Below are 229,456 nucleotides of genomic sequence, written 5' to 3'. Positions count from 1 at the left end.
CATAGCCAGCTGCGTAGGATGTTGCCAATGCCGGGGCTGCCCCGGCCGACCGTGGACGCAACCGGAGAACGAACATGAAAATCCTGATGGTGCTGACCTCGCACGACCAGCTTGGCAATACGGGCAAGAAGACCGGCTTCTGGCTGGAAGAATTTGCCGCCCCCTACTACGTCTTCAAGGACGCAGGCGCCGACATCACGCTGGCCTCGCCCAAGGGCGGCCAGCCGCCGATCGACCCCAAGAGCGACGATCCGGATGCGCAGACCGATGCGACCCGCCGCTTCCGCGCCGATGCCCCTGCGCAGCAGGTGCTGGCCAGCACGCTGACGCTGGACAAGGTGAAGGCCGAGGACTTCGACGCAGTGTTCTATCCCGGCGGCCATGGCCCGCTCTGGGACCTGGCGGAAGACAAGCGGTCGATCGCGCTGATCGAGCAGTTTGACCGGCTCGGCAAGCCCGTGGGCGCCGTGTGCCATGCGCCGGGGGTGCTGCGGCACGTCAAGGCTGCGGACGGGCAGCCGCTGGTGAAAGGCAAGGAAGTGACCGGCTTTACCAACAGCGAGGAAGCGGCGGTGCAGTTGACCGACGTGGTGCCATTCCTGGTGGAGGATGTGCTCAAGGCCAGCGGCGGGCGGTTTACGCGCGGGGATGACTGGGCCAGCCACGTTGCGGTGGCGGGAAGGCTGGTGACGGGGCAGAATCCGGCGTCGTCGGAGGCTGGGGCCGAGGCGGTGTTGGGGTTGTTGAGGTAAGGCCCTGCAAATTCACACCGCTGCCGGTTTGCTCCCCTCGCCCGCTTGCGGGAGAGGGGTGCGTTTGCCAGTGGCGTCAGCTTGCGGCAGACGGCCGAGCTTGCGATGCGCCGGTTGAAGGTCCTTACTGCGGCACCAGCTCCAGCCTCTCCCTGCTCGCCTTCTCCACCGCCTTGCGCGTATAAACCAGCGGGAAATACTCCCCCTTGGCCCACAACGGCGCCAGGTCGCGGTAATGCGCGCTGGCCGGATTCCCCGACTGCCCCGGCGTGTTGATCACGCGCGAGCCATCCCAGTTGCCCACATCCAGCACCATGCGGAACGATGCCCCCGCGGTCAGCCGGAAATCGTTGTTGCGGTAGCTGGTATTCATCGGCGTAAAGGCCGAGCCGCCGATCGGGCCCGCGTTGACGTTGAACTGCTGCCGCTCGGCGTCGCTCAGGATCGGGTCCATCGGATGCGTGAACACCGCGGTGTGCAGCTTGCCCCATTGCCAGCCGCGCGGGTCCGGGCCGAGCTTGCCTTCCACCTCCGCCATCGCGGCCTTCAGCGATTCGAGCATCACCGCGTTGCGCTGCGCCACCGGCATCCACGGGTCGGGCTGCTCCAGCACCGCGACCACGCGCGCGGCATCGCCGGCGCCGACCAGCCGGGCGGCATCGGCGGGCAATGCCGCGCGCACCACCGCCGGGCGCAGGTGCTTGCTGAACCAGACTTCGAACAACGCAGCGGCGGCGCTGTCGGCGCGTTCGTTGCCGTCCCAGCCGCGCAGCAAATCCAGCCCGCGCGCCAGTTGCGCATCATCGCTGCGCACGTCGCGAAGCAGCGCCACCACGCGCTGCGCCGGCAGCGACACCGTGTCGTTCTGCCATGCCATCGAGTCCTGCACCGAGCTGCGCGGATTGGCGCCCACCACCGCCTTCAGGCGCCGCGCGCGCGAGCCGTCGCTCCATTCGTAGCCCACGCCCAGCTTCGCCGCCGGATGCTCGGGCGGGATGTTGTTCTCGTTGGCGGTGACGATATAGCCGGGCGCCGGGTTGTAGGCCCACGGCAGTTCATCCATGTTGCGGTAGCCGGCCCATTCATAGCGCCCATCGCCCGGCACCGGCGTCAGCCCGTCCCAGTTGGGACGCTTGACGGTCAGGCCGCCGGGGATCCAGCCGATATTGCCGCCGGTGTCGGCATAGACCTGGTTTTCGCCGGGCGCGCCCCAACGGTTCATGGCGGCGCGGAACTGGTCCCAGTTGCGGGCGCGCATGTAGTCCATCGAGCCGAAGTACGGCGCCATGCCGTAGTCGAGCCACGCGGCGCGCAGTACCCAGGCGCGCGCGGCGTCGGCGTGCAGCACAGGGCCGTGGCGGGTGAAATCGAGGGAAACCGTGCGCGGCGCCGACTCGCCCTTGACGACGATCTCCTCGGTGACGGTCTCCATCGGCTCCCAGCGGCCCTTGTACTTGTATTCGCGCGGGTTGGCCGGGTTGAGCTCGTAGCCGTAGAGGTCTTCCTGGTCCATGTAGAAGCGCGTCAGGCCGAACGCGATGGTGCCGTTGTGCCCGATCGAGATGCCCGGCAGGAACGGCTCGCCCGCGCCGATGACCGACATGCCGGGCGCGTTCAGGTGGCTGATGTAGCGCAGGCTGGGCGCGCCATGCGAGCGGTGCGGGTCGTTGGCGAGGATCGGCCGGCCGGTGGCGGTGCGCTTGCCGCCGATGACCCAGTTGTTGGAGCCGAGGCTGCGGCCGGTGTCGCTGTCGGGATCGACCAGTGCATAGAGCTGGTCGAGCGGGATGCTGGCGGACTGCGCGCCGCTCCATGCGTCCTTGGGGAAGCGCGCCGCGGCGGTAGCCAGTTCGTAGGCGCGGCGCAATTCGGCGGCCGGGACCGTGCAGGGGTCGAGGCCGGCGCTGAGCTTAGGCTCGACCGGCGGGTCGAGTTCGCGCCGGATCCAGTCGGCCCGCACGGCATCGGCCCTGGCTTGGCAGAACAGCCGGGCGCGATCGATCTCGCCGGTGAAGTTCAGCGTCAGGCCGTGGTGGCGGATGCGCACGATATCCTCGGCCTGCCAGCGCGCGGGCTTGTAGTTGAGCTTGCGGAACTCGGGCGGCAGCAGTTCCGGCTTCTGCTCGGTCAGCGCCACGTAGGCGTTCACGCCGGCGACAAAGGCCTCGGCCACGCGCTTGGCGTCGGAGCCGTAGGCCAGCCATTCGCGGTACATGTCGCCGCGGAACAGCACCGCGCGTGCCATGTGGTCGCCGTCGGCATAGGCGGGGCCAAAGTCCCTGGCCATCTCGCCGAGGCCGCGCTTGCGCCACAGGTCGATCTGCCACAGGCGGTCGCGCGCGGCCATGAAACCCTGCACGTAGAAGGCGTCATAGAGCGTGCCGGCGTAGATATGCGGCACGCCCCAGCGGTCGACCAGCACCGTCGCGGGCTTCTCCAGGCCGGGAACGGCGAGGCGGTCGGCGCGCGCGGGCGCCTCGGCCATGGCGGCCGGGATGGTGGTGGCGATGGCGGTGGCAACCAAAGCCAGCGCGGCGGCAAGGCGGCAGGGGGTGCGTCGCATCAGGTCTCCTCGGTTTTGTGTTTGCTGCAAATGCTTTGCAGTCCACACCGAAGATAGTGCATGCACGGCGGGGGCGCGAGCCGCGCGGCCGATCTCCGCACGGCGCTTTGAGCGATTAGTAGACGTCGCGCCGGTAGCGGCCCTCGTCGGCAATCGCGCGCAACGCGGATTCGCCAAGGATTTCCATGAGCGCCTCGTTGACGCCGCCAGCCATGCCCTGCAGGCTGCCACAGACATAGATCGCCGCGCCGTCGGCGACCCATTCGCGCAGCAGCGCCGCCTGCGCGCGCAGGGCGTCCTGCACGTAGCGCGCCGTGCCGCCGTGGCGCGACCAGGCATGGTCGACGCGCTGCAGCGTGCCGTCGGCCTGCCACGCGGCCAGTTCGTCGGCGAAGAAAGCGTCGTGCTGCGCCGAACGCTCGCCGAACAGCAGCCAGTTGCGGCGCCGTCCCGCCGCGGCGCGCGCCTTCAGGTGCGCGCGCAGGCCAGCCAGGCCGGTGCCGTTGCCGACCAGGATCAGCGGCCGGTCGCCGGCGGGCGGATGGAAGCCGCGATTGGCGCGGATGCGCAGTGCGATATGCGCGCCCACGGCCGCATGCTCGGTCAGCCAACCGGAAGCCAGCCCCAGCCGGCCGTCGTCGCGGCGTGCCTGCCGCACCAGCAGTTCGAGGCGGCCGTCCTGCGGCAGCGATGCGATCGAATACTCGCGGTGCGGCAGCGGCGACAGCGCATCGATTAGCTGCTGCGCCGGCACGCCCTGCATCGCGGCAAAGTGGGCATCTGGGAGCGGCATGCGCGTGGCCAGGGCTTCGGCCAGCGTGAAGCCGCGGCCGTCGCAGCGCACCCGGGTGGCGCCGTCAAGCGCAAGCCGCGCCAGCAGCCGCTCCACCTCGGCCGGCGCATGGCATGGGCCGACTTCGGCGATGTCGCCGGGCTGCCAGTCGAGCGCCCCAAGCTCCTGCGGCTCCAGCACCAGATGGAACGCCGGCGCGCCGTGGCTGCCGGGATTAACGTGGTGGCGCTGCGCCAGCACCCAGTCGCCGTAGCGCGGGCGCTCCCAGTCGGCGATCTCCGCGCCGCCGCTGAGCGCCGACAGGTGGTTCTGCCAGTGGCGCAGCGCGCCGGCATCGCCATTGTCGACCTCGATCAGGTCGAACAGCGGCTGCGCGCGATGGCGCTGCAGCCAGTGGTCGAGCGCGTGGCCGAAGGCGCAGAAGCGCGCGTAGCTGCTGTCGCCGAGCGCCAGGATGCCATAGCGCAGCTCGCGCAGTCCGTCCGCGCCGCCGGCCAGCAGGCGGCGCGCAAACCCGGACGCGCTGTCGGGCGCATCGCCCTCGCCGGTAGTGCTGACCACGAACAGCGCCTGCCGGCACGCGGCCAGCCGGCCGGCATCGACCTCGGCCAGCGACAGCAATTGCACCGGCATGCCGGCGCCCTGCAGCGCAGTCGCGGTCTGCAGCGCCAGCTGCTCGGCAAACCCGGTCTGGCTGGCATAGGCGACCAGCGTGACGCCGTCCGTGGTGTCCGTGGCATTGGCCAGCGCCGCCACGCGCGCGCGCCGCTGGCGGTGGTGCGCCAGCACCGTGCCGCAGAAGCCAGCATAGGCGGCGACCACGCCAGCGGCGATGGCGTCGCGCGACGGCCCCAGCAGCGACAGCGCCACGCCGCCGGCCAGCGCCAGCCAGCTGGCGCCGGCGAGCGGTGAAACAAGGGGGGAAAGGATGGAGCGGCTCATGCCAGCATCGCGGCAAGAGCCGGGGAAAGATGTTCGTCGAAACCGCCCGGCGTGCGCACCAGGAAACGCGCGGCAATGCCGTGGCGGCGCGCGTGCGCCATGCCGGCTTGCGGACCGAGCACGGTCAGCGCGGTAGACAGCGCATCGGCCAGCATGCACTGCGCGTGGATCACCGTGACCGAAGCCAGCGCGTGGCTGGCCGGGTAGCCGGTGCGCGGGTCGATGGTATGCGCATAGCGCCGGCCGTCGCTGTCGAAGTAGCGGCGGTAGTCGCCGGAGGTGGCGACCGACAGGCCGTGCAGCGCCACCAGGGTCTGCCCGCCCTGTTTTTCCTGTACGTCGCTGCCAAGACCGGGCGGCGCTTCCAGCGCGACCCACCACGGCATGCCATCAGGCTTGACGCCATGGCCGCGCAGTTCGCCGCCGATCTCGGTGAGGTGGTGGGCCACGCCCTGCGCATCGAGGTAGCGCGCCACCGCGTCGACGGCAAAGCCCTTGGCGATGGCGCAAAAATCCAGCGACACGCCGCCGGGCTGGCGCGCGCGCCGTGCGTCGGCATCGAGTTCGATGCGCGCCCAGCCGCACCGGCCGCGTGCCGCCTCGACGGCATCGGGCGACGGCGGCGCGCTGCGCCGCGGTGCCGGGCCGAAGCCCCACAGGTCGACCAGCGGCCCGGCGCTCGGGTCATACGCGCCGCCGCTGGCGCGCGCCACCTGCAGCGCGCATTGCAGTACGGCAAAGCAATCGGCAGGCAGCTCGTGCCAGCCGCCGGACTCGGCGCGGTTGAAGCGGCTGACATCGGAATCCGGCTCCCAGTTGCTCATCTGCGCGATCACGCCGTCGAGCACGGCAACGATGCCGGCGCCGATGGCATCGGCATCCGCGGCGGGCGGCAGCATGGCCACGACCGACCAGGTCGTGCCCATGCTCTCGCCGCCCCAGCGGTGCTGCCGCGCATCGCGCGCGGGGGGCACCGGGGGCGCTTGCAGCGCGACGGGAACGAGGATGCGGTTCAAGCCAGGAGGACGCTTACTGCGGCAGCACTTCCACCGTCACCGCGTAGGTGGCGCGGCGCGACTTGGCCTGCTTGAAGGTCGCCTTGTCGTCGCGCACTTCGGCTTCCATCCAGTACATGCCGGGCGCCGGCCACTTGACGCTGAACTTGCCGTCGGCGTCGGTGGTGGCGCTGATCTCCTGCAGCTTGTCGCGATAGCGGATGCCGCCCGGCACCACCTCGACCTTCAGGTTGCTCGCGGGCTTGCCGTCGAGCAGCAGGCGGAAGCTGGCGGTGTCGCCGGCAACCAGGTCGTTGGGATGCGTGATCGGCGCCAGTTCCAGGCCGCGGCCGGTGATGCGCAGGCCCTTGTCGCTGGGCTTGCCGGCGGTGACGAAGGACTCGACCCGGCCTTCGGCCTGCGTGACCGTCAGGTCCTGCGCGTTGGCCGGGACTTCTTTGGCGAAGTTGTCCGCCGAGCCGCGCCAGCGCTTGGCCTGGCCATCGATCTTGTAGCTGGCGAACAGGCCCTGGTTGACCACCGCCACGCGGTAGGTGCCCGGCTGCGTCAGGCGCAGGTCGAAAGTGCTGCGGTACTTGCCGGTCGCGGCGTTCTCGGCCTTGACGGCGCTGCCGTCCGGCGCGGTCACCTGCAGGTTGTCGAGGCGCAGCGGCACGTGCTCGAAGTAGAACAGGTCGTTGGAGACGGCGGCGTCAACGGTCACCCACGGGTCATTGCCGGACAGTACGGTGGCCGACGGCAGCAGCCACTGGCGGTGCGCGTGCGCGGCCAGCGGCGCCAGCGCGGCGAGGGCGAGCACGGCCATGTTTGTGGCCATGCGGGTGGCCATGCGGGAACGGGTGGGGGACACGATGGCAGACAGGATCACGGCAGGTTTCATCGTCAGGCTCCGGGAAGGATTACGGCTTCAGGTCGACGGTGACACCGCCGAGTTCGTGGTCGCCCCTGGCGCGGGCGGTCTGTGCGGATTGCGGCGGCCAGGTGAACGGCACGCGCACCAGTTCGCGCCCGCCGACTTCACGCGCGGCTTCGACCACCAGCTGGTAGTCGCCTGCCGGCAGCTTGCCCAGCGGGTTCTTGCCGTCGCGGAAGCTGACCGTGTGCTCGCCCGGCGCGCGGGTCGCGCCCGAGATGCCGTCGGCCGGCATGTTCAGGTCGCGGCCGGCCTTGCGCCACCACTGGCGCATGTCCTTGAGCCACTTGGTGCCCTCGTTTTCCTTGAGCTTGCCGTCGTACCAGACCGCCAGGGTGTGCACCGGGCTCTGGTCGGCGCGCTCGACCCACATCGCCACGTAAGGCTTGTGGTACTCGGCCACGTTGAGCCGCGGGATTTCCACCTTGACGTTCAGGTCGGCGGCCAGCGCGGGGCCCGCGAACGGGACCGTGGCCATGCCGGTCAGGGTGACGGAGAGCAGTCTGCGCATATTCGGAGAAACCTCGTCAGTGAGATACAGCAGGAAATCGTTCGGGATGCCGGCGGTCTGGTGAATGCCATGCTCAGTGAATGAACAACACCGCCAGCAGCAATGGCACCACCAGCCCCAGGCCGACCAGCGGCCAGGTCGCCAGGCGTCCGCCCGCGTGCAGCTTGAGCAGGAACAGGCCGGTGACGCTGAAGACCAGGCACGCGAGCGCGAACACATCCAGGAACAGGCTCCATGCCTGGCCGGTGTTGCGGCCCTTGTGCAGGTCGTTCAGGTAGGAGATCGCGCCGCGCGTGGTTTTCTCGTACTGGGCTTCACCACTGTCGAGTTCGAGGCTGACCCAGGCATCGCCACCCGGGCGCGGCAGCGCCACGTAGATCTCGTCGGCCGACCATTCGGCCTCGCGTCCGCCGGCATCGACATCGAGCGCCTGGGCCAGCCATGCGGCCAGCGCTTCAGGCACCGGGGCCTTGCGATCGCGGGATTTACCTGCGCCGGCAGGCTCCTGTGCGCGCAGCGTGTCGAGCAGCGCGGCCGGCGCGGTGGCGTGGCGCGTCTCGACCGCGGGCCTTGCCTCGATCTGCGATGCGTGGTTGAGCGTGAAGCCCGTCACGGCAAACAGCATCATCCCGATCAGGCAGATCGCGGAACTGATCCAGTGCCACTGGTGAAGGTGCTTGAGCCAGAACGCGCGGCGCTGCTGGCCGGAAGCTGGCTGGGATTCGGTCATTGCGGTGGTAAGCGGCTGGCCCCGTTGGAGCCGGCGGCCGGCCCTGCTGGGAATCCTGGGAAGCTGGAGCGCCGCCACGCACAAAAGACGCGGAGGTTGTGCCATTGTCATCACAATGACGGACGCCGAAGAGAAGAATAATCGTTCTCATTTGAATGCGCAAACGGTTCCGCGGCGCGTCAGATTACGGCGCATTACAAGGGTCAAGCTATGCTTGTGTTGCGTACGGTGCACGACGTGCCGCGGTCTTCCGGCCACGCCACAGCGGCGCCCGTACAGCGGCTTCTGCAGCGACGTTATAGCCACATTCCCGCGGCCCACCCCGCCACGCCGCTGGCCAGCACCACCAGCCAGGGCGGCAGCTTCCACACCATCAGCGCAACCAGCGCCAGCGCGACCAGCACGATATCGAGCGGCCCGCGCACCGCGCTGACCCACACCGGCTGCCACAGCGCCGCCAGCAGCAGCCCGACCACGGCCGCATTGACGCCGGCCAGCGCGGCCTGTGCCCGGCGGTTGCGGCGCAGGCTTTCCCAGTACGGCAGCGTGCCGACCACCAGCAGCGCGCCGGGCAGGAAGATCGCCACCGTGCACAGCAGTCCGCCGGCCCAGCCGCCCGGCGGCACCTGCGACGAGGCGCCCAGGAAGGCGGCAAACGTAAACAGCGGGCCGGGCATTGCCTGGGCTACGCCATAGCCGGCCAGGAAGGTTTCCTTGCCGACCCAGCCGGGCGCCACCACTTCGGCGTCCAGCAGCGGCAGCACCACATGGCCGCCACCAAAGACCAGCGCGCCGGCGCGGTAGAAGGCGTCGAACAGGCGCACGGCAGAATCGGCGCCCAGCTGCGCCAGCACCGGCAGACCGGCCAGCAGCAAGGCGAACGCCACCAGCAGCAGCGCGCCGGCACGATGGCCGACCGGCAGCCCGAGCGGCTCATGCGGGCCGGCCAGCGCCGGCCGCAGCAGCAAGGCGCCCGCCAGCGCCGCAACGGCCATCACCGCCACCTGCGTCCACGACCCCGGCAGCGCCAGCACCGCGCCCGTGGCGGCGACCATGATGGCGATGCGCACCGGGCCACGGCACAGCGTGCGCGCCATGCCCCACACCGCCTGGGCCACCACCGCCACTGCGACCAGCTTGAGCCCGTGCAGCACCCCGGGTGCCGCGGCCATGCCGTAGTGCGAGACGCCCAGCGCGAACAGGATCATCAGCAATGCCGACGGCAGCGTGAAACCCAGCCATGCGGCGAGCGCGCCGGCGTATCCCGCGCGCGACAGCCCCAGCGCGATCCCGGTCTGGCTGCTTGCTGGGCCAGGCAGGCACTGGCACAGCGCGACCACGTCGGCATAGGCGGCCTCGCTCAGCCACTGCCGGCGCCGCACCAGTTCCTCGCGGAAGAACGCCAGGTGCGCGACGGGCCCGCCGAACGACGTCAGCCCCAACCGCAGGAACACCAGGAATACGGCAAGCGGGCCGTCATGGCGGCGGCTGTTTTCGGAGGGACTTGGCAGGGTGACCATGGGTGCGGGCGGCAGGCGTAGGGAGAAGGGTTGCGTGGGTACAACGTGCCGAATTCTGCCGGACTTCAGGTGTCATCGCGTGACAAGAGATGCCGGAATCATGCCGCGCACGCCGCCGGCGAATAAAAGAGCCAATTACAGCACTTTCATGTCCCGTTTGTTAAAACCAATCAACCATATGCGCAGCATGGACGGTATTACCCCAATCAAGTTAGTTTCCCTCCCCGCCGTTAGCCCAGACGCACACGCGCGCCCCGACAGGCGTCAACCATGAATGATGCCGCAGATGCGTGTCACCGATGAGCAATGCGCAATGCGCTGAAGGAGGAATGAAAAGCATGCTGGACAACCTGAGCCTGAAGAAAAAACTGCTGCTGCCGCTGGTGCTGAGCTGGGTCTGCCTGCTCGGCATCACGCTGTGGAACGCCTGGCATATACGCACGCTGCGCATGGATGAGCGCCGGCTCGACCTGGCCCACGTCACCGACACGGCAGTCTCGGTAGTGGCCGAGTACGAGGCGCTGGCGAAGGCGGGCAAGCTGCCCGCCGACGAGGCGAAGCAGCAGGCCATCGAGCGCGTGCGCGCGATGCGCTTCGGCGCCGATGGCTACTTCACGCTGATGCGTTCCGACACCGTGGTACTGATGCACCCGTTCAAGCCGGAGATGAACGGCAAGGCGATGGAGGGGACGAAGGACCCCAACGGCGTATACCTGTTCCGAGACATCGCCGCGATCGGCAAGGGCGCCGGCAAGGGCTTCGTCGAATACCTCTGGCCCAAGCCGGGCGCCGAGGCGCCGCAGCCGAAGCTGAGCTACGTGGCCAACTTCCGCCCCTGGGACTGGAACTTCATCGCCGGACTGTACCTGGATGACATCGAAGCAGCGTTCCGCACCGAGCTTTGGAAGGCGCTGGGCCTGCTGCTGGCGGTCGGCGCGCTGATGTCGCTGGTGATGGTGCGCGTCTCCGCCAGCCTGCACCGCCAGCTCGGCGGCGAGCCGGCCACCACCGCGCAGATCGCCGGCCGCATTGCCGAGGGCGACCTCGCCGGCCATGTCGAAGTGCGCCCCGGCGACGAGCACAGCGTGCTGTTCGCGATGCAGCGCATGCAGGCACGCCTGACCGGCGCGATCGGCAGTATTCGCGGCTCGGCCGATTCGATCGCCGGCGCGGCCAAGCAGATCGCCGCGGGCAATGCCGACCTGTCGCGCCGCAGCGAAGAGCAGGCCGCCTCGCTGCAGGAAACCGCCGCGAGCATGGAGCAGCTCACCAGCACTGTGCGGCAGAGCGCCGACAACGCGCGCCAGGCCAGCCGCCTCGCCGAGGGTGCATCGGACATCGCCGTGCGCGGCGGCACCATTGTCAACCAGGTGGTCGGCACCATGGGTGAGATCAAGCAGGCCTCAGGCAAGGTGGTCGACATCATCGGCGTGATCGAGGGCATCGCCTTCCAGACCAACATCCTGGCGCTGAACGCCGCGGTCGAAGCCGCGCGCGCCGGCGAGCAGGGCCGCGGCTTCGCCGTGGTGGCCGGCGAGGTGCGCACGCTGGCGCAGCGCAGTGCCACCGCCGCCAAGGAAATCAAGGCGCTGATCGGCGACTCGGCGCAACGCGTGGAAGACGGCGCGGTGCTGGTGGAAAGCGCCGGCAAGGCGATGGATGAGATCGTGGCAGCGGTCAAGCGCGTGACCGACCTGATGGGCGAGATGCGGGCCGCGACCGAGGAGCAGACCGGCGGCATCGAGCAGGTCAACCAGGCGGTGTCGCAGATGGACCAGATGGCGCAGCAGAACGCGGCATTGGTGGAAGAGGCGGCCGCCGCGGCGGCGTCGCTGGAGGACCAGGCCGACACGCTGCACCGGGCCGTCGGCCAGTTCCGGCTGGCGCGCGCCTGACCCCGGCGGCGCTGTCACGTCAGCGTCATACGCGGCCTCCGGCTGCGTGTATCATGAAGCGCAGGCGGCTGCACCGTGCAGCCGGCCCCCATCCCAGGCAGTCCACCACCGGAGCGCACCATGATGGCATTCATCGGCACCGTGTTCGTTGGCCTCATCGTCGGACTGATCGCACGGGCAGTGAAGCCCGGCGACGACAAGATGGGCTGGATCATGACCATCCTCCTCGGCGTGCTCGGCTCGGTGGTTGCTGGCTACGTTGGCCGCGCGATGGGCTGGTACCAGCCGGGCGAGCCGGCTGGCTGGGTCGCCTCGGTGATCGGCGCGATCGTACTGCTGGTGATCTACGGCATGGTCCGCCGCAAGGGCTGACTGGCCTTGCGCACGGTGATGGCATCGTTGGCGTCGGCCAGGCTCGGCGCCTCGGGCTTGACTGGCGCAGGCGCCGCGGGCTGAGCCACCGCGTCCGCGCGGGGCGGCGCCTCCAGCCCTTGCGCCAGCGTGGCGCCCGGCACGGCTTCGGCCGGTGCTGCCATGGTCGGCATGCGCGGCGTGCGCAGGCCCGGCGCGGCATCGCGGCAGCGCAGCAGCGCGCGGTCGCCGCCGGGCGCCATCGCCGACACCTGCGGCGCGATCGCGCGCAGCACCCGCACCGCCAGCGCGCTGGTAAAGCTGTAGCGCACCGCGTACGGTTCGCGCACATTGACCACCACGGTGCCGAAGAAGCGCTCGCCCAGCATAAAGACGAAAGTCGCCGAGCGGTTCACCGAGCGCGACGAGATCAGCCGTCCGCCCGGCCCGTACACCTGGAAGCGCTGGTCGCCGGTGCCGGTCTTGCCCGCCACCGTCAGCGTCGCGCCGTTGCGGCCCGGCACCGTGAAGGCGCCGCGGATCGACTTGGCGGTGCCGCGTTCCACCACGTCCAGCATTGAACGCCGCGCCAGCTCGGCCACCTCGGCCGGCAGCACGCGCTTGCCCGATCCCGGCTGCAGCACGTAGCGCGTGGCGTACGGCGTGCCGTCGGCGAAGGCCAGGCTGCGTACCGCGGAACTCTGCGTGACCACGCCGCCGGCCAGCAGGATACCGGCCAGTTCGGCCAGCGCCGCCGGACGGTCGCCCGCCGCGCCGATCGCACTGGCGTACGACGGCGTCAGCGAATCGAACGGGTAGCCCACCCGCTGCCAGCGCCTGGCGATGCGGGCGAAGGCGTCCTGCTCCAGCAGCGTGCGGATGCGGTTGTCCTGGCCTGCCTTGCTGCGCGTCTTGAACAGCCACTTGTACACTTCCTGGCGCTCGGCCGTGCTGGCGCGCAGCAGTTCCGTCAATGTGGCGTCGGGGTGCTGGTCCAGGTACTCCACCATCCACAGTTCCAGCGGATGCACCCGTGACAGGTAGCCGCGGTCGTTCAGGTTGAACTTGTCCTTGCCATACTTGCGGTACAGCGCGGGCAGGTCTTCCTTGGCCAGCTGCTTGTCGCCCAGGCGCGCGCGCATGATGCGGATATAGCTGTCCTCATCCAGGTACGGGCGCGCGCTCAGCAGCGTCACCGACATGCGCACCGCATTGATGTGCGGGATGGTCATGCGCACGCGGCCCAGCAGCGTATCCAGCCGCTGCTCGGAAGTCTTGCCGCGGTAGCGCTGGTAGAAGTTGACCATGTAGGCGCTGCCTTCCTGGTCGGCGAAGCGCTCCAGATACTCGCGCCGGCCCGGTGCGTAGCGGTCCTCGAACAGGTCGCCGATGTCCGGGTTGGCGTGGAAGGTCTCGTAGCGCACGATGTCGCGCATCATGCGGATGAAGACCAGGTTGACCGAATGCTGGAACGCGATGCGCACGGTCATGTTGCGCTCGCCCGCCTCGCGCTCGAAGTTGGTGAAGCTCTGCAGCCCGCCGCCGGTGTAGAAGCCTTCCCCGGCGCTGCCGGAGTACTTGCGTTCCATCGCGGCCTCGAGCATCGCCATCAGTTCGCGCTCCTCGGGCTTCTTCGCCTTGGACAGGTAATCCACCGCCCAGTGGGCGAGCGTATCCTGCCGTGCCAGCCGCACCCCGGCCAGTTCGGCGCGGCCCATGCGGGCGTATTGCGCATGCAGCTCGCTGATGATTTCCAGGTAGGTCACCAGCGTGCGCAGCTTGGCGGTCGAACCGAGGTTCAGACGCGCGCCGCTGTTGATGTCGAACGGCTGGTCGATGTTGTCGGCCTGCACCCGCACCACGCTGGCGTTTCCGACACGCTCGAACAGCGTGAAGCTGGTCATCAGCTTCGACGGATCATCGTTGTCGCGCAGCAGGTTGTGGCCGTACAGGCCCATGGCGCGCGCGTCGGCCTTGTTGTTCACGCGCTGCAGCGTCTCGGTGACGATGCGCTGCGCCTCGCGGTTGATGGTGCTGTCGACCGTCAGGTCGAGCCGGTCCATGTCGTAGCGGCTTTCCACGCCGGTCAGCCGGGAAACGTCGGCGCGCACGCGGTTGACGGCCTTGCGCGTGACGAACGGCTCCTGCGGCCCGCGCTGCGGCGGTGCGGCCTTGTCCAGCGGCTGCGCCAGCGCCGCGTCGCGCAGCTCGGCGGTGATGACGCTGTTGGCGGCCAGCAGGCGCAGGTAGCTGGCCGTCAGCGCATCCAGGTTGGTGTCGTCGCGGCGCAAATGGTAAGACGGCCGGCGCTGCGAGATGATCAGCGACAGCGCACGCTTGAATACCTGCGCCTGGCGCGGCTCGGGCGCGCGCTGGTCCAGTTCCTTGAGCAGCCGGTTGACCTCGCCGAAGTCCTCTCCGTACCACACCCACAGCGCGTCGCCGATGCCGTTGATCTCGCCGAAGCCCTCGCGCGCCGACAGCGGCACGGTGTTGAGGTAGTCGACCACGATGCGCTCGCGCGCGCGCTGCGTATCGGGTCCGTCCAGATAGGCGCGCAGCGACGCCGACGCCATCTGCCGGAATTTCTCGGGGATCGACGCGGTGCGTCCCTCGGGGGAGTGCCGGTACTTCTCGATCTGCGTGGCCAGCGTGCTGCCGCCGGGCGCGTCATGCGAACGGTCGGCCAGCCGGATGAACTGGTCGAGCACCGCGCGCGACAGCCGGCGCCAGTCCAGCGCCGGATTCATGTTGGGGTATTCGGGATTGAGCAGGCCCTGGTTCTCGACGTACAGCAGCGCATTGACCAGCAGCGGCGGCACCGTGGCGAAATCGGGATACTGGCGCTGCGGATAGCGCTCGAACGCCAGCGTCAGCCCGTTGCAGTCGCGCAGCAGGAGGCCGGCCTGGTTCTTCTCGCGGTAAGGCGCGAACAAGCCCTGATCCATCAGCCTGACCATGTCAGGCGACATGCGCGCCTGTTCGGCGGGAACGTAGCCGCGCTGCTGCAGCCGCTGCGCGAACTGCGGCAGCAGGCCGTAGCCCATGCGTGCATCATACGGACCGGAATGCGGGAAGCGGATGCTGTCGCTGGCGCCAGGCTGGATCTCGAAGGTCAGCCGCTGGCCGAGCTCGCCGATGAGCCGCGCCTGCCAGTGCGAATTGCGCACTTCGCTCGCCACAAAGCTATACACGACGTAGACGCCCCCGGTGAGGGCGACCGCCAAGCCAGCGAAAATCCAGCCACGACGCGACACGTTTGGGCTTCCCTGTTTGACCGGCGTTGCGCGCATCGGAATCCGCGCACCGGCTCGAAGCGCAATGTTCTCGCGGCACGCGCATTGCGCGTGCCGCCTGTCTTGATATTAGTAGGAGTCGGGCCGGCGTGCAGCAAGCATGCGTGTGGTCATCATGTCATTGACCGCGCCGCTCATCGCGCCGTCGTTAACGCGCGCCATTCGGAGACGCGTTTGCGCCACATGCCGGCGTGGTCCCGCACCACCGGCGTGCGTCGCAGTCATGCCTGCTGCGCGCGTGCCACCGGCCTTCCCCCGAACGGGTAGCCCGGGTCGTTGTAGCCGTGGGTCGACGCATGCCCCGGCACGACCAGTGCATCGATCATCGATTCTTCCTCGGGCGTGATCGCGACCCCGAGCGCACCGAAGTAGTCTTCGAACTGCGCCAGCGTGCGTGGCCCCGCGATGACCGACGAGACGATGGGGTTGGCCAGCACCCACGCCGTGGCGAACTGCCCCGGCGTCAGGCCGCGCGCCTCGGCATGCGCCTTGAGTTGTTGCGCGATCACCAGCGATTCCTCGCGGAACTCGGTTTCCATCATGCGGCGGTCGGCACGGCCGGCGCGCGTGCCCTGCTCCGGCGCCTGGCCGGGCGCATACTTGCCGGTCAGCACGCCGCGCGCCACCGGGCTGTAGGGCACCACGCCGAGGCCATAGTGCTCGCAAGCCGGCAGGATCTCCACCTCGGGCAGGCGATTCAGCAGGTTGTAGTACGGCTGGCAGACCACCGGGCGCGGCACGCCCAGTTCGCCGCACAGCCGGGCGATCTCGGCGATGCGCCAGCCGCGGAAGTTCGACACCGCCCAGTAGCGGATCTTGCCGCTGCGCACCAGGTCGCCCATCGCGCGGACCGCCTCTTCCAGGTTTTCGCCGGGATAGTCACGGTGCAGGTAGAGGATGTCGATGTAGTCGGTCGCGAGCCGGTGCAGGCTGTCCTCGACCGCGCGCGCGATCCACACGCGCGAGTAGTGCGAGTGATTGGGTGCGGACTGCATGGCGTTGCCGAGCTTGGTCGCCAGCACCCAGTCGTGGCGGTTGGCGGTCAGCAGCCTGCCGACCATCTGCTCCGACGCGCCCTTGGTGTAGACGTCGGCGGTATCGATGAAATTCACGCCGTGGTCACGCGCGCTGGCAACGATGCGCGCCGCCTCGGCTTCGTCGGTCTGGTCGGCAAACATCATGGTGCCCAGGCACAGCGCCGAGACGCGGAGGTTGCTGGCGCCGAGGCGGCGGTAGGGCATGGTGGTGTCTGGCATGGGTTCTCCGGAAAGGTTGTGTGACCACGGTCCCACATTTTGCCGGGAGTTCGGCCAGCTTGCCGGCAAGCACCGGCAGGCGGCTGACAGCGAAATAAACGCGGCTGCCATGCTGCTTTTATTGCGTGCCTTGTCAGGCCTTTGCTGCATGCCTGATTCCGCGCGACAGCGGCCTGAAATGGTTTCAAGATGTTGCTGGCACGCCAACTGGGGGCGTTTTGCCGCCATATTCTTGCGTTTGCCGGCGCTCACCCGCCGGCCTGACCAGGAACAAGGATCGGACACCAATGCAAACGGAAACCACGGATGTCGTCATCATCGGCGCAGGCCCTGCCGGCTCGGTCGCGGCGGGCTTGCTGCGCAAGCACGGAATCCCGGTACTGGTGATCGAGAAGGAAATTTTCCCGCGCTTTTCGATCGGCGAGAGTCTGCTGCCGCAGAGCATGGCCTATATCGAAAGCGCCGGCATGCTGCGCGCGGTGGTCGAAGCCGGCTTCCAGTACAAGAACGGCGCGGCGTTCTCACGCGCCGGCCAGCACACCGCCTTCGACTTCCGGGAAAAATTCTCTCCCGGCTGGGGCACGACCTATCAGGTACAGCGCTCCCGCTTCGACGATGTGCTGATCCGCGAGGCGGCACGCCAGGGCGCCGAAGTCCGCTTCGCGCATCTGGTCGAGAACGTCGATGTCGGCGGCGCGCAGCCGGAGGTGACGGTGCGCGCGCCGGACGGCAGCCAGTACCGGGTGCGCGCGAAATTCCTGCTCGATGCCTCGGGCTTCGGCCGCATCCTGCCGCGCCTGCTCAAGCTGGAGTCGCCGTCGGGCTTCCCGGTGCGCAGCGCGCTCTTTACCCATGTCGAAGACCGGATCGCGCCGGGAGCCTTTGACCGCAACAAGATCCTGATCAGCGTGCATCCGCGGCACCCGGACGTGTGGTACTGGACCATCCCGTTCTCGGACGGCCGCTGCTCGCTCGGCGTGGTCGCGGAGAAGGCATTCCTGGACAACTACACCGGCACCGAGACCGAGCGGCTGCGCGCGCTGGTGGCCGAGGAGCCCGGACTGGCCAGCCTGCTTGCCGATGCCTGCTGGGACACCCCGGCGCGCCAGATCGCGGGCTATTCGGCCAACGTCAGTTCGCTGTGGGGCAATGGCTACGCGCTGCTGGGCAATGCCGGCGAATTCCTCGATCCGGTGTTTTCCTCCGGCGTCACCATCGCCTTCAAGTCGGCCAGCCTGGCCGCTGACTGCCTGGTGCGCCAGCTCGGCGGCGAAACGGTGGACTGGGAGAAAGATTTCGCGCAGCCGCTGCGCGCTGGCGTGGATTGCTTCCGCGTCTTTGTTGAAGCATGGTATGAAGGCCGCTTCCAGAAGCTGATCTTCCACCCCAATGCCACGCCTGAGATCCGCGGCATGATCAGCGCGGTGCTGGCCGGATATGCATGGGACCGCAACAACCCGTTCGTCGCCGATCCGCGCCGCCGCATGGCGGTACTCGAAGAATTCTGCAACGTCTGACGGCCGCCGCCGAGCCGGCACGGCCCAACTGCTAGGACAACAAGCATGACCAATCCGACCGTACTGGTCACCGGATCGTCGCGCGGCATCGGCCGCGCCATCGCGCTGCGCCTGGCGCGCGACGGCTATGACGTGGTGGTCCATTGCCGCGCCCGCCGCGACGAGGCCGAAGCCGTGGCCGACGCGGTGCGCGCCCATGGCAGCAGGTCGCGCGTGCTGTGCTTCGACGTCAGCCGCCGGGACGAGGCAGCGGCCGCGCTGCTGGCCGACATTGCCACGCACGGCTGCTACTACGGTGTGGTCTGCAACGCCGGGCTGGCCCGCGACGCGGCGTTCCCGGCCATGACCGGCGCCGAGTGGGACGAGGTGGTGCACACCAACCTCGACGCCTTCTACAACGTGCTCAACCCGGTGGTGATGCCGATGGTGCAGCGCCGCCAGCCTGGCCGCATCGTCACGCTGTCATCGGTCTCCGGACTGGTCGGCAACCGCGGGCAGGCCAACTACAGCGCCGCCAAGGCGGGCATCATCGGCGCGACCAAGGCGCTTGCCATCGAACTGGCCAAGCGCGCCATCACGGTCAACTGCGTCGCGCCCGGCCTGATCGACACCGACATGGTCGAGCCGCACGTGCGCGAGGAAGCGCTGCGCCTGATCCCGGCGCGGCGCATGGGCACGCCGGACGAGGTTGCTGCCGCCGTCGCCTTCCTGATGTCGCCCGATGCCGGCTATATCACGCGGCAGGTGATTTCGGTCAACGGCGGGATGTTCGGGTAAGGCACCGTCATTCCGCCGTCCTTCCGCCGGCGCTCCCCTGGCAGCGCCGGCGGCGACCCGCAAGGGGTGCGGCGTCCAGCGAGAGCAAGTGCTGGCTGACGCGGACGCTCGCTGCGTCAGTCCCGGTCCGGAGCGCCCGGCGGAAAGAACGAGCGGTAGGGCCGCGCCTCGTCGACGGCCCGGCTGAAGGATGGCCGGGCCAGCAGCCGGGAGCGGTACGCGCGCACATGGGGGCACGCCGCAGGAACGGGATGCACCCAGTCCGCATAGAACAGCGACGGTGCCGCCGCGCAATCGGCCAGCGTGAAAGCCGTCCCCGCAGCCCATTGGCGGCCGGCGAGCCTGGCGTCCAGCCAGGCGTAGGCGCTTTCCAGCAGCTTGTGCGCCTCGGCCACGCCACAGGCATCGCGGTGGTCAGCGGGACGGAGATAGTCGAGCACGATGCGCTGCATCGGCGTCATCACGTACTGGTCGAAGAAGCGGTCCAGCAGGCGGACTTCGAGCGCGTCATCGGGCGCCTCAGGCAGCCAGCGCACCGCGCCCCGGTGATGCTGGTCGAGGTATTCGATGATGATGCTGGACTCGAACACCGTGCGCGGACCGTCCACCAGCAGCGGCATCCGCTGCAATGGCCATAAGCGCGCATGTTCGGCTGCATGCTCGGGATGGTCGGGCGACAGCATGCGAAACTCGAACGGGATCGCGTTCTCGTACAGCGCGATCAGCACCTTCTGGCAGTAGGAGGAAAACGGGTGGGCATAAAGCTGCATCGTGGGCTGCATTGCGGTCTCCTGTCTCCTGTCTCCTGTTGGCCCGGCCGGGCTACGCCGCGGCGAAGCGGTCGGTGGCGGCGATCAGCTGGTCCATGATCCCCGGCTCCGTCCACGCGTGGCCTGCCCCTTCGATCAGGTGAAAATCCGCCTTCGGCCACGCCTTGTGCAGGGCATGGGCATAGCGCACCGGGCACGGCATGTCATAGCGTCCGTGCACGATCACGCCGGGGATATCGGCCAGCTTGCCTGCGTCGCGCAGCAACTGTCCATCCTCCAGCCAGCAGCGGTGCGTGAAATAATGGTTCTCCAGCCGCGCGAAAGCCAGCGCGAAGTGGCTGTCATCATGTTTGGCGCTGTTGCCGGCATCCGGCAGCAGCGTGATGGTCTCGCCCTCCCACACGCTCCAGGCACGCGCGGCTTCGACCTGCTTGTCCTTGTCGTCGCCGGTCAGCAGCTTGCGATAGGCCGCCATCATGTTGCCGCGCTCCGCCTCGGGCACCGGCGCCTGGAAGCGCTCCCATTTCTCGGGGAATATCTCGGACACGCCGTACTGGTAGTACCAGTCCAGCTCTGCCTGCGACACCGTGTAGATGCCGCGCAGCACCAGCTCGCTGACGCGTTGCGGATGCTTCTGCGCATAGGCCAGCGCGAGCGTCGAGCCCCAGGAACCGCCGAATACCAGCCAGCGCTCCACGCCGGCCAGTTCGCGCAGCCGCTCGATATCGTCGACCAGGTGCCACGTGGTGTTGTTCTCCAGCCCCGCATGCGGCGTCGATCGTCCGCAGCCGCGCTGGTCGAACAGCAGCAAGTCATAGCGCGCCGGGTCGAACAGCCGCCGATGGTCGGCCGAGATCCCGCCACCGGGCCCGCCGTGCAGGAACACCGCCGGCTTGGCGCCCGGCGTGCCGACACGCTCGTAATAGAGGACGTGGCCGTCGCCGACATCAAGCGTACCGCTGTGGTAGGGCTCGATTTCCGGGTAGAGGCTGCGCAGGGAGGACATGGGTGGTGGCTCCGGTGGTCTCGAGGCCACAGTGTACGCCGCCAGGAATGGCGTTCGCGTCAGCCAGCATAGGGCTTTCTTCGGGTGAGGCACCGTTACCTTTCCTGGTTTGGTGGGGTGCCTGAACTGATGGTGCGATCCGACGATGTGCGTCAAATACCAGCCGTCGGACGTCAGTTGCCTGATCAGATCCGCGATCTTCATTTGCGCAACTTTACACAACACACGATGCGCCATCCAGCCCGCGTTGCTTGGAGACGGCGTAAAAAAAACCGGCACTCACGGTGCCGGTTTTCTACAAGCAGGTCGCGCCAGCCAGCGCAAACCCCAATCAGTCTTCCAGCTTCGGCAGCGAAGCGCTCACCTGCGTCGACAACAGGCCCGTCTTCGCATACGTCTGCAGCTTCTCGCGCGTATCGACGATATCCAGCGTACGCATCGTCAGCTGGCCGATGCGGTCCAGCGGGGTGAACATCGACTCGCCCTTTTCCATGGTCAGCCGTTCCGGCTTGTAGGTCAGGTTGGGCGAGGTGGTGTTCAGGATCGAGTAGTCGTTGCCGCGGCGCAGTTCGATGGTGACTTCGCCGGTGATGGCGCCGGCCACCCAGCGCTGGGCGGTTTCGCGCAGCATGATGGCTTGCGGATCGAACCAGCGGCCCTGGTACAGCAGGCGGCCCAGGCGGCGGCCGTTGTCGCGGTACTGCTCGATGGTGTCTTCGTTGTGGATGCCGGTGATCAGGCGCTCGTAGGCGATGAACAGCAGCGCCAGGCCCGGGGCTTCGTAGATGCCGCGGCTCTTGGCTTCGATGATGCGGTTCTCGATCTGGTCGCTCATGCCCAGGCCATGGCGGCCGCCGATGCGGTTGGCTTCCATGAACAGGTCGACGGCGTTGGCGAAGGTCTGGCCGTTCAGCGCGACCGGCTGGCCTTCCTCGAAGCGCACGGTGACTTCCTCGCGCTTGACTTCGACGTCGTCGCGCCAGAACTGCACGCCCATGATCGGCTGGACGATGCGGATGCCCGAATCCAGGTGCTCCAGGTCCTTGGCCTCGTGAGTGGCGCCCAGCATGTTGGAGTCGGTCGAGTACGCCTTCTCTGCCGACATCTTGTAGTCGAAGCCGTTCTGGCGCATGAACTCGGACATCTCGGCGCGGCCGCCCAGTTCGTCAATGAACTGCTGGTCCAGCCACGGCTTGTAGATCTGCAGGCCGGGGTTGGTCAGGAGGCCGTAGCGGTAGAAGCGCTCGATGTCATTGCCCTTGAACGTGCTGCCATCGCCCCAGATATTGACGCCATCTTCCTTCATCGCGGCGACCAGCATGGTGCCGGTGACAGCGCGGCCGATCGGGGTGGTGTTGAAGTAGGTGATGCCGGCGGTGGAGATGTGGAACGCGCCGCACTGCAGGGCGGCGATGCCCTCGGCCACCAGCTGCGTGCGGCAGTCGACCAGGCGGGCTTCCTCGGCGCCGTAGGCGTTGGCGCGGCGCGGGATGTCGTCGTAGTCGGGCTCGTCGGGCTGGCCCAGGTTGGCGGTGTAGGCGTAGGGGACGGCGCCCTTCTGGCGCATCCAGAGGAGTGCCGCGCTGGTGTCAAGGCCGCCGGAGAAGGCGATACCGACGCGCTCGCCGGTAGGAATGTGCTGCAGGATGGTAGTCATCGCCAGAAATCTAAGTGAATTTGTCGGCTCTTGGGCGGGCTTCCGCCACGCTGCGCGAAAAGCGCCAGCGCGCGCGGAAGCACGGCGACGCGGCCGGCCGAGTCACGGGCCGAGTCAGTGCCAAACGCGAATTGTGACACGGCAGCGCCCACGCGCCAAACGGCCGCCGCCGCCGGGCCGTTGGCAGCACCCCGGTGCAGCGTTGAAAAGCCGCGAACGCACCCTTCAAAACTCTCGACTGGTTCGCCCCCGGGAGCCCTCCCTATACTGCGCCGCATCGTCGTTTTGAGAGCGGAGTCGTCATGTTGCATCGCGCCTTGGAAGGGGTCCGGGTCCTGGACCTGTCGCGCATTCTCGCCGGTCCCTGGTGCACCCAGAACCTGGCCGACCTGGGCGCCGAGGTGACCAAGGTCGAGCACCCCCGGCACGGCGACGACACCCGCGGCTGGGGCCCGCCCTACCTCGACGCACCGGCCGGCACCGATGGCGATCCGCGCCTGTCGGGCTATTTCATCTGCTGCAATCGCGGCAAGCGCTCCGTGGCGATCGACTACAGCACGCCGGAAGGCGCCGCGCGGGTGCGCGAGCTGGCGCGCGAGGCCGACGTGCTGGTCGAGAACTACAAGGTCGGCACGCTGCGCCGCTACGGGCTCGACTACGAAACCCTCAAGGCGATCAATCCCCGCCTGGTCTACCTGTCGATCACCGGCTTCGGCCAGGACGGGCCGATGGCCGACAAGCCCGGCTACGACTATGTGTTCCAGGGCATGGGCGGCCTGATGAGCTATACCGGCCAGCCCGACGGCGCACCGGGCGCGGGACCGCTGCGCACCGGCGTGGCGGTGGTCGACCTGAGCACCGGCATGTATGCGACCTCGGCGGTGCTGGCCGCGCTCTACCAGCGGCAGTCGACCGGAGCCGGCGCTCACCTCGATATCGCGCTGCTCGACGTGGCCGTGGCGATGAATGCCAACCAGGCTGCCAACTACCTGGTCTCTGGCCAGAACCCCCAGCGCAGCGGCAACGCGCATCCCAACTGCGCGCCATATGAAGTGTTCCGCTGCGCCGACGGGCACCTGATCCTCGCGATCGGCAATGACGGCCAGTTCGCGCGCTTCTGCGCGGTGGCGGGCATGCCCGGGCTGGCGCAGGACCCGCGCTACGCTACCAACTCGGCGCGCATCGAGCATCTGCCGGCGCTGCGCGCGCTGCTGACTGAACTATTCCCGACCCGCACGCGCGCCGCCTGGACCGATGCGTTCGACGCCAACGGTGTGCCTTGGGGCCCGATCCACACCATGGATGAGGTCTTCGCCCATCCGCAGGTGCGGCACCGCGGCCTGATGCAGGTGGCGGAGCACCCCGTCATGGGCCGCGTGCCGATGGTGCGCAACCCGATGCTGGCGGGCCACGACGGCCCGCTCGTGCCGCCGCCGCTGCTGGGCGAGCACGGCGCCGCCAACTGATGTCCTGCCCAGACAAGACCGAAGACCGACAAACCCTGCTCCGGAGACACCCGATGAAACCAGTCCTTGCCACCGTTGCCCTGTTCGCCGCGCTCGCCGCTGCCGGCGCCGCGCAGGCCAGCGCCTACCCCGACCGCCCGATCAAGCTGGTCGTGCCCTACGCCGCGGGCGGCACCACCGACATCATCGCCCGCATCGTCGGCACCCACCTGGGCCCGGTGCTGGGCCAGCCGGTGGTGGTCGAGAACCGCCCGGGCGCTGGCGGCGCCGTGGGCAGCGCCTATGCCGCCAGGCAGCCTGCCGACGGCTACACGCTGGTGATGGAGGTGGAAAGCTCGCATGCGGTCAACCCCAACGTCTACGTCAAGACCGCGTATGACCCGGTGAAGGATTTCGCGCCGATCAGCAACCTCGCCGACGTGCCGAATGTGCTGGTGGTGAACCCGTCGTTCCCCGCGGCAGACCTGCAGTCCTTCATCAACCTGCTGAAAGCCAATCCGGGCAAGTATTCGTTCGGCTCGTCGGGCAATGGCGGCCTGAGCCACATGAACGGCGAACTGTTCATGAACACGACCGGCACGCGCATGCTGCACGTGCCCTACAAGGGCCTGGGCCCGGCGCTCAACGATGCGGTCGCGGGCCAGATCCAGGTGGTGTTCGACAACATCCCGTCGTCGTCCGCCCTGATCCAGGGTGGGCGGCTGAAGCCGCTGGCGGTCGCGGCGAAGCAGCGGCTGAAGGTGCTGCCCAATGTGCCGACCTATGCCGAAGCCGGCTTGCCGGCGATGAACAATCCGTCGTGGTTCGGACTGGCCGCGCCGGCCGGCACGCCCGCTCCCATCCTCGACAAGCTGAACCAGGCCGTGCGCAAGGTGCTGGCCGAGCCCGACGTGATCGCCGCGATCGAGAAGCAGGGCGCGATCCCGGCACCCACCTCGCGCCAGGCGTTTTCCGAACTGGTGCGCGGGCAGAATGCGCACTGGAAGCAGGTCGTCGACGATATCCACTTCACCAGGCTTCAGTAAGCGAGCCACCAGCAAGGACCGACATGAGCGAAACCATCCAGGAACAGCACGCCGGCGTCGATATCGACGCGCGCGGCATTGCCACCGTCACCATCCGCGACGCGGGTTCCCTCAACATCCTCGGCACGCCGGTGATCGCCTCGGCCACGCGCGCGCTCGAGGCGCTGGCCGCCAACGACGCCGTGCGCGTGGTGGTGCTGCGCGGCACCGGCGACAAGGGCTTTATCGGCGGCGCCGACATCAAGGAAATGGCCGCGCTGGACCGCGCCAGCGCGCAGGCCTTCATCAGCGGCCTGCGCCGCCTGTGCGACGCGGTGCGCCACTGCCCGGCGCCGGTGATCGCGCGCATGCCGGGCTGGTGCCTGGGCGGCGGGCTGGAGCTGGCGCTGGCGTGCGATATCCGCATCGCCGCCGACAATGCGCAGCTCGGCATGCCCGAGGTCAAGGTCGGCATCCCGTCGGTGATCCACGCCGCGCTGATGCCGCGCCTGATCGGCAATGCGCGCGCGTCATGGCTGCTGCTGACGGGCGAGATCGTCAACGCCGAAGACTCGCTGCAGTGGGGGCTGGTCAGCCGCGTGGTGCCGCTGGATGCGCTGGACCAGGAGGTCGAGCGCGTGGCCGCGCTGCTGGCGGGGTTCGGTCCCGTCGCCGTGCGCCAGCAGAAGCGTTTGCTGCGCGAGTGGGAGGACGCGCCGGTCGATGTGTCGATCAACAACAGCGTGGCGGAATTCGGCAGCGCGTTCGACACCGGCGAGCCGCAGCAGCATATGGCTACGTTCCTCAACCGCAAGCGCTGATTTGGGCTATGGCGCCGTGCTGGCCACGGCGCCGCCCTCGCGCGTGGCCACCACGCGCGGATCGTTAAGCAGGAACTGCGCGAACGCCTCGGCAAATGCCGGCAGCTTGCCGTCGGCGCGCACGATCAGGTTGAGTTCGCGCAGTGCCCACGGCTCGGCCAGCCTCACCCCCACCACGCGCGCTTCGCGCAGTGCCTGTGCGGCCACGCTGCGCGGCACCAGCGCCACGCCCACCCCCGCCTCGGCCAGCGACAGCACTGCATCGAAGCTGTGCGCATGCAGCCGCACGTTCGGGCTCTTGCCCGCGCGCTGCGCCATCTCGCGCAGGAACAGGAAGTTGCTGCTGGTGCGGCTCATGCAGACAAAGTCGAAGGCCAGCGCCGCGCCGAAGCGCACCTCCGGCTCGCGCGCCAGCGGATGCTCCGCCGCCACCGCCAGGATCAGCTCGTCGCGCGCATAGCGCACCGAGCGCACGCCGGTGGTCTCGAAATCGCCGGCGAGGATGCCGACGTCGGCCTCGTGTGCAGCCACCGCGGTCAGGATCGCCTGGCTGGCGCGTTCTTCGAGGTCGATGTTCACGTCCGGGTTGGCCAGCAGGAAGCGGCTCACGCTCGGGATGATGAAGCCGTTCAGCGAGCTGCTGTTGGCCAGCAGCCGGATATTGCCTTTCAGGCCCGCCGAGAAACGGCCCACCTCGCCGTGCATGCGCTCGACGCCGAGCAGCAGCTCGCGCACATGGACCAGCAGTGTTTCCCCAGCCGGCGTCAGCTCCATGCCGCGCGCAGTGCGCACGAACAGCGGCGTGCCCATCGCATGTTCCAGGTTCTTCAGCCTGTAGCTTGCCGCCGATGCGGTGATATGCGTGGCCGAAGCACCGCCGGAAAGACTTTGTGCATCGGCGATCGCCTGGAACAGGCGCAGGTCGGTCAGTTCGTAACGCAAGGCAGCCCCGGATGTCTAAGGTGGGTCAGGCGAGAACCGGATCGAGACGGTTCGCGGGCATTCTAGTGCAGCACGGCGCGCACGGTCTCGCCGACAACCGGCCTCGCATTGATGTGGACACCGGCCACTTTGTTTGCTAAGGTATTGTGGACGGCGTACACAATACCGTTGCGCCCGTTGCCGGATCCTCGCGACCATCGTCCGTACGATGGCTACGTTCTTCCTGGCTGCCCGCCCGGGCAGCCTCCTTTACAGGAGTTGTCATGCAAGTCCAGCCCTATCTCTTTCTTGAAGGTCGTTGCGATGAAGCTGTCGAGTTCTACAAGAAGACCCTTGGCGCCAAGGTGAACATGCGGATGACGTTCAAGGAGAACCCCGAGCCGGAAAAGGCCGATCCCAGCTGCCAGGCTCCGCCGGGAACGGAAGACAAGGTCATGCATATGGAATTCCAGATCGGCGACAGCGTGATCATGGCGTCCGACGGCCGCTGCTCGAACCAGCCCAAGTTCGAGGGCTTCGGCCTGACCATCAGCTTTGCCGACAAGGCCGGGGTGGAAAAGGCCTTCAACGCCCTGAAGGAAGGCGGCCAGGTGGTGATGCCGCTGGACAAGACCTTCTTCGCCGAGCAGTTCGGCATGGTGAGCGACCGCTTCGGCATCATGTGGATGTTGATCACCGAGCAGAAATAAGCGCGGCGCGTGCGGTTTCGCCGGCGGTGGCGGCATACGGGATTACAATGCGCGCCGCCAGCCGGAGGAACCGGCGAACCCACGACAGCCACGCGCCATGGACGAACGCATCACGGAACTCGAAATCAAGCTCGCCTTCCAGGAAGACCTGCTCGAAACGCTCAACGCTACCGTGGCCCGGCAGCAGCAGCAGATCGACCTGTTGCAGGGGCAGTTTCGCGCGCTCTACCAGCAGTTGCGCAGCGCCACGTCGACGGCGGCGGAGTCCGATCCCCTGCAGGAAATCCCGCCGCACTACTGATGCCGCGCGCAGGGTACGCATCTGCCATGTGACGGAACGCCGTCCCGCGCACGCGGTCTGACTGGCTGACACCCATCCATGGCGCGCCGACGAGGCGCGCACGATCCGCCACATGCGCCTGCGCCCTTCCTTGTTCCTTGCCGCCGCGGCTGTCTGCGCCGCTGCCACGCCCGCCCTGGCCGGCTACAACGTCTGGACCGGCGAATACACGCTGACCCGCCAGGAACTGCAGGCCGCGCTGGAGCAGCGCTTTCCCGCCACGCTGCGCTACGCGGAAGTGGTGACCGTGCAGCTGAGCCACCCCCGTCTGGTACTCGACGAGGCCAGCAACCGGCTCACCACCCATGTCGACGCACGCCTGACCAACGCACTGCTGCCCTCGCCGCCGGTCGACGGCACGCTGGCGCTCAATAGCGGCGTGCGCTACGACCCCGGCCAGCGCGCCGTGCTGCTCGACAACCCCACGGTGCAGCAAGTGGAGGTCAACGGCATGGCCCAGTACCGCGAGCAGCTCAATGCCATCGGCGCGGTCGTCGCGCAGCAGTTGCTGAAGGACTATCCGGTCTACACCTTCAAACCCGAGGAACTGCGCTTCGGCGGCAAGGAGGTCGAGCCGGGGACGATCACGGTCGGCAAGGACGAAGTACGGGTCGAAGTGAAGAACCGCTAAGGCTGCGCCGTTTTCTGCGCCGTTTTCTGCGCCGTTTCCGGTGCCGTTTTCTGCGCCGTTTCCGGTGCCGGTTCCCGCGCGCCGCGGAACACCAGCGCCAGTCCTGCCAGCACCGCCGCCATGCCGGCGACCGCCAGCGGCGCCATCCGGTTGCCCAGCAGCAGGTAGTCCAGCACGGCGGTGCCGGCAGGGACCAGGTAGAACAGGCTGGTCACGTTGACCAGGTTGCCCGCGCGGATCAGCCGGTAGAACAGCAGTGTGGCGCCGATCGAGATGCCCAGCGTCAGCCACAGCAGCGGCAGCGCGAACGCCAGCGATACCTCGAAAGCAAAGGGCTGGAACGGCAGGCACAGCAGGCATGCCGCGAGGCTGGCGCCATACTGCAGCGGCAGCACCTGCGCCGGCTCGCGCGTGATGCGCTTCTGCAGGATGGCGCCGACGGTCATGCAAGCCAGCGATGCCAGCCCGCACAACACGCCCGCCAGGGAAAGCCGTGCCAGCAGCAGGCTGTCCGCGACCACCAGCGCCAACCCGGCAAGCGCGAGCGCCAGGCCCGCCATGCGGGCGGTGCTGTAGCGTCGCTCGGTCAGCAATAGGGTCAGCATCGGTTGCGCGCCCAGCACGGTGGCAAGCACGCCGGGCGTCATGCCGTGGTCGAGTGCGAGGAAATAGAACACGGCGTAGCCGCCGATCAGCAGCAGGCCGGTCAGCGCCACATGCAGCCGTTCGCCCCGCGGGGGCAGCACGTGGCCGCGGGCCAGGCCGATGGCGCCCAGCACGGCCAGCGTCAGGGCGAAGCGCAACGTCAGCAGCGCAAAAGGCGTGGCGTGGTCAAGCCCCAGGCGCGCCGCGATGGCGCCGCTGCTCCACAGCAGCACGAACAGGGGTGTGGCCCAGGGCGCGGCGGATACCGCATGCCGGGCATCGGTCGCGGCGCCAAGTTGCGCCGCGCAGTCTTTTTCGGTGGTCATGGAATGTCATCTGTCGAAAGCATGGCAGACCCCGGCGCGCAGGCGCGCCCAACAACCCACGGCGGCCGGCAGCGGCGCACAGGCGCGCGGCTACCGTGCCGTCAGGCACGCGCAGGCGTGAAAACCGGGGACGAGAGTGCTGCGATTCGGGCCGCGATGCGCGCCCGTCAGCCGCGTGGCGGCGGGGGCGGATGCGCGCCGCCGGAGAACGGCGGCGGTGCGACAGAGACGAACGCAGGCTGACGACGCACGCACGGCAACGCGTCGCACGGCGGTGCGGCGTTGACGGGGCGATGGCGGTCTGCGGTCATGACGAAATCGGGAATTTGATGCGAAGTCTGCCGATGCTATGCCTGTGTGGCGGCCGCGTCAACGGCGGCATCCATGATCTGGCCACCGCTCAATCTGCGGCGCCTGCATCGAGCTGCGCCACCAGCGCCTGCAGCGCCGGCGCGCAGCCGGCTTCGACCTTCAGCGCCAGCATGCCGTCCGCGCGCGTGGTGCCGAGGTTGAGCGCCGCCACCGGCTTGCCCATCTGTCCGGCCCAGACGCAGAATCGGTAGCCCGAGTAGACCATCAGCGACGAGCCCACCACCAGCATCGCGTCGGCGGCCTCCAGCGCCGCACGCGCGGCATCGACGCGCACGCGCGGCACCGACTCGCCGAAGAAGACCACGTCCGGCTTGAGGATGCCGCCGCAGCGTCCGCACTCGGGCACGCGGAACTGCGCGAACAGCGGCGATTCGAAATGCACGTCGCCATCGGCGGCCGGCTCGGCGATCACGTCGCGCAACGCGGCGTTCCGGTCCAGCAGCCAGTCCTGCAGGCCGGCGCGGTCATGGCGCGCGCCGCAGTCCAGACAGATGGCGCTGCCCAGGCTGCCGTGCAGCTCGATCACGTCGCGGCTGCCGGCGCGCTGGTGCAGGCCGTCGACATTCTGCGTGACCAGCGCTCCCAGGCGGCCCTGCTCGCCCAGCCGGACCAGCGCCTGATGGGCGCCGTTGGGCCGCGCCTGCCACGCCACCGGCCAGCCCAGCATGCTGCGCGCCCAATAGCGCTGGCGCCCGGCGTGCGAGCCGAGAAAGGCCTGCAGCGTGATCGGCTGCGAACGCTGCCACTGGCCACGCGCGTCGCGATAGCCGGGGATCCCGGAATCCGTGCTGATGCCGGCGCCGGTCAGCACGAACAGGCGCGGATGGCGCCGAACGAAGTCGAGCAACGCGTTCAATTGGCCGGATCCTCCGCGTGCCGCGCGGCCTGGCGCGCTTCCCACGCGCGCAGTTCCTCGCGGTAGCGGTCCAGTTCCTGGTAGTAGTAATCGAAGATGCAGGGATCGCAGCCGGAGCCGCAGCATTCGTCGTCGCCGGGCCGCTCGGGTGGTACGGGGCGCGGGTCATCGACGGGGTTGACGGGAGACGCTTGGGGCACGGACTGCACGCCGCTGCGGGCGGATTTGGCGGATCAGCCGCCAGTATATGCCGCCGGCGCCAACCACGCCGCCGCCCCGCCGCCGCGGCAGCGCCGCAGCAGTGGCCCTCAGTGGCTCAGCAGCACGTTGCCGACCGGGATCACCAGCGCCGTGCCGGACAGGCAGGCCATATCGTCATCGGCAAGCCAGCGCGCCACCAGGTCGGCCAGCCGCGCACCGATGCGGGCCAGCTCGGGCGGATCGGCCAGGTAGACGGCATCGATCACGTCCTGGTCGAACGCGAGCGACGCACTGACGCGGCAGCGGCCCGGCGAGCCGGGCGGCTCTGCCTGCCAGCTCACCTGCACCTCGCTACCCCCGGCGCGATGGTATTCGGCCGACATCGGGAACAGCCGGCAGGTATGTTCGCGGGTCCACTCCACCAGTACGGTCATGGCGATTCCCCCTTCTTCGCGGTCCGTGCGGTCCGTGCGGTTCCATGCCGCCCGCCGGGTGCGCCGCTGGCGGCTTCAGCGGCTCAGTACATGGTAGAGCCAGTCGTGCGCGCGTGGCGGCACGCCCAGCGCGATCGCGTCGATACGCCGGCCCTGCACGCAGATCGCGCCGTCGTGCAGGGCATCCACCGCTGCCTGGGCACTCGGGTACCGTCCCATCACGCCATTGCCCAGCATCAGCATCCAGTCCTTCTGGCGGGGAATCAGCGTCAGTTGCCCCGCCGCGGTCTGGCAAAAGAAATAACCGTACATGCATTCCCCACCCGCCTTGGCCTGCGTTCATCTTAGTCATTGCAGGGAGCTTGCGCAGCGCGCTGCCGGCCGCAGATGCCGATCTGCACGCTTCCGAGCGGCATGATGAATTGTTTTGCGGCACGGGCGCCGGGCGGCCCGCGCGCCGCGTTTTTGCCCGAAGATAAGCCGACGCCCATCCCGGCCGCGCACAGACCGGGCAACCGGCGCCGCATTGCGGCTGCCTGCTGAACGGACGACGACATGAAGGCAGCCACACCCCACGGGTTGCGGATCCTGCGGCTGGCAGCGCTTGCGCTGGCGGCGTGCCTTGCCGTGGGCGCCCGGGCCGCGCCGGAGGCAGCGACCGCATCGAGCGCGCCGGACATGCCGGGGCCAGCGATCTCCCCCCTGGCCCCTGCGGCGCCGGCCGTGATCGGCACGCCGGCCGCCACCGCCGCGCCAGCGCGCGGCACACGCCCGCGCATCTGCCTGGTGTTGTCCGGCGGCGGGGCGCGCGGCGCCGCGCATATCGGCGTGCTCAAGGTGCTGGAGGAACTGCGCGTGCCGGTGGACTGCATCGCAGGCACCAGCATGGGCTCGCTGGTCGGCGGCGCCTATGCCACCGGCATGTCGCCCGCCGAGATGGAGCGGCTGGTCGGCGGCCTGAGCACCGACAAGCTGTTCAAGGAACGTCCGCCGCGCCAGGACCTGACCATCCGCCGCAAGCAGGACGACTTCACCAACCTGTTCACGCCGGAAATCGGCGTGCAGTCGAGCGGGCTGATGCTGCCCAAGGGCGCGGTCTCGGGGGTGCAGCTGGAAACGGTGCTGCGCCAGCTGGCGCGCACGCCCGGCTACCGCGACTTCGACAAGCTGCCGATCCCCTACCGCGCCGTCGCCACCGACCTGGTCTCCGGCACGCCAGTGGTGTTCAACGCCGGCGAGCTGGCCAACGTGATGCGCGCCAGCATGTCGGTGCCGGGCGCGGTGGCGCCGGCGGAATACCAGGGCCGGCTACTGGTCGACGGCGGACTCACCGACAACCTGCCGGTCGGCGTGGCGCGCGCGATGGGCGCCGATGTCATCATCGCCGTCAACCTCGGCACGCCGCTGATGAAGCGCGAGGAGCTGACCTCCATCATCGGCGTGACGGGCCAGATGCTCAACATCCTGACCGAGCAGAACGTGCGCGCTTCGCTGGCCTCGCTGGCTCCCGCCGACGTGCTGATCGAGCCGGCGCTCGGCGATTTTTCCGCGACCGACTTCGACCACCTGACCGCCACCATCCCCATTGGCGAAGCCGCGACGCGCAAGGTGGCCGAACGCCTCGCACCGCTGGCTCTGCCGCCGGCGCAGTACGCGCAGCTGCGCGCCGTGCAGCAGGCAGTGCCGCCACCGGACACGCGCCCGGTCGATGCGATCGAGCTGGCGCCGCTGCACCGCGTCAACCCCGAGGTAGCCACGGCCGTGATGGAGACCAAGCCCGGCGAGCCGCTCGACCAGGCCACGCTCGACCAGGACATGCGGCGGCTGTTCGGCACCGGCGACTTCGAGCACGTCAACTACGGCATCATGGAAGAGCCGGGCAAGCGCATCCTGGTGGTCAATGCGGTCGAGAAATCGTACGGGCCCGACTACCTGCGCTTCGGCCTCGGGCTCAGTTCGGACTTCCGCGGCGATGCCTTCTTCAACCTGGTCGGCAGCTACCGGCGCACCTGGCTGAACTCGCTTGGCGCCGAGTGGCGTACCGATGCGCAGGTGGGCCAGACCACGTCGCTGATGAGCGAGTTCTACCAGCCGCTGAACACGCGCCAGTATTTCTTCATCGCCCCGCGCATCGAGCTGGAGCGGCGGCCGGTCAACGTGTTCCAGGGCAGCACCCGCCTGGCCACCTATGACCTGCGCCGCTTCGACGTCGCGCTGGACGTGGGCAGCCAGTTCACCAAGTACGGCGAGCTGCGTCTGGGCGTGCAGACCGGCACGCTGGACGCCACGCTGAGCACCGGCCCGGAGGCGCTGTCGCCGGGCCCCGGCAGGATCAAGCGCGGCGCCATTACCGGCCGGCTCTTCTTCGACCAGCTCGACAGCGTCGACTTCCCGCGCTTCGGCTATGCGGCCTCGCTGCGCGTCTATGCCTCGCAACCGGGGCTCGGTGCCGACGATTCCTATGTCAAGGCGCAGGCCGAAGGAACCTATGCGCATTCGTTCGGCAACCATACCGTCTCGCTCGGGTTCAAGGCCGGCACCAATGTCGGCAACCCGCTGCCGCGCTACGACCTGTTCCAGTGGGGCGGCTTCCTGCAGCAATCCGGCTATGCGACCGGCCAGCTGCTGGGCGGCAACCTGCAGTTTGCGCGGCTGGTCTACTACAACAAGCTGGCGCGGCAGACGCTGCTGCAGGGGATCTACGCCGGCTTCTCGCTGGAGGCGGGACGCATGGGCGCGCCGCTCGTGCCGGGCAGCCCGACCGGGCTGCTCAAGTCAGGATCGCTGTTCCTGGCGCTGGACAGCCCGCTGGGCCCGCTCTATTTCGCGTATGGCAGAGCCGCGGCGGGGACATACAGCTTCTACCTCTACCTCGGCAAGCCGTTCTGAGGCGCGGGAGGCAATAAGTGATGCGTGAGTACCCCACCAAAGTTGTATGTAATGTCTTAATTCAAATGTCTATACTTTTCCTGTCAGCAAGACCCCCTCTTGATTGACAGACCCTTCCCCGGTCGCCGCTACCCCAGCGGCGACTTTTTTATGTGCGGTCGCCGCGCGCCGGATAACGACCGCGAGTGCGTGATACCCCGCCCACCCTCCTATCATCCCTTTCGGGCCGCGCTGCCGGCCGCATTCGCGGAGGTCTCCATGCAGATCGATTTCCGTGCTGGGCAGCGCCGCGTTCGGCGTGGGCTGGGGGCTGGCCCGCGTGGCGTTGTTCAAGTTGGCGGAGCGGGTACGCAGGCGGCAAGCAGTGCGCGATCCAGGGTATGGCCTCGATCACAAAGCGAGCATCGTGCCCACCGGGACACACGTGGATGCACGCAATGCTGGCCCGTTGCGCCAAGCCGGTTTAAGATTGCGCGATTATCGAACAACGAACCCGGACAAGCACAGCCCAATGGAAGTCCTCCGCCCCATCGGTCTCGGTCATGCACAGGCCGACACCGTCCGCGTCGCCCGGCCGCACGCCGATTTGCTGAGCAGCTTTGCCGGCGATCCCAATTTCATGCTGTCGCTGGCGCGCGGGCTGACCGTGCTGGAGGCCTTCTCGGAACGCAAGCGCCCGCTGACCATCTCGCAGGTGGCGCAGCGCACGCAGCTGTCGCGCGCCTCGGTGCGGCGCTGCCTCTATACGCTGGAACAGCTCGGCTATGTCAGCCAGCAGGACGGCCAGTTCGCGCTGCGCCCGCGCGTGCTGCACCTCGGGCATGCGTATTTTTCCTCGACCTCGCTGGTGTCGCTGGCGCAGCCGATCCTGGACAACCTGAGCGCGCGCATCCACGAGACCTGCGCGCTCGCCATCCTCGACGGCACCGACATCCTGTATCTCGTCCGTTCCGAAGTGCAGCGCGTGCTGAACTACTCGCTGGGCATGGGCAGCCGCCTGCCGGCCTACTGCACCTCCAACGGCCGGCTGCTGCTGGCGCACCAGCCGGCCACGGTGCTCGACGGCTTCTTCGAGCATGCCGAGCTGCGTCCGCGCACGCTGCAGACCAAGGTGTCGCGGCAGGAGCTGGAGGCATGCTTCGCGCGGGCCCGCGAAGTCGACTACGTGATCGTTGATGAGGAGCTGGAGCCGGGCCTGCGCGCGATGTCCGTGCCGGTGCGCTCGGCCTCGGGCATCGTGCTGGCCGGCCTGAGCGTGAGCGTGCGCGCCGCGCGCGTGTCGGAAAGCGATATGGTCACGCGGCTGCTGCCGCCCATGCGCGAAGCCGCCGCGGCCATCGGCCGGCTGATCGGCTCCTAGGCGCGCGGCGGCGCCTAGCTGAGCATGGCCCGGGCACCGGCCGCGCCCGGGCCGGGACGCTTCAGCCCCGGTGTGCCAGCTCCAGCGCGAACACCAGCCGTTGCAGGAAATTCTCCATGCGGCCATCCGGACTGACAAAGGCGCAGCCGAAGTGGTGGATGGCGTTATCGTCGTGGCCGACCAGCCAGTGGCCGACCACCTGCAGGTCGAGCTCGACCTTGCCCAGTTCACGGAAATCGAGGCAGCACTTGGCCACGGTGGTGCCGACCGGCAACTGCTCCTCATTGACGCTCCTGGAGCGCAGCCCGACACCGGACAGTGACAGGTCGGCAATGTCCAGGCACAGCAGCGCATTGTCGGCGCGGCGGATCTCGCAGCGGTAGCCCTTGGTCACCAGCGTGCGCGCGCGGAAATGGCGGCGGCGCTGGAAGTGATAGAGCTTTTCCGGAAATTCGACGACAAAGGCCGGGCCTTCCTCGAAGCGGGTCGCGGCCGGCTGTCCGACCATGAAGTTCACCGGCACGCCGCGCAGCAAACCCGAGAACGCATTCTCTTCCGAAGTCATCAGCGACTGCCTCTCGGCGTCGGCATTGCACCAGTCGAACACGAAGGTCCGGTTGACCGGATCGACATGCAGCACCGAGGTGACAAACTGGTGGCCGGTGCGGGTGCGCACGCTCAGCATGCACTTCTGCCACGACAGGTCGCGCAGCACGGTGCCGATCTGGGAGTTGTGCGTGAGGCGGTAGCGCTCGTCCGCCGGCGTGGCTGCGGCGGCGTCGATATCGGTTCCGGTGCCGGCCCCGGTGGCTTCGTGCTGATTCATGGATTCACGCAACGTCTGGTATAGCGGGATGCCGCCGGGTCGTGGGGTAGTGGGGGGCGCGGCAGCCAGTCGGCCTGCCGGCCTGCCGGCCGCGCGCCGCATGTTAAGCGCGTGCCCCCGCGTCCGGCAAGGCTCATGGCGACACCTTCGGCAAAACTGTGGCAGAACTTGAGCACAGACTTACGGGGGGTAGCGCCCGCGCCGCTTTCAGGCTCCCTTCGGCTCCCACAGTGGGGCCACGGGCGGTGCGGGCGGGGCCGCCAGGGTAGCCAGCGCCTCTTCGCGCAGCCACGCCAGCAGCAGGAGCCGGCGCGTGTCGTGCTCGAACGGCGCCGGCGACAACAGATGGTAGGCCGATCCGTCCGGCGTGAAGCCGAACGGGGCAGCCAGGCGTCCGTCGGCGATCTCGTCGGCGGCCATCAGGCGCGAAGCCATGGCCCAGCCTAGACCCGCCGCGGCGGCCTGCAGGCTCAGGTAGAAATGCTCGTACCAGGCATCGCCCTCGAAGCTGGCGGCTTGCGCCGCCGGGCCGGCCGCCGCCAGCCAGCGTTGCCACGCATCGGGCCGGGTGCGCGTATGCAGCCGCGCCGGGACGGCGGCAGCGCCCTGCGCCAGCAGCGGGCGGCACACCGGCCCGACCCATTCCTGCGCCACCTCGCGCGCGTGCCAGCGCGGCTCAAAGGCAAAGTCATTGCGCCGCAGCGCCAGGTCGGCGCCGCTGCGCGCGAAATCGATCGGCCCGCCCGCCGCCATCAGGTGCAGCGGGATGTCGGGGTGGCGCGCGGCAAAGCGCGGCAAAGCGCGGCAGGCGCGGGATCAGCCAGCGCATCGCCACGGTCGGCTCGCACGACAGTACCAGCGCGCGGCCGGGCGGCTGGGTGCGGATGCGCGCGGCGGCGCCGGCCAGCATGTCCATTGACTGGGAGGCGGCGGCGAACAGCGTGCGCCCCGGCTCGGTCAGGAAGACGCCGCGGTTGCGCCGCTCGAACAGCGCGACGCCGAGCGTGTCCTCCAGCTGGCGAATCTGCCGGCTGACCGCGCCGTGGGTCAGGTGCAGCTCTTCGGCCGCGCGCACGAAGCTCTCGTGGCGTGCGGCAGCCTCGAAAAAGCGGATCCAGCCCAGCCAGTGCATCGGAATTTCAGTCAGTTTTTCTCACGGATTTGCGCAAGTATATATCGGTTGTGAGGGCCGTTTCTGGCACGCAGAATTGGGTACGCTTTGCCGCACCAGCCCAGGCTGGAGGCGGCAATCCGCCCTCAACCACAAGGTAATTTCACACAAAATGATTCCAGTCGCCGAATCGTTGGCGGTCGCCGCCGTGACCGTGCTCGCCGTGGTCAGCCCCGGACCGGACTTCGCCATGGTGACCCGCAACAGCTACCTGCATGGCCGCCGCGCCGGGCTGCTCAGCGCCCTTGGCATCGCGCTGGGGGTGCAGGTCCATGTGCTGTACACGATGTTCGGGGTGGCACTGCTGATGGCGCATGCGCACAGCGTCCTGACGGTGGTGAAGGCGCTGGGCGCGGCCTACCTGGTGTGGATCGGCCTGCAGACGCTGCGCCGGCGCGCGCCGCCGGCGGTCGACCTGCACGGCGCGCCGGCATTGCGGCCGGCCGCGGCCTTGCGCATGGGCTTCCTGACCAATGCGCTGAACCCGAAATGCACGCTTTTTGTCATCAGCACCTATACGCAGGTGGTCGATGCGCGCACGCCGGTGCCGGTGCAGTTCGGCTATGGCGCGTTCATGTCGCTGGCGCACCTGGCGTGGTTCGGCCTGGTGGCCTGCGTGTTCACCGCGCCGGCGTTGCGTGCGGCGATGCTGCACCGGCAGCGGCTGCTGGACGGCGCCATCGGGTCGGCGCTATGCGGGCTCGGGGTCGCGCTGGGGCTCAGCAACCTGGGGTAGCAGCGGGCCGGACCAGGGGCCACGCCTGCAGCACGAGATGCTCGGCGCCCTGCGGTCCCAGCCGGCTCTCGAACAGCACCAGCCGCTGCACCGGCCAAGGGTCGCTGGCGAGCATGCGTTGCGCGTCGAGCCAGGCGCGCAGCATCGCCTCGGGTACCGTGGGGCGGCAGCGTGCCAGTGTCAGGTGTGGATGGTAGCGGCGGCGCTCCGGCTCGATGCCGGCGGCATGCGCCAGCGCCTGCCCCACCGCGGCGTGCAGCGCGCGCAGCGCGTCAAGCCCGGGACCCGGCGCGAGGCCGGCCCACAGCACCGACCCCGGGCCGCTGCGGAAGCGGCCGGTGCCTGCAGCCTGCAGGGTGAAGGCGGGCGCCGCGAGTCCGTCGAGCGCGGCGTTCAGCTGCGCCTCGGGCACGCCACATTCGCCGAGGAAATGCAGGGTGAGATGAAGCTGGGTGGCCGGCACCGGGCGCAGGCCGCTGGCCACCGGAAGGGTGGACAGCAACCGCTCCGCCTGCGCGGGCGGGACTTCCACGGCGAAAAACAGGCGCGGCATGGCACCGGCTCAGGCGCCCGCCGGGCCGATGCCCTCGCGCCGCAGCAGTGCGCGCTTGCGCTCGATGCCGCCGGCGTAGCCGGTCAGTGCGCCGGCGCTGCCGAGCACGCGATGGCAGGGCACGATCACCGACAGCGGGTTGCGCCCCACCGCGCCGCCGACCGCGCGCGCGTGCGTCGGCGGCAGGCCGAGGGCGCCGGCCAGTTCGCCGTAGGACGCCGTTGCGCCGCATGGAATGTCCCGCAGCGCCTGCCAGACGCGCTGCTGGAACGGGCTGCCCGCGAAGCGCACCGGCACGGTAAAGGCGTCGCGCTTGCCGGCGAAGTATTCGGCCAGTTCCTGCGCGGCGCGTTCGAGCACGGCCGCTTCCTGCGGCGATGCCTCGCCGCAGCTCCCCGCCACGTTGGCCGGATAGTACTTCTGCCCCGCGAAGAAGACGCCGGTCAGGCACGTCCCTTCCGCGCGCAGCAGCATGGTGCCCAGCGGGCTGTCGATCTGGCGATGGCTGCTCATGTCATGGTCTCCGGTTCGGACACGGCGGTCGCGTCCTTCATGGTCTCATAGCGATGCCACAGGTGGACCGCCGCATAGGCGCGCCATGGCGCCCATTGCGCGGCGCGCGCGTGCATCGCGCGAACGGTGTCGACGCCCAGCACCTTGCGCAGCGCATAGTCGGTGCCCGGGAAGGCATCGGGCCAGCCGAGCGCGCGCATGGCGACATACTGCGCGGTCCAATCGCCGATGCCATCGATGGCGCGCAGCGCCGCCACGGTCGCTTCGGGCGGCGCGTGCGCGTCGAGCGCGATCGTGCCGTCGGCCACGCGCTGCGCCAGTGCCTGCAACGTGTGCGCCTTGCCCGCCGGCACGCCGGCATCGCGCAGGTCCTGCAGCGGCATGGCGGCGATGGTGGCGGCGCTCGGGAACAGGTGGCAAAGGCTGCCGGGCATTGCATCGGGCAGCGTTCCCGGCGCAGCCGCGCGCTGCGCCAATGCGGCCAGGATGCGGCGCGCATGCGCCACCGAAATGACCTGCCCCACCACCGCACGCACGGCAATCTCGAACCCGTCGACGCTGCCCGGCAAGCGCATGCCCGGCACGGCCTGCGCAAGCTCGCCGAGATGGCGGTCGACCACATCGGGGCGGCAACCCAGGTCGCACAGCCGCCGCACCTTGCCCAGCGTCTGCGGGATCGTGCGCGCCAGCGACGCAGACAAGGTCACGCGCAGCACCATGCGGCGCGGCACATGCTCGATGCGGACCCAGCCGGCATGCACGGTGCCGCCCGCTTCCACACGCAGCGTGCGCGCATAGGCGCCGTCGCGGATCTCTTCGATGCCATCCACCGCGCGCGTGGCCAGGAAGCGCAGCAGCGCCTCCCACGCCAGCGGCGGCCGGTAGCCTAGTTCGAACACGAGGCGGTCGGCCACGCCGTCGGTAGCGCGCCGGCGCAGCGCGAGCGGGGTCAGGCCGTAGCGCGTCTTCAGCACATCGTTGAAGCGGCGCACGCTGCCGAAGCCCGCCGCCAGCGCCACCTCGGTCACCGGCAGCGCGGTGTCCGCCAGCAGGCGCTTGGCCAGCAGCAAACGCTGTGTCTGCGCGTATTCGAGCACCGAGACACCGAACTGCGCGTCGAACAGGCGCCGCAAATGCCGCTCGGTCACGCCGATGCGCGCGGCCAGCGTGGCGACGCTGCCTTCGGCCATGAAGCCTTCGTCGATCAGCGTGGCGGCGGCCTGCGCGAGCCGGCCCGAGATATCGGCCAGGCCGTGGCCCGGCGCCAGTTCGGGGCGGCAGCGCAGGCAGGGGCGGAAGCCGTGCTTCTCGGCGGCGGCGGCACTTTCGTAGAAGGTGCAGTTCTCGCGCCTGGGGGTACGCACTGCGCACACCGGCCGGCAATACACGCCGGTCGAGGATACGCCTACGAAGAAGCGCCCGTCGAAGCGGCGGTCATGTGATGCCACGGCCTTGTAGCAGGTATCGGGATCGAGGTTCATGCCGGCATGCTACCGCTTCGGCAACCTGCGCACCGGCTGGATTCGGACATTTTCCTCTGGCATGCAGACGTGGGCTGCGGCACAGTTCCAGGTACGGGCGGCGGCTAGAATTGCGCTTTACGCCACCACCCGGCCTAGCCAAATCCCGGAGACGCCATGCGCCGTTTTGCCCTGCACCTGTCGATGCTTGCCGCGCTGGCCCCACTGCCCGCGCCGGCGCAACCCGTGCAGCCGGTGCCGGCGGCATCGCCTGCGCTGGCGCGGCAGGTCACCACCGTGGAGGGCATCACCGAGTACCGCCTGCCCAACGGCCTGCGCATCGTCCTGGCGCCGGACGCGGCCAAGCCCACCACCACGGTCAACATCACCTACCTCGTGGGCAGCCGCCACGAGAACTACGGCGAGACCGGCATGGCCCACCTGCTCGAGCACCTGCTGTTCAAGGGCACGCCATCGCTGCCGGGCAAGGCCATCCCTGCCGAGTTCGCGCGGCGCGGCATGAGCATCAACGGCACCACCGCGCAGGACCGTACCAACTACTTCGGCACCTTTGCCGCCAGCGACGAAAACCTCGACTGGGCGCTGCGCATGGAAGCGGACCGCATGGTCAACAGCGTGCTGTCCAAGGCCGACCTCGACAGTGAAATGACCGTGGTGCGCAACGAGATGGAAATGGGCGAGAACAGTCCATCGCGCATGCTGATGCAGCAGACCATGTCCGCCGCATACCGCTGGCACAACTACGGCAAGGCCCCGATCGGCGCGCGCAGCGATGTCGAGAACGTCAGCATCGACAGCCTGCGCGCGTTCTACCGGCGCTACTACCAGCCCGACAACGCCGTGCTGGTAGTGGCGGGCAGGTTCGACCCCGCCGCCACGCTGGCCCGCATCGAGCGCTACTTTGGCCCCATCCCGCGCCCCACGCGCGTGCTGCCGCCCGAGCATACGGTCGAGCCGGCGCAGGAAGGCGCGCGCGAACTGGTGGTCATGCGGCCCGGCGACAACAGCCTGGTGGCCGCGCAGTACCACGTCAGCCCCGGCGCGCATCCCGACACCACGGCACTGTCGCTGCTGACGATCATCCTCGGCGACACGCCCGGCGGACGCCTGTACAAGGCGCTGGTCGAGCGCGGCCAGGCCGCTTCGATCGGCAGCGCTTTCTATTCGATGAAGGATCCCGGCACGCTGCTGTTCATGGCGGAGACGTCCAGGGACCAGTCGCTCGCAGCCGCGCGCGCAGGCCTGATCACGCAGGTCGAAGGCTTTGCCGAGGCCCCCGTGACCGAAGCCGAGCTGGAACGCGCGCGCGTGCGCATGCGCAATGCCTACGACCACTACATGAGCGACCCGGGCGCGCTTGGTATCGCCCTGTCCGAAGCCATTGCCAAGGGCGACTGGCGGCTGTTCTTCCTGAACCGCGACCGCATCGACACGACCACGCTGGCAGACGTGCAGCGCGTGGCACAGAACTACCTGCAGTCGTCGAACCGCACCGTGGGCCTGTTCGTGCCGTCCGCGCAGCCAGCCCGCGCGCAGGTGCCCGCTACGCCGGATGTCGCCGCGATGGTCAGTGGCTACCAGGGCAAGCCGGCGCTGGCCGCGGTCGCGCCGTTCGACCCCAGCCCAGCCAATATCGAAGCACATACCACGCGCCAGACGCTGGCCAACGGCATGCAGCTGGCTCTGCTGCCCAAACCCGCGCGCGGCGAGGTGGTGCACGGCGTGCTGGTGCTGCGCATGGGAGACGCGCAGAGCCTGCAAGGGCTGACCACGGTGGGGGCGATGACCGCGACGATGCTTCGGCGCGGCGCCGGCGGCATGAGCCGCGAGCAGATCGCCGACCGCATCGAGGCGCTGCGCGCGCGCGTCGGCATCGGCGGCAATTCCGAGCGCGTGACCGTCAGCTTCGAAACGCGCCGGGCCCAGCTGCCCGAGCTGCTGGCACTGCTGCGCGAGATCCTGCGCGCGCCTGACTTCCCCGAAGCGGAATTCGAGACGCTGCGCAAGACCAGCATCGCCGATATCGAAAGCATCCAGAGCCAGCCGGGCGTGATGGCATCGAATGCACTCGGCCGTCACGGTGACCCTTATCCCGTGGGCGACCCGCGCCACGCGCGCAGTTTCGCCGAGAACATCGCCGACCTGCGCGCGGCCACGCTGGCGCAGGTGCGGGATTTCCATGCGCGTTTCTACGGCGCGGGCAATGCGCAGCTGAGCCTGGTCGGTGACTTCGACGCGCCGGCCGCGGCGGCGCAGGCCGCGCAGCTGTTCGGCGACTGGACCGCGGCGCAGCCGTATGCGCGCGTCGACCGGCCCTTCGTGCCGATTCCGCCGGCAGAACTCACGCTCCCCGCGCCGGGCAAGGCGAATGCCGTCTACGTGGCCGCGGCGCCGATCGACCTGACCAGCGACTCGCCGGACTATGCGCTGATGATGATCGCGAACCGCGTGCTGGGGGGTGCCAGCCTGCGCAGCCGGCTGGCCGACCGCCTGCGCCAGCAGGAGGGGTTGAGCTACGGCGCCAGCAGCTGGGTACAGGTGGGCGCGCTCGACCGCGCCGGCCGCTTCGGCGTGCAGGCGCAGTATGCGCCGCAGAACCTCGCGCGCTTGCAGCGCGCGGTCGCCGACGAACTCGAGCGCTTCACGCGCGACGGCATCACCGCACCGGAACTGGCGGAAGCTGTCAGCGGCCTGCTGCAGCAGGGCACGGTCAGCCGCAGCAATGACGCAGCGCTGGCGGGTACGCTTGCCTACCAGCTCTACCTGGGCCGCACCATGGCCTTTACCGCGGAACTCGAGACACGCCTGCGCGCGGCCACGACGGAATCGGTCAACGCCGCGATCCGGCGCTATATACAGGCGGGGGGAATGTCCCGCGTCTATGCGGGCGACTTCAGCGGGGCGCTCGCGGCGCAACCGACTCACGCACGCGATGCGGCCAGCGGCAGCCAGCCAGGCGGCGGGGCGAGCACCGAAGCCGCCGGCACCACGCCGGCCGCGCAGCCCTGACATACCGGGGAAACAAAATTCGGCTGCACTGGCGGGCGGCCAGGCTAAGTGACGGGTAAGGACCGGGTAAGGACCGGGTAAAGGCCGGGTAAGCACCGGGTAAGGGCCGGGTAAGGGCCGGGTAAGGGCCGGGCGCGCAGGACAGGCGGGCAGGCACCGCGATGCAGGCTCTTGCCGCGACCCCGGGTTGACTGTATATTCGTACAGTATAAGTCGATACAAGAGGTGTGGATGTCAATCGTGCGAGCTGGCAGCAAGGCAGAAGCGCTCCGGCTTCTGGCCTCGGAAGACGTGCTGGCCCTGGAGCTGGACTATGAGACGGGCTGGCAGGATGCGGTCGAACTCGGCAGGCTCGGAGAAAAGCGCGGTATCAAGGTGCAGTATCGCGGACAGGAAAGCATTGCCGTCCGCTCCCGCGAAGCCCTGATCGAAGGGCTCGCCAAACCCAAGGGCACGTTCCGCCAACGCAATCTCTATTGCCAGTTCGACCTCGGCACGCTGGCGGACCATGAACTGCTCGAACTCGAAGCCAAGGCCACGCGGCTCGGGGACTATATTCTCGCCGGCCACCTGCTGCGCGATGTCGATGGCGTGTGGCCGCAGCAATAGCCGCAGCAATAAGCGCAGCAACCAAGAATAAAGGCCGCCATGCCGGCGGCCCTCGACCTTCTCATCGCACCCGGTGCGATCAGTGCCAGACCCGCGTCGCGTTGGCCCATCGCGCCGCGCACGATTGCGTGGCGACAGCAGCGATCGCCCTGGCCGCCTCATCGGCTTCGGCGAGCTGTCCGGCATTGGCCGACGACACCTGCGCGGCGCTGTCCAGTGCCGTGCGCCACATGACTGCCGACACCAGCGTCTTGCATTGGCGGCGTTCGCCATGCGCCAGCGCCAGCAGGCGCTCGTAGCCCTCCATCACGATCAGGCGGTCGCCGCGGCACGGCTGCAGTTGCAGCGTGTACAGGTGATCGCATTCGCAATGCAGGCTACCGCCGCTTATCGCCAGCACGATCGCGCCAGGCAGCGCGATGCCGCTGGCCTGCACCTCGCGGCGCAAGCGCGCCAGATGCGCCTGCGCGCGCGGGTCGCTGACCTGGGCGATGTTGGCCGGCACCGCGCCCAGCGCCATCAGCTCCGCGGGCGATACCGCCAGCGTGTACGCCTGCAGCGCACTGCGATAGGACGCCACCACCGCGCGCAGGCGGTGCGGCGTGTCAACGTCATGGCCTGCCGGCCCGCGATCCTGCCAATCGTTCATGTCGACTCCTGCCGCGCCGGGCGGTTGCATGGTCAGTCGCGCAGCAGCTGCTTGGCGATGATCAACTGCTGGATCTGCGTGGTGCCTTCATACAGGCGCAGCAGGCGCACGTCGCGGTAGAAGCGCTCGGCCTTGTACTCGGCGATATAGCCGGCGCCGCCGTGGATCTGCACGGCGCGGTCGGCAACGCGGCCCACCATCTCGGTACAGAACATCTTGGTGCAGGAGGCCAGCATGCTGACTTCCGGATCGCTCTTGCCTGCGGGCTTGGCGTCATAGCGCTGCGCGCAGTCGCGCACCATCGACAGGCCGGCATAGAGCTCGGCCTGGCTGTCGGCCAGCATGGCCTGGATCAGCTGGAAGTCGCCAATGGGCTTGCCGAACTGCTTGCGCTCCTTGGCATACGCCACCGCGTCGGTGATCAGGCGATGCGCCATGCCGCAGGCCAGCGCCGAGAGATGCAGGCGGCCGCGGTCGAGCACCTTCATGGCGGTCTTGAAGCCCACGCCCGGCACGCCGCCGATGATGTTGGCGGCGGGCACGCGCGCGTTCTCCAGCACCACGTCGCAGGTCTTGGTGCCGCGCTGGCCCATCTTCTTGTCCGGCTTGCCCAGCGAGATGCCCGGGGTGTCGGCCGGCACGATAAAGGACGAAATGCCCGAGGCACCCGGACCGCCAGTGCGCGCCATCAGCGTGAAGGCGCCGGCGCGCGGTGCGTTGGTAATAAAACGCTTGGTGCCGTTGATGACGTAGTGGTCGCCGTCCAGTTCGGCCCTGGTCTGCAGCGAGGCGGCGTCGGAGCCGGCATTCGGCTCGGTCAGCGCAAACGAGATGATCAGGTCGCCGCTGGCGATACGCGGCAGGTAAGACTGCTTCTGCGCTTCGGTGCCATCCATCAGGATGCCCTGCGAGCCGATGCCGACGTTGGTGCCGAACACCGAGCGGAAGGCAAACGCGGTGTGGCCGAGGTCATACACCACATCGCATTCCTGCGACATCGACAGGCCGATGCCGCCGTAGTTTTCGGGAATGGAGATGCCGAACAGGCCCATCTCCTTCATGTCCGCGACGATATCGGCGGGGACGTCGTCGATCTCTTCCAGCGTGTCCTCGGCGGGCTTCAGGCGTTCGTCGATGAAGCGCTGCACCGAGGCGCGCAGCAGGGCAAAGGATTCTTGGTCAAGGGCCATGAGGATTCTCCGGGTCAGGCGGTACTTCTGTCTGGCCGACATGGTACGCCGGCCGTGCGATTTGACAATCCACTGGAGATTGGACAGAAGCGTCAATGGAATTTGACAATCCGCCGCTGTCAGCTCCACGTCACTGCGAGCAGCCCGATCAGGCCGAGGGCCAGTGCCGCCAGCGCGTCGCCGGCGATCAGGCCGCCGCCCAGCAGCGATGCGGTGCTCATGTCCCCGGGCAGCGCCTGCCGGTCATGCCTGGCCCCGGGCTTGCGCCTGGCCATGGCGCCGCCGACACTTGCCGCCACGCCGCCAGCGGCCATCCAGCCGGCTGCTGACAGGTTGACGAAGCCGCCGAAGGACGAGGCATAGGGTGACGGCAGGAGCACCGCATCCAGCAGGAAATCCGCCACCCTGCCCGGCAGGCCAGACTGCGCGAAGCGCTGCCACGCCGGGCCGCCCAGGATGACCCTGCGCAGCACCGCCGTCGCCAGCCCCAGTGCCAGCCCGAGCGCCACCGCGGCATGCTGCGCGGCGCGCGGCTGCGCCAGCCCGTGCAGCACGCCGACGATCTTGTAGGTCATGGCGGAAGTCCAGCGCGCCGGCTGCTGGTCCGCCGGCAGCTGGGTCTGGTCCAGCGCCAGCACCGGATACGCCTGCATGAACAGCCGCGCCATCGCCACGGCAACAAGCGCGCCCACCACGATACCGGCGACCTGATAGCCGAACTGCACCATGCGGTCGCTGCCGAGGCGCCAGCCGGTGGAGCGGTCCTGCTGCATGTCGCTGGCTTCGGCGGTCGCCACCAGCAGCACGGTCGCCGCGATCAGGCCGACATGCGGCGCGCGCAAGCCGGCCGCGGCCATCAGGATCACCGTCAGCACGAAGGCGGACGAGATCGGGTTCTGGTCGACCATGCCGACCGAGATGCCGTTGACCAGCGCGAACACCAGCACCAGCAGCACCGCCATCAGCTGGAAGCCCAGCGGCTGGCCAAACCACGCCACGCCCGCGGCTACGGTGCCCACGCCCCACAGCAGCGCCCACGCGGCCACCCAGGCCATGCCGGGCCCACGCCGCGCCTGCGCCTCCCGCGAGGCCTGGCTGCGCCAGCGTCGCCACGCCTGCGCCAGCAGCAGCGCGACATCGAGCGCCGCCGCGCCCATGATCATGCCCAGCGCCACCAGGAAGGTAGCCTTGCGATACGGTTCGCCAGGCGCGAGCCACCCCACGGACACGAACCACGGCGTCAGCGCCCAGCCGGCAAGGCCACCCACCAGCGCGGCAATACCGATGCGCGCCCCGACGATCATGCCGGCGCCGAAGGTTGCCGCCGACAGGTCCAGCGCCGCCAGCCACGGCACGCGCGCGGCGCCCAGGCCGCTGGCCATCCCCAGCGCCATGCCGCCGCCCAGCCGCGCCACCGAGCGCCGCAGCAGCACCGGGTCGGTCAGCGCGCGCAGGATATTGGCAACCGCCAGTCCCGACGGGAACGTCAGCTGCATGCGGTCCACCAGCAATGGCGTGTACAGCATGCCGATGCCAACGCCATACATGCCGATGCACAGCATGTAGAGCACGAGCTGCCACAGCGGCGGTGACGGCATGCCCATCCAGGCCATCGCCTGCAGCACCACGGCCATGCCGCCCATTCCCGCCACCGACGCCGCCGCGGTCTGGATGTAGTTGGCACCATGCCGGCCCGGTGCGCCATAGCCCGCCGTCACCACCGAGCCAAGTATGCCGGCCAGCACCTGGCCACCGACAAAGAAGCCCAGCGAGAAATTCATGTAAGCCGCGGCTATGCCGCCGAGCGGCCCGAGCACCAGCATGCCGGCGGCGCCCAGCAGCGCGTGGTAGCGCCAGCTGCCGGCAGCTGGCAGCCAGCTGGCGCGGGGCACGGCGTCGGTGGGCAGGATCGGCATGGCGAAGGCTCGGAGGCAGCAGTAGCGGGGTGCGCTCTGCGAAGCATAGGCCACGGCACGGGGTGGGCGATGTGCGCCTTGTCTCCCTCCTTGTCTCCCTGCTTGTCTCCCTGCTTGTCTCCCTGCTTGTCTCCCTTTGGCGGGCGGAGCCGTTAAGCCAAGCGGGTAAACACTAGTTTCGCGCGCAACTATCTGAGATATAGTTTCGCACACAACCAATTGCACAGAACGAGACCCCGCCATGCCAGACTCCACCGTCCCCCACGCGGCAGTGCCGCCGGCACCGCCTCCCGTTACCGCGCGCCCCTGGCCGCGACACGTACCCGTGCTGATCGCCGGCGGCGGCCCGGTCGGGCTGGCGCTGGCGGCGCTGCTGGCGCGCTACGGCATCGCCACGCTGGTGGTCGAGGCCGACGACGGCTACTGCGCCGGGAGCCGCGCCATCTGCATGTCGCGCCGCTCGCTCGAGATCCTGGCCTGGGTCGGCGCGGACCGGCAAACGGTCGAAACCGGCCTGCCCTGGGTGGGCGGCCGCAGCTACTACCGCGACGCCGAGGTGCTGCACTTCCGCATGCCGAGCGAGCCTGACGAACGCTTTGCGCCGATGGTCAATATCCAGCAGTACTACCTCGAAGCGTTCGCGCACGAGGCCGCGCTGCGGGGGGCCACGCCGGCCGACGTGCGCTTCGGTGCGCGCGTGCGCGCGGTGCGGCCGCATGACGGTGGCGTCGTCGCCGAAATCGAAAGCGCCGACGGCGTGGCGCAGGTCGACGCGCAATGGCTGGTGGCCTGCGACGGCGGCCGCAGCACGGTGCGCGAGCAACTGGGCCTGCGCATGGAAGGCACGCAGTATGAAGGCCGCTATGTGATCGTCGACATCGTGCAGAAAACCCGGCGCGAGGTGGAACGGCTGGCCTGGTTCGACCCGCCGTCGAATCCGGGCTCGACCATCCTGATGCACCGCCAGCCTGACGACGTCTGGCGCATCGACTACCAGATCCGCGACGACGAGGATCCCGAGGAAGCGGTCAAGCCGGAGAATGTGCTGCCTCGCGTGCAGAGCCACCTCGACATGATCGGCGAGACCGAGCCCTGGCAGCCGCTGTGGATCTCGATCTACAACGCCAAGTGCCTGACGCTGCCGGACTATCGCCACGGCCGCGTGCTGTTCGCCGGCGACGCCGCGCACCTGGTGCCGATCTTCGGCGTGCGCGGGCTCAACTCGGGGCTGGACGACGCCGGCAACCTGGCGTGGAAGCTGGCCGCGGTAGTACGCGGCCAGGCGGCGGACAGCCTGCTCGACTCCTATTCGGTCGAGCGCGTCCACGCCACCCGGCAGAACATCGCCTACGGCGCCAAGAGCACCGAATTCATGGCGCCGCCCGACTTTGCCTTCCGCCTGATGCGCGAAGCCACGCTGCGGCTGGCACAGGGCGACAACCCGGTGCGTTCGCTGATCAACCCGCGCCAGTCGGCACCGATCGCCTATGCCGGTTCGCCGCTGAACGGAGCCAGCGACTTCGGCGCCGACTGCCCCGGCGCCGCGCCCGGGTTGCCCGCTCCGGAGGCGCGCGTCGCCAGCGCGGAAGGCATCGGCCACCTGACGCAATGCTTCGGGCAGCGCTTCACGCTGCTGTACTTCGGCGACTCGCCGACGCTGCCCGCCCCGCTGGCCGCGCTGGCGCAGGCCCATCCGCATACGCTGCAGGCACGCGTGGTCGTCAACGGCACCACCGCCCCCGCAGAGGGCGCGCTCGCCGATGTCGCCGGCCAGGCGCAGTCGCGCTACGGCGCCCGGCCCGGCACGCTCTACGCGATCCGCCCCGACGGATACGTGCTGTCGCGCTGGCGCGCGCCCGCATGGGACGACGTCGGCGCAACCCTCGCCCCGCTGATGCAAACCCCGCAATCCCCGCAACCCCAGCAGTCCGGAGCCCGCCATGCAAGCTGATGACCTTGACCTCGCCTATACCCGCCTGTGCGAAGCCATGGGCCGCGTTGGCGAAGAACGATCCCCGCTGCTGCTGGCGATGATGTGCCTTGGGCTGATGAGCCGGCAGGAATCGCTGGCACCGGTGCTTGCATTGATCGACGAGGCGGAGGCGCGCAGCCAGCCGTAGGCACTACAATGCCGACGCCCGACCGGACATCGCCATGAAACCACTGCCACGCCTGGACCAGTTCCTGACCTACCGCCTGCACCAGGTCAACAAGCTCAGCGACAAGGACAGCGCTGCCGCCTACCTGGAGCAGTGCGGCCTGCTGCTGAGCGAAGGCCGCTGCCTGGCCGCGATCGGCGCGTTCGCGCCGCTGTCGGTCAACGCGCTGGCGCACCGCGCCAACCTGACCAAGGGCCAGGCCAGCCGCTCGGCGCAGGCGCTGGTGGAACGGGGGCTGGTCAGCAAGGAATCCAGCGCCGCCGATGGCCGCGGCGTGGTGCTGTCGCTGACCGCGCAGGGCAAGCCGCTGTACCGGCAGGCGATCGCCATGATTGCGCGGCGCAATGACGAGATCTTCGGCTGCCTGAGCGAGGATGAGCAGGCGCTGCTCGGCAGCCTGCTCGACCGGCTGGTCGCGCACGCCGCCCGGCAGGACGGCGCGGCGGGTATTGACGAAACCTAGGACGAAACCTAGCGACGACACCTAGCGACGCAGGCCGTCTACGTGTGCGCGCGCACCGTCGCGGCGCGCGGCTTCGGCTACCTCATTGGCGACCACGGTCTGGCCGATCGGCGCCAGCGCGATGCCGGCCAGCTTCAGGTGCTGGATTGCGAACGGGATGCCGATGATGGTGACGAAGTTGGCGACCGCCGCCATCACGTGGCCGAGCGCCAGCCACACGCCGGCAAACACAAACCACAGCACATTGCCCACCAGCCCGAGGGCGCCGGTGCCGACATCGTCGCGCCCGGTCAGCTCGCGCCGGCTGATGGCCTGTTTGCCGAACGGGAAGAAGGTGAAGCTGCCGATCACGAAGCAGGCCTTGCCCCACGGGATGCCGACGATCGAGAGAAAGCAGAGCAGCCCGGCCAGCCACCAGGCCAGGCCCATCACCACGCCGCCGAGGATGAACCAGAGGAAGTTGCCGATTGCACGCATGCCAGCCTTTTGTGTGTGAGCAGGAGAGAACTCCGATGATACGCGCGGCGCCAGAGCGTACCCATTTCTGCGTGCCCGTCTGCGTAACCGCTACTGCCTGCCCGAGCGTCCGATGATGACTGCTGGGCATGGCTCGCGCGCCGCACGGCATTGCGTCGCACCAGCAAAGCGTACCCATTTCTGCGTGACTCTCGCCAGCGCTCAGGCGGCCGGAAATGTGACCCTGACGCGCAGCCCCGGCCGCGCGTCCTCCAGCGCCACCCGCGCCCCGTGCGACTGCGCGATCTCCGCCACGATCGCCAGGCCCAGCCCGCTGCCGCCGGTCGGCGCCTCGGGCAGGCGGTAGAAGCGGTCGAACACACGCTCGCGCTCCCCGACCGCAATGCCGGGGCCGTTGTCGCTGACCACCAGTTCGACCGAACGCCCGTCGGCCCCGCGTGCCACGTGCACGTCGATGCGGCTGCCGGCCGGGATATAGGCCAGCGCGTTGTCCAGCAGGTTGGTCAGCAGGATGCGCAAGGCATCGGCATCACCACACACGATCGCCGGCGCCGCGTTGGCGTCGCCATCCACGCCCAGGTCGATATCGCGGTCCAGCGCGGCCTGGGCCAGTTCCGCCACCACGCCGGCGGCCAGCGCGCGCAGCTCGACAGGCTCGCGCGGCGGCGTGGCGGCGCCGGGCTCCTGCCGCGCCAGAGTCAGCAGCTGCGTGACGAGGTGGGTCAGCCGCTCCAGCCCCTGGCGCAGCTTCGCCACGGCCTCGTCGCGCGCCGCGCCGTTGTCGGCACGCTCGACCAGCTGGGCCTGCAACTGCAGCGCGGCCAGCGGCGTGCGCAGCGCGTGGGCGGCGTCGGCCACGAAGGCGCGCTGCGTGTCGATGGCGTGCGAGAGCCGAGCCAGCAACTGGTTCAGCGCGACGCTGAGCGGCGCAATCTCGTCCGGCATCTGTCGCACCGCAAGCGGTTCCAGCGTGGTGGCGTCGCGCGCGCGTACTTCGGCGGCGATCTCGCGCAGCGGCCGCAGGCCGCGGCCCACCGCCATCCATACCAGCCAGCCCAGCAGCGGCAGCAGCAACAGCAGCGGCGCCACGGTACGCAGCGCCATGCGCGCGGCCAGCGTGCGGCGCGCGCTCATCGGCTGCGCGATCTGCACCACGGTGGGCCCGAGCTGCATGCTGTACAGCCGCCATTCGCCCTGCTGCGTGGTCACGTTGGAGAAGCCCAGCTCGGCACGCGCGGGCAGCGCCGGGTGCGAATGCGACAGGTACAGGCTGCGCCCGGAGCCGTCCCAGATATGGATGACGACGTCCTCGTCGGCATGCGTCAGGTCGCCGGGCGAGCCGATGAAGGGCGGCGCCACCGGGTCGGCAAAGCGGCTCGGCAGCGCCGCGGCCATCTGCTTCATCTGGTAGTCGAACAGCGCATTGGCTTCCTGGCGCGCCTGGCCGTAGATCAGCACGGTGGCAATGGCAATGCCGGCGAGCAGTCCCGCGGCCAGCCACCACAGCAGGGTTCGCTGGATCGAGCGCATCAGGCGGGCTCTCCCTCGCCATCCAGGCGCGGCACCACATAGCCCACGCCGCGGATATTGCGGATCAGCGCGGCGCCGAACTTCTTGCGCAGCGCGTGGATATAGACCTCTACGGTATTGCTGCCGACCTCGTCGTCCCAGCCGTAGAGGCGCTCCTGCAGCTGCGGCACCGACCACACCTTGCCCGGCCGCGACATCAGCGCCGACAGCAGCGCGAACTCGCGCGCCGACAGCCGTACCGGCTCGCCGCGGTGCGTGACCTCGCGCGTGGACGGGTTGAGCACGATCTCGCCATAGCTCACCAGCGGCTCGGCCCGGCCCGCGGCGCGGCGCGCGAGTGCGTGCATGCGCGCGGCCAGTTCCTGCAGGTCGAAGGGCTTGACCAGGTAGTCGTCGGCGCCGGCATTGAGGCCCGCGACGCGGTCGGCTACCGCGTCGCGCGCGGTCAGGATCAGCACCGGCGTTGGCACGCCGCGCGTGCGCAGCGTGCGCAGCACGTCAAGCCCCGGGCGGCGCGGCAGGCCGAGGTCGAGCAGCACCAGGTCGTAGCACGCTTCGCCTTCCTGCGACGACGTGGCCGCGGCCAGGCCCGCATCGCCATCGCGCACCCAGTCGACGGTGAAGCCCTCCTGCCGCAGCGCCTGCCTGACGCTGTCGCCGATCATGGCGTCGTCTTCCACCAACAGCACGCGCATGGCTAGGCGTTCCCCGCCCTACGGTCCAGGCGTTCGGCCAGCGCCCGCGCCAGCCCGGGCAGCGCCGGGTGGCGCGCGGTGATGACATGGACCGGCACGTCTTCGAGCCACCCGCGCATGCGGCCCTTGGCGACAAAGCGCTCGGTGAAGGCAGAGGCCTGCAGCGCCGGCACGAAGCGCGGCAGGATGCCGCCACCCAGGTAGACGCCGCCGCGCGCGCCCAGCACCAGCGCGATATCGGCCGCGACCGAGCCCAGCAGTCCGAAGAACACCGTCATGGTGCGCTGGCACAGCGGGTCGTTGCGCTGGAAAGCGCCGTCGGTAACCTGCTCCGGCTGCAGCGGCGCGAGCAAAAGCGTACCCGTTTCTGCGGCCAGCGCGGCATGGATCTGCGACAGCCCCGCGCCTGACAAAAGCCGTTCCGCGGACACCCGTCCGACCTGGCGATGGGCCGCGCGCCAAGCCACCCATTCATCGTCGGTAACCGGCATCAGCTCGATATGGCCACCCTCCCCGGCCAGCGCCACCACCTGCCCGCCCGGGGCCGGCACCAGCCCCGACACGCCCAGCCCCGTGCCAGGTCCCACCAGCGCCAGCGGCGCCAGCGGCGGGTTCAGGATCGCGGTGCCGGCGCGCACCCGCGCCAGGCCGTCCGCCGGCAGGTGCGGCAAGGCCAGCGCCAGCGCGGTGAAGTCGTTCAGCGCCACCAGCGTCTGCAGGCCGAGCGCGCGGCGCATGCCGTCGATCGAGAACGACCAGTTGTGGTTGGTCAGCCTGACCTGGTCGCCGGTGACCGGGTTGGCCAGCCCGATCGCAGCATGGCGCGGCAAGGGCTGGCCGGTGCCGGCCAGGCCGTCCAGGAACTGGCGCAACGCGGCTTCGAGCGAAGGAAAATCGGCGACCTTGAGCGCGGTCACCGGGCCGATCTGCATGGGCGCGGTCTCCAGCGCGAAGCGCACGTTGGTGCCGCCGACATCGCCGAGCAGGCGTGGGAAGGTGGCGGTGGCGGTGGCGGTGGCGGTGGCGGTCGAGGGTATGGAGGCGGTGTCAGCCATGGCGTCGGTCACGTCCCCTTCAGTCAGAATTCAGGCCTTGAACACATCGAAACCGTGCCGGTGGCGCGACGCCACCAGGCTCACCGGCAGCGCGGGCGTCGGCCCCTGCAGCGCGCGCTGGAGCACCTGGGCCTTGGCCTCGCCAGTGACGGACAGGAATGCGCGCTCGGCCGCCAGCAGCGCGGCCAGGTTCAGCGTGATGCGCGCATGCGGCGCGGTGCCCGGATGCGTCAGCAGGTAGGCCGGCTGCGGATCGCTCAGCGCGTCCTGCAGTTCGGGCGCGTCCGGGAACAGCGACGCGGTATGGCCATCCTCACCCATGCCGAGCACCACCACGTCAGGCTGGCGGAACGCCCGATTCGCGCGCGCTACCGCCGCGGCCGGGTCGGCCACGTCCTGTGCATCGGCCACCAGCGGGATAAAGGCGGCACTGCCGGCGGCCTCGCGCAGCAGGTGCGCGCGCACCAGCGCGGCATTGCTGTCGGGATGGTCGGGCGGCACCACGCGTTCGTCGACCAGCGTCACCGTCACCGCTTCCCAGCGCAGCGGGCGGTAGCGCAGCCGCTCGAACATCGGCACCGGCGAGCGTCCGCCGGATACCGCCAGCACCGCCCAGCCGTTGACGCGGATGGCGAGTTCGAGCGCATTGCTGATCGAGATGGCCAGGGCCTCGGCCTGGTCCGTCGGGGTGGGATGTTCGAACAGGCGCATGTCGTTTCCTCTGGTTCAGGCTTCTTCGTGCCACAAGGCGCCGTCGCGCGACATCAGCGCCGACGACGCGGCCGGGCCCCAGGTGCCGGCGGTATAGGGCTTGGGCGGGACCGTGCTGGCTTCCCAGGTATCGATGATGGGCTCGACCCAGCGCCACGCCTGCACCTGCTCGTCGCGGCGCACGAACAAACCCAGCCGGCCGCGGATCACGTCCAGCAGCAGCCGCTCGTAGGCGCCGGCGCGGCGCACCTTGAACGAGTTGGCGAAGTCGAGGTCGAGCGAGGTCGGCGTCAGCTCGAGCGTGTCGCCAGGCTGCTTGACCAGGCAATACAGCCGGATGCTTTCCTCGGGCTGCAGCTGGATCACCAGCCGGTTCTGCGGCGACAGCGTCAGCGGGCGCGGGAAGATCGCGTGCGGCACGTCGCGGAAGTGGATCACGATCTCGGCCACGCGCGCCTGCATGCGCTTGCCGGTGCGCAGGTAGAACGGCACGCCTTCCCAGCGCCAGTTGGCGATCTCGGCCTTGATCGCGGCAAAGGTCTCGGTGCGGCTGTCGGACGCGATGCCGGCCTCATCCGTGTAGCCCGGCACCGGCTTGCCGCCGATGGCGCCCGCGCGGTACTGCCCGCGCACGGTTTTTTCGGCGACGTCCTGCGGCGTGATCGGCTTGAGCGCCTTCAGGATCTTGATCTTCTCGTCGCGGATGGCGTCTTCCGAAAGGCTGGCGGGCGGCTCCATCGCCACCATGCACAGCAGCTGCAGCAGGTGGTTCTGCACCATGTCGCGCAGCGCGCCGGTCTGGTCATAGAAGTCGCCGCGCGTCTCCACGCCGAGCTCTTCGGCGATGGTGATCTGCACGTCCTGCACCCACTCGCGCCGCCACAGCGGCTCGAACAGGGCATTGCCGAAGCGGATCGCCATCAGGTTCTGCACCGACTCCTTGCCGAGGTAGTGGTCGATACGGTAGATCTGCTCTTCGGCGAAGAAATTCGCCACCGCCGAGTTGATCGCCTCGTTCGATTCGAGGTCGTGGCCCAGCGGTTTTTCCAGCACGATACGTACGTTGGGCACGTTCGGCACGTTGGGCGCCGTGCGCGTATTGAGGCCCGTGCGCGCAAGCTGTTCACAGATCGACACGAACAGGTGCGGCGCCGTGGCGAGATAGCACACCACCACTTCCGGCTTGCGCGACAGCACCTTGTCGGCCAGCGCGTCGAAATGCGCGGGCACGCGTGCGTCGGCCTGCACGTAGCTGATGCGCGCGCAGAATTTTTCCCATGACTCCGGCGGCGCATGGGCCAGCGTGGGCCGCACGGTCTGCTCCAGCGATGCGAGGTAGTCGCCGGTCGACAACGGCTGGCTGCCGGTGGCGAGGATGCGCGCGGCGGGATGCAGCAGGCCGGCGTGGTGCGCGTCGAACAGGGAAGGCAGCAGCTTGCGCCGCGCCAGGTCGCCGGTGCCGCCGAACAGCACCATGTCGAAATCAGGCATGCTCACCCTGCGCTCCTTGAGGATTCGAGTTGTCGCGGCCAGCGCCCGATGGCGGGCCGTGTTGCGGCCAGTTTACGTGAGTCGCTACGGCTTGGCGAGGCAAGCGTACCCATTTCTGCGTGGTTCGCGTGGGCCACGGGCAGGCCTCCGGCGTGCAGCGTCCGGCAAAGTGCACTAGGCTGAAAGCTCCCCCGCAGGAGAACCCCATGCCACGTCATCCAGTGCTCGAGCGGGTCACCGCCCGCATCGTCTCCCGCAGTGCCGCCACGCGCCAGGCCTACCTGGACCGCACCCGCGCCATGGCCGGGCAGAAAGTGGAACGCGCCCAGCTCTCTTGTACCAACCTGGCCCACGCGGTGGCCGCAATGCCTGACGAAGCCAAGATCCGCCTGAAGGCTGACCAGCGGCCCAACCTGGCGATCGTCTCCGCCTATAACGACATGCTGTCGGCGCACCAGCCGCTGGCGGCCTATCCGCAGTGGATCAAGGAGGCGGCGCTGGAGGCCGGTGGCACTGCGCAGTTCGCGGGCGGCACGCCGGCGATGTGCGATGGCGTGACGCAGGGCCAGGACGGCATGGACCTGTCGCTGTTTTCGCGTGACGTGATCGCGCTGGCCTCCGCAGTAGCGCTGTCGCACCAGATGTTCGACGCCGCGCTGTACCTGGGCGTGTGCGACAAGATCGTGCCGGGGCTGGTGATGGGCGCGCTGTCGTTCGGCCACCTGCCGGCGGTGTTCGTGCCGGGCGGGCCGATGACCACCGGCATCAGCAACGACGAGAAGGCGCGCACGCGCCAGCTCTATGCCGAAGGCAAGATCGGGAGGGAAGCACTGCTCGAAGCCGAGACCCGCTCCTACCACGGCCCCGGCACCTGCACCTTCTACGGCACCGCCAATTCCAACCAGATGTTGATGGAAATAATGGGGCTGCACCTGCCGGGCACCGCCTTCGTCAACCCCGGCACGCCGCTGCGTGAGGCGCTGACGCGCGAGGCCGCGCGCCAGGCGCTCAAGCTGGTGCATGGCGGCGAGCGCTACACGCCAGTGGCCGAGGTGCTGGACGAACGCGCCTTCGTCAACGGCATCGTCGGGCTGCTCGCCACTGGCGGCTCGACCAACCACACGCTGCACCTGATTGCGATGGCGCGCGTGGGCGGCATCGTGCTGGGGTGGGACGACTTTGACGAACTGTCCGCGGTAGTGCCGCTGCTGGCGCGCGTGTACCCCAACGGCAAGGCCGACGTGAACCAGTTCCAGGCCGCCGGCGGGCTGCCTGTGGTGATCCGCGGCCTGCTGTCGCTGGGGCTGCTGCACGACGATGTGACCACCATCTTCGGCCGCGGGCTGGAGGACTACACACGCGAGCCCGTGCTGCGCGACGGTAAGCTGGGCTGGATCGACGGCCCCGCGGCGCCGCTCGACGACAGCATCGTGCGCAGTGCCGGCCAGCCGTTCTTGCCGGACGGCGGCATCAAGGTGCTGGACGGCAAGCTGGGCCGCGCGGTGATCAAGACCTCGGCGGTCAAGCCGGAGCACCAGGTGGTGCAGGCGCCGGCAATCGTGTTCGAGCATCAGGACGACGTGCTGCACGCGTTCAAGCGCGGCGAGCTGGAACGCGACTTTGTCGCGGTGCTGCCGTGGCAGGGCCCGGCCGCGTGCGGCATGCCCGAGCTGCACAAGCTGACGCCGACGCTGACGGTGCTGCAGGACCGCGGCTTCCATGTGGCGCTGGTGACTGACGGGCGCATGTCGGGGGCTTCGGGCAAGGTGCCGGCCGCGATCCACGTCTGTCCGGAAGCGCTGCGCGGCGGCGCGCTCGCACGCGTGCGCACCGGCGACCTGATGCGCGTGGATGCGCCCGCGGGCGTGCTCGAGGTACTGGTGCCGGACGACGAATGGCGCGCGCGAGAGGCCGCCCACCCCGATCTCAGTGCCAACCGGCACGGCGTCGGCCGCGACCTGTTCGCGGCGTTCCGCAACAATGTGAGCACGGCCGAAAGCGGCGCCTGCACGCTGTTTGCCGACGAAGGCAGCGCCGCCGCCTAGCCGAGCCGCTGCACGGGCTGTCGCGGCGCGGCGCCGGCGGTGCGCGCAGGCGCCGCGCCGTCGGACACCTTCACGGCGCCCGGCACCGAGCCCGCGCCTGGCACGTGCAGTTCCTGGATCGGCACCGCCAGCTTGCTGCCCGCTTGCTCCAGCACCTGCTTGATGCGCTCGTAGAAGGCGAAGCGCACGTTCCAGTAGTCGTCGTTCGAAGCCCAGTAGCGCACGTTCAGCGTGATGCCCTGCTGCGTGTAGTTGACCACCATGGCCTCAGGGCGCGGCTCGGACAGCAGGCGCGGCTCGCTCGCCAGCATCCCGCGCAGCGCCTCGAGGCTGCGCTGCACATCGCTGTCGAAGGTCACGGTGGCCTCGATATCGGCGCGACGCGTGGCATTCTCGCTGTAGTTGGTGATCGCGCTGCCCCACAGCTTGCCGTTGGGCACGCGCAGGCAGACGCCGTCGAACGTGGTGAGCTCGGTCATGAACAGGCCTGTCTCGCGCACCGTTCCCGCCACGCCCTGCGCATCGATGTACTGGCCCACGCGGAATGGCCGCAGCAGCACCAGCATGATGCCAGCGGCGATGTTCTGCAGCGTGCCTTGCAACGCCAGGCCGATGGCCAGGCCGGCGGCACCGAGCATTGCGATGATGCTGGCGGTCTGCACGCCGAACTGCGACAGCACCAGCACGATGGTCAGCACGCGCACCATCCACTGCAGCGCATTGGCCAGCAGCGGCCGCATGGTCTCGTCCACGTGGGTGCGGCCCAGCGCGCGCCGGGCCGCGCTGGCCACGCGTGCGGACAGCCACCAGCCGGCGAGCAGTATCAGGATCGCGGCCAGGCAGTTCATCCCCTGGTTGATGGCGAACTGGACCAGGTAGGCCCAGCCCGCCTCCAGCTTGTTGGCATCGAGGAAGTTCAGGTCCATGAGGGCGACTCCGTTTGGGGTTGTTGATTTGCGGCGGCGCGGGTGGGGCGTACCCGTTTCTGCGTGCGGTCACGGGAATGCGGCGCCTCGCCGATAACCGATGATCCGCCAAAACTTACCAGGAATTGATGTCTTTTGAGCGCAGGATGTCAGACGATCACCGACAAAGGCCAGGCACACGCCACAGTACAGGTGACAACCCAGGCGCCAATTGGTTTCCCGCGCAATCTGGAAAGGCCCCCGCGCCGCCGCGCCAGCCCGTGCCCGGCAGGGGCCTGCGGCGATTCACACGGAGGACGACAACCCCGCCCGCCAGGTGCCGGGCGTGACCCCGAACGCGGCACGGAAGCGGTGGCTGAGGTGGCTGGCCGAGGCAAACCCCGCCCGCGCGGCCACTTCGTGCAGGCCAGGCCGCGTCTCGGCCAGCAGCTGGCGGGCACGCTCGAGCCGCGCCCGCAGGATCCAGGCATGGGGCGGCATGCCGAACGAAACCCGGAACATGCGCGCGAAGTGGAATTCCGACAGGCCCGCCAGCGCGGCCAGTTCACCCAGGGTCGGGTTGTGCGCGGGATGGCTCTCGATCCAGTCGCGCACCGTGCGCCTCGCCTGCACCGACAGTCCGCCACGCCAGTCCATCGGCGCAGCGCGCCCGGCGTGGTGCAGCACCAGGTGGCTGACGGCCTCATGCGCCAGCGCGTTGCCGGCCATGCGCGCCTCGGGCTGGCGCCAGTCGAGCGCCGCCAGCCGCTGGCTCAATGCGTACAGGAACGGATCGTCGGCAAAGGTCAGGTCGCGCAGCGCCACCGAACGCGGCTCGCGGTCGAGCAGGCGCACGCAGTGCCAGGCCAGCATCTCCGGCCTGAAATACAGGTGAACGAATCGCTGTGGGCCACCCACGTGCCAGCGCGAGTCATGGTCCGCCGGCAACAGGCAGAGCCGTCCGGGCGCGCCTTTGTTGCTGGGCTGGTCGCGCCGGTAGGTGCCAAGGCCGCCTTCGAGGTAGACCGAAATAGTGTGATGGCCGGGACGGGCGTAGGCGGTATCGTCGTCCCGGTTGCGCCACAGCGCCAGGCCCAGCCCATCACCCAGCACGGCCGCGCGCTCGAGCGACGCGCGCGAGCCGGTGAGCGCGGCAAAGACCGCGTGGCGCTGGAGCGGGTCGGACGGGGTGGCCATGTGGCGGGGCGGATCGGCAGTGAGGCGTTTCGGGACGGAGCGTGGCGGCAACTTTCAGCGACGAAAGTTGGCCGGAAGTCCGCGGCGCAACGCTCGACTATACCGCCAGCCGCGCGGCCGGGGTTACGCAGAAATGGGTACGCTTTTCGGGCGGCCGCGACATCGGAGCGGCTGTGGCGGCTGATTTCACGGCGGGCGGCCCGCCGAATTTCAGACGACGTGTTCGTGCAGCCGGTCACGCGAGGCCAGCGCCGGGAACAGCCGCATCCACACTGCCACCACCAGCACCGTGCCGACCCCACCAAGGATCACCGCGCCTACCGGGCCGAACAGCGCCGCGGTCACGCCGGATTCAAACTCGCCCAGCTGGTTGGAGGCGCCGATGAATACTGAGTTGACCGCGCCGACCCGCCCGCGCATGTCGTCGGGCGTATCGAGCTGGACCAGCGTCGAGCGCACCACCACGCTGATCATGTCCGAGGCCCCCAGCACTACCAGCGCCACCATCGACAGCGGCAGCCACGTCGATACCCCGAACACCACCGTGGCGACGCCGAACAGCGCGACCGCGCCGAACATGATGCGCCCGGCGCGTCGGTTCAGCGGGTGGCGCGCCAGCCATAGCGCCATGACCAGCGCACCGACCGCCGGCGACGAACGCAGCAGTCCCAGGCCCCACGGCCCGGTATGCAGGATGTCGCGTGCGTAGATCGGCAGCAGCGCCACCGCGCCGCCCAGCAGCACCGCGAACAGGTCCAGCGAGATCGCTCCCAGCAGTACCGGCCGGCTGCGGATATAGGCAAAGCCGGCAAACACCGTGCTGACACTGACCGGCGCGGTCAGCCGCTGAGCGGCCTGGCGCAGAGTCATGCCGCTGACCAGCACCGCCGCGATGATGAACAGCGTCGCGCTCAGCGCATATACCACGCCGGGGCCCGCCACGTAGGCAAAGCCGCCGATGGCCGGGCCAATGATGATCGCGGTCTGCCCGGCGGAGCTGGCCAGCGCCACCGCGCGCGGCAGCTGGCGCGGCGTCACCACGCTGGGCAGCAGCGCCTGCAGCGTGGGGTTCTCGAACGCGCGCGTCGCGCCGATCAGCGCAACGAAGACAAAGATGTGGTGGCTGTCGATCCAGCCGGTGAGGCTGGCCACAGCCATGCCGGCGGCCAGCAGCGCCTCGATCGACTGGCAGGTGCGCACGATGCGGCGCCGGTCGAAGCGGTCGGCAACGTGGCCGGACATCAGGATCAGCACCACCGAGGGCAGGAACTGCACCAGCCCGACCATCCCCAGCATCAGCGGGTCGCGTGTCAGGTCATACATCTGCCAGCCCACCGCCACGGTAAAGATCTGGTAGCCGATGGTGGTGCACAGGCGTGCGAACCAGTAGCGGCGGAACACGGCGTCGCCGAAGACGCTATCCGGCTCGGCGGCCGGGACGGTGGCAGGGGAAGACATGGATGCGGGAGGGCGGGGTCAGACAGCGAGGGGGCGGCCATGGAGGCGCCACAGCGATACCGGCGCGGCAATCGCCGCGGCAAGGCGACGGCACAAAGCCAGGATTTTACGGTGACTGCTGAATTAGTGCATACACATGCATGCGACGTGATTCGCTGGTCATTTTATGTGGCTTTTTTGCCATATTTTGTGCTCCCAATGTATCAACATTGATGCATGGATGCCACAAACGTCCCCGGTTTGATCTGGCTAATCGCATCTGAGAATCACTCGCACTTATAATCCGGCCCCATTCGGCGCATCCGCCAGTGGACTGCGCTGCCCTTTCCAGGATCCTCATCTTGCAGCCCGCTTTCCGTCTCACCGGCGGTGCCATCGGCGCCGCCCTGCTGTTCGCCCTCCCCGTCCACGCCCAGACTGCCGCCACGGCCACCGCCGCCGGCGGCGCCAGCGCGGAAACCACCCTCAATGCCGTCACCGTGGTCGGCAACTGGCTCGAAGACGCCGATGAAGCCAAGGTGCTGGAGCATCCCGGCGCCCGCACCATCGTCGACCGCGAGACCTTCCAGGAAGCCGGCGCCAACAACGTCCGCGAGGTGCTGCGCCGCGTCCCGGGTGTGCAGGTGCAGGAGAACAACGGCACCGGCGGCAGCGATGTGTCGCTCAACGTGGGCGTGCGCGGCCTGACCGCGCGCCTGTCGCCGCGCTCGACCATCCTGATGGACGGCGTGCCGCTGGCGGTGGCGCCCTATGGCCAGCCGCAGCTGTCGATGGCACCGCTGTCGCTGGGCAACCTGGAAAGCATCGACGTGGTGCGCGGCGCGGGTTCGGTGCGCTACGGCCCGCAGAACGTGGGCGGCATCATCAACTTCGCGACGCGGTCGATCCCGAAGACCTTCGCGGCCGATGCCTCGGTCTCGACCGACATCTACAGCCACGGCGGCAGCGTCAAGACCAACCCGACCGCGTTCATCGGCGGCACCAACGACAACGGGCTGGGCGGCGCGCTGCTGTACTCGGGCATCCATGGCAACGGCTATCGCGAGAGCAACGACCACGTCAATATCGACGACCTGATGCTCAAGGGCAACTACCGGATCTCGAAGACCGACGAACTGAGCGCGGCCTTCCACTACTACGAGGGCCGGGCCGGCATGCCCGGCGGCCTCACGCCAGCACAGTACGCGGCCGATCCTTTCCAGTCGGTGCGGCCCTACGACAATTTCGACGGCCGCCGCAACGACTTCAGCCTGAAGTACAGCCACAACGACAACAACCGCAAGTTCGAGGTGCTGACGTACTACACCGACAGCTTCCGCGGCAGCAATATCGAGCAGCAAGGCACGGGCGCAAATGCCAACCTGCGCCGCCTGACCTCGGCGCCGCGCAACTACCATACGTTTGCGATCGAGCCGCGCTATTCGCAGCTGTTCCGCGGCGAGAACATGAGCCACGAGGTCAGCGTCGGCTACCGCTTCCTGCGCGAAGCCAGCGACGAGAAGGCCTCGCGCACGGTGTTCTACACCCCGGGCACCATCGATCCCACCACGCTGCCGTCGCCGGTGTACCAGTCGCGCACGGGCGGCACCACCGCCAACGCGGTCTATGTCGACGACACCATCAACGTCGGCAGCTGGACCATCACGCCGGGCCTGCGCTACGAATTCATCCGTTCGTACGTGACCGACAACTTCACCGGCGCGCGCAACGATGTCTCGTCCGACGAGCCGTTGCCGTCGCTGGCGGTGATGTACCACGTCAGCGACCAGTGGAAGCTGTTCGCCAACGCCGGCGTCTCGTTCGGGCCGCTGCAGTACTTCCAGATCGCGCAGACCACCAACGGCCTGACGCCCGAGAAGGCGAAGACGTACGAGATCGGCACGCACTTCAACAGCAACGGCTGGGGCGGCGAGCTGACGCTGTTCAATATCGACTTTGACGACGAGCTGCAGCTGCGCGGCGGCACCGGCGGCGCGCCGGATGCGTGGACCAACCTCGGCGCCACCACCCACCGTGGCGTGGAATCGTCGCTGCGCTATGACTTCGGCGCGCTCGACAAGTCGCTGGCCGGCCTGTCGGCGTACGCGACCTACACCTTCACCGAAGCCACCTACAACCAGGGCAACTTCGCCGGGCGCGACCTGCCGTTCTATTCTCGCCATGTGGCCACCGTGGGCATGCGCTATGCGCGCAACCGCTGGGCCTTCAATATCGACGGCTACGCGCAGTCCAAGCAGCATTCGCCGGGCGACCCGAGCACGTCGACCACGTACCAGACCGCGGAGAGCGCCAATGGCGCGCTGGGCGATATTCCGGGCTACGCGCTGCTGAACATGCGGCTGGGCTACGATTTCGGCAAGTCGGCGCAGAACCTGAAGGTGGCCGTGGGCGTGAAGAATTTGTTCGACAAGCGCTATTTCACACGCTCCACCGATAACAATGCGGGCAAGTACGTGGGGATGCCGCGGACGTTCTATATCCAGGCGTCGCTGGCGTACTGAGCAGACTTCCGGACAAGAAAACGGCTCGCCAAGGCGAGCCGTTTTTTTAGCTTCGGTACGCGCTCAGACGATCTCGCGCGTCTCCAGGAACTGCAGCTCCGGGAACCGTTCCTGCGTCAGCCGCAGGTTCACCATGCTCGGCGCCAGGTAAACATGGTCGCCCGCGCCGTCCAGCGCCACGTTATGCCCGGCCTTGGCGATCAGCTTCTCGATCTCCGCCGGCGAACCCTTGAGCCAGCGCGCCGTGGCGCACTCGTGCGACTCGAAGATGGCATCGACGCCGTACTCGTGCTCGAGCCGGTGCGCCACCACGTCGAACTGCAGGATACCCACCGCGCCCAGCACCAGGTCGTTGGAGACGAGCGGACGGAACATCTGCGTCGCGCCCTCTTCCGCCAGCTGCTGCAGGCCCTTCTGCAGCTGCTTGACCTTGAGCGGGTTGTTCAGGCGCGCGCGGCGGAAGAATTCCGGCGCGAACGACGGGATGCCGGTGAACTTGAGCGGCTCGCCTTCGGTGAAGACATCGCCCAGGCGGATGGTGCCGTGGTTGGGCACGCCGATGATGTCGCCGGCGTAGGCCTCTTCCGTCGTGTTGCGGTCCTGCGCCATAAAGGTGATGGCGTTGTTGATCGCCACGGTCTTGCCGGCGGAGACGTGCAGCAGCTTCATGCCGCGCTCGAAGCGGCCCGAGCAGACGCGCACGAAGGCAATGCGGTCGCGGTGGCGCGGGTCCATGTTGGCCTGGATCTTGAAGACGAAGCCGGTGAACTTGCCTTCGTTCGGCTCGACCACGCGCGTGTCGGTGTTGCGCGCCAGCGGCGGCGGCGAGAGCTCGCACAGCGCGTCCAGCAGCGACTGCACACCAAAGTTGTTGATCGCCGAGCCGAAGTAGACCGGGGTCTGCTTGCCGGCGAGGAACGCCTCCTTGTCGAAGGTGTGCGACGCGCCGCGCACCAGTTCGATCTCGACGCGCAGCTCGTCGGCCTGGCTGCCGAGGATGCGGTCGAGTTCCGGGTTGTCCAGGCCGTCCAGGATCGCCGCGGTGCCCTTGTCGCCTTTCGGGTCGAACAGCTGCACCTTGTCGTCGATCAGGTGGTACACGCCGCGGAACTGCTTGCCCATGCCGATCGGCCAAGTCATCGGCGCGCACTGGATCTGCAGCACGTCTTCGATTTCATCGAGCAGCTCGATCGGCGAGCGGCCCTCGCGGTCGAGCTTGTTGATGAAAGTGAGGATGGGCGTGTCGCGCAGGCGGCAGACGTTGAGCAGCTTGATGGTCTGCGCTTCCACACCGTTGACCGAGTCGATCACCATCACGGCCGAATCGACCGCCGTCAGCGTGCGGTAGGTGTCTTCCGAGAAGTCCTCGTGGCCCGGCGTGTCGAGCAGGTTGACGATATTCTCCTGCGCGTTGCCGGCCGCGCTGTTGCTGCCATGCCCGCGGCCATACGGAAACTGCATCACCGACGAGGTCACCGAGATGCCGCGCTGCTTTTCCAGCTCCATCCAGTCGGAAGTGGCATGTCGGTCGGCCTTGCGCGCACGCACCTCGCCCGCGACCTGGATGGCGCCGCCGAACCACAAGAGCTTTTCGGTCAGGGTCGTCTTGCCCGCGTCGGGGTGGGAGATGATGGCAAAGGTGCGTCGACGCGCAATTTCGGATACGAGCGAGCTCACGGAATCTGGCTGGGAATAGGTAGAGGGAGTAGAGGATGCGGCATGAGCCGGCACCCCGACCGGCGCCGCCGCAGGCGGCACTGCGCCGGGCCATGCGGGACTTACGGAAGGAATGGGGCGCTATTTTACCGGTTCGCGGGCCAGGCCGGGGTTTTGCGTTCGCGCTTGCCATCCCCCTCCCCTCCCATGCCTGGCACGCCGCGCAGGCTGCCGAACTGCAGCGCGTACTGGCGCGTCAGCTCGGCGCCGAAGAAGAAGATCTGCGCCGAATAGTAGATCCACAGCATCAGCGCCACCACCGAGCCCGCCGCGCCGTATGAGGAGGCCACCGCACTATTTCCCAGATAGAGGCCGATCAGCCGCTTTCCCACCGAGAACAGCAGCGCGGTGATGATGGCGCCCATGGTCACGTCGCGCCAGGCGATGCGCGCGTTGGGCAGCATCTTGAAGATCACGGCGAACAGCGCGGTCACGACCGCAAAGGAAAACGCCGTCGAAATCACGTCTGCCACCGGGGCGAACCAGGATTGCGTCCACAGCTGGCCCCAGATGCGTTCGACCACCGCCAGCGCGGCGTTGACGATCAGCGACACCAGCAGCATGAAGGCCAGAACCAGCACCAGGCTGAACGACAGCAGCCGCGCGCGCAGCAGCGTCTGCCAGCCGGCGGTCTTGGGCACCGGCACATGCCAGATGTCGTCGAGGCTGCTCTTGAGTTCGGCAAAGGCGCTGGTGGCGCCGACAAACAGGATGCCCATGGCGATCAGCGCGGCCATGCCGCTGCCGCCGGCGCGGTGCGTGGCGGCCAGGATCTGCTGGATCGCCGTGGCGCCCTGTTCGCCGACCAGCCCTTCGATCTGGGTGAAGATCTCGCCGCGCGCCGCCTCGGCGCCGAAGAACAGCCCGGCTATCGAGATCACCAGCACCAGGATCGGCGCCAGCGAGAACAGCATGTAGAAGGACAGCGCAGCGCCCTTGCTGGCGGCGCGGTGGTCAAACCACGAGGCGACCGCCGCGGTGACCACGCGCAGCGTGCGCGCGCCGGTGTGGCGGTCCGGCAGCCAGTGAGGTCGATGGAGTCGAGGCTGCGGGGCACCGCTGCCGGGGGACGATGCGGGTCGATGTTCGGTGCGATGTTCGGTGTTGTCGGTCACGGCCTTTGGTATGCCCCGGTTCGGGAGCCCTGGTACGCAGGAACGGGTAACCGGAACGCCTGGCGAGCGGCCGCGGGACGCTCCGGCAGCGAGGGTGCTTGCGTTCATCATACTGCGCATCGCGCGGCTTGCCCAAGCGGCACCCCTGAGGCGACCTGCTACAGTAAGACCAGGCACACCTGCCGGCGCATCCCGTGCCAGCGCGCCGGCGCAAGGAGGCATCCGTGACCCGTTTCCTCTCCGCACGACCGGTGGCCGCCATGCTTGTGGTCGGGATGCTGGGCGTTGCCGGCTGCGAGCGCAGCCAGCCCGGCCCCAAACCCATCTCGGGCACTGCCACGACCTCATCCTCCGCTGACACTCCCACCATGCCGCCGGCACCCACTCCGCCGGGACAGGCTCGCTGACGATCGCGGCAGCCGCTGCCGCCGCTGCGTACCCGTTTCTGCGTGCTGCGCCGTGCGCTGCCCCCGGCGCCGCGCGGGCAGTGCGCTGGCTCGTCGGTGTTCCCCGTGTTACGCGAATGCAAGGCTGATGTAACTCCGGTTTCAAAGATGCAACCCGGTGCAGTGCGGGGAATGCGCCGCTGCCTGGGCGCGCTATCCCGCACCCGGCGTGCGTGTCAGGCGGCCACGCGCGCACATGCGCAGGCGCGGCCAGCGGTGGCGCTCGCCGCACGCGTTGCAGTAGCGAAACCGAATGGCCCGGCGCCGCCGCCGCGGCCGCGTACAGCGCCCCCCGGGCGGGCCGCAAACCCGCATGGCACAAGCCTTTGCGGCCATTGGCACACTTGTCGCTCAGCATCCGCAGGGGACGCCGCGCGCGTCCGGATCATCGAGCTACCACTGCGGAGAGAGACCAGCCATGCGTCAACCGCCTTCACGCATGACGGCGCGCCGGCGCTCATACCGGTTGGCGGGCCCGCCGCCTACGGTGACGGACCTGCTTTCGCCGCCACTGCTGCCCTATCCGCGCGCGCGGGTCGAGCCGGCACAACTAGACACGGCCAGCGCACCATGCCCCGGCGGAGCGCGGGGGGCCAGCGGTCCGGCCTGCACGCGCGCGGCCTGCAGGCGCCCGGCCGGAAAGCGGCGCGCCTGACCGGAGCCGGCGCGGAATCAAGAGGGGCAGCCAGCCGGCATGCCCGCGCGGATTTGTGCTCCGTCCCCCGGCGGGCACTTTTTTCCACAAGGAGGAGACGCCATGAAAGCCGCAATTCCTGTCGCAGGCATGCTGGCCGCCTTGGCGGTCTTCCCGGCCCCTGCCATGGCAGCCAGCTATGCCTGGTTCGATCGTCCCGACGACGCCAGCGCCAACAGCCACGCGGCGGTCAGCAATGATGTGTATGTACGCGGCTTCGGCTGGGCCTGGGGCGAACTGCGTATGCAGCAGGACACCTCGCCGGGCACGGCCGCACCTGCGGCGCCGCAAGGCGGCCGGCAGGCGCGCGACTACCCGGATCGGCGCGACGCGCCGCCGTGGCTGCAACGGGATGACAACGGCCCGCCGCGCACGCCGCGCGGCAAGATCAGCATGAATCTCGCGGCCGTCCCGGCGGATGGGGCCGTTGGGGGAGGCGGGGCCGGCCAGCCCCGCGCGCTTGTGCGCTGACGTGCCAGCGGGCACGGGGAAAGGCGGAACCGGCGAGCGGACGTCGGCGGTTCCCCTTTCCTGTGGCGCGCTGCCTGGTGCCCGACAGCGTGGCGCTCCGCTCAAGAGCGGCGCGGCGGCGACCGTCGCTTGCGAAGCGTCGTTGCCGCTTACTCGCCCGCGGCGGGCTGGCTTTCCACGCGGATATTGTGCTTGTGCATCAGCCGGTACAGGGTTACGCGCGACACGTTGAGCTCGCGCGCGGCCGGCACCACGTGGAAGCCATGGCTGGCCATCACGTTGCGGATCGCCTCGCGCTCGGCCTCCTCGCGGATCGCGTCGAGGGTCTTGCGCGGCAGTTCGGCGCCGCCGTGCAGCTGCAGGTCCTCGGCCGTGATCTTGCGGTTGTCGGTCATGACGATGGCGCGGCGCACGCGGTTGATCAGCTCGCGCACGTTGCCCGGCCACGCGTACTGCATCATGGCCTGGGTCGCGCATGCCGAGAAGCCGCGGATGCGCCGGTGCGCCTCGTGCCCGTGCTCGGCCAGCACGGCGTTGGCCAGCTGGAGGATGTCCTCGCCGCGCTCGCGCAGTGGCGGAATGCTCAGTGTCAGCACGCACAGCCGGTGGAACAGGTCGGAGCGGAAGCGCCCGTCGCCCTGCGCCGCCACCAGGTCCACGTGCGTGGCCGAGATGATGCGCAAGTTCAGGGGGATCGACTGGTGCCCGCCCAGGCGCGTAATGGTGCCCTGCTGCAGGAAACGCAGCAGCGCTACCTGGCTTTCCAGCGGCAGGTCGCCGATCTCGTCGAGAAACAGCGTGCCGCCCTGCGCCTGCTCGATCCAGCCGATCTTGCGCTGGTTGGCGCCGGTGAACGCGCCCTTCTCGTAGCCGAACAGTTCCGACTGCACCAGGTGCGAGGGAATGGCACCGCAATTGATGGCGATGAACGGCCCCTTGCGCCGGCTCGAGGCATCGTGGATCGCCTGTGCGGCCAGTTCCTTGCCGGTACCGGATTCGCCGGAGATGAATACCGGCGCCTCGTTGTGCGCCACCTTGGCCAGCGAGCGGAACATGGCTCGCATGGCCGCGCACTCGCCGATCATGGTGCCGCGCGACGCCGTCGTCTCCTGCGGGCGCGCGCCATGCAGCGACGCCATGCCATGCGCGTGCTTGAGCGTGTAGATCAGCTCCTGCACCGAGAACGGCGTGCGCACGTAGTCCACGCAGTAGTCGCGGATCAGCCGGCGCACGCGCTCGTCGGCGAGCATCGCGTCGCAGGTGATGGCCACCCAGGTGACATGCAGATGCTGTAGCGCGAGTTCGAGCTGGCCGAGCTCGGCATCGCTGTATTCGTCCTGCAGGTCGATCACGCCCGCGCTCGGCGGGCTCGCGCGTACCACGCGTTCGACGTCGCGCATCTGCTGCACGCGGCGCAGTTCCCATCCCGGGCCGAAGCTGGACGGGTCAAACCCAAAATCTTCATGACGCGACACGACCACGATCTGCGCAGTGCGTGACGCCTTGCACAGTCGGTCCATCACGATCTCCCGGACGTTTGGCTTGTTCTTGGTTCCGGCACCTGTGGACCGCGCGGGGGCCGGTGGCCGTGGCGCGGACTGGGGCTGGACTGGCTGCGGGTTGGCGCCCGCGAGCAACGTCGGTATCACGAGGTGGACAGACTGCGGGCCGGCTCCTCGGGCGCGGCGAGATAGCTGCCGCACTGGAGCTGTTCGCGGATGCGTCGCCGCACCGCCTCCTTCTCACGCATCAGCTCTACGCGGGGTGCCTCGGGGGTCTGTCCGGAGTACTGGTAGTAGAGCGACTTGTAGGTGAGCTGGCTCAGGATCCATTCCTGCAGCATGGCGCGCTGGCGCGCCAGTTCACCCTCCAGCAGGCGGTGGCGGCGCAGCAGGTTTTCCACCGCGGCACGCGCGCTGTCGCTGAGCGCACTGTCGTCAGCCAGCAGGGCCGCCACGTCGGCAGCGGCGCCGTCACGGCTGGCGCGGTTTGCGGGCGTTTCACCTGCGGCTTCCCCCAGAGCAGCCCAGGCGTGGTGAATGGATCGGCTAGTGGATCGGCTTATTGACTCCCTGACTGGCCCGATTGCGGGTCGCCGGATCTCTCCTGCGGTCATGATTATCCCCGTTGAACAACATCCCCCGGCACTACACGTCTGCGGATACCACTTGTCAGTCTTGGAATTATTAATGTCTGCGTGGCGCACGTGTTTTTCCCGCACGCTCCCTGGTCGTGGCCTTGCCGCCTTGTCTGGCGATCTCATCCGAGCTGCCCCCTTTACTGGCGGACGGCGCCAACGCGCGCTCGGTGTGCTCCGGCAATCCAGCCGCATGCACCGGAGTGAAGAAGGGGCGCCTTGCCGCGCCCCTCTTTGCCACGCCTATAGTTCAGTGCATTTGGGGCGGTTTGTCCAGCCCTGAGTGGGTGAGTTACACCCAATCTCATACTTTGGTATGAGCCGGCCTGCACACCGCCAATCGGCGCATCGGAAGCCGTTTGCCGGCTTGATCTGTGACAGATTTGGGACCGAATTTCGCGCCAAATTTCGGACCGAATTTCGGACTAAATTTCGAATGGGATTGCGGCCCCTCTGTCGTGCCGCTGGCCAGCCGTTTCTTCGCCGGCATGGTACGCAGAAACGGGTACGCTTTCGCACCCCGAACGGGTGATGCCAGCGCTCTCGGCAGCCAGCCTGGCCGGTGCGAGGCGGTATGGTTCGCGCCAAGGCCATCGAATTGCAGCACGCAGAAACAGGTACGCTGCGAACGCTCGTGCGGTTGGGGACCGCCCGCAGAATTGGGTACGCTTTGCGCGCCTTGCGGCATTCCGGCCTTCCTGCGATGGAACAAGGGGCCTGCGCGATAAAGAATGGGCGGCCAGTGCCGCCCACGTCTGCTCTTGCCGCCAGAAATGCCTAGTGGCCAGGCAAGTAATAGAACTTGAACACAAAGACCGCGGCGATGATCCAGACCATCACCGGCACGCTGCGCGCGCGCCCGGTCAGCAGCTTCAGTGCCGCGTAGCTGATGAAACCGAACGCCACCCCGTTCGCGACCGAGTACGTGAAGGGCATACCCAGCGCGGTCATGACCGCCGGCACGACTTCGGTGACGTCGTTCCAGTCGATCTCCAGCAGTTCGCGCAACATCAGGCAGGACACATACAGCAGCGCCGGCGCGGTGGCATAGGCAGGAACCGTACCCGCCAGCGGCGCGATGAACAGCGCCGCCAGGAACAACACCGCCACTGTCACCGCGGTCAGCCCCGTGCGCCCGCCGGCCTGCACGCCGGAAGCGCTTTCGATGTACGCAGTCGTCGACGACGTACCAAGGAACGAGCCGGCCATGATGGCGGTGCTGTCAGCCATCAACGCCTTGTTCAGCCGGTCCATGCGGCCGGCCTTGAGCAGGCCGGCGCGATTGGCCACGCCCATCAGCGTGCCGGTGGCATCGAACAGCTCGACCAGGAAGAACACCAGCACGACATTGATGATGCCGATCGACAGCGCCGCCGAGATATCGAGCTTCAGCAGCGTCGGGCTCAGCGAAGGAGGTGCCGAAAACACGCCGTGGAAGGTGTTGCCGGCAAAAGCGAAGCTCAGCAACGTGGTCAGCAGGATACCGATCAGGATCGCACCCTTCACGCGCAGGTGGTCCAGCGCGACGATCACGAAGAAGCCGACAATGGCCAGCACCGCCGGCGGCTGGTGCAGGTCGCCGAGGGTGACCAGCGTCGCCGGGCTCGCGGCCACGATGCCGGCATTCTTCAGCGCGACGATCGCCAGGAACAGGCCGATACCCGCGGTGATCGCCACGCGGATGGAATGCGGGATGCCGTTGACGATCATTTCGCGCACGCGGAACAGCGTCACCAGCAGGAACAGGCAGCCCGAGATGAAGACCGCGCCCAGCGCCGCCTCCCACGGAAAGCCCATGCCCTTCACCACGGTGTACGCAAAGTACGCGTTCAGGCCCATGCCGGGTGCCAGCGCAATCGGGTAATTGGCATAGAACCCCATGATCAGCGTACCGATCGCCGCGGCCACGCAGGTCGCGACGAAGACCGCGTCCTTGGGCATGCCGGCGTCGCCCAGGATCGACGGGTTGACGAAGATGATGTACGCCATCGTCAGGAAAGTGGTGATGCCGGCGAGGATCTCGGTGCGGACATCAGTCTGGTGCTCGCGCAGCTTGAACAGGCGCTCGAGCAGCGTCGGCTGGCCGCGCGAGGGGTTAACGGAAGGCGTACCCGGCTTGGAAGCGGGTTCCGGCATCGACATGACTGAGTCTCCTGGCATCGTTATCGTGTCCGCGGCAGGCATGCCGGCGCGGCCGTGGCCGGGTGGCGCGCCACCATGCGGCAAGCGTACTCTGGCCCAGAATGGGCCGGGTCCGCCACGGCGCAAACGGATAAGCGATATGCAAAAGGCGTGATGATCCCACAGCGGATTCCACAGCGGATTCCACAGCGGATTCCAGGGCGGATATTGGGCGCACAGAGGCTGGGCGCGGCGCCGGCGCGCCCGGGCATGGCGGGTTCGGGGCTGCCCCAACTTGACGCTGGCCTCAATCCCCCGTATAAACGCGGCTAGATTCAAGCGACGAGGCAACAGTTCATTCGTTAGCCACCGTCTGGTACTTCGGTTGTCCATGGTGTCCTTTCCTTGAGTTCCCCTGTCGGATGGCGCGTGCGCCATCCGACGTTTAATATCCTTTTTCTGGAAAGCAAATCATGCAAACCGGTATCGTCAAGTGGTTCAACGACGCCAAGGGTTTTGGCTTCATCAAGCCGGACGCAGGTGGTGACGACCTCTTCGCCCACTTCTCGGAAATCCGCGCCGACGGCTTCAAGTCGCTGCAGGAAAACCAGCGTGTGCAGTTCGAAGTCAAGAACGGTCCGAAGGGCCTGCAGGCAGCGAACATCACCCCGCTGTAAGCGTTGCCCAAGGCGCGCCACGTGCGCGCCACGCAACTGAAAAACCCCGCCTCGGCGGGGTTTTTTGTTTTCCGGCGGCTTGTGCTGCCTGCCCGCGGCACCAGGTTCACCGGTCAGCCGCCCTCCGCTTCTCCCTCCCGTTGCGCCGGTCCTGCGCACACCTTCCTTCCACACGCCCGCGTCCGCAGAAACAGGTACGCCTTGCTGCGCAGGAATCCGGGAATGGTCGTGGTCGACTTACGCAGAAACGGGTACGCCACGCCTCCATAGAGCCTCGTCACACCCCGGCGGGGACGCAGAATCGGGTACGCCCGGGTCTGGGCCCCACCCCGTGTGTCCTCGCGCCCTTCGCAGAAACAGGTACGCCTGGCATCGCCACGTTTCCGGGCCCGCCAGATCAATGGTGCGCCAGTGACGGCCCGGCGCTGAGATATCCACACAAACAGGCTTCGGATGCTACGCAGAAACGGGTACGCCTCCTATTGCAGCGCACAAGACCCGATCCCTCAAAGGTCTGAAACGAGCCGCCGCAGAAACAGGTACGCCTCGTTCGTTTTTGCACGCCACGTTCACACGCAGAAACGGGTACGGGGTACGGGGTTTCCCAGGGGCGTCGGCCTGGCTGGGGCGAAGCTTAGCCGGGGTTCCCCGCAGAAACGGGTACGCCCACTCAAAAGGCGGTATCTCGACGTATACGTTGAGTGTGAGCGCTAGCTTTTCATGATTGGCCGATATATAATGGAAACTTGCCGGTGCGTCTATTCGCAGACCCCTTTTATCAACGCAGAAATGGGTACGGATGCATCCATGCCGCCCTGGGGTCGGGCACGCAGAAACGGGTACGCAGACCGAACTCCGGCGTACGGGCGGCTCTGACGCAGAAACGGGTACGCCGCAGAAACAGGTACGCCGAGCCGGAGGCAAGGTGTTTTTTCTTCGCGGCGCAGAAACGGGTACGGATTAGGGTCATCCGTCGCAGAAATGGGTACGCTGCCAGCATCAGGCGGATGAGCGCGGCCCCAGGGTCGAACCTTTTTCTGCGTGGATAACCCGGGCCGCCGGCCTCCCGGCCGTGCAATCCAGCGGTAAATCCGGTGTAAACGGCGTATACCGCCTGGGGCGCCGCAGAAACGGGTACGCTCTGCAATGCTGCCGTTGTGGAAAAGCCTGTGGAAACACGGGGTTATCCCCGCAGAAACCAGTACGCGCGGTTCGCAGATACAGGTTCGGGGCGTCGCAGATTCGGGTTCGGCCCTTCGCAGAATCGAGTACGTTTGTCCGCAGAATCGGGTTCGCAGGGGTGGTTTTTCCCCTTATGAATCAAGGCGCTGAACTTCACGTATACGGTTTACAAGTAGTTAACCCGTATTGGTATCGTTTACTGGTAGTCACAGGGTTGCGCACCGTGGACAACCCTTGCGGGTTGCCCACCGTTCGCCCCCCAGCTGCCAGTCATGAGAGTCCCCGGATAACAAAACCCCGGCAACCAGGACAGCGCCTCAGCGTACCTGTTTCTGCGTGACAACCTTTGCGGCTTCGAGTACAAAGGCGGGTAATCCGAAGCACGCCAATATGCCCATCAAACGCTCCCCGGCCGCCACGGGGGATCGAAGTGTCCTCGACATGGACGCCGAACCCTCCCGCATCATTGTTCCCGGCAACGAGAACAGCCTGGTTCCGTCCGAGAAATTCCAGCGCCTGTTTGACGAGGCGCAAGCCATGGAACGCGAGGACGCCTGGCAAAGCGGCGAAGTTGGCTTCCTGAGCCGCGCCAGCGTCCAGGTCACGCTGCCATATCGGGCGCCCAAGGGCGCGCCGCCGGTATGGACGCGCACCAGCGGCAATATCTCGCTGATGATCCAGCCCGGCTACTTCACGCAGCAACGCTCCGAACGCGCGGCCAATGGCCGCCAGAAGCTGGTGTCGGAGACGGTCTCGCTGGGCTATCCCTATGGCTCCTATCCGCGCTTGATGCTTGCCTGGATCGGCAAGGAGATCATGGCGAAGAAGAAGCGGGGCGAGTTCACCGGGACGGTGGAAGACCGGCGCATCTCGCTGGGCAATTCGTTGTCCGAGTTCATGTACAACCTCGGTATCCCGATGGCTACCGGCGGCAAGCGCGGCACCATGACGCTGGTGCGCCAGCAGATGATCCGGCTGTTTTCCGCGACCATTGCGATCGTGCAGAACAAGTCCACGCCGAGCCAGAACCAGAACCCGAACCACGAGCCGTTATCGATCGACCGCGTCGGCTACCTGCTGGCCGACCAATTGTCCACTTGGTGGGACCCGATGCAGCCGGGGCAGGGCTCGATGTTCGAGAGTTTTGTGGTGCTGTCCGAGCCGTTTTTCAACGAACTGGTCAACCGCCCGGTACCGGTGGACATGCGCGCACTGAAGGCGCTGAAGCAGTCGCCATTCGCCCTGGACGTTTATTCGTGGCTGACCTACCGGTTCTTCACGATCCAGCGACGCACCGAGATCCCCTGGGAAGCCCTGCAAATGCAGTTTGGCACCGAAACCGAAAGCGAGCGCAAGTTCCGCGCGCTGTTCCGCAAGGCGCTGAAGGACGTGCTGGTGGTCTATCCTGGCGCAAAGGTCGATGCGGATTCGTCCAAGGCGCTGATCCTGCAGCCGTCCCGTACCAGTGTGCGCAAGCTGGGCTGAGCGCCCGGCCACAAGGGCCAGACGCAAAAAAAGGCAAGCGTTCAACGCTTGCCTTTTTGTTTGTCCGCCGTTGCAGGGTTGCCGCAGCGGGCAAATCAGCTGGATCAGGCCGGCTTGATGCCCGAAGCCTGCAGACCCTTCGGCCCCTGCTTGACTTCAAACGTCACGCGCTGCCCATCCTTCAGGGTCTTGAAGCCAGAGCCCTGGATTTCGGAAAAGTGCGCAAACAGATCTGCACCACCGTCGTCCGGGGTAATGAAGCCGAAGCCCTTGGTCTCGTTAAACCACTTGACCGTACCGGTTGCCATAAGAATTTCCTTTTCGAAGCAAGTTCTAGTACACCACGCAAACAACCGTTCAAGCACGTTGAGTTCTCGTAGATACCGAACGGAAGCCGACGAGGTTGACACGACTTGACTCGACTGTAGCGCGCATCATAACCACTTTGGATTGCGGTGTCATGTGCGGCGTAATGCGCACTACAAATACTTTAGACACAGGGGCGCCCGCATTTCAAGCAAATTTATTGTCGAAGCCCTGGCGCCTGCCAAAAAAGCCGGGTGCCTTTCTTCGTACCTCATTAAAATTTTTGTAAATTTGGAAAATGGTTGAAGCGCCACCTCCTTTTGGCTACAGTTGCGCCTTAAGAGTCAAACCGCGCTTTCAGCGCTGAAAGAGAGGTCGCAGTGGCAGCCAAAATCATCACCGTCTTCAACCAGAAAGGTGGTTGCGGAAAGACCACGGTCAGCATGCACCTGGCGGGAACGCTGGGCCTGCGGGGTGCCCGCTCCATGTTGGTTGACATGGACGAACAAGGCACCGCCACCCGCTGGGCCGCCCAGGCCAGCGATGAGCGCCCGTTCCCCGCGTCGGTGATCGGCCTCGCGCCATCGGGCGGCGCCATGCACCGAGAAGTTCGGAAGTTTGTGCACGATTACGATTACATCGTTGTCGACTGTCCGCCTGCAGTCCATTCGGCGGCGCCGTCCAGTGCGCTGCTGATCTCCGACCTTGCCATCATCCCGGTGGTGCCATCGCCTCCGGACCTCTGGGCGGCGGTCGCAGCAAAAACGCTGGCACAACATGCGCAAGTCCAGAATGAAACCTTGCTGATCCGGGTGATGGCCAATATGGTGCAGCGGCGCGTGTCGATCGCGCGGCAGGCGATCGAGATCCTGGGAGACGATGGCGAGGTGCCGCTTCTGAATTCGATGATTGGATCGCGCTCGGCCTTCCGCGAATGCCAGGCGATCGGCTGTACTGTCCATGGCGTTGCCGGGGCGCGTGAGGCGGTACAGGAGGTCGACATGATGGTCGACGAAGTGTTGTCTTTGATTGAGCAATAAGGCATGGCTACAAAACTGAAAAGCCTCAAGGCCGGCATGCTCGCCGGCATGGTGGCAGAGAAGCACCGCAGCGACACGCTGGACCGGTTTGCCCGGGCCGAGGCAGCGATTTCGCAGCATCCGAATGGGCTGCTGCAGGGCAGGACCAACGATGCCGCTGCCGCTTTCAGCGCTGAAAGTGCTGGCGAGATGGCGACTGGCCGGCAGCTGGTGCGGATTCCGCTGGCGCAGCTTCATGACAATCCGCTGAATGCCCGCCGGATCTATGATCCCGCCATCGTGCAGGAGCGTGCGGCGTCGATCGCCACGCATGGACAGAAGACCCCCGGCCTCGCTGCCCCGGACACGTCGCGTCCCGGCCACTACATCCTGATCGACGGCCACTACCGCAAACGAGCGCTGGCGTCAGCCGGCAAGCTCGAGATGGAGTGCTTTGTCGAGGACGACCTGAGCGACCTGGACTTCTACCGGCTGTCGTTCATGCTCAACGAGCAGCGCTCGGACCAGTCGGCACTGGACAATGCGATCGCCTGGCGCCAGCTGCTCGATGAAGGCAAGGTCCAGAAGGAAGAAGAAATCTGCGAACTGACCGGGATGTCCGCCGGCACGGTCAACAAGACGCTGGCGCTGTTGCGCCTGCCCGAGTCCGTGCTTGGCGTGATGCGCGAGCGGCCGAGCGCGATCGGCATCGCCGCCGGGTATGAGCTGACTTTGTACTGCAAGTTGGCGGGGGAGGAGCGGACCCGCGAGCTGGCTGCGCGGATCATCAACGATGGCCTGTCAAGCCGCGAAGTCGAGGCGATCCGCAAGCATGCCCAGGAGGGCAAGGCGCGCAAGATCAAGGAAATCAGCCGGCAATACAAGATCCGGACCGACGGCGGCCAGTTGCTCGGGACCATCAAGGAGTGGGATTCGGGGCGAGTCGTCCTCGATGTCCAGCTGGGCGACCGTAGTGCCCGGGAGGATCTGGTCGAGCTGCTCAAGGCTCGCTTCGGACTGGACAAGACCTTGCTCTGAGTGAGGACGAGGTAGAACCGGGGAGGCGGATCATTGCACACCACCGTCCCCGGGGCATCCAGGTCTCCAGCTGTGGCAGGATCGCTCGGCAAGATCCTGTAGCGTACCCAGTTCTTCGGTGGTAACGCCGCCACCCATCCTGTTCCGCACCGCCAGTCCCTACGGCAACTCTCCCCCCGTACCAACTTCTTCGACCGACGCCGACGCTGTCCGGCAACGCTGCCCCTCGCGAATGAGGTCACGTGGCGACCGGGCCGGAAAGGCGGCATCCAGCCTCCGATAGCGGGTAATCGCAGCCGACAGCAGCGCATGCAGCCCGCGCACCGAATAGGGCGGATAGGCCGTGCTGGCGAGCTTGCGCTGCGCCCGCCGGGTGGGCGGCGCGGCGGGCGGGCCGAGCAGGGGCACATCCGCCGCGGCGGGTGCGTCCAGGTCCAATCCCCGGTCTTGCCAGTGACGCCGTAGCGCGGCCAGCGCCGTGTCGGTGAGCGCAAGCCGGTCGTCGTCCGGCGCTTCCTCCGTCCTCGTTCCGGACACCCGGTGGAGGATCCGCAGGTCTTTCCAGCGCAGCGCCACAAGCCCGGCAAAGCGCGGCCGGCATTCCAGCAGCAGCGCGACCGCCGCGGCCGCGGCCCGGTAGCGCACGCCGTCCGGCCGGCTGCCTTCGTTCTCCAGCCAGGCTGTGAAGCGCACCAGCGCCATGTCGTCGACAGCTTCCCGGCAGGCAGCGCTCCCGGTGTCCAGTCCGGATGCCGCATCTCCGGCCGCGGCCGCCATGCCCATATCCGCCGCCGCACCCCGTGCCGGTCCCCCTATTGGCAGCCACCGGGCGGCCGAGTCGTACCCATTGCGCGCCATCCACGCCCACAAGGCGCCCAGGACACGCATGCTATGGCGCCGGCTGACCTCGCCCAGCGGCCCGGTAAATGGCCGCCAGGACCCGACTTGCCGGGGTGCCCGCGGTCCGCACCAGCGCGCCGCCGGCTGTGGGTCGGCAAGAAAGGCCAGGTATGCCTGGCGGTCCTGCTCGTCCAACGCGGCGAGATCCTTGCGGCGCTCGATTGCCGCCCACAGCAACAGCCGTTCGGCCTCCTTCCGGTACGCGGCATGCGTGGCGCCGGCAGGGGGAGTGCTGGCGTGCAGCCATTTGCGCACCATGCCGACGCCGCTGGCAAAGGGACAGGCGGGCGGCGCCTCCGCATCGCTGGCGAGAAATTCCAGCGGCAGCAGGCGTGGCATGTCTGGTGCCAGCGCCCCGCGCGTCAGTGGCGTGCGGTTACCCACATGCGCGGCCAGCATGGGCTGGCCCTGGGGCGTGCGGACCAGTTCACGATGCTCTGCCAGCCAGCGGTTGATGGCTTGGCCGGCGAGGGCTCCAATACGTGGTACGCGCCGCCACCATGCCGTGCCGCGGACGTTGGTCAGCCCAATAAGTGCTTTAATGTTAACAATTTCGGCATGGCGCAGGCGCCGCGCCAGTGACGGCCCGAACCACAATTCCACACCATGCTCCGCCCGTGGTGCCGCTGTACCGAGCCGTTCCAGTTCCGCCAGCGCGTCCACCCGGCGATCCATGCCGCGGTTGGAACGGCCCGGACCGGCCACCAGCAGCTCGGCCAGATCGGCGCGGCCATGGAGATGCGCCAGCTGGACCATGCGGTCGCGCAGGCTCAGCAGCGTGCGCAGGGCCGATTCACCGGCGTCGTCGTCATCGCCGTCGTCGGCCAGATAGCGGCCGACGACCATGGCTGCCGGCATGCCTTGCACATAGGCGCGGACGGCGGCGAATTCGCTGCGGGTCAGGCTGACGGAATGTGATCCTGGCAACATGGGCAACGGCGCGGGGCGGTCAGTGGGGGAGGGCACATGGCTCGCCTAACTCCTTGATTTATAAAGCACTTAAGCTGAGCCCGAATCCATCCACCCGGAAATGCACAGCAAAGAGCAATGCCGATAATTTTATGCGGGATAAGCGCCATTCCGCCAGTACCTTGCCGCCCGAACATCTGTCTGCCCGGTTAAGCTGCGCTGGAAGGGTCGCAGTGGGTGGCCGGAGGTGGGGCTCCGGTACGTAGGGAAGATAGCCCTCGGGGAATACCCCGCTGCAATGCACAGAGGCTTGCTTTCGACGCCCCTGTTTCATAAGCTGAAGATCAGAATTAGATTCTGTTAAATCTGGTTGGAAAGTTACTAAAGCGTCAGTCATGAGCTGCGCGGCCCGGCATTAGCCGGCCAGTCACGGCTCGAACGGCGCAAACGGGGCGATTCGGCACTCCAAGGGAAGGGACGGGCACGGCAACCGACGGGACGCCGTACCAGGCCAGGAACAAGCCGGATCGTATGGATCTGCGAGCCGCAGCATAGCGGAAGCTGGTCCAACAGCAAGAACGGGTTTGTCGCAGGGCCTGGGCTTGCCGCAATAAGAAGGAGAGCGGCCATGGCCAGCATCCTCTTGATCGAGCAACATCCACTGTTGCGCCTTGGTCTTCGCCACCTCCTGGCCCAAGCGCATCTCCCGGGCGACCTCACCGATATCGATCCGCTCGCGCCGATCGAACCCGACCTCTGGCTGATAGAAGCCGACTTGCTGGTCTACGGGCTACCGTCCGACGCCGCGGCAGGCTGGGCGCAACTCGACGACCTGTGCGAGCGCCTGCGGCCCCGGCGCGTGCTGCTGCTGACCGAGCAACCCGCCGCGGCACTGTCACGGCCGGCGCTGCCGGAGCCCGTACGCGGCTGCCTGCACAAGGCCGCCAGCGCCGAAGCGCTCGACGCCGCGGTGCGGCTCGTGCTGGCCGGCGGGGAGTGCTTCCCATCGCTGCTGCTGTCCGAGCCGGCCAGCGGACGCGGCGACGAAGCCGGCACGCCGCCCATGCTCGCTCCGACCGAGCCGACCAGTCACGCCGCCGGCCCGGTGGTGGTGCCGCTGCATGCGTTGCGCGGCGAAGCGCCGGTTGCGCATGCGAGCGAGACGCCGTCGAGCGGCGCGCATCTGCTCAATATCACCGAACGGCAGTACGAGGTGCTGGCCTTGCTAGCGCGCGGCTATCCAATCAAGACCGTCAGCCGGATGCTCAATATCTCCGTGGCCACGGCCAAGACCCATGCCTGCACGCTGTACCAGCGGCTCCATGTCCGCAACAAGGGCGAGGCCGTCTACGTGGCGCTGCAGCGCGGCGCCACGCTGGACTGGGCCGGCCCGCCGGCGGTGCGGCCGCTCGGCGCGTGCCAGGCCGCCTGACGTCCCTGCATGACCGTTCTGGGGTGCATCGCTTGCAGCCATGCCGGCGCCGGTCGGATCCGGTGCCGCGGCCATCCCCGCGGGTCATCCTTTTGACGTGGTGGCGTCCACCAAAAGCATGAGGCGGTGGCGGGGAGCGCTTGCTACGTTGACAGGGAGGCGTTCGCCGCCGCCTGCCGCACGCCATTGCGTCAGGCGCCCAACGGCAGGGCGCGCTCGCCGCGAGGCGCGCCATGTTCGCCACGGCGGGCCGTCCGGCCACATGACCTTCTGACCCTGGACCCATCGCGCCGCAGCGGCCATGGGCGCCATTGCCGAATCGATGCCGACCTACCTGATTGCCAGCAACGAAATGATGTGCCGCACCCTGGTGCGTCGCCTGGAAGCGCTGGGCCTGCCGCGCCCGATCCGGTGGCGCGCGCCGCAATGGCTGCAGGAGTGCGCTGCCGGCCGGCAGCGTCATCCCGATGCGGACGAGCCCGGCAGCGAGCCGCCCGATATCGCGCTGATCGATTGCAGCGGACTGGACGGTGACCCGCGCAAGCTGCTCGACCAGATGCATGCCCGGCTCGCCCCGCGCCGCTGGCTGGTGTTGTCAGACCGGCTCGACGCGGCGCTGATCGTCCACGCCGCGCTGCTGGGCGCGAGCGGTTGCCTGGCGGTGCCGGCGCCTGCCGAGCTCGTCTGCGCCGCGACCGCGCTGGTGTGGGCTGGCGGCCAGTGTTTCCCGCGCATGGCGCTTTCGCTGATGCAGGCAATGCCGCAGGACAGCGTTGGCGCCGACTGAGTCTGCCGGCCCCTCACGCGCCCACACGCGCTTCCCTCTTTCGGCCACCACGGGATTACAGCCTGCGGATGAGGGCGCTCTATGCGCGCAAGCACTATGCTTCAAATGCCCGGCGTGCGAGCGGCCCCGCTCCAAGAGGCATGCCGCACCGGGATGCTAGGGGGTCGTATGGAAGGCGGGATGGATTACCTGGTCGTGCATGGCTTCGCCGTGCGCGAGGGCCGGGGCAAATGGGCTTGCTGCTTCGAAATCCGGCTGGCTGGTGCCGGCGAGCAGGCGCTGCTGTATCGCGGTGAACTGCATGGTCGCCGCTTCGATTGCGAGCATGCCGCAGCGCAGGCAGCGCGTGAAGCAGGACAGCGTGAAGCGGTGTTGCGCGTGGAAACCTTCCGCGCACTGATCCTGGCGCAGCATCGTCTGCGCCTGCCGGCAGCTACGCTACCCTGAGCCGGGGCGCTGCGGCGCCTTGCTGTATTGCGCATGCCTCGCCCGCGCCAGCGCGAGGGCGAGGCACGCGATCACTGCTGCCGTCATCCTGCAGCAGGTCTGCCCATCCTCCCCATCCTCCCCATTCTCCCCATTCTCCCCATTCTCCCCATTCTCCCCATTCTCCCCATTCTCCCCATTCTCCCCATTCCGCTCGCCAACCATTGCCGTGCGGCCACAGGCCATGCACATGACTGCCGGCGTCGCCCGCGCTGGCGCACGCCGTCGCGCCCATGCCATGCCACAAAAAAAGAAGCCCGCCGACCGGGGGACCATGCGGGCTTTGAAGGCGTGCGGGCAATACTGCCGCCCACACGTCCTCTTGACGATATCCAATCGGCACGCGCGACTGTATCAACCAGAAGCAGCATGCGTGTCACGCATGCGTGCTCAATGCCACTCAACCGGCTCAACCGGACCTCAACCTCTGCGGCGACAAGCGCAGGCGCGCATCCGTCGGCACGCGCAGCCATGCGCAACGCATCGACGCCCGGACCTCGGGACCTGTGCAAAGTTTGTGCGCCGTCCAACAGACTGTCCTGAACCGCGCGCGCCAAGATCGCCGTCAAGACCGATGGCGCAAGCATTTGGCTCGGTGCAGGGAGAAGGCGGGCATGACAACAGAATGTCAGTGCACGGCAGCCGGAACGCGAGCGCGAGGGCACGCATCCGGCGCGCGCCACGCACACCCGCAATTGGATCGGCATGGCAGGCGCGGAGGTCTCTAGTGTACGGCGACACCAAGATGCGTGGACGTGGCGGGCCCGGGTTGCGCGGCGGCAATCCGGTGTGGTCGCACGTCAACTGCCATATCGACCTGTGGATCGAGTTGCTGCACGGACTCGAATTGCCACCGGTCGCCGCGCTGCCGTGCGCAGTGCGGCAGGATTTCGAGGCCGACCATTTCACGCAGTGCCGCTTTCCGGTGGCGGACCTCGAGCGGCTCTACGGGTTGACCGCCCATGCGATGACGCTGTACGACTCGCTCGAGTCGCACGTGGCGGCGCAGACCGCGCGCGGACATCTCGTCGTGATCGAGCTCGACAGCAGCCAGCTGCCGCCACCGCCCGGCGCCGGCTACCAGCGCCACCGCACGCCGACCTGCATCGCCGTCGACGTGCTGATCCCCGAGGCGGGCGCCGTCGGCTATTACCATACCGACGGCTACCACACCGCCAGCGGCGAGGACTACGCCGCGATCTTCCAGCTGGCGCCGGGAGCGCGCAGCGCCGAGACGCTGCCCTTCGTGCATGCCGATGTGGTGCGCCGCGATGGCCGGCTGCGCGGGCGCGAGTCGCTGCTCGACGCTTCGCTGGCGCTGCTGCGCACGCACCTGGGCAACCGGCCGCAGCAGAATCCCGTGACACAGTTCCGCGCCGCGTTTCCCGCGCACCTGGAGCGGCTGATGGCGCGCGGCGAGCCGGGTTTCCACCACTACGCCTCGGGCGTGCTGCGCCAGCTCGGCGCCAACTTCGAGCTGCTCGCGCGCTACCTGCGCTGGCTGGTGATGCAGGGACAGGAGGTTCCCGAGAAGGCGGCCGAAGCGTGCTACACGATGGCGTCGGAAGCAATGGTGATGCAGTTCCGGCTGATGCGCGCCGTGATCAGCCGCAAACCGGATCGCTGCGACGATTGCCTGGACCAGCTCGAGGCCTCCTACCAGGCCAGCGTGCCGGCGCTGGCCCGGCATTTCGGCGAGTATGCGCCATGACTTCTCCCGATGCCGCGGCCACGGGCCGGCCGGCCGCTGCCCTCGTCCCACTGCCCGGCGCCACACCCGTCACCGCCTTCGTCACCGCCTTCACCAACATAGCGTCGCGCGCGCCTTGCGGTCCGTGGCGATGGCTGCAGACGCTGCCCGGCGCGGCCCCGTCGCCGGCGGTGCTCGACGACGGCGCGTGCTGGCTGCCGGCACCGGTGCCCGGTTCGGTCGCGATGGCCATGCGGGCAGCGGGCCGCTTGCGCGAAGGCGCTCCGGTGCCGCTGCACTGCCACGACTACTGGTACCGGCTGTGCATTGCCGGACACGGGCCACGGCTGCTGCGCCTGCGCGGCCTGGCGCGCGGCACCGAAGCGTGGTTCAACGGGCGCCTGGCGATTGCCGTGGATGATGCGACCGGCCGCGACGCCGGGCTGCACCAGTTGCACGATCTGCACGAGGCCGCGATCGAACTGTCGGGCATGAACACGATCCACCTGTGCTTCCGCGCGCCACGCGTGCTGCACCCCGCGGCGGCGGCAGTGCATGGCTGGCGCTGCACCGTGGTGGCCGCCGCCGGCCACCTGGCCGGCTTTCTTCCACGCGCCTTGCCGCTGGATGAGGTCGGGCCATGCCAGCTTGTCGAATTGCTCGCGCCCCTTCCGTCCCTTCCGGCACCGGCCGTCTCCGCCGGCCGCCCCGCGCTTGCTCCCATCTCCGACTTTTGCAGGAGGGCCCGGCGCCTGCCTGCGCCGCTGCCGCGCGCTGCACGCTGAATGCGCCACGGCCGGGCATCCCGCTCGGCTTTCCGGCCAACCTCCCGATGGATGAGCGCTCCCCAACCATTCGCCTACTGTCGCAGCGTCTTTCCATGACGCTAAATAGAGTCACTGGCTTGCAGTCAGCGCCGCAGCAGGGTCAACGGCGCAGCCAGGCAGTCGGATACCAGTCATGCCGGCCATGCTGGCGCTGAACGGGAACCGGCAAGGCTGAAGCCCGTTTTTCCCGAGTGGCGTTCGCCGAGCCGGCAGGACGTTGTTCCGCAAACGGGTTTGGACAGGGGGTACGAAAAAATGATCACGCATCGGTCGGAACTGCATGTCAATCACCTGCTCAGCGCGTTGCCGCGTGGCGAGTGGGAAACACTGGCCCAGCATTTCGAGCTGGTCCGGCTGCGCGCCGGGGAGCTGCTCACCGATTCCGGCCAGCGCATCGTCCACGTCTACTTCCCAACCACGGCGGTGGTTTCGCTGCTGTCGCTGCTCGAAGACGGCGCGACCGTCGAGATTGCCGCGGTCGGCCATGAAGGGCTGGTCGGCATCCCGGTAGTCACCGGCGGCGACACCATGCCCAGCCGCGTCGAAGTGCGCAGCCCCGGCCTTGCCTACCGTATCCCCGCACGCATGCTGCGCGCCGAGCTGCCGCGCCTGCCCACGCTGCAGCGCGTGACGCTGCTGTACGTGCAGGCGATGCTGACGCAGATCGCACAGACCGCCGCGTGCAACCGCCACCACTCGCTGAACAAGCAGCTGTGCCGCTGGCTGCTGCTGGCGATCGACCGGCTCAGTTCCAACGAGCTGGTGATCACGCAGCAGGTCATTGCCAACATGCTCGGCGTGCGTCGCGAAGGCGTGACCGAGGCCGCGGGCAAGCTGGAGGACCTTGGACTGATCCACCACAGCCGCGGCCATATCACGGTACTGGACCGCTGCGGCCTGGAGAAGCATTCCTGCGAATGCTACAAGCTGGTCAAGCGCGAATATGACCGGCTGCTGCCCGCGCTGGCCAACGCCTGAACGGCGCTGCCGGCTGCCCCTGGCGGCATGCGGCTGACCACGCGCGGCGCAGGACGCCGCGCTGATCCCATTTGAGGAGCGGTACCCGTGAGCAGACTGTCATATGCCGGCGCACCGGCGGAAGGTGCGGCCCCCCGGCGCGAAGCTCAGCCCGCCGGCACGCGCCAGGCGCGCGCACTGATGGACCACATGGGCTGGATCGTTGCCGCGGGCGTTGCCGGCGCCGGCGTCGGCGCGCTGGTGGCGCTGTCCGAGCCGCCGCAATACCGCGCGCAGGCGCTGGTGCAGGTGGAGGGGCGCGACGGCGGCGTGCGCAGCGTCGCGCAGACGCAGGGCGCTGCCGGCTTCGACGCGGGGCTGCTCAAGAGCCGCGCCGTGGTGGGGCCAGTGGTGGAGCGCCTGCGCCTGGATATCACCGCGCAGCCGTTGCGCGCGCCGCTGGTGGGCGCGCTGCTGGACCGCTTCTCCACGCCCGGCCACGTGCGCGGGACCTGGCCCGCAAGCCAGGGCTATGCCTGGGGCGGCGAACGCCTGGTGGTCGACACCATGAGCGTGCCCGAAGACCTGGTGGACCATCCCCTGCTGTTCGAGGCACGCCGCGACGGCGCTTACCGGCTCTTCGACCAGGACGTGCTGCTGCTCGAGGGCCGTGTCGGCGAGACCGCCAGCGGCAACGGCATTACGCTGCGCGTGGACCGCATCGAGGCCGCGCCCGGCACGCGCTTCGTGCTGACACGTCACGATCTCGCGCGCACCGCCGAGGCCGTGCGCAGGGGCCTGCAGGTCGAGAGCGAAGGCGCGCAGATGTCCGCGAGTCCCGGCGGCGCACCGGCGCAGCCGGGCGGCACGGTGCGCGTGGGCTGGCAGTATGCGGACCGGCAGCTTGCCGCCGAGCTGGTCAACGGCGTCACGCGCGCCTATATCGACGGACAGACCACCAAGCGCCGCGAGGACGCCGCCGGCACGCTGGCCTTCCTGTCCAACGAACTTCCGCGCGTGCAGGCCGAGCTCACGCGCGCGGAAGAGGCGCTGACGCGTTACCGCGCGCGTACCGGCTCGCTGGCGCCCAGCCGCGATGCGCAATCGTTCCTGAACAACAGCATGGAGTACCAGCGCCAGATCGCCGCGCTGCGGCTGGAGCGCACGCGGCTGCTGCAGCGCTTCACCACCGAGGCCAATGAAGTGCGCACGGTCGACAGCCAGATCCAGCAGATGACGCGCGAGCGTGCCGAGATCGATGCGCGCATGCAAAGCCTGTCGGCCTCCGAGCGCGAATCGGTGGCGCTGACGCGCGACGTCAAGGTGGCCGAGGACATGTACATGACCCTGCGCACCAAGGTCGAGCAGCTGTCGCTGATGCTGTCCGACAGCTCCAGCCAGCTGCGCGTGATCGACGCGGCGATCGCGCCGGTGACGCCGGTCGGGATCGGCACGTGGCCGTTCGCTTCCGTGGGCGCGCTGCTCGGGCTGTGCCTGGGCGTGGCTGGCGTCAACCTGCGCCAGCGCCTGCGCCCGTCGGTGGCCAGCGCCGCCGATGCCGAAGAGCGGCTTGGCATGGCCATGCTCGGCGACATCGCCTTCAGCAACGAGCAGTCCGAGCTCGAGCGCCAGATCGAAACCAAGCGCCGCCTGGGCATCGCCGCGGGCTTCGCGCTGCCGACCGAGGCGCGCCTGGGCTGGCCCGAGCCGGGCACAGAGGTGATCGATGCCGCCACCGCGGCCGCGCCGGAGGACGAGCACGCGCGCGCCGAACGGCTGCTGCGCCAGGGCTTGCACGACCAGTACCTGCTGGCGCGGCGCGCGCCGCATTCTCTGGCGGTGGAGGGGCTGCGCACCTTGCGCGCGGCGCTGCACTTCGCGCTGCGCGATGCGCCCAATTGCGTGGTGGCGGTCACCAGCCCGGCCAGCAGCGCGGGCAAGACCTTTACCGCGGTCAACCTCGCGGTGCTGTTTGCCGAGGCCGGCCAGCGCGTGCTGCTGATCGACGCCGACCTGCGCCGCGGCCGCGTGGCGGACTGGTTCGACCAGCCGGTCGAGCCGGGCCTGGCCGAAGTGCTGGCCGGGCGCGCCGCGATCGCCGATGCAGTCAGGCCGAGCGTGGTCAGCGGCCTGTTCCTGCTCAACCGCGGCGCGGCGCCGGCGAATCCGTCCGAACTGTTGATGCTGCCGGCGCTGGCGGAAACGCTGCGGCTGTGCGCGGGCCGCTTCGACCTGGTGCTGGTCGACACGCCGCCGGTGCTGGCCGTGGCCGATGCCACGCTGGTGGCGAACCTGGCGGGCTCCACGCTGGTGGTGGTGCGCGCGGACGTGACGGCGGCGGGCCAGGTCGACGACACCCTCAAGCGCCTGGCGCATGCCAATGCGCGGCTGGCGGGCGGGATCCTGAACGGGGTCATGCCACGGCGCAGCAACCGGTCGGACTTCAATACCATCAATCCCTATCTGGGCATGCCCTTGCCCAAGGCGGAAGCGAAGCGCCCGGCATTGACCAGGCAAGTCATCAATGGAGCGGAGAAAGCCTGAAGCCGGCGCTCCGATCGCGGGACGTGCCAATTTTCTGCGCAACATACGCACGAGCGCATGCAGTGATGCGGGGAAAGCGTTACGCAGAAACGGGTACGCCCGCACGCGTGACGGCGCTCGATCGGTGCCGCCTACGGGCGGAGCTGCCCCCTTGGACAGGGCGCATCGCCTCGTCTGGTAGCGCTGTTGCAAGAAGACCTGACAGGGCCCTCGCCCCCGGGCCTGGATGTCGCGTCGTGCTTTCCCGCGCGAAGACCACGCATTGCCCTGGCAACTCCAGGTGGGGCTTCTCCGCCCGGAACGCGCCGTGCCAGGGCCTTGCAGGCGTCCCGGCACTCGCAGCCCATTCGTACGGAAGCGTACCGATTCGAGCCCGAAGTCCGGGCTAAATAGCCCAACACCATGCTTTTCCTAAATCTGGAGCCCCAGCATGAGAGCAGCCATACGTACCATTCTGTCGGAAGTGGCTCGTCTGAACGTGCCAGTTGAATCTCTGGATGACCACGCCGATCTGTATGAAGCGGGACTGTCATCGCTGGCGACCGTGCATGTCATGATCGCGATCGAGAACGCCTTCGGCATCGAAATCCCCGATCGCATGCTGACCCGCCAGCTGTTCCGCAGCATCGGCGCACTGGCTACGGCAGCCGAGCAACTCAAGAATGAGCAGGAGGCTGCGTGAGTCCCGCCCTTGCCAGCGTTGAGCTGACACATCCGCGCGCCGGGATTGCAGATGCTGCGCACTGGATGGCGGCGGCGAGGCTGGTCGCCGCAGAAGCCGCACGGCATGCAGACCAGATCGACCGGGATGCAAGCTTTCCCTGTCAGGCCTTCACGGTATTGCGCGAGCACAAACTGCTGGGTGCGATGGTACCGATTGACCTTGGCGGTGGTGGCGCGCCGCTCGAGGCGATCGCGGCAGTTTGCCGCGTGCTCGGCGCTGCCTGCGCTTCGACGGGCATGATATACGCCATGCACCAGATCCAGGTAGCATGCCTGGTCAACCATGCCGGCAACAGTGCATGGCACGCGCAACTGCTGCAACGGCTTGGCGGCGAACAGTTGCTGCTCGCATCGGCCACCTCCGAAGAGGCTATTGGCGGTGCCTTGCGCAACAGCGGATGCGCGGTCAACGTCGACAACGACAACCTGCATTTGCTGAAGATGGCGCCAACCATCTCCTATGGTGCCCACGCTGACGGAATTCTCGTGACGGCACGTCGGCACCCCGATGCCGCGCCCACGGACCAGGTCATGGTGAGTGTTCTGAAGCCGGACTACACGCTGGAAAACCTCTCCGCATGGGACACCCTGGGCATGCGGGGCACGTGCAGCAACGGCTTCCGGCTCGAAGCGCGCGGCCATACCGATCAGATCCTGCCGGTGCCGTTTGGCGAGATTGCCGACGTTACGATGACCCCCGTGTCGCATATCCTGTGGTCTGCCGTGTGGACAGGCATCGCGGCGGACGCGGTCCAGCGTGCCAAGGCACTGTTCCAGGGCCAGGCCCGTGCCCGACCCGGCACGCTGCCGCCATCGGCTACGCGCGTGGCTGAGGCCGTGGCCATCATCCAGATGCTTGATGGCCGTCTGGAGCTGGCGCTGAGCCACCAGCGCCAGCGGCACGCAAGGCAGGGCGTGTCGGCGATGTTCAGCCTGGCGGCGGAAATGAATGGTCTCAAGACCAGCGTGTCGGCGCTGGCGCTCGAGGCAGTCCAGATCGCGATGCTGGTGTGCGGCATGGCGGGCTACAAGCATGGCACGCCGTTCAGCCTGGGACGCCACCTTCGGGATCTGTGGTCAGCGCCCCTGATGATCAACAACGATCGCATCCTGACCAACACCGCCAACCTGCTGCTGGCGGACCGAACTGCCTGAGGATCCGAACATGGACGACACCAGCCACACTTGCACAGCCGACGAAAACGCATCTCCTGTCGCGGATGATCATTTTCTCCACGCCGTACCGGTGAAGGATCCGGACCTCGGCCGTCGTGCCTACCGGCAGGCGCTCATCGATGCCCGTGTGCTCTTCCCGACCAAGGTCGATGGCATTTATGGCCGCAGCGCGCTGTTCGAAGGCATTGCCGATGGATTGAACATCGCCATCAGCAAGCTCGGAGCCGACCAGCATGCGGAAGTGATGCGATTTCCTCCCGCGATGCCGCGCGAGGATTTCGAGGCGAGCGAATACCTCAAGAGTTTTCCGCAACTGGCGGGGACGGTGCATTGCTTCTGTGGCGGCGAACGGGAACATCACCGTCTGCTCGCCCGTGTGGAACACGGTGAGGAATGGGCCGAGCAGCAGCGACCGACCGAAGTGGTGCTGGCACCCGCGGCGTGCTATCCGGTCTATCCGGTCTATCCGGTAGTGGCCGACCGCGGGCCGATGCCCCGTGGCGGCCTCGTGGTCGACGTGCTGACGTATTGCTTCCGCCATGAGCCTTCCATCGATCCCGCACGCATGCAGATGTTCCGCCAGCGCGAGTACGTGCGGCTCGGGACTGCCGAGCAGATTGTCGAATTCCGCCAGATATGGATGGAGCGTGGCCAGAAGCTGGCCAGCATGCTCGGGTTGCCGCACGAAGTGGATATTGCAAACGATCCGTTCTTCGGTCGTGGTGGCAAGATCGTCGCGGACAGTCAGCGTGAACTCAAGCTGAAGTTTGAACTGCTGGTGCCGATCAACGATGGCGCGCCACCGACCGCTTGCATGAGTTTCAACTACCACATGGATCATTTCGCCCATGCGTGGCCGCTGCGCACTGATGACGGGGCGCTGGCGCATACCGGCTGCGTGGGCTTCGGCATCGAGCGCCTGACGCTGGCTTTGCTGCGCCATCACGGCTTCGAACTGGCGCGCTGGCCGCAACGCGTGCGCGACGTGCTCGGAGGCATCTAGTCTGACGCCGCGAGGATCCAATCGGAACCGCGCAGCATGCTGCCGGCCGATGCCGCTGGAGCCATTCTGTGAGGCAGTCGGCTGTGCTCCGCCAGGCTGGCATTTCGGCCCTGGCGGGTTACGAGATGAAGGCAGTCCATGAAGTCCCAAGGCTACCCGGACACAAACGCTTCGATGCCCGATCTGGAGTCATTTCCTGACGTCCGATCGGGCATTCCCATTGGCAATGCCGCGCTCGGTGGCGAGTGGACGTGGATACAGACGGACGCCGGTGCAGCCGACAGTCCGGCGGGCCTGGATGGCACGGCGGGCTGGCTGCCAGCCCCGGTTCCTGGCACGGTGGCCAGCGCGCTGCGCGCCGCCGGGCGCTGGGACGACTCCGCGCCGCCGCCACTGCACCTGCATGACCATTGGTATCGAGTGAGCTTTGCCGGCCGGGGCAGGCAGGTGCTGCGCTTTAACGGACTCGCCACAGTGGCCGAAGCCTGGCTCAACGGAAAACTCGTGCTAAGTGTTCAGCATATGTTCGCCGCGCACGAGGTCGAGGTCGACCTGGACGGAGACAACCTGCTGTATCTCTGTTTTCGGGCGCTGCATCCATGGTTGCGCAAGCGGCGTGGCGCCGTGCGCTGGAAGCCCAGAATGATCGTGCCCCCGACCCTGCGTACGGTCCGCACGACCCTGCTTGGCCATATGCCGGGCTGGTGCCCGCCGGTGCATGCGGTGGGGCCCTGGCGTTCCGTAGAGTTGCTCGATCCGGCAAGCGACGACATTCTCCACGGCGTGCGTGCTGACGTGTCGGCGGAAATGCCGGAAGGACAAGGCGTCGTCTCGCTGCGCCTGCATTTCCCGGGGGCAGCGCCGGCCTCGGGGTCGTTCGAGGCAACAGACGGTGAGGGTTGCAGCTATCCCGGCACGCTGTCGCGCATTGACAGGCACACCCTTGCGGGCACGCTACGGGTCGAACGCCCGAAGGTATGGTGGCCTCATACGCACGGCGAGCCACACCTCTACCGTGTCGATGCAACCGTCGACGGGCGCGCCATCGAATGCGGTCGGGTCGGTTTTCGCACGGTATCGCTCGACGGTGCGAGCGCATCGGACTCGTCCGGGTCTTCCAGGTTGTCGGAGCCGTTTGCGCTGTGCATCAATGGCGAGCGGCTGTTTTGCCGCGGGGCCTGCATTTCCAGCATCGATTTGCCTGGCCTCGCAGACACTGATGAAGCATCCCGGTATTGGCTGACGCTTGCGCGCGACGGCGGCATGAATATGGTGCGCATCAGCGGTGTCACGTGCTATCCGGGTGAAGCCTTTTATCGGGTTTGCGACGGACTGGGCTTGCTGGTCTGGCAGGATTTCATGTTCGCCAACTTCGACTATGGCAGCATCGGACCCGGCGTTGGCCTTACCGATGACTTCAAGCGCGAAGTCACCGGGTGGCTGACATCGACCCGGGCGCATCCAAGCATTGCAGTGCTTTGCGGCGGTAGCGAGGCGGAGCAGCAGGCGGCAATGCTGGGTACCTCGCGTGGCGAATGGAAGCAACCGCTGTTCGAGGAGTTGATCCCGGGCCTGGTTGCCGCGTATCGCCCGGACGTGGTCTATGTCAGCAATTCGCCAACCGGAGGTGCCTGGCCGTTCCAGCCGGACAGCGGTGTCTGCCACTATTACGGTGTGGGGGCCTACGAACGCCCGTTGACGGATGCGCGGCTGGCGCAGGTCCGCTTCGCCTCCGAATGCCTGGCCTTTGCCAATGTTCCCGGTGATCGGACGCTGACAGAGCACGGACTGTCGCTGCCGCTGCATTCCCCGCGCTGGAAAGCCACGGTGCCGCGCGACGCGGGGGCACCGTGGGATTTCGAAGATGTCCGCGATCACTATTTGCGCGCCTTGTACGACGTGGATCCCCCGCGCTTGCGGTATGAACAGCCCCAACGCTACCTGATGCTGTCGCGGGCGGTGACGGCGGAGGTGATGACCGAAGTCTTCAGCGAATGGCGACGAGTAGGATCGGGTTGTTCCGGCGGCCTGATCTGGCAGCTGCAAGACCTGACGCCTGGCGCAGGCTGGGGTATTGTCGATGCGTGCGGGCGCCCCAAGTCGGCATGGCATGCGCTACGCCAGGTCTGGCAACCAGTGCAGGTGCTGATTACCGATGAGGGGCTCAACGGACTGCACCTGCACGTGCTGAACGAAATGCCGCAACCACGCTCGCTGCTGCTGGTCCTGCGCTGCCTGCGTGACGGCGCGATGGTGGTGGCTGAAGCCCGGCACAGCCTGCGGCTGCCGGCGCGCGGATCGGAGCGTATCGAGGCGTCCGCACTGCTGGATCGCTTCTTTGACTTCACATATGCCTATCGCTTCGGCCCGCCGACGCATGACGTGGTACTGGCGACGTTGCTTGCCGGCGACAGCGGCGAGCCACTGAGCCAGGCCGTGTACCTGCCCGACCGCCGTGCCGCCGCGCTCAAGGAGCCTGGGTTGCGGGCGCAGCTTGAGCAGGTTGGCGACGAGTGGTGGCTGACGGTGTCAGCGGAGCGCTTCGCGCGCTGGGTGCACATCGAAGACGGTGCCTACCAGGCTTCGGAGAACTGGTTCCACCTTGCACCGGGAAGCAGCCGGCGAGTTCGACTCGTGCACCAGGGCAAGGGCGCGGCGCATGCTGTTCCCGTTCCCTCAGGCGAAATCTACGCTGTGAATGCAGACCATCCGCTTGGCTATGATGGTTAGCGTCGTCTGGCGATCACGTCCTGGTGTCGACCCGGACGCGCACCGCGGGGTACTCCGGTTGCCCGGCGCCGCCCGCAAGCGGTTGTAAGCGCCGTTCCTGGGGCGCCCCGCGTGCTGGCTCAACCGAAAGCCGATAGCAGTCCCGCCATGGCCTTGTCATGGCAGGACTCCAGGCTATCGAGGCAGTCGGCGCAGAGGTCGGCGCGCCGGCGTGCCACCGCCCGCGCCAGTCGGAACTGCAATACCTTGCTCTCGGTTGCGATGGTGCGTGCGTCGTCTGCGACGGCCAGGGGCGTTTCGTGCCCATGCTCGCTTAGCCAGTACAACCAGTGATGCAGCATCTCGAAGTTGGCGCCCAGCTGGCGCGGGAAGTTGAAGGTGTACAGGTGAAAATAGGCTTCTTCCCGCGCCAGCAAGGCGTCCATGTGCTTGCCGAACACCTGTCGCCAGCGACCTACCGGATTGCCTGCAGGGCGTCTGGCGAGGTGGTATCGCATCAGTGCCACCGAAGCATCGACCAACGCGGACGACTCGAGCGGAGGCCGCACCCGTTTTGCATATTCAGCATAGGGGAACAGGATATTTGCGTTGCCTGCGAGCTCGGGCAAGAGCCGCATCAGGCCGCGATAGTCCTCGCCCTGCGCGCTGTGGTAGCCCAGGCTGTGGTAGTACCAGACGCGCTCGGCCTGGTTGTCGATACGGTTGATTGCAATCGTGGTCTTGACATGCTCGCGCCGGTAGGCGGTGGCATGCGTGTCGGGCAGGTAAAAGCTGTCGACTTCGACCAGTGCGGTGTGACCGCGTTCGACCTGCGCCGTGACGTGTGCCTGCAGCGTGTCATAAACGGCCATTTCCTGCACGCTGATCCCATACAGCGTTTCCAGATCCATCTGCGGGTACTTGAAGAAGGTGAAGTGATCGCCTTCAAAGTCTTGTGCAACGGTGAACGCGAGTCCTGCGCGCGGTTCGAGCCCCCAGCCATGCAGCAATTCCACCCACAGGTCGATATAGCAATTGGTTTCCTGCCAGATGGCTTCGGAACCATGCAGGGCGTGGGGATGCGCGGTCGCCGACAGGGTGGTTCCCAGCCCGCCCCCACCTTCGCCGCTTGTCGTCGAGGCTTTCATGTCGGTCCTCTTCACCTTTCATTGTGCTGGCTTGCGTATGGACTTCCGATTCTGGCGAGACGACATCCGCCATTCGGTGCGCTCTCAAACAGACTCGAAGAACTGGTAGAGCAAGCTGAGGAAAAATGGTTGCGGGAGTGCTCCCTGGCGCCGTGGCAGAGCCGGCAGCTGAAGTGTGAGGTAGCCAACGGTGCGAAGGGGCACCGCGGGGCATAGTCACTGCAGGTAATCCTCCGAACTGAGTGCCCGTGGATGGATCGTAGGCCATGGGCAAGGCACCCGAACCAAGAGCATGAAGCAAGACCTGTCCGCAGTGCGGTCGCTGCGCGCCATCGCGGCGAAGGGGCGGTGGTCGCCTGTCATTCCGCGGCAATGATCAGGAATTCTTCAATGCTCACCCTTTCCTGGCCGCAGACCGGCCATTCCAGCAGGGGATTCTGCCTGTCAGCGGCGCTCCCTCTGCGCCATGCCCAAACAGGGGCGGTTTCTCGGAGCAATCGTGATGAAGCGCATCTTTGATGTTGTCCTGGCCTTGCTGGGCATGCTGCTGCTTGCCATTCCGCTTCTGCTCCTGATTTGCTTAGTGCGCGTGCGTCTGGGAAAACCGGTTTTCTTCCGGCAGGTCCGGCCGGGACTTCATGGCGAACCATTCCACATTCTCAAGTTCCGTACCATGACGGATGCTCGCGGACCGGACGGCGAACTGCTGCCTGATCCGGAGCGGCTGACCAAACTTGGGGCGTTTCTTCGCTCCACCAGCCTCGATGAGCTGCCGGAGCTCTGGAATGTACTCAAGGGTGATATGAGTCTGGTTGGGCCGCGGCCGCTATTGATGGAGTACCTGCCGCGCTACTCTCCAGAGCAGATGCGCCGCCACATGGTCCGTCCCGGCATTACCGGACTCGCACAGATCAGTGGACGCAACACGATCAGCTGGGAAGAGAAATTCCGGCTGGACGTCTGGTACGTCGATCATGTTTCGGTGTGGCTGGACATCGTGATCTTGTGGAAGACCGTCATCAAGGTAGTAGCGCGCGAGGGGATCAGCGCCGCGGGAGAGTTCTCTGCCCCTCGCTTCATGGGAAGCAAACGGAGCGCCTCGGATGGCGATATCGCATGATGAACTGGAAGCCGCTGGAGAAATACGCCGGGACGCACGGGTAAGCGACCATTCGACAAGTTGAGGCTCCTGATGCAGCTATCCTGGATGCTGATTGTCCATAGTGGCGGCGCGTCACTGGCGATCCCCCTGGCGGGCCTTGTTGCGCTCCGTCTGGCCTACCTGGGATTGTGGAAGCGCGCGTCTTACTGGCTCGTGTCGCTGGTTGGCGGCGCAGCCGTCATTCTTGCAGGGAAGCTGGCGTTCGAATTCAATGGATGGTCAATGCCATCGGTGAACGTGTACAGCGTAAGCGGGCACGCCATGCTCACTGCATCGGTCTACCCGATGCTGGGCGCGATACTGGGATCGGCATGGGGCAGGCGAACGGCCAGGATCGGCCTGTCTGCCGGTGTACTCGTGGCGGTACTGGTCGCAGTTGCCCTGATCGTCGGACACTATCACACGCTTGCTGAAACCCTGATCGGCATGACTGTCGGACTTGCCGTGGCGTGGATCAATTTGCATCCTTTTTGTCGGCCCGCTCGCCAGCCCGCTCGCCAGCCTGTGCTCCCCGGTCGGACGCCGATGCTTGCGAGGGTGGCGCTTTGCGGGTTCCTGTTGGTCTTTGCGCTGGCAGCGACACGTCCCGTCAAAGGCCGATTGTGGTCACATGGAATGGATTGGTTCGGCGTCACCGAGCGCTATTCAAGGTACATCGATACCGATCCGGTTTCCGGCCAGATCGTGGTGACTGTCGTGAAATGCCGGGTGCCGTCGTACCGCGTATGTTCTGAAACTTTCTGAGCTGGAGCCCCGAGCTGTTCATCACTGATCGCGAATCAGGCGTGAGGTCATCTGGAAACTGCCGCTGGTGATGAACTGCCGGTCCTTGGCGCTGGTCGAAACGCAGGTGTGAGAATCGACAACGCATTCCGCGCCGATGCTCACGCCCGGGAAGAGCGTCGCACGTGTCCCCAGGAAGCACCGCGGTCCGATGGCGGCGTTGCCGTTGAGGACCGCGTGAGGGGAAAGCACGGAGCACGCACCCACCCGGGCACCATGCCCAATTCCGCTGTAGACATTGGCCACCGCTCCGTCCTCCACCACCGCGCCCCGGCTGATGACCGTGAACGGAAAAATCAATGCGCCGACGCCCAGGTGGGAGGAGGGCGAGACGAGGGCCGTACCATGGACATAGATCGGAACCTCGATCCCGATATGCAAGAGCCATGACAGCACGTCTTGCCGTGCCAGGGTGGCACCAATCGCTACCAGCACTGCCTGGCGCGGCGTTGGGCGGAACTGGCGAATCGACCCCAGATGTGGCAGGTCTATGCCCTCCGGAACCTTGTCTGGCGTGTCATCGATGAAGCCCGCTACCGCAGGTCCGCCGCACCGCGCTTCTGCCTGCAGGTAGTCATAGAGTTCGAGCCCAAGTCCGCCTGCGCCGGCGATGACCACGGACGAGACGGTATCCGCATGAACGAGTGGCATGACTTGTTTGCCCTCAGGCGAAGCGGAGTTCGAGTTCAGCGGCCGACGGCTGGACGGAAACTACACCAGCCGCCGCCGTGGTCTCGGCTAAGCCCGCTTGGTCTGTCCATTGCCGTAATCGGCGAGATAGCGATACTTGCCAAAGTAGCTGTGGGCCCGGTACCAGCGGCCCTCGATCAGAAGCCCGTTGAACAGCACGCCCTTGACATCGGCGCCGGCCTGCCGGATCGCGCGTTGCGTCGCAACCAGTTCGCCGGTCGTGGTCTTCTCGGCGCGCGCCACCAGAAACACGGCGCCAGCCTTGCCTGCCAGGATGCCCGCGTCGGCAGCCACAAGCACTGGCGGCGTATCGATCAGCACCAGGTCATAGCGCGCTTTGAGCTGCTCAAGCAGGGAGTCCATGGCGGGGCTCAGCAGCAGATCGATCGCGTGTGGTGGTTGCGAGCCGGTCGGTATGAAGTCCAGGCCGGGCGCCACTTGCCGCTGCAATACCTGCTCCAGCGGCGCGCCCATCAGCAGTTCGGTCAAGCCAGGGCCGCGCTTGACATCAAAGGAACTCTGCAGGCTACCGCGGCGCAGGTCGGCATCGATGAGCACCACGCGGCTTCCGGTGGCGGCAATTGCGGCAAAGTTAGCACAGACAAAGGATTTGCCTACGCCTGGGGCAGGCCCGGTGATCACCACCGTCGGGCTGTTGCTCCCGGCCATGGCGAAACGCAATGCGGTACGGAAGCTGCGCAGACTCTCCACGGTAGGGTCGTCCGGCTGCTGGAGTGCCAGAAGGCCGGCGCCCGGTGACAACTGTGACTGTTGTTTGCTGAAGGGGATGGTCGAGTAGACAGTCATCCCTGTCTGCCGCTCGATCTCGTCCGGGTCGGCCACGCCGCCTTCGAGCGTATGGCGCACGAAGACCACCAGCAGGCCAGCAACCAGGCCCAGGGCGAGCGATAGCCCGGCAATCAGCGCCCGGTCCGGCCGGACCGGCCTGAGCGGCACCTCCGCCGGGTCGACAATGCGCGCCGTTCCTACCTTGCTCGCCTTGATCAGCTTCAGCTGCTGGACCTCGTTCAGCAGGGACTGCAGCAGCTCGGTGCTGACCTTGACGTCGCGCATCAGCCGCACCACGTTCTGTTCCACGTCCGGCAGCTTCTGGATCCGCCCGGACACCCCGTTCAGCTGGGCGGTCAGGCCGGAGATCTGGCTGTCGACGAGTGCGATGGCCGGATGCGTTGAAGTAAAGCGTGCAGCCAGTTCCTGGCGCTTTTGCTGCAACTCTTGCAGCTTGGTCTGGATCTGCACCGACTGACCCAGGATCAGCTTGGACTCCTCGCCGAGGTCGATCGTGCCGCGTTGATTGCGCATCGCGTTATATCGGGTCTCGGCCGTGTCGACCTGCTGCCTGAGCAGCGGCAGCTGTTGCTCGAGAAATGCGAGTGACTTTTCGGCTTCGGCGGCTTTGCGGCGGATGTTCTGGTCAACATAGGCATTGCCGATTTCGTTGAGGATAGCCGCTGTCATGTCAGGCGAGACACCTTCCAGAGACACGCCGATCACGCCGCTATCCTTGCCGCGCTCGCTGATCGTCAGCTTCTCCTGCAAGCGCGCGATGCCCGCAGTGCGCGCCAGGCGACGCAGCACGAACTGGGTACCGGGGCGCCCGTCCAACTGGCTTACCAGCATGGTGACCGCGCCGTTGGCAGTGGTGATCGTCAATGGCGATCCCACTTTGCCGGTAGCCTCGGCATCGTCGCTGGCAAACCGCACCCTGTACTCGTTGTTACCCAGCGCGGTCAGCCGGATCTTGCGTTCCTCCATGGACGCAGGAACGTCGAGCTGGGACACGGTAATCGATTCATGGCCCCACGCAAAGCCACCCCATCCAAACAGCCCAGGGTGCGACAGTTCAGGATTGAAGCTGGCGATTGCCGGGCCGATCAGCGGGAAATAGCGCGGTGCGGCTTCGATATACAGACGCAGGTTGTCGACAGCCTTTCCGACCACCATCCGCGAGCGCAGGAGTTCAATCTCCGCAGAAGCGGCGGGTTTGACATCGGGACCCGGGGAGATGGAGGCTATGAGCTTGCTGACGTGGTTACCACCCGATTCCTCCACTTGCACCGTCATGTTCGTGCGGTAGACGGGCTTGGCCAGGAAGGCATAGACGAGGCCGACCACGATGACCACTCCGACGACGGACAGGAAAGTCTTTCGATAGCGGGCCAGCAAATCGAGATAGGCGGTAAAGTCCACTGCCGACTGCTGCTCGTCCACGCCAGCGGGGGTTTGATCCCGGGTACTGACCGTTCTCATGATACTTCTCCTTGACCCTCAGTTGGTGCAACCTCTACCAGCCGTGCAGACCACGAAGCAATGCCCTGCTTGATCAGTTCCAGAACGATATAAAACATGCTTGGCGAGCATCCATACGGATCCGGCACATCCGTGGACGTAGATTCGCAAATCCGGTGGGTTTTCCCGCGTGCCAGCGGGAAAACCCGTTCAAGCTCGTCGCGTTGCTCGCTGTCCATCACGAGGATCAGGTCTGCAGCTGCCACAAGTGCGTCATTCACGGCGCGGGCGCGGTGACTGGCAATATCGAGACCCTCGCGCGCAAGCAGCCTGACAGCGCTTGGATCCGCGGGTGCGCCGACCGGCGGAGCGAGTCCGGCCGAAGCTACCTCGCATGCGGGCAGAAGTTGGCTCAGCAGGCAGGCCGCCATGGGGCTGCGACAGACATTGCCGATGCAAATCACCAGGATCGAGCGAGTCATGTTTCGCATCCCGCTATTTGATTGCCGTGGCAGTACTGAACACAGGCTGGGTGCTCGGCAACAACTGGTTGATCACGCGGCTCCAGCGGACGACCTCACGTGCGTCCACATAGACCACATCTTTCGGTTCCAGCTCGAAGCCCTCGGCGATAGCCAGCGCCGCCGGAGAGTTGCTGTTCAGATGGTAGATGTTGGGCTCGCCATCGGCCGCCTTGCGGATAACGTAGATCTGCTCCGCATTGGCCGAACTCGGATTGACACCGCCGGCATCGCCAAGTGCCTCGTTCAGTGTCATCCGTCCATTGCGCATGAGCAGGGAGGCGGGGCGCACCACTTCGCCGGTCACGAAGATCTTGTTGTCCTCGCGCTGTTCCACGCGGACGATGTCGCCCGAGCGCAGCAGAATGCGGGACGGATCAATACCCCTGGCAAGCAGGGCGGGAATGTTGACATACCAGCTGCGCTCGCCGCGGGTAACGCGGATGCGGCTGTTGTCACCGGTCAGATTCAGCACACCGCCGGCGCGATTGAGCGCTTCCACCAGCGTCATGGGCGCGTCATCGATGGCCTGCATGCCAGGCGTCTTGACTTCTCCGTCAACGTAGACACGCTGGCTACGGAAGCCGAGCACCCGCACCGTCATCTGGGGGTCCCTGACCACTCGCGACAGAACCCGCGCCATCTGGTCGCGAACCTGGTTTGCGGTCTTCCCACCCACCTTCATGACGCCGGCGTAGGGGAACTGAATATCGCCCTGTGCGCTGACCACATAACCCGGCACGTTGGAGCCGCCGCTGGACTGCGGGATTTCGAAGGCGGCGCCGATGCTGTAGGTCTGCGTGGGAAACACCAGTTCCGGATGGTCCCATACCACGACCGAGATGATGTCGCCAGGGCCGATCTGATAAGGCCGCGGCGTGGCGAACAGTTCTTCGACCCGCTCATTGTCTGTACGAGCCTTGCTGCGTTGGGCTTTCACCAGATCGAGGGTGATCGGTGTCACCTTGGGTACGACATCGGGACCGATTGCGCTCACCACCGCATTGGTGCCGAAGTACATGCCCGGCGATGCAGAGCACGCTGCTAGCAGGCCGGTGGCGACAAGTATCGACAGACTGGAAGCGATGTTGTGGCGAGAGGTAGCCAGGATGATCCGGGAATGCATGCGCCAATTGACTGGTTTCACGGCGGTCTCCTTACTGATGGCAGCGGACAACGCGTCGCATATGCCATGCCCTGATGCTTTGCATCGTAGGAGGGGCGGCTCCATGCTTCGGTGCGTTGTCGCACGTTGAATGTTCGGACGAGAAGGCTGTACTACCGCGAGCGCCAGGCTTTGCCCCAGTGGACCCAGCCGTTCGCTGCATCTCGTATCCTGCCGCGAGGGCGCAAAGGCCGGGCACCGGTCTTCCGACCCGTGTGCAATGCGGAGCCTCGATATCAACCAGGTCAAGACACCGGGTTGGCCTGAGCTCTGCATGCTTCGTCCAGCACCCCAGCCAGGCGCTGCGCCAGCAGCTGGAAGCTGTGGTTGCGCTCGACATACTCGCGGCCGGCGCGCCCCATACGCAGGCGAGCCTCGAGCGGCGCTGCTGCGATGCTGATGATGGCGTCGGCAAGCGCCTCCGGCTGCTCCGCGGCCACCGTCAGTCCCGCCGTCGAGTCGGCCACCGGATTATTGGAGGCATTGGAGGCAATGACGATGGGCCGGCCCGCGGCCAGGTAGTCAAACAGCTTGTTCATGCTGATGCCGTACCGGTACAACTGCGGCAGGTCGCGCACGGCGATGACAAAGGCATCGGCCTCCATTGCCACAGCCGGAATTCGGGTCTTCGGTACGGGGGGCTCAAAGATGACATTGCGCAAGCCGAGTTGCTGTGCCTGCGCCATCAGCGCAGGCTTGAGGCCGCCATCTCCGACCATGCGCAGGATGATGTGCCGCCCCTCTGGCCGCTGCTGCACAAGCTTCATTGCCTGCAGCAAATTGTCCAGGCCGTTGGCTTGCCCGTGGGCGCCGAAATACATCAGCGTAAAACGCTCGGACGGCGCGACGGTGCGCGCAGGCGTGGGCGGTGGGAACAGCGACAGGTCCACGCCGTTGGGTATCCAGGTTATGCGCTCTTTCGGAATGCCCAGCGGCGCGATGTACTCCCACGCGTGCGGCAGCAGCACGACGATGCGAGTGGCACGCCGATACAGCCAAAGCTCGAGCTTGCGCAGCGCCCAGGTCAGGAAATCTCCTTCGCGCAGGCGACCCATGTCCACGAGCGTCTGCGGCCACAAGTCACGCACCTCGAACACGAACGGGACCTTGAAGCGGTGCGCCAGCAGGGCGCCCGCCGCCGCGGCGAAGGGGTGCACGCTGGAGCCGATCACCACGTCGGGACGCGGCAGGCCACGCGTGGTCCGCCGCCGCAAGGCGCGCCAACTGTAGGCCAGCATGTTGAGGATGCGGCCGGCGCCATTGCCTTCGTATGTGGGCGTACGTACCCAGAGGAAAGACACATCGCGAATACTGTCAAGGCGCGACAACCTGCCCCCCTCCAGCTGCCGTTCCCTTGCGCCGACCGTGTTGGCCGCGATAACGGTTGCCTGCCAGCCGGACGAGCTCAGGTGCTCTGCCAGGTGGAAGTGTCTCGTGCCGCCGTGGTCGCTGCCGGGTTCCAGGGCATAGTGATTGAGAATCCAGACGTGCTTCATGGAGGGACCGGATCGTGGGATGCTGGCGCGCATGTCATTGGCGGGCTTCTCCCGGCTGGCCGACCCGGCCCGCCGGGTCGGCCAACAGAGCAGACGCGGGCCTGACAATAGCGGATCCTGCCGCGACCGCATGCGGACGCACAGGGCCATGGTCAGGGCCGGATGATCAAATACCTTGCCGTTGTGGCAGCGTACTTTTTCATCCGCCCCGAATATATCTAATCAGAGTCCGACGCCTCGTGAAAGCGCATAGCGTGGCCCAGACCACACTGCCCGGCACGGCACCGCGGCAGCCTCGCGGGTGCGGCAGGAAAGCGCACGCACCTTGCGTTCGGCGTCACACCCAGCTTCATTGCCGGCACGGTAGCGAGTCCCGATAATCTTCTCTGTCAGCGCAATCGGCTGTGGCTCGGCCATTCGGTTTGCCATGTAGTGTCCATGCCCTGCTCAAGCCGTGCACAGCCATCGTTCAATCAGAACGCTGGCATTCTCACTCTGGAATTCCCTATGAGGCACATGACTGAGGAAACCCTCTCCTGGCTGCAGCGGATTCTCGCGGAGCGGTTTGGCCATGGTTTTCAGTTGCAAGGCACCGACGCGGGCTTTGTCCGCTTGAGCCTTGCCGGATCCGGCGAGGGATCGATCGAGATTGCCGCTGACCCCGTCACCTTCAAGCGCGCGGACTCGGCGCTCGCCTTTACAACCTGGGATGCGCTTGCCGAGGGCTGGCAGCCGGCCCTGCGCGGACCTTTACCGGCGCCGGGCCTTGCGCGCGCTCCGTCGCCGCTGATCGAGGCGACGCCGGCTGGCTATCGAATCCACTATGACATTCTCGGTCTTTGCTACTGGATGCTGTCGCGCCAGGAGGAGGTTGGCCGCACCGACCTGGACAACTACAGACGCTTCCCGGCCAGCCGCTCGCATGCCCACAGGCATGGCTATCTGGAGCGACCGGTGGTGGATGAGTGGTTGCATATCCTTGGGCAGGTGATCAGGCGGCAGTGGCCAGAACTGCAGCTACGGCAGCTTCGGCCCGGCATGAAGGTGTCGCATGACGTGGATGTGCCCAGTCGTTATGGCTTTGGCTCCGCGGCGCGAATGGTCCGCCGCATGGCCGGCGACATTCTGATTCGCCGGGACGTACGGAGCGTGCTGCAGGCCCCGGTCATCAGGATGAAGACGCGCACCGCGCTGCATCCCAACGATCGGGTCAATACCTTTGACTGGATCATGGATGTTTCCGAGCGCCATGGGCTGGTCAGCGCCTTCTACTTCATCTGCGGGCGCACCGACCCCGGCATGGATGCCGACTACGAGCCGGAGCATCCTGCGATACGCGGATTGATGCAGCGTATCCATGCCCGTGGCCATGAAATCGGCCTGCATCCGAGCTTCAATACCTATCAGGCGCCCGGCGCGGTGCAGGCGGAGGCAAACCGGCTGCGGCGGGTATGCGAGCAAGAGAAGATCGAGCAGGAGGTTTGGGGCGGACGCATGCACTATCTGCGCTGGGAGCACCCGACCACGATGCTCGGTTGGGAGCAGGCGGGCATGACCTACGACAGCACGCTCAGCTATGCCGACCACGCCGGATTCCGCTGCGGCACCTGCTTCGAATATCCGGCCTTCGATCCGGTCGCAGGCAAGGCCCTGAGCTTGCGCATCCGCCCGTTGATCGCCATGGAAGGCACCGTCATGGGTTATATGAAGCTTGGAACCGGCGATGCAGCATGGAGAAAGTTCCGGGAACTGAAGGATACCTGCAAGGCGGTGAATGGCTGTTTTACCATGCTGTGGCATAACTCGTCGCTCAGCAACGCCGAGGAGCGCGAGCTGTACCAGGCTGTCGTCGCCTACTGACAGGCTGTCGCGTCAGCGAGCCACGGTCGCCCCACCGCCCGGCCGCGCGCGATGGAAACGAGCGCGGCGGCTGGCTCGTCCCTTCAGCGCGCGCCGCCGCGGCGCACCAGCGTAGGCCAGAACATCATCTCGGCAAGCATGCGCTCGCTGTCGCCGGGCCGCCTGGCGAAGCCGGGGTAATGGGCTGCAACGAAGTCCCGGTCTTCCTTGCGCGACGACTGGGTAATGTCGTACAAGCGCACACCCAGCGCGTGCATCGCTGGCCAGGTTGCATAGCCACCGGTGGGGAATGACTCAGCCAGGCCATACGGTGGATAGCCCTCCGCGCAACTGCCTGTGCCGTTGTCGTAATTCACCCGATACCAGCCGTTGGCGCCGCTGAAATAGTTGGCGAACAGCGGGCGGGCCCGATCCTGATTCCAGACGTGAAGACTGAACTGGCGTGCAAAGGCAGCCATGGTGTCTTGCGAGGGCAAACTCGCCGGGTCGATGCCGTAGACCTGGACCAAGGCCGCACGATTGCGCTCGATGGCATCAAAAAAATGCACCAGCCGGCGTGCGTGGCTGATGTCCCAGCCGATGTTGGCGACCGGCGCGAAGCGCTCGGCTGGGATAAGCGTCTGCACCGTGACCAGTTCTGGTCGGGCCGGATCGCGCTTGCATACAACAGGCTTGTCCCGCCCGGTGTAGGCGGCATAGCGGTTTGTGTCATAAAGCCGCCAGAATCCCGCATCAAGATCGGCCACCCTGATGCTCTTGCCAGTCTTGCCCTCCGGGTCGGGAAGCGCCTGTACAGTAGTACGAGCCGCAACCAGGCGCAGCAACAAGTCCAGGTGTGCTTTCATGGTGGCAATACTGCCGTCCTCCAGGCCCGCCGCCTGGGCAAGCCGAGGTCGCGCGGCCAGCATGCCGGCCAGATCCGCGTAGATGGCAATCTGCCAAAGATCCTTGTCGGTCAGGAACAGTTCCGACGAGGTATTTTTGACATCCTCCGGCCTCGCGGCGATCCGTTTGCGCAACGCGTCCTGCGCCGCAGGCGTTCTCCAGCGTTCCAGGTGCTCGCGCGCGATGCGTGCCGTCTGCTCGACGAAGTCGTTGGGAGCCGCCGTCCGAACCTCGCGGCTCATGCCGTTGGCAAGGCTGCTCGCGAAGGCCAGGAACTGGGTGCTGTTGAGCAACACCTCGGTGTTGCGCAGCCGGATGCTGTGGCTGCACTCGGGACCACCGCGGCATATCCAGGCCCGCCCTGGCTGGTCGCCGGGCGCGGGTTCGAGCTGTGCATAAGTCTTGGCAACCAGGCCGGCCAACTGGGCCTGCCGGGCGCTGCGCTGGCAACGTTGTGCCATGGCCAGCAAGTTGTGAAAGAAGATCTCTATGTGGTATAGCGCATAGGTGTCGCCTTGCTTCACCAGCCGTTCCGCGATCAGTTGCTGTTGCACGAAGACGAACCCGCCTTCGTCCCAGCGGCGCCAGACCAGGCCTTCGACAGGGCCACCGCATTCCAGCGCGGCAGGCATCACGCCGCCAGGCTGCGCCTGCGCCGCTGGCACGGTACAGACCAGCAGTACAGCCAGGCTACCGGCGCGCAGCAGCGCGCGCGCAAGAGGTCGACGGGCGCGTGCGTTGTGCTTGCTCATGCCAGCATCTCCTTGTAAAAGCGCGGGCGCCTTGCTTTCCCGGCGGCACCGCTATCGGGAACGCATGAGCTGATACAGCGAGAGCGCCCTGGATGGTGTCTTCGTAATGAGGAAATACGGTCTCTGAACAGCACCGAAGCCTCGGAAGAAGCGTTCCACCGATTCCAGCATGGAGCCAGAGAAGTCATAGGCCTTGGTTACCGTCGAGGCGAACCTGATGGTTTCCCAAATGCAGTAGCTGCCGGCTCCGGTATTGGGTGGCATGTCCCGGTTTGCGCCTCCCATCAGGCCGTACGCGCTCTGCTCGTCCCACACGAGATAGGCGCTGTAGTGAGGCCGTCCCTGCTCATCCTCGACGATAAAGATCCTGCGTTTGCCACGCTCCTTGCACGCAGCGTCGATTCGCCTCGCGACGTCATCGGAATAGCCTCGTCGCCATTTCGGGTCAATGCCAACGTTGCGGTTCAGAGGCAGGAATTCATCAATGTTGTCGGTGTGGCGCACGCGAAGATTGAAGCGGTCGTTCGCTTTCCGGATGTCCTGTTTCACCGTGGGTTGCATGGCGCTCCAAAGCGACGCCTCGTCACTGAGGTCCGGAAGAATGTAGGTATATCTCGTGGTCTGCCGATAGCCTTTCCAGAAGAAGGGCAGCCAGTTGGTATTGTTGTAGTCCCAGGCCTGCGCGAAATGGTCGAACCTCGGTAGTTGTTCGATCAGGTTCGTCATCAACTCCTTCTGTTGGCTCAGCAGTTTTGTCGGCTTTGCATCCTTGCACGCAAGCCATGGTCCCAATCCGTGTCCGGCGGGAGGCTGGGTAAGGATGACAAAGCCGTACCTCGTCTTCTTGACGTAGGGCATGGCTGCGATCACCTTTCCTGCTCGCTCCACCAGGGCCACGCTCCAGCGGTCGGCCCCAACCGTCGCGTCAAGCCACCAGGCCTGGCTGGACAGCCGGATTGAACGTTCGCTCTCGCAGAGCTCTCTGTACTTGTCCTGATTGATGTCCATATGCCTCAATCATCGATGAATGTCAGTTGTCGCGGTACAGGCCATGCCTGATGAGCGGACTGGCGGATACCTGTCAGGATCGCGCAGCTTGCCGACCTGCGCACTGCGCAAGCGCGGGCCGGCTGCCCGCCCGCTCGCGCTTGCGCAGTGCGCAGGCCATCGCGCCCCATGCCAGGGCGAAAATCGGGTCGTTGACGGATTTGGCGGTGGCCGCCAAGGTCACCGTATAGACGCTGAATGCCAGCGCGAGCGCAACCTCCGGATGCGCGGCGTAGCCCTTCCTGGCCAGCCTGGCTGATTGCACCAATGCATAGCCAAGCAGGAGGACGAAGCCCAGGAAGCCCACCAGCCCGAAGCTGACCCACGCGGAGAGCGCGTTGTGCGCGTAGCTCCCGATATCGCCGAGGTACAACTGGGAAGCGTAGCTGCCGAGCAGCGGATGCTCTGCGATTGTCCTGACCGCGTACTGCTGCAATTCGTTTCTTGCCTGATAGGAAGTCGATTCCCTGATCTCCAGGAGCTGGAGGATGCGCGAGCTGCCCTCGAAGACCTGGAAGCTGACAGCCAGATAGGCGAGGCCGGCAATGCCAAGGGGAACCCAGACCAGCGTGGTCCGCGAAGCGCCATCCCGAAGCCCGAAGAGAACCGCGGCTACGACGAGGAATGCCATGAACTCGCTCCTCGCCCCGAGCAGGAACAACAGCGGTACGGCAATCACTACCACCAGCGCGGCACGCAATCCGCGATGCAACGCGAGCGCTGCCAGGGCGACAATGGCGGCAGAACGGGCCAATCCCTGATAGCCGGAAACCCGCACGGCATCACCGGCAATCTTCTCTGTATCGTAGAACTGGCCATTCGAGCTCCACGCGGCGATGGCCAGAAATACGGGCACTGAAAAAGATAGTATCCAACGCACCCACTTCTCGTTCAGATCGAGGTTTCTTACCGACATGTAGACCACCAGCCACATGAATATCGTGCTGAGGTTATACATATAGAAGTCGAGGGACTCTTGCACGCCTGTACCAAGCAGGTAGTGCAGGCTTGACCATGCCAGGACAAAGAGCACATACAGAACGAAGGCCCGATCGATAAACAGTATCGGCTCGCGCCCGCGTACCAGTGCACCGAAACCGAATATCACCAGCGGGATGCCGAGGACTACCGACATGGGGCCGAAGAAGCCACCCAGCACCGGCGGAAAAGAGGCGCTGGCCACCGCGGTGTGATAGTAGAAAAAGCCCGGAAAGAGCGTGAGGAAAACTAAGCTGCCAAAGAGCGAGAGGTTGCTGCGCTTCATGATCGCCCTGCCGCCTCCCTGTTGGTCGTTCATTGCGGGTTCCGGATTGCCGTCCCCTTGCAGTCCATCAGCCAGTGAAAGTCTGCCCCCGGGCAAGCGGTGGATCTGGCCTTTCCGGATGCAAGGCTCAGCCACGGATATCCGCTCGCGCTCCATCCATCTAATCAAATCTGCCGCGACTTTGGTAGCGCAGTGCGTGAGCCAGCCCACACCGGACATTGCGCAAGCCCGAAGCCAATGCCATGCCTCGGCCGAGCCGATGAAGCGGTGAACCGGTCACGCACTCACGCCAGGATCCGCTCGTAGAAATGAAACAGCTTGTCCTGTTCGTTCGCCCAGTTGTATTTCCTGGTCACGGTGCGGCGTCCGTTCTCGCCCATGCGGCGCGCCTCGTCAGGGTGCGTCACCAGATAGTCGACGGCATTGGCGATTGCCTTCGGATCCAGCGGGTCCACGCACAGGCCGCTTTCGCTTTCCTCCACGATTTCGCGCCAGAGCGGGAAGTTGGAGGCAATGGGCGGGATCCCGGCCGCCATGTACTCGAACATCTTCACCGGCAGTGCATCGAGAAAATTGATGAGCGGGTGCAGCGTCACCAGGCCGGCCACCGACCGCGCCAGCACGCCCCGCACCCCGGCCCGGTCCAGATACCCGAGCTCGTTGACGCGGGACCAGCCGCTGGCCGCCCTCACCTCCAATTCCAGTGCCTGGTCGCCGAACCGGCCAGCCAGATTCAGGCGCGCCGCGGATTGCACCTGCTCGAGCGCCATGACAGTCTCGCGGATACCGCGAGTTGAGCTGATGCCGCCGACATAGCAGATTTCTGCTCGCTTGGCTTCCCACTGCACCGGGCCGCCAAGTTCGCCGAGAATCGGGTAATTGTTGATGTCGACGGTGCGAGGATTGATCGGCAGGAACTTGTCCCTGATAAAGGGAGTGGCCGCTACGATGCCGTCGAACTCGCGACAGGCACGTCTCTCGTACAGGGCAAAAGCACCCGCCAGCGCGCGCAACCGCCTCGGCCCAAGGTAGGGTTTGCTGAGCAACTGCCGGGGCACGTCCTCATGCGAATCATAGATGACGCGTTTGCCCATCTTCTTCAGCTTCAAGCCAACGGGAATCAACTCGGGGTCGTGCAGGTGGTAGATGTCGGCATTCAGCGTGAGCGCCCGGCGCAGCACGCGTGTCGTGGTCCGGAAGACGCGGTTCAAGCGCCCCGCCGAGCCGCCGACATCGGTGATGAAAACCCCGTCCCGGCTTTCATCCCCTTCGCCGTCGGCCACCACCAGCGAGACCCGATAGCCGTTGGCCGCCAGGCTACGGCAATGCTTGAGGAAGATGCGGTCATCGTAGCGCGGATGAACCGAGGTAAGGTGGGCGACGTTAGGAACTTGCACTTGAAACTCCGTCTACAACGCCACGACGTGCATCCGGCACAGAGATGTCTGGTCCGCTTGCGGATCGAGGCTACCATCGTTCATCGTCAGTCTGCGTCGGGCGCAGCGTACGCCGCATCCAGAACGCAGACAGGCCCAGGAAGTAAGCGGCGGAAACCAGGGACCGCCAGCCGGATTCGCCGCTGAACAGCAGTATCGAAGGCAGTGCCCAGGCGCAGAAGACCAGTATGCGTCCCGCATCGTGCGTCACCATTGTCCTGAGCCTCACTCCCACTCGCGACATGAACAGGGTAAGCATCCCGAGATAGGCAACGGCGCTCACTGCGGAGAAAACGGCAATGCTGGGGTCCGCCGCAACGCTGAATCCGTAACACATTGCCAGCGTGGCAAGACGAACCGCAAAGGTGCTGAACTGCGCGATCAGTTCCATCTTTTGCAGTTCCATCACATCAGGGAGGCAGGAGAGCGGCGAGAACTGGAACTGGAAATAGATCCAGGGTGCCATCCAGCGCGCATAGTGGCCGGCCATGCGCCACCGTTCGCCGAACACGGCCGCGAACAGGTCCGGCCCGGCGCAAACAAGCAGCACCAGTGCCGGGATGCCGGCATTGGCCAGCTTCCGGCGCAGCGCCTCGGCCGCCTCGGGCAGGCGACCGGCCCGCATGGCGGCCGGGGCCTGGGAAAAAAAGACACTGCCGATCGCCGCGCCGATCAGTGAGATCGGCGCCGATATCATGCGCAGCGCGAAGGCAAAGTGGCCGACTACGGCAGCGCCGAACAATGCCGAGAAGATCAGCGGCACCAGGTGCACGCCCGCCACATTGAATATGGCTGTCCAGGTGGAGTACAGCGGAAAGTCCTTGTAGCGGCGCGCAAGGGCCACGATGCGGACCAGCTTCACGTCGCCGCCCCGCCTGCGACGGATTTCCCTGATCGCGTAGAACAGTCCGCCGGTGCCATGCCCGATCACCGTTCCGCCCATCAAGGCCAGGACGCCGAAACCATAGCCGCCCAGCTGCACCAGGTTTGCAATCACGGACCGCAGCAGCCTGGTCTGCGCCAGCTGGCCAAAATACTGCATCCGGACCATCCATCGCTCAATCACAGTGTAGAGGCCGGCCGAAGCCACGCCGAAGGGGAGCAGCCAGAGAGCGGCCGCGTCGATTGACCAGTTCAGGGTCAGGATCAGCGATTCGCCGAAGAAAAGCACGCCGAGGGCGCAAAGCGCGCTGGTTGCCGCCACGCACAGCAGGCACAAGGCCACCAGGTTCTCGGCATCGCGATCGCGGGCGGGCAGCGCGATCGACAAGTCATAGCGCAGGCAGGCGACAACGCCGAAGAACGCAAGCAGGCCCGCGAAGACCGCCACGGCGCCAAAATCCTGCGGAGAATAGAGGCGCGTCAGGATGGGCGAAACCGCCAGCGTAAGTATCTGCGCGGCGGCCTGCCCGCTGACCAGCACGCCAATGCTTCTGCCGACACGGGGTTTCTCCGCCGTGCCAGGGTCCACGGCGAGCGCCTGCTTGCTCAAGGCACGACTCGCTCTGGCTGGCACATGGCATGCCGGAGAATCACTGAACAGATAGCCTGCTGGCTTGCCATGTCGAGGTACGGATGCATCGGCAGGCTCAACACCTCTCGCGCCAGCGCGTCGCCGACCGGCAGGCGGGCCTGGCAGGCGGCTACTGCGGGCTGCCGGTTCAGCGGTAACGGATAGTGCACGACAGTGGGGATTCCGGCGGCCTTCAGCACATCCTGCAAGGAATCGCGATCCGGGACACGGATGGTGTACTGTGCCCATACGCTGAGGTTGTGGGGTTCGACATGCGGCGTGGCCTCGAACCCCCCGTGGCGCAACAGTTCTCCGTACCGCGCCGCCACTTGCTGGCGTAGCTCGACCTCCTCATCGAAGATCGTCAGCTTTGCCAGCAGGATGGCCGCCTGCAACGTATCCAGGCGGCTGTTCACGCCAACGCGGACATGGTGGTAGCGCCGGTCCTGGCCATGGCGGGCGATCTGGCGCATCGCCTTGGCCAGATCTTCGTCGTTGGTGAAGATCGCTCCACCGTCCCCGTAGCAGCCCAGTGGCTTGCTGGGAAAGAAGCTGGTACAGGCGATCGTGGACAGATTGCAGCTGCTGCGGCCCTTGTAGGTGGCACCGAAGCTCTGCGCAGCGTCCTCGATGACCGGCAAGCCGTGGCGCGCGGCAATGGCATTGATGACGTCGAAATCGGCGCACTGTCCATACAGGCTGACCGGGATGATGGCCCTTGTGTGCTCGGTGATCGCCGCTTCGAGCGCCGCGGGATCCAGGTTGCAGGTGCGCGGATCCACGTCCGCATAGACCGGCTTTGCGCCCAGCAAGGCGACGGTCTCGGCGGTGGCAATATAGGTAAAGCCGGGCATGACGACCTCGTCGCCTGGCCCGATGCCCAGCGCCATCAGGGCGATCTGCAGCGCGTCCGTGCCGTTCGCGCAACTGATGCAGTACCCGGCGCCGGTATCGTGCGCAAGCCGCTGCTCCAGCTCCTCGACCTCCGGCCCGAGAATATATTGGCCGTGCGCCAGCACGCGCTGGATGCCGGTGTCAATCCTGTGCTTGATGCGGGCTTGCTGTGCTTTGAGGTCGATGAACTCGATCATGGCTGGATTTCCTGTGCAGACGGCATGCGGAGGGGATTTTTCACTGCCTCAGGCTGCGGCCTTGCGCAGAGTTGCGCCGTCCAGGATGTAGCGCTGCCCGCTATTCCGGCAGACGGCCTCGCCCTCGCCGCGCACTGGCAGGTCAAGCTGCTCGCCGAATTCGCTCATCCAGCCGACCTGCCGTGCAGGAACGCCGACCATCAGCGCATAGGCAGGTACGTCCTTGTTGACAACGGCGCCTGCGCCGACGAAGGCATATTCGCCGATAACGACGCCGCAGACGATGGTGCAATTGGCGCCCAGGGTCGCGCCCCGCTTCACCAGCGTGTCGCGGTACTCGTTCTTGCGTTCGATCAGCGAGCGAGGGTTGTAGACATTGGTGAACACCATGCTGGGGCCGCAGAAAACGCCGTCCTCCAGCGTGACGTTATCGTAGACGGAGACGTTGTTCTGCACCTTGACGTGGTCCCCGATGACGACGCGGTTGCCGACGAACACGTTCTGGCCGAGCGAGCAATGCCTGCCGATGCGCGCGCCGGCACAGACATGCACAAAATGCCAGACGCGCGATCCTTCGCCGATCTGGGCTCCCTCGTCGACGATGGCCGATGGATGTACCTGGTCCGTCATCACAGCCTCAGGCAAGAAGTTGCTGCAGGAAAGGATGGCCTTCGTTGTCGCAGGGCGCCGTGGCGCGTGCGGAACGGATGGTGCTGACCGTCTCTACGCAGTGACGCGCGTCGTCCAGGCCGTAGCCCCGGCCCGCGAGTATCTCCCGGTAGCTGGTGGTGTGCAGGTCGGTGAAGCCTTCCGAAAACTCGATCTCGGCACCGTCCACGGTGATCGAGCGATAGGTCGCCTTTTTTCCCTTCACTGTGGCAGGCAGGTCATTGGCATCGATCGATAGAAACCAGCGCACGCGTGCATTCTCGTATTCGAGGTAGCCCGCAGCCTTGTTGTCCGTGCCATAGTGCACCACATTGCGTTGCAGGCTGCCAAAGATGAAGTGCAACATGTCATAGAAGTGCACGCCAATGTTCGTGGCCACGCCGAAGGATTTGCGCGTGTCGCCTTTCCAGCTTTCCAGATACCACTTTCCGCGCGAGGTGATGTAGGTCAGGTCGACCTCGTGCTTGTGCCCGTTGCGCTCGCTCGTAACCTTCTCCTTGAGCGCGAGGATCGCCTGGTGATGGCGCAGCTGCAGGATATTGAACACGCGCCTGCCGGTCTCGCGTTCGACGAGCGCCAGCTCATCGAGCAATGCGGGTGTCGGGACCAGCGGCTTCTCGCAGATCACGTCGCATCCGAGGCGCAGGCCGGCAGAGATATGCGACTGGTGCAGGTAGTTCGGCGAACAGACGGAGATGTAGTCCAGCGCTGCGCCCGGCTGGCGCCGCAGGCGCCAGGCATGGTCATAGAAGCGCTCGAATTCGGTGAAGAATTCGCTCTGTGGCGAAATGCTGTCGAGGATGCCGACTGAATCGTTGATGTCGTACGCCGACACCAGCTCATTGCCCGAATCCTTGATTGCGGTCATGTGGCGTGGCGCAATGTAGCCGGCCGCTCCGATCAGTGCGAATCGTTTCACGCTAGCGCTCCCTTGTGCTCAGGCCTTGACAACATTCGCGTACGACGCGCGATACTTTCCGCGGCTGTCGACGAGGAGCTTCGCATGCTGGCGGATCAGAAGATAGTCGAAGGCGTCGTGATCCGTGGCCAGCACCACGGCGTCGAAGCCGCAGAGCGATTCGCCGTCGAGCGGCACGCTCGACAGCTCGAAATGGTGCTCGCGCATTCTCGGAAACACCGGGACGTGTGGATCGCTGTATGCGACCGTCGCGCCCCGTGCGCGAATCTGTTCCATGATCTCGACAGAGGGCGATTCGCGCATGTCATCGACGTTTTTCTTGTAGGCAATGCCCAGCACCAGCACCCGGCAGCCTTTGAGTGCCTTGCCCTGCTGGTTCAGTCCTTCCACCAGCCGGCTGACCACGTACTCCGGCATGGCCTTGTTGACTTCGCCGGACAATTCGATGAAGCGGGTGTGCAAGCCATACTCGCGCGCCTTCCAGGTAAGGTAGAAGGGATCGATGGGGATGCAGTGCCCGCCCAGGCCCGGCCCGGGATAGTAAGGGGTGAAACCGAATGGCTTGGTTGAAGCGGCGTCGACCACTTCGAAGATATCGATGCCCATCCGCGTGGCCACAATCTTCATTTCGTTGACCAGGCCGATGTTCACGGCACGATGGATGTTCTCGAGCAGCTTGGTCATCTCGGCGGCCTTGGTCGAGCTGACCGGCACCACGCGGTCGATCGCCACTTCGTACAGCGCCATACCGACCTCGCGGCAGACTGGCGTCTGGCCACCGACGATCTTGGGAATGCTGCGCGTTTCGAATTTGCCATTGCCCGGGTCTTCGCGCTCCGGCGAATAGACCAGGAAGATGTCGTCGCCCACCTCCAGCCCCCCCTCCTGCATGCGAGGCAGCAGTTCCTCCTCGGTCGTGCCGGGGTAGGTAGTGCTTTCCAGCGACACCACCTGTCCGGCGCGCAGGTACTTCTTGATGGCGTCCGCGGTGCTGATGACAAAGCTCATGTCGGGTTCGCGATGCTTGTTGAGCGGCGTCGGCACGCACAGGATGATGGCATCGCACTCTCCGGCACGCTCGAAATCCGTGGTGGCCTCGAACCCGGTCTCGCGGGCACGGGCGATGCTGCGTGCGGGAATATGCTCGATATAGCTCAGGCCGGCGTTGAGCCTGGCAACCTTGCTCTCGTCGATGTCGATACCCAACACACGGAACCCGATTGCGCAGTAGCGCAACATCAAGGGCAGCCCGACATAGCCCAGGCCGACGATGCCGATAATGGACTCCCTGTTCTTGATCCGTTCGATGAGATCTTTGGCGATTGGGCTCGACATGATGGAATCAGAAGGTTTGTGGTTGAAGCCGATCGAGTCGGACTGACTTGCGAGGTGACAGCGCTGAACCGATGAACCGTGCTCCGATTGTAGAAATTCCCCGACCTCCAGATATGTGGGCATTGTTGTCACCCACACACATTGCTGCACTTGCACCTGAGATCTGCCGGCAGGGCGCGTCCCAGTGCCGCTACTCGTCGCGGCGTGCCGGGGAGTCATCAGACTAGCGATTGGCAATTGAAGGAAACATCGTTCCAACGGGTATCGTCCATTCGACTGAGGCCGTACCACCATCGCGCATGCGGTGCGCGACAGGCCAGCAATGTGCGAAACCGCACGGATGCTGGCAAGGTGGCATTCCCGGACTGCGGGCAATGGAGGATCGGAGCTGCCGCGAATCCACGCGCAACCGCCACGAATCGGCGCGACCTGAAAGCAACGCGCGTCGACGCAATAGGCACTGCCACGACAAGCAATAGCAATACCTCAGGGATTGCGGAGCGAACGCAGGAACAGGTATGTCAGCAGGATGCGCGAGGGGGTCTTCTGAATAAAGAAATAAGGCTGCTGCCTGGCGCCGAATGCCCTGAAAAAGCGCTCGACCGGCTCCAGCATCGACCCTTCGAAGTCAAACGCGCGCGCCACGCCCGAGGAGAAGCGGATTGCTTCCCACATGCACAAGCTGGCCGCCCCACTGGTCCGGAGCACCGGATCTGAGCCTCCCATCAGGTAATAGGCGACTCGCCCGTCCCAGACCAGATAGACGCCGGCATGACGACGGCCTTCCTTATCCACGGCAATGAAGATCCTGCGTGCCCCTCGCGCCGCACACGCGGCGTCAAGGCGGCGCACGTAGTCGTCCGTGTAGGGTAGCGCCATGCCTTGCCGGGAGAAGACCTGCCTGTTCAGCTTGATGAACTCCTCGATACCAAGGTCGTCGCGCACCTGAAGACCATGGCGGGAGCCCGCCTTGCGGATTTCGGCCCGGATGTTGGGCTGCATGCCATTCCAGAGCGCTTCCGGATCCGACAGGTCATCGAGGACGTAGGTGTACTTGGTGGTCTGGCGGAACCCCTTCCAGGCAAAGGGCAGCCAATTGGTCTGGCCGGGATCCCAGTGCTGCTGGAAATGGTCAAACCGCGGCAGCTGCCCGATCAGGGCGTCCATCAATTCCTTCTGCTGGCCCAGCACTCTCGGCGGCTTGCCATCCATCGGGGCCAGCCACGGTCCGGACATCTTGGCCAGTGCCGGCTGGGCAATGACTGAAAATCCATACATGCGCCGGGGGGCGTAGGGCAGGCTTGCCACTATCTGACCGCCGCGCTCGACCAGTGCTGCGCTCCAGTTCCCGGGGCCGGCGGTGGCGTCCAGCCACCACGCCTGACTAAATAGCGGAATATTCGCAGCAGTATTGCAGAGCTGGCGGTAGCGGGCTTGTGCCGCGTCACCCGCAACCTCCGTGTCAGCGATCTGCCTGACGGGAGCAGTGGCTCCGCTCGCCGCTGGCGCATGGTCAGCGTCCCCTTGACGGCTGGAGTCGGAAGTCGGCTGGACCAGGTCCGTCGCGGCACTGGCAATCACGTTCGCGCTGTTCATCGATTCCTTCCATGCCGTTAGCCGGCTGATGCTTCCATGGCAACATGCTGCTCCGCCAGTTCGCCGACTCTGGCCAGGTAGGCGCACTTGAACAGTTCGATGCCGGCCTGGTAGTGGACTTTCTGGCTGTGCTGCCCGCGCACGCAATTCAGCAGCACTCTTACCAGATTGGCTCCCGCCAGATGGGTAAAGGGGTAGCCGCCTCCAAATCTTGGATTCAGCTCTAGGAGATACTGGCGTCCTTCGCGCTCGATCACATCGCAGTCGACATTGCCGATATGCCCCAATTCATGGCCGATGCGCGTGGCGATGTCGTCGAAAGGCTCGCTTTCGACAGTGATCGCGCGATCGGTCTCTCCCGCGCGCATCGACAGCTTCTTGCGCACGGCAAATCCGACCGGCCTCGCTTCAAGGTCGTTGAAGATATCGAGTCCGTACTCCTGGCCCGAGATCAATTCCTGGACCAGCACCGCCGCATCTGGCTGTCCCAGCCTTGCAAAAGCCGATTTCCGGCACATCCGCAGGCAGTAGGCATAGGCGAAGCGAAGCTCGTCCAGGTTCTCCACGAACAATATGCCAAAACCTGCGCTGCCCCAGCGGGGTTTGACCACCAGCGGGAAAATTTCCGTTCCCGCAGAAATTGCATCTTCGGCACTCTCCAGCGTGGCATAGCTGCGCGGCGTGGATACTCCGATTGATTCGGCAAACTGCGCGGTCAGGAACTTGTCCGCGCACAGATTCACCACCTCTGTCGACGAGATCACCGGTATCGTTCCGATCTCGCGAAACCGTTGTGCGTTCGCTGCAAGGAGCGGAAGTTCCAGGTCATTCAGGGACAGGATGGCGGAGACCCGATGCTCGCTGCACAGGTTGAGCAGGAAGTCGATGTAGTTATCCGCATCAAGCCCGGGCGCCAGAAAAAACCTGTCGCACGCGCTCGCAGCCGGCGCGCCGCCATTCATGTCCACTCCAAGCACCAGACCGGTCCCATTCAGCTCCGACTTGAAATACTCCGCCAGGTAGCGTCTTCTACCTATGCACGTCAGCAGAACGTTCATGTTCACCCCAATGCCATTCCAGTCACATTGACCCTGTCGTAGCCCGGCAGGCCACGTCATGCAGGCCTTCGGCCGTTTTCGTTGGATTAGTGCCGGGACACCGGCACTTGTTTTCTACTGCCTTGAGTCACGGGCTTGCCGACCGCGCGGAAGCCTTCTGCGCACGATGCCCGCGCTCAATGTCTGACATATGCCATCTAATCAGAATGGCCTGCCCGAAAGCAGCGTGATATGTGCGCAAATTCACGAAGTGGTGACACGCCTCTCGTACCGCGGGCGGGAATGTGACATTCAGCACGAGACGAGTCGTCATGCGATGTGAATCGGAACGTCTTCGTTCGCAGCGGGCCGGGGCACGCTCGCCGCATGCTGAACACCGGGACTGCCTGTGAACGTCGGTACCTCGAGGTCGCCTGCTGCGTTGATGCCCTGGTGGCCAACAACGGTGCCTACCGTGCGCAACAGGATCTTCAGATCCAGCCAGAAAGAGTGGTGGTCTACGTACCAGGTGTCCAGGCGAAATTTCTCTTCCCAGGTCAGGGTGTTCCGCCCGTTCACCTGTGCCCACCCGGATATGCCGGGACGGACCAGAAGACGGCGAGCCTGGTCGGGTGAGTAACACGGCAAATACTTCATTGGCAGCGGGCGTGGGCCAATGACACTCATGTCCCCCAGCAGAACGCACCAGAACTGGGGTAGCTCATCGAGGCTGGCGCGGCGCAGAAATCTGCCGAACGGCGTGAGCCTGTCGTTGTCCGGCAGGAGATTGCCGTCAGGGCCTCGCTCATCCGTCATGGTGCGGAACTTCACGACTTGAAATGGTCTGCCGTCCAGGCCCGCGCGCGTCGGGCGAAACAGCACCGGGCTGCCTAGCTTCCAGCGCACGGCACCTGCCAGGAGCAGCAGCGGTATTGCCAGCACAAGCAATGCCATGGAGGCGAACACTATGTCAAACAAGCGCTTCATGATCGATCCGTCCAGTCTGTCACGCAGAGGAGTCCATTGCCGCCGTCCGACGGATTCCGAATTTCCGCTCTGGATCCCTATCTCACCAAAATCGGGTCGTTGTGTGAAGCGGCAAATGTGGTTGAGGCCACGTTCTGCTGCAACATGCCCAAGCCGGGGCGCCGCTGTGATCGAAAAGGAGTGTGCGGGGCCGTACCGATGCCGCTTAAGGCAGGTTTCAGACTGCCTTTAATCTGACTGGACGCGTGACCGATGTAACCGACGACGGCTGGCATGGCGCGCCACGCTGTTCCGGACGGCGCGCCTTCGCAGGCGCCAGGAAAACTCAAAGGGAAGAGCAATAATGATCTCGTCCACGGATACGGTTATTGTCGGGGCCGGCCCCTATGGTCTGTCGGTTTCGGCCTATCTGAGCAAGGCCGGCGTGCCCAATCAGATTCTCGGGGAACCAATGCATGCCTGGAGAAATTTCATGCCGCCGGGGATGCTCTTGCGCTCTGAACCGTTTGCCTCGAACCTCTACGCGCCGTGGAAAGGCTATACGCTGGAAGAATATTGCCGTCGTAACCGCGTCCCGTACCGACAGGTTGGAATGCGCGTGCCGCTGGAACTCTTCGTGGACTATGGGCTGTGGTTCCAGTCGCGACTGGTCAGTCATGTGCGTCCGGTGGACGTTATTGACATGCACCGCAAGGAGGGGCTCTACCGGCTGCTTCTGAGCGATGGCAGCGCCATGGCGGCGCGGCGCGTGGTCGTTGCCCTGGGCCTGAAAGGATTCGCGCAGGTGCCCGCGGCACTGCAGGCCATGCCGAAGCCTTACGTGGTCCACTCCGGCGAAATCGGAAGCCTGGCATGGGCGAAAGGCAAGCGTATCGTTGTTGTCGGGGGGGGGCAGTCGGCAATCGGGCTTGCCGCGCTTTTTGGCGAACTCGGAGCTCGGGTTCGGCTGCTTGTGCGCGGCGAGGTCAACTGGAGCAGGGAGTCGCGTAGCTCCCACGGTGGTGTCAGAAGGCTGCTCCGAGGGCGGATCGGCTTGGGACGTGGTTGGGATTCCAACAGTCCAAGTGCGCTTTTGATGTCCTTCCTGTTGTCCGAGCACCCCGCTTTCTTCCACATGCTGGATCTCCAGCGCCGCCAGAGGTTGCTCGACACGGGTTGGGCACCGTCTGGCGCGTCGTGGCTGCGCGATCGCGTGGAGGGCAAGATCGATATCCGGACCCAGACCGAAATCAGGGATGCCGAACTCAGGGACGGTCAGGTAGTCCTGCAGGTCTCGACTGCGAATAAAGTGTCCCGAATTAGTGCCGATCATGTTGTTCTGGCCACAGGGTTCAAGATTGATTTGACCAGGCATTCCTTCCTCTCCCAGGAACTTCAGGACTCGCTCTCACTCGTTTGTGGCGCGCCAAGCCTGACGCGCAATTTCGAAACCAATCTACGCGACCTGTACGTGGTTGGACCCGCGGCTGCGCTGAGCTTCGGGCCGGCACTGCGTTTCGTCTATGGCGCGAAGTATGCGGCACCACACCTGGCACGGCACATTCTCGGACGCTTCAAACAGGACGCGGATCATCATGTCCAACCACCGGCTGTCGGGCCGGAACCGGACAAGGAAAACAGTGGAAGCCGTTTGCATGGGCAAACCATGCTTCAAGTCTCCGGCAACAAGGCGAAATAGCGTCGGAAATCCCTGGCTTTTTCCATCGGGCGCCGTACCGGATCTTTCGACAGGTGCGGCGAACAGCGTCGTGGCGGCATGACGGATGATGTCTGGCGCGTCGCAGGCCGGCGATGTCGAGTGCGTTCTCCACTAAGCACGGATAGCCGCGGGCGGACTTGACGGCCGGCGCGTGCGCCTTGCATGCCAGACCCGCGAAGCACCGCCCTGCCTGGCCCTCGGAACGCTCGGAACGCTCGGAAATGCCCTGATCCTCGGGCCAGGCGTGCGCTCAGCTGTGCCGAGCCACACGGCGTCGTGCAGGACATCGCTCGGCAATCGGGTTACTGCGTCGTCGTCACGGGCACGTGGCCGGCCGCCTTCAGCTGGCCTCGCCCGGATTGGACAATGTTGCCGGCGGCAGGTCCACGCCGATTTCCGGGGACGAGGGCCGGCGCGATGCAACGCCGCGCAATGGCGGCGGTGTGGGTGCCGGCACCTTGCGGGCGGGCGAATCCAGAGAGCTGTAGGGGGTGTACTCGGAAACCAGGCTCTGTACGGCGATCTGGATCTCCAACTCGTCGCGGGTGTCGCAGGCTACGAACAGGCGCTGGATCTTCGCATTCAGCTCTGCGGCTTCGAGGAACGGTTCGTTCGAGCACATGATGCGCTCGTGCCCACTGGCCGTCACCTCGCCACCGATCAGGAGCTCTTCAAAAAGCTTCTCGCCCGGGCGCAGCCCTACGACTTTGATCTCGATGTCGCCGGCAGGGTTCTTGCGCGTCCTTTCCACCAGTCCGGACATTTCGATCATCGTGCGGGCAAGGTCGATGATGCGGACCGGCTTGCCCATGTCGAGCACGAATACTTCGCCACCCTTGGCCATCGCGCCAGCCTGTATTACCAGCTGCGCCGCTTCGGGAATCAGCATGAAGAAGCGAATGACATCCGGATGCGTAATTGTGATGGGCCCGCCCGCGCGGATCTGCTTGCGGAACAGCGGCACCACCGACCCGGATGAGCCCAATACATTGCCAAAGCGCACCATCGAGAACGTAGTTCTCGTATTGGGGCGGGCGGCGGCAGCCTGGAAAACGAGTTCTGCAATCCGTTTGCTTGCGCCCATGACATTGGTAGGCCGGACCGCCTTGTCGGTGGAAATCAGCACGCAGGTCTGAACGCCGAAATGATCCGCCAGGTCGGCGACCGTCTGGGAACCCAACACATTGTTGCGAATGCCCTCCGGCATGTTCACTTCGACCAGAGGCACATGCTTGTAAGCCGCGGCGTGATAGAGGGTGTCGACCTGCTGGCCGCGCAGTGCCGCGGACACTGCGGTGGAATCGCAGACGGAGCCGATCCGGGCATCGATCTGCAGTTCAGGATAGCGCTGCCGCAACTCCTCTGCGATCGCGTAGAGGGCATATTCGGAGTGGTCGAACAGGATCAGTCGCTGCGGTCCCTGTGTGGCGATCTGACGGCATAGCTCCCTGCCGATGGAACCACCCGCGCCGGTGACCATTACCGTCTTGCGTAGCGTGCATTTGGCGAACAGGTCTTCACGCGGGGGGACGATGTCGCGGCCCAGCAAGTCTTCCACGCTGATGTCACGGATGGACTGCACTGTGATCTGTCGGTCGACCAGTTCGAGCAGGGTGGGCACTGTGCGCACGCTGACCGCATAGTGGTGCAATTTCTCCACAATCTGGCGGCGGCGCGCCATGGGCAGGGTCGGCACGGCCAGCACGACTTCATTGATCGCGTACTTCTGGATCTGCGAGCGCATCTGGTTGCTGTGATGGACGGGGAGGTCGGCAAAGATCTTTCCCTCGAGCGCGAAGTCGTCATCAAAGAAGCAGACAGCCTTGTGACGCAGGCTGGATCGCATGGCGATGGCGAGTTGGAAGCCGGCCTCGCCGGCGCCAAATATTGCCACGCGCAGAGGCGCTGGCTCGTTCTGCACCTGCCGGGACTGGAGCGAGCGCGTCAGCAATGCACGCGCGACAAAGCGGGAGATGACGACATAGGAGAAAGCGATGAACCAGTAGATCAGCAGACCGGTGCGAGGCAGCCGGTCGAGGTGCACGAGGAACGACAGCGCATAGGTGATCCCGATGATGCAGGCCAGGCTGGTGCCAGTCGTCCAAAGTACTTTCAGGTCGAAATACCTCACGACGGTCCGATACAGGCCGCTGAGCGAGAACACGGGAATCGTGCAGGCCGCAATGATCAGCGGCGGTGTGATGCCGTACTGAGCCAGCAACTCGAGATTGCCGACGCGCAGGAACAATGCGAAAGCAAAGCACATCGGCAGCGCAAGCAGGTCAGCCGATACCATGAGCGCGACCTTGCGGCGTCGGGGCAGCGCAAGCAGCCAGCGCGAAAGTAGTCTGGTCATTTGCCGGAACCTCCATGCACCGCAGGGTGCAGGGACCTGGTGGCGACCAGGCTGCGACAAGGATGCTCTACTGGCGGAGCGGACAGGAATGGCTGCACACGGTTCTGCATTGTCTTGAGGCTTCTTCTGTCAATGGCTTTCGATTTGCCGTTGGCCCGTTAGCCCGTCAGCCCGTCAGCATGACTGGGTGCTCCGGCACCATTCCAGACTGATGCAATTATTGTTGCTGGCGCGTCTCTTGCAACATCGCAACGTGGGCTTGCGTACGCAATGGACGCCGGCGCGCGCCTGCACCATGGCGCCTCATCTGACTGTCCTAGTCCACATGGTGGCCTTCACGTGCCGATGCAAGTCTGGTTAGATGATTGCATTCCATCGGGTGCTCAAATGACGCCTGGCTTGCGCGGCAGCACCCGCTCCGACTTCCATTGCTGAGGTGGACGACCATGCTGGATTCCAGCTTTTCTCCCTGGCCAAGCTTCACTGCCGACGAGGCGGCTGCCGTGCAGAAGGTGCTGTTGTCGAATCGTGTGAACTACTGGACAGGCGACGAATGCCGGAAGTTCGAGGAGGAGTTTGCCAGTTGGGTGGGAACGCCGCATGCGATTGCGCTGGGAAACGGGACGCTTGCGCTCGATGTCGCGTTGAAGGCGCTAGGCATCGGCCCAGGCGACGAGGTCGTGGTCACGCCACGAACGTTTATCGCCAGCATTTCATGCGTGGTGAATGCGGGAGCAACGCCAGTCTTTGCCGATGTCGAGCTTGCTAGTGGCAATCTGTCCGCGGCGACGATCGGCAAGGTGCTGACGCCAAGGACACGAGCCATCATCTGCGTGCACCTGGCCGGCATACCCTGCGACATGGACCCGATCATGGCGTTGGCGCGCGAGCACGGCATCAAGGTGATCGAGGATTGCGCGCAGGCGCACGGCGCGCGCTACAAAGGGCGCTCGGTTGGCGCAATTGGAGATGTGGGCGCCTGGTCCTTCTGCCAGGACAAGATCATGACCACTGGCGGCGAGGGCGGGATGGTGACGACCAGCGCAAGAGACCTCTGGCTCCGCATGTGGTCGTACAAGGATCATGGCAAGAACTGGGACGCGGTATATGGGCGCCAGCATGCCCCGGGATTCCGGTGGTTGCATGAATCCTTCGGTACTAACTGGCGCATGCTGGAAATGCAGGCGGTGATCGGGCGCATACAGCTTGCGCGCATGACGCAATGGACGGCGCAGCGCACTGCCAATGCAGAGGTCATTGCCGGCGCGCTTCGGCAATGCGCTGCAGTCTGGCTGCCCGCCTGCCCGCCTGATGCCCGACCCGCATGGTACAAGTTTTATGCATTCGTCCGCCCGGAGTTGCTCAGGGAAGGCTGGAGCCGTGACCGCATCGTGGCCGAGATCCAGGCAGCTGGGGTGCCCTGCTATGTGGGCGGCTGCTCGGAGGCTTATCTAGAGAAGGCGTTCGATGGCACTGGCTGGCGTCCACCGTGCCGGTTGCCCAATGCCCGATTGCTGGGTGAATGCAGCCTGATGCTGCTGGTACATCCCACCCTGACCGAGGCCGAGATCGACCTGGCTGCGCGGGTGGTGCGCGAGGTAGTCCTTCGGGCAACCCTGCCGACGGGAGCAGGGCAGGACGTGGAAGGCGTGGTGATGCGCGATCCGGCTCGGGATTGCGCAGGCGCCATGCAGCGATGATGCATTGTCCAACGCTGATCCGGCTGGACACCGTGGGGGCTGTTGCCCCTCGCGCTGGTGCCGTCCGCGGGCGATGCGTCGCGCGGTGCGCTGCGATGGCTTGTGTCGTTAGGCCCTGTCGCTGCTCTGTTGCGTGCGGCTGCCAGGTTCGGCATTTTTTTCGCGTGGGAGGGCAAACTGTGCGGACAGCCAGACAGCCTGAACCGCAACCTGTGACGTCATGAAGATCCGGCTGCTCGCTCCATCTGACCCAGCCTGGGGTGAGGCGCTGCGGCGCCGCTGTCACGACTGCTACCACATGCCCGGCTGGGCGCGTGCGGCGGAGTTCGGCGACCGTGGCAGCGCAAGGGCGCTGTATGCCCGCGACGGTGATGCCGAGTTGCTGCTGCCGCTGGTAAGGCGCGCCATTAGCTGTGGGGAGTGGGATGCCGTCTCGCCCTATGGCTACGGCGGGCCGCTCCTGAGCGCGGGCGCCGGCCAGGACTTTGCTGATGCGGCACTGCGCGAGGCTATTGCCATGTTGCGCGCCGATGGCTGCGTGTCCTGGTTTATCCGCTTGCATCCACTCCTCAATTCAAGCTGGAACAGCGCCGTCGGCGAGGTGGTGGATCAAGGCCCCACGGTCACGATTGATCTGACCAAGAGCGAGGCCGCGCACTGGCGCGACACCGCGCATGGTCACCGCAGTGATATCAACAGGGCCATGCGCGCCGGCGTCACCGTGCGCATCGACGAGTCCTTTGGCGCGCTGGGCAGCTTCCTCGCCATGTACAACGCATCAATGCGGCGGCTGGGGGCGCCGGCATTCTATTACTTTGACGAGCGCTACTACCACACACTGCGCCGTGAACTCGGAGCCCTGCTGAAGCTGTTCGTCGCCGAGGAGGCTGGCGTGCCCATCGCCGCAGCGCTGCTTACCGTGGCGCCGTCGTCGGGCATCTTGCAGGGGCACCTGTATGGCGCCGACGATCGCAGCCTGAATCGCCAGCCGCTGAAACTGCTTATCCACGCGCAACGGCAATGGGGCCGCGAGCACGGATATCGCGTGCTGAACCTGGGCGGGGGGCGTGGGAGCAACGGGGAGCAGGATTCGTTGCTTCGCTTCAAGCGAGGCTTCTCGCCTGACACCCGGATGTTCCGCACCCAGCGCCTGATTGTCGATCCCAAGCGCTACGCCGCGTTGTGCGGCGGTGGCAAGGCCGGCGAGCAGGAGTTGGCGGACCTGCGCGGATACTTTCCGGCGTACCGGCGCTAGTTTGATCCTGGAGCAGGGCGCAGAAACGGGTACGCTGGCCGCCCTTGCGGGGCGCCACTCAGGCCATGGATCCCGGCAGGCTCGTGCCGGCTGCTGCGCCGCGCGCCTGCGGCTGCCGGTCGGCGCGCAGCAGCGCCCACAATTTCCGTGTCGTGTCCCATGCCGGCGTCGTGCCATGCCAGCCTGCGTGGCGCACATTGCGCGCCAGCATATGTGGCAGCGCCACCGCCAGGAACAGCGCCGCCCTGACCGGGCGGTGCTGGCTGCGCCCGTAGCGGCGATAGGTCACGTACAGGCGCGAGGCTGCGCTGGCCGGCTCGGTGTCATCGTCATGGCCGACGGAGACCGTGTACTGATTGACCGCGCTTGGTACCAGCGCGATGCGGTGGCCGAACTCGTACACCGCGCGGCCGACTAACTCGCAGTCCTCGTAGCCCGCCGCGAGCTGCTCGCAGAAGCGGACATGGTCGAACAACGCGCGCGGGAACACGGTGCTGTGGAGCACCACTGAGCACAGCCGCTCGCCATGGCTGTAGTCCAGAGACGGGTAGCCCAGAAAGGCTGCCTTGCGCGGCTTGCCGCGCTGTCCCTGGCACATGTCCGTGCCCGTCACGATCAGCGGTGTGGCGCAGCCCGATGCAGTGCGGTGCATGTAGTCGTCGGCCAGGCAGTCGGCCATCTGCTGCAGGAAGGTTGGTCCCAGCCGTGTGCGGTCGTCCAGGAACAGCACGTGCGAACCGGTGGCAACGGGCAATATACGGTTGCGGTTTGCGGCCCTGGTGCGGCGCGGACCTTCCAGATAGGTGATGTCCGGATAGTCGTGGCGCATCATTTCGCGCGTGTCGTAGCCGTGACTGTCGTCCGTGACGATCAGCTGATGCGGCGGCATGGTGGAATCGGCTACGGATTGCAGCGTGTGCCGCAGGCTTTCAGGTTGGTCGCACGTGGCGACACACACCGAAAAGGTCGGCAGGAAAGTGCGTGCCGGCATGTTTGACCCCCCTGGTGATTCTCAGATCCAGGCACTGCGCCGGCCCGTCTAGCGCGGGTACGGCGCAGAGTCTGGCGCTACAGCGCCGTGCTGGTGGCCTGGAATGCGGCGTCGCCACCGCGGGATGCGACTAGCGGGCGCGCGCTGCTGTCGCGCGAAAAACGTTCGTCGCCGCTGACCCACTCCAGCGTCGCGCCGCGCTGCAGGGCGGCGTAGACCGCTTCGCCCTTGTTGCGCACCTTGAGCCGCTGGTACAGCGTGCAGGCGTGGCTCTTCACCGTGGCCACCGAGATATTCAGCATGCGGCTGACCGTCTTGATCGGGTAGCCGCGTGCCAGCAGCACCAGCACTTCGTACTGGCGCGGCGTGATCTTGAGCATTTCCGCTTCGCCATAGCTCGGCTCTTCCTCGGCGATCGGCACGGGGCTGGCGGCAGCTGGCGCGGGCAACGGCTGGCCCGGCCTCAGGTCGGTCAGGTCGCGCACCGCCACGCTAGCGCGCGGCGTGCTGCGCTGCGCGCTGGCGCATGAGGCGAGCGAGAGCGAGTCGGTGGGCATGGCCGCCGGCAAAGGCAGCGGCGCGGCAGAGGCAAGCGACTGCACCGCCGGAAAGGCCGAGCGCGAGGCGGAAGGCGTGGTCCCGGTCTCGGCCGAGAACAGCAGGCCCTGCACCCCAGATATGGCCAGGCGGATGGCCGCCTCGATCACCGCCAGCGAAGCTGTTTTCGGCAGGCAGCCGCACACGCCGCGAGCGCTTTCCGGATTGGGCACGTGCAAGGGCAGTACGTCGGCCAGGATCAGCACGCGCTGCGGCTGCAGCACGGCCTGGGCCTGTTCGAGTTGTACCCAGCCCGGGCCGGATTCGGCGGGCATGCCGAACACGAGCAGGTCTGCATGGTGGTGCCGGCTATCCAGCCTGGCGATATCCGCTGGCGCAATGGCTGCCACCTGGGCGGATTCCTGGATGTTCTCGAGCATCTGCAACAGCCCGAGCCGGAGCAGCGGATGCTCCTCGATCAGCAACGCGTTCATTGACTTCACTCCCCGTTACTCGGGAGCGGACTGCGGGGCGCTTTGCGTATGGAGGGCAGTGCAGGACCTCAGCCACCATGGTGTCTGAGCGCGTGTGTGACCCCCATGCTTCCATGCCCCGGCAGTCCCGTTCTTCTGGATGGAACTTGTCGATGGCTGGATGGTTGACCCGAACCCGAACCCGAAAGATTCTCGCTCCTAAATCGGCTTAAATTCATCTTATGGGCTGGTTGGGTGGATTGCAAGCGAGCTGAATTGGAACGAGACAGGGTTGGAATGACAGGCTCGTCATAATCCTTTAAGAATTCACCCGAATGCGCCATCCCAGGTTCCGCAAACGCCGCCCGGGCTCTGGGTTTCAGCAGTTTCAACGATGTGACACCCGGATTTAATATGGTTGCAACGCTGAAACAGATCGCATTTTCCGAAGCCCTTATGAGAGCGGTTGCTAACCCTATAGTGGGGTGTACGGAATATATGGCGCATGCAGGTGGCGCAATTATGAAACGGCAACTGGATACCGCGTTTCGTAATATATCTGCGCGATTTATTACGCGCTCGGGCGCATGGACTAGTGCTTCTGGATGAGCCGTGACTACACCCTAGGCATGAGACCTGGGAAGGCCACCGCGCAGGTCTGCACCCGGCTTGCCACCGACTGCTTCCGGCAGGGTGGCAAGCCGGTATCGGGACCCAGTCCGTCAGCGGCTCCAGTGGCCGGGACGCATGACCCAGCCCTGCGGTCCGCGCACCCAGCGGTCGGGCACGAAGCGGTAGCCCGGGCGCTGCGCCTGCCAGTAGCCGGGGCGCCAGTCGTAGCGGCCGCGCGCGCCGACCCAGTGGCCGGGCACCCAGACCTGGCCACGGCGCGCGGCGGGATGCGGCTCGTAGCGCGGCGGCGGCGGATGGCCATAGCCGTGGGCCACGGCGGTGGGATGGGCTTCGGCGGGGGCGATGAGTCCGAAGGCGCCGCCCGTGGCGAGGACGGCTGCGGCAAGCATGAGCTGGCGTTTCATGGGATGACTCCTTGTGGGCGGTCGTTGTCAGGCAATCAATCATCAATCCGGGGATCAACCCAAGGATCAATACCGGTCGTAGTGATGGTGGTGGCGGGGCGGCGGGCCGCCGCGCGGCGGCACGACGATGCAGGCGGAAAGCAGCGCGGCCGTGGTGGACAGCAGCACGACCAGGGAAAGGGCTCGTTGCATTTCTGGGCTCCTGGCGGGATCGCGTTGGACACGGCTTCAATGTAGCGACCGGCCTCCTCGCTGCGTGCTTGCACTTGTAAGGCTGTCTCACATGGCGCTGAACCGCGCGGGATCGGGCGCACGGTGCCTGGCGATGGCTGCGGAGCCTTGCGCGGCAAGGCGTGCCGGACGCGGGAGCGGCACTGGCGAAGGGTGCAGCAATCCAACGGATGGCGTAATGTGACGTTACATCGGAAATAGATCTCGCAAGCAAACGTGGGCGCCGAGGGGCCGCCAGCGTTCCGTTCTGGCGGCGGGTGCATTGCCGCGGTGACGCAGAAACGGGTACGGCCGGTGGCAATGCTGAGTCCTTGCTGAGTCCTTGCTGAGTCCTTGCCGAGTCGTTGCAAGAGGGGCCGAGCCGGTGCAGCATGCGTCAGCATGGCTCGCGCTGCGTGCCGGGCGGGCTTCGTACGGTGCGTGCGGGATGCCAGTAGTACGGCCACCCACGGGTACTGCGCCAATGGCATGAAGCTTGCACCTCGCGGAGTGCCAGACGGTCGTGCCGGGAAGCGGAATCTGTCACGTGTGCTTGAAGGAGGCGCCATGCCAATCATGCTCATCGTGCTTGCCTTGCAGTTTTTGCAGGGGCTGTCGCCGCCCGCCGCGGCGCTGTTCGCGCTGCCCCAGGAGCTGGAGGCGCCGGATGCCACGGCCACGGTCGAAACCGCGCTGAGTCGCTGACCTGCCGCCAGGGCGGCGGCATCGCGAGCGCGATCGATTTCCGCATGGAGTTCAGCGCGAAGCCGATCCCCATGGGAAGCGGGTGCGCAGCGAGATGTTGGGCAGGTTGCTGCCCGACAACATATCTACCGGGGCTCGACGGACGCTGCGGCATAGGTCGCGCTGTAGGTCGCGCTGTAGGTCGCGCTATAGGCCGAGCAGTAGCCGGCCGGGTTCAGGCGCAGCGTCAGCACGCCCACCAGCGCGGCGCAGCCGAGGTGGTACCACCAGCCCGCGGCAAAGCCGCCGGTATTGGCTTGCAGCATCGCAGTCAGCCACGGCGCCAGTGCCGCCAGCAGGAAGCCGCCGCCCTGCATCAGCGCGCTCAGTGCGCCGGCGCTGTTCGGGTCGGGCAGGTGGTCCAGCGCCACCACCAGGTACAGCGCGAAGCAGCCGCCCAGCCCGGCGCCACCGATCGCGGCCCATGCATACGGCGCCGCGTCGGGCCACAGCGCGAGCCCGGCAAAGCCGGTCGCCTGCATCGCCAGCGCCAGCACCATCCACGCGCGCCGGTCGACGCGGCGGGCCGCCAGCGCCGGCAGCAGCAGCGCAGCGCCGGCCTGCGCCACCGCCATCAGCGCCACCAGCGCGCCGCTCGCAGGTGCGCTCCAGCCATGGCCCTGGTAGAACGGCGCCAGCCACGCCACCAGCGAGGCATAGCCGCCATTCATCACGCCGAAGCATCCCATCAGCAGCCATGTGCGCGGCCGCCGTAGCAGGGTGCGCGCCGCGCCCGCGGGCTGGCTGCGTGACGCTGCGTGGTCCGGCAGCCGGTTGTTGCGATGCGCGCGCGGCAGTGCCACCCAGGCCAGCGCCAGCGCGGCCAGCGCCGGCAGTGCCCACAGCGCCAGCGCCTCGCGCCAGCTGCCGGACAGCGCCGTCACGTAGGGCGAGAGTTGCGCGCCCAGCGCGCCGCCACCCATCAGCGCGGCCGAGTACAGCCCCATTACCGGGGCCACGCGGCCGGGAAATTCCTGCTTGACCAGTCCGGGGCAGGCCGCCTGCACCACCGCCACGCCCAGCCCGCACAGCGCCGCCGAGCCGATCAGCCAGCCACCGTCGGTCACGCCGAGGCGCAGCGCGCAGCCCGCGCCCAGCAGCACCAGCGCACCCAGCACCGCGTTGCGCGCGCCCAGGCGGGCGCACAGCGCGGGACCGAAGAACGCGCCCACGCCCATCAGCAGCATCGGCAGCAAGGTCAGCCAGGCCATGCCCTGGTACGTAAGCCCGGTGCCGGCGCGGATCGTCGGCGCGAGCGGCCCCACCGCCGTCAGGAACGGCCGCAGGTTCAGGCCGATGCCTGCCACGGCGGCCAGCACCAGCCAGCGCGCCGGTGCCCTGCTGCTGCGCGTGCATGCCGCGGCGCCGGCGAGGTCGGGCGCCCGTGCCATGTCCGCCATGTCAGCCTCGCGGGGTATGCGGGGCGCGGGGGCCGTAGAGCTGGGCGGCGGACAGGTCTGCCGGCACGCGCGTCAGCGGCAGCGGCGGCGGATCCAGCGGCAGGCGCAGCGCCTGGTAGGCGGCTTCGCTGGACAAGCCGTAGGGCGCGGCGTCGTTGTTGTCGAAGGCGTAGTAGACCGCATGGACCCCCGCCATGGTCATCGCGGCCAGGCACATCGGGCACGGGTGGCCGCTGGCGTAGACCACGCTGCCCCGCAGGTCCGGACGACCGAGCTTGCGCGCCGCGGCCCGCACCGCTTCCATTTCGGCGTGGGTGGTCGGGTCGTGGCTGTGCACGATGTCGTTGACGCCGGTGGCCACGGCCTGGCCGTCGATGGCCAATATGGCACCGAAGGGACGCCCGCCGCGGTCGCGGTTGGCCGCGGCAAGGCGCACCGCCTCTCGCATGAATTCCTGGTGAGTGGTCATGTTCTGTACAGGGATTTTTTATAAGTGAGTCCACGCTCGCAAGACTTGCGGCATGGCAACTGGCAGGGTGCCCACTGTACGCGGGGGCTTGGTGATTGGGAAATTAAATGATGAAATCACCGGCAGTGGAAAATCCAATGGAAGGCCGGCCATGCAGGACCCCCGACTCGATCCCGTGCTGTTGCAGAGTTTTGTCGCCGTGGCGGAAAGCGGCAGCTTTACCCGCGCAGCGCAGCGCGTGCACCTGACCCAGTCAACCGTCAGCCAGCAGGTGCGGCGGCTTGAAGACCAGCTTGGCTGCGTGCTGCTGGACCGTGGCGGGCGATACGTGGTGACGACGCCGGAGGGTGAGCGCCTGCTGGGCTATGCGCGCCGCCTGCAGCAGCTGATGGCCGAGGCGGTCGGGCAGCTGCGCCAGAGCGCCGGGCAGGGCGAGATTCGCATCGGTGTGCCAGAGGATTTTGCCGCGCGGCCGCTGACGCCGGTGCTGGCCGGGTTTGCCGACGACTGGCCGGGGGTGCGCCTGGAAGTGACCAGCGGTATGAGCCACGAGCTGTGGCAGCGTTTCCAGGACCGCGAGCTCGACCTGGTGCTGGTCAAGCAGCGCGTGGCGCAAGCGCCGGGCATGGCCAGCTGGCCCGAGCCGCTGTGCTGGATCGACAGCCGCAGCCGACCGGCGGTGGCGCGCGATCCGGTGCCATTGGTGGCATTTCCCGCCGGCGGGCTGTACCGCGGCGAGATGACGCACGCGCTCGACGCCGGCGGGCGGCGCTGGCGCATCGCCTTCGTCAGCGCGAGCCTGGCCAGCATCCTGGCCGCGGTGGCGGACGGGCTCGGCATCACGCTGCTGCCACGGCGCCTGGCCACGGCGCATCACCAGGTGCTGGACGGCGGCGGCTGGCCGGCGGCGGTGCCGGACGTCGAGCTGAGCCTGCACGCGCAGCCGGACCTGCCGGCCCCGGCGCGCGACATGGCCGCGCGCCTGGCCGCACTGTGCGAGCGTGTCATGAGTTCCGGCGCGGCGGCGCCGGACGCCGGCTAGCGGCGCGTCAGCCGAAGTATTCGTTGTAGTAGCGGGTGCAGGTGCCGGACGGCCGGAAGGTGTATGGCAGTTCGGCAAGCGCCGCGGCTTCGAGCGAGCCGAAGGGGATGTCGGGCGCGTTCAGGCTGGCGGCTTCCGTGGCGTCGGAGGGATGGGCGGGATGGTGGGCAGGATGCTGGGCGTGGGCTTGCGAAGTCATTTTGCGGTACGTCGAGGCCGGCCGGGCCGGCGATTGGCAACGCAACCATCCTAATGCGCCGGCGCGCCGGGATCAGCCCCCCTGCGTTGAACACACTGTTGCGCAATCGTGTCCAATCGCGACGGTTTGCGTGACGTTGACCGCGGATGAAGGCGACGCGCCGGTTGCGCGGACGCCTTCCGCGGCAAGGTCTATATTGGCCGGAGGGCTACCATTCGGTGCCCCGGCCGGAACCTGCCGGCCAGCCAAACCGGGAGCGCGCCATGCCAGTCCCACCGTGCTTTGCCGATCGCCGCGAAGCCGGCCATTACCTCGGCCGCCGCCTGGCGGAACTGGGCTTCGGCGCCGACAAGCTCGGCCAGCCGGCGCTGGTGCTGGCGCTGCCGCGCGGCGGCGTGCCGGTCGCCTTCGAGGTGGCGCGCGCGCTCGGTGCGCAGCTCGACGTGCTGCTGGTGCGCAAGATCGGCGCCACCGGCTACCCGGAGCTGGCGCTGGGCGCCGTGGTCGAGGGCGATGCCGGCGGCGGCGGGCCGCATACGGTGGTGAATGACGATCCCTGGGCGCGCCGCGCGGTGGAAAGCGGCAGCTTCGATGCCGAACGCGGGCGCCAGCTCGATGAGATCGCCCGGCGCCAGCAGCGCTACCGCGGCGGCGCGCCGTTGCCGGCGCGGGCCGGGCGTACCGTGATCGTGGTCGATGACGGCGTCGCCACCGGCGCGACCATGCGCGCCGCGCTGGAAGGCGTGCGCATGGCCGGCGCCGCACGGGTGATCGCGGCCACGCCGGTCGGCGCGCAGGAAGGGCTGGCCACCCTGGAGCCGGCGGCCGACGAAGTGATCTGCCTGAATACGCCGCCCAACTTCGGCGCGGTCGGCTCCTTCTACCTGGATTTCACCCAGACCAGCGACGACGAGGCGCTCGGGCTGCTGCGCCAGGCGGCCACCACGCGCGCGGGCTGACGCGCCAGCGGCAGCGTCAGCGTCAGCGTCAGCGTAAGCGTCAGGCCCGGGCGGCCAGGCGCCGCTTCAGATGCGGCACCAGCCCGCCCGCGCCGAGGATCTCGCGCAGGAAATCGGGGATCGGCTCGCACGCCACCGTGCTGCCGTCGTCCAGGCGCAGCAGCGCCGTTTCCAGGTCCAGCGCCGCCCGCGCGCCGTCGGCCAGCCGGCCGGCCTCCGCGCACACCAGCACCGGCAGTCCCAGGTTGATCGCGTTGCGGTAGAACAGCCCGCCGAACGACAGCGCCACCACGGCACCCACGCCGAGCTCGCGCAGCGCCTGGGGCGCCTGTTCGCGCGAGGAGCCGATGCCGAAGTTGGCGCCTGCTACCACCATATCGCCCGGCTGCACGCTGCCCGGAAACTCCGGGCGCAGCGATGCCAGGCAGTGCCGCGCCAGCACGGGCAGCGGCGATTTCATCAGCACGGCGGGGGCCATGGCATCGGTGTCGACGTTGTCGCCGAAACGCCAGATGCGGCCGGCCGGGGTGGGGGCCGGCGTATGGGTCGGCGTATGGGTCGGCGTATGGGCCGGATTGGGGGCGACAGGAGCAGTCATGCAAGAGGTCAGGCCCGCCGGCGCAGGCGCGCGGTCAGGCCGGGTCGTTATGGTTTTATGCCAGCAAGGTGCGCGGGTCGGTAATGCGGCCGGTGACGGCGCTGGCGGCCACGGTCATCGGCGAGCCCAGCCACACCGCGCTGCCGGCATCGCCCATGCGGCCGGAAAAGTTGCGGGCGGTCGAGGCGATGGCGCTGCTGCCGGCGGGAAAGCGCGCGGCGCCATAGCCGGCGCAGGCGCCGCAGGCGTTGGGCAGCAGGCTGGCGCCGGCCTCGGCCAGGATCGCGAGCGTGCCTTCGCGTTCGGCCTGCTGCTGGTCGCGGCGCGAGGCGGCGGCCACCTGCAGCGTGACGCCCGGCGCGACCCGGCGTCCGCGCAATACACGCGCGGCCATGCGCAGGTCTTCCAGCTTGGCGCCGGTGCAGGCGCCGAGGTAGGCGATCTGCACCGGCTCGCCGGCGGCCTGGTCGACCGGCGCACTGTTGGCCGGCGAATGCGGCGCGGCCACCTGCGGCGCCAGCGCCGTGGCATCGAAGCGGTGGTGCGCCAGCACCGGCGCCTGCGCGTCGGTGCGCCAGTGCGACAGGTCGATCTGTGCCAGCACCTGCGCCGCCACGCCGGCCTGTGCCAGCCAGTCCAGCGTGACCGCATCGGGGGCAACCAGGCCGGTCTGCGCGCCCAGTTCAGCGCTCATGTTGGCCAGCGTCATGCGCTCCTGCATCGGCAGCGCGGCAACGGCGCTGCCGGTGTACTCGAGCGCTTCATAGCGTCCGCCGCCCAGGCCGAGCGTGGCGCACAGGAACAGGTTGATGTCCTTGGCGCAGACCCCGGTTGCGAGTACGCCATCCCATTCCAGCCGGATCGTGTGCGGTACGCGCAGCCAGATCTGGCCGGTGGCGAGCACGCCGGCCATCTCGGTGGCGCCCACGCCAAACATGTAGGCGCCGAACGCACCGCCGGTCGGGCTGTGGCTGTCGCCGCCGACGATCAGGCGGCCCGGCAGCACGTGCCCGCGTTCGGGCAGCACCACGTGGCAGATGCCTTCGGCATCGATCAGCTCGGCGCCGGCCTGGCGCGTCCAGTCGCGGGTGAAGCGCAGGATCGATTCGGCCTGGGCATCGCCGCCCGGCACGAAGTGATCGGTCACCACGACGTAGCGCGACGGATCCCACACGCCTACGCCGAGCTCCTGCAACAGCGGCGCGACGCGCCGCGGGCCGCTGGAATCGTGCGACATCGCCAGGTCGACCTGGCACATCGCCACCGTGCCGATCTCGGCATAGTCCAGGCCGGCCGCGCGGGCGACCAGCTTCTGGGCCAGCGTCGCCGGCCTGGCCGTTGCATCAGGGCAAGGCGAGTCCGCAGGCACGCTCATTCCGGCGATGCCCCCGAATACTTGACCACCGAGGCCCAGCGCTTCACGTCTTGCTTGACGAAGGCAGCAAACGCCTCGGGCGCCATGCCCACCGGCTGCGCACCGTCATTTTCCAGGCGCTTGCGCACCGCGGGGGATTCCAGCCCCTTGCGCGCCGCCTGGTAGAGCGCCTGCGTGACCTCCGCGGGCATGCCGGCCGGCCCGAACAGGCCGAACCACGCGCTCGACTCGAAGCCCTTGACGGTCGCGCCGATCGGCGCCGCGCCCGGGAACTGCGACATCGGCGCGGGGCTGGTCACGCCCAGCACCTTGAGCTTGCCGGCGCGCACGTGTGGCAGCACGTTGATCGTGCTGGCGAACATCAGCTCGCACTGGCCGGCCAGCACGTCAGTGAGCGCCGGCGCGGTGCCCTTGTATGGAATGTTGACGATATAGGTGCCGGTCATCATCTTGAACATGTCGCCGGCCATGTGCAGCGACGAGCCGACCGAGCCGATGGCGAAATTCAGCTTGCCCGGCTCCGCGCGCGCCAGCCGGATCAGCTCGGGCACGTTACTCGCAGGCAGCTTCGGCGTGGCCACCAGCACGCTGGGCACGGTGGCGACCAGCGTGACCGGCGTGAAATCCTGCACCGGGTCGAAGGGCAGTTTCTTGTACAGCGTGGCGTTGATGGTGTGGCTGGTGAAGCTCATCAGCAGCGTGCTGCCGTCCGGCGCGCTCCTGGCGACCAGCTCGGCGGCAATATTGCCGCCCGCGCCGGGCCGGTTCTCGACCACCACGGACTGCTCCAGCAGTTGCGACATCTCCTGGGCGATGGTGCGCGCCAGCGTGTCGGTAGTGCCGCCGGCGGGCGCGCCCACCAGGATCCGGATCGGCTTGCCGCCGGCGACCTGGTTCTGGCCTTGGCCCTGCGCCTGCGCCGCGGCGGCAAGTGGCAGGATCAGCCCGCAGGCGGCCATGGCGGCAACCCGTCGCAGCGTGGTGCGGCGAGCCGGCACAGGCGGAGACTGACGGATCGGGCTGGATGAAACCGGGCGGAACACAGGCATGACGATTCCTCGCTTGATGTGATCGGGAGTGCGCAGTATCGCCCGACTCGGGTGTCCCCGCATCCCTCGCCTCGCGGCGCGCGGACGGGATCAGTCGCGCAGGCCGGGACGGGTCTCGCTTTCCACCCAGACATTGGCGCTGTCCACGCCGGCGGGCGACAGCTCCATGCGGTACTCGTAGCGGTCGGGGCGGTACTGGCCGAGCAGCAACTGCACCGGGCGCCCGCCTTGATCCTTCACTACGCGGCGCACCGCCAGCAGCGCGCCGCCCACCGGTACGTCCAGCAGCGGCGCCACCACCACGTCCGCCAGGCGCGCCGACAGCACCTGGCTGGCACGGCCCAGCTTGACGCCACCGGCTTCGAGCAGGCGCAGCACGGGGGTTTCCTCCAGCGCCTTGCGCGAGATCGGGCGGCCCAGGTCCGCCGGCAGGTAGACGGTGATATGCGACAGCGGCCGGTTGCGGTAGTGGCGCACGCGCACGATCTTGACCACGGGATCCCCCGGCTGGATCCCCAGCGACTCGGCCACGTCGGGCGTGGCGTGGACTTCGTCGATCGAGATCACCTTCACCGACGTCTTCTGGCCCATGTCGATGATGTTGTCGAGCAGGCTGGTGCCGCGTTCCTCGGTAGCCGACGCGGGACGCACGGGGTGCGGGTTGACGAAGGTGCCGAGCCCGCGATGGCGCCGCACCAGGCCTTCCTGCACCAGCCGGTCGAACACGCGTCGCATGGTCACGCGCGAGGCGTGGAACTGCTTGGCCAGGTCGATCTCCCCCGGCAGGGGACCTTGGCCGAAGCGTCCTTCGACGATCTGCTGGCGCAGTACCACGTAAATCTGGTGATACAGGGGAACGACGGCTTCACTCATGGTTTCCCTTGTGGAGAGATGACAAGTCTGTAATGCCTCTAATGTACTTTAAATCAGACATAGAGCCTAGCATGGATAGCGGCTGAGGCGCTTCGGATACAACGTCCGCGCGCGCGCCGCTTCACCATGACCTCCGCATTGCGCCAAGCCGGTGGCCGGTCATACGGCGGCGTCATGCGCGTGCCGGTGGCACTGCGCGGGAGCGGGGGTGGCACGCCACCTGGTGAACGTGCGGATGACCGGAAGCAGGCGGCGAAAAGCGGACATCCCCCCTATGTGGGGCAGCGCACACGGGAGACGGAGGCGGCACCCCGGGAATCGTGTTTCAGGCCCGATACGTGGCATGGCGCATCGGGCAACTCCCAGCGATATCAGTAAGCCTTTGAAATCCAATGGATTTTTTTAGAACCCCGGCGTAACCCCTGAGCCGCTTGGGGGGGCGCTGTCACAGCGGTGTGACATGTCGTTTGACGTGCACAGCGAGCGGGGTCGCATTGATGGCGCAAGCGGCCAGAAAGTTCCCCGGCTGCCACCGGCGAGGCCTTGTATTACAAGGGTTTGCCGCCTCACGTGGCGAGGCTGGCACCGATTATGCGCTAGGGGTGGTCGGTTTGGCAGTTGCCGGACCTGAACCTCCAGCCGTCGTTCCGGACTTGAGCGCCGGCCGGAGGCTGAGCCGCAGTGACACTGTGAATACTCCTGGGAGCTAGGAATGAAAAAGACCTTACTGGCGTCGGCGATTGCCATGGCATTTGCGGGTTCCGCATGGGCAAATCCGACCACCAACAATGACGGCGTAGGGGGTGGTGGCGACAACAACCAGACCGCCACAGCCAACTCGACGCAAAGCGGCAGTGGCGCAGCGGCGAACGAGTACTCGAAGGCCATCCAGAAGAACGACAACAGCACCGACAGCAGCACTGACACCCGGACCACCACGGTCACGAAGTCGAAGACGAGTACGAAGACCAAGACCAATTCCGACAACCGCCTGAAGGCCTCGGCTGACGGCATCGGGACTGCGGCGGCTGTTGGCGGCGCCGCATCGTCCAGCATCGCCAGCTCCTTCAACAAGACCACGGCAATTGCGGTCAGCAAGCTGAATGGCACCGTGAGCGGCAACAACATCTATGGCATTGGCAACGTTGCCACGAACACCGGTAGTGCCAACGGCGGCACCGGCTACGGTGGCAAGGGCGGCACGGGCGGCGCCGGTGGCACTGGCCAAGGTGGTTCGGGCGGCAACGGCGCCGTCGGTGCAGAGGGCGGTAGCGCCTCCGCATCCAATGGCAGCGCCACGGCTGGTTGGGCCAAGGCCGGCTCGGCCAGGGCAGGCGATGGCGGCGACGGCGGGCGTGCCTCCAACTGGGGTGCCAATGGCGGCGACGGCTATGGCAAGGGCGGCAGCGCGCTTAGCGCGGCAGGCGCTGCGGGCGCCAGCGGTGGCAGTGGCTATGGCAAGGGTGGCGGTGCTCTGAGCGCTTCGCTCGGTGCAGGCGGCCGTGGCGGCAGCGCCGGTGCGATCGGCGGTGATGCCCTGGGGGCCAGCGGCGCCCTTGGCGGTCTGGCCGGTGCGGCTGGCGGTTCCGGCGGTTCGGGCGGCAATGCCAACGGTAGCGGTGGCGACACGGCCGGTGCGGGTGGCGCGGGTGCCGGTGCAACCGCTGCCGGGACCAACACGGCTGGTGCGGGCTCTGGCACGGGCGGCGGAGCGGGCGCTACCGGTGGCGCAGGCGGTTCCGGAAGCTCCGGCGCTACGGCGACCGGTGGTGCGGGCAGCGGCACCGGCGGCGCCGGCGGCACGAACACCGCGGCCTCGTCGTCAACTGGCGGCGCTGGCTCGGGCACTGGCGGTGCCGGTGGCACGCAGACGGCTTCCGGCGGCGCCGGTGGCGCTGGTGGTGCGGCATCCGCAGGCAGCGCCAGCACCTCGGCCTCGAACGGCAGCGCTACCACGGGTAGCGGCGGCGCCGGCGGTGCAGGTGGCGCTGGCGGTGCGGGCACCGGCGGTACCGGTGGCGTTGGCGGTGTCGGCAACGGCGGCGCTGGCGGCGCTGGCGGCGCTGGCGGATACGTCGTCGTCACCACAGGCGACTTCAACATGTCCAACCTGATGACCAGCGTCGGTCAGTCCGCGGCGGGCATCATGATGGCGAGCCAGAACAGCGGCGCCGCCTCGCTGACGCAGATGAGCGTGAACGTGCAGGCCAACGTCAACGCTGGCCCCTGATACGCGCAGACTCGGCCCTGCCTGAGCTTATTGCGAGGGCGGGCCGGCACTTCGCGATGCCATGTCGGCAGGACCGGCGCCCGCATCCTGTGTGCGGGCGCGCGGATCCTGTCACGTCCACGCAAGCCTATATGCCTTAGTGCCGCCCGGGACAGGGTACGTGCACGAGGCCTGGGGAGGATGACACCATGCAATCGGTCCGCATTGCCGTCAGTGCGTTTGCGACGGTCCTACTTGCCTGTCCTGCACTGCAGGCAAGTGCAGAGCCGCCAGGGCTGGATCAGGCCATGGCAGCCGCACGCAGTGTTGCAAGCGTCCCTCAGGAGACTGTTGCTCACACGCAACCTTCAGCCGCAGCCGACACCACATTGTTCGGCGGGGTGGCGAAAGCTGTACCTGTGACTAAACTAGATGATATCCGCGGTGGTTCGGAAGTTACTGTCAACGACATGCGCTTGCACGGCACCGTGGCTGAAAACGCGGCGGTCAACGTGTTGTCCGGTGCGAACAATATTGCGGATGGCGCGTTCGCGAGCGCCTCTGGAATTCCTACGGCAATCCAGAATTCCGGCTCCAACGTGCTGATCCAGAACGCCACGATCCTCAACGTCCAGTTCAAATAATGAAGCTGCTGCGAAAACTGTTGGCGTCTGTAACGTTCGCTCTGGTCGCGGGGGCCACCCCCTGTGCCCACGCCGCAGACACGCTTTTCTACGGTCCGTCAGGCGAACCCTACAACGTCAGGGTCACCAGCGTTCGCGAAGCGCGCTTCAAATCCACGATCCGGCAGCAATACGACTTCAGCTGCGGCTCGGCCGCGGTGGCCACGCTGCTGACCTACCAGTACGGCCATCCGATGAACGAAGCCACGGTGTTCCAGAGCATGTATCTCAACGGCGACCAGGCCAAGATCCGCGCCGAAGGGTTCTCGCTGCTGGACATGAAGCGCTTCCTGGCCGCGTTGGGCTATGAAGCAGACGGCTATGAATTGCCGCTTTCCAAGCTGGAAGAAACGCAGGTGCCGGCCATTGTGCTGATCGCCGAGAATGGCTACCACCATTTCGTGGTGATCAAGGGTGTGAAGGGCAACCGCGTGCTGGTCGGTGATCCGGCCCGCGGAACACGTGCCATGTCACGCGAGCACTTCGAAAAAGTATGGGAAAGCCAGCTGTTGTTCGTGATCCACAACCGCACGGACAACGCGCGCTTCAACCTGGCCGCGGACTGGCGCCTGGCGCCCAGCGGCCCTTACTGGATGGGAGTCAACCGGGATAGCCTGTTTTTCACTGTCATGCCCAAGCATGGCGTTGGCGATTTCTGAGGAATGCATCATGTTGCAGACTTCCCTCCCGACCCCTGCAGCGCCTCGCACCGCCACGGCGGCGGCCGCGATGCTGCTTGGTGCGGGTCTGGCCTGTGCCGGCGTGGCACATGCCAGTTCGCTTGACCAGCCCGACCGGCTCGACCCGTCGGCGCTGCCATCGCAGGCAGCCGCTTCGGCCCGCGATACTGACACACCCGTGGCTGCCGCGCGCGGCAGCATGGCCGGCTGGAAACCGGTCGCACATGAAAAGCTTGACGAGATGCGGGGCGGATTCGAGATGCCGAACCTGCAAGTTTCGTTCGGTATCGAACGCGCGGTGTATATCAACGGGGCCCTGGTCGTCGCAACCAGCATTAACATCCCGGACGTCGGACGCATCACCGCAGAACAGGCGGCGCGCCTGGCGACGACACTGGGTCCCGCCATTGTGGCTTCCACGAACGCCGCGGTCGATAGCGCGCTGGCGGGTCTCACGGGCGGTGCTCAGGGAAGCGCGAACGGGTCGGCCGGCAGCGCGAGCGCCGGCGCTGCGGCGTCGACCAGCGGTGCGGCCGGTGCTGCCGCGTCTGCGTCCGCGTCGGCCAGCGGCAGCAGTGCCAGCAGTGCCGGCGCTGCCGGCCCGCCCATGACGGTGGTCGGGACCAGCACTGGCCAGGTGGCGACCAACGGCCTGTTGAACGTGATCCAGAACGGCCCTGGCAATTCGGCCGCGGTAGGGTCGCTGGCGGGTACGCCCACGACGGTGATCCAGAACAGTCTGAACAACCAGAGCATCCGGAGCCTGATGACAATCGACGCAAGCGTGAATACGCTGCAGGCTTTCCGGTCGCAATTGGCCAACACGACGCTGCAGGATGCGTTGATGCGGGCCGCCAGCATGAGGTAATCGTAGCGAAGCAGCAGGCAGTACAGGTTGCGGGCTCCTGACAATAGCCCGCCCGTCCCGGGGGAGGAAGACGTGATGAAGAAGCGGTCGATGCAGGGCATCCGGAATGCCGGATGCTCGACGTTGCTGTTGCTCGGTGGCCTGGCGCAGGCCCAGACGCCGGATGCGGGCGGACCCGCGGCGGGCCTGGAAATGCTGCAAAGGGAACTCGCCGAACAGGCCACCCAGCTCGACGCCATGAAGCGGGCACTGGCCGAACAAGAGGCAGTCATCCGCGAGCTGCGCAGCGTCATCAGCAATGAAGTGCTGGCCACCAAGCGCGGCGGCCAGGGCGTCGGCGGCGGCGTGTCGCCGTCCAACAATGCCACCAATGCCGCCACCGCTGCGGCGGCGGCCAGCGCGGCGCAAAGCGCGCCCAACGCGGTCAACAACCCGCAGCAGATCACGCTGCAGCCGCCTCAGGATGTCGCGCAGGGCCCGCAGGCGGGCGAGTCCGCCAACCCGCAGACCGTGGCCGTGGAAGAACCCGTGGGCCGCCCGCCCGAGCGCGAAACCCGGCCGCCCGAGATCGCGCCGATCATCGACCAGCCCGGCGTGCTGACCGCGCAGGGCAAGCTGGTGGTCGAGCCTGGCTTCCAGTACGGCTACTCGTCCAACAACCGCGTGGCGCTGGTGGGCTACACGGTGATCCCCGCGATCCTGATCGGCCTGCTCGATGTGCGCGAGGTCAAGACCTCGACCTACATCCCGTCGATCGCGCTGCGCTATGGCGTGACCAAGCGGCTGGAAGTCGAGGCCAAGGTGCCTTATGTGAAGACCTCGGGCTCGACCATCAGCCGTGAAGTCTTCACCGGCACCGCCGTCGACAACGTATTCAATGCCAGCGGCGCCGGCCTCGGCGACGTCGAGGCGACGGTGCGCTACCAGCTCAACTACGGCAACGAGAAGATGCCGTACTTCGTCGGCTGGCTGCGCTACAAGTCGGCCACCGGCACGGATCCGTTCGAAGTGGTGACCGATTGCGTGACGCGCTGCGTGGGCAACACCACCGGCACCGGCCTGCCGCTCGGGCTGCCGACCGGCACCGGCTTCCAGGCCATCCAGCCGGGCATCACCTGGCTGCTGCCGACCGACCCCGCGGTGTTCTTCGGTACCTTCAGCTACCTGCACAACTTTGCTCGCGACAACGTCAGCCGCACGGTGCTCAACGGCCAGACGGAGAACCTGGGCAAGATCGCCCCGGGCGATATCTTCGAGTTCAGCTTCGGCATGGGCCTGTCGCTCAACGAGAAGGCCTCGTTCAGTATCGGCTATGACCAGGCCATCATCTGGCCGACCAAGCAGAACGGACAGACCGTGCCGGGCTCGGTGCGCATCACGCAAGGCACGCTGCTGGTGGGCTACTCGTACCGCTTCAACGACCGCTACACGCTGAACCTGTCGGTGGGTGCGGGCCTGACACGGGACACGCCAGACCTGCAGGTGAACCTGCGCCTGCCGATCACTTTCTGAAGCGGCTTTCGCCGCGCTTTTCCAGGCGTTTCTTACTCACGTGACGCGTGCCTTGCACCAGCAGGGCACGCGTGCGCTTCACATGCGCGTGCGCGCGCGAAGCGACCCGGCGGTTGCCTTGCGCTTGCCACCCGAACGGCGTACAACGAAATAACCCCGCGCCGTCAGCGGTACTTTCTCACCTGGTCTACCCACACCAACGGCGCGGCCTGAACAAGGAGAGAGACATGCGCAAACGCATCTTCTGGTTGTTGCCCGACGTGGCAAGCGCCCGGCGCACCATGGACGACCTGCTGCTCGCCCGCGTCGAAAACCGCCGCATCCACTTCGTGGCGCGCGACGGCGAAGACATGACGGGCCTGCACGAAGCCAACCTGTTCCAGACGTCCGACATCGTCCATGCCGCGGAAATGGGCCTGATGGTCGGCGGCGGCGTGGGCGTGGTGGCTGGCGTGGTGGTGGCCATGTTCCCGATCGTCGGCGATACGCCGCAGTGGGGCCTGGTCGGGGTGCTGGCGGTGCTCGGCGCGGTGTTCGGCGCATGGGCCGCGAGCATGATCGGCAGTTCTGCGCCCAACAGCCGCCTGCGCGCGTTCGAGAAGGACATCGAGGCGGGCAAGATCCTGCTGATGGTCGACGTGCCGCGCGGCCGCGTCGAGGAAATCGAAACGCTGCTGCAGAACGCGCATCCGGAAGCCCGTTTCGCCGGTCTCGATCCGGCCGTGCCGGCCTTCCCCTGATCCGTCCGCAGCAGGCCTTGCCGTCGTGAGGGCAAAGGCCATCCGCAGTCTCTCGCGCGCCCCCGCGTGGCGCGCCTTGACGCGCATCTCTTAGCGCGTGGCTGGCCACACCGGAACCGCCATCCGGTTCCGGTGTGATGCCGCTGCAACACCCCTCCACCTCCTGTTTGCCCTGGCCTGACGCATGCGGTAATTTTCGCAACGGCGCATGGCTATTGCCGTGCGCAGCGCGCGCAATCGTGCAACAGAAGAACGACATACCAGAGGGGACAACGATGAAGGCGAAATGGATCGCGTGCGGCGTGCTGGCCGCCACGCTGGGATGGGCCGCCCAAACGGCGCAGGCGGAACCGGGCGTGACCCGCAACACCATCCGCATCGGCCAGTCGGCCGGCATCACCGGCCCGGTCGCCGGTTCGGTCAAGGAGCAGATCGCCGGCGCGCAGGTGTACCTGCGCTCGGTCAACGCCAGTGGCGGCGTGGCGGGACGGCGCATCGAGCTGGTCACCTACGACGATGGCTTCGATGCCAAGCGCACGCCGGACAATGTGCGCAAGCTGCTCGACGAAGACAAGGTGTTCGCGCTGTTCATGGTGCGCGGCACGCCGCAGAACGAGAGCATCCTGCCGCTGGTGGCCGAGCACAAGGTGCCGCTGGTGGCGCCGCTGACCGGTGCGATCACGCTGCACCGGCCGGTGAACCGCTACGTGTTCAACGTGCGCGCCAAGTACCAGGATGAAGTCGCGCGCGCGATCAACCACCTGGCCACTACCGGGATGAGCCGGATCGGCATCTTCCACACCACCGACGGCTTCGGCCAGGACGTGCTCGAAGGCTATACCACCGCGCTGCAGGCGCGCGGCGTGCAGCCGGCGGCGGCTGTCAGCTTCGCGCGGCCGATGGGCGACATCAGCCAGGGCGTTGCCACCATGAACAAGGCCAACCCGCAGGCGGTGCTGGTGATCGGCTCGGGCTCGGAAGCCGCGCGCATCATCCGCGAGCTGCGCCGCGCCGGCAGCCAGGCGCAGTTCGTCACGCTGTCGAACAACGCCGCCGATTCCTTTATCCGCGAGCTGGGCGACGATGCGCGCGGGCTGATCATCACGCAGGTGGTGCCGGGAACCAACTCCAGCCAGATGACGCTCGCCAGCGAGTACCGCAACCAGGCGCGGCAGCAGGGCGTGGAGCCGTCCAACGCCGGCATGGAAGGCTTCATGTCGGCGAAGGTGCTGGTGGAAGGCCTGCGCCGCGCCGGGCCCGAGCCGACGCGCGAGCGCCTGGTCAGCGCGCTCGAAGGCCTGCGCGACTATGACCTCGGCGGCATCCTGATCAGCTACAGCGCCGCGCGCCATACCGGCTCGTCCTTTGTCGAGATGTCGATCGTCTCTTCCACCGGCAAGCTGATCCGCTGAGCGAGCGGGCGGACAGGCCTGCGGGGCAGGCTGGCTGCGCGCAACGTGGGCCGGCCTGCTGCGGTATATTCGCCCGCATGGCTACTCCTATCTCATCCCCCGACGCCGCTGCGCGTACCCCGTTTTCACTGCATGGGCGCGTCGCGCTGGTGACCGGCGGCGCGCAGGGCCTGGGCCTGGCGATTGCCGCCGGGCTGGCCGATGCCGGTGCGCATGTGCTGGTGGCGGCGCGCAGCAAGGCGCGCGTGCACGACGCGGTCGCCACCCTGGCCGCGCGCGGCGGCAGCGCCGAGGCGCTGGTGCTCGACATCACCGATGAAGCGGCGGTCGAGGCAGCGTTCGCGCGGATCGATGCCGCCCATGGCCGGCTCGATGTCCTGGTCAACAACGCCGGCGCGCGCAACCGCAGCTCGATGGCGCATCTCGATGCCGGCGACCTGCGCGAAATGCTCGAGACCAACCTGGTCGCGCCCTATACGCTGTGCCGCCACGCCGCGCAACGGATGCAGCGCGGCCGGTACGGCCGCATCGTCAACGTCAGCTCGATCGCGGGCCAGGTCGCGCGCGCGGGCGACGTGCTATATCCCGCCACCAAAGGCGGGCTGGATGCGCTGACGCGCGCGCTGGCCGCGGACCTGGGCCGCTTCGGCGTCACCGTCAACGCGATCGCGCCCGGCTACTTCGCCACCGAACCGAACCAGCCGATGGTCGACGACGAAAGCGTGGCCGAGTGGCTGCGCCAGCGTACCTCGCTGGGCCGCTGGGGCCGGCCGGATGAGATCGCGGGCGCGGCGGTATTCCTGGCATCGCCGGCGGCGTCGTATATCACCGGGCACGTGCTGGCGGTCGACGGCGGCTACCTCGGCCACTTCTGACCAGCCGCAAACGGCAAAGCGTACCCAATTCTGCGTGCCAGTCCGCGAGGGTGATGGGGGCGGGTCAGCGCCGCGCCGGAGCCTTGCCGCCGCGGTAGAACGCCTGCAGGCTTTCGATCATTGCCGCGGCGGCCGCGGAGTCGCCGCGGTCCTTCATCCGCACCAGGCAGATATCGCGCACCAGTGACGGCAGCTGCAGCGGCCGGATCGCCAGGCCCTCGCGCCGGAACTGGAACAGCGCCAGCGACGGCACCGCGCTGATGCCGAGTCCGGCCTGCACCAGCGCCGCCACGGTCGCCAGGTGCTCCACCTCCATCACGCTGTGTACCCGCAACGGGTGCAGTGCAGCGTCGAGATGCTGGCGCACGCTGGTCGTGCGCGACAGCTGGATAAACGGCTCGCCCGCCAGGGCTTGCGGCGCGATGCGGCGCTTGCGCGCCAGCGGATGGCCGGCCGGGCATACCAGGTGGAAGGTGTCGCGCACCAGCGGCTCGACGCGCAGGTCGTCGTCCTGCGCCGGCGCGGGTGCCAGCGCGAAGTCGGCGCGGCCCTGCCGGACCAGTTCGATGCAGCCATCGGCCAACTGGTCGAACAGTTCCAGCACGATGCCTGGGTAGCGTGCGCGGAACTGTGCCAGCAGCGGCGGCAGGTCGCCGCCCGCCAGCGACGGCAGCGCGGCGATCGACACGCGGCCCTTGCGCCGCTCGGCGTGCGCGCGCAGGTCCTCAAACGCCGCTTCGAAATCCGCCAGCAGCCGCCGCGCGGTCTGCTCGAAGCGCACGCCGTCAGTGCTCAACTCAACGTGGCGCGTGGTGCGCTCGAACAGGCGGCTGCCGGCCTGCTCCTCCAGCGTCTGCACCAGTGCGCTGAAGGCCGACTGCGACAGGTGGCAGGCGCGCGCCGCGCGGGTGAAGTTGCGGTAGGTTGCCAGCGCCACGAAGGCGCGCAGGTGCTTGACCGACAGGTTCATCGAGGATTCGTACTTATCCAATAAGGCGATAGATTAATCCAAATAATCCGTTTTTTGGCTGGACGGGTGCGACCTAGAATGGCTTCGACCCAGCCAACAACCTTGCCCCGACCATGACTGCTCCCTTGCTGATCGGCTCCGGCGCCGGCTTCTCCGGCGACCGCACCGACGCCGCATTGCCGGTGGTGCGCACCCTGATCGCCGCCGGCCAGCCCGCGGCGCTGATCTTCGAGACGCTGGCCGAACGCACGCTGGCGCTGGCGCAGCTGGCGCGGCGCAACGATCCCGCGCACGGCTACGAACCGCTGCTCGATGCGCTGCTGGCGCCGGTGCTCGGCCTGTGCCTGCAACATGGCATTCCCATCATCGGCAATTTCGGCGCGGCCAATCCGCAAGCGGCGGCGCGGCGCGTGCTGCAGCTGGCGGCCGAACTCGGCCTGCCGGTGCCGCGCGTGGCGGTAGTGGAGGGCGACGATCTCTCGCACGACGCCGGGCGCGCGCTGCTCCAGGGCATCCTTGGCGACGCCTTCGACGCCGAGCGCTTTGTCTGCGCCAACGCCTATATCGGCGCACAAGGCATCGCCGCGGCGCTGGCCGGCGGCGCGCAGGTCGTGGTGTGCGGCCGCGTCGCCGACCCGGCGCTGGCGGTGGGTCCGGCGATGGCGCATCACGGCTGGTCGTGGCACGACTGGGACCGGCTCGCCGCCGCCACCATGGCCGGCCACCTGCTCGAGTGCGGGGCCCAGGTTACAGGCGGTTACTTTGCCGATCCCAACATGAAGGACGTGCCCGATGTCCACGCGCTTGGTTTTCCGATCGCGCAGCTCGCCAGCGACGGCGGCATCGAGATCTTCAAGGCAGCCGGTACCGGCGGCTGCGTCGACCTGCGCACGGTCAAGGAGCAATTGCTGTACGAAGTCCACGATCCGGCCGCGTACCTGACCCCTGACGTAGTCGCCGACATTGGCGCCGTCATCGTCACGCAGATTGGCCCGGACCGCGTGGCGGTGCGCAACGTGCGCGGCCACGCCCGCCCGGCGCAGCTCAAGGCCAATGTGTTCAGCCACGGCGGCTGGCTGGCCGAAGGCGAGATTTCCTATGCCGGCCCGAACGCCGCTGCCCGCGCGCGCCTGGCGGCCGACATCCTGCGCCGGCGCATGCAGATGCTTGGCCACGACGTGCCCATCCGCTTCGACCTGATCGGCGTGCTCAGCGTATTTGCCGACGACGCCGGCGCGATGCTCGCCCGGCGCCAGCCGTCCGAAGCCGAAGCGCAGGACGTGCGCCTGCGCGCGGCGCTGGCGCATGACGATGCCGCGGTGGCGCAGGCGCTGCTGCGCGAGGTCAACGCGCTCTACACCTGCGGCCCCGCCGGCGGCGGTGGCGTGCGCACGGCGCAACGCGCGCGTCTTAACGCCGTGTCGTGCCTGGTGCCGCGCGAAGCCGTCACCGCCACGCATCGCTTCATCGCCTGAGGACGACGCCATGACCACGATCGATACTGCCACCGCCGCGCTCTACCAGTTCGCCCACGGCCGCACCGGCGACAAGGGCGACCGTTCCAACATCAGCGTGATCGCCTACGACGCGCGCGACTACGAGCACCTGGTTGCCCATGTCACCGAGGACGCCGTGCGCGCGCTGTTCAGCGAGCGCCGGCCCAGCGCCGTCACGCGCTACCTGGTGCCGTCGCTGCACGCCATGAACTTCGTCATCGACGGCGTGCTCGACGGCGGCGTCAATGACGCGCTCAACCTCGACACCCACGGCAAGGCGCTGTCATTCCGCCTGCTGCAGCTGCAGATCCCGCTGCCGCCGCGGCTGGCGCCGGCCGCACCCTGAATCCGCACCAACAACGATTTCTACAGGAGACAACGATGCACCGATTCCTCAAGCCACTGGCCGCCGTCGCGCTGTGCGCACTGGTCCTGCCCGCCGGACAGGCGTGGGCCGAATTCCCCGACAAGCCGATCCGCTTCGTGGTGCCATTCGCCGCCGGCAGCGCCACCGACCAGCTCGCGCGGGCCATCGGCCAGGCCATCACGGTGGACAGCAAGGTCACCGTGGTGGTCGACAACAAGCCCGGCGCCAACGGCTTTATCGCGGCGTCTGACGTCGCCAAGGCCGCGCCCGACGGCTACACCGTGCTGATCAGCACCAACACCACGCATGCCGCCAACGAGCACCTGTTCAGGAAGCTGCCATACGACCCGGTCAAGGACTATGCGCCGGTGACCGCGCTCGGCCGCGGCGGCCAGATCATGGTGGTCAACCCCCAGGTGCCGGCCAAGACCGTGGGCGAGTTCATCGCGCTGGCAAAGAAGCAACCGGGCAAGCTCAGCTTCGGCAGCGGCAGCTCGTCGTCGCGCATCGCCGGCGAGCTGTTCCAGCAGATGGCGCACGTCGAGCTGCTGCATGTGCCGTACAAGAGCAACCCGCTGGCGATCACCGACCTGCTCGGCAACCAGATCCAGATGATGATCACCGACACCGCCACGGGCCTGCCGCAGGTCAAGAGCGGCAAGCTGCGCGCGTTGGGCGTTTCGGGCAAGGCACGCTCGCCGCTGGCGCCCGACGTGCCGACCATCGACGAGGCCGGCGTCAAGGGCTATGAGATGAGCTATTGGTTCGCGGCGTATGCGCCGGCCGGAACGCCGCAGCCCGTGGTGACCAGGCTCAACGCGCTGATGGTGAAGGCCGCGCGCAGCGACACCGCGGCCAGCTTCTACCAGTCGACAGGCACCGAAGTGTTTACCAGCACGCCCGCCGAGCTCGCGAAATTCCAGGCGCAGGAGTCCGGCAAGTGGGGTCGCATCATCAAGGCGGCGAATATCCAGCCCGAGTGACGACGAGCCGTTGCAAGTTCGCATGAATGGAAAACGGGGCCGCGTGGCCCCGTTTTTTACGCAGAAGTAGGTACGCTTTGGCCGGGCGTACCTATTTCTGCGTGGCTGTTCCTGTGCCGTTTCGTGTCGTTCATTGCCGCGGCCGTCAGCGTCCCGCGTGCTTTTCCGGTGCGTCGACATCCGGCTTAACATACGCCTTTGCCTCCCTCGAGAACGACCAACAACAAGGAACCAGACATGAAGCTGCAGTCCGCCGCGCGCCTCGCCAATGCCCGACCCGGCCACGCCATGCACAAGGCGCTGCGCCTGCCTGCCATCGTGCTGGCCGCCGCGATGGCCAGCGCCTTGCTGCCGGCCGCGACCGGCACCGCCCATGCCGCCGCGGCGCAGCAGAAGACGCAGGTGCCAGGCTACTACCGCATGATGATCGGCCAGCTGGAAGTCACCGCGCTGTACGACGGCTACATCGACCTCGACCCGAAGATCCTCAAGTACACCAGCGCGCGCGAGGTGCAAAGCCTGCTGGCACGGATGTTCGTCGAGTCGACGCCGGGCATGCAGACCGCGGTCAATGCCTACCTCATCAATACCGGCCGCAGCCTGGTGCTGGTCGATACCGGCGCGGCGGCATGCTTCGGTCCCACGCTCGGGCGCATCGGCGACAACCTGCGCGCGGCGGGCTATGCGCCCGAACAGGTCGATGCCGTGCTGCTGACCCACCTGCACGGTGACCACGCCTGCGGCCTCGCACCGAACGGCCAGCCGGCCTTCCCCAACGCGACGGTCCATGTCGACAAGGCTGACGCCGACTACTGGCTCAGCGAAGCCAATGCCGCCGCGGCGCCGAAGGAAGCGCAGGGGCTGTTCGCGATGGCACGCGCCGCGGTCGCGCCGTACCAGGCGGCCAACCGGTTCCACACCTTCAACGGCGGCAACGGTACCGAACCGATCCCGGGCGTGCGCGCGCTGCCCGCGTACGGGCATACGCCGGGCCACAGTGGCTACCTGCTCACCTCGGGCAAGGAGAGCCTGCTGCTGTGGGGCGACATCATCCACAGCCATGCGGTGCAGTTCCGCCGCCCGCAGGTGGCGATCGAGTTCGATACCGACAGCCATGCCGCGGTGATCACGCGCAAGCGCATCCTGGCCGATGCGGCCAAGGGCAAGCTGTGGGTGGGCGGCGCGCACCTGCCGTTCCCCGGGCTCGGCCATGTGCGCCGCGATACCGCCGGCTATACCTGGGTGCCGGCCGAGTACGGTCCGATCCGCACGGATCGATAGGCCGGAGCGCACGCCGCGTTTTTTCGCCTAGAGTCATGCCATGGGCCCGCGCCGGACCGGCACGGGCCGCGGTTCCTTGCCGGAGGCGCGCCATGGCAACCCCTGCATCCCCGCTCGATCGCAAACGGCGCCTGTTGCTGGGCGCCGCGGCCTGCACCGCGCTCGCCGCCAGCCTGCCGCTCCCCGCGCGCTCGCAAAGTGCCGGCCGCAATGCCGCGGCGCAGCCAATCGGTGTGATCGGCGCCGGCCGCATCGGCGGCACCATCGGTGGACTGTGGGTCAAGGCCGGACACCCCGTGCTGTTCTCCTCGCGTCACCCCGAAGCCCTGAAGCCGATGGTCGCAGAAATGGGTACGCTTGCCCGGGCCGGCACCGTGGCCGAGGCCATCGCCTTCTCCGACGTGCTGTTCCTGGCCACGCCCTATGGCGCCCTGCCGCAGCTGAGCCGCGACCACGCCGAGGCCTGGCGGGGCAAGATCGTGCTCGACGCCACCAACGCTTTTGATCACCGCGACGGCCCGATCGCCGAAGAGACCCGGCGCGACGGCATCGGCCTGACCACGGCGCGCTACCTGCGTGGGGCTCGCGTGGTGCGGGCGTTCAACTTCATGGGGGCGGCGCAGTTTGCCAGCGAGCATCACCGGCAAGGCGGGCTGGTCGCGGTGCCGATTGCTGGCGACGACAAGGCCGCGCTCGACGTGGCGGCGCAGCTGGTGCGGGATGCGGGCTTCGAGCCCGTGGTGGTGGGTCCGCTGTCCAGCGCCGACCGCTTTGCGCCGGGCGGGCCGTTGTTCAGGCAGGTCGGTACGGCCGGGGAATTCCGGCGCAAGATGGGCGCGCAGGCGAGATCAGCCGAGTAAGGGCCGGGACAGGCTGGCGCCGGCTCAGGTCCGGTTCAGGTCCGGCTCAGGGCCGGCGCCGCTCCATCGCCACCATCGACGGCGTAAAGCCGAGCTGGCCGAAGAAGGCCGCTTCGGAAGAGCGCGCCGCGCGCAGCACCCAGGTGATATCGGGATCGTTGCCCATGACGTAGCGCACCAGCGCGCGGCCGATGCCGCGCCGGCGGTGGTTCGGGGCCACGGCAACCATCGACAGGAAGCCGTCGGAGACGTCATCGCACAGGGCCCGGGCGAAGCCGACGATCTCGCCGTCTTCCACTGCCACGGCCACGCGCTGGGAATTGGCCACCAGCCGCGCGAACTTGTCGGGACCGCCTATCCGGTTGGACCAGCCATTGGCGATCAGTAGTTGTCTGGCTGCCTCGATGTCCTCGGGCAACAGGTTACGGATTTCCATTGGCGGCTCTCCCAGTGAAGCATGTACGGCCCCTCGCCGCCCCTTGCCACCAGGGGCGCCGCGAGTCGAGAACGGCACGGGAACCCGCGCCGCACAATTGGCGGAGTGTAGCGAGCGGGCGCGGGCGCGTCAATTTGGCTTCAGGCTGGGTGGGGTGCTGCTCACGCCAGCGCGCGGGCGGGGTATCATGGCCTGCATGAATGCCCCCGTCTTCTCCTCAGCCCATCCGGCCGACCAGCTCGCCGAATTTTCTGACGCGGATGCAGCGCTGGCGCGCATCCGCGAAATCTACGACGCCTCGGTCGGCGCCGTGCGCGCGCGCTTCGATGCATTCGCCAGCGGCAAGCCGCTGCCCTCGGCCGCGCACGCCTGCTACCCATACCTGGGGATCTCGGTCAATATCGAGACCATGGTCACCGACAGCCGCCCCTCCTGGGGCACGGTGGCCTACCCCGGGGTGTACGGCACCACGGTGACTCGCCCCGACCTGCTGGCGGAGTACTACCGCGATCAGATCGAACGGCTGATGCGCTACCACCGCGTTCCGGTGGTCGTGGGCCTGAGCCGGCGCCCGATTCCGCTGCCGTTCGTGATCGAGGCCTCGACCACCGACATCAGCTACACCCAGGCGCGCGAGCTGGAGGCCTCGTTCGTGCTGCCCGAGCTCAGCCGCATCGACGACGGCATCGCCAACGGCACCTACGAGCCGATCCCGGGCGAGGCCTGGCCGCTGTCGCTGTTCCCCGCCGAGCGCGTGGACCTGGCGCTGCAGCGGCTGTACCACTACACCGGCACGGCGCCGCAGCATTTCCAGCGCTTCGTGCTGTTCACCAACTACCAGCGCTATGTCGATGAGTTCGTCGCGCTGGGCCGCGGGCTGATGGGCAGCAGCGACGGCGGCGGCTACACCCGCTTCGTCGAGCCCGGCGACGTGGTGCAGGACTTCGGCGGTGCCGAGCCCGAAGACGCGACCCGCCCGCGCGCGCTGCCGCAGATGCCGGCCTACCACCTGGTGCGTGAGGACAAGCTGGGAGTGACGCTGGTGAATATCGGCGTGGGCCCGTCCAACGCCAAGACCATGACCGACCATCTTGCGGTGCTGCGCCCGCATTGCTGGCTGATGGTCGGCCACTGCGGCGGCCTGCGCCGCTCGCAGCAGCTGGGCGATTACGTGCTGGCGCACGCCTACGTGCGCGACGACCACGTGCTCGACCACGACCTGCCGCCGTGGGTGCCGGTGCCGCCGATCGCCGAAATCCAGGTGGCGCTGCAGGAAGCGGTGGCGCGCGTCACCGGCCTGTCCGGCAGCGAAATGAAGACGCGCATGCGTACCGGCACCGTGGTTTCCACCGACGATCGCAACTGGGAGCTGAAGTCCAAGTCGCTGTACGCGCGCTTCAACCAGTCGCGCGCCATCGCCATCGACATGGAGAGCGCCGCGGTGGCCGCCAACGGCTTCCGGCTGCGCGTGCCCTACGGCACGCTGCTGTGCGTCTCGGACAAGCCGCTGCACGGCGAACTCAAGCTGCGCGGCATGGCCAATGCGTTCTACCGGCAACGTGTCAGCCAGCATATGACCATCGGGCTGGAGGCGATCCGCATCCTGCGCGAGAACGGCGTCGAGCAGCTGCATTCGCGCAAGCTGCGCAGCTTCGACGAGCCGGCGTTCCGCTAGGCCGCGACGTTTTTCCCGCCGCCAACGTAAAAAAGGCCGGCGCCTTCGGGCGCCGGCCTTTTTTACTGTCGGGTTGCCGCTCAGAAGCGATAGCCCACGCCCATGCTGAACAGCCACGGGTCCAGGTTTACCTTGGAAACCTTGACGTCGCCGGCCTTCACATCGCTCGACAGCCAGATCTTCTTGATGTCGGCATTCAGGAACCAGTTCTTGGTCAGCTTGTAGTCCATGCCGATCTGCAGCGCCGGGCCCACGCTCCAGCTGTCGAGCTGCAGCGCGTTGTTGGCAAGGTTCTCGTCCCAGATGCGGGTGAAGTTCAGGCCCGCGCCGACATACGGACGGAAGGTGCCGTTGGGGATGAAGTGGTATTGCACCAGGAGCGACGGCGGCAGGTGCTTGAAGGTGCCGATCTTGTTGCCGTCGAGATAGACGTTCTGCTTCTGCGGCACGGTCAGCACCAGCTCGGCGGCGATGTTGGGGGTAAAGAAGTAGGTGACATCGAGTTCGGGGATCCACTTGTTGTTGACCGTGATTCGGTCCGATGCGCCCACGCCGCCTACGGGATCGGAGCTTTTGCTCATGTCGAGATAGGTGCCGCGCAGGCGCACCATCCAGTTGCCCTGAGCGTCGTCAGCGGCCAGGGCGGGCGTGGCAAAGGCGCCGAGCATGGCGCAGGCGGCGATGGCCGAGCAGGTGAGCCGGGTACGGAGAGAGAGCTTGTTCATGATGTTTTGTCTTGGTCTGGCAGAGAGGCCGCGGCCAGTTTGGCCGAGCGGGTCCGTACCGACCTTGACGCAAAACAAGTCTTGCCGCCGCCACACGCGGGGGCGTCGCGATCGCGCGACAACGGTGTTGCGGTGCCAATCCTCCGCTAATAACGACATGCGGAATCATTCGTGGCGAGCCGGTGCGCCAGCCCTTACGCTATGCAGGAGATCAGCGCCCGCAAGCTTTCACGCGAAGGCGGGCGCCGTGGCACCGGGCATGTCGTGGGCGTCCGCAAGGGCGTCTTTCCGGGTGTGCTCCGTGGGGGCGGGGCACACCGGTTTTCTTCGGATCCCCTTGCGGCCGGCGCCGTATCAGGCCGCGGCGGCTTCGTCCGCCGGCTGGCGCGGTGCCCGCGCCAAAGCCTGCCCGCGGGTACCGGTTCACGCCCGAAACCACCGCGCGCAGCGACGCCGTGCAGGTTCGCATCGATGCCCGCGCTGAAGCCCGTCGCCTCTCCCACCCGCACTTCCACATCGCAAGCCAAACGGCGGTGTCGTGCCGGTTCGCCTCGACCGAAGGACGGTCGCGTGTGCGCTGAAAGGATGAGTCAGGCGCATTTCCGTACGTTATCCCTCAGTCATCTGGCCGGTATTGCGCCGGAACCGTTGCGCCTAGTCTGGTAGCGCGGGAAAAAACACACGGGGGAACATCATGAAACTGAGAACGTGGGCAACCTGGTTGGCAGGGACGGCCATGACATGCTTGCTGGCCGCCTGCGGCGGTGGTGGCGGTGGCTCGAGCTCGCCCGCCACGCCTGCCGCGACCACGCCGCTGACCTTCACCGTCAAGATGAGCACGACCTCGGGCGAGGTAGGCGTGGGCCGCACGCTCACCATCAGCGCGCTGGCCGTGGACAGCAACGGCGTCGATGTCAGCGGCAATACGGTGTTCACCTGGAGCAGCATCGACAATGGCGTCGCCACGGTCGAGCCGGTCCCGGCCACGCCGGCCAATGCGGTGGTCCGCGGCATCGCCACCGGTACCACCAACGTGCAGGTGGTCGCGACGGTCAAGAACGCCGACAACACCACCACCACGCTGCCTGCGCAGACCGCCACCATTACCGTGGTGCCGGCTTCCGCGGTCAGCTACAGCCTGTCCATTCCCAATAACAATCTGTCGATGAGCGACGGCCAGGAGCTGCCGGTCAAGGTGTCGCTGATCGACAGCAATGGCAATGACGTCTCGGCCAGCGTCAACAGCTGGGCGTGGGCGAGCAGCGCCACCGCGGTCCAGGTCACGGCCAGCCAGAACAACGCCACGCTGAAGGCGAGCAACAGCTCGGCCACCGCGGCGGTGACGGCTGACGTGTCGGTGTCGGTCACGGCGCCGGATGGCCGCGCAATCGGCGGCGTCATCGTGGTGACGGTCGCGAAGAACGGCTCGGCAACCTATCGCGTGGTGACCACGCGCTACGGTCAGCCGGTGGATGCGCTGCAGGTGCTCAACGACCATCCGGCCAGGTTCACCTCGCGCGTGCTGCGCAACGACGGCCAGGATGTCACGGCCGACTTCGACGGTACCTGGACCTACACCGCTACCTCGCCGACGCTGTCGACTGCCGAAGCCGCGGGTACGCACGACGCCACGGTCAGCAGCAGCCTGGCCAAGGGCACCGGTCCGGTCCAGAGCACGCTGACGGTGACCGCCGTGAGCACCAAGCTGGCTGCGCGCCCGGCTGCCGCCCTGTCCGTTACCGAGAATCCGACCTGGTCGCTGGTCGACGACAACCAGCAGCCGTTGACGCTGCTGCTGACGCCGGCGATCCCGGTGGAAGTGACCGCGCGCATGCGGCACCTGGGCGATGATGCGCAGTACACCCAGTGCAAGGACTGGAAGTGGACCAGCACCGGTCCGGTGTCGCTGACGCCCAGCATGCTCATGTTGCCGCACCAGGTGCAAGCCACCGGCACCGCCGCCGGCGACTTCACCATCACTGCCACCTGCACGGTGATCGAAGACAACACGCCGCTGAAGCTGGTCTTCGTCGGCACTGTCAAGTAAGCAGCAACGTTCCCGCGCGCAAGTGAAACGCCCTCCGATGCGGAGGGCGTTTTGCATTGGATGCGGGCCGGCGGCTCCGGGAGCGACGGCATTGCTCCCAAAGCGTACCCATTTCTGCGCGACAGCGACAGGCGGTTTCCGTGCGCAGCAGAGCCCGCCACACAGCTCCAGCAACCGCGCGCTTTGCCCGCACCGCAGCCCACGCCAGCCATGCCTCGCACGCAAAGCGTACCCATTTCTGCGTGCCACGCAACGGGCCTGCACGGGCTGCGACGCACGCTCGCCAGCCCGCTCAGGGACGCGGCACGAGTGCGCGCAAACCGCCGCCAGCGCATCCCGCGCAAGCAGCGGCCGTACCCATTTCTGCGTAGAAGAGAAAACGGGCCCCGAAGGGGGAATGGAGGGAAAAGAGGAGGAAAGACGCGCCGTTCAGCGCTTGCGCACGAAGCGCACGACCTGTTCGGCAGGCTTTCCTTGCGCGTCGGTGGCGTTGGCGGTGTTGGACCCGCAGGTGTCGCAGCCGCCGTCGTCGCAGCCGCTGGCGCAGCCTGAGGCAGCCTGCGGGGCCAGCCAGCGCACCAGCCGGCCGCGCCAGCCGCTCGCGGCGGCGCCGCCCAGGCGTGTCGCGAGCGCGGCCTTGACGCGCTCGCGCGTGCGCGGCGCATAGCGCGCCACCACCGATACCGCGCACACCAGCACGATCAGCGGGACCAGCAGCGTTTCGATGGCGTGGTAGAGCGTCATGGCAGCGATGGCGTCAGCTGAACAGCAGCGCGACGCGATAAGTGACGAACGCGGCCAGGTAGGCCAGCCCGGTCAGGTACACGATCGAGCCTGCCATGACCTTCCACGAGTTGGTCTCGCGGCGGATCACCGCCAGCGTCGAGATGCACTGCGGCGCGAATACATACCAGGCCAGCAGCGCCAGCGCGGTAGCCAGCGACCATTGTGCCGCGATCATCGGCGCGAGCTGCGTGGCCATGGCTTCCTCGCTCCCCGACAGCGCATATACCGTCGCCAGCGCGCCCACCGCCACTTCACGCGCGGCCAGGCCCGGCACCAGCGCGATGCAGATCTGCCAGTTGAAGCCCACCGGCGCGAACACCTTCTGCAGCGCGTGGCCGATCATGCCGGCAAAGCTGTAGTCGATGGCCGGCGCGGTGGCGCCTTCCGGCGGCGCCGGGAAGGTCGACAGGAACCACAGCAGCACGGTCAGCGTCAGGATCACCTTGCCCACGCGTGACAGGAAGATGCGGGCACGCTCCCACAGGCCGATGGCTACGTCGCGCACATTGGGGATGCGGTACGACGGCAGCTCCATCAGCAGCGGATGGTCGGTGCGGTCGCGGCGGAAGAACTTGAGCGCATAGGCCACCACCAGCGCGCTGATGATCCCGGCCACGTACAGCGCGAACAGCACCAGCCCCTGCAGGTTGAACAGGCCCATCACCGTGCGTTCGGGGATAAAGGCGCCGATCAGCAGCGCATACACCGGCAGGCGTGCCGAGCAGGTCATCAGCGGCGCCACCAGGATGGTGGTGAGGCGGTCGCGCGGATCCTGGATAGTGCGCGTGGCCATGATGCCGGGGATCGCGCAGGCAAAGCTCGACAGCAGCGGGATGAACGAACGGCCGGACAGCCCCGCGCCCATCATCAGCCGGTCCAGCAGGAATGCGGCGCGCGGCAGGTAGCCCGATTCTTCCAGCGTGAGGATGAACAGGAACAGGATCAGGATCTGCGGCAGGAACACCACCACGCTGCCCAGGCCCGCGATCAGGCCGTCGACCAGCAGGCTCTTGAGCAGGCCGTCGGGCATATGCGCGCCAAGCAGTTCGCCGGCCCAGTGCACGCCGCCCTCGATGCCGTCCATCAGGGGCTCGGCCCACGAGAACACTGCCTGGAACATCAGGAACAGCAGCACCGCCAGCAGCAGCAGGCCGAACACCGGGTGCAGCACGATGCGGTCGAGGCGGTCGTCCAGCGCCGCGGTGCGCGCCGGCATGCTGACCGATGCGGCCAGCAAGCGGTTGACATCCGCGTGCACGTCAACATCGCTGGCGGGTTCGGGCGTGGGTGCCGGCGCGGCAGGCAGGGCGCCGTCGAGCAGCGCCAGCAGCGCGGCCGCGCCGTCGCGCTTGACCGCCACGGTGCTGACCACCGGCACGCCCAGCGCGGCGGCCAGCTTGTCACGATCGATCCGGATGCCGCGGCGCGCGGCGGCGTCGCTCATGTTGAGCACCACCACCATCGGCAGGCCCAGGCGGCGCAGTTCCAGCACAAAGCGCAGGTGCAGGCGCAGGTTGGTCGCGTCCACCACCGACACCAGCAGGTCGGGACGCTGCTCGCCCGCGCGCACGCCCATGCAGACGTCGCGCGTGATGCCTTCATCCAGGCTGGCTGCGTGCAGGCTGTAGGCGCCTGGCAGGTCCAGGATGCGCACCTGGCGTCCGGCCGGCGAGACGAAATGGCCTTCCTTGCGCTCGACGGTCACGCCGGCGTAGTTGGCCACCTTCTGCCGGCTGCCGGTCAGTCGGTTGAACAGTGCGGTCTTGCCGCAATTGGGGTTGCCTACCAGCGCGATGCGCAGGGCAGGATTCGGAGAGGCTGCTGCTGACATGTTCCGGAAGGGCTCAGGCGGTCCGCTTGGTCCGCTCATTCGGTGTGGACGCCTTGGCGCCGGGCTGTTCGCTCGCCTCGGCGGGCACGATGCTGGTCACCGAGGCGCTGGCAAGCTCGACGCCAATGCGCGCCGCTTCCACGCGGCGCAGCGCAAAGCGGGTAAAGCCGACCTGCGCGACCAGCGGATCCATGCCGAAGGCCCCATAGGCGATGATCTGGACAATCTCGCCAGGGACAAAGCCCAGCTCTCGCAGGCGGCGCGCAATCGGGTCGCCGGGCGTGGCGTCGTCCACCGATTGCACTACGGCGGGCGTGCGCCGTGGAAGTTCAGACAGCCGCATCATGCTTCCAGTCCATTGGCGCGGTCGTCCGACGCGGCCGTGGTGCGGCCGGCATGACCTCGCTGGGTACGTAAATGAAAATCGTTTTCATTGTATCGCAAATAAGGCACGGCGATGCCCTGCAAGTGGCAGGCACGCCAGCCGCCGCGCCAGCGCGGCAGGAGGCGAATGATAACCGTTGATAACCGTTGAAGACGCGCGTGCCGAAGGGACTAGCTTGGGGGCTGGCGGTGGCATGTCAGCGTGGCGGCACATATAGGCCGCCGGCATTTCGGAGTTCGGCTTTCCAGAACCTAACGCAACAGGTTTCATGCAACACCCTGCAATTACTGCATTTGCGTTATTGGATGCCGCAAGCCTGCGGCGTTAAGCTGCAAGCACGCTGAACACCCCGTTCCACGCGTACTTCACAAGCCATCGGTCACCGTGCCGGTGGCTTTTTCTTTGGGGTCGGCCCCTCTCGACGCCGCCTGCGTGGTCACCATCGCCACAAAGTTGTCGCGGGCGGGATGGTCGGGCGCCGTCTTCCACACGCAATAGACTTCGGAGCGCACCGCCGTGCCCGCCAGCGGCCGGAACGCCGCGCCTGCCATGCCCGAGCGCGCCAACGCCGCCGGCACCACGGCCACGCCCATGCCCTGCGAGACCAGCGACACCACCGAGAGCCAGTGGCGTACTTCGTGCCGGATCTGCGGGTAAAACCCCTGGGCCGCGCACATATCAAAGATACGGCTGTAGTAATCCGGCGACGCCTTGCGCGAGAACAGCACGAAGGCTTCGCCGCGCAGGTCCGCCAGCGCCAGTTCCGTCTGCGCCGCGAGCGGGTGGTCCGCCGGCAGGCAGCAGACGAACGGTTCGGCGTGCACGCGGGTTGCTTGCAGCGAGTCCGGCACGCGCCCGGTGTGGATAAATGCCGCGTCGAGCTCGTCGTGCAGCAGTGCATCGATCTGCTCCTGCGAATTCAGTTCGGTCAGCGCCACCTGGATGCCAGGGTAAGCCGCCTCGAAGCCGCGCAGGATCTGCGGCAGGCCGCGATACAGCATCGAGCCGACAAAGCCGACCCGCAGCCGGCCGATGGCACCCGCTTCGATCTCGCGCGCCAGCAGCCGTGCTGCTTCGGCCTGCGCCAGCAAGGCCGTTGCCGATTCGCGAAAGGCGCGTCCGGCCGCGGTCAGGCGCACGCCGCGGCTGTCGCGGTCGAACAGCCGGGCGCCGACCGAGGCTTCGAGCTGCTGGATGTTCAGCGACAGCGGCGGCTGCGAAATGGCGAGCCGGCGCGCGGCCCGGCCGAAGTGCAGTTCCTCTGCCAGCACAAGGAAATAGCGCAAGTGGCGGAATTCCATGGCGATACAAAAATTATATGGATCAAGCCAATTTTAGAATTAGACGCAAATCCTTGGGGTTTGAATAATGCAGACCAAAGGGCCGCAGCGTGTTCGTCAGCCATGCCGGTCCACCCGCCAAGGAGACCAGACATGCCGACCAGCGCCGTGCGCAATGCCGCACCTCACGCCCAGCCTGACAGCCCCGCCGCCGCCCATCCGGTGCCCGACCGCCAGGGTGGCAGCCTGCTCGCCGCCGACCCCGAGCTGCGTGCGCTGCTGCCGCTCTACCTGCCCGCGGACCTGTTCAATCACCTGCTGCCGCACCTGGAGCGCATGGGCGTGCTGGCCGGCGGCGTGCTCGACGAACTGGCCGCCGTGGCCGACCAGAACCCCCCGACGCTGAGCTATCGCACCCGCAGCGGCGTGGACGCGCAGCGCATCGACAAGCATCCTGCCTATGTGGAAATGGAGCGCGTGGCCTTCGCCGAATTCGGGCTGGCCGCCGCCTCGCACCGCGGCGGCGTGCTCGGCTGGGACAAGCCCATGCCGCCGGCGGCGAAGTACGCGCTCACATATCTGTTCGTGCAAGCCGAATTCGGCCTGTGCTGCCCGCTGTCGATGACGGACTCGCTGACGCGCACGTTGCGCAAGTTCGGGGATCCGGCACTGGTCGAAAAATTCCTGCCCAACCTGACCACGCAGGTGTTCGAAGACCTGTACCAGGGCGCCATGTTCATGACCGAGCAGGGCGCCGGTTCCGACGTGGCCGCCACCGCCACGCGCGCGGTGCGCGATGCAGGCGCCGAGGGCGGTTGGCGCCTGCACGGCGACAAGTGGTTCTGCTCCAACCCCGATGCCGCGCTGGCGATGGTGCTGGCGCGCGTGGAAGACGAAGCCGGCAACGCCGTGCCCGGCCACAAGGGCGTATCGCTGTTCCTGCTGCCGCGCAAGCTGGCCGACGGCAGCGACAACCACTACCGCATCATCCGGCTCAAGGACAAGCTCGGCACCCGCTCGATGGCCAGCGGCGAGATCCGGCTGGAAGGCGCGCAGGCTTACCTCGTCGGCGAACCCGGCCGCGGCTTCGTGCAGATGGCCGACATGATCAACAATTCGCGCCTGTCCAACGGCGTGCGCGCCGCCGGCCTGATGCGCCGCGCGCTGACCGAGGGCCTGTTCATCGCGCATGAGCGCCGCGCCTTCGGCAAGCGCCTGGAAGACATGCCGCTGATGCGCCGCCAGCTGCTCAAGCTGACACTGCCCGCCGAGCAGGCCCGCACCATGGTGTTCCAGACCGCCGAGGCGCTGCGCCGCGCCGATGCCGGCGAGGCCGACGCCTACCCGCTGATGCGCATCCTGACGCCGCTGATCAAGTTCCGCGCCTGCCGCGACGCGCGCAAGGTCACCGGCGACGCGATGGAGATCCGCGGCGGCTGCGGCTATATCGAGGAATGGAGCGACCCGCGCCTGGTGCGCGACGCCCATCTCGGCTCGATCTGGGAAGGCACCAGCAATATCGTCGCGCTCGACGTGCTGCGCGCGATCCGCCGCGAAGGCGCGCTGCCGGTGCTGCAGGCACATCTTGCCGGGTTGCTGGCCGATACGCCGATGCACGCGCATGCACGCGCCACGTTTGAGGGCGCCATCGCCGCTGCGGCGAAACTGGCCGCGCAGGCCGCCGAAGCCGGCGCCGAGGGCGACCTGCTGGCGCGCCAGGCGGCTTCCGCGCTGTACCACGTGACCACCGCGGTGGCGATGGCCTGGGAAGCGGGCCGCATTGGCTCGGTGCGCCGCATGCGCCTGGCGCAGCTGGTGCTGCGCCACCGCGTGCTGCCGCAGGATCCGCTGGCGGCAGCCACCGAGCCGGAATGGCTGGCCGAGACGGTGGCGCCTCCCGCCGATGGCGTGGTGCGCGCGGCCGGCGCGGTCGCCGACGTCAACGTGTTCTGACGCGGTAGCCATTCCCCTTTGTTTGCTCTCCTCTCCCGCCTGCGGGAGAGGGGCCGGGGGAGAGGGCAGGCGGTGGCATGCCGATACGCCTCGCTTCGTTGATGCTCCCGACCTCTCCCCAACCCTCTCCCGCAAGCGGGGGGGGGAGCACCCCCAGACGCCCCAACCATCCCGCCCTCCGCGGGAGATGTCCTACACCAGGAGACAACGCCATGAAACTCTGGCACCGCCTCGCGGCCATTGCCGCGTGCTCGCTCTGCATCGCCCCCGCCTTCGCCCAGAAGGACTTCCCGACCAAGCCCATCATGATGGTCGTCACCTATCCGCCGGGCGGTCCGACCGACGCCATGGCCCGCACGCTGGCCGCCGCGCTCAAGACCAGCCTGGGCCAGCCGGTGGTGGTGGAAAACCGCGCCGGCGCCGGCGGCAACATCGGCGCGGAGGCGGTCGCGCGCGCCGAGCCTGACGGCTACACGCTGATGTTCGGCACCTCGGCGCCGCTGGCGATCAACGTCAGCCTCTATCGCAAGATCAACTACGACCCGGTCAAGAGCTTCGCCCCAGTCATTCAGATCGGCCAGCTGCCCAACGTGCTGGTGGTGAACCCGTCGGTGCCGGCCAAGAACGTCAACGAGCTCATCGCCTACGGCAAGGCGCATCCGGGCAAGCTGACCTATGCCTCGTCCGGCAACGGCGCGTCGTCGCACCTGGCGGGCGTGCTGTTCAACAACGTCACCGGCACCGACTTCCAGCATATCCCGTACAAGGGCACCGGCCCGGCGCTGAACGACCTGCTCGGCGGCCAGGTCAGCATGACCTTCACCGACGTGCTGACCGCGATGCCCTTCATCAAGAGCGGCAAGGTGCGCGCGCTCGGTGTCACTACCAAGGCGCGCTCGCAGGCGCTGCCGGATGTGCCGACTGTCGCCGAGCAGGGCGTGCCGGGCTTCGACGTTTCGGTGTTCTTCGGCGTGGTGGCGCCGGCCGGTACGCCGCCAGAAGTGATCGGCAAGCTCAACCGCGCCTTCGCCGATGCGCTGAAGCAGCCCGAAGTCCGCAAGACCCTGCAGGCGCAGGGCCTGGAATTCGCGCCGTCGACCACCCCGGAGCAGCTTGGCGGCTTCGTCAAGGCCGAGGTCGGCAAGTGGCGCGCCGTGGTGCAGAAGTCGGGCGCACAGCTTGACTAAGCGACCAGGTGAACAGGAGCCAGCCATGACCCAATCCAGCCCCGGCGCGCTTGCCGGCATCCGCGTGGTCGACCTGTCGCGCATCCTGGGCGGCCCGTACTGTGGCCAGATCCTGGGCGACCACGGCGCCGACGTGCTCAAGATCGAACCGCCGCAAGGCGACGACACCCGTACCTGGGGGCCGCCGTTCAAGGACGGCGTCGCGTCGTACTACTTCGGCCTGAACCGCAACAAGCGCGTGATGCGGCTGGACCTGACCACGGAGGCCGACCGCACGGTGCTCCTCGCGCTGCTCGCGGACGCCGACGTGCTCGTCGAGAACTTCAAGACCGGCACCATGGAGAAATGGGGCCTGGGCTATGACACGCTGTCACAGCGCTTCCCGCGCCTGGTGCATTGCCGCGTGTCCGGCTTCGGCGCGGACGGTCCTCTCGGCGGGCTGCCCGGCTATGACGCTGCCGTGCAGGCCATGGCGGGTCTGATGAGCATCAACGGCGAGGCCGACGGCGACGCCCTGCGCGTGGGCCTGCCCGTGGTCGACATGGTCACTGGCATGAATGCCGCACTGGGCGTGCTGCTGGCGCTGCAGGAACGCGAGCGCAGCGGGCGCGGCCAGTTCGTCGAGGCGGCGCTCTATGACTCCGGCCTGTCGCTGCTGCACCCGCATGCGGCCAACTGGTTCATGAGCGGCAAGACGCCGGTGCGCACCGGCAACGCCCATCCGAACATCTACCCGTATGACACGGTGGCGACGGCCACGGACCCGATTTTTCTTGCGGTCGGCAACGACCGGCAGTTCCGCATCCTGTGCGAACACCTGCAGGTCGCGGCGCTGGCCGACGACGAGCGTTATGCCACGGCAGGCGCGCGCTCGGTGAACCGGGTGGCGCTGAAGGCCGAACTGGAGGCGCGCACGCGCGCGCTGGATGGTAAGGCATTGGCCGACACGCTGGTGGCTGCGGGCGTGCCGTGCGCGCCGGTGCTGTCGGTGGCCGATGCGTTGCAGCATCCGCATACCGTGCATCGGGAGATGGTGGTGGAGATGGAGGGCGGCTACAAGGGGCTGGGCGCGCCGGTCAAGCTGAGCCGGACGCCGGCCACCTACCGGCATGCGCCGTTGACGGAGGGGGATGCGTTTCTGGATTAGGCGCAGCCGAGTCTGCCGACAACGCCCGATCCGCGCGTGATGTCTCCCCTCTCCCGCAGGCGGGAGAGGGGAGCAAACACTCACCCGGGAATCATTCCCGGCAGCCAATAAGCCTGCACCATCGTGATCACCCCGATGATCACCGCAAACAACAGGCTGTGCTTGACGGTAAACCGGAACAGCTCCGACTCCTTCCCGACCAGCCCCGTCGCCGCGCAGGCCACCGCGATCGATTGCGGCGAGATCATCTTCGCGGTCACGCCGCCGGTGGTGTTGGCCGCCACCATCAGCGTGTCGGACACGCCGATCTGGTGCGCGGTGGTGTTCTGCAGCGCGCAGAACAGCGCGTTGGAGGAGGTATCCGATCCGGTCAGGAACACGCCCAGCCAGCCGAGGAACGGCGAGAAGAACGGGAACGCGGCACCGGTGCCGGCCAGCAGCAGCGCCAGCGTGGACGACATGCCGGAGTAGTTCGCGACGAAGGCAAAGGCCAGCACCAGCCCGATCGACAGCACCGGGCGCGCCAGTTCCACCAGCGTCTCGCCAAAGGTCGCCAGCAGCGCGCGCGGCTTCATCTTAAGCAGCACCGCGGAGATCAGGGCGGTCAGCAGGATCGCGGTACCCACGGCGGACAGCAAATCGAGCTTGAGCACGGCATCATAGGCCTTGGGCGTGGCCACGATCGGCGCGGCCTTGATCACCATCTGGTCCAGCCCCGGCACCTTGAACTTCAGCACCGTGCCCGCCAGCGCGCCGTTGGCGGCGAACAGCGCCTTGAACGGCTGCAGGCTCCATACCGTGACGATCGCCGTCAGGATGCCGAACGGTGCCCAGGCGCGCAGCGTCTGCGCCAGCGTGTAGGGCGATGCCTTGCGGCTCACCGGAGCGCCGCCGAAGCCGCCGCCAAAGCCGGCCAGCGCCACGGTACCGCCGCTGACCGCACCGCCTGCGCGCTGCGAAGCGCTGCGCGGCTGCCAGACCTTCAGGAACGCGGCCAGCGACACCAGGCTCACCAGCGCCGAGGTGATGTCCGGCAGTTCCGGCCCGATATGGTTGGAAGTGAAGTATTGCGTCACCGCGAAGCTGCCGCCGCACACCAGCGCCGCCGGCCACGTCTCGCGCACGCCCTTGGCGCCGTCCATCATGAACACCAGCCAGAACGGCACCAGCAGCGACAGCAGCGGCAGCTGGCGGCCGGCCATGGCACCGATATGGAAGGGATCGATGCCCGTGACCTGCCCGGCCACGATGATGGGAATGCCCATCGCGCCAAACGCCACCGGCGCGGTATTGGCGATCAGGCACAGCCCCGCGGCATACAGCGGATTGAAGCCCAGGCCGACCAGCAGCGCGGCGGTGATCGCCACCGGCGCGCCGAAGCCCGCCGCGCCTTCCAGGAAAGCGCCGAAGGCAAAGCCGATCAGCAGCATCTGCAGGCGCTGGTCGTCGGTGATCGCCAGCACCGAGGCGCGGATGATATCGAACTGGCCGGTCTTGACCACGATCTTGTAGAGGAACACCGCGGTCACGATGATCCATGCGATCGGCCACAGCCCGTAGGCAAAGCCGAAGCCGGCCGCGGCCAGCGCCTGCTGCACCGGCATGCCGTAGGCGAAGATCGCCACGCCGAGCGCCAGCAGCAACGTGACCGCGGCGGCGACATGACCCTTCATGCGCCACACGGCCAGCGCGATGAAGAAAAACAGGATGGGAATGGCCGCCGCCAGCGCCGACAGCCACAGGCTGCCTAGCGGCGTATAGAGTTGGGTCCAGGGTTGCACGTTTTAGTCTCCTGCTTCAGTGGTGTTTCGGGAAAATGTTTGTTGTTCTGGGAAGCGCGACGGCTTGATTCCGGCCGCCTGTGTGCTCCCTCTCCCGCTTGCGGGAGAGGGAGCACACAATCGGGAGTCGGAAGGATCGGGCGCCTACTCCGGCTGCCCCTTCTCCTTGAGCAGATCCGCCAGGCTCTTCGCCGCCGGCTTCAGCGGCGTGCGATGCTGCGTCCATCCCATCTGCTTCGACGGCGCCAGCGCACGCAGTCTTGTGGCCGCCCAGCGGAACAGCCGGTAAGTGGCCGGGTGCGAGTACGCCCCGCTCCAGAAGCGCCACACCAGGTGCTCGCCCTTGCTGTACTTCGCACCCTGGCCACGCAGCGGGTTGACCACCCGTTCCTCGGGATCGCGGTTCGATTCGGTGCGCAGGCGTACCAGCAATTGCGGGATCGGGATGCGCACCGGGCAGACCTCACCGCACGCGCCGCACAAGCTGGATGCGGTGGGCAGGTCCGCAGTGGCTTCGAGTCCCAGCAAATGCGGCGAAATGATCTTGCCGATCGGACCGGGATAGGTCGTGCCATAGGCATGGCCGCCGATGCGCGTATAGACCGGGCAGTGGTTCATGCATGCCCCGCAGCGGATGCACTGCAGCGTGGCGCGCAGCTGCGCGTCGGCGTAGGCCTGCGTACGGCCGTTGTCGAGCAGTACCAGGTGCACCTCGCGCGGCCCGTCGCGCTCGCCGTCGCGGCGCGGGCCGGAGATGAGGTTGAAATACGTGGTGATGGCCTGCCCGGTGGCCGAGCGCGTCAGCAGGCTCGACAGCGGCACGATGTGCTCGAGCTTCGCCACTACCTTTTCCATGCCCATGATGGCGATATGCACATCGGGGACGGTGGTGGAAAGGCGGCCGTTGCCCTCGTTCTCGACCAGCCACAGGGTGCCGGTGTCCGCCGCGGCGAAGTTGACGCCGGACAGGCCGATATCGGCGCCGACGAACTCCTGCCGCAGCGCGCGGCGTCCGGTCTGGATCAGCGCGTCGACGTCCTCGGTATAGGGCGTGTCGGGAATATGCTGCTCGAACAGCGCGGCGATATCGCCCTTGGTCTTGTGGATCGCCGGCATCACGATATGCGACGGCTTCTCGCCCGCAAGCTGGACGATGTACTCGCCCATGTCCGACTCGATGCATTCGACGCCGCGCTCGGCCAGGTAATGGTTCAGCTCGATTTCCTCGCTGGCCATCGACTTGCCCTTGATCACGCGCCTGGCCTGCCTCGCTGCCGCGATGCCGTGGATGATGCGGTTGGCGTCGTCGGCGGTCTCGGCCCAGTGGACCTGAACACCGGCGGCGGCGAGCTTGTCCTCCAGCTGCACCAGCAGATCCGGCAGGTTGGCGAGCGCGTGCTGACGCACCGCCTCGCCCAGGTCGCGCAGCCGCTCCAGCTCATCCGCGTCGGGAAACTGCGCCAGCCGCTTGCCCTGCAGGAAGTCCATCGCGCCGCGAAAGCTCTGGCGCAGCTTGGGATCGTCCAGCGCCTCGCGCGCACGCGCCTTGAAGTCTTGCGGCGCGACGAAATGCAGCGTGCTCTGGCTCATTGCGGGGCCTCCGTGTTGTCGATGTCCCGCACGATGACGACCCACAGCCGGCGCGGGCCGTGCGCGCCATAGGCCAGCGTCTGCTGGATATCGGAAGTCTTGGACGGGCCCGAGATCATCACCAGGTTGGTCGGCATGCCGTCGCGCCAGCGTTCGGCGCGCGCGGCCATGTGCAGGTCATGGTGCAGCGTCGATGCGCGCACCAGCGCCACATGCAGCGGCGGCACCAGCGACACCGTGCGCGGCGAACCTGCGTCCGGGGCAACGATCAGCGTGCCGGTGGCGGCAATGCCCGAGCGCGCCACGGTGAAGCCGGCGTCGACGGTGTCGAACAATTCTGCTTTCCAGGTTTCGATGGGGCGGTCAAAGCCGATGGCTTCGACCTGCGGCGGCAGCGCGGCAGCCAGCGCCGCGCCGGCGCGGCTGGCGGGGTCGAGCAGCACGCGCCGGACGCCGGCTTCGGCCAGCGCCGAGGCCAGCAGCACAGGCCACGCTTGCTCATTGGCGCACCAGACTTCCGCGTGCAAGGCTTCCAGTGCGATGCGCATCGCATCGACCAACGCGTCGACGCTCGGAGCGCCATGTCGGCGTGCCTCGAAATGGCCATCGATGCGGCGGTCCAGTTCAGCGGTGGAGGATGCAGGCGCGGGAGCGGCGGCGCGCAGCCGGCCGAGCATTCGTTCGCGGGCGCCGGGCGTGCTCATGCGGCACCTCCGGTACGGCGCCACAGGAAGCTGGCCAGGTGTTCGACCTGCAGCGGCGCGCCGTCATGCGCGGCGGTGTGGCCGATATTGAGCAGGCAGCCGCAGTCGGCCGACACCAGCCGCTCGCAGCCGGTGGCGCAGGCGGACGCAACCTTGTCGCGCACCATCGCGCCGGAGATATCGGGATGCTTGAGCGAGAACGTGCCGCCGAAGCCGCAGCATTCCGACTCGCGCTGATGCTCGACGCGGGTTACGCCCGGCAACGCGTCGACCAGCGCCACGCCGTGCTGGCGCGTACCCATTTCGCGGCGGGCGCCGCAGGAGGTATGCAGCACGATCCGCTCGGGCGCCTGGCCCGGCGGCATGGCGTCGTCGAAATCGACGTGGAGCACGTGGAGCAGGAATTCGCCCAGCTCGTAGATGCGCTCGGCCAGAGCGCGTGCCTTCGGGCCTGCCACGGGATCGTCGGCGAACAATTGCGGCCAGTGGTGGCGCATCATGCCCGCGCATGACCCGGACGGCACGACCACCGGCCATGGCTGGCTGAACAGGTCCAGTTGCGCGCGGGCTACCGCACGCGCGGCGTCGGGGTTGCCGCTGCTGTATGCCGGCTGGCCGCAGCAGCTCTGCGCACGCGGAAAGTGTACGGTGAGGCCTTCGCGCTCGAGCAGCCGCACGGCGTCGAGCCCGGCCTGCGGCACGAACAGGTCGACCAGGCAGGTGGCAAAGAGGTAGGCCTGCGTCGGGGCAGGGCCGCTGGGGTACTGACGATCCTTCATGTCTCGCTCCGGATGTGCTGGGGTTGCGCTGCTGGGTCGCACATTTGGGCGCATAATTCCCGCTTCCGAGCGGCAGTTCAAATTGGTTGGACCAGTCGGCGGGGCGGCTGAGGAGCGAGGGCGGACGGCATGACGGTGGCGGCACAAAGGAGCGGGCGCACCCGCGGGCGCGTGGAGGTGGTCATGCGCCAGATGGAAACCGCGCTGCTTGACGGCACCTGGCCGCCAGGCACGCGGCTGCCGGCCGAGCGCGTGCTGGCCGAGCAGTACGCGGTGGCGCGCAACACCGTGCGCGAGGCGATCCAGCGCCTGGCCGCGCGCGGGCTGCTGCAAAGCCGGCGCGGCGCGGGTGTCTATGCCACCGACCAGCTGCGCGCCGGCATTGCTTCCCCATGGGGCCAGCTGGTGGCCGACCATCCCGCGCTGCGCGACGACATCCTGGAGTTCCGCCGCGTGCTGGAAGGTGCCACCGCCTACTTCGCCGCGCTGCGCGCCGACACCGCCGACGTCAAGCGCATCCGCTCCCTGATGGACGAACTCGAACGCGCCCGCGCCGGCGACGACAAGCAAGCCGAGGCCGATGCCGATGCGCGCCTGCATGACGCCATCGCGCTGGCCTCGCACAACACCATGTTCCTGCACCTGCATACCAGCGTGATCGGCATGCTGCGCGAACACATCACCATCAATGGCACCGGACTGCGCGAGCAGGACGACAGCGCCTCGGAACTGTTGCTGCTGCAGCACCGCACGCTATGTGATGCGATCTGCGCGCGCCGGCCGGAAGAAGCGCGCACGGCCATGCAGACGCATATCGACTTCGTGCGCAGCCGGGTCGAACAGGACGACCCGGACCAACAGGACGAACAGGACGAACAGGACGGGCGCTGAATGCGCACGGTTGCAATTGGTCGGACCAGCGGGCGCTACGGCGCTGGCATTGAAAACCTCTCCAAAGCCAGCAACGGCCAGGGCGCCGTGGTCATATCAGGCCGGCCCCGGCCAGTTCCCGCTTCAGGTAGGCATAGAAGATCGGCCCTGCAATCACGCCGGGGATCCCGAACAGCGTCTCCATCAGCAGCATCACGACCAGCAGCTCCCACGCCGCCGCCTGGATACGCGCGCCGATGATGCGGGCGTTCAGGAAATACTCCAGCTTGTGGATCACCACCAGGAACACCAGCGACGCCACCGCGATCGGCAGCGACACTGACAACGACGCCACCACGATGGCCGTATTGGAAATCAGGTTGCCCAGCACCGGGAGCAAGCCGGCCACGAAGGTGATGACCACCAGCGTCTTCGACAGGGGCAGGTGCACGCCGAACAGCGGCAGCACCACCAGCAGGTAAAGCGCCGTCAGCAAGGTATTGATCGTCGAGATCTGGATCTGCGCAAAGATGAACTGCGAAAACGCCTGCTGCAGCGTACGCGCCCGCGCCACCAGCGCAGCCGCCAGCGGCCGGCGGTTCGGCCGCGACACTGCCCGGTAAAGCGCCACCATCGCGCCGATCACCAGTCCGATCAGGATATGCACCAGCGTGCGCAGGACCTCCGCCCCCAGCTTCTGCGCCATGGCCGCATGCGCGCGCAGCGCTTCGATCAGCGCCGTGGCCAGCTCGTCCACCCCGTTAGGCAGCGCGTCGCTGAGCCACGACGGCAACTGCCCGCGCGACTGGTCGATAATGTCGGCGACATGGTTCAGCAGTCCGTCCAGCGTATTGCCATCGCCACTGACAAAGCGCACCAGCAACCAGCCGGCCAGCGACAGCCCGAGCAGGATCAGCGCCGACAGGATCGCCACCGCCAGCGCATCGTGCCGCTGGTTCAGCCGCTTCAGCCGCGGCGCCAGCACATCCACCAGGGAATACAGCAGCAGCCCGGACAGCAAGGCTGCCACCAGGTTCGCCTGGAGCACGGTCCAGAGCGCCAGGGCAGTCAGGACATAGGCGACGGCACCGACGCTGTACCACGCGGCCGGCAGAAGGCGCGGGGCGTTGGTCGGGTCGGGGTCTTTCATTTATGGTCTCCGGCGTTGGGGGCCACGACGCGCGCGCGGCGGTTGCGGGGCGGATCAGCTAGCGCTCGATTGTCGGGGCGGGGTTAGGCAAGCACTGGGACGCGCCAGCCAGGTGCTCCAACGGTGACTATATTAGGGGCATCGGCTTCGATATCGGAACGGCAATCCCCATGGCATATACCCACACCATTGGCAGCCAGCGCCATGTCTTCGGCGACCTGCGCACGCTGCTGGCCAAGGCCAGCCCGGCGCGCTCCGGCGATGCCCTGGCCGGCATCGCCGCCGCCAGCGAGCAGGAACGGATGGCCGCGCGCCTGGCGCTGGCCGACGTGCCCCTGGACCGGTTCCTCGACGAGGCGCTGGTGCCCTATGAAGAGGATGAGGTCACGCGCCTGATCGTCGACCGGCACGATGCCTCTGCGTTTGCCGCGATCGCCGCCACTACGGTCGGCGACCTGCGCAACTGGCTGCTGCGGCATGAGACCGACACCGCCACGCTGGCGCGCGTCGCGCCCGGTGTCACCCCCGAAATCGCGGCCGCGGTCAGCAAGCTGATGCGCAACCAGGATTTGGTGGCGGTGGCGCGCAAATGTCAGGTGGTGACGCGCTTTCGCGATACCGTCGGCCTGCCGGGGCGGCTGGCGGTGCGGCTGCAGCCGAACCATCCTACCGACGATCCCAAGGGCATCGCCGCTTCCGTTATCGATGGCCTGCTGTATGGCTGCGGCGACGCCACCATCGGCGTCAATCCGGCCTCGGACAACCTGGGCGCCATTGTCTCGCTGCTGCATATGCTCGATGCGCTGCGCAGCCGCTTCGATATCCCGACGCAGACGTGCGTGCTGACCCACGTCACCAACACGCTGCGCGCGATCGCGCAGCGCGCGCCGGTGGACCTGGTGTTCCAGTCGGTGGCGGGCAGTGAACGCGCCAATACGGCCTTCGGCATCAGCCTGGCGCTGCTGGCCGAAGCCCACGACGCCGCGCGGGGCCTCGCGCGTGGCACGGTCGGCGACAACGTCATGTATTTCGAAACGGGGCAGGGCAGCGCGCTGTCGGCCAACGCCCACCATGGCGTCGACCAGCAGACCATGGAGGCGCGCGCCTACGCCGTGGCGCGTGCGTTCTCCCCGCTGCTGGTCAATACCGTGGTGGGCTTTATCGGGCCGGAATACCTGTACGACGGCAAGCAGATCATCCGCGCCGGGCTCGAGGACCACTTCTGCGGCAAGCTGATGGGCGTGCCGATGGGCTGCGACGTTTGCTACACCAATCATGCCGAGGCCGACCAGGACGACATGGACACGCTATTGACGCTGTTCGGCGTGGCCGGCATCAACTTCATCATGGGCGTGCCGGGCGCCGACGACATCATGCTGAACTACCAGAGCACTTCGTTCCACGATGCGCTGTACCTGCGCGAAGTGCTGGGCCTGCGCCCCGCACCGGAGTTCGAGCAATGGCTGCAGCGCATGGGAATCGCCGATGGCGCCGGCCGACTGCTGGAGCCGTCCGGGCGCCTGCCGCTGCTGCAGATGGCGCACAGCCTGTAAGGCCGCCCCCGAGCCACTCTTCACGACACGCCATGCCTGAGCTTCCTTCGCCCCCTGCCCCCCCTGCCAATACCGCCGCTACGCCGGACGCCGATCCATGGCAGCGCCTGCGCCAGTTCACGCGCGCGCGCATCGCATTGGGCCGCACCGGCCACAGCCAGACCACAGACGCCGTGCTGGCGTTCGGCCTGGCCCATGCGCAGGCTCGCGATGCCGTGCACTTGCCGCTGGACGCCGAGGCCATCGCCGACGCACTGCGGCAGGCCGGGCTCGACCACGTGCTTGCCCACAGCGCTGCGCCCGACCGCACCCATTACCTGCGGCGCCCGGACCTCGGCCGGGGCCTGGATGACGAGAGCAGGGAGCGCCTGGCCGCGGCGCGACCGCAGCAGGCGCCCGATGTCGTGTTCGTGATCGCCGACGGACTTTCGGCCCTGGCCGCGCAAACGCACGCGGTGGCGGTGCTGGAAGCGACGCGCCAGCGCTTGCCGCAGGCATGGCGGATCGGACCCGTGGTGGTGGCGGAACAGTCGCGTGTCGCGCTCGGCGACGATATCGGCGCCGTGCTGGGCGCGCGTCAGGTGGTGATGCTGATCGGCGAACGGCCCGGGCTGAGTTCGCCCGACAGCCTCGGCATCTACCTGACCTATGCGCCGCAACCCGGCCGTACCGATGCCGAGCGCAACTGCATCTCCAATGTGCGGCCCGAAGGACTGTCCTATGCGCAGGCCGCGCAACGGCTGGTGTTCCTGCTGCGTGGCGCCGTGGCAATCGGGCGCTCGGGCGTGGATCTGAAGGACGACAGCGAGCACGCATTGGCCGGAGCGACGCCGCAGGCAACTCCGTTGCAGGACCACCCATGAAAAACGGCCACCGTGGATGAATCCGCGGTGGCCGCAGCGCAACGTAGCCGCGCTACATCATGCGGCGTGAGAAGTGCCCGGGCGTGGCATCTGACATCAGGTCCATGAACTGGTCCCGTGTCATGTGCACCAGTTCCTGGTGGTCGCCGCCCTCGAAATACACTTCGGGCTGCTGCATCAGGCTGTCGTCGACATAGGTTTGCATGCCATACGCCATGGCGACCGGCGGGATCGCACCAAGGTCGCAATCCTTGAAGATCTCACGGATTTCATCCTCATGCGCGAGCACCAGGTCGCGGCCGGTCTGTTCGCAGATTGCAGCCATCTGCAGGTGATGGCTCGAAGGGATCACGGCGGCGACATAGCCGCGCTCGTCTTCGAGCAACAGGGTCTTGGCCAGACGGTCTCCGGGAATGTGCGCCGCCTCGGCAGTGGCCATGCTGCTGAGGGTGTAGGGGTGGCGGATGATGTCGTACTGGGTATTCTTGCTACTCAGGCAGTTTGCGAGCGTGCTAGACAGGGCCATGGTTGCTCCTCAGGACAGGGATACGCCTACGGTTATCCTTGTGCTCCTAATATAGTGCCTGGCGCCGTGCCCAACGGCTCCCGATCCGCCTTGCACCCCTAGCGGTGCAGCCGCGGCCACACCGCCTGCAGCTCCGTTTTCAGGAAGTTCAGCAGGTAGCGCGTGGCCAGTGTCTGGTAGCGGTTTGGCATGGTCAGCATGTACAGCCGGCTGCCGAACACGCTGATGCGGTAATCCGGCAGCAGCTGCACCAGCCCGCCGCTCGCCAGTTCCTCGCCGATCGCGTAGATCGGCGTGATGCCGATGCCCAGGCCGGCTACCACCGCTTCCTTCAGGAAGCCGAAGTTGTCGGAACTGAGCGTCGGCTCCAGCACGACCTGTTCGCGGGTTTCCTGCGCTTCGCTGCCGGGCCGCGTTCCCGCGACCTTCAGCTTTTGGCCCACCGGCGAGGCGCATACGATCGCCTGCCCCTGCAGGTCGGCGAGCGCCTGGGGCAGGCGATGGTTTGCCAGGTAAGCGGGCGAGGCGCAGATGACCCAGTCCACCGCGCCGATCTCGGTGGCGACGACTGAATCGGGCGGCGTGGAAATGATGCGCAGCGCCACGTCCACATCCTCGGACACCAGGTTGTGCACGCGGTTGTCGAAGACGACATCGAGCGTGATGTCGGGATAGCGCTGCTTGAACTGCACCAGCAGCGGCGACAGCAGCGTATGGCCGAGGCCGGTAGGGACCGAAAGCCGCACATGGCCCCGCAGGCTCTTGCCCATGTTGCTGATCAGCGCATTTGCCGCCGCCACCTCGCCGAGGATATTGCGCCCGTGCTCGTACAGCCCGGCACCCACCGGCGTGGGCTCGACATGGCGGGTGGTCCGCCGCAGCAGCTGCACGCCCAGCTCTTCCTCCAGCGCCTTCAGGCGGTAGCTGACATTGGCGCGCGTCATCTTGAGCTTGCGCGCGGCTGCGCTCAGGTTGCCGGCGTCGACGATGTCGACGAACAGGCGCAAGGCGTTGAGGTCCATGGCTAGAAGGAAACAAAAAAGGCCCGGCCAGCCGCGTGGCGGGCGCCGGCCCCGTATATTGCCATGCTGGCGCGCGCACCTCGGCGCTGCCGTGCAGCATATGGCGAAGTCAGGCACGGTGTCATCGGGGCTTGCTGGAGATTGTCCAGCCGGCAGGACAGTGTGTCCCGCGTTTCAGCCGCCCCAGACGGCTTTCCAGGCCGCGCATCGCTTGCACTGAACGCGGCTCTGGGCAATGATTCGAGCCACACCGTCAACCGGCCCGACGCGCCCCCGTTTGCCATGCACCGCTTGATGCGCCGCTGGCTGTGCCTGCCTTTGATCATTGCCGGCGCCAGCGCCTCTGCCCAGGACCTGGTCGAATGCAAGCGGATCGAGCATGACCAGCTGATTGCCGCCACCCAGGAAACGCTGCTGTTCCTGCGCTGCCGCGCGCGCCAGGTTGCCTACGAAGCGCCACGCCTCAAAGGCGTATCGCAGCGCTTCAAGGATGACCTGATGTTCGCTTGCCTGGACCAGGCGGACGCGGTCGAACACCAGTTGCGCGTACGTCATGGCTATTCGCGGGAATCGCTGGCGCGCCAGCGCTGCCTTGCGCCGGCCGGTGCGCCTGGCTGAGCCACGCGGCTGCCCTCGACGAGCCGCCGCGCCGGCACGGCTCACGCTTCCCGCGTCATGCCGGCCAGGTCGATCCACTTGCGGAACTGCTCCTCGGTCACATGTCCGGACGCGATCGCGGCTTCCCGTAGCGACAGGTTGCGCTGCACCGCCAGCTTGGCGATCTCGGCGGCCTTGTCGTAGCCGATATGCGGGTTGAGCGCCGTGACCGGCATCAGCGAGCGTTCCAGCAGTTCTGCAATGTGCCCGCGGTCGGCCTCGACGCCCTCGACCATATGCTCGGCAAAGCTCGACGCCGCCCCCGCCAGCAGGCTGACCGACTGCAGCAGGCTGTAGATGATCACCGGCTTGTACGCATTCAGCTCGAGCGTGCCCAGGCCGTTGGCCAGCGTCACCGTGGTGTGGTTGCCGATCACGCGGCAGCACACCATGGCCAGCGCCTCCGCCTGGGTCGGATTGACCTTGCCCGGCATGATCGACGAGCCTGGCTCGTTGGCCGGCAGGATCAGCTCGGCGAAGCCGGCGCGCGGCCCCGAGCCCAGCAGCATGAAATCACGCGCGATCTTCAGGAATGACGAAGCGGTGGTGTTGAGCGCGCCCGACAGGTCCGCCAGCGCATCATGCGAGGCCTGCAGCGCGTAGCGGTTGGGCGCGGGCTCGAACGGCAGGCCGGTGTAGTCGGCCAGGGCGCGCGCAAAGGCCGCGGCAAAGCCGTGCGGCGCGTTCAGCCCGGTGCCGACCGCGGTGCCGCCCTGCGCGACTGGCATGGCGCGCAGCATGGCCTGCTGCAGCCGCGATTGCGCATCCGCGACCTGCGTCATGTAGCCAGAGAACTCCTGGCCCAGCGTCAGCGGGACCGCGTCCTGCAGGTGCGTGCGGCCCACCTTGACGATATCGGCAAAGGCTTCCACCTTGCGCGCGAAAGTCTGCTGCAGCTGCTCCAGCGCCGGCAGCAGCTGTTGCTGGATCGCACGCGTCGCGGCGATGTGCATCGCGGTCGGGAAGCTGTCGTTGCTCGACTGGCTGGCATTGACATGATCGTTCGGATGCACCGGCTGCTTGCTGCCGACTTCGCCGCCGAGCAGCTGGATCGCGCGGTTGGCGATGACCTCGTTGAGGTTCATGTTGGTCTGCGTGCCCGATCCGGTCTGCCAGACCGACAGCGGAAACTCCTGCGGCCAACGGCCTTCGATCACTTCCGTGGCCGCCTGCTCGATGGCGTGCGCCAGCTCGGGCTGGAGCACGCCCAGTTCACGGTTGGCGCGGGCCGCACACAGCTTCAGGATGGCGAAGGCCTCGACCAGCGCGGGCGGCATCTTCTCGTCGCCGATGCGGAAGTTCTGGCGCGAGCGTTCGGTTTGCGCACCCCAGAGGCGGTCGGCGGGCACCGGCACATCGCCCAGGCTGTCTTTCTCGATGCGGGTGTTGCTGGCGGCAGGCTTGGACATGGACAGACTCCTTTGCAAGGCAAGGGACGCCGCTGCGGGGGCCGGAATTGCCGAATGGAAGGAACGCGGCGCAAGGCGGGTGCCGGCGAGTCATGCCGTCAGAAGCCAGGCCGCGCCCCGGCCGTGTGTGTGCAGTCCACCAGACTACCCGCAGGCGCGCTGCGTGCGTTCAAGTCCATGCTGCCCGCCGGGTTAACCCACATGCGGCCGACGCGGCGGGCCGGGGCGCGCTACGCCGTCATCTTGAGGCACTGCTCCATGCAAACCGTGCAGGCCCGCGCGCACTCCTGGCAATGCTCGGCGTCATGGCGCTCGCATTCCTCCTTGCACCACTTGCAGACTTCGGCGCAGTCCTCGCAGACCAGCGGCGCGAACTCGCTGTTGCGCAGCATGTAGGAGGCGGCCAGCTGCGCGATGCCGGCGACATCCATGTCCAGCGCAATGCAGCGCGCCATCCTGTGCACGTCCTGCTCTTCCAGGCAGGCCGCAGCGCATTTCAGCGCGGCGGCGGCACAGGCGTTGCACGCGGCGATGCAGTCGGCGTAGCGGGCGGCGTTTTCCTGCACGGTGGGTCGGATCATCGAGCGTCCTCCTTCGGGGTAGTGGATGGAACCGTGAATGCCGGCGTGGGAACCGGCGGGCGCGGACTCACACCTCGCCGCCACTGTCGGCGGCAAGCGCGGTCCCATGGCATGCCCGCGGTGATGCGGGCGCCGCAAAGGCGCCGCCACGGGGCATCGTTATCCACAATAGCAGGCGAAAGTCGATCCTGCGGGCCCGGTACTTGCAGCGCCGTGGTGGTTACAATGCCGCCTGCGCCAGGCGTTCCGGATGAGGGGGCGCGGGTATCGTGCCCGGCACCCGGTGCGGCCGTCGGGCACCACCGCCCCCTGAACCGCATCTAACAGGAAACCGCAGACAGCACAGACAGCATGGAGCACGCCCAGGCTCCGGCCGGGCATGCGACAGGCCGCCAGACGGCCACCCAACAACACACCGCACCGCGCGGCCACCGTGGCCGCGGCGGGGCAAGCACACCGGCAGCACGGGAAGGAAGGACATCATGGGCGAGGCAAAGAGACGGGGCACCCCCGAAGAGCGTGCGGCACAGGCGCGCGCGAAGGTCGAGGCCTTGCGCCCCGCGCAGCTGGTCTGCGGGCACTGCAAGACTGCGTTCAAGCAGTTCGACACCCTCAACGTGCCGGGCCTGCCCGGCATCGACGCCGTGTTCGGCGGAGAATGCCCCAGCTGCGGCAACGACGTGGTGGTCTTCAAGGGCGCGCCGGAAGCCGTGGCGCAGGCCATGATCGCCTGGGAAAAAATGCTGGGCGCCGACGCCCAGCTTGGCTACCAGTCCAGCGACGGGCGCCATGTCCCGTTCGAGCCGGAGGGCAGCGCTGCGGAAACTGCCGGTGCCGTGCCCGGCAAGCCCGGCGGCACGCTGCATTGACGGGCTGCCGGCCCTCGCGGCCGGCAGCCTTGGCAACTGCTCCGCACGCGCCTGCTAGAGGCTGAGCTCGCCGGCCAGTTCGGGCGGACCGGTTTCGTAGCGTCGGCGCCCGGCGCCCGTGGCGCGGTACAGCCCTTGTGCATCCGGCGCGGCCTTGTGCATGCGGCGCGGTATAGTGCCGCGTTATCGCAAGGCACGCAGTCCATTTCCCGGGCGCTGGCCAGCCTGCCGGGTTCCGTGGCAGGCGCGTCGCCGTCGCCAGACCGTTACCGAAGACCATGAGACTGACTGCGCTTTCCCCTGCCTTGCTGGCGCTGCTGGTCGCGGCAAGCGGGGCGCTGCTGACCGCGGGGGCGTGGCGCCAGGTACAGCAATTCGAGCAGCGGGTGGCTCAGCAGCATTTCGATGCGCTGCTGAACCAGGCCGACAGCGCACTGCGCGAACGCATGCTCGAGAACGAACGGCGGCTGCGCGGCGTGGCGGGCCTGATGACGGCCAATCCGGCAGCTTCGCGCGCGCAATGGCGCAACTATCTCTATACCGCCCAGCTCGACGAGCTGCCGCCCGGCACGCAATCGATCGGCTACGCACCGCTGGCGGCACCGCGGCAGGTCGAATCCCTGGTCGCGGCCGCGCGCGCCGATGGCCTTGCCGGTTACGGGATTCATCCCGCCGGCCGCCCGCGCAGCCTCTACGCGCCCATCCTCTATGTGGAGCCGCTGGCCGGGCGCAACGCCCGCGCCGTCGGCTTCGACCTGCTGTCCGAGCCGTCCCGTCGCGCCGCGATGGAAGCGGCGCGCGACAGCGGCGAGCCCCGTCTGACGCGCGGGCTGGAGCTGGTGCGCGAGTCCGAGGCAGCGCAGCGCCAGCGCGGCGCGCTGCTGTTCCTGCCGGTCTACGGTGGCGGCGTGGCCGCCAGCACGCCGGCGCAGCGGCGCGAGGCGGTGGTCGGCTATGTCTTTGTATCGCTGCGCCTGGGCGACCTGATGCGCGGGGTCGGCGCGCCGGCACTGGCGGACCTTGAGCTGTCGCTGCACGAGGGCACGCCCGCCGTGCCCGGGCCGCTGCTGTCGGACACGGCCGCCGCCGCGCAGCGCGATGACGGTAACGCCCTGCTGCTGCACGGCGAGCGCCAGTTCCGCTATGGGGGCGCCGCGTGGCTGCTGCGTGCAGCCACGCGTCCCGCCTTCGCAGCGGCATATGGCCCGCGCCAGAGGTATGCCGTGCTGGCCGCGGGTGCGCTGGCCACGCTGGCGCTGGCCGGCATGACCTGTGCGCTGGCACTCCAGCGCCGCAGAGCCCGGCAACGCGAGGCCCAGGCAGTCCGCGCCTGGGAGGACGGCAATGCCACGCTGCAGGCCTGCATGGCGCAATCCGCCGATGGCTTTGTCCTTACCGATGCCAACGGCGTGGTCGTGCGTGCCAGCGAGCGCGCCGGCAAGCTGTTCGGCATCGCGCCGGCCGACCTCGTCGGTCGTAACCTCGATACGCTCGCCCCCGGTGCCATCGTTGTTGCGGATGGCGACGCTGGTGCTGGCGTGGCCGGCGGCGCTGTGCAGCGCGAGCTGAACGGCGTGCGCAGCGACGGCAGCCGTTTCCCGCTGCGCGCCAGCGCCGCGCACCTGCCCGGCGCCGACGGCGGCGCCCACCGGCTGTGGGCCATCACGGATCTGGAGCCGCAGCACCGCGCGCACCAGGCCGCCGCGCACCAGGCTGCGCTCTATGCCGGCCTGGTCGACCATGCCAACTTCGCCGTCATCACCTTCGGCGACGACGGCGTGGTCACCAGCGTCAATGCCGCGGGCACCCGCATGCTGTGGTACGCCGCCGCCGAGCTGGTCGGCCGCATGCCGGTCACCGGCCTGCATCTTGCCGACGAACTGGCCGCGCACGCGCGCGCGCTCAGCCAGGAGCTGGGCGAACCGGTGCCCGCCGGAATGCCCGCGCTGGTCGCCAAGGCGCGGCTCGGCCTGAGCGACGAACGCGAGTGGACGTGGGTGCGCAAGGGCGGCTCGCGCCTGCCAGTGCAGGTATCCGTGGCATTGCTGGCCGCGCCGCCGGACGGGCCCCCGGCAGGCTACCAGGCCATCGCCTACGACCTGACCGAGCGCCGCCGCGTCGACGAATACATCCGCCACCTGGCGTTGCATGACCCGCTGACCGGCCTGCCCAACCGCGCCGAACTCAACGAGCGCGCGCAACCCGTGCTGCTGCATGCGCGCCGTCATGGCGAACGCGTGGCACTGCTGCTGCTGGACCTGGACCACTTCAAGCACATCAACGATTCGCTCGGCCACCCGGTCGGCGACGACGTGCTGCGCACCATGGCCGACCGCCTCAAGGGCGCCGTGCGCCAGGGCGACCTGGTGGCGCGCATGGGCGGCGACGAATTTGGAGCGGTGCTGGGCGGCCTGCGCGACGACAGCGAGGCCGAGCTGATTGCCGCCAAGATCCAGGCGCGCGTCAACGAAGAACTGCTGGCCGGCGGGCAGCGCCTGCGCGTGACCCCGTCGGTCGGCATGGCGGTCTTCCCCGACGACGGCGATTCGCTGACCGAGCTGATGAAGTCCGCCGATGCCGCGGTCTATGCCGCCAAGCAGGGCGGCCGCGCGCAGCTGTGCCGCTTTGCCGCGTCAATGGCCGAGGCCTCGCTGGCGCGCTTCACCATAGAGGGCCTGCTGCGCCGGGCGCTGGCCGGCAACGAATTCCGGCTGCGCTACCAGCCCATCGTCGATACCGCCACGAAAGCGATTACCGGCGTCGAGGCGCTGATCGCCTGGGAAACACCCGAGCGCGGCCCGATGCAGCCGTCCGAGTTCATCCCCATCGCCGAGCAGAGCGGCCTGGTCGCGCCGCTTGGCGAATGGACGCTGGCGACCGCCTGCCGCGAGATCCAGGCGCTGCGCCAGGCGCTGGGTCGCGACATCGAGGTGGCGGTCAATATCTCGCCACTGCAGCTGCGCCAGGCCGGCTTCCCGGACACCGTGGCGCGCTGCCTCGAGCAGGCCGGCCTGCCGCCGCGGCAACTGGTGATCGAGGTTACCGAAGGCATCCTCGTCGACGGCGGCGAGACCACCATCGAAACCTTCCGCCGGCTGCGCGCGCTTGGCGTGGCACTGTCGATCGACGATTTCGGCACTGGCTATTCGGGCCTGAACTACCTGACCCGGCTGCCGATCGACCGGCTCAAGATCGACAAGTCCTTCGTCGACGACGTGGCCACGCCCGGCCACGATCAGGCGGTCGCTGCCGCGATCATCGCGCTCGGGCACCAGTTGCACCTGAAGGTGGTTGCCGAGGGTGTCGAAACCGCGGCGCAGTTCGAGTTCCTGCGGTCGCAGGGCTGCGACGGCGTGCAGGGATTCCTGTTCTGCCAGGCGGTGCCGCCGCATGCGTTGCGCCAGTTGCTGGAGACAGGCCTGGAAACGGCGCTGGCCGACCCGGCCTCACTGCGGCAATAGGCGGCCCGCACCGGACGGCAATCTCGCAGAAACGGGTACGCTCGGTCTCGGTCGGGGGCGTGGGGAACGCGCGGACCGGTCAGGCTTTGCGCGGCGTGTCGGGGGTGGGAAGGTCGGCGTGCAGGCGGCGGTACAGCTCGTCGATGCGCTGGCGGCTGGCCGCCAGTTCCTCGCGGCCGCGCTCGGTCAGCTGGTAGACGCGGCCGATGCCGTCACGCAACACGCTTTCGAGGTAGCCCTCCATCTGCAGGGCCCGCAGCAAGGGACGCACGGTGCCGATGTCGACCTGGAAGCCATACTCCAGCAGCATGTCGGCGAGCATGGCCACCGTGGCGGGGACTTCGAGGGCAAATTGCAGGACGTAGACGCGGGCAAGCAGGCCCAGGAACTGTCGTTTCATGAAATCTGGCAACGCGGCAGCCGACCCGGTGGTTGACGCGGGCGGCATCCTGGATGTTTGGGTTTGCAGACCTTGTACCGGCAAAAGCGGAAACGCTGCCAGTTGGCGGGATTTTAACGTGCTGAGTGTGACTGATAAGTAACTTTAAACAGCGCAGGCAAAAAAGAAGCCGCCAGGGTTCCTGGCGGCTTGTCGGGAATGCGTCGGAGGGGTCAATTAACTCTGGCGCAGACCAGAGTTTAATTTAATTGAATACGGATTGTCACCTGTCTGTTTCGGCACCCCTCCCAGGGAGGGGTATGGGTGAAGGCGGTTCGAACGAAAAACGCCCAGCAGTTGTTCCCATTGTGCCCAAAAAGGCGCGTTAATGTGAGGTAGATCCATCAACTGCTGCGAAAAAGCGACGTCGCATGTGCGGCATGAATCGCATGTAACGGATGCAGATGTCCGGATCCGGCTTGCGCCCGTGCCGGCACCGGCGTCAAATCGCGACACCTCCATCCCGTCGTGGTCCTGCGGCATGCCACCGCCTTCCATGAAACCCACCGATCTCGCACGCCTGCTTGCCTTGGCTGCCCTCTGGGGCGCCAGCTTCCTGTTTATCCGCATCGGCGCGCCCGTGCTCGATCCGATGCCGGCCGCATTCGTGCGCGTGCTCGTTGCCGCCATCACGCTCGCCGTGTGCCTGCCGATGCTGGGGCTGCGCTGGGACATGCGTGCCAAATGGCCGGCGGTGCTCGCACTGGGCGTGATCAACTCCGGCATTCCGTTCGCCATGTACGCGGTGGCGGCGCTGTGGCTGCCGGCGGGCTATTCGGCGGTGTTCAATGCCATGACGCCGCTGATGGGCGTCGTGATTGGCGCGCTGGCCTTTTCCGAGCGGCTGACGCGCGCCAAGGCGGTGGGCGTGATGCTGGGCGTGGCCGGCGTGGCGGTGCTGACGCGCACCGGCCCGGTCGCGTTCTCCACCGAAGTGCTGCTTGGCGCGCTGGCTTGCCTGGTAGCGACCGCCTGCTATGGCCTGTCCGGCTTCCTGGCGCGACGCTGGATCACCGAGCGCGGCGGCCTGGACAGCCGCCTGGTCGCGGCCGGCAGCATGGTCGGCGCGACACTGTTCCTGCTGCCGTTTTGCGTGGTTGCGCTGTGGCGCCACAACACGCTGCCCGATGCCGGCGTCGGTGTGTGGTCCGCCATGGCGGGCCTGGGCGTGCTCTGCACGGCGCTGGCCTACATCCTCTATTACCGGCTGATTGCCGACCTTGGCCCGGTGCGCTCGCTGACCGTGACTTTCTTGATTCCGCCATTCGGCATCGTCTGGGGCGCGCTGTTCCTGGGCGAAGCGCTGTCGTGGGCCCACGCGGTGGGCGGCGCGCTGATCGGCCTGGCGGTGTGGCTGGTGTTGCGGCCAGCGGCGGCCGACGTGCCGACGGCCGCGGCGGTGCGGGGGGCCGCGAAGCGCTGAACTGTCAGCAGCGGACCTCGGGCGTGCTCAGGCTTGCGTGGGCAGCGCCGCGGACATGTGTGTTTCGTCCGGTTCACTGGCACGGCACTCGGGACAGACGCCATACAGCACCAGCATGTGCTCGCGCAAGATAAAGGCGTTGTCGGCGGCTACCTGGCGCTGGCGCTGCTCGATGCTTTCGTCGCGGAATTCTTCCACGCGGCCGCAGGCAACACAGATCAGATGGTCATGGTGCCCGCCTTCGTTGAGTTCGAACACGGCATGGTCGGACTCGAAGGTGTGGCGCAGCAGGATGTCGGCCTGCACCAGCTGGTTAAGCACCCGGTACACCGTGGACAGGCCCGCATCTTCGTCCTGGGTCAGCAGGATGCGATAGACATCCTCCGCACTGAGATGGCGCCGTGCGCTGGTGCGGAACACTTCAAGGATCCGCATCCGCGGCGACGTGGCTTTCAGGCCGGCGCGCTTGAGGTGGATCGGATTGGACCGTTCGGATGACATGGCGGATGGCATTGGGATCCTGCTGTTGCCCCGCTTCGGGCAGGGCGGCACCGTGCCAGTCGCCGCGCAGGGGCGGCGTCGATGGCTTGGCGGGATATTCAGGCTGGAGCGCCAGGGCCGGCCGCGCGCAGCGCTGGCGTCCCTGGCGGCGCGCCGTGCCTGCACGACGCGCTGAATAAAAAGGCGGCCTGGCTTGCCTCCGGAAGACGCGATCGGGAAAGCGGGGTCTGGTTGCTTTCCCGATCTTCCGAAGACTGGCTACTGCCAAACGCTCCGCGTGACGGAGCGGTCCCCACAAAAGTCGGTGTCGGATGCCGCGGGGGATGACCACGTCGCGGCGTCCGGAAAATCTGTGCCTGCCAGGATTCGGGGCACTGCCGCATGCTGCGGCGGCCTCGGTGCTGGCCGGGCTGCCTGGCTGGTGAAGTACCGTGCGTCAGGCAGTGATCGAATAGTAAATGGGAATCGATCTCATTTCAAGAGAAATTTTCACCGGTGCTGACCATCGGCCGCCGCGTTTGCAAAAATGCCCGCCGGACGGCCTGCGTTCAGAACTGGTGGCGCATCCCGGCAGACGTGGAAAAAGATGTCCGCGCAGGCAGCACTGAAAAAGTACTGTTTCGGGCGGTGTGAACGAGTTTGGTCAGCCTTCGGAGCCGTCGGCCGGCATGTCGCGCGACAGGCCCAGGATCCACCCGCGGAACATCGCCAGCGCTTCCGATTCCGGCCGGCCCTCGGGATAGGCGAAATAGTAAGCCTGGTAGCCCTGGTGCTCGTCCAGCATGCCGGCCAGCGGGATCACCAGCTGGCCGGTCTGCAGCTCGCGTTCGATCAGCAGCCGTGGCGCCAGTCCGATGCCGAGCCCCGCGGCGGCGGCGGCCGTCATCATCGTGAACAGCTCATAGCGCGGCCCGCGCGACGACGCGAGGCTGAAGTCCCAGCCCTGCGCCAAGTACCAGTCGCGCCAGGCGTTGGCGCGCGTGCTCAGGTGCAGGTGGCGGCAGCGTGCCAGGCTGGCCGCATCGGTGACGGGATGGGCGGCGAGAAAGGCCGGGCTGCACACCGGCACCATGCCGCCTTCGCGGAAGATCACGCCGCCGCGCGTGCCGGGCCAGAACTGGTCGCCGAAATAGATGGCGGCGTCGTAGGCGCACTCCTGGAAGGAAAACGGCTGCGAGCGCGCCGACAGGTTGACGGTGACGTTGGGATGGCGCCGCGCAAAGTCCGGCAGCCGCGGGATCAGCCACTGCGTGGCGAAGGTGGGCACCACCGCGAGTTCCAGCGTGTAGCCCATGGCGCGGCCGGTGCTGATTTCCAGCGTGTCGCGCTGCAGGTGGTCCAGGTGGCGGCGGATGCGCGCGGCGTATTCGCGCCCGGTCTCGGTCAGTTCCAGGCGACGCCGCACGCGCGTGAACAGCGCCACGCCCAGGCGTTGTTCGAGCTGCGCCACCTGCCGCCCCACCGCGCTGTGCGTCAGCGCCAGCTCGGCCGCGGCGCGGGTAAAGCTGCCCAGCCGTGCCGAGGCCTCGAAGGCCTGCAGCGCGCCCAGGTTGGGGATGTCGTTTCTCATGGGAGGGCGGAAAAGGAAGTCCGACAGTATAAACAGCGGCGCGATACCGGAGGTCGTGCGCCGCGCGCACAACGTTGTGCGCAATGCGCGCTTGTGCGCGGGCCGCGCGGGCCACTATCCTGCCCCGCAGATCGTGGCCCTGCCCGCCTCGCCCGCCGGGGTGCAAGCCGGTCCGCGACGCCCACATCCAAGCGCCCATGTCATCCAATATCTCCACGCTCCTTACCGCCAACGTCGGCGCCACCCGCGCCGCGCAACTGATGTCGCTGGTCACGCTGCCGGCCAGCCTGCTCCAGGACCCACAGGACCCACAGGACCCACAGGACCCACAGGACCCACAAGGCCGCGCCACCCGGGCCGAGATCGCCCAGGCGCTGAACATGGTGCTGTTCGGCGGCATCCTGGAGCGCGTGCCGACCGGCCGCGCTTACACCGACGACGTGGCCGCCGCCGGCGGCAAGGTCACCTTCGACCACGGCGCGCTGCGCACGGTCAAGTGGCGCGACAACGGCGCGCTGCCCGAAGGCGAGGCCGCCTTTACCCGCATCCTGCGGCCGCTGGGCTACGTGCTCAACGGCACGTATCCGCTCGACCGCATCGGCATGACCGGGCGCTCGTATGCGCACGCCGACGCATCCGAAGACATCGCCCAGTTCTTCGTCAGCGAATTGCATCCGGAGCGCTTCAGCGAAGACTTCCGCGCCGCCGTCAGCCGCGTGACCGGCAGCTCCGTCGATCCGCTGACGCCGCGCGCGCAGACGCTGCTGTGGCAACTGGAGCGCGACGGCGCGCTGCCCGTGGCCGACGGCGCCGAACTGGTCGGCTTGCTTGTGCCGTGCTTCGAGCGCCAGCACACCGCGCCGCGGCTGGCTGACTATGAAGCGCTGCTGCGCGAATCGGCCGAAATGGCGTGGATCGCGACAGAAGGCAATGCCTTCAACCACGCCACCGACCGCGTCGACGACGTGTTCGCGCTGGCCGAGCGGCAGAAGCGGCTGGGCCGGCCGATGAAGGACAAGGTGGAGGTGTCCGGAAGCGGACGCGTCAAGCAGACGGCGTTCCGCGCCGATACCGTGCGCCGCACGTTCATCGGTGCGCAGGGCGAGGCCGTCGAGCGCGAGGTGCCGGGGTCCTTCTATGAGTTCATCACGCGCGAGCGCTTTGCCGAAGCGGAAGCTGCGCCACAGCGTTATGACCTCGGGTTTGACGCGGGCAATGCGCAGGGGATTTTCAGGATGACCGCGGCGGCGTGCTGAGCCGCAGATGATGTTCTCTCTCTCCCGCTTCAGGGAGAGAGAGAAGCCACGCGCCTATCCAAGCTTCTTCGCCGAAATCACCGCTTCGGCCACGTTGGCCGGCGCCTCGGCATAGTGCTTGAACTCCATGGTGAACGTCGCGCGACCCTGCGTCAGCGAGCGCAGCGTGGTCGAGTAGCCGAACATCGTCGCCAGCGGCACTTCGGCGCGCACGATCTTGCCGCCGCCACCGGCAATGTCTTCCATGCCGTGCACCATGCCGCGGCGTGACGACAGGTCGCCCATCACGTTGCCGGTGAACTCCTCCGGCGTTTCCACCTCGACCGCCATCATCGGCTCCAGCAGCGCCGGCCGGGCCCGGCGCATGCCTTCCTTGAACGCCATCGAGCCCGCCATGCGGAAGGCATTCTCGTTCGAGTCCACGTCGTGGTACGAGCCGAACACCAGCGTGGCCTTGATGTCCACCACCGGATAGCCTGCCAGCACGCCCGACTGCAAGGTTTCGCGGATGCCCTTGTCAACCGCGGGGATAAACTCGCGCGGCACCACGCCGCCCTTGATCGCGTCGACGAATTCGTACCCGGCGCCGTGCGGCATCGGCTCGAGGTTCAGCACCACGTGGCCGTACTGGCCGCGGCCGCCGGACTGCTTGATGAACTTGCCTTCCACGTCCTTGACCGGCTGGCGGATGGTCTCGCGGTAAGCCACCTGCGGCTTGCCCACTGACGCTTCCACATTGAATTCGCGGCGCATGCGCTCGACCAGGATTTCCAGGTGCAGCTCGCCCATGCCCGAGATGATGGTCTGGCCGGATTCCTCGTCGGTGTTCACGCGGAACGACGGGTCCTCCTGCGCCAGGCGGTTCAGCGCAATGCCCATCTTTTCCTGGTCGGCCTTGGTCCTGGGCTCCACCGCCTGCGAGATCACGGGCTCGGGGAAGCTCATGCGTTCCAGGATGATGACCTTGTCCGGGTCGCACAGCGTATCGCCGGTGGTCGCCTCCTTCAGCCCGACCGCCGCGGCAATGTCGCCGGCGCGTACTTCCTTGATCTCCTGGCGCACGTTGGCATGCATCTGCAGGATTCGGCCAAGCCGCTCGCGCTTGGACTTGAGCGGGTTGTAGACGGTATCGCCGGAATTGACCACGCCCGAATACACGCGGAAAAAGATCAGCTGGCCGACGAAGGGATCGGTCATGATCTTGAACGCCAGCGCCGAGAACGGCTCGTCGTCGTTCGGATGGCGCTCGGCCTGGCGGTCGTCCTCGGTGTGGCCGAGGATGGCCGGCACGTCGGCGGGCGAGGGCAGGTAGTCGATGACAGCATCGAGCATGCTCTGCACGCCCTTGTTCTTGAAGGCGCTGCCGCACAGCATCGGCACGATCTCGTTGGCGATGGTGCGCTTGCGCAGGCCGCGCTTGATCTGCTCTTCGGTCAGCGCTTCACCCGACAGGTAGCGCTCGAGCAGGGCCTCGTCGGCCTCGGCCGCGGCTTCTACCATCTTGTCGCGCCAGGCTTGCGCGGTCGCCAGCAGCTCGGCCGGGATCTCCTGGTACTCGAAGCGGACCCCCTGGCTGGCATCGTCCCAGACGATGGCCTTCATCTTGACCAGGTCGATCACGCCCAGGAAATGGTCCTCCTCGCCGAGCGGGATCTGGATCGGCACGGCGCGCCCCTTGAGGCGGTCGGCGATCTGCGCCTGCACGCGGAAGAAGTCCGCGCCGACGCGGTCCATCTTGTTGACGAAGGCAATGCGCGGTACCGCGTACTTGTTGGCCTGGCGCCAGACCGTCTCGGATTGCGGCTGCACGCCGCCGACCGCGTCGTAGACCATGCAGGCGCCGTCGAGCACGCGCATCGAGCGCTCGACTTCGATGGTGAAGTCGACGTGTCCCGGCGTATCGATGATGTTGATACGGTGTTCGGGGTAATTGCCGGCCATGCCTTTCCAGAAGGCGGTGGTGGCAGCCGACGTGATGGTGATGCCGCGCTCCTGCTCCTGCTCCATCCAGTCCATGGTGGCAGCGCCATCGTGCACTTCGCCCAGCTTGTGGTTGACGCCCGTGTAGAACAGGATGCGTTCGGTCGTCGTGGTCTTGCCGGCGTCAATATGCGCGCTGATGCCGATGTTGCGGTAGCGCTCGATGGGGGTCTTGCGGGACACAGTGTTCTCCTGGGTAACACCTCCGAATAGAGTAGCACCACTGGGCCTTTGCCGTTGCCCCTGCCACACGCAGGGGAACGCACGCGTGCGGCGCGTGGTCGTGCATGCAATGGTGCGCGGCGTCTGAGGCGAGCCTAGGGGCGAGCTGCAATACCTTGCGGAATCCTCCCATCCTACGCGCCGTCGTGCCTCCCTATACTGGGCCTGCATCGCGCCGGCCGATGCCCCGACATACCCATTCACGCGAACCGACGCATGACCACCATCCTGATCGTTGACGACCACCCGGCGATGCGGCTGATTCTCAAGACCCACTTGTTGCAGCTCCTCGGCGTCGATGAAGTGCTCGAGGCCGACAACGGGCAAAGCGCGCTCGACCTGGTGCGCGCGCGCATGCCCGACCTCGTGCTGCTCGATCTCGACATACCGCGCTCGAGCGGCCTCGACGTGGCGCCGCGCCTGCGGGCGATCCATCCGCAGGTGCGCCTGCTGGTGGTGACGGCGCTCGACCCGGCGGTGTTCGTCAGCCGCGCGTGGCAGGTCGGCGCGCAGGGCTTTGTCAGCAAGACACAGGACCTGAAGGAAATCCTGCGCGCGGTCGAGTCGGTGCTGGCCGGCTACACGGTGTTCCCCGCGATGGGACGGGATGGCGGCTCGCGCCATGCCGTTTCCGCCGACGATGAGATGCTGCGCCGCCTTTCCGACAAGGAACTGGTGGTTCTGCAGATGCTGGCGCGCGGCATGTCGTACAAGGCCATCAGCGCCAGCCTCTTTATCAGCAACAAGACCGTCAGCAGCTACAAGGCGCGCATCATGGCCAAGCTGCAGGTGTCGTCGCTGGTTGAACTGGTCGACTTCGCGCGCCGCTGCCGCCTCGCCTTGTAAATGCCAGTCGCTGGTAATTGTTCGGACATCGTATGACTTAGGACCACAGGCACGCCCTGTGGGGCGTCCGGGACTCCGGGCGTCAGGCCTGCGCGCTGCCGGAGCCCGAGGCCTTGCGCAGCCGCTCGCGGCTGTTGGTCAGGTGCATGCGCATCGCCGCCTTGGCCGCGTCCGGGTCGCGGCGCTCGATTGCGTCGTAGATGTTCTCGTGCTCGAACTGGACGCGCTCCAGGTACTGTTCGCGCTCCGGCGTATTGACCTGCAGACGGCTGCGCGGGATCAGCATGGTGCCCAGGTGGCCCATGATGTCGGTGAAGTAGCGGTTGCCGGTGGCGCGCGCGATGGCCAGGTGGAAGGCAAAATCGCTGTCCACCGCGTCGCTGCCAGCCCCGGTGTTGCGCTTGAGTTCGTCAAGCGCCTGGCGCATGGCGGCCAGCTGGGCGTCGCTGCGGCGCGCGGCGGCCAGTCCGGCAGCCTCTGCCTCCAGGCTGACGCGGAATTCCAGCATCGCCATCACATCGATGGCAGTGCCAAGCGTATCCGGCCCGATGCGGAACGGCGAGGGCGCTTCCGCCGCGCGCGCCAGCACGAACGTGCCGATGCCGTGGCGGGTCTCGACCAGTCCGCTGGCCTGCAGCCGCGACAAGGCCTCGCGCACCACCGTGCGGCTTACGCCCTGCGTCGCCATGATTTCCGATTCGGTCGGCAGCTTGTCGCCGGGCTTGAGCTGGCCCTGGCGGATCTCCTCGGATAGCGCCTGTACCACTTCCTCGGCCAGCGTGCGGCCGCGGCGGCGCAGCGGCAAGGCCGCGGCGGCGTTGGGCGCGCTGGTGGCAGCGGCGGACGGGTCGGGCAGGGCAGGATTGCGTGCGGTAGGCATGGCGGTTACGGGCGGGGTTTCCCGGACTTGACCGGTTCGAGATGGCCTTATTATACTGGGTTATCAGTCATACGATGACAGATAACATAGCAATGCCGGAGACCAGACCCGAATGACCCATCCCGCCACTTCCGCCGCCCCCGCCACGCACGCCGGTGCCGGCCAGACTCCCGTGGTGACCGAACTCACCGTGGTGCCCGTTGCCGGGCACGACAGCATGCTGATGAACCTGTCCGGCGCGCATGGCCCGTACTTCACGCGCAATATCGTGATCCTGCGCGACAGCGCCGGCCACACCGGCGTGGGCGAAGTGCCGGGCGGCGAAGGCATCCGCCAGACGCTGGAAGACGCCCGGCCGCTGCTGGTCGGGCAGCCCATCGGCCAATACCAGGCCATCCTGAACCGCGTGCGTGCCACCTTCGCCAGCCGCGATGCCGGCGGCCGCGGCCTGCAGACCTTCGACCTGCGCATCACTATCCATGCCGTCACCGCGCTGGAAGCGGCGCTGCTCGACCTGCTTGGCCAGCACCTGGAGGTGCCGGTGGCGGCACTGCTGGGCGAAGGCCAGCAGCGCGACGCCGTCGAGATGCTGGGCTACCTGTTCTATATCGGCGACCGCCAGCGCACCACGCTGGACTACCGCACCGAGCCCGATGCCGACAACGCCTGGTTCCGCCTGCGCAATGAAGTGGCGATGACGCCCGAGGCGGTCGTCCGCCTGGCCGAGGCCGCGTACGAACGCTACGGCTTCAACGACTTCAAGCTCAAGGGCGGCGTGCTGCGCGGCGACGAAGAGATGCAGGCGATCCTGGCGCTGGCCGAGCGCTTCCCGAAGGCGCGCATCACGCTCGACCCCAACGGCGCCTGGTCGCTGGCCGAGGCCGTGCGCCTGTGCCGTGACAAGCGCGGCGTGCTCGCCTACGCCGAAGACCCGTGCGGTGCCGAGGACGGCTATTCCGGCCGCGAAGTGATGGCCGAGTTCCGTACCGCCACCGGCCTGCCCACGGCGACCAACATGATCGCCACCGACTGGCGCCAGATGGGCCATGCGGTGCGCCTGCAGTCGGTCGACATCCCGCTGGCCGACCCGCATTTCTGGACCTTGCAGGGTTCGGTGCGCGTGGCGCAGATGTGCGCCGAATGGGGCCTGACCTGGGGCTCGCACTCGAACAACCACTTCGATATCTCGCTGGCGATGTTCACCCACGTGGCCGCCGCCGCGCCGGGCCGCGTCACCGCCATCGACACGCACTGGATCTGGCAGGACGGCGAGAACCTGACCAAGGCGCCGCTGAAGATCGAGAACGGCCTGGTGGAGGTGCCGAAGACGCCGGGCCTTGGCGTGGAACTCGACATGGACGCGCTGGGCCGCGCCCACGCGCTGTACCAGAGCAAGGGCCTGGGCGCTCGCGACGATGCCATCGCCATGCAGTTCCTGATCCCCGGCTGGCAGTTCAACAACAAGGCGCCCTGCATGGTGCGCTGACCCGGACGGCAGTCCGGCATCGACAAGATTTAGCAGGAGACAATGATGTATCCCTTCCAACGCACGGGCGCGCTGCGCCTGCAAGCCTGGCTGCGCGTGGTTGCCGTCGGCTCGGTGCTGACCGTCGCCGCGCTGGCCGCGTTGACGGCGGGCAGCGCCCGGGCCGCGCAAGACTGGCCGCAGCGCCCGGTCTCGGTGGTGGTGCCGTTCCCCGCGGGCGGCTCCACCGACACCATCGCGCGCATGCTGACGGCGCCGCTCAACGAGAAGCTGGGCCAGCCCTTCGTGGTCGACAACAAGCCCGGCGCAACCGGAGCCATCGGCGCGACCTTCGTCAAGCGCGCGCCGGCGGACGGCTACACCATGCTGGTGGCGTCGATCGGCGTCTTTGCCGTCAACCCGTTCCTGCAGAAGAACCTGGGCTACGACCCGGTCAAGGACTTCGACCTGCTGACGGTGGCGGTACGCGCGCCTAACGTGCTGGTGGTCAATCCGCAGTTCCCGGCGAAGAACGTGCAGGAACTGGTGGCGCACATGAAGAAGAACCCGGGCAAGGTCAGCTTTGCCTCGTCCGGCGCGGGGTCGTCCGACCACCTGACCGCGGCGCTGTTCTGGCAGAAGACCGGCACCGACGGCCTGCACGTGCCATACAAGGGCGGTGCGCCGGCCATCTCCGACCTGCTCGCCGGCCAGGTGGACGTGTCGTTCCAGAACATCAACGCGGTGCTGCAGCACATCCGTACCGGCAAGCTCAAGGCGCTGGCGGTGACGGCGGACAAGCGCTCCGCCGTGCTGCCCAACGTGCCGACCATGGCGGAAGCCGGCGTCAAGGAGGTCGAGGTCTATTCGTGGCAGGGCGTCGCCGCGCCGCGGGGACTGCCCGCCGACGTGAAGACGCGCCTGCATGGCGCGCTGGTCGGCGCGTTGAACGACCCCAGGATGCGCCAGAAGCTGTCGGAGAACGGCTTCGAGGTGGTCGCGAACACGCCCGAGCAGTTCAGCCAGTTTGAAGCGCAGGAACTGCAGCGCTGGAAGACCGTGATCGAGAAGGGCCGCATCGTGCTCGACTGAGCGCAACAGGCAGCGACAGACAGCAACAGGCAGCAACAGGCATCAACCGCACCTGACTAACACACCGACAGCGCCGGCCGCCGCACGACCACCGTGCCGCGCCGGCGCACTTGCAACAACAATGGAGACATAGCATGACCCAGGGACGCCGCATCTTCCTCAAGCAGACTTCCGCGTTGGCCGCGGGCATCGCCGCCGGCCCGCTGGCTGGCCTGGCAACCGGCGCGCATGCCGCGCAGCAGGCGTGGCCGACGCGCCCGATCCGCCTGATCGTGCCGTACACCGCCGGCGGTTCGTCAGACATCATCGCGCGCCTGATCAGCAAGCAGCTGGGCGAAGCGCTGGGCCAGTCCGTGGTGGTCGACAACAAGCCCGGCGCCAACGGCAACGTCGGCGCGGCACTGGTCGCGCAGGCCACCGACAACCACACGCTGATGCTGTGCGACATCGGCGCGCTGGCGATCAGCCCCTCGGTCTATACCAAGCTGACCTTCAATATCGCCAAGGACCTGAAGCCGGTGACGATGCTGGCGTACTCGCCGCACCTGCTGGTGGTGCATCCGTCGGTGCAGGTCAGCAACCTGAAAGAACTGGTCGAGCTGTCCAAGCGCAGCCAGCTGAACTTTGCCGTGACCGCGATCGGCAGCGCGCCCCACCTGGCCGGCGTGGCGGTGGAGCAGGCCACCGGCGCCAAGTGGCAATACGTGCCGTACAAGGGCGGCTCGCAGGCGATCGCCGATACCGTCGGCGGCAGCGCGCAGGTGCTGATGAACGGCATGCTGGCCACGCTGCCGCATGTGCAGTCGGGCAAGCTCAAGCTGATCGCCCAGTCCAAGCGCACGCGCATGCCGCTGCTGCAGAACGTGCCGACCATTGCCGAGCAGGGCGTGCCCAATTTTGAATCGGGCACGTGGCAGGGCGTGATGGCGCCGGCCAGCATGCCGGATGCGCTGGTGACGCGGATCAACGCCGAGCTGATCAAGATCATCCGCGCTCCAGAACTGCGTTCGCAACTGGTCCAGCAGGGTGCTGAAGTGGTCACGATGACGCCGGCAGAAACCGGCAAGTTCTTTGTTGCCGAGCAGGCGCGCTGGGCGGGGGTAGTGAAGCAGGCGGGGATCAAGCTGGAGGCTTGATACGCAGGGATATTTGCTCCGACGCCCCGCAGGGGCGCTGCGATGCCATAACGGCCCGCGTGTTGAACGCGGGCCGTTTGTCCTTGCGCCGGCGATTCTTGCGCCGGCGATTCAAAACAAAAAGCCCCGCACAAGGCGGGGCCAGTCACTGCAGGCGCTGCGCTTATCCCTGCAGCGCCGCCGGCAGCAATCCCTGCGGCAGGTTCTGGTAGCAGACCGGGCGCAGGAAACGATCGATCGCCGTGGCGCCGACCGAGGTCGAGCGCACGTCCGACGTGGCCGGGAACGGCCCGCCATGCACCATCGCATAAGCCACTTCCACCCCGGTCGGATAGCCGTTGCACAGCACGCGCCCGGCCTTGCGCTCCAGCACCGGCAGCAGTTGGCGCGCGGCCTCATGGTCGGCGTCGTCGAGCTGCATGGTGGCGGTGAGCTGGCCCTCCAGCTGGCGTGCCAGCGCGAGCATCTCTTCCAGGTCGCGGCACACCACCAGCACCGTCGACGGGCCGAACACTTCGGCCTGCATGCGGTGATCGGCGAGGAATTGCGCGGCGGTGGTTTCGAACATCACCGGACGGGCCTGGTTGACCCCCGTGGCGGCAACCCCGTCGCCGATGCGCTGCAGGCCATCCAGCGACGACAGCTGCGCCACGCCCTTTTCATAGGCGGCATGGATGCCCGGCGTCAGCATGGTCGCCGCCGGCTTGCCACCCAGCGCGTCGAGCGCCGCGGCGCGGAACTGGTCCAGCGCCGGGCCTTCGATGCCGATGACCAGGCCGGGGTTGGTACAGAACTGGCCGACGCCCAGCACCAGCGAATCGACCAGCTGGCGTCCAATCTCGGCGCCGCGCGCCTGCAGCGCGGCGGGCAGCAGGAACACCGGGTTGATGCTGCTCATCTCGGCGTACACGGGAATCGGCTGCGGCCGGGCGTTGGCTGCCTGCATCAGCGCCATGCCGCCCGAACGCGAACCGGTGAAGCCGACCGCCTGGATCGCGGGATGCGACACCAGCGCCGTGCCCACGACATTGCCCGCGCCCACCAGCAGCGAAAACACGCCTTCCGGCAGGCCGGCATCCTGCACGGCTTTCTGGATCACGCGGCCGACCAGCTCGGACGTGCCCAGGTGCGCAGAATGCGCCTTGACCACCACCGGGCAACCGGCTGCCAGCGCCGAGGCCGTGTCGCCGCCGGCGACCGAGAAGGCCAGCGGGAAGTTGCTGGCACCGAACACCGCCACCGGGCCAATGGCGATGCGTTGCATGCGCAGGTCGGGGCGCGGCGGGGTGCGCTCGGGCAGCGCGGCGTCGAAGGTGGCCTCCTGCCAGCGGCCTTCGCGCAGCACGGTCGCGAACAGGCGCAACTGGCCGGCGGTGCGGCCGCGCTCGCCCTGCAGGCGCGCGACCGGCAGGCCGCTTTCCTGGTGGGCACGCTCGATCAGCGTGTCGCCCAGTGCCTCGATGCCGGCGGCGATCGCTTCCAGGAAGGCCGCGCGCTGCTCGGACGAAGTATTGCGATAGGTGTCGAAGGCCGCTTCGGCCAGCGCGCAGGCGCGCTCGACGTCGGCTTGGCCGCCGCCGTGGAAGTCGGGGCCCAGGGTCTCGCCCGTGGCCGGGTTGATGGCCTGCAGCGTCGATTCGGTGCCGCGCACGGCTTGCGCGCCGATCAGCATGTCGCCGGTGATTTGCATGGGAGGTTTCCTTGTCAGCGTTTGAGTGTGGCAGAGGGTGGCAAAAGTGGACAAGCCGGCCGGAGGGCAAAGCGCCCCGCGGCCGGCCTGTCGCCGTGTAATGGCAGAAAGGATTACTGCGGGCCGAGCTTGTTGATCAGCGTGCCCAGCATTTCCATTTCTTCGCCGGTCAGGTCGGTCAACGGCGCGCGCACCGGGCCGCCGTCGCGGCCGACGATGCGGGCACCGGCCTTGACGATGCTGACGGCGTAGCCGGCCTTGCGGTTGCGGATGGCCAGGTACGGGAGGAAGAAGTTGTCGATCAGGCGGCCCACGGTCTCCTGGTCGTCCGCGGCGATGGCCCGGTAGAAGTCCATCGCGGTTTTCGGGATGAAGTTGAACACCGCCGACGAGTACACCGGCACGCCCAGCGCCTTGTAGGCGGCGGCGTAGACTTCCGCCGTGGGCAGGCCGCCCAGGTACGAGAAGCGGTCGCCCAGCTTGCGGCGGATGCTGACCATGGACTCGATGTCGCCCACGCCATCCTTGAAGCCGATCAGGTTGGGGCAACGGTCGGCCAGGCGGGCCAGTTGGTCGGCGTTCAGCCTGGAGTTGGCGCGGTTGTAGACGATCACGCCGATGTCGACCGACTTGCAGACCTCTTCCACGTGGGCGGCGATGCCGTCCTGGCTGGCTTCGGTCAGGTAGTGCGGCAGCAGCAGCACGCCGGCGGCGCCCAGGCGCTGGGCTTCCTGCGCGTAGGCGATGGCGGTGCGGGTCGGGCCGCCGGCGCCGGCCAGGATGGGCACCTTGCCTGCGCAGGTCTTGACCGCGGTATCGACCACGGCGGTGTAGTCGGCGGGGGTCAGCGAGAAGAACTCGCCGGTGCCACCGGCGGCGAACAGCGCGGTGGCGCCATACGGGGCCAGCCATTCCAGGCGGGCGGCATAGGACTTCGCGTTGAAGTCGCCCTTGGCGTCGAAGTCGGTAATGGGAAAGGACAGCAGGCCTTCGGAGACGATCTGCTTGAGTTCGTTAGGTGCGAGCATTGCGAAATCCTGATCGGGCCGGCGGCCCAGGGTGGTGACGGCGGAGGCTTGCCGGGCGGCAGGTCATCCGAGTTATCAGTCATCGTACGACAACGGCTCGGCAAAGGCAATAGGGGTAGGACCGGCCCGGGGGTTTACCGGGAGAAGAGATGGCGCGCGGCGGGCGTAGGGCAGTGCATTGGAAGAAGGCAGGCATGACTCGGTGCCATAACAATTGATTGACATCTGGTTGTAGGACAACGTAGGTGCTGGGTAGTCAATAATTTTGATGCGTCCATGCAAAGCCACCCCGTGCATTGGCCGCAGCCGGCTGGCACACTGGCATCCTGAACCAAGGGAGAGCACACGGTGGGAGAGTTACAGGCCTTGCTGGAAAACCACGGGCTGATGCTGGTATTCCTGAACGTGCTGGTCGAACAGGCGGGGCTGCCGGTGCCGGCGTACCCGATGCTGTTCGTCGCTGGCGCGCTCGGCATGCAGGAAACCGGTCCGTCGATCGGCGCGGTGCTGGCCGCGGTGATCGTCGCCTGCCTGATTGCCGATACCGGGTGGTACTTCGCCGGCCGCCGGCTTGGGCAGCCGATGCTGCGCACCATCTGCAAGGTATCGATCTCGCCCGATTCCTGCATCCGCCAGACCCAGTCGCTGTACCTGCGCGTGGGGCCGCGCTCGCTGGTGGTCGCGAAGCTGCTGCCCGGTGCCGGCGCGCTGTCAACCGCGATGGCCGGCATGACCGGCACGCCGCTGCCGGTGTTCCTGTTCTATGACGCGATCGGCGCGCTGGTGTGGGCCGGCAGCGGCCTGCTGATCGGCGTGGTGTTCAGCGACTTTATCGACGCCATCCTGGAGGGCTTCAGCACCTACGGCCATATGGCGCTGGTGGCGGTGGTGGTGGCGTTCCTGGTGTTCCTGGCGTGGCGCTCGTGGCGCCGCTTCCGGCTGCTGCGCATCACGAAGCGCGTGCCGCGCATGAGCGTGGATGAACTGGAATCGCGCCGCCTGGCCGGCACGCTGCCCGTCGTGATCGACGTGCGGGCCCATGGCGACATGCCGATGGAGCGCATCCCCGGCTCGATGGTGCTCGACATGCAGGGCGCGCTCGACAGCCTCGACGCGCTGGGCGTGCCGCCTGCCGAGGCCGACATCGTGGTCTATTGCGCCTGCCCGAACGAGATGTCCGCGGCGCTGCTGGCCGAACGCCTGCGTGTTGCCGGTTATCCAAAAACCTGGGCGCTCGCCGGCGGCTTCGACGAGTGGAAGCGGCGGCACGGCGAGACCGTGCCGCCTGTCGTCACGCATCCGGATCCGGGCAAGGTGGCGGCGCGCTGAGCCGCAAGCCTCAGCGCTTGCCGGCGGTCTGGAATACCGACAGGTCGGGATAGATCGCGCGGATCTTTTCCCACTCGGCAGCATTGAAGAACTGGCACTTGCCGACGCCGAAGCGTTTGGCCACCTCCACGCAGAAGCGCACCGCCTCGGCGATGTCGATCTCGTGGTTGGCCGAGGTGGCGCTGCCCGATACCACTGACTGCGCGGTCACTGCCACGCCAACCACGGGCGCCGCCGTGGCAACGTGCGGCTGCATGATGCTGTTGAAGTGGTACAGCCCGTTGTGGTACGGCGTGATGTCCTGCAGCGAGATCGGGAAGGTCACCGCCGGGCAGCCGGTGGTCGATTCCATCGTCGCCACCAGGTCCGGCGCCACGCGCAGGATGTAACCCTGCATCGCCGTCGGCGAGATGGCGAAGCCCCGGTGCTTGATGATGCTGTTGCCCTTGGATGCGTCGATCGACAGGATCGCTTCCATTTCCGGCAGCACCTGGTAATCGTTCATGGTGTCGGAGGACACCGGCATGCCCATGAACGGCACCGGGTCGTGCGGCTGCATCGAGACATCGGTCGACAGGTGCGTGGTCACGATCACGTCGCCGGCGAGGTGGTCGCCGCGCGCCTTCATCTGCGCGAGCTTCAGCGCCACCGCCAGGCAGCCGATCGGGCCGTCTGCATCGGACACCAGGCCCACCAGTTCCGGACGCGCGCCGATGGCGCCGTTGCGGCCGATCACGCCCAGCGTCGGTGCCTTGCCGCCGCCGCGCTTGCCGGCGGTGCCGGGGATCACGATGGTGATGAAGTCGGTGGTATTGGCCGTGTTCTCGGGCGGCGCGTTATTGACCGTGGTGACTTGCACGGTCACGCCGGCGCCGGCGTAGGGCGCGAACAGTTCGCTGGCGACCGCACCGTTGGCGTGCGGGCTGTCCAGGGCTTCGTGAATGACCAGCGTCTGCTGCAGGGCCATGGCTTTCTCCAGATGATGTGCCCGGCCCGCATGGCGCGGGCCGGGTGTCGGTTGAATCGTTAGAACTGGTGGCGCAGGCCGACCATCACCGTGGCCTGGCTGTCGCGCCCGTCCAGCGGCGTGCCGCTGCCGCCGGTCCAGCTGGTGGTGTTGTTGCCGAACAGGCCCGACCAGTCGCCGTGGACGCGGTCATAGGCCAGCGCCAGGTAGGTGTCGGTGCGCTTGCTGAAGGCGTAGTCGGCCACGGCATACGCGGTGGTGCGGTTGCCGCTGAAGCTGTCGGCGCGGGTGCGGTTGTGCATCACGCTGCCGGTCAGCGTCACGTTGCCGGTCACGGCATAGCTCGCGCCCAGCGTGAAGAAGTCGTCGTGGCGGCTGCTGCCGAACACCGAGTTGATCGCCGCGCGGTTGGTCGGCGTGGCGGCGGTCGACATGCTGGTGATGGTGGCCGTGTCCGTGCCGCCCTTGGACGAGTCGAAGCCCGCTTCGCGGTCGCTGTGGATGTAGTTGGCGAACAGGCTGGCGCGGCCGACCGCGGCTTTCAGGCCCGCCAGGTAGATGTTCGCGGTACGGCTCTGGCTGTCGCGGGTCTGCTGGAAGTCTCCGATCGCGGTGATCGGGCCGGCCGCGTACTTCAGGCCGAACGACATGGACGACGTGGCGCGGGTGTTGCCCGCGGTCTCGCCCAGCGCGTATTCGGCGATCAGCGACACCGGGCCGAAGTTGCCGGTGTAGCTGACGGCGTTGTCGTAGCGCTGGCCGGTCAGGTACACCATCCACGAGTTCGACGGCGCCGCGCCCACGCCGAGCGGATCGACGTAGTAAAGCATGGTGTTGGCCGTGGTGTATTGCCGCCCCAGCGCCAGCTCGCCCCACTGGTTGCCGATCTTCACGTACGCCTGGCGGCCGAACAGCTGGCCCTGCTGGTCGAACTTGCCGGTGTCGGCCAGGAACCCGTTCTCCAGCACGAAACCGGCCTTGACCCCGCCGCCGAGGTCCTCGATGCCTTTCAGGCCGAAGCGGCTGCCCGACAGGAAGCCTTCGCCGCCTTGCTGCATGCCGACCTGCGCATCGCCGGCGGGGTTGGAATGGGTCTGGTAGGTCAGCGCGGTGTCGATGACGCCGTAGAGCGTCACGCCCGACTGTGCGATCGCGGCGGCTGGCAGGCCGAGCAGCAGCGGCAATGCCATGCGCACGGCGTGGCGAAGGGTTTGGCTCATTGTGTTTTCTCCTCCAAAGGCAAAAAAGGGGCCATGCGGGCGGCGCTGGGCGGCTCGCGGGCGAGGTCTTGTTGTTTGTCGTGGCCGTGACCGGCCTGGGATGGCTAGCTGCTGATCGAGCGCCCGTGTCGCTGCTTTGCTCCCCTCTCCCGCTTGCGGGAGAGGGGAGAAAACACTCAAGCCGCAAAACCCGGCCAGTCCTCCATCCCGGCAGGCCCGGTGATCTGCGACAGCGGGAACGGCTCGCCTTCGCGGAGGGTTTCGACCTTGCCTTCGGCCGGGAACCACAGCGCATTGCGTTCGCCCAGCACGGTGCCGTTGATGCCATCCGAGTACAGCGCCGAGCCCTCCGGCAGCGCGAACACCTGTTCCGGCGCATTGATGTTCAGGAACTCGGCCAGGCGCTCCTCGCGGCTTTCGCCGTTGTGCCCCGCGGCCTTGCCGCTGATGAAATGCGGGTTGATCTGGAACGGCACCAGCCCCAGCGCTCGCAGCGAGGGCGGCTGCACGATCGGCATGTCGTTGGTGGTGCGGATGGTCGGGCAGGCCACATTGCTGCCGGCGCTCCAGCCCACGTACGGCGTGCCCGCGCGCACCTTCGCGCGGATCCCGTCGACGATGCCGGCGTCATACATGCGCTTGAGCAGCGCGAAGGTATTGCCGCCGCCCACGGCGATGGCCTCGGCTTCCTGCACCGCGCGCAGCGGATCGGCGCTGTGGTGGATCGACTCGAGCGCGTAGCCGAGCTTCTCGAACACCGGCTTGACCATGCCTTCATAGGTATCGAAGCTGAAGCTCACGCCCGCGAACGGCACGAACAGCACCTTGCGCGGCTCGCGCTGCAGCAGCGTGTGGATCTGCTCGCCGGCGTGCTCCAGGTAGCCGAGGTTGTCCTTGCGCGAGCTGCTCATCAGGAGGATGCGTTGGGTCATGTCTTGGATTCCGTCTGTTCGGTGTTGGGATCAGGCGATGGCGGCGCGGATCAGTGCGGCGACGCGGTCGATCTCTTCGTGCGTGTTGAAGTAGTGCAGCGACACGCGCGCCATGGTGGACACGCCGTAGCGCGCCAGGATCGAATCGGCCATGAAATTGCCCGCTTCGATGATGCATTGCTGCGCTTCCAGCGCGGCCACGATGTGCGTCGGATCCACGCCACGCACGTTGAACGGCACGATGCCGATGCGGTGCGTCACGTCGGCCGGGCCGTACAGTTCGAAGCCGGGGATCCCGGCAAGCTTCGCCACCGCGTACTCGGTCAGGTCGCGCACGCGCGCCTCGATGGCATCGATGCCGATGGCGGTCGCGTAGTCGATGGCGGTGCCCATGCCGAGGATGGCCGGCACGATCGGGCAGCCGGCTTCGAAGCGCTTCGCGCCCGCCACCAGCGACAGCGCGCCGGTGTTGCGGTCGTACGCGCCGTTCCACCAGCCCACCAGCATTGGCTCGACCTGCCCGATCAGCGCGCGGCGCACGTACACGAAGCCCGAGCCCTCGGTCGCGCGCAGCGCCTTGCGCCCGCAGCCGGCGAGGAAGTCGCAGTCCAGCTGCGCCACGTCGGAACGCAGCATGCCCACGCTCTGCGCGGCATTGACCAGCGACAGCACGCCATGCTTGCGCGCGACCGCGCAGATCTGCGCGGCGGGCTGCACGGCGCCAGTTGAGTTGGGGAGGTGCGAGAACGTCAGCAGGCGCGTGCGCGGGGTGATTGCGGCCGCGAAGGCTTCGGCAGACAGCAGCCCTTCGGCATTCGCCGCGACCATCTTCACCACGATGCCATGCGACTGCTCCAGCCGGCGCCACGGCAGCAGGTTGCTCAGCATCTCGGTGTCGGCCACCAGCACTTCATCGCCGGCTTGCCAGGGGATGCCGCGCACGGCGATGGCAATGCTTTCGGTGGCGTTCTTGGTGAAGGCGATCTCGTCGGCCGCGCAGTTGAGCAGTCCGGCCAGCTTGCCGCGCACGGCTTCCACGCGCGCATAGGTCTCCTTGCGGAACGCCGGCAGGTAGATGCCGACGTGCCCGGTATCGAGCAGGTAGCTGCGCACGGTGTCGAGCACGGCGTCGGGCGGAATCGAGGCCGCGGCCGTGTCGAGATAGATGGTGGAAGCCGTCAGCGGAGTGTCGGCGCGGATTGCTTGGATATCCATGGAACGTCTCGGGTAATGACTGGCGGGACGCAGCGCATGCGCCCCGGGATGGCTTGCTGCAGGGCTTACTTCTTCAGCTTGGTGACGGAGCCGAAGAAGCTGAAGAGGGCATCGCCGGCGATCACGCCGCCGGCAAAGGCGCTCATCTCGGCCAGGTGCTTGTCGCCGCGCAGGCGCTGCACCACGAAGCGGATCAGCAGGCCCGCCAGCACCGCCCAGCCGGCCAGCGGCGAGGCGATCAGCATGCCGGTGGAGAGCAGGATGCCGAGCTGGCGCTTGGAGCCACCGAGCCATTGCAGCAGCGCGCCGGGGATCGCCCAGATCACCAGGTTGCGCGCGATCTCGGCCGACGAGCCGGCCTTGATCGATGCCGCATAGACACGGTCCACCGGCGGGATCAGGCCCTGCGAGAAGAAGGTGCCGTGGAACACGATCACCACCACGGCGGCCACGCCGAAGCCGACCATCGCTGCCAGGAACTGCTGCTTGCGGCCTGCGATCTCGGCTTCCATGTCGCGGCCCTCGCCGCGCAGCAGGTAGCCGGTCTTCAGGTCGTAGCCCATGTCGGCAAAGGCCGGGCCGGTGGCTGCCGAGAAGCCCACCAGCACCGCCAGCGCCGTCGGCGGGAAGCCGATCAGGATGCCGATGGTCAGCGTGATCAGCGCCACCGCGAAGGCCGGGAACCAGCCCGAGTGCATCGCCGCGATGCCGACGATCAGCTCGTGCACATAGGCGGCAAAGGCGGCGTACAGCACGAACACGACCAGCATGCCGAGCGACATGTCCGACACATGCCCGGCCAGCAGCGAGATCAGCAGCGCGATCGCCAGGTAGATGACAAAGCCGCCCGACAGGATGCGGCTGGCGCGCGAGGCCGGAACTTCGATGCTGCGCGCATCGGCCGCCGGGGCGTTGCGCGCACGGCGGATTTCCGTGGCCACCTGGAACAGCGCGACGATGCCCGCGCCGATCATCAGGCCATGCGGAATGTAAGCCTTGGCGATATCGATGCCGGTCACCGCCACCGAATAGCCGCGTACCAGCAGGCCGATGCCGAACATGGTCAGCGCCGCCAGGTTGCCCAGGAACGCCGCGCCGAACGCCGACATCGGCACGCCCAGCCATGCGCCGCCGACGCCAACGGCAATGCCCAGGCCCAGGAACGCCGCCTTGCGGCCGCCGCGGTCGCCGGCCCAGATTGCCTCGGCGGTGGCGATGCCCGCCGGCCAGGTGCCGGTGGCGGGGAAGATCTTGCTGCCGAACAGGAAGTACAACATTGCGCCGTCGACGAACATGGCGATCACCGCGCCGATCAGCATCGGTGTGGCCAGCTCGGGCATGCCCATCGCATACGGCACGCCGATCGGGATCATCAGCGAGTTGGCGGCGCCGAAGGTGGCCGACGAGATCGCGGTCTGCACCAGGTTCTGCCGCTCCAGCACGCGGAAGCGCCGCGTGATCTCCAGCGGGATGCGCGAGAACACGATCGCGATCAGCGCGCCGATGATCGAGGTATTGGCCGAGATCCCCAGCGATACGATCAGCTGCATGCCGATCATGGCGCCGAATACCGACAGCGCCACCGACACCAGCAGCAGCAATGGCTCCATAAAGCGCGACCGTGTCGCGGGCTGCGCCGCCACCGGCGCGTTCAGTTGTGTTGGCATGGTCATGTCTTCCACCGCTCCCCGTAGTGTTGTCTGGTTTTGTGTGTCGTGCGCGCGCCTTGCGTAGGCGCGCCGCTATCGCATAAAGCCCGCCACCGGGCCAATCGTCTTGCGCGCCGCGCGCCGCGCGCAGCGCTTCCAGCAGCCGGGGCACGGCGTCGCGCGTCAGCCGCTGCAGCGGGCCGGCGATGGCGAGGGATCCCACCACCGCCCGCGTGTCACGGTGGTGCAGCGGCAATGCCAGCCCGGCCACCGTGGCCGCGGATTCCTCGCAGGTATAGGCAAAGCCGTCGGCGCGGACCTGGGCCAGTTGCGCGGCCAAGTCGGGCGCATCGCCGATGACCTGCCGCCGGAACGCTTCCGGCTGGAAGGCCAGGATCGCCTTGGCATGCGCGCCGGCGTCCAGCGCGAAGCGCTGGCCCACCTCGATCGAAAAGCGCAGCTGGTGCTGGCTCTGGGCAATGTCCGTGCACAGGCCTTCGTGACCGTCCAGCCAGGACAGGAAAACCGTTTCGCCGCTTTCCTGCGCCAGCGCCTCCAGCGCGGGCTGGACCACCTCTGCCGGCGAAAACGACTTGCGCATCACTTGCCCCAGCTCGAACCAGCGCAGCCCCAGCCCATAGCGGCCGACGCTGTCCTGCGTCAGGAAGCCATTGGCGGCAAACGTGGCCAGTGCGCGATGCACGACGGCGTGGTGCACGCCGCTTTCGCGCGCCAGTTCGCGCACGCCCCAGCTGGGCTGGCGAGCGGTGAAATGGGTGAGCAGCGCAAGGGCGCCGTCGAGGGTCTTGAGCATGACTGACTGCTTTGTGTCTCTATATAAGAGACAACGTCTCTGATACAGAGAAATGCTAGGCCTCGCTCCAACAGCCAACAATCAGGGTTAACACGCAGTCCCAGCCAGCGCCCGGGCGAATATCGACCATGCGCCGTTGCCTATACTTGGCGCAGACCGACTGCTACTGGGGAGGCGCCCATGGCTGCGGAAGACCACGGTTTCGGCGACGAAGCGGCCCGCATCGCGCATCGCCGCGGCCAGCTCGGCATCGCGCCGCGCACGCATGAGGGCCAGCGCAACTGGGCGCTGGCGCTATCCGGCGGCGGCATCCGCAGCGCCACGTTCTGCCTGGGCGTGACGCAGGCGATGGCAGGCACCGCCATGCCAGCCACCACCCTGGCCACCACCGCGGACACCGAGGCTCCTCCGACGCCCGCAGCAAGTACTGCCGCCTCGGCGCAGGCCGTGCCCGGGCTGGCCTCTCTGCTGGCCCAGTTCGACTACCTGTCCACCGTCAGCGGCGGCGGTTACCTTGGAGCCTTCTTTGTCAGCCTGTTCGTGCCCGGGCGCCTGCGGCGCGGCGCCGGCCCGGTCCAGGCCGCGGCCGACGCCTACCACACGCTGCAATGCGAGCCGCCCGGGCGCATCCACACCTCGGTCTCCTATGCCGCCGATCCCGGCCGCGGCGCGGTCGCGTGGCTGCGCGAGAACGGCCGCTACCTGTCGCCTACCGGCGCGGGCGACAACCTTTATGCCGCCGCGCTGGTGGTGCGCAACTGGCTGGCCGTGCACTACGTGATCGGCAGCGCGCTGCTGGTATTGCTGTCGCTGCTGGCGCTGTTGCTGCACGGCGCGGCGGCAGCGTGGTACGGGTTCGGACGCTATGAGATGGACTTGCTGCACGATGCGCGGCAGGCCTTCAACCAGGGCGAATGCGCGATCTGGTGGAGCCCCTGGCTGTGGCTGCCGCTCGCTACCGCCGTGATCGGCGCGGTGCCGCCCGGCCTGGCCTACTGGCTGGTCTATCCGCGCGCCAGCGATTCGCAGGCACCGGGGCGTTTTTTCAGCCCCGCGCCGATGGTGGCCCTGCTGCTGGGGCTGCTGTTGCTTGCCGCCGCGCGCTGGTCGGAATGGCTTGGCGCGGAGCCGGTCTCGGCGCAGCTCTTTGCCGCGATGGGCGTGCTGACCTGGCTGGGTGTGCTGAGCTGCCTGGTGATGCTGCAGGGCGAGCCGCGCACCGTGTCCGGCTATCGCGTGCGGGCCACGCGCGCGCTGCGCACGGCGGTCACGCTGACGCTGTGGCTGGCGGCATTGGGCCTGGCCGATACCGCCGCACGAACCACCTATCTGTATGCCCATGCCGCCGGCCATCCGTGGGGCGCGGCGCTGCCCGCGAGCGTGCTGGGCGTGCTGGTTTGGCTGGTGCGCTATGGCGCGCGCTGGTTCGACGAAGGCCGCAAGGGCAGCGCCGAGACTGCCTGGCGCGCACTGTGGACACGCTTGCCGGTCTCGCTGCTGGCCGGCGCGGCCGCGGCGGTGCTGGCGCTGCTGCTGTTCGTGTTGTGGTCGTGGCTGGTGCTGTGGGTGCGCTGGGATGGCCGCGAGCCGGTCGACTGGCTGGTGTATGGCACGGCCTACACCGGTCCGGCGCTGGCCACGCTGACAGTAGTGGCGCTGGTGCTGGCGCTGGTCGCCGGCCGCTTTACCGGCTTCCTGAACCTCTCGACGCTGCAGCCCTTCTATGCGGCGCGCCTCACGCGCGCCTATCTTGGCGCGTCCAACGGCGAGCGCTTTGCCGCGCCCGATCCCGATCCGGTCGCGGACCGCCGCCGGCGCGCGCGCTTCAGCGTGGCAGAGCCGGTGCCCGGCGACCAGCTCAGCCTGAACGCCTACTACGATCCGCGCGTGCTGGCGCCGCTGCACCTGATCAACGTGACGTTGAACCTGACCGTCGATCCGGCCGAGCAACTGGTCCAGCGTGACCGCAAGGGCAAGCCGCTGTGCCTGGCACCCGGCGCCGGTGTGGCCCAGCCGGGCGCCGCGACCACCATTGCGCCGGATGCCTATGTGCGCTTCACCATCGACGGCTGGCGGTGCTGCCCGGACGCGTCATGGCCTTCATCCGGCAAGCTGGCGCAATCGCTCACGGTGGGGGACTGGATCGCAATCTCTGGCGCGGTGGTGTCGACAGGGCTGGGCCGTGCCACCACGCTCGGGACCTCGCTGCTGCTGGGCCTGGCCAACCTGCGGCTGGGCACGTGGTGGCCGTCGTATCCGGCCAGGTACGCGCGCCAGGGCGGGCGCGAGGGCGAGCAGTGGCGCCATCCCGAACGCGCCACGCATCCATGGCTGGCCGCCGGCATGTTCCGCACGCAATACTATCTGGGGTGCGAGCTGAGCGCCCGCTTCCATGGCACGCGGCGCGGCTGGCAGTACCTGTCGGACGGCGGGCATTTCGACAATACCGGCGTCTACGAACTGCTGCGTCCGGGCCGGGACGTCGCGCTGATCGTGCTTTGTGACTGTGGCGGCGACCGGGACTATCGCTTTGGCGACCTCGCCAACCTGATCCGCCTCGCGCGCATCGACCACGGCCTGGAGATCGTCGTGGATACGGAGGCCGCCACCACGCACCCGGTGCTGAGCCAGGTCTTCGGCGTGCCGGACGATTTCCTGCCGGGCGTGGCGGCCGGCGGCCCTGCCGCCGACAAATGCGCGGTGCTGCTCAACGTGTACCGCACCGACCCGGCCTGCGCGGCGCCGCGCGCGCGGGTCTGCCGCATCGTGCTGCTCAAGCCGCGGCTGGTGTCATGGGCGCCGGCCGACGTGCGGCACTATGGCGCCACGCACCCGGCCTTCCCGCAGGAAGGCACCGGCGACCAGTTCTTCGATGAAGCGCAATGGGAAAGCTATCGGGCGCTGGGCCATGCGATCGGCCAGCGCGTGCTGGGCGGCGAGGTGGGCAGGGCGCTGCTGGCGTGATCGGGTGGCCTGAACGTCGCCGTTAGCACACGAAGGTCAGCGAACAAAGCCGATCACGTCCTCCAACCGGCCGCTGGCGTCGCGCAAGGCCTCCAGCAGCCGCGGCACGGCGGCCTCATCCAGGCGCTGCTGCGGCCCGGCAATGGCCACCGAGCCCACCACCGCGCTGCGGTCGCGCGACCACAGCGGCAGCGCCAGCCCGGCCACGCTGGCCGCGGCTTCCTCGCGCGTATGGGCCCAGCCGCGTTCGCGCACCTCGGCAAGCTGCTGCTCGATGCGCTCGCGGTCCAGCGCGGTGTGCGGCCCCATGCGTGCCAGGCCCTGGCGGTAGACTTCGTCGCGGAAGGCATCGTCCTGGAAGGCGAGCATCGCCTTGGCATGCGCGCCCGCGTACAGCGCAAAGCGCTCGCCCAGCTCGATCGAGAAACGCAGCTGGTGCTGGCTCTGCACCAGCCCCACGCACAGGCCTTCATGGCCGTCGAGCCACGACAGGAACACGGTCTCGCCGCTTTGCGCGGCCAGCTTTTCCAGAACCGGGCGCACGATCTCGTCCGGCGAGAAGCTCTTGCGCACCACCTGCCCCAGCTCGAACAGCCGCAGCCCCAGCGAATACTTGCCGGTGGCCGCGTCCTGCACCAGGAAGCCGTTGGCGGCAAAGGTCGCCAGCACGCGGTGCACCACGGCGTAATGCACGCCACTGTGCTTGGCCAGCTCGCGCACGCCCCAGGTGGGCTGGCGCACGGTGAAGTGGGTCAGCAGGGCCAGCGCGCCGTCCAGTGTCTTGAGAGTCATCGATCGTTCCTTCGCATCGGGCTGAATGGTAAGGGCAAGCGGCGCGCGGCTCAATCCTTGCGCCCGGGTGCCGCGCATTTGGCGAAGTTGGCCGACATTTGCCGGCGTTTGCGGATACCCACGCCGCCTGCAGGGCCGCAAATCCGTTGCCAGCACGATCCGCGCGGGCTCACTAACATAGCGAACCATCCGCATTGCAGCGGGCGGCGCACGTGTGGCGTACGCCGCCCGCCAGACCACGACATGAACCGCGACTCTCTCCCCGCCGGCAACGGCATCGCTTATTCGGTGCTCGACCTGGCGCCTATCCCGCAGGGCAGCGACGCCGGCCAGGCCATGCGCAACTCGCTCGACCTGGCGCGCCATGCCGAACGGCTGGGCTACCACCGCTACTGGCTGGCCGAGCACCACAACATGCCCGGCATCGCCAGCGCCGCCACCGCGGTGCTGATCGGCTATGTTGCCAACGGCACGCAGACCATCCGCGTGGGCTCCGGCGGCGTGATGCTGCCCAACCATTCGCCGCTGGTGATTGCCGAGCAGTTCGGCACGCTGGCCTCGCTGTACCCGGGCCGCATCGACCTGGGGCTGGGCCGCGCGCCAGGCACCGACCAGGCTACCGCGCGCGCATTGCGCCGCCATCTGGCCAGCGACAGCGCCGATACCTTCCCGCAGGACGTGGAAGAACTGCAGGCGTATTTCGATGACGTGCGCCCCGGCCAGCGCCTGCGCGCCGTCCCCGGTGCAGGCCTGAAGGTGCCGATCTGGCTGCTGGGCTCGAGCCTGTTCAGCGCGCAGCTGGCCGCGGCGATGGGCCTGCCGTTCGCCTTTGCCTCGCACTTCGCGCCGGGCTTCATGCGCCAGGCGCTCGACCTTTACCGCCGCACCTTCCGGCCCTCGGAAACGCTGGATCGCCCGTACGTGATGCTCGGCTTCAATGTCTTTGCCGCAGACAGCGCAGACGAGGCGCGCCGCCTGTTCAGTTCGCTGCAGCAGCAGTTCCTGGCACTGGTGCGCGGCACGCCGGGGCAGCTGCGCCCGCCGGTGGACGACATCGAGTCGCTGTGGACAGAGAGCGAGGCCGACCATATCCGCCGCTCGCTGGCGTGCTCGGTGGTGGGCGATCCGGAGACGGTGCGCGCGGGCATGCAGCGCTTTGTCGACGACCTGCAGCCGGATGAGCTGATGCTGACCGGCCAGATCTACGACCACCAGGCGCGGCTGCGCTCCTTCGAGATCGCCGCCGGCGTGGCGCGCAGCCTCAAGGCCAACGCCGCGCTTTGAACCATCCGGTATGACGCACGCCGCACTTGCGGCGTGCGCTCGCCGCTGTCTCGAGATTCCTGCCTGCATTCTGGATTGCATCGCGCCGAGGCGCTCGGATACATTAGAAGGCCGACACCAGACAGAGGCGCGGCCGCCCAGGCACGCGCCCGCACAGTCCGCCCGATCCACCGCCCCCTCAGCAGGCTCCCGGGGCCGACGGCAGCGACGACCAGGAGACAGCGATGGACCTGCGGCAACGCGAGCACATCGAGACGGTGGTCCAGGCCACCACATACCTAGCCCCGCCCGCCGTGCTGGCGGACCGGATCGCGCACGACGCCATCATCCAGAACTCATGGCGGCGCTGCGTGCACCAGTACGGGCTCGATCCCTCGCGCATGCAGGAAGCGCGCATCCTGCCGCAGCCGCGGCTGCGCGAACACCAGGAACGCATCGACGATTTCGCGCGCATCGCGCGCCACGGGCTGCAAAGCCTGTACGGCCAGGTGGCGGCGCTGGGGTACGTGGTGCTGCTGACCGATGCGCAGGGCGTGACGGTTGATTACATCGGCGATGCGCACACCGACGCCGCGTTGCGGCACGCCGGCCTCTACCTTGGCGCGGAATGGAGCGAGAGTGGCGCCGGCACCTGCGCGGTGGGAACGGCGCTGGTCACTGGCCAGGCATTGAGGGTGCACCAGGCCGACCATTTCGATGCGACCCATATCCCGCTGACCTGCACCGCCGCGCCGCTGTTCGACACGCACGGCAACCTGCACGCCATCCTCGACATCTCCGCGCTGACCTCGCCGCACGCCAAGGACAGCCAGGGACTGGCGTTGCAGCTGGTGCGCATCTATGCCGCCCATATCGAGAACGCCAACTTCCTGCGCGCGCACCGGCGCGACTGGATCCTGAAGCTGAACGTGGCGCCCGAGTTCGTCGACGTCAACCCCGAGTACCTGCTGGCGCTGGACGAGGTAGGCCGCATCGTCGGCCACAACCACCGCGCCAGGCTGATGCTGGAGGGCGAACTGGGTGGCGCGGCCGGCGCCACCGTGCTCGGCCAGCGCTTCGAGGCACTGTTCGGCGCCCGGCTGGAAGACCTTGGCAACTATGTCTACTCGCGGCCCAGCGAGCAGCGGCTGGTGGCGCTGAACCGCAGTGGCGGGCTGCTGTACCTGAGCGTGATGCCGCCCGCGCTGCGCTGGCAGGCACCGGCGAAGGAAGCGCCGGTGGCCATGCCCCCTGCGCTGGCCGCGCTGACCGGCGGCGACGCCGCGCTGCAGCAGCAATTGCAGCGCGCCGCGCGCCTGGTCGATTCACCGATCAATCTCCTGATCCATGGCGAGACCGGCAGCGGCAAGGAGTTCTTCGCCAAGGCCCTGCACCAGGCCAGCGCGCGCCGCGGCGGCCCGTTCATCGCGGTGAACTGCGCGGCGATCCCCGAAACGCTGATCGAGAGCGAGTTATTCGGCCACCTGCCCAACAGCTTCTCCGGCGCCGGCCCGCGCGGCAAGCGCGGGCTGATCCAGGAAGCCGACGGCGGCACGCTGTTCCTGGACGAGATCGGCGACATGCCGCGCGAGCTGCAGTCGCGGCTGCTGCGCGTGCTGGCCGAGGGCGAGGTGCTGCCGGTTGGCGCAGCACGGCCCGTGCCGGTGCGGCTGCGCGTCATTTCCGCGACGCACCACGGCCTGGAGCAACTGGTCGCCGAAGGACGCTTCCGCGAGGACCTTTTCTACCGCCTGAACGGCGCGCGTTTCGAGCTGCCGCCGCTGCGCGCGCGCAACGACCTTGACTGGCTGATGGCCAAGCTGCTGCAGGAAGGCGCGGCCGCGCCCGTGACGCTGTCGCCGGCGGCCCGCGAGCGGCTGCATCGCCATCGCTGGCCGGGCAACCTGCGCGAGCTGCGCAACGTGCTGGAATACGCGCGCGCCGTCTGCACCGGCGGCTATGTCGATGAGCACGACCTGCCTGACGGCCTCGGGACGACAGCCATCCCCGCGGCACCGCCGCAAGCTGCGCCGGTTGCCGGCGACAGCGACGCCGCTGCATGCGACCCGCACCAGCTGCCACCCGAAGGCATGCTGCTGATGCAGTACCTGCGCGCTTCCGGCTGGAACCTGAGCGCGGTCGCGCGCCAGATCGGCATCAGCCGCATGACGCTGTACCGGCGCATGGAGCGTTATGGCATCCAGTCGCCGAACCGGCGCGACGGCGACGCGGGCAGCTAGCCGCGCCGACGCCCGGTCCTGGGGGTCGCGGTGACTGGGGTGACTGGGGTGACTGCGGTGGCAGCCGGCGGCGAGACGCCCGCCGCGCATGCCGCGCGCAGGGCATCGATCAGCAAGCGCACGCCGGGCGTGGCGGTACGGCGCTTGCGCGACACGATGCCGTAGGGCACCAGCCGGCCGCGCATTGCCACCGGCAGGATTGCCAGCGCGCCCATCGCGGCGAAATAGCCGGCGATCGCGCTGGGTACCACGGCGATGCGGTCGCTGCCCGCCAGCAGCGGCAGCGTCGCCATGATGGAAGAGGTTTCGATGACATCCTCCGGCAAGGGCACGCGCGCATCGCGAAAGGTCTGGTCAATGATCTGGCGCATCGGGCTGGCGGCGGGCTGGATGATCCATGGATAGCCCGACAGGCCCGCCAGCCGTACGCTGCGCTTGCCTGCCTGCGGATGCGCGGGGCGCGCCACGATCGACAGGATCTCCTCGCACAGGGGCTCGAACGCCAGGTCCTCGGCAAGCGAGCCCGCCGGGATACGGCCGACCACCACGTCCAGTGCATCCTGCCGCAGCGCCTGCACCAGCACGTCGCTGGTATCCACCTGGAGTGCGATGTGCAGCTGGGGGTGGCGTGCCTTGAGCCCATTGATGGCGCCGGCCAGCAGGTCCGGCACCGGTGCCAGGATCGCGCCGATGCGCACCTTGCCGATCTCGCCCGCGGCGATGGCGGCAAGCTCGTCGTGCAAGGCATCGAGATCGGACAGCGCCACGCGCGCATAGCGGATCAGGGCCTCGCCGAACACGGTTGGCGTGATGCCGCGGGCGTGGCGCGTGAACAGCAGCGTTCCGACGGTGTCTTCCAGCTCGTGCAGTGCCTTGGTCGCCGCGGGCTGGGTCAGCGCCATCTCGCTGGCGGCGCCACGCAGCGAGCCGTGTTCGGCCAGTGCCAGCGCCAGGCGAAGATGGCGCATCTGCAGGCGCTTGCGCAGCGTGGCGGCGTTGCTGAGCTGGGTCAGGGATTCGGGCATGGCAGTGTACGGTGGACGCCGGTTTTATAGCACGCATGGCGGACCACACTGCGACCGGAATCAACACATTGCGCTGTCTTGGGCTGGTGCCGGGTACATGTGCCCGGCGGCAATATGGTAGAAGCGGGCAGCATTGCCGACCAATACCCGTTGCCTGGCGAGCGGGTCCGGCAGCGCGTCAGTCACCATGCGCAGCACCGTACCGAACGCGGCGCTCAACGACGACACCGGCAGGTTGCTGCCGAACATGGCGCGCTCGTGTCCGAAGATGGCCAGCGTCTCGCGCACAATGCGGCGATTACCAGCCGCATCCCAGCGGCCGCCCTGCAGTCCGAACTCGGACAATTTGACCATCACGTTCGGGCAGGAGGCCAGCGCTTCCATGCCGCGCCGCCAGTGCGCCAGCCCGGCTTCCGACCGGTCAAGCGGCAAGCCGGCATGATTCAGTGCTATTGCCAGCTCGGGCAGGGCGGCGGCCACCTGCGCCGCCTCTTGCAGATGCCAGAACGGCACGCGCAGGTCCCATGACAGTCCGTGATGCGGCAGCCGCGCCAGGTCTTCCAGCCAGCCGGGATCCTGCATCGATCCTGCCCTGCCCGCAACCGACTCGCCCGGAGCGGATGCCGTCAGCGGTTTGCAGCGGATGCCGCGCACCCGTGCAAAACTCGCCTGGCGCGCAAGCAGCGCGGCGCAGTTTGCGGTGCCGAGCGGGGCGTAAGCGACCACGGAGGCGGCCATGCCCCGGGGCCAGCGGGGCTCATGCAGCCACGCCGTCTCGGCGATGGCTTCACCCCGGTCCCGCTCCGCCTCGATGTGGACGGTTGCCAGCACCGATACGCCAGCCGTATCGCGCCGGTACTCAGCCGCCAGATAGTCATGGCGCAAGGCCTGGTAGTCGCCCAGAAAGAATGTTGCCGGCTGGTACCCCTCCTGCAGCCACGGGTAGTGCCCGCAATCGAGCTGCCACAGATGGTGGTGGGCATCGACGATCGCCAGGCGCTCGCCGGCAGGCAAGACGTTGCACGTCATCGGCAGGACTCCGGCAGGGTGGCGGTCAGCACGGTAGCCAGCACGAGCGCGCAAGCCAGCATGTAGACGCCCACGCCGGCGTCGAAATACTGGATCAGCAGCCCAACTGCATACGGCCCGCAGAACCCGCCAAGATTGCCAAGTGCGTTGATCAGGCCGCGCGCCACGCCCGCATCGTCTGCGGCCAGCAGGCGCGGGGGCAGGGTCCAGAACACGCCCGCGGCGGCTTGCAGGAACACGCCGCAGCCGACCAGCAGACCGTAGGCCAGCCAGGTATTGGCATGGAACCATACCGATCCGGCCAGGCAGGCGGCAAAGCCCAGCAAGGGCCACATCACGAAAGCGCGGCGTTTCCCGCTGCGGTCCGACCAGGCAGACACCACGAGGATGCCGGCCATGGTTCCCACATACGGTACCATCGCCAGCAAGCCGACCTGGCCCATGCCGCCGTGGGTCAGGTCCTTGAGGATGGTTGGCAGCCACAACGTATAGCCGTAGATGCCAGCCTGGTAGAGGAAATTCAGGCCGATCAGGCGACGGATAACGGTATCCGACAGCAGCCGCAAGATCACTGTGCGCGTAGCCGCATGGTTCGTTGACGCAGAGGCAGCTAGCGCCGCTCGTTGCTGCTCGGCGCGCAGTTGCGTCAGGACGTAATCGCGCTCCGCCGTGGAAATCCAGCGGGCCTCCTGCGGCCGGTCGCAGGCCAATGCCAACCAGACGCCGAGGCAGAGCGCCGAGATACCGCCTTCGATGATAAACAGCCAGCGCCAGTCCAGCGCGGCGATGACGAGTCCCGAGAGCGGCGCGGTAATCATGCCGGCAATCGGCACGAACAGGATCACCAGCGCATTGGCCCGGCCGCGCTCGTGGTCTGGAAACCAGTTGCCGACGATCGTCAGCACCACCGGCAGCATGCCGCCCTCGGCCACGCCGAGTGAGAAGCGCAGGACCAGCAACTCGGTCTCGTTGCGCACGAGGCCGGTCAGCACGGAGATCACGGCCCACGCCAGCATCGACCAGCCGATGAACTTGCGTCCGCTGCCGCGTACGGCCAGCTTGCCGCCCGGAACCTGCAGCAACAGGTAGCCGGCGAAGAAGATGCCGCCGGCCAGGCCCGCCATGCCGGCACCGATGCCAAGCGCCTCGTTCATGCCGCCCGGCATGGCAAAGGCGATATTGACCCGGTCCATATATGAGACGATGCACACCATCAGGATGGGCGGGATGATGCGCCACCAGCGCTGCGCGGGAATCCGGGCGGTGGCCGAGGCGGTGCCGGGCGTCGCGCCGGCAGGAGAATCGAGGGCGACGGCGTTGTCGGCTCGCGCTTGCTGCGGGATGTTCATGGGTCTCCTTCATGGGCGCCTTCAGCGGCTGCTTCGGCGGCTGCTTTAGCGTCTGGGTCTGTGCTGCGACGAAATGGTATGAGTGCCGGCCGACGGTTGCGGCGACGGGCCTGTGGAACCTCGCACTTAGCGGGACGGCAGCGCCAGGATGGCGAGGCCGTCCGGCTCCTTGCCGGTGGCAAAGGCATGGCGCAACGCCAGCGTGCGAAGGTCCAGTTCGCTGACGCTGTGGTCGTTGAGCGCAAGCCAGGCGCGGCCAGGGTCGGCTGGATGGAATGCCAGTGCGATCGGCTTGGCGCCGGTATCGACCCGTGCCAGCTCGACCAGCGTGTGCGGGTCGAAGATGCGCAGGCTGCGCTCGCCATAGTTGAGCGCGAACAAGCGGTCGCAAGGCGACCAGTACAGTCGGGTGGGATCCTCGCCCGTGGCGACCGTGCCGAGCACTTCCAGCGTGTGGGCGTCGAGCCGCGCGATGGTATGGTCGTCGCGGCTGGAGACGTAGAGCAGGGATTCGTCAGGACTCAGGCAGCAGCCTTCAGGCCGCCGGCCGGCGTGGGCTGCGCGCGGCGGCCGGCTCGCATCGTAGGGGTGGACCAGCGTTACCGTGTGCGACAGCAGGTTGGTCACGTAGGCGCGTTGCCCGTCGCCCGTCAGTACGAACAGGTGGCTTTTGACGCCGCCGGACGGCACCGCGCGCGCAGGCGTGCAGCTCTCCCACGGCGCTTCGAACACCAGCAGCATGTTGTCGCGCTCGCTCAGGGCATAGACGCGGCCTCGCGCGTCAATCTGCAGCCCGTGGATGCGGTGATAAGGCGCGCAGTCCAGGTCGCCTTCACGCTCTCCGCCGGCGATATCGACGCAGCACACGGCGGCGCCGCCATTGCCGGCATGCGCAAAGGTCTGTACCCCGTAGTGGCCGACATAGCCGCGCAGCCGTGCGCGGTCGACCACGAACTCATGTGGGTAGTCCGGCAGCGGCACGCTGAAGCGGCGCGCACCGCTTTCCAGGTCATAGCCGCTGAAGCTGTGGCCGAACTTCTCCACCAGCACTGCGATCCAGCGCGTATCCATTCTGTCTCCTCATTAGCTTCGCGGCGGGATGGCGAAGCAGGTCGTTGTTTGAGGAGGAGAGTCTGGCGCAGGAAGCCGTCACCAACCACTGAATATTGCACATCGAGGTATTCCCGGAAGTAATCGGCCGCACCCGCGGCCGCCGCTGCGCGATACGGTTGTCCAGTCTGTACAACTGCACTGTGACACCTGTCTCGCCGTGATAGCCGCGCTGGGCTGTTTGCCGCGCGGAGCATGGCAAATCGTGCGGGTTATCCCTTAAATCGAACGCCGCCGGAGGGACGTTTTCCGATCTCGCGGCGGCTTCCGTGCACTGGCACAGCCATTGCAATTTGCCTGTCACCACAACCACAACAGGAGACAGGCAATGGGGCACGCAGCCGTCGCCGGCACGCCACTGGTCGGCATCATCGCCAACCCGATTTCCGCGCGCGATATCCGCCGCGTGATCGCCAACGCCAACAGCCTGCAACTGGCCGATCGCGTCAATATCGTGCTGCGCCTGTTGTCCGCGCTGGCGGCATGCGGCGTGGGCCGCGTGTTGATGATGCCGGACCGCGAAGGGCTGCGCGTCATGCTGTCGCGGCACCTGGCGCGCCGGCAAGGTCCCGACTCCGGCCTGCCTGCCGTCGAATACCTCGACATGCCCGTGACCGCGCGTGTCGATGACACGCTGCACGCCGCGCGCTGCATGGCAGACGCCGGCGTGGCCGCGATCATCGTGCTCGGCGGCGACGGCACCCACCGCGCGGTGGTGCGCGAATGCGGTGGCGTTCCCATCGCCGGCCTGTCGACCGGCACCAACAATGCCTACCCCGAGATGCGCGAGCCCACCATCACCGGCCTTGCCACCGGGCTCTATGCCACCGGGCGCGTTCCCGACAAGCAAGCGCTTGCCTCCAACAAGCGGCTCGACATCGTCATCCGCGATGGCGACGGCGGCTTTCGCCGCGACATTGCGCTGGTGGATGCGGTGATCTCGCACGAGCACTTCATCGGCGCGCGCGCCTTGTGGAAGACCGACACCCTTGCCGCGGTCTATGTGTCGTTTGCCGATCCGAAGGCCATCGGCCTGTCAGCCATCGCCGGCCTGCTCGAACCGCTGGGCCGGCGCGATCCCGGCGGCCTGGCGATCGAACTCGCCGCGCCGGGCGAGGGCGAATTCGACCTGCGCGCACCGATCGCGCCGGGACTGCTGTGCACGGTGCCGGTGGCCGGCTGGGAACGCCTCGAACACGGCCGCCCGCATCGCGTGCGCCAGCGCAGCGGCATCGTCGCGCTCGACGGCGAACGCGAGCTGGCCTTCGGGCCTGACGACGAAGTCACCGTGACCCTGCATGAACACGCTTTTCGCAGCATCGACGTGGCGGGCTGCATGCGCTATGCCGCGCAGCATCGGCTGATGCGCAGCAGCAACCCGTTGCTTACCTGCCTTTCCTGAAGTGCAAACCTTGATAGAACGAAGGAGACAGACATGACAGCCAGAGCTTCGCAAGATCCTGCGCAACATCGCGCCGCGCTGCCGCTCGACAAGGAGACGCTGCTGACGGTGTACCGGAAGATGCGCACCATCCGCGATTTCGAGGAGCGCCTGCACGTGGACTTCGCGCGTGGCGACATCCCGGGCTTTGTCCACCTGTATGCGGGCGAGGAGGCCGCGGGCGTCGGCATCCTGCATCACCTGCACGATGGCGACCGCATTGCCAGCACGCACCGCGGCCACGGCCACTGCATTGCCAAGGGGGTGGATCCGGTGGCGATGATGATGGAGATTTATGGCAAGAAGGGCGGCTCGTGCAACGGCAAGGGCGGCTCGATGCATATCGCCGACCTGTCCAAGGGCATGATGGGCGCCAACGGCATCCTGGGCGCGGGCGCGCCGCTGGTCTGCGGCGCCGCGCTGGCGGCCAAGTTCCGCGGCAAGGGCGAGGTCGGCATCACCTTCTGCGGCGATGGCGCTTCCAACCAGGGTACCTTCCTGGAAAGCCTGAACCTGGCCGCGGTGTGGAACCTGCCGGTGATCTTCGTGATCGAGAACAACGGCTATGCCGAGTCGACCTCGCGCGACTATGGCACCGCGGTAGACAGCTATGTCGACCGCGCCGCCGGCTTTGGCATCCCGGGCGTGACTGTCGACGGCACCGACTTCTTCGCTGTGCACGAGGCCGCCGGGGAAGTCATCCGCCGCGCGCGCGAAGGCGGCGGCCCGTCGCTGCTCGAATGCAAGATGGTCCGCTTCTACGGCCATTTCGAGGGCGATGCGCAGACCTATCGCGCCGCCGGCGAACTCGACGACATCCGCGCCAACAAGGACTGCCTGAAGCTGTTTGCCCGCACCGTGACGCAGGCCGGCGTGATCGCGCGCGAGGAACTCGACACCATCGACCGCGAAGTCGCCGCGCTGATCGAGCACGCCGTGCAGGAAGCCAAGGCCGCGCCGCTGCCCGGCCCGGAGGACCTGCTCACCGACGTCTACGTCAGCTATTGATCCGCCTTTCGCCAACAAGACGGCAAACCGAACTATCAGGAGACAAACATGGCTCGCAAACTGAGCATCAAGCTGGCGATCAACGAGGCGATCGACCAGGAAATGACCCGTGACCCGAGCGTCATCATGCTGGGCGAAGACATCGTCGGCGGCGCGGGCGCGGACGGCGAGAAGGACGCCTGGGGCGGCGTGCTGGGCGTGACCAAGGGCCTGTATGCCAAGCATGGCGACCGACTGCTGGATACGCCGCTGTCGGAGTCCGCCTATGTGGGCGCGGCCATCGGCGCCGCGGCGTGCGGCATGCGCCCGATCGCCGAACTGATGTTTATCGACTTCATGGGCGTGTGCTTCGACCAGATCTTCAACCAGGCGGCCAAGTTCCGCTACATGTTCGGCGGCAAGGCCGAAACCCCCGTGGTGATCCGCGCCATGGTCGGCGCGGGTTTCCGTGCCGCCGCGCAGCACAGCCAGATGCTGACGCCGCTGTTCACGCATATCCCCGGGCTCAAGGTGGTGTGCCCATCGACGCCATACGACACCAAGGGCCTGCTGATCCAGGCGATCCGCGACAACGACCCGGTGATCTTCTGCGAGCACAAGAACCTGTACGGGCTGGAAGGCGAAGTACCGGAGGGCGCGTATGCGATCCCGTTCGGCGAGGCCAATATCGTGCGCGACGGCAAGGACGTGTCGATCGTCACCTACGGGCTGATGGTGCACCGCGCGCTGGAAGCGGCGGCCACACTTGCCAAGGAGGGCATCGAGGCCGAGGTCATCGACCTGCGCACGCTGTCGCCGCTGGACATGGACACGGTGCTGGAGTCGGTCGAGAACACCGGCCGCCTGGTGGTGGTGGATGAAGCCAGCCCGCGCTGCAATATCGCCACCGATATCTCCGCGCAGGTCGCGCAGCAGGCATTCGGCGCGCTCAAGGCCGGCATCGAGATGGTGTGCCCGCCGCATACGCCGGTGCCGTTCTCGCCAACGCTGGAAGACCTGTATATCCCCGGCGCCGCGCAGATCGCTGCCGCCGCGCGCAAGACGGTGAAGGGAGGCAAGCACTGATGACAACCGCAGCAATTACTCCGATCGTGATGCCCAAGTGGGGCCTGTCGATGAAGGAAGGCACGGTCAATGCCTGGCTCGTCGACGAAGGCGCCGAGATCAGCGTGGGCATGCCGATCCTCGATGTGGAAACCGACAAGATCGCCAATGCGGTGGAGGCGCCGGACGCCGGCACGCTGCGCCGCAAGGTGGCGCAGGCCGGCGACGTGCTGCCGGTGAAAGCGCTGCTTGGCGTGCTGGCCCCGGCGGAGGTGAGCGATGCGGATATCGACGCGTATGTATCGGCTTATGAAGCGCCCGCGGACGAGGGCGGCGAGGAAGACGCCGCCGCCGCGTACCAGTTCGCCGATGTGGACGGCATCCGCGTCCGCTACGCCCGCAAGGGCGGCGGCGCCGAGACCGTGCTCTTCATCCACGGCTTTGGCGGTGACCTGGACAACTGGCTGTTCAACCTCGATCCCCTTGCCGACACGTACACGGTCGTGGCACTGGACCTGCCCGGCCATGGACAGTCGTCGCCGCGGCTCGCGGGCACGACGCTGGCGCAGATGGCCGGCTTTGTAGCGCGCTTCATGGACGAGACCGGCATCGGCGCGGCGCACCTGGTCGGCCATTCGATGGGCGGCGGTGTGGCGGCGCAACTCGCCGTGGACGCGCCGCAGCGGGTGCTGTCGGTGGCGCTGGTGTCGCCGGCGGGCTTCGGCGAAGCGGTCAACAGCGGCTATACCGAGGGCTTCGTCAATGCGCAGTCGCGGCGGGACCTGAAGCCGGTGATCGAGTTGCTGTTCGCGGATGCCGGGCTGGTCAGCCGGCAGATGCTCGACGACTTGCTGCGCTACAAGCGGCTGGATGGCGTGACCGAAGCGCTGACCTCGCTGGGCCAGGACCTGTTCGCCGGCGGCAGGCAGAAGGAGCAGCCCGGCCAGCGGCTGGCCGGCACCGGCAAGCGCGTGCTGGTGGTGTGGGGCGGACAGGACCGCATCATCCCGGCCGAGCATGCCGAGGCGGCGCCGCCCGATGCCACAGTCAAGGTCTTTGCCGATGCCGGCCACATGAGCCAGATGGAGAAGGCCAACGACTTCAACGCGCTGCTCAGGCGGCACCTCGGCGGCTGATGCCGCGGCGCGGGCAGCAGCGCATGCCGCTGCCCGCGTTTGTCTTCCATCCACCGAATCACGACGACAGTTTTTTATGAGCACAGAACTGAAGACCCGCCTCGCCCAGATCAACAAGCAGTTCGCCGCGCTCGCGCAGGCCCAGCCCGCGGCCATGAGCGCATTCCAGGGCCTGATGAAGGCCGCCACGCAGGAAGGCAGCCTGCCGGCTGCCGTCAAGGAGCTGGTCGCGGTTGCGCTGGCCGTGCAGAAGGGCTGCGACGACTGCGTGCTGTTCCACACGGCGCAGGCGCTGCGCCACGGCGCCACGCGCGAGCAAGTGGCCGAAGTGCTGGCGCTCAATATCGAGATGGGCGGCGGCCCGGGTGCGATGTACGCGGCGAAGGCGCTGGCCTATTTCGATGCACTCAACGGCTAGCCTTGCTAGACTCGGCCTATCGCTACCCGACCGGCCCCCCGACCGCTGCCGTGCCATGCCTTTTGAGTTCGTCGAGCCCGCGCCTGCCAGCCAGCCGCATGTGGATCCGTTGCAGGACGAACTGGCGCTGCTCGAACTCGCCGCGCAGGCCAGACAGGTCGCGCAACTGTGGGAAGCGCCGCTGTCGCTGGTGGTACCGCGCACCTACCAGCGGCATGCCGGCTTCGAGGCCGCGCGTAGCGAGTTCGCTCGGCAAGGCTGCCCGGTGTTCCTGCGCATGTCGGGCGGGGGACTGGTGCCGCAAGGCCCGGGCATCCTCAACCTGAGCTTGGCCTATGGCGTTGGACAGCCGCCCGGTGCGCTCAGCGATGCGGTCTATCTGCACCTGTGCGAGGTGATCGGCAGGGGCCTGCTGGCGCTTGGCGTGCCGACGCATTGGCAGGCGGTGGCCGGTTCCTTCTGCGACGGCCGCTTCAACCTGGCATGGGGGCCGCCGGAGGCGGCGCGCAAGATCGCCGGCACCGCGCAGTACTGGCGGCGGGCACCCGCGGCAATGCAGTCCGGCGATGGCCAGCGCCATTTGGTGCTGGCGCATGCGGTGCTGCTGGTGAGCGCCGATCCGGCCCAGATCAACGCACGCGCGAATGCGTTCGAGGCGGCGATCGACAGTGGCCGCCGCTATGATCCCGGCAAGGTGGTCAGCGTGCGCGAAGCGCTGGTGGCGCAGGGGCATGCCGTCGCGGATGATGCGGAGCTGATGGCGCAGGTATCGGACGCACTGTGGCACAGCGCCGCGCAGACGCCGCCACCGGCCTAGCCAGCTGACGGAGCGCGCAAAAAATTGCGGCCCGCGTGGGGCCGCCAATCGGGAATGCGAGGAGATCAGTTTCCTCAGGCAACGTTATCGACACGAAACGGCCTCGCAAGACCCTACTTTGGTGGGGCGTATGCATCACAGTCTGCCGGGCGAGCGATCGCTACGCGATCAGGTAGGTGCCATGCGGATCCGGTTCTGCCGCCGCCTTGATCTTGCGGACGTTGCCTTCCAGCTCGGCATGGGCGGCGTCCAGCCATCCCACGCGATGGCGCACCGGATCCTTCGGCGACAGGTCGCTGACGGATAGTTCGCGCAGGAAATAGCGCACCATGCTGCCGGCTCGCGCGGGTACCGGCATCATGCCCAGCAACTGGTTGCGCGCGATCAGCCGCCGGCTGACGGCATGCCGGAGCCCCGCCCAGGCGGTTCGGCCCAGCGCGATATAGAGAGCGTCGGTGCGGATCTGCCGGACGGAGTCGAGAAACTGGCTTTCGAAGACTTCGCGCAGCATGGGTGCCGCCATCAAATCTTCGAAGGGGCCGTCGAAGGCGAGCCCGCGCCGGGTGGTCGCATGCGGCAGCAAGGCCAGCGGCTGCAGTCGTTCGAAGCCTTCGTTCCACAGCGCCGCGGCATGCGGCAGGCCAACCAGCTCGGGTACGCGGAAGTGGTCGAGCATGCGGATCAGGTTCGGGCGAACCAGCTTGCCGCCAAGTTCCACCCGCCGCTTGTTCTCGCGCTGGATCACGCGGCCCGGCGCGTGGCTGCGCATCAGCTCCTCGGTCACGGACGCTGCCAGCCGCACATGGGCATGGCCCGGCGTGGTGCTGACGAGCACCAGCTGCGCCTGCGCGTTCAGGTATTCGCACGGTACGTAGTGCATGGCATACGTACCGTCTTGCGCGACCAGGACCGGTCTGGCAATGACGCCGGTGGCGCCCGCAAGCCGTACCTGAGAGCAATACGCTTCAATAAAGTTGGTCAAGGACTCCCCCGCTCACGACGCTTCTGGATGCGTTTTTCTTCTTGTTCTGCTTTTCGATCATGGTAAGCCGGCGCTGAATCGCAGACAAAGCACGCGGTGCCGGATTAGCCTGAATACGACGCAACCTTCGTTGGACAGCCAACACATTGGCCGCCGCACCCCCCGACCGGGTGAGGCCTGGCGGCCGTTATCCGCACGGTAGCCTGGGGCTGGCGTCAGGACGATGACACGGTAATGCGTGGCTGCGGGTCAGTGATCGAGGCGCGAGCGGGAAAAAAAACCGGACACGAAGCGTGTCCGGTAACCCATTTGCTGACTCAGGTCGTGTCAGAGCCTGAGAATACAAATGGTAACTATTATCATTTACGGCGGCAACAGGAGCTCATCGGTTCTCAGGCGATTGACGTGTCGATAGCAATCTGTCCGGACAACGTCTTGTGTACCGGGCAACGATTGGCGACACGCAGCAGGTCGTCCAGGATCTGGGGCGTCAACTCACCACTGACCTTGACCTCGCGCTTCAGCGTATAGGTGCCGTTGGTCTCTTCATGGGCGACCGTCACGCCGATACTGGCGATGGCGTAGCCTTTGCGCCTGGCATAGAGCTGCAGCGTCAAGGTCGTGCAAGCGGCCAGCGCGGAGTCGAGCAAGTCGTGAGGGCTGGGGTAGCTGGTATCGCCGCCCGCCGAGGCATCCAGGTCGGCCTGCCATTGGGCGGTGCCATTGCTCAGGTGGCAGATGGTGTTGCCCTGGCTAGGCTGCCAGGTCGCTTGGATAGTCATCGATCGTCCCTATCTGATAAGTAAGCGGCCCGGCGGGCCGGAGCAGTCATTCTATACAGGGCGCTACAAACCATTGAAAGCAGTGGCGGCGGCACTTTTTCAGCGTTTTCAGGGTTTTCCGAAAAAGTGCTTGCCAACCCTGTCACACTCCCTTAATATTCGCCCCCTCGCAACACAACGCGGCGCTGCAAAGGCAGACGCAGCAAGGGTTGCGGGGTCGACCGGGAGGGTTGGCGCGGCGAAGTTGGCGCGCTGGCTGCAGCAAAAAAAGATTGCTGAAACGGTTGACGAAACGAAGAAAGCTCTGCATAATCTCGTTTCTCTGCTGCAGACAACGCAGCGCGCTGAACGGCAAAGCCGGTGAGCGAAGTTCTTTAACAAACAAACAACCGATAAGTGTGGGCGCTGGGTAGCGGACGCCGCTGTCTTCGGACAGTGTTGCTTCACAAGTTATACAGTGCTCGCACAGCAAAACGTGACTGGGTCTTCGGATCTG

General features: G+C 67.3%; 195 protein-coding genes and 3 pseudogenes. 87 read left to right on the top strand and 111 right to left on the bottom strand.

Annotated features, from left to right (window positions below; translation table 11 throughout):
- The first annotated feature begins 74 nt into the window (after positions 1–74).
- A complete protein-coding gene (locus tag K309_RS0103915; RefSeq protein ID WP_029045198.1) occupies positions 75–752 on the top strand; it encodes a type 1 glutamine amidotransferase domain-containing protein in 678 nt (225 codons plus the stop codon).
- A gap of 124 nt (positions 753–876) precedes the next feature.
- On the opposite strand, the gene K309_RS0103910 is transcribed toward K309_RS0103915, so the two are convergent.
- The 7 genes from K309_RS0103910 to chrA form a co-directional block, all read right to left on the bottom strand.
- Entirely contained in the window at positions 877–3,315 is a 2,439-nt protein-coding gene (locus tag K309_RS0103910; RefSeq protein ID WP_029045197.1) for a penicillin acylase family protein, read from the bottom strand.
- 115 nt (positions 3,316–3,430) lie between these two features.
- Positions 3,431–5,050, bottom strand: coding sequence for a sulfite reductase subunit alpha (locus tag K309_RS0103905; protein ID WP_029045196.1), 1,620 nt, complete (start codon positions 5,048–5,050; stop codon positions 3,431–3,433).
- Entirely contained in the window at positions 5,047–6,066 is a 1,020-nt protein-coding gene (locus K309_RS0103900) for an FAD:protein FMN transferase (RefSeq protein ID WP_029045195.1), read from the bottom strand. Before K309_RS0103900 ends, K309_RS0103905 begins: the two co-directional genes overlap by 4 nt.
- A 13-nt stretch (positions 6,067–6,079) precedes the next feature.
- Positions 6,080–6,946 (bottom strand): DUF4198 domain-containing protein, encoded by an 867-nt coding sequence (locus K309_RS0103895; protein WP_035876721.1) that lies wholly within the window; start codon positions 6,944–6,946, stop codon positions 6,080–6,082.
- Between the two features lie 19 nt (positions 6,947–6,965).
- The gene (locus tag K309_RS0103890) at positions 6,966–7,490 is read right to left on the bottom strand and encodes a DUF2271 domain-containing protein (protein ID WP_029045193.1); all 525 of its coding nucleotides are present in this window, start codon (positions 7,488–7,490) and stop codon (positions 6,966–6,968) included.
- Between the two features lie 73 nt (positions 7,491–7,563).
- Positions 7,564–8,220: a PepSY-associated TM helix domain-containing protein gene (locus tag K309_RS0103885; RefSeq protein WP_029045192.1), complete on the bottom strand. Its 657-nt coding sequence runs from the start codon at positions 8,218–8,220 to the stop codon at positions 7,564–7,566.
- A 296-nt stretch (positions 8,221–8,516) separates the two neighbouring features.
- Complete coding sequence (chrA, locus tag K309_RS0103880; protein ID WP_029045191.1) at positions 8,517–9,740, bottom strand: chromate efflux transporter; 1,224 nt, start codon at positions 9,738–9,740, stop codon at positions 8,517–8,519.
- A gap of 338 nt (positions 9,741–10,078) precedes the next feature.
- On the opposite strand from chrA, the gene K309_RS0103875 reads away from it, so the two are divergent.
- Positions 10,079–11,635 carry a methyl-accepting chemotaxis protein gene (locus K309_RS0103875; protein ID WP_029045190.1) on the top strand — a complete coding sequence of 519 codons (1,557 nt, stop codon included), beginning with the start codon at positions 10,079–10,081 and terminating at the stop codon, positions 11,633–11,635.
- A 120-nt stretch (positions 11,636–11,755) separates the two neighbouring features.
- Complete coding sequence (locus K309_RS0103870; protein ID WP_029045189.1) at positions 11,756–12,007, top strand: GlsB/YeaQ/YmgE family stress response membrane protein; 252 nt, start codon at positions 11,756–11,758, stop codon at positions 12,005–12,007.
- On the opposite strand, the gene K309_RS0103865 is transcribed toward K309_RS0103870, so the two are convergent.
- Positions 11,980–15,243 (bottom strand): transglycosylase domain-containing protein, encoded by a 3,264-nt coding sequence (locus tag K309_RS0103865; RefSeq protein WP_029045188.1) that lies wholly within the window; start codon positions 15,241–15,243, stop codon positions 11,980–11,982. The two genes, K309_RS0103870 and K309_RS0103865, sit on opposite strands and share 28 nt — an antisense overlap.
- A gap of 260 nt (positions 15,244–15,503) precedes the next feature.
- Positions 15,504–16,538: an aldo/keto reductase gene (locus tag K309_RS0103855; RefSeq protein WP_029045187.1), complete on the bottom strand. Its 1,035-nt coding sequence runs from the start codon at positions 16,536–16,538 to the stop codon at positions 15,504–15,506.
- Positions 16,539–16,825: 287 nt separating this feature from the next.
- On the opposite strand from K309_RS0103855, the gene K309_RS0103850 reads away from it, so the two are divergent.
- Both K309_RS0103850 and fabG read left to right on the top strand, forming a co-directional pair.
- Positions 16,826–18,055, top strand: coding sequence for an NAD(P)/FAD-dependent oxidoreductase (locus K309_RS0103850; protein ID WP_029045186.1), 1,230 nt, complete (start codon positions 16,826–16,828; stop codon positions 18,053–18,055).
- A gap of 45 nt (positions 18,056–18,100) precedes the next feature.
- Positions 18,101–18,832, top strand: a complete 732-nt coding sequence (fabG, locus tag K309_RS0103845) for a 3-oxoacyl-ACP reductase FabG (RefSeq protein ID WP_029045185.1) — start codon at positions 18,101–18,103, stop codon at positions 18,830–18,832.
- Between the two features lie 116 nt (positions 18,833–18,948).
- On the opposite strand, the gene K309_RS0103840 is transcribed toward fabG, so the two are convergent.
- The 4 genes and pseudogenes from K309_RS0103840 to argG form a co-directional block, all read right to left on the bottom strand.
- Positions 18,949–19,602 carry a glutathione S-transferase family protein gene (locus tag K309_RS0103840; RefSeq protein ID WP_029045184.1) on the bottom strand — a complete coding sequence of 218 codons (654 nt, stop codon included), beginning with the start codon at positions 19,600–19,602 and terminating at the stop codon, positions 18,949–18,951.
- A gap of 52 nt (positions 19,603–19,654) precedes the next feature.
- Positions 19,655–20,608: a prolyl aminopeptidase gene (gene pip / locus K309_RS0103835; RefSeq protein WP_029045183.1), complete on the bottom strand. Its 954-nt coding sequence runs from the start codon at positions 20,606–20,608 to the stop codon at positions 19,655–19,657.
- An 87-nt stretch (positions 20,609–20,695) separates the two neighbouring features.
- Positions 20,696–20,812, bottom strand: a pseudogene (locus K309_RS43915) (type II toxin-antitoxin system HicA family toxin); the annotation flags it as partial.
- 127 nt (positions 20,813–20,939) lie between these two features.
- Positions 20,940–22,265, bottom strand: a complete 1,326-nt coding sequence (argG, locus tag K309_RS0103830; protein WP_029045182.1) for an argininosuccinate synthase — start codon at positions 22,263–22,265, stop codon at positions 20,940–20,942.
- Positions 22,266–22,567: 302 nt separating this feature from the next.
- Between argG and K309_RS0103825 the strand changes: the two genes are divergently transcribed.
- From K309_RS0103825 to K309_RS0103815, 3 genes are read left to right on the top strand one after another with little or no spacing between them, the layout of a single operon-like run.
- Positions 22,568–23,731: a CaiB/BaiF CoA transferase family protein gene (locus tag K309_RS0103825; RefSeq protein ID WP_029045181.1), complete on the top strand. Its 1,164-nt coding sequence runs from the start codon at positions 22,568–22,570 to the stop codon at positions 23,729–23,731.
- A gap of 53 nt (positions 23,732–23,784) precedes the next feature.
- Positions 23,785–24,756, top strand: coding sequence for a Bug family tripartite tricarboxylate transporter substrate binding protein (locus K309_RS0103820; RefSeq protein ID WP_029045180.1), 972 nt, complete (start codon positions 23,785–23,787; stop codon positions 24,754–24,756).
- Between the two features lie 23 nt (positions 24,757–24,779).
- Positions 24,780–25,556, top strand: coding sequence for an enoyl-CoA hydratase (locus K309_RS0103815; RefSeq protein ID WP_029045179.1), 777 nt, complete (start codon positions 24,780–24,782; stop codon positions 25,554–25,556).
- A 6-nt stretch (positions 25,557–25,562) separates the two neighbouring features.
- On the opposite strand, the gene K309_RS0103810 is transcribed toward K309_RS0103815, so the two are convergent.
- Positions 25,563–26,498 carry a LysR family transcriptional regulator gene (locus tag K309_RS0103810; protein WP_029045178.1) on the bottom strand — a complete coding sequence of 312 codons (936 nt, stop codon included), beginning with the start codon at positions 26,496–26,498 and terminating at the stop codon, positions 25,563–25,565.
- A gap of 263 nt (positions 26,499–26,761) precedes the next feature.
- Between K309_RS0103810 and K309_RS0103805 the strand changes: the two genes are divergently transcribed.
- From K309_RS0103805 to K309_RS0103795, 3 genes are all read left to right on the top strand, one after another.
- Positions 26,762–27,187 (top strand): VOC family protein, encoded by a 426-nt coding sequence (locus K309_RS0103805; protein WP_029045177.1) that lies wholly within the window; start codon positions 26,762–26,764, stop codon positions 27,185–27,187.
- A 97-nt stretch (positions 27,188–27,284) separates the two neighbouring features.
- Positions 27,285–27,488 carry a SlyX family protein gene (locus K309_RS0103800; protein WP_029045176.1) on the top strand — a complete coding sequence of 68 codons (204 nt, stop codon included), beginning with the start codon at positions 27,285–27,287 and terminating at the stop codon, positions 27,486–27,488.
- Positions 27,489–27,600: 112 nt separating this feature from the next.
- Positions 27,601–28,158 (top strand): DUF1439 domain-containing protein, encoded by a 558-nt coding sequence (locus tag K309_RS0103795; protein WP_029045175.1) that lies wholly within the window; start codon positions 27,601–27,603, stop codon positions 28,156–28,158.
- Here K309_RS0103795 and K309_RS35905 read toward each other — a convergent pair.
- The 6 genes from K309_RS35905 to K309_RS41535 form a co-directional block, all read right to left on the bottom strand.
- Positions 28,155–29,129 carry a DMT family transporter gene (locus tag K309_RS35905; RefSeq protein ID WP_084402348.1) on the bottom strand — a complete coding sequence of 325 codons (975 nt, stop codon included), beginning with the start codon at positions 29,127–29,129 and terminating at the stop codon, positions 28,155–28,157. The two genes, K309_RS0103795 and K309_RS35905, sit on opposite strands and share 4 nt — an antisense overlap.
- Positions 29,130–29,529: 400 nt before the next feature.
- Positions 29,530–30,357, bottom strand: a complete 828-nt coding sequence (locus tag K309_RS0103785; RefSeq protein WP_029045174.1) for an NAD-dependent protein deacetylase — start codon at positions 30,355–30,357, stop codon at positions 29,530–29,532.
- A complete protein-coding gene (locus K309_RS0103780; RefSeq protein ID WP_029045173.1) occupies positions 30,354–30,557 on the bottom strand; it encodes an oxidoreductase-like domain-containing protein in 204 nt (67 codons plus the stop codon). Before K309_RS0103780 ends, K309_RS0103785 begins: the two co-directional genes overlap by 4 nt.
- Before the next feature lie 108 nt (positions 30,558–30,665).
- On the bottom strand, positions 30,666–30,992 hold the full coding sequence (locus K309_RS0103775; protein WP_029045172.1) for a hypothetical protein: 327 nt from the start codon (positions 30,990–30,992) through the stop codon (positions 30,666–30,668).
- A 75-nt stretch (positions 30,993–31,067) separates the two neighbouring features.
- A complete protein-coding gene (locus K309_RS0103770; protein WP_029045171.1) occupies positions 31,068–31,304 on the bottom strand; it encodes a hypothetical protein in 237 nt (78 codons plus the stop codon).
- 32 nt (positions 31,305–31,336) lie between these two features.
- Positions 31,337–31,549 (bottom strand): hypothetical protein, encoded by a 213-nt coding sequence (locus tag K309_RS41535; RefSeq protein ID WP_156914293.1) that lies wholly within the window; start codon positions 31,547–31,549, stop codon positions 31,337–31,339.
- On the opposite strand from K309_RS41535, the gene K309_RS0103760 reads away from it, so the two are divergent.
- Both K309_RS0103760 and K309_RS0103755 read left to right on the top strand, forming a co-directional pair.
- Entirely contained in the window at positions 31,548–33,881 is a 2,334-nt protein-coding gene (locus tag K309_RS0103760; protein ID WP_029045170.1) for a patatin-like phospholipase family protein, read from the top strand. The two genes, K309_RS41535 and K309_RS0103760, sit on opposite strands and share 2 nt — an antisense overlap.
- Positions 33,882–34,392: 511 nt before the next feature.
- Positions 34,393–35,241: an IclR family transcriptional regulator domain-containing protein gene (locus K309_RS0103755; RefSeq protein ID WP_029045169.1), complete on the top strand. Its 849-nt coding sequence runs from the start codon at positions 34,393–34,395 to the stop codon at positions 35,239–35,241.
- 61 nt (positions 35,242–35,302) lie between these two features.
- Here the strand turns inward: K309_RS0103755 and K309_RS0103750 are convergent, their stop codons facing one another.
- Positions 35,303–36,067 (bottom strand): flagellar brake protein, encoded by a 765-nt coding sequence (locus K309_RS0103750; protein ID WP_029045168.1) that lies wholly within the window; start codon positions 36,065–36,067, stop codon positions 35,303–35,305.
- Between the two features lie 207 nt (positions 36,068–36,274).
- Positions 36,275–37,199: pseudogene (locus K309_RS35900) on the bottom strand (LysR family transcriptional regulator).
- A 151-nt stretch (positions 37,200–37,350) separates the two neighbouring features.
- On the opposite strand from K309_RS35900, the gene K309_RS0103740 reads away from it, so the two are divergent.
- Positions 37,351–37,974, top strand: a complete 624-nt coding sequence (locus K309_RS0103740) for a LysE family transporter (protein WP_029045167.1) — start codon at positions 37,351–37,353, stop codon at positions 37,972–37,974.
- On the opposite strand, the gene thpR is transcribed toward K309_RS0103740, so the two are convergent.
- The 3 genes from thpR to K309_RS0103725 are packed head-to-tail and all read right to left on the bottom strand — an operon-like array spanning position 37,958 to position 40,521.
- Positions 37,958–38,527 carry an RNA 2',3'-cyclic phosphodiesterase gene (gene thpR, locus K309_RS0103735; RefSeq protein ID WP_029045166.1) on the bottom strand — a complete coding sequence of 190 codons (570 nt, stop codon included), beginning with the start codon at positions 38,525–38,527 and terminating at the stop codon, positions 37,958–37,960. The two genes, K309_RS0103740 and thpR, sit on opposite strands and share 17 nt — an antisense overlap.
- Positions 38,528–38,536: 9 nt before the next feature.
- A complete protein-coding gene (locus K309_RS0103730) occupies positions 38,537–39,040 on the bottom strand; it encodes a methylated-DNA--[protein]-cysteine S-methyltransferase (RefSeq protein WP_029045165.1) in 504 nt (167 codons plus the stop codon).
- Positions 39,037–40,521, bottom strand: coding sequence for a DNA-3-methyladenine glycosylase 2 family protein (locus K309_RS0103725; protein WP_029045164.1), 1,485 nt, complete (start codon positions 40,519–40,521; stop codon positions 39,037–39,039). The genes K309_RS0103730 and K309_RS0103725 overlap by 4 nt, the downstream gene beginning before the upstream one ends.
- A 156-nt stretch (positions 40,522–40,677) precedes the next feature.
- Here K309_RS0103725 and K309_RS0103720 point away from each other — a divergent pair, with 156 nt between their 5' ends.
- Complete coding sequence (locus tag K309_RS0103720; protein ID WP_029045163.1) at positions 40,678–43,530, top strand: M16 family metallopeptidase; 2,853 nt, start codon at positions 40,678–40,680, stop codon at positions 43,528–43,530.
- 231 nt (positions 43,531–43,761) lie between these two features.
- Positions 43,762–44,139 carry a hypothetical protein gene (locus K309_RS0103715; RefSeq protein ID WP_029045162.1) on the top strand — a complete coding sequence of 126 codons (378 nt, stop codon included), beginning with the start codon at positions 43,762–43,764 and terminating at the stop codon, positions 44,137–44,139.
- Between the two features lie 79 nt (positions 44,140–44,218).
- On the opposite strand, the gene K309_RS0103710 is transcribed toward K309_RS0103715, so the two are convergent.
- The 3 genes from K309_RS0103710 to K309_RS0103700 form a co-directional block, all read right to left on the bottom strand.
- Positions 44,219–44,788, bottom strand: a complete 570-nt coding sequence (locus tag K309_RS0103710) for a hypothetical protein (RefSeq protein WP_029045161.1) — start codon at positions 44,786–44,788, stop codon at positions 44,219–44,221.
- A 32-nt stretch (positions 44,789–44,820) separates the two neighbouring features.
- Positions 44,821–45,978 (bottom strand): acyl-CoA dehydrogenase family protein, encoded by a 1,158-nt coding sequence (locus K309_RS0103705; RefSeq protein ID WP_029045160.1) that lies wholly within the window; start codon positions 45,976–45,978, stop codon positions 44,821–44,823.
- A gap of 119 nt (positions 45,979–46,097) precedes the next feature.
- Entirely contained in the window at positions 46,098–47,894 is a 1,797-nt protein-coding gene (locus K309_RS0103700) for an OPT/YSL family transporter (protein WP_029045159.1), read from the bottom strand.
- 241 nt (positions 47,895–48,135) lie between these two features.
- Between K309_RS0103700 and K309_RS0103695 the strand changes: the two genes are divergently transcribed.
- The 3 genes from K309_RS0103695 to K309_RS0103685 are packed head-to-tail and all read left to right on the top strand — an operon-like array spanning position 48,136 to position 50,516.
- On the top strand, positions 48,136–49,845 hold the full coding sequence (locus K309_RS0103695; protein WP_029045158.1) for an FAD-dependent oxidoreductase: 1,710 nt from the start codon (positions 48,136–48,138) through the stop codon (positions 49,843–49,845).
- Complete coding sequence (locus K309_RS0103690; RefSeq protein ID WP_029045157.1) at positions 49,835–50,014, top strand: hypothetical protein; 180 nt, start codon at positions 49,835–49,837, stop codon at positions 50,012–50,014. The genes K309_RS0103695 and K309_RS0103690 overlap by 11 nt, the downstream gene beginning before the upstream one ends.
- Positions 50,015–50,048: 34 nt before the next feature.
- On the top strand, positions 50,049–50,516 hold the full coding sequence (locus tag K309_RS0103685; RefSeq protein ID WP_029045156.1) for a MarR family winged helix-turn-helix transcriptional regulator: 468 nt from the start codon (positions 50,049–50,051) through the stop codon (positions 50,514–50,516).
- Between the two features lie 21 nt (positions 50,517–50,537).
- On the opposite strand, the gene K309_RS0103680 is transcribed toward K309_RS0103685, so the two are convergent.
- The 6 genes from K309_RS0103680 to zwf all read right to left on the bottom strand — a co-directional run bounded on the left by K309_RS0103680 (position 50,538) and on the right by zwf (position 56,475).
- Complete coding sequence (locus K309_RS0103680) at positions 50,538–50,993, bottom strand: YccF domain-containing protein (RefSeq protein ID WP_029045155.1); 456 nt, start codon at positions 50,991–50,993, stop codon at positions 50,538–50,540.
- A gap of 201 nt (positions 50,994–51,194) precedes the next feature.
- The gene (locus K309_RS0103675; RefSeq protein ID WP_029045154.1) at positions 51,195–52,523 is read right to left on the bottom strand and encodes a sensor histidine kinase; all 1,329 of its coding nucleotides are present in this window, start codon (positions 52,521–52,523) and stop codon (positions 51,195–51,197) included.
- Positions 52,523–53,218 carry a response regulator gene (locus tag K309_RS0103670; RefSeq protein WP_029045153.1) on the bottom strand — a complete coding sequence of 232 codons (696 nt, stop codon included), beginning with the start codon at positions 53,216–53,218 and terminating at the stop codon, positions 52,523–52,525. The genes K309_RS0103675 and K309_RS0103670 overlap by 1 nt, the downstream gene beginning before the upstream one ends.
- A 2-nt stretch (positions 53,219–53,220) precedes the next feature.
- Positions 53,221–54,273, bottom strand: a complete 1,053-nt coding sequence (glk, locus tag K309_RS0103665) for a glucokinase (RefSeq protein WP_051320322.1) — start codon at positions 54,271–54,273, stop codon at positions 53,221–53,223.
- 30 nt (positions 54,274–54,303) lie between these two features.
- Positions 54,304–54,984 (bottom strand): 6-phosphogluconolactonase, encoded by a 681-nt coding sequence (pgl, locus tag K309_RS0103660; protein WP_029045151.1) that lies wholly within the window; start codon positions 54,982–54,984, stop codon positions 54,304–54,306.
- Between the two features lie 15 nt (positions 54,985–54,999).
- Entirely contained in the window at positions 55,000–56,475 is a 1,476-nt protein-coding gene (gene zwf / locus K309_RS0103655) for a glucose-6-phosphate dehydrogenase (protein WP_029045150.1), read from the bottom strand.
- Positions 56,476–56,681: 206 nt separating this feature from the next.
- Between zwf and edd the strand changes: the two genes are divergently transcribed.
- Entirely contained in the window at positions 56,682–58,520 is a 1,839-nt protein-coding gene (gene edd / locus K309_RS0103650; RefSeq protein ID WP_029045149.1) for a phosphogluconate dehydratase, read from the top strand.
- On the opposite strand, the gene K309_RS0103645 is transcribed toward edd, so the two are convergent.
- The 3 genes from K309_RS0103645 to K309_RS0103635 form a co-directional block, all read right to left on the bottom strand.
- Positions 58,517–59,446 (bottom strand): mechanosensitive ion channel family protein, encoded by a 930-nt coding sequence (locus tag K309_RS0103645; RefSeq protein WP_029045148.1) that lies wholly within the window; start codon positions 59,444–59,446, stop codon positions 58,517–58,519. The two genes, edd and K309_RS0103645, sit on opposite strands and share 4 nt — an antisense overlap.
- A gap of 285 nt (positions 59,447–59,731) precedes the next feature.
- Positions 59,732–60,622, bottom strand: a complete 891-nt coding sequence (locus K309_RS0103640; protein WP_029045147.1) for a helix-turn-helix domain-containing protein — start codon at positions 60,620–60,622, stop codon at positions 59,732–59,734.
- Positions 60,623–60,832: 210 nt separating this feature from the next.
- Positions 60,833–62,080, bottom strand: coding sequence for an MFS transporter (locus tag K309_RS0103635; RefSeq protein WP_029045146.1), 1,248 nt, complete (start codon positions 62,078–62,080; stop codon positions 60,833–60,835).
- A gap of 341 nt (positions 62,081–62,421) precedes the next feature.
- On the opposite strand from K309_RS0103635, the gene K309_RS0103630 reads away from it, so the two are divergent.
- On the top strand, positions 62,422–64,581 hold the full coding sequence (locus K309_RS0103630) for a TonB-dependent receptor family protein (protein ID WP_029045145.1): 2,160 nt from the start codon (positions 62,422–62,424) through the stop codon (positions 64,579–64,581).
- A gap of 63 nt (positions 64,582–64,644) precedes the next feature.
- Here K309_RS0103630 and K309_RS0103625 read toward each other — a convergent pair whose 3' ends face one another.
- Both K309_RS0103625 and K309_RS35895 read right to left on the bottom strand, forming a co-directional pair.
- Positions 64,645–66,258, bottom strand: coding sequence for a peptide chain release factor 3 (locus K309_RS0103625; RefSeq protein WP_029045144.1), 1,614 nt, complete (start codon positions 66,256–66,258; stop codon positions 64,645–64,647).
- A gap of 125 nt (positions 66,259–66,383) precedes the next feature.
- Entirely contained in the window at positions 66,384–67,532 is a 1,149-nt protein-coding gene (locus K309_RS35895; RefSeq protein WP_369796392.1) for a YihY/virulence factor BrkB family protein, read from the bottom strand.
- A 1,083-nt stretch (positions 67,533–68,615) separates the two neighbouring features.
- On the opposite strand from K309_RS35895, the gene K309_RS0103615 reads away from it, so the two are divergent.
- Positions 68,616–69,023 carry a hypothetical protein gene (locus K309_RS0103615; protein WP_029045143.1) on the top strand — a complete coding sequence of 136 codons (408 nt, stop codon included), beginning with the start codon at positions 68,616–68,618 and terminating at the stop codon, positions 69,021–69,023.
- A 149-nt stretch (positions 69,024–69,172) separates the two neighbouring features.
- Here K309_RS0103615 and K309_RS0103610 read toward each other — a convergent pair whose 3' ends face one another.
- From K309_RS0103610 to K309_RS0103600, 3 genes are all read right to left on the bottom strand, one after another.
- Positions 69,173–70,543 carry a sigma-54 dependent transcriptional regulator gene (locus tag K309_RS0103610; RefSeq protein WP_029045142.1) on the bottom strand — a complete coding sequence of 457 codons (1,371 nt, stop codon included), beginning with the start codon at positions 70,541–70,543 and terminating at the stop codon, positions 69,173–69,175.
- Between the two features lie 125 nt (positions 70,544–70,668).
- Positions 70,669–70,980, bottom strand: coding sequence for a hypothetical protein (locus K309_RS0103605; protein ID WP_369796391.1), 312 nt, complete (start codon positions 70,978–70,980; stop codon positions 70,669–70,671).
- Positions 70,981–71,937: 957 nt separating this feature from the next.
- The gene (locus K309_RS0103600) at positions 71,938–73,302 is read right to left on the bottom strand and encodes an NCS2 family permease (RefSeq protein ID WP_029045140.1); all 1,365 of its coding nucleotides are present in this window, start codon (positions 73,300–73,302) and stop codon (positions 71,938–71,940) included.
- A gap of 452 nt (positions 73,303–73,754) precedes the next feature.
- On the opposite strand from K309_RS0103600, the gene K309_RS0103595 reads away from it, so the two are divergent.
- Together K309_RS0103595 and K309_RS0103590 are read left to right on the top strand one after the other, a co-directional pair.
- Positions 73,755–73,958: a cold-shock protein gene (locus K309_RS0103595; protein WP_010811149.1), complete on the top strand. Its 204-nt coding sequence runs from the start codon at positions 73,755–73,757 to the stop codon at positions 73,956–73,958.
- 1,572 nt (positions 73,959–75,530) lie between these two features.
- Positions 75,531–76,625, top strand: a complete 1,095-nt coding sequence (locus K309_RS0103590) for a replication protein RepA (protein WP_029045139.1) — start codon at positions 75,531–75,533, stop codon at positions 76,623–76,625.
- A 104-nt stretch (positions 76,626–76,729) separates the two neighbouring features.
- Here the strand turns inward: K309_RS0103590 and K309_RS0103585 are convergent, their stop codons facing one another.
- Complete coding sequence (locus K309_RS0103585) at positions 76,730–76,933, bottom strand: cold-shock protein (protein ID WP_029045138.1); 204 nt, start codon at positions 76,931–76,933, stop codon at positions 76,730–76,732.
- 378 nt (positions 76,934–77,311) lie between these two features.
- Between K309_RS0103585 and K309_RS0103580 the strand changes: the two genes are divergently transcribed.
- Together K309_RS0103580 and K309_RS0103575 are read left to right on the top strand one after the other, a co-directional pair.
- Positions 77,312–77,971: an AAA family ATPase gene (locus K309_RS0103580; protein ID WP_029045137.1), complete on the top strand. Its 660-nt coding sequence runs from the start codon at positions 77,312–77,314 to the stop codon at positions 77,969–77,971.
- A gap of 3 nt (positions 77,972–77,974) precedes the next feature.
- The gene (locus tag K309_RS0103575) at positions 77,975–78,988 is read left to right on the top strand and encodes a ParB/RepB/Spo0J family partition protein (RefSeq protein ID WP_029045136.1); all 1,014 of its coding nucleotides are present in this window, start codon (positions 77,975–77,977) and stop codon (positions 78,986–78,988) included.
- A 159-nt stretch (positions 78,989–79,147) separates the two neighbouring features.
- On the opposite strand, the gene K309_RS35890 is transcribed toward K309_RS0103575, so the two are convergent.
- Positions 79,148–80,818 (bottom strand): phage integrase family protein, encoded by a 1,671-nt coding sequence (locus tag K309_RS35890; protein WP_064737424.1) that lies wholly within the window; start codon positions 80,816–80,818, stop codon positions 79,148–79,150.
- A 607-nt stretch (positions 80,819–81,425) separates the two neighbouring features.
- Between K309_RS35890 and K309_RS0103565 the strand changes: the two genes are divergently transcribed.
- From K309_RS0103565 to K309_RS0103510, 11 genes are all read left to right on the top strand, one after another.
- A complete protein-coding gene (locus tag K309_RS0103565; RefSeq protein ID WP_029045135.1) occupies positions 81,426–82,229 on the top strand; it encodes a helix-turn-helix transcriptional regulator in 804 nt (267 codons plus the stop codon).
- A gap of 322 nt (positions 82,230–82,551) precedes the next feature.
- A complete protein-coding gene (locus K309_RS35885; RefSeq protein WP_035876752.1) occupies positions 82,552–83,016 on the top strand; it encodes a response regulator transcription factor in 465 nt (154 codons plus the stop codon).
- A 168-nt stretch (positions 83,017–83,184) separates the two neighbouring features.
- A complete protein-coding gene (locus K309_RS0103555; protein WP_029045134.1) occupies positions 83,185–83,463 on the top strand; it encodes a hypothetical protein in 279 nt (92 codons plus the stop codon).
- Positions 83,464–84,229: 766 nt separating this feature from the next.
- A complete protein-coding gene (locus K309_RS0103545) occupies positions 84,230–85,213 on the top strand; it encodes a DUF1839 family protein (protein ID WP_029045133.1) in 984 nt (327 codons plus the stop codon).
- Positions 85,210–85,977 carry a hypothetical protein gene (locus K309_RS0103540; RefSeq protein ID WP_029045132.1) on the top strand — a complete coding sequence of 256 codons (768 nt, stop codon included), beginning with the start codon at positions 85,210–85,212 and terminating at the stop codon, positions 85,975–85,977. The genes K309_RS0103545 and K309_RS0103540 overlap by 4 nt, the downstream gene beginning before the upstream one ends.
- A 297-nt stretch (positions 85,978–86,274) precedes the next feature.
- A complete protein-coding gene (locus tag K309_RS0103535; protein WP_029045131.1) occupies positions 86,275–86,997 on the top strand; it encodes a Crp/Fnr family transcriptional regulator in 723 nt (240 codons plus the stop codon).
- Positions 86,998–87,084: 87 nt separating this feature from the next.
- On the top strand, positions 87,085–89,520 hold the full coding sequence (locus tag K309_RS0103530; protein WP_029045130.1) for a polysaccharide biosynthesis tyrosine autokinase: 2,436 nt from the start codon (positions 87,085–87,087) through the stop codon (positions 89,518–89,520).
- Between the two features lie 430 nt (positions 89,521–89,950).
- On the top strand, positions 89,951–90,202 hold the full coding sequence (locus K309_RS0103525; protein WP_029045129.1) for an acyl carrier protein: 252 nt from the start codon (positions 89,951–89,953) through the stop codon (positions 90,200–90,202).
- Positions 90,199–91,398, top strand: coding sequence for an acyl-CoA dehydrogenase family protein (locus K309_RS0103520; RefSeq protein WP_029045128.1), 1,200 nt, complete (start codon positions 90,199–90,201; stop codon positions 91,396–91,398). The genes K309_RS0103525 and K309_RS0103520 overlap by 4 nt, the downstream gene beginning before the upstream one ends.
- Positions 91,399–91,408: 10 nt before the next feature.
- Positions 91,409–92,422 carry an amino acid--[acyl-carrier-protein] ligase gene (locus K309_RS0103515; protein ID WP_029045127.1) on the top strand — a complete coding sequence of 338 codons (1,014 nt, stop codon included), beginning with the start codon at positions 91,409–91,411 and terminating at the stop codon, positions 92,420–92,422.
- Between the two features lie 138 nt (positions 92,423–92,560).
- Positions 92,561–95,152 carry a beta-mannosidase gene (locus K309_RS0103510; RefSeq protein WP_029045126.1) on the top strand — a complete coding sequence of 864 codons (2,592 nt, stop codon included), beginning with the start codon at positions 92,561–92,563 and terminating at the stop codon, positions 95,150–95,152.
- 119 nt (positions 95,153–95,271) lie between these two features.
- On the opposite strand, the gene K309_RS0103505 is transcribed toward K309_RS0103510, so the two are convergent.
- Positions 95,272–96,279, bottom strand: a complete 1,008-nt coding sequence (locus tag K309_RS0103505) for a DUF1839 family protein (RefSeq protein ID WP_029045125.1) — start codon at positions 96,277–96,279, stop codon at positions 95,272–95,274.
- A 502-nt stretch (positions 96,280–96,781) separates the two neighbouring features.
- Between K309_RS0103505 and K309_RS0103500 the strand changes: the two genes are divergently transcribed.
- Together K309_RS0103500 and K309_RS0103495 are read left to right on the top strand one after the other, a co-directional pair.
- Positions 96,782–97,399: a sugar transferase gene (locus K309_RS0103500; protein ID WP_029045124.1), complete on the top strand. Its 618-nt coding sequence runs from the start codon at positions 96,782–96,784 to the stop codon at positions 97,397–97,399.
- 72 nt (positions 97,400–97,471) lie between these two features.
- Positions 97,472–98,185, top strand: a complete 714-nt coding sequence (locus tag K309_RS0103495; RefSeq protein WP_029045123.1) for a membrane protein — start codon at positions 97,472–97,474, stop codon at positions 98,183–98,185.
- Between the two features lie 21 nt (positions 98,186–98,206).
- Here the strand turns inward: K309_RS0103495 and K309_RS0103490 are convergent, their stop codons facing one another.
- The 5 genes from K309_RS0103490 to K309_RS0103470 form a co-directional block, all read right to left on the bottom strand.
- Entirely contained in the window at positions 98,207–98,875 is a 669-nt protein-coding gene (locus K309_RS0103490) for an acetyltransferase (RefSeq protein WP_029045122.1), read from the bottom strand.
- An 87-nt stretch (positions 98,876–98,962) separates the two neighbouring features.
- Positions 98,963–101,185: a polysaccharide biosynthesis tyrosine autokinase gene (locus K309_RS0103485; RefSeq protein ID WP_029045121.1), complete on the bottom strand. Its 2,223-nt coding sequence runs from the start codon at positions 101,183–101,185 to the stop codon at positions 98,963–98,965.
- Positions 101,182–101,646, bottom strand: coding sequence for a low molecular weight protein-tyrosine-phosphatase (locus K309_RS0103480; protein ID WP_035876751.1), 465 nt, complete (start codon positions 101,644–101,646; stop codon positions 101,182–101,184). The genes K309_RS0103485 and K309_RS0103480 overlap by 4 nt, the downstream gene beginning before the upstream one ends.
- A gap of 13 nt (positions 101,647–101,659) precedes the next feature.
- Positions 101,660–102,811, bottom strand: a complete 1,152-nt coding sequence (locus tag K309_RS0103475; RefSeq protein WP_198030783.1) for a polysaccharide biosynthesis/export family protein — start codon at positions 102,809–102,811, stop codon at positions 101,660–101,662.
- Between the two features lie 284 nt (positions 102,812–103,095).
- The gene (locus K309_RS0103470; RefSeq protein WP_029045118.1) at positions 103,096–104,346 is read right to left on the bottom strand and encodes a glycosyltransferase family 4 protein; all 1,251 of its coding nucleotides are present in this window, start codon (positions 104,344–104,346) and stop codon (positions 103,096–103,098) included.
- A 516-nt stretch (positions 104,347–104,862) separates the two neighbouring features.
- Between K309_RS0103470 and K309_RS0103465 the strand changes: the two genes are divergently transcribed.
- Entirely contained in the window at positions 104,863–106,206 is a 1,344-nt protein-coding gene (locus tag K309_RS0103465) for a polysaccharide deacetylase family protein (protein WP_029045117.1), read from the top strand.
- Between the two features lie 83 nt (positions 106,207–106,289).
- Here the strand turns inward: K309_RS0103465 and K309_RS0103460 are convergent, their stop codons facing one another.
- The 12 genes from K309_RS0103460 to K309_RS0103405 form a co-directional block, all read right to left on the bottom strand.
- Positions 106,290–107,723, bottom strand: coding sequence for a hypothetical protein (locus K309_RS0103460; RefSeq protein ID WP_156914291.1), 1,434 nt, complete (start codon positions 107,721–107,723; stop codon positions 106,290–106,292).
- A gap of 171 nt (positions 107,724–107,894) precedes the next feature.
- On the bottom strand, positions 107,895–108,851 hold the full coding sequence (locus K309_RS0103455; RefSeq protein ID WP_029045115.1) for a GNAT family N-acetyltransferase: 957 nt from the start codon (positions 108,849–108,851) through the stop codon (positions 107,895–107,897).
- Between the two features lie 73 nt (positions 108,852–108,924).
- On the bottom strand, positions 108,925–110,187 hold the full coding sequence (locus tag K309_RS0103450) for an O-antigen ligase family protein (protein WP_029045114.1): 1,263 nt from the start codon (positions 110,185–110,187) through the stop codon (positions 108,925–108,927).
- 251 nt (positions 110,188–110,438) lie between these two features.
- A complete protein-coding gene (locus K309_RS0103445) occupies positions 110,439–111,551 on the bottom strand; it encodes a glycosyltransferase family 4 protein (protein ID WP_029045113.1) in 1,113 nt (370 codons plus the stop codon).
- A 70-nt stretch (positions 111,552–111,621) separates the two neighbouring features.
- On the bottom strand, positions 111,622–113,082 hold the full coding sequence (locus K309_RS35875; protein ID WP_198030781.1) for a lipopolysaccharide biosynthesis protein: 1,461 nt from the start codon (positions 113,080–113,082) through the stop codon (positions 111,622–111,624).
- A complete protein-coding gene (locus tag K309_RS0103435; protein ID WP_029045112.1) occupies positions 113,079–114,194 on the bottom strand; it encodes a DegT/DnrJ/EryC1/StrS family aminotransferase in 1,116 nt (371 codons plus the stop codon). Before K309_RS0103435 ends, K309_RS35875 begins: the two co-directional genes overlap by 4 nt.
- 48 nt (positions 114,195–114,242) lie before the next feature.
- Positions 114,243–114,824 (bottom strand): UDP-2-acetamido-3-amino-2,3-dideoxy-D-glucuronate N-acetyltransferase, encoded by a 582-nt coding sequence (gene wbpD, locus K309_RS0103430; protein ID WP_029045111.1) that lies wholly within the window; start codon positions 114,822–114,824, stop codon positions 114,243–114,245.
- A 7-nt stretch (positions 114,825–114,831) separates the two neighbouring features.
- A complete protein-coding gene (locus tag K309_RS0103425; RefSeq protein WP_029045110.1) occupies positions 114,832–115,782 on the bottom strand; it encodes a Gfo/Idh/MocA family protein in 951 nt (316 codons plus the stop codon).
- A gap of 18 nt (positions 115,783–115,800) precedes the next feature.
- Entirely contained in the window at positions 115,801–117,117 is a 1,317-nt protein-coding gene (gene wbpA / locus K309_RS0103420) for a UDP-N-acetyl-D-glucosamine 6-dehydrogenase (RefSeq protein ID WP_029045109.1), read from the bottom strand.
- Positions 117,118–117,603: 486 nt separating this feature from the next.
- A complete protein-coding gene (locus K309_RS0103415; RefSeq protein ID WP_084402344.1) occupies positions 117,604–118,713 on the bottom strand; it encodes a GNAT family N-acetyltransferase in 1,110 nt (369 codons plus the stop codon).
- Between the two features lie 17 nt (positions 118,714–118,730).
- Positions 118,731–119,771, bottom strand: coding sequence for an ATP-grasp domain-containing protein (locus K309_RS35870; protein WP_035876704.1), 1,041 nt, complete (start codon positions 119,769–119,771; stop codon positions 118,731–118,733).
- Between the two features lie 309 nt (positions 119,772–120,080).
- The gene (locus K309_RS0103405) at positions 120,081–120,737 is read right to left on the bottom strand and encodes a sugar transferase (RefSeq protein ID WP_029045107.1); all 657 of its coding nucleotides are present in this window, start codon (positions 120,735–120,737) and stop codon (positions 120,081–120,083) included.
- A gap of 343 nt (positions 120,738–121,080) precedes the next feature.
- On the opposite strand from K309_RS0103405, the gene K309_RS0103400 reads away from it, so the two are divergent.
- On the top strand, positions 121,081–122,415 hold the full coding sequence (locus K309_RS0103400; RefSeq protein WP_029045106.1) for an NAD(P)-binding domain-containing protein: 1,335 nt from the start codon (positions 121,081–121,083) through the stop codon (positions 122,413–122,415).
- Positions 122,416–122,776: 361 nt separating this feature from the next.
- On the opposite strand, the gene K309_RS0103395 is transcribed toward K309_RS0103400, so the two are convergent.
- Together K309_RS0103395 and K309_RS44285 are read right to left on the bottom strand one after the other, a co-directional pair.
- Complete coding sequence (locus K309_RS0103395) at positions 122,777–124,792, bottom strand: polysaccharide biosynthesis protein (RefSeq protein ID WP_029045105.1); 2,016 nt, start codon at positions 124,790–124,792, stop codon at positions 122,777–122,779.
- Positions 124,793–125,175: 383 nt separating this feature from the next.
- A complete protein-coding gene (locus K309_RS44285) occupies positions 125,176–125,394 on the bottom strand; it encodes a hypothetical protein (protein WP_500784369.1) in 219 nt (72 codons plus the stop codon).
- Between K309_RS44285 and K309_RS0103390 the strand changes: the two genes are divergently transcribed.
- Positions 125,296–126,492, top strand: coding sequence for a DegT/DnrJ/EryC1/StrS family aminotransferase (locus K309_RS0103390; protein WP_500784368.1), 1,197 nt, complete (start codon positions 125,296–125,298; stop codon positions 126,490–126,492). The genes K309_RS44285 and K309_RS0103390 overlap by 99 nt on opposite strands.
- A 220-nt stretch (positions 126,493–126,712) precedes the next feature.
- Entirely contained in the window at positions 126,713–127,747 is a 1,035-nt protein-coding gene (locus tag K309_RS0103385; protein ID WP_029045103.1) for a GNAT family N-acetyltransferase, read from the top strand.
- A gap of 58 nt (positions 127,748–127,805) precedes the next feature.
- Here the strand turns inward: K309_RS0103385 and K309_RS0103380 are convergent, their stop codons facing one another.
- The 4 genes from K309_RS0103380 to K309_RS43760 all read right to left on the bottom strand — a co-directional run bounded on the left by K309_RS0103380 (position 127,806) and on the right by K309_RS43760 (position 130,977).
- On the bottom strand, positions 127,806–128,738 hold the full coding sequence (locus tag K309_RS0103380; protein ID WP_029045102.1) for a glycosyltransferase family 2 protein: 933 nt from the start codon (positions 128,736–128,738) through the stop codon (positions 127,806–127,808).
- 77 nt (positions 128,739–128,815) lie between these two features.
- A complete protein-coding gene (locus K309_RS0103375; protein ID WP_029045101.1) occupies positions 128,816–129,769 on the bottom strand; it encodes a helix-turn-helix transcriptional regulator in 954 nt (317 codons plus the stop codon).
- A 701-nt stretch (positions 129,770–130,470) separates the two neighbouring features.
- On the bottom strand, positions 130,471–130,785 hold the full coding sequence (locus K309_RS0103370) for a YXWGXW repeat-containing protein (RefSeq protein WP_029045100.1): 315 nt from the start codon (positions 130,783–130,785) through the stop codon (positions 130,471–130,473).
- 66 nt (positions 130,786–130,851) lie between these two features.
- On the bottom strand, positions 130,852–130,977 hold the full coding sequence (locus K309_RS43760; RefSeq protein WP_029045099.1) for a hypothetical protein: 126 nt from the start codon (positions 130,975–130,977) through the stop codon (positions 130,852–130,854).
- A gap of 585 nt (positions 130,978–131,562) precedes the next feature.
- On the opposite strand from K309_RS43760, the gene K309_RS42365 reads away from it, so the two are divergent.
- The gene (locus K309_RS42365; RefSeq protein ID WP_198030780.1) at positions 131,563–131,700 is read left to right on the top strand and encodes a hypothetical protein; all 138 of its coding nucleotides are present in this window, start codon (positions 131,563–131,565) and stop codon (positions 131,698–131,700) included.
- Positions 131,701–131,825: 125 nt separating this feature from the next.
- On the opposite strand, the gene K309_RS35865 is transcribed toward K309_RS42365, so the two are convergent.
- Together K309_RS35865 and K309_RS0103350 are read right to left on the bottom strand one after the other, a co-directional pair.
- Positions 131,826–133,130: a cyanate transporter gene (locus tag K309_RS35865; RefSeq protein WP_051320320.1), complete on the bottom strand. Its 1,305-nt coding sequence runs from the start codon at positions 133,128–133,130 to the stop codon at positions 131,826–131,828.
- Between the two features lie 10 nt (positions 133,131–133,140).
- Positions 133,141–133,608, bottom strand: coding sequence for a nucleoside deaminase (locus K309_RS0103350; RefSeq protein WP_029045098.1), 468 nt, complete (start codon positions 133,606–133,608; stop codon positions 133,141–133,143).
- A 151-nt stretch (positions 133,609–133,759) separates the two neighbouring features.
- Between K309_RS0103350 and K309_RS0103345 the strand changes: the two genes are divergently transcribed.
- Positions 133,760–134,650, top strand: a complete 891-nt coding sequence (locus K309_RS0103345) for a LysR family transcriptional regulator (RefSeq protein ID WP_029045097.1) — start codon at positions 133,760–133,762, stop codon at positions 134,648–134,650.
- A gap of 7 nt (positions 134,651–134,657) precedes the next feature.
- Here the strand turns inward: K309_RS0103345 and K309_RS0103340 are convergent, their stop codons facing one another.
- The gene (locus tag K309_RS0103340) at positions 134,658–134,849 is read right to left on the bottom strand and encodes a hypothetical protein (RefSeq protein WP_029045096.1); all 192 of its coding nucleotides are present in this window, start codon (positions 134,847–134,849) and stop codon (positions 134,658–134,660) included.
- A 263-nt stretch (positions 134,850–135,112) separates the two neighbouring features.
- Here K309_RS0103340 and K309_RS0103335 point away from each other — a divergent pair, with 263 nt between their 5' ends.
- The gene (locus tag K309_RS0103335) at positions 135,113–135,808 is read left to right on the top strand and encodes a phosphoribosyltransferase (RefSeq protein ID WP_029045095.1); all 696 of its coding nucleotides are present in this window, start codon (positions 135,113–135,115) and stop codon (positions 135,806–135,808) included.
- Between the two features lie 40 nt (positions 135,809–135,848).
- Here K309_RS0103335 and K309_RS35860 read toward each other — a convergent pair whose 3' ends face one another.
- From K309_RS35860 to K309_RS0103315, 4 genes are all read right to left on the bottom strand, one after another.
- Positions 135,849–136,406 (bottom strand): LeuD/DmdB family oxidoreductase small subunit, encoded by a 558-nt coding sequence (locus K309_RS35860; protein ID WP_084402342.1) that lies wholly within the window; start codon positions 136,404–136,406, stop codon positions 135,849–135,851.
- 55 nt (positions 136,407–136,461) lie between these two features.
- Entirely contained in the window at positions 136,462–137,775 is a 1,314-nt protein-coding gene (locus tag K309_RS0103325) for a 3-isopropylmalate dehydratase large subunit (RefSeq protein WP_369796390.1), read from the bottom strand.
- 2 nt (positions 137,776–137,777) lie between these two features.
- Positions 137,778–138,830, bottom strand: a complete 1,053-nt coding sequence (locus K309_RS0103320) for a tripartite tricarboxylate transporter substrate binding protein (RefSeq protein ID WP_029045093.1) — start codon at positions 138,828–138,830, stop codon at positions 137,778–137,780.
- Between the two features lie 90 nt (positions 138,831–138,920).
- Entirely contained in the window at positions 138,921–139,703 is a 783-nt protein-coding gene (locus K309_RS0103315) for a GntR family transcriptional regulator (RefSeq protein ID WP_029045092.1), read from the bottom strand.
- Between the two features lie 712 nt (positions 139,704–140,415).
- Between K309_RS0103315 and K309_RS0103310 the strand changes: the two genes are divergently transcribed.
- The 8 genes from K309_RS0103310 to K309_RS0103275 all read left to right on the top strand — a co-directional run bounded on the left by K309_RS0103310 (position 140,416) and on the right by K309_RS0103275 (position 148,682).
- Positions 140,416–141,933: a hypothetical protein gene (locus K309_RS0103310; protein WP_029045091.1), complete on the top strand. Its 1,518-nt coding sequence runs from the start codon at positions 140,416–140,418 to the stop codon at positions 141,931–141,933.
- Between the two features lie 188 nt (positions 141,934–142,121).
- Entirely contained in the window at positions 142,122–142,556 is a 435-nt protein-coding gene (locus K309_RS0103305) for a hypothetical protein (RefSeq protein WP_029045090.1), read from the top strand.
- A complete protein-coding gene (locus tag K309_RS0103300) occupies positions 142,556–143,254 on the top strand; it encodes a C39 family peptidase (protein ID WP_029045089.1) in 699 nt (232 codons plus the stop codon). The genes K309_RS0103305 and K309_RS0103300 overlap by 1 nt, the downstream gene beginning before the upstream one ends.
- 10 nt (positions 143,255–143,264) lie before the next feature.
- Positions 143,265–144,143, top strand: coding sequence for a hypothetical protein (locus tag K309_RS0103295; protein WP_029045088.1), 879 nt, complete (start codon positions 143,265–143,267; stop codon positions 144,141–144,143).
- A gap of 75 nt (positions 144,144–144,218) precedes the next feature.
- A complete protein-coding gene (locus K309_RS0103290) occupies positions 144,219–145,655 on the top strand; it encodes an acetate kinase (RefSeq protein ID WP_029045087.1) in 1,437 nt (478 codons plus the stop codon).
- Positions 145,656–145,882: 227 nt separating this feature from the next.
- Positions 145,883–146,395, top strand: coding sequence for a hypothetical protein (locus K309_RS0103285; protein ID WP_029045086.1), 513 nt, complete (start codon positions 145,883–145,885; stop codon positions 146,393–146,395).
- Between the two features lie 275 nt (positions 146,396–146,670).
- Positions 146,671–147,807 carry an ABC transporter substrate-binding protein gene (locus tag K309_RS0103280; RefSeq protein ID WP_029045085.1) on the top strand — a complete coding sequence of 379 codons (1,137 nt, stop codon included), beginning with the start codon at positions 146,671–146,673 and terminating at the stop codon, positions 147,805–147,807.
- Positions 147,808–147,884: 77 nt separating this feature from the next.
- Positions 147,885–148,682 carry an SDR family oxidoreductase gene (locus K309_RS0103275; protein ID WP_029045084.1) on the top strand — a complete coding sequence of 266 codons (798 nt, stop codon included), beginning with the start codon at positions 147,885–147,887 and terminating at the stop codon, positions 148,680–148,682.
- A gap of 64 nt (positions 148,683–148,746) precedes the next feature.
- On the opposite strand, the gene K309_RS0103270 is transcribed toward K309_RS0103275, so the two are convergent.
- Positions 148,747–149,652, bottom strand: a complete 906-nt coding sequence (locus K309_RS0103270; protein WP_029045083.1) for a LysR family transcriptional regulator — start codon at positions 149,650–149,652, stop codon at positions 148,747–148,749.
- A gap of 113 nt (positions 149,653–149,765) precedes the next feature.
- Here K309_RS0103270 and K309_RS0103265 point away from each other — a divergent pair, with 113 nt between their 5' ends.
- The 5 genes from K309_RS0103265 (at position 149,766) to K309_RS0103245 (ending at position 154,639) form a co-directional block, all read left to right on the top strand.
- Positions 149,766–151,127 (top strand): acyclic terpene utilization AtuA family protein, encoded by a 1,362-nt coding sequence (locus tag K309_RS0103265; protein WP_029045082.1) that lies wholly within the window; start codon positions 149,766–149,768, stop codon positions 151,125–151,127.
- Between the two features lie 10 nt (positions 151,128–151,137).
- Positions 151,138–151,494, top strand: coding sequence for an AtuA-related protein (locus tag K309_RS0103260; protein ID WP_029045081.1), 357 nt, complete (start codon positions 151,138–151,140; stop codon positions 151,492–151,494).
- Positions 151,495–151,529: 35 nt separating this feature from the next.
- Complete coding sequence (locus tag K309_RS0103255; protein ID WP_029045080.1) at positions 151,530–152,498, top strand: Bug family tripartite tricarboxylate transporter substrate binding protein; 969 nt, start codon at positions 151,530–151,532, stop codon at positions 152,496–152,498.
- 288 nt (positions 152,499–152,786) lie between these two features.
- Positions 152,787–153,779, top strand: a complete 993-nt coding sequence (locus tag K309_RS0103250) for an MBL fold metallo-hydrolase (RefSeq protein ID WP_029045079.1) — start codon at positions 152,787–152,789, stop codon at positions 153,777–153,779.
- A gap of 92 nt (positions 153,780–153,871) precedes the next feature.
- The gene (locus K309_RS0103245; protein ID WP_029045078.1) at positions 153,872–154,639 is read left to right on the top strand and encodes an NADPH-dependent F420 reductase; all 768 of its coding nucleotides are present in this window, start codon (positions 153,872–153,874) and stop codon (positions 154,637–154,639) included.
- Positions 154,640–154,685: 46 nt separating this feature from the next.
- Here the strand turns inward: K309_RS0103245 and K309_RS0103240 are convergent, their stop codons facing one another.
- Positions 154,686–155,075, bottom strand: a complete 390-nt coding sequence (locus K309_RS0103240) for a GNAT family N-acetyltransferase (protein ID WP_029045077.1) — start codon at positions 155,073–155,075, stop codon at positions 154,686–154,688.
- Positions 155,076–155,262: 187 nt separating this feature from the next.
- On the opposite strand from K309_RS0103240, the gene K309_RS0103235 reads away from it, so the two are divergent.
- Positions 155,263–156,750: an AMP nucleosidase gene (locus tag K309_RS0103235; protein ID WP_035876699.1), complete on the top strand. Its 1,488-nt coding sequence runs from the start codon at positions 155,263–155,265 to the stop codon at positions 156,748–156,750.
- Between the two features lie 80 nt (positions 156,751–156,830).
- Here the strand turns inward: K309_RS0103235 and K309_RS0103230 are convergent, their stop codons facing one another.
- Positions 156,831–157,475 carry an OmpW/AlkL family protein gene (locus tag K309_RS0103230; RefSeq protein ID WP_029045075.1) on the bottom strand — a complete coding sequence of 215 codons (645 nt, stop codon included), beginning with the start codon at positions 157,473–157,475 and terminating at the stop codon, positions 156,831–156,833.
- Between the two features lie 736 nt (positions 157,476–158,211).
- On the opposite strand from K309_RS0103230, the gene K309_RS0103225 reads away from it, so the two are divergent.
- On the top strand, positions 158,212–159,522 hold the full coding sequence (locus K309_RS0103225; RefSeq protein ID WP_029045074.1) for a hypothetical protein: 1,311 nt from the start codon (positions 158,212–158,214) through the stop codon (positions 159,520–159,522).
- Between the two features lie 429 nt (positions 159,523–159,951).
- Here the strand turns inward: K309_RS0103225 and K309_RS0103220 are convergent, their stop codons facing one another.
- The 4 genes from K309_RS0103220 to K309_RS0103205 all read right to left on the bottom strand — a co-directional run bounded on the left by K309_RS0103220 (position 159,952) and on the right by K309_RS0103205 (position 163,825).
- Positions 159,952–160,266, bottom strand: a complete 315-nt coding sequence (locus tag K309_RS0103220) for a DUF6587 family protein (RefSeq protein WP_029045073.1) — start codon at positions 160,264–160,266, stop codon at positions 159,952–159,954.
- A 13-nt stretch (positions 160,267–160,279) separates the two neighbouring features.
- Positions 160,280–162,139 (bottom strand): ferrous iron transporter B, encoded by a 1,860-nt coding sequence (gene feoB, locus K309_RS0103215; RefSeq protein ID WP_029045072.1) that lies wholly within the window; start codon positions 162,137–162,139, stop codon positions 160,280–160,282.
- 13 nt (positions 162,140–162,152) lie between these two features.
- Positions 162,153–162,482: a FeoA family protein gene (locus tag K309_RS0103210; protein ID WP_029045071.1), complete on the bottom strand. Its 330-nt coding sequence runs from the start codon at positions 162,480–162,482 to the stop codon at positions 162,153–162,155.
- 407 nt (positions 162,483–162,889) lie between these two features.
- Positions 162,890–163,825 carry a LysR family transcriptional regulator gene (locus K309_RS0103205; RefSeq protein WP_029045070.1) on the bottom strand — a complete coding sequence of 312 codons (936 nt, stop codon included), beginning with the start codon at positions 163,823–163,825 and terminating at the stop codon, positions 162,890–162,892.
- A gap of 132 nt (positions 163,826–163,957) precedes the next feature.
- Here K309_RS0103205 and K309_RS0103200 point away from each other — a divergent pair, with 132 nt between their 5' ends.
- The 3 genes from K309_RS0103200 to K309_RS0103190 all read left to right on the top strand — a co-directional run bounded on the left by K309_RS0103200 (position 163,958) and on the right by K309_RS0103190 (position 168,091).
- Positions 163,958–165,757, top strand: coding sequence for an acyl-CoA dehydrogenase family protein (locus tag K309_RS0103200; protein WP_029045069.1), 1,800 nt, complete (start codon positions 163,958–163,960; stop codon positions 165,755–165,757).
- Between the two features lie 212 nt (positions 165,758–165,969).
- A complete protein-coding gene (locus K309_RS0103195; protein ID WP_029045068.1) occupies positions 165,970–166,944 on the top strand; it encodes a Bug family tripartite tricarboxylate transporter substrate binding protein in 975 nt (324 codons plus the stop codon).
- 25 nt (positions 166,945–166,969) lie between these two features.
- Complete coding sequence (locus tag K309_RS0103190) at positions 166,970–168,091, top strand: CaiB/BaiF CoA transferase family protein (RefSeq protein WP_029045067.1); 1,122 nt, start codon at positions 166,970–166,972, stop codon at positions 168,089–168,091.
- A gap of 80 nt (positions 168,092–168,171) precedes the next feature.
- Here K309_RS0103190 and K309_RS0103185 read toward each other — a convergent pair whose 3' ends face one another.
- The 4 genes from K309_RS0103185 to K309_RS0103170 all read right to left on the bottom strand — a co-directional run bounded on the left by K309_RS0103185 (position 168,172) and on the right by K309_RS0103170 (position 172,945).
- A complete protein-coding gene (locus K309_RS0103185) occupies positions 168,172–169,872 on the bottom strand; it encodes a lactate permease LctP family transporter (RefSeq protein WP_029045066.1) in 1,701 nt (566 codons plus the stop codon).
- Positions 169,873–170,016: 144 nt separating this feature from the next.
- Positions 170,017–171,462, bottom strand: a complete 1,446-nt coding sequence (locus K309_RS0103180; protein ID WP_029045065.1) for a LutB/LldF family L-lactate oxidation iron-sulfur protein — start codon at positions 171,460–171,462, stop codon at positions 170,017–170,019.
- The gene (locus K309_RS0103175; RefSeq protein ID WP_029045064.1) at positions 171,459–172,166 is read right to left on the bottom strand and encodes a LutC/YkgG family protein; all 708 of its coding nucleotides are present in this window, start codon (positions 172,164–172,166) and stop codon (positions 171,459–171,461) included. Before K309_RS0103175 ends, K309_RS0103180 begins: the two co-directional genes overlap by 4 nt.
- Complete coding sequence (locus K309_RS0103170) at positions 172,163–172,945, bottom strand: (Fe-S)-binding protein (RefSeq protein WP_029045063.1); 783 nt, start codon at positions 172,943–172,945, stop codon at positions 172,163–172,165. The genes K309_RS0103175 and K309_RS0103170 overlap by 4 nt, the downstream gene beginning before the upstream one ends.
- A 183-nt stretch (positions 172,946–173,128) precedes the next feature.
- Between K309_RS0103170 and K309_RS35855 the strand changes: the two genes are divergently transcribed.
- Positions 173,129–173,836: a FadR/GntR family transcriptional regulator gene (locus K309_RS35855; protein WP_051320319.1), complete on the top strand. Its 708-nt coding sequence runs from the start codon at positions 173,129–173,131 to the stop codon at positions 173,834–173,836.
- A 91-nt stretch (positions 173,837–173,927) separates the two neighbouring features.
- Here the strand turns inward: K309_RS35855 and K309_RS0103160 are convergent, their stop codons facing one another.
- Positions 173,928–174,965, bottom strand: a complete 1,038-nt coding sequence (locus K309_RS0103160) for an AI-2E family transporter (protein ID WP_029045062.1) — start codon at positions 174,963–174,965, stop codon at positions 173,928–173,930.
- Positions 174,966–175,135: 170 nt separating this feature from the next.
- Between K309_RS0103160 and K309_RS0103155 the strand changes: the two genes are divergently transcribed.
- Positions 175,136–176,518, top strand: coding sequence for an ethanolamine ammonia-lyase subunit EutB (locus K309_RS0103155; protein ID WP_029045061.1), 1,383 nt, complete (start codon positions 175,136–175,138; stop codon positions 176,516–176,518).
- Between the two features lie 32 nt (positions 176,519–176,550).
- The gene (eutC, locus tag K309_RS35850; RefSeq protein WP_051320312.1) at positions 176,551–177,381 is read left to right on the top strand and encodes an ethanolamine ammonia-lyase subunit EutC; all 831 of its coding nucleotides are present in this window, start codon (positions 176,551–176,553) and stop codon (positions 177,379–177,381) included.
- 52 nt (positions 177,382–177,433) lie between these two features.
- Here eutC and K309_RS0103145 read toward each other — a convergent pair whose 3' ends face one another.
- Both K309_RS0103145 and K309_RS0103140 read right to left on the bottom strand, forming a co-directional pair.
- On the bottom strand, positions 177,434–177,907 hold the full coding sequence (locus K309_RS0103145; RefSeq protein WP_029045060.1) for an aminoacyl-tRNA deacylase: 474 nt from the start codon (positions 177,905–177,907) through the stop codon (positions 177,434–177,436).
- A gap of 98 nt (positions 177,908–178,005) precedes the next feature.
- Entirely contained in the window at positions 178,006–178,929 is a 924-nt protein-coding gene (locus tag K309_RS0103140; RefSeq protein WP_029045059.1) for a LysR family transcriptional regulator, read from the bottom strand.
- A 162-nt stretch (positions 178,930–179,091) separates the two neighbouring features.
- Here K309_RS0103140 and K309_RS0103135 point away from each other — a divergent pair, with 162 nt between their 5' ends.
- Positions 179,092–179,547 (top strand): hypothetical protein, encoded by a 456-nt coding sequence (locus tag K309_RS0103135; RefSeq protein WP_232232304.1) that lies wholly within the window; start codon positions 179,092–179,094, stop codon positions 179,545–179,547.
- Between the two features lie 41 nt (positions 179,548–179,588).
- Here the strand turns inward: K309_RS0103135 and fumC are convergent, their stop codons facing one another.
- Positions 179,589–180,995: a class II fumarate hydratase gene (fumC, locus tag K309_RS0103130; RefSeq protein WP_029045057.1), complete on the bottom strand. Its 1,407-nt coding sequence runs from the start codon at positions 180,993–180,995 to the stop codon at positions 179,589–179,591.
- A 230-nt stretch (positions 180,996–181,225) separates the two neighbouring features.
- A complete protein-coding gene (locus K309_RS0103125; protein WP_029045056.1) occupies positions 181,226–181,576 on the bottom strand; it encodes a four-helix bundle copper-binding protein in 351 nt (116 codons plus the stop codon).
- A 482-nt stretch (positions 181,577–182,058) separates the two neighbouring features.
- Between K309_RS0103125 and K309_RS0103120 the strand changes: the two genes are divergently transcribed.
- Positions 182,059–182,445 carry a hypothetical protein gene (locus tag K309_RS0103120; RefSeq protein WP_029045055.1) on the top strand — a complete coding sequence of 129 codons (387 nt, stop codon included), beginning with the start codon at positions 182,059–182,061 and terminating at the stop codon, positions 182,443–182,445.
- A 278-nt stretch (positions 182,446–182,723) separates the two neighbouring features.
- A complete protein-coding gene (locus K309_RS35845) occupies positions 182,724–185,906 on the top strand; it encodes a bifunctional diguanylate cyclase/phosphodiesterase (protein ID WP_035876694.1) in 3,183 nt (1,060 codons plus the stop codon).
- A 79-nt stretch (positions 185,907–185,985) separates the two neighbouring features.
- Here the strand turns inward: K309_RS35845 and K309_RS0103105 are convergent, their stop codons facing one another.
- Complete coding sequence (locus K309_RS0103105; RefSeq protein WP_029045054.1) at positions 185,986–186,306, bottom strand: PadR family transcriptional regulator; 321 nt, start codon at positions 186,304–186,306, stop codon at positions 185,986–185,988.
- A 535-nt stretch (positions 186,307–186,841) separates the two neighbouring features.
- Here K309_RS0103105 and K309_RS0103100 point away from each other — a divergent pair.
- On the top strand, positions 186,842–187,768 hold the full coding sequence (locus K309_RS0103100; RefSeq protein ID WP_029045053.1) for a DMT family transporter: 927 nt from the start codon (positions 186,842–186,844) through the stop codon (positions 187,766–187,768).
- 27 nt (positions 187,769–187,795) lie between these two features.
- Here the strand turns inward: K309_RS0103100 and fur are convergent, their stop codons facing one another.
- Positions 187,796–188,269: a ferric iron uptake transcriptional regulator gene (gene fur / locus K309_RS35840; RefSeq protein ID WP_035876691.1), complete on the bottom strand. Its 474-nt coding sequence runs from the start codon at positions 188,267–188,269 to the stop codon at positions 187,796–187,798.
- A 643-nt stretch (positions 188,270–188,912) separates the two neighbouring features.
- Positions 188,913–189,839, bottom strand: a complete 927-nt coding sequence (locus K309_RS0103090) for a LysR substrate-binding domain-containing protein (RefSeq protein ID WP_029045052.1) — start codon at positions 189,837–189,839, stop codon at positions 188,913–188,915.
- 197 nt (positions 189,840–190,036) lie between these two features.
- Here K309_RS0103090 and K309_RS0103085 point away from each other — a divergent pair, with 197 nt between their 5' ends.
- Positions 190,037–191,095, top strand: a complete 1,059-nt coding sequence (locus tag K309_RS0103085; RefSeq protein ID WP_029045051.1) for a DUF1338 domain-containing protein — start codon at positions 190,037–190,039, stop codon at positions 191,093–191,095.
- A gap of 54 nt (positions 191,096–191,149) precedes the next feature.
- Here the strand turns inward: K309_RS0103085 and fusA are convergent, their stop codons facing one another.
- Positions 191,150–193,258, bottom strand: coding sequence for an elongation factor G (gene fusA, locus K309_RS0103080; protein ID WP_029045050.1), 2,109 nt, complete (start codon positions 193,256–193,258; stop codon positions 191,150–191,152).
- Positions 193,259–193,513: 255 nt separating this feature from the next.
- On the opposite strand from fusA, the gene K309_RS0103075 reads away from it, so the two are divergent.
- A complete protein-coding gene (locus K309_RS0103075; RefSeq protein ID WP_029045049.1) occupies positions 193,514–194,143 on the top strand; it encodes a response regulator transcription factor in 630 nt (209 codons plus the stop codon).
- 82 nt (positions 194,144–194,225) lie between these two features.
- On the opposite strand, the gene K309_RS0103070 is transcribed toward K309_RS0103075, so the two are convergent.
- Positions 194,226–195,023 (bottom strand): FadR/GntR family transcriptional regulator, encoded by a 798-nt coding sequence (locus K309_RS0103070; protein WP_051320311.1) that lies wholly within the window; start codon positions 195,021–195,023, stop codon positions 194,226–194,228.
- Between the two features lie 112 nt (positions 195,024–195,135).
- Between K309_RS0103070 and gudD the strand changes: the two genes are divergently transcribed.
- The 3 genes from gudD (at position 195,136) to K309_RS0103055 (ending at position 198,716) form a co-directional block, all read left to right on the top strand.
- A complete protein-coding gene (gudD, locus tag K309_RS0103065) occupies positions 195,136–196,509 on the top strand; it encodes a glucarate dehydratase (protein ID WP_029045047.1) in 1,374 nt (457 codons plus the stop codon).
- 45 nt (positions 196,510–196,554) lie between these two features.
- On the top strand, positions 196,555–197,580 hold the full coding sequence (locus K309_RS0103060; protein ID WP_029045046.1) for a Bug family tripartite tricarboxylate transporter substrate binding protein: 1,026 nt from the start codon (positions 196,555–196,557) through the stop codon (positions 197,578–197,580).
- A gap of 134 nt (positions 197,581–197,714) precedes the next feature.
- Positions 197,715–198,716, top strand: coding sequence for a Bug family tripartite tricarboxylate transporter substrate binding protein (locus tag K309_RS0103055; protein WP_029045045.1), 1,002 nt, complete (start codon positions 197,715–197,717; stop codon positions 198,714–198,716).
- A gap of 163 nt (positions 198,717–198,879) precedes the next feature.
- Here the strand turns inward: K309_RS0103055 and K309_RS0103050 are convergent, their stop codons facing one another.
- Both K309_RS0103050 and kdgD read right to left on the bottom strand, forming a co-directional pair.
- Complete coding sequence (locus K309_RS0103050; RefSeq protein WP_029045044.1) at positions 198,880–200,406, bottom strand: aldehyde dehydrogenase (NADP(+)); 1,527 nt, start codon at positions 200,404–200,406, stop codon at positions 198,880–198,882.
- A 113-nt stretch (positions 200,407–200,519) separates the two neighbouring features.
- Entirely contained in the window at positions 200,520–201,434 is a 915-nt protein-coding gene (kdgD, locus tag K309_RS0103045; protein ID WP_029045043.1) for a 5-dehydro-4-deoxyglucarate dehydratase, read from the bottom strand.
- 348 nt (positions 201,435–201,782) lie between these two features.
- Here kdgD and K309_RS0103040 point away from each other — a divergent pair, with 348 nt between their 5' ends.
- Positions 201,783–202,763, top strand: a complete 981-nt coding sequence (locus tag K309_RS0103040; protein ID WP_029045042.1) for a DedA family protein/thiosulfate sulfurtransferase GlpE — start codon at positions 201,783–201,785, stop codon at positions 202,761–202,763.
- 10 nt (positions 202,764–202,773) lie between these two features.
- Here the strand turns inward: K309_RS0103040 and K309_RS0103035 are convergent, their stop codons facing one another.
- The 6 genes and pseudogenes from K309_RS0103035 to K309_RS39710 all read right to left on the bottom strand — a co-directional run.
- Complete coding sequence (locus K309_RS0103035) at positions 202,774–203,730, bottom strand: DUF1177 domain-containing protein (RefSeq protein ID WP_029045041.1); 957 nt, start codon at positions 203,728–203,730, stop codon at positions 202,774–202,776.
- A 59-nt stretch (positions 203,731–203,789) separates the two neighbouring features.
- Positions 203,790–204,950 (bottom strand): porin, encoded by a 1,161-nt coding sequence (locus K309_RS0103030; protein ID WP_029045040.1) that lies wholly within the window; start codon positions 204,948–204,950, stop codon positions 203,790–203,792.
- A gap of 176 nt (positions 204,951–205,126) precedes the next feature.
- Complete coding sequence (gene pepE / locus K309_RS0103025) at positions 205,127–205,882, bottom strand: dipeptidase PepE (RefSeq protein ID WP_029045039.1); 756 nt, start codon at positions 205,880–205,882, stop codon at positions 205,127–205,129.
- Between the two features lie 30 nt (positions 205,883–205,912).
- Entirely contained in the window at positions 205,913–207,097 is a 1,185-nt protein-coding gene (locus tag K309_RS0103020) for an aminotransferase class V-fold PLP-dependent enzyme (RefSeq protein WP_029045038.1), read from the bottom strand.
- 65 nt (positions 207,098–207,162) lie between these two features.
- Positions 207,163–208,770, bottom strand: a complete 1,608-nt coding sequence (locus K309_RS0103015) for an OPT/YSL family transporter (protein ID WP_029045037.1) — start codon at positions 208,768–208,770, stop codon at positions 207,163–207,165.
- Between the two features lie 175 nt (positions 208,771–208,945).
- A pseudogene (locus K309_RS39710) lies at positions 208,946–209,560 on the bottom strand (IclR family transcriptional regulator); the annotation flags it as partial.
- Positions 209,561–209,740: 180 nt separating this feature from the next.
- Between K309_RS39710 and K309_RS0103005 the strand changes: the two are divergent.
- Positions 209,741–212,524: a hypothetical protein gene (locus K309_RS0103005; protein WP_029045035.1), complete on the top strand. Its 2,784-nt coding sequence runs from the start codon at positions 209,741–209,743 to the stop codon at positions 212,522–212,524.
- A gap of 36 nt (positions 212,525–212,560) precedes the next feature.
- Here the strand turns inward: K309_RS0103005 and K309_RS0103000 are convergent, their stop codons facing one another.
- Positions 212,561–213,316: an IclR family transcriptional regulator gene (locus K309_RS0103000; protein WP_029045034.1), complete on the bottom strand. Its 756-nt coding sequence runs from the start codon at positions 213,314–213,316 to the stop codon at positions 212,561–212,563.
- Positions 213,317–213,559: 243 nt separating this feature from the next.
- On the opposite strand from K309_RS0103000, the gene K309_RS0102995 reads away from it, so the two are divergent.
- Complete coding sequence (locus K309_RS0102995) at positions 213,560–214,600, top strand: LLM class flavin-dependent oxidoreductase (protein ID WP_029045033.1); 1,041 nt, start codon at positions 213,560–213,562, stop codon at positions 214,598–214,600.
- Positions 214,601–214,824: 224 nt separating this feature from the next.
- A complete protein-coding gene (locus tag K309_RS0102990; protein ID WP_029045032.1) occupies positions 214,825–216,819 on the top strand; it encodes a sigma-54-dependent Fis family transcriptional regulator in 1,995 nt (664 codons plus the stop codon).
- Here K309_RS0102990 and K309_RS35835 read toward each other — a convergent pair.
- The 4 genes from K309_RS35835 to K309_RS0102970 all read right to left on the bottom strand — a co-directional run bounded on the left by K309_RS35835 (position 216,816) and on the right by K309_RS0102970 (position 221,293).
- Entirely contained in the window at positions 216,816–217,844 is a 1,029-nt protein-coding gene (locus K309_RS35835) for a LysR family transcriptional regulator (protein WP_035876688.1), read from the bottom strand. The genes K309_RS0102990 and K309_RS35835 overlap by 4 nt on opposite strands.
- Before the next feature lie 60 nt (positions 217,845–217,904).
- Positions 217,905–218,873, bottom strand: a complete 969-nt coding sequence (locus K309_RS35830; protein ID WP_035876686.1) for an amidohydrolase family protein — start codon at positions 218,871–218,873, stop codon at positions 217,905–217,907.
- Positions 218,870–220,222: an MFS transporter gene (locus tag K309_RS0102975; RefSeq protein ID WP_029045031.1), complete on the bottom strand. Its 1,353-nt coding sequence runs from the start codon at positions 220,220–220,222 to the stop codon at positions 218,870–218,872. The genes K309_RS35830 and K309_RS0102975 overlap by 4 nt, the downstream gene beginning before the upstream one ends.
- 126 nt (positions 220,223–220,348) lie before the next feature.
- Positions 220,349–221,293: a YncE family protein gene (locus tag K309_RS0102970; protein WP_029045030.1), complete on the bottom strand. Its 945-nt coding sequence runs from the start codon at positions 221,291–221,293 to the stop codon at positions 220,349–220,351.
- Positions 221,294–221,660: 367 nt separating this feature from the next.
- On the opposite strand from K309_RS0102970, the gene K309_RS0102965 reads away from it, so the two are divergent.
- The 6 genes from K309_RS0102965 (at position 221,661) to K309_RS0102940 (ending at position 227,196) form a co-directional block, all read left to right on the top strand.
- On the top strand, positions 221,661–222,734 hold the full coding sequence (locus tag K309_RS0102965) for an ATP-NAD kinase family protein (RefSeq protein WP_029045029.1): 1,074 nt from the start codon (positions 221,661–221,663) through the stop codon (positions 222,732–222,734).
- A 33-nt stretch (positions 222,735–222,767) separates the two neighbouring features.
- Positions 222,768–223,781 carry a thiamine pyrophosphate-dependent dehydrogenase E1 component subunit alpha gene (locus K309_RS0102960; RefSeq protein ID WP_029045028.1) on the top strand — a complete coding sequence of 338 codons (1,014 nt, stop codon included), beginning with the start codon at positions 222,768–222,770 and terminating at the stop codon, positions 223,779–223,781.
- 48 nt (positions 223,782–223,829) lie between these two features.
- Complete coding sequence (locus K309_RS0102955) at positions 223,830–224,846, top strand: alpha-ketoacid dehydrogenase subunit beta (protein WP_029045027.1); 1,017 nt, start codon at positions 223,830–223,832, stop codon at positions 224,844–224,846.
- The gene (locus tag K309_RS0102950; protein ID WP_029045026.1) at positions 224,846–225,961 is read left to right on the top strand and encodes an acetoin dehydrogenase dihydrolipoyllysine-residue acetyltransferase subunit; all 1,116 of its coding nucleotides are present in this window, start codon (positions 224,846–224,848) and stop codon (positions 225,959–225,961) included. Before K309_RS0102955 ends, K309_RS0102950 begins: the two co-directional genes overlap by 1 nt.
- A 76-nt stretch (positions 225,962–226,037) precedes the next feature.
- On the top strand, positions 226,038–226,379 hold the full coding sequence (locus K309_RS0102945) for a carboxymuconolactone decarboxylase family protein (RefSeq protein ID WP_029045025.1): 342 nt from the start codon (positions 226,038–226,040) through the stop codon (positions 226,377–226,379).
- 55 nt (positions 226,380–226,434) lie between these two features.
- Complete coding sequence (locus K309_RS0102940; RefSeq protein ID WP_029045024.1) at positions 226,435–227,196, top strand: lipoyl protein ligase domain-containing protein; 762 nt, start codon at positions 226,435–226,437, stop codon at positions 227,194–227,196.
- 160 nt (positions 227,197–227,356) lie between these two features.
- Here the strand turns inward: K309_RS0102940 and K309_RS0102935 are convergent, their stop codons facing one another.
- Positions 227,357–228,178 carry a hypothetical protein gene (locus tag K309_RS0102935; protein WP_029045023.1) on the bottom strand — a complete coding sequence of 274 codons (822 nt, stop codon included), beginning with the start codon at positions 228,176–228,178 and terminating at the stop codon, positions 227,357–227,359.
- Between the two features lie 392 nt (positions 228,179–228,570).
- Positions 228,571–228,960 carry an OsmC family protein gene (locus tag K309_RS0102930; protein WP_029045022.1) on the bottom strand — a complete coding sequence of 130 codons (390 nt, stop codon included), beginning with the start codon at positions 228,958–228,960 and terminating at the stop codon, positions 228,571–228,573.
- Between the two features lie 73 nt (positions 228,961–229,033).
- Here K309_RS0102930 and K309_RS41525 point away from each other — a divergent pair, with 73 nt between their 5' ends.
- On the top strand, positions 229,034–229,324 hold the full coding sequence (locus tag K309_RS41525) for a hypothetical protein (RefSeq protein WP_156914287.1): 291 nt from the start codon (positions 229,034–229,036) through the stop codon (positions 229,322–229,324).
- The last annotated feature ends 132 nt before the right edge of the window (positions 229,325–229,456 follow it).

Origin of the sequence: Cupriavidus phytohabitans, assembly GCF_000426345.1 — a bacterium.
In the GTDB taxonomy this organism is placed as follows: Bacteria; Pseudomonadota; Gammaproteobacteria; order Burkholderiales; family Burkholderiaceae; genus Cupriavidus.
The sequence above is the reverse complement of the archived record's forward strand: the minus strand, read 5'-3'. Positions and strand labels throughout refer to the sequence as shown.

Bases quoted from the DNA above. Each gene is read 5' to 3' on its own strand.
- K309_RS0103200 (WP_029045069.1), top strand. From the start codon at position 163,958: ATGCCGACCAGCGCCGTGCGCAATGCCGCACCTCACGCCCAGCCTGAC.
- K309_RS0103220 (WP_029045073.1), bottom strand. From the start codon at position 160,266: ATGACGCTCTACCACGCCATCGAAACGCTGCTGGTCCCGCTGATCGTG.
- K309_RS0103565 (WP_029045135.1), top strand. From the start codon at position 81,426: ATGGCCAGCATCCTCTTGATCGAGCAACATCCACTGTTGCGCCTTGGT.
- K309_RS0103350 (WP_029045098.1), bottom strand. From the start codon at position 133,608: ATGACCACTCACCAGGAATTCATGCGAGAGGCGGTGCGCCTTGCCGCG.
- K309_RS0103820 (WP_029045180.1), top strand. From the start codon at position 23,785: ATGAAACCAGTCCTTGCCACCGTTGCCCTGTTCGCCGCGCTCGCCGCT.
- K309_RS0103590 (WP_029045139.1), top strand. From the start codon at position 75,531: ATGCCCATCAAACGCTCCCCGGCCGCCACGGGGGATCGAAGTGTCCTC.
- K309_RS0103750 (WP_029045168.1), bottom strand. From the start codon at position 36,067: ATGAATCAGCACGAAGCCACCGGGGCCGGCACCGGAACCGATATCGAC.
- K309_RS35830 (WP_035876686.1), bottom strand. From the start codon at position 218,873: ATGACGTGCAACGTCTTGCCTGCCGGCGAGCGCCTGGCGATCGTCGAT.
- K309_RS35855 (WP_051320319.1), top strand. From the start codon at position 173,129: ATGCGCCAGATGGAAACCGCGCTGCTTGACGGCACCTGGCCGCCAGGC.
- K309_RS0103340 (WP_029045096.1), bottom strand. From the start codon at position 134,849: ATGACTTCGCAAGCCCACGCCCAGCATCCTGCCCACCATCCCGCCCAT.
- K309_RS0103230 (WP_029045075.1), bottom strand. From the start codon at position 157,475: ATGAACAAGCTCTCTCTCCGTACCCGGCTCACCTGCTCGGCCATCGCC.
- K309_RS0103495 (WP_029045123.1), top strand. From the start codon at position 97,472: ATGCAGCTATCCTGGATGCTGATTGTCCATAGTGGCGGCGCGTCACTG.
- K309_RS0103380 (WP_029045102.1), bottom strand. From the start codon at position 128,738: ATGCCGGCACGCACTTTCCTGCCGACCTTTTCGGTGTGTGTCGCCACG.
- K309_RS0103085 (WP_029045051.1), top strand. From the start codon at position 190,037: ATGTCATCCAATATCTCCACGCTCCTTACCGCCAACGTCGGCGCCACC.
- K309_RS0103600 (WP_029045140.1), bottom strand. From the start codon at position 73,302: ATGTCGATGCCGGAACCCGCTTCCAAGCCGGGTACGCCTTCCGTTAAC.
- K309_RS0103775 (WP_029045172.1), bottom strand. From the start codon at position 30,992: ATGACCGTACTGGTGGAGTGGACCCGCGAACATACCTGCCGGCTGTTC.
- K309_RS0103050 (WP_029045044.1), bottom strand. From the start codon at position 200,406: ATGCAAATCACCGGCGACATGCTGATCGGCGCGCAAGCCGTGCGCGGC.
- K309_RS0102965 (WP_029045029.1), top strand. From the start codon at position 221,661: ATGGGGCACGCAGCCGTCGCCGGCACGCCACTGGTCGGCATCATCGCC.
- fabG (WP_029045185.1), top strand. From the start codon at position 18,101: ATGACCAATCCGACCGTACTGGTCACCGGATCGTCGCGCGGCATCGGC.
- K309_RS0103145 (WP_029045060.1), bottom strand. From the start codon at position 177,907: ATGGCCCTGTCTAGCACGCTCGCAAACTGCCTGAGTAGCAAGAATACC.
- K309_RS0103795 (WP_029045175.1), top strand. From the start codon at position 27,601: ATGCGCCTGCGCCCTTCCTTGTTCCTTGCCGCCGCGGCTGTCTGCGCC.
- K309_RS0103910 (WP_029045197.1), bottom strand. From the start codon at position 3,315: ATGCGACGCACCCCCTGCCGCCTTGCCGCCGCGCTGGCTTTGGTTGCC.
- K309_RS0103895 (WP_035876721.1), bottom strand. From the start codon at position 6,946: ATGAAACCTGCCGTGATCCTGTCTGCCATCGTGTCCCCCACCCGTTCC.
- K309_RS0103730 (WP_029045165.1), bottom strand. From the start codon at position 39,040: ATGAGCAGCCATCGCCAGATCGACAGCCCGCTGGGCACCATGCTGCTG.
- K309_RS0103170 (WP_029045063.1), bottom strand. From the start codon at position 172,945: ATGAAGGATCGTCAGTACCCCAGCGGCCCTGCCCCGACGCAGGCCTAC.
- K309_RS0103175 (WP_029045064.1), bottom strand. From the start codon at position 172,166: ATGAGCACGCCCGGCGCCCGCGAACGAATGCTCGGCCGGCTGCGCGCC.
- K309_RS0103290 (WP_029045087.1), top strand. From the start codon at position 144,219: ATGAAGAAGCGGTCGATGCAGGGCATCCGGAATGCCGGATGCTCGACG.
- K309_RS0103690 (WP_029045157.1), top strand. From the start codon at position 49,835: ATGCAAGCTGATGACCTTGACCTCGCCTATACCCGCCTGTGCGAAGCC.
- K309_RS0103510 (WP_029045126.1), top strand. From the start codon at position 92,561: ATGAAGTCCCAAGGCTACCCGGACACAAACGCTTCGATGCCCGATCTG.
- K309_RS0103870 (WP_029045189.1), top strand. From the start codon at position 11,756: ATGATGGCATTCATCGGCACCGTGTTCGTTGGCCTCATCGTCGGACTG.
- K309_RS0103300 (WP_029045089.1), top strand. From the start codon at position 142,556: ATGAAGCTGCTGCGAAAACTGTTGGCGTCTGTAACGTTCGCTCTGGTC.
- K309_RS0103475 (WP_198030783.1), bottom strand. From the start codon at position 102,811: ATGCATTCCCGGATCATCCTGGCTACCTCTCGCCACAACATCGCTTCC.
- K309_RS0103815 (WP_029045179.1), top strand. From the start codon at position 24,780: ATGAGCGAAACCATCCAGGAACAGCACGCCGGCGTCGATATCGACGCG.
- K309_RS0103480 (WP_035876751.1), bottom strand. From the start codon at position 101,646: ATGACTCGCTCGATCCTGGTGATTTGCATCGGCAATGTCTGTCGCAGC.
- K309_RS0103405 (WP_029045107.1), bottom strand. From the start codon at position 120,737: ATGAAGCGCTTGTTTGACATAGTGTTCGCCTCCATGGCATTGCTTGTG.
- K309_RS0103640 (WP_029045147.1), bottom strand. From the start codon at position 60,622: ATGGCCACCCCGTCCGACCCGCTCCAGCGCCACGCGGTCTTTGCCGCG.
- K309_RS0103840 (WP_029045184.1), bottom strand. From the start codon at position 19,602: ATGCAGCTTTATGCCCACCCGTTTTCCTCCTACTGCCAGAAGGTGCTG.
- K309_RS35870 (WP_035876704.1), bottom strand. From the start codon at position 119,771: ATGAACGTTCTGCTGACGTGCATAGGTAGAAGACGCTACCTGGCGGAG.
- K309_RS0103680 (WP_029045155.1), bottom strand. From the start codon at position 50,993: ATGCGTGCAATCGGCAACTTCCTCTGGTTCATCCTCGGCGGCGTGGTG.
- K309_RS35835 (WP_035876688.1), bottom strand. From the start codon at position 217,844: ATGCCCGAATCCCTGACCCAGCTCAGCAACGCCGCCACGCTGCGCAAG.
- K309_RS0103100 (WP_029045053.1), top strand. From the start codon at position 186,842: ATGAAACCCACCGATCTCGCACGCCTGCTTGCCTTGGCTGCCCTCTGG.
- K309_RS0103500 (WP_029045124.1), top strand. From the start codon at position 96,782: ATGAAGCGCATCTTTGATGTTGTCCTGGCCTTGCTGGGCATGCTGCTG.
- K309_RS0102955 (WP_029045027.1), top strand. From the start codon at position 223,830: ATGGCTCGCAAACTGAGCATCAAGCTGGCGATCAACGAGGCGATCGAC.
- K309_RS0103825 (WP_029045181.1), top strand. From the start codon at position 22,568: ATGTTGCATCGCGCCTTGGAAGGGGTCCGGGTCCTGGACCTGTCGCGC.
- K309_RS0103805 (WP_029045177.1), top strand. From the start codon at position 26,762: ATGCAAGTCCAGCCCTATCTCTTTCTTGAAGGTCGTTGCGATGAAGCT.
- K309_RS0103585 (WP_029045138.1), bottom strand. From the start codon at position 76,933: ATGGCAACCGGTACGGTCAAGTGGTTTAACGAGACCAAGGGCTTCGGC.
- K309_RS0103070 (WP_051320311.1), bottom strand. From the start codon at position 195,023: ATGCCTACCGCACGCAATCCTGCCCTGCCCGACCCGTCCGCCGCTGCC.
- K309_RS0103375 (WP_029045101.1), bottom strand. From the start codon at position 129,769: ATGAACGCGTTGCTGATCGAGGAGCATCCGCTGCTCCGGCTCGGGCTG.
- K309_RS0103705 (WP_029045160.1), bottom strand. From the start codon at position 45,978: ATGGCCCTTGACCAAGAATCCTTTGCCCTGCTGCGCGCCTCGGTGCAG.
- K309_RS0103255 (WP_029045080.1), top strand. From the start codon at position 151,530: ATGCACCGATTCCTCAAGCCACTGGCCGCCGTCGCGCTGTGCGCACTG.
- K309_RS0103140 (WP_029045059.1), bottom strand. From the start codon at position 178,929: ATGGACCTCAACGCCTTGCGCCTGTTCGTCGACATCGTCGACGCCGGC.
- K309_RS0103250 (WP_029045079.1), top strand. From the start codon at position 152,787: ATGCACAAGGCGCTGCGCCTGCCTGCCATCGTGCTGGCCGCCGCGATG.
- K309_RS0103855 (WP_029045187.1), bottom strand. From the start codon at position 16,538: ATGCCAGACACCACCATGCCCTACCGCCGCCTCGGCGCCAGCAACCTC.
- glk (WP_051320322.1), bottom strand. From the start codon at position 54,273: ATGGCTGACACCGCCTCCATACCCTCGACCGCCACCGCCACCGCCACC.
- K309_RS0103800 (WP_029045176.1), top strand. From the start codon at position 27,285: ATGGACGAACGCATCACGGAACTCGAAATCAAGCTCGCCTTCCAGGAA.
- K309_RS0103190 (WP_029045067.1), top strand. From the start codon at position 166,970: ATGACCCAATCCAGCCCCGGCGCGCTTGCCGGCATCCGCGTGGTCGAC.
- K309_RS0103400 (WP_029045106.1), top strand. From the start codon at position 121,081: ATGATCTCGTCCACGGATACGGTTATTGTCGGGGCCGGCCCCTATGGT.
- K309_RS43760 (WP_029045099.1), bottom strand. From the start codon at position 130,977: ATGCAACGAGCCCTTTCCCTGGTCGTGCTGCTGTCCACCACGGCCGCG.
- K309_RS0103850 (WP_029045186.1), top strand. From the start codon at position 16,826: ATGCAAACGGAAACCACGGATGTCGTCATCATCGGCGCAGGCCCTGCC.
- K309_RS0103695 (WP_029045158.1), top strand. From the start codon at position 48,136: ATGCCAGACTCCACCGTCCCCCACGCGGCAGTGCCGCCGGCACCGCCT.
- K309_RS0102930 (WP_029045022.1), bottom strand. From the start codon at position 228,960: ATGACTATCCAAGCGACCTGGCAGCCTAGCCAGGGCAACACCATCTGC.
- K309_RS0103575 (WP_029045136.1), top strand. From the start codon at position 77,975: ATGGCTACAAAACTGAAAAGCCTCAAGGCCGGCATGCTCGCCGGCATG.
- K309_RS0103720 (WP_029045163.1), top strand. From the start codon at position 40,678: ATGCGCCGTTTTGCCCTGCACCTGTCGATGCTTGCCGCGCTGGCCCCA.
- argG (WP_029045182.1), bottom strand. From the start codon at position 22,265: ATGACTACCATCCTGCAGCACATTCCTACCGGCGAGCGCGTCGGTATC.
- K309_RS0103395 (WP_029045105.1), bottom strand. From the start codon at position 124,792: ATGACCAGACTACTTTCGCGCTGGCTGCTTGCGCTGCCCCGACGCCGC.
- gudD (WP_029045047.1), top strand. From the start codon at position 195,136: ATGACCCATCCCGCCACTTCCGCCGCCCCCGCCACGCACGCCGGTGCC.
- K309_RS0103295 (WP_029045088.1), top strand. From the start codon at position 143,265: ATGTTGCAGACTTCCCTCCCGACCCCTGCAGCGCCTCGCACCGCCACG.
- K309_RS0103740 (WP_029045167.1), top strand. From the start codon at position 37,351: ATGATTCCAGTCGCCGAATCGTTGGCGGTCGCCGCCGTGACCGTGCTC.
- K309_RS35865 (WP_051320320.1), bottom strand. From the start codon at position 133,130: ATGGCACGGGCGCCCGACCTCGCCGGCGCCGCGGCATGCACGCGCAGC.
- K309_RS0103235 (WP_035876699.1), top strand. From the start codon at position 155,263: ATGGCCTGCATGAATGCCCCCGTCTTCTCCTCAGCCCATCCGGCCGAC.
- K309_RS0102970 (WP_029045030.1), bottom strand. From the start codon at position 221,293: ATGGATACGCGCTGGATCGCAGTGCTGGTGGAGAAGTTCGGCCACAGC.
- K309_RS0102990 (WP_029045032.1), top strand. From the start codon at position 214,825: ATGGACCTGCGGCAACGCGAGCACATCGAGACGGTGGTCCAGGCCACC.
- K309_RS0103595 (WP_010811149.1), top strand. From the start codon at position 73,755: ATGCAAACCGGTATCGTCAAGTGGTTCAACGACGCCAAGGGTTTTGGC.
- K309_RS0103385 (WP_029045103.1), top strand. From the start codon at position 126,713: ATGAAGATCCGGCTGCTCGCTCCATCTGACCCAGCCTGGGGTGAGGCG.
- K309_RS0103205 (WP_029045070.1), bottom strand. From the start codon at position 163,825: ATGGAATTCCGCCACTTGCGCTATTTCCTTGTGCTGGCAGAGGAACTG.
- K309_RS0103885 (WP_029045192.1), bottom strand. From the start codon at position 8,220: ATGACCGAATCCCAGCCAGCTTCCGGCCAGCAGCGCCGCGCGTTCTGG.
- K309_RS35860 (WP_084402342.1), bottom strand. From the start codon at position 136,406: ATGACTGCTCCTGTCGCCCCCAATCCGGCCCATACGCCGACCCATACG.
- K309_RS0103915 (WP_029045198.1), top strand. From the start codon at position 75: ATGAAAATCCTGATGGTGCTGACCTCGCACGACCAGCTTGGCAATACG.
- pip (WP_029045183.1), bottom strand. From the start codon at position 20,608: ATGTCCTCCCTGCGCAGCCTCTACCCGGAAATCGAGCCCTACCACAGC.
- K309_RS0103275 (WP_029045084.1), top strand. From the start codon at position 147,885: ATGGCTACTCCTATCTCATCCCCCGACGCCGCTGCGCGTACCCCGTTT.
- K309_RS0103280 (WP_029045085.1), top strand. From the start codon at position 146,671: ATGAAGGCGAAATGGATCGCGTGCGGCGTGCTGGCCGCCACGCTGGGA.
- K309_RS0103075 (WP_029045049.1), top strand. From the start codon at position 193,514: ATGACCACCATCCTGATCGTTGACGACCACCCGGCGATGCGGCTGATT.
- K309_RS0103470 (WP_029045118.1), bottom strand. From the start codon at position 104,346: ATGAAGCACGTCTGGATTCTCAATCACTATGCCCTGGAACCCGGCAGC.
- K309_RS0103515 (WP_029045127.1), top strand. From the start codon at position 91,409: ATGGACGACACCAGCCACACTTGCACAGCCGACGAAAACGCATCTCCT.
- K309_RS0103345 (WP_029045097.1), top strand. From the start codon at position 133,760: ATGCAGGACCCCCGACTCGATCCCGTGCTGTTGCAGAGTTTTGTCGCC.
- K309_RS0103415 (WP_084402344.1), bottom strand. From the start codon at position 118,713: ATGAACAGCGCGAACGTGATTGCCAGTGCCGCGACGGACCTGGTCCAG.
- K309_RS35845 (WP_035876694.1), top strand. From the start codon at position 182,724: ATGAGACTGACTGCGCTTTCCCCTGCCTTGCTGGCGCTGCTGGTCGCG.
- K309_RS0102950 (WP_029045026.1), top strand. From the start codon at position 224,846: ATGACAACCGCAGCAATTACTCCGATCGTGATGCCCAAGTGGGGCCTG.
- feoB (WP_029045072.1), bottom strand. From the start codon at position 162,139: ATGTCAGCAGCAGCCTCTCCGAATCCTGCCCTGCGCATCGCGCTGGTA.
- K309_RS0103675 (WP_029045154.1), bottom strand. From the start codon at position 52,523: ATGCGCTCGATCCAGCGAACCCTGCTGTGGTGGCTGGCCGCGGGACTG.
- K309_RS0103265 (WP_029045082.1), top strand. From the start codon at position 149,766: ATGACTGCTCCCTTGCTGATCGGCTCCGGCGCCGGCTTCTCCGGCGAC.
- K309_RS0103020 (WP_029045038.1), bottom strand. From the start codon at position 207,097: ATGGATATCCAAGCAATCCGCGCCGACACTCCGCTGACGGCTTCCACC.
- K309_RS0103635 (WP_029045146.1), bottom strand. From the start codon at position 62,080: ATGTCTTCCCCTGCCACCGTCCCGGCCGCCGAGCCGGATAGCGTCTTC.
- K309_RS0103465 (WP_029045117.1), top strand. From the start codon at position 104,863: ATGACTGAGGAAACCCTCTCCTGGCTGCAGCGGATTCTCGCGGAGCGG.
- K309_RS0103245 (WP_029045078.1), top strand. From the start codon at position 153,872: ATGGCAACCCCTGCATCCCCGCTCGATCGCAAACGGCGCCTGTTGCTG.
- K309_RS0103240 (WP_029045077.1), bottom strand. From the start codon at position 155,075: ATGGAAATCCGTAACCTGTTGCCCGAGGACATCGAGGCAGCCAGACAA.
- kdgD (WP_029045043.1), bottom strand. From the start codon at position 201,434: ATGCTCGCACCTAACGAACTCAAGCAGATCGTCTCCGAAGGCCTGCTG.
- K309_RS0103485 (WP_029045121.1), bottom strand. From the start codon at position 101,185: ATGAGAACGGTCAGTACCCGGGATCAAACCCCCGCTGGCGTGGACGAG.
- K309_RS42365 (WP_198030780.1), top strand. From the start codon at position 131,563: ATGCCAATCATGCTCATCGTGCTTGCCTTGCAGTTTTTGCAGGGGCTG.
- K309_RS0103710 (WP_029045161.1), bottom strand. From the start codon at position 44,788: ATGAACGATTGGCAGGATCGCGGGCCGGCAGGCCATGACGTTGACACG.
- K309_RS0103090 (WP_029045052.1), bottom strand. From the start codon at position 189,839: ATGAGAAACGACATCCCCAACCTGGGCGCGCTGCAGGCCTTCGAGGCC.
- K309_RS0103645 (WP_029045148.1), bottom strand. From the start codon at position 59,446: ATGGACCTGAACTTCCTCGATGCCAACAAGCTGGAGGCGGGCTGGGCC.
- K309_RS0103155 (WP_029045061.1), top strand. From the start codon at position 175,136: ATGGCATATACCCACACCATTGGCAGCCAGCGCCATGTCTTCGGCGAC.
- K309_RS0103285 (WP_029045086.1), top strand. From the start codon at position 145,883: ATGCGCAAACGCATCTTCTGGTTGTTGCCCGACGTGGCAAGCGCCCGG.
- K309_RS0103725 (WP_029045164.1), bottom strand. From the start codon at position 40,521: ATGAACCTCGATCCCGATACCTGCTACAAGGCCGTGGCATCACATGAC.
- K309_RS0102945 (WP_029045025.1), top strand. From the start codon at position 226,038: ATGAGCACAGAACTGAAGACCCGCCTCGCCCAGATCAACAAGCAGTTC.
- K309_RS0103460 (WP_156914291.1), bottom strand. From the start codon at position 107,723: ATGCCTGCCGCGCTGGAATGCGGTGGCCCTGTCGAAGGCCTGGTCTGG.
- K309_RS0103715 (WP_029045162.1), top strand. From the start codon at position 43,762: ATGTCAATCGTGCGAGCTGGCAGCAAGGCAGAAGCGCTCCGGCTTCTG.
- K309_RS0103105 (WP_029045054.1), bottom strand. From the start codon at position 186,306: ATGAAACGACAGTTCCTGGGCCTGCTTGCCCGCGTCTACGTCCTGCAA.
- K309_RS0103760 (WP_029045170.1), top strand. From the start codon at position 31,548: ATGAAGGCAGCCACACCCCACGGGTTGCGGATCCTGCGGCTGGCAGCG.
- K309_RS0103670 (WP_029045153.1), bottom strand. From the start codon at position 53,218: ATGCGCGTGCTGTTGGTGGAAGACGACGCCATGATCGGCGACAGCGTC.
- thpR (WP_029045166.1), bottom strand. From the start codon at position 38,527: ATGCCGCGCCTGTTTTTCGCCGTGGAAGTCCCGCCCGCGCAGGCGGAG.
- K309_RS0103610 (WP_029045142.1), bottom strand. From the start codon at position 70,543: ATGGACCGACTGTGCAAGGCGTCACGCACTGCGCAGATCGTGGTCGTG.
- K309_RS0103005 (WP_029045035.1), top strand. From the start codon at position 209,741: ATGGCTGCGGAAGACCACGGTTTCGGCGACGAAGCGGCCCGCATCGCG.
- K309_RS0103455 (WP_029045115.1), bottom strand. From the start codon at position 108,851: ATGGACATCAATCAGGACAAGTACAGAGAGCTCTGCGAGAGCGAACGT.
- K309_RS0103260 (WP_029045081.1), top strand. From the start codon at position 151,138: ATGACCACGATCGATACTGCCACCGCCGCGCTCTACCAGTTCGCCCAC.
- K309_RS0103015 (WP_029045037.1), bottom strand. From the start codon at position 208,770: ATGACCATGCCAACACAACTGAACGCGCCGGTGGCGGCGCAGCCCGCG.
- K309_RS0103320 (WP_029045093.1), bottom strand. From the start codon at position 138,830: ATGCCTGTGTTCCGCCCGGTTTCATCCAGCCCGATCCGTCAGTCTCCG.
- wbpD (WP_029045111.1), bottom strand. From the start codon at position 114,824: ATGACGGACCAGGTACATCCATCGGCCATCGTCGACGAGGGAGCCCAG.
- K309_RS0102940 (WP_029045024.1), top strand. From the start codon at position 226,435: ATGCCTTTTGAGTTCGTCGAGCCCGCGCCTGCCAGCCAGCCGCATGTG.
- K309_RS0103615 (WP_029045143.1), top strand. From the start codon at position 68,616: ATGAAAGCCGCAATTCCTGTCGCAGGCATGCTGGCCGCCTTGGCGGTC.
- K309_RS35905 (WP_084402348.1), bottom strand. From the start codon at position 29,129: ATGACCACCGAAAAAGACTGCGCGGCGCAACTTGGCGCCGCGACCGAT.
- fur (WP_035876691.1), bottom strand. From the start codon at position 188,269: ATGTCATCCGAACGGTCCAATCCGATCCACCTCAAGCGCGCCGGCCTG.
- K309_RS0103490 (WP_029045122.1), bottom strand. From the start codon at position 98,875: ATGCCACTCGTTCATGCGGATACCGTCTCGTCCGTGGTCATCGCCGGC.
- K309_RS0103030 (WP_029045040.1), bottom strand. From the start codon at position 204,950: ATGAGCCAAACCCTTCGCCACGCCGTGCGCATGGCATTGCCGCTGCTG.
- K309_RS0103270 (WP_029045083.1), bottom strand. From the start codon at position 149,652: ATGAACCTGTCGGTCAAGCACCTGCGCGCCTTCGTGGCGCTGGCAACC.
- K309_RS0103875 (WP_029045190.1), top strand. From the start codon at position 10,079: ATGCTGGACAACCTGAGCCTGAAGAAAAAACTGCTGCTGCCGCTGGTG.
- zwf (WP_029045150.1), bottom strand. From the start codon at position 56,475: ATGCCTGATTTCGACATGGTGCTGTTCGGCGGCACCGGCGACCTGGCG.
- K309_RS0102975 (WP_029045031.1), bottom strand. From the start codon at position 220,222: ATGAACATCCCGCAGCAAGCGCGAGCCGACAACGCCGTCGCCCTCGAT.
- K309_RS35895 (WP_369796392.1), bottom strand. From the start codon at position 67,532: ATGCGCAGTATGATGAACGCAAGCACCCTCGCTGCCGGAGCGTCCCGC.
- K309_RS0103060 (WP_029045046.1), top strand. From the start codon at position 196,555: ATGTATCCCTTCCAACGCACGGGCGCGCTGCGCCTGCAAGCCTGGCTG.
- wbpA (WP_029045109.1), bottom strand. From the start codon at position 117,117: ATGTCGAGCCCAATCGCCAAAGATCTCATCGAACGGATCAAGAACAGG.
- K309_RS0103435 (WP_029045112.1), bottom strand. From the start codon at position 114,194: ATGATCGAGTTCATCGACCTCAAAGCACAGCAAGCCCGCATCAAGCAC.
- K309_RS0103315 (WP_029045092.1), bottom strand. From the start codon at position 139,703: ATGAGTGAAGCCGTCGTTCCCCTGTATCACCAGATTTACGTGGTACTG.
- edd (WP_029045149.1), top strand. From the start codon at position 56,682: ATGCCACGTCATCCAGTGCTCGAGCGGGTCACCGCCCGCATCGTCTCC.
- K309_RS0103335 (WP_029045095.1), top strand. From the start codon at position 135,113: ATGCCAGTCCCACCGTGCTTTGCCGATCGCCGCGAAGCCGGCCATTAC.
- K309_RS0103180 (WP_029045065.1), bottom strand. From the start codon at position 171,462: ATGAGCCAGAGCACGCTGCATTTCGTCGCGCCGCAAGACTTCAAGGCG.
- pgl (WP_029045151.1), bottom strand. From the start codon at position 54,984: ATGCGCCTGTTCGAACATCCCACCCCGACGGACCAGGCCGAGGCCCTG.
- K309_RS0103685 (WP_029045156.1), top strand. From the start codon at position 50,049: ATGAAACCACTGCCACGCCTGGACCAGTTCCTGACCTACCGCCTGCAC.
- K309_RS41535 (WP_156914293.1), bottom strand. From the start codon at position 31,549: ATGTCGTCGTCCGTTCAGCAGGCAGCCGCAATGCGGCGCCGGTTGCCC.
- K309_RS0102960 (WP_029045028.1), top strand. From the start codon at position 222,768: ATGACAGCCAGAGCTTCGCAAGATCCTGCGCAACATCGCGCCGCGCTG.
- K309_RS44285 (WP_500784369.1), bottom strand. From the start codon at position 125,394: ATGCGGCGTTCCCACCCAACTGGCAAACTCCTCCTCGAACTTCCGGCA.
- K309_RS0103305 (WP_029045090.1), top strand. From the start codon at position 142,122: ATGCAATCGGTCCGCATTGCCGTCAGTGCGTTTGCGACGGTCCTACTT.
- K309_RS0103195 (WP_029045068.1), top strand. From the start codon at position 165,970: ATGAAACTCTGGCACCGCCTCGCGGCCATTGCCGCGTGCTCGCTCTGC.
- K309_RS0102995 (WP_029045033.1), top strand. From the start codon at position 213,560: ATGAACCGCGACTCTCTCCCCGCCGGCAACGGCATCGCTTATTCGGTG.
- K309_RS0103160 (WP_029045062.1), bottom strand. From the start codon at position 174,965: ATGAAAGACCCCGACCCGACCAACGCCCCGCGCCTTCTGCCGGCCGCG.
- K309_RS0103540 (WP_029045132.1), top strand. From the start codon at position 85,210: ATGACTTCTCCCGATGCCGCGGCCACGGGCCGGCCGGCCGCTGCCCTC.
- K309_RS0103035 (WP_029045041.1), bottom strand. From the start codon at position 203,730: ATGGCCCTGCAGCAGACGCTGGTCATTCACGAAGCCCTGGACAGCCCG.
- K309_RS0103905 (WP_029045196.1), bottom strand. From the start codon at position 5,050: ATGAGCCGCTCCATCCTTTCCCCCCTTGTTTCACCGCTCGCCGGCGCC.
- eutC (WP_051320312.1), top strand. From the start codon at position 176,551: ATGCCTGAGCTTCCTTCGCCCCCTGCCCCCCCTGCCAATACCGCCGCT.
- K309_RS0103505 (WP_029045125.1), bottom strand. From the start codon at position 96,279: ATGAAAGCCTCGACGACAAGCGGCGAAGGTGGGGGCGGGCTGGGAACC.
- K309_RS0103525 (WP_029045129.1), top strand. From the start codon at position 89,951: ATGAGAGCAGCCATACGTACCATTCTGTCGGAAGTGGCTCGTCTGAAC.
- K309_RS0103125 (WP_029045056.1), bottom strand. From the start codon at position 181,576: ATGATCCGACCCACCGTGCAGGAAAACGCCGCCCGCTACGCCGACTGC.
- K309_RS0103000 (WP_029045034.1), bottom strand. From the start codon at position 213,316: ATGACTCTCAAGACACTGGACGGCGCGCTGGCCCTGCTGACCCACTTC.
- K309_RS0103555 (WP_029045134.1), top strand. From the start codon at position 83,185: ATGGAAGGCGGGATGGATTACCTGGTCGTGCATGGCTTCGCCGTGCGC.
- fumC (WP_029045057.1), bottom strand. From the start codon at position 180,995: ATGTCCAAGCCTGCCGCCAGCAACACCCGCATCGAGAAAGACAGCCTG.
- pepE (WP_029045039.1), bottom strand. From the start codon at position 205,882: ATGACCCAACGCATCCTCCTGATGAGCAGCTCGCGCAAGGACAACCTC.
- K309_RS0103210 (WP_029045071.1), bottom strand. From the start codon at position 162,482: ATGCGGCTGTCTGAACTTCCACGGCGCACGCCCGCCGTAGTGCAATCG.
- K309_RS0103535 (WP_029045131.1), top strand. From the start codon at position 86,275: ATGATCACGCATCGGTCGGAACTGCATGTCAATCACCTGCTCAGCGCG.
- K309_RS0103225 (WP_029045074.1), top strand. From the start codon at position 158,212: ATGACATGCTTGCTGGCCGCCTGCGGCGGTGGTGGCGGTGGCTCGAGC.
- K309_RS35890 (WP_064737424.1), bottom strand. From the start codon at position 80,818: ATGTTGCCAGGATCACATTCCGTCAGCCTGACCCGCAGCGAATTCGCC.
- K309_RS0103700 (WP_029045159.1), bottom strand. From the start codon at position 47,894: ATGCCGATCCTGCCCACCGACGCCGTGCCCCGCGCCAGCTGGCTGCCA.
- K309_RS0103370 (WP_029045100.1), bottom strand. From the start codon at position 130,785: ATGAAACGCCAGCTCATGCTTGCCGCAGCCGTCCTCGCCACGGGCGGC.
- K309_RS0103055 (WP_029045045.1), top strand. From the start codon at position 197,715: ATGACCCAGGGACGCCGCATCTTCCTCAAGCAGACTTCCGCGTTGGCC.
- K309_RS35885 (WP_035876752.1), top strand. From the start codon at position 82,552: ATGCCGACCTACCTGATTGCCAGCAACGAAATGATGTGCCGCACCCTG.
- K309_RS0103450 (WP_029045114.1), bottom strand. From the start codon at position 110,187: ATGAACGACCAACAGGGAGGCGGCAGGGCGATCATGAAGCGCAGCAAC.
- K309_RS0103310 (WP_029045091.1), top strand. From the start codon at position 140,416: ATGAAAAAGACCTTACTGGCGTCGGCGATTGCCATGGCATTTGCGGGT.
- K309_RS0103890 (WP_029045193.1), bottom strand. From the start codon at position 7,490: ATGCGCAGACTGCTCTCCGTCACCCTGACCGGCATGGCCACGGTCCCG.
- chrA (WP_029045191.1), bottom strand. From the start codon at position 9,740: ATGGTCACCCTGCCAAGTCCCTCCGAAAACAGCCGCCGCCATGACGGC.
- K309_RS0103120 (WP_029045055.1), top strand. From the start codon at position 182,059: ATGGGCGAGGCAAAGAGACGGGGCACCCCCGAAGAGCGTGCGGCACAG.
- K309_RS0103770 (WP_029045171.1), bottom strand. From the start codon at position 31,304: ATGTACGGTTATTTCTTTTGCCAGACCGCGGCGGGGCAACTGACGCTG.
- K309_RS0103755 (WP_029045169.1), top strand. From the start codon at position 34,393: ATGGAAGTCCTCCGCCCCATCGGTCTCGGTCATGCACAGGCCGACACC.